The organism is Rhodococcus cercidiphylli, assembly GCF_033042225.1.
Lineage (GTDB): Bacteria > Actinomycetota > Actinomycetes > Mycobacteriales > Mycobacteriaceae > Rhodococcoides.
On sequence record NZ_JAWLKE010000005.1, the window covers coordinates 376,684 to 547,340 of the forward strand.

The following is a 170,657-nucleotide window of genomic DNA, read 5'->3' on the forward strand; positions in this document are numbered from 1 at the left end:
TGACGAGGTCACCAACAGCGACCTTGTACTGCTTTCCGCCGGTCTTGACGATCGCGTACGTTGCCATCGGAGGGCTACCCCTTGCTTCTTCGAACTTGCTCGCGTTGCGCATGGCAACACGACTGGTCTGGTAAAACGTGTTTGCTTGCTCCCTATCGGCCGGCCACGGCGATGTTCACCTAGGCCCGCTCGAGAACCGTTGTTTCCTGCAAGGCCACTACGGCACAGCAGAACGGTGTCACCGGGAGCGACTTATCAAGGTTACGGCAGAGAGACGGCCAGGGTCAAACTGCCCCGCGCTGCTAGGCATCGATGTCCACCGGAGGCCCTGCAGGCCGCGCTGCTGCGCGCCGTCTGCGAGGACGTGCCGCCGGCACCTCCACCGGCTCCACGGACTGCTCGGCCGCCGCCGTGAGCGGAGCCGCCGCCTCGTCGGGTGCCGTCCCCGCCTGGTCGGAGGCCGTGGCGTCCGCGGAGTCGTCCGCGGCAGGAACGACGATCACCATGCCCGCGTCGGGCGCTGTGCCGGTCGGCGCGGCTGCCTTGCGCGCCACCCGCCGTCCGCGTCGAGCCTTCGGTGCCGCCGGCTCGACGGAAGGCTGTTCGGCCTCGGTCTCGGTGGCCGCATCGGCTGCCGTGACGTTCGTCTCCGCGTCGGCGACCGCAGCGGCCGCAACCTCCACATCGTCGGCGGAGACCACGGTCACCTCGGCGTTGCCGCCTGGAGCTTCGGGGGCCGGTGTCTCGACATCGGCGGGGCTGACGTCGGCCACCACGTCGTCGTGGTGCGCCGCCATGGCCAGTGCCACCGGATGCGCCCGCTTGATCGACGGATCGACCACGGGGTGTTCCTGACCGTCTGCCGCACCGGCACGATCGTTCGAGGAGGCCCGCTCGTTGCCGTCGGACCGATCGTTGCCGTCGGCCTTGTTGTCCTTGCCACGACGACGCCTGCTGCTGGTTCCCGAGTTGCCCGATTCCGAACGCGACGAGTTCGACCGACCGCCGTCGTTGTCCGGCTTGGCGTCGATGGGGAACGGGTGCACGACGATGCCACGACCCTGGCAGTGCTCACACGTGGTGGAGAACGCCTCGACGAGCCCCGTGCCGAGCTTCTTGCGGGTCATCTGCACCAGACCGAGCGAGGTCACCTCGGAGACCTGGTGGCGAGTCCGGTCGCGTCCGAGGGACTCGGTGAGTCGTCGGAGTACGAGATCGCGGTTGGACTCGAGCACCATGTCGATGAAGTCGACGACGATCATGCCGCCGATGTCTCGCAGCCGCATCTGGCGCACGACTTCCTCGGCGGCCTCGATGTTGTTGCGAGTGACCGTCTCTTCGAGATTGCCACCCGACCCGGTGAACTTGCCGGTGTTGACGTCGACGACGGTCATCGCCTCGGTGCGATCGATCACCAGGGTGCCGCCGGACGGCAGCCAAACCTTGCGATCGAGGGCCTTGGCCAGCTGCTCGTCGATGCGGTGCGCGGCGAAGACGTCGACGGAACTGCCGTCGGCCTCGTATCGGTGCAACCGCTCCATCATGTCCGGGGCCACGGTCTCGACGTAGTTCGACGTCGTCGTCCACGCCTTGTCGCCCTCGATGACGAGCTTGGAGAAGTCCTCGTTGAACAGGTCACGGATGACCTTGACGAGCATGTCGGGCTCTTCGTACAGCGTCTGTGGTTGCACGCCCTTGCCGGTTTCGGCGTTGGCCGAGCGTTCTTCGATGCTGGCCCACTGCGCCTGCAGGCGAGTCACGTCGCGTGCGAGCTCTTCTTCGCTGACGCCCTCCGCTGCGGTGCGGATGATGACGCCGGCCTCGGGAGGCACGATGTCGCGGAGGATCTCCTTGAGCCGCTTGCGCTCGGTGTCGGGCAGCTTGCGGCTGATGCCGGTGGAACTTCCGCCGGGCACGTAGACGAGGAATCGACCCGCGAGCGACAGCTGCGTGGTCAGGCGAGCACCCTTGTGCCCCACCGGATCCTTGCTGACCTGGACGAGAACCTGATCGCCGGGCTTGAGAGCCTGCTCGATCTTCCGTGAGTTTCCGCCCAACCCCGCAGCGTCCCAGTTGACCTCGCCCGCGTACAGCACGCCGTTGCGGCCACGCCCGATGTCGATGAAGGCTGCTTCCATGCTGGGCAGCACGTTCTGAACGCGGCCCAGGTAGACGTTGCCGACCATCGACGCAGTGGCACTGCTGGTGACGAAGTGCTCGACGAGCACACCGTCTTCGAGCACGGCAACCTGAGTGGTCAGCGGGTGATCCGGAGTCGCTTTCTCACGCACGACCATGACGCGGTCAACGGATTCGCGGCGAGCCAGGAACTCGGACTCGGTGAGGATCGGCGGCCGACGACGACCGGCATCGCGCCCGTCGCGGCGGCGCTGGCGCTTGGCCTCGAGACGCGTCGAGCCCGTGATTCCCTGGACCTCGTCCCGGGGTGCCCGGCTCTTGTTGCGCGGCTCGCGCTCGTGCACGACGGTGTTGGGCGGATCGTCCTCGGACGAGGCACCCTCGGCAGCGGCCTCTGCTCCGGTCTTGCGCCGGCGACGGCGTCGACGACGACGGCTCGAGCCGTCTCCGTCCGAACCGCCGTTGTCGGAGTCGTCGTAATTGTCCTGGGCACCCGAATCGGACTCGTCGTCGCCGTCCTCGGCCGAGGAGTCCGCGGTGCGCGTGTCGTCGGAGGAATCGGTCGAATCGGAGTTCTGCCGGTCCGAGGTACGGCTGCGAGTGCGCGATCGACGCGAGCGTCGTCCCGAGTTCGACTGCTGCTCGTCACTCGACGAGGACTCGTCCGAGTCGGAATCGGTCGATTCTGTGTCGGCCGAATCGGTGGTCTCCGAGTCGCCGTCGGAATCGTCTTCGGAATTGTCGTCGTTCGACTCGTCCGAGGACTGCTCGCCGCGACCGCGGCCGCGACCACGGCGGCCACGGCGGCGGCGTCGAGGCTGCGATTGATCGTCGTCCCCGTCACCGTCGGTCGACCCCTCGGCGGCGGTCGACTCGTCGGCATCGGAAGAGGACCGGTCGGTCGAGACTGCAGAGGTCTCGGGTGCAGAGGTCTCGGGTGCAGCAGTCTCCGGCGTCACCGCGGACTCACTGCCGTCGGTGTCCGCGCCGCTGTCGGTGCTGGCGACCTCGTCCTTGGGCGCTGCCTTGCGGCTGCGGCGACGGCGCGCCGGGGGCTCCGCCGGAGACTCCGCAGATTCCATCGCTGGGGCGTCCACGGCTGCGGGCTGCAGAAACAGCGGGGTGGCGAACGTCGTCGCGGTGGGCTGATCGGTCGCTGCCGCGGACCGATCGGCCTCCGGCTCCGGAGCGGGCGCGCTGGTGAACAGCTGCGGCTCGGACCACGGGGCCTCGACGGCGGGTGCCTCGACAGGTTCCTCCGCAACCGGCTCCGGCTGCGCGGCAGTCGACGACTCGACTGTCTCCCCGGTGGGCGCTGTGGGCGCGTTGACCGAGTCACGAACGGACTCAGCGACGTCACGGCTCAGGCTCGACTGTGCACTGCGCGCTTCGATGCCGAGCTCACCGAGGGTGACGAGCAACTGCTTGCTGGTGACGCCCAGAATCTTTGCAAGAGCGTGCACGCGCAGCCTGGTCGGCAGCTCGATCGTGTCGGGTTGCGCCGACGACACCGCGTCGGTTTCCACAGACGACACCGCGCCGGGAGGCTCCGTACGACCTGCGTTTGCGTTCTGTACATCTTCGGGCGGGCTTTGATCGGCCACGTAGTCTCCTCGGGCCCCCGGGCGCGTCCATCCGACTTCGGGTGTGACGCGGCCACGCGAGGGCAATCCTTGTGTACTCACGTCGGGTTGGACGTCAGCTGTTCGGTCTCGCTCCGCACCCGAGCCGATGACCACTTCGTAGTTCTCGGTGGTCGACGACAGCGTGTGCGGTGCCTGGCTGGATGGTGGTGTACCGGCGATCCGAGCGCCTGATCATCAAGCAAGAACGCGAACGAGCCTGTCTCTCGTTCGAGCATCTGCGATGACGGGCAGCGGATAGACGACAGTCATCCGATCGAATACACCACACCGGTCTAGCGAACTTCGGTGAAGCCTGGGCTTCGGGTGGAGCGTGAAACCTGTACGTACTGGTGCAGTGAAGTCGATCTGTCGTCGAGTATCCCACACGCTGTGATGCGTACTCGCCACGCCGCACCGTTCGGGTTCCGAGCGGATGCGGCGTGGCTGGAAGGAGGCGGTGCTTTTCGTGTCGAAGACGGAACGGTCAGGCGAGGCCGGGGAACCAGAGTGCGATCTCGCGCTCGGCCGATTCCACGGAATCCGATCCGTGCACCAGATTCTGCTGACCGTCGAGGGCGAGGTCACCACGGATGGTGCCGGGAACCGCCTTGGTCACGGGGTCGGTGCCGCCTGCGATCTGGCGGAACGCAGCGATGGCGCGGGGGCCTTCGAGAACTGCGGCCACCACCGGTCCGGACGTGATGAACTCGAGCAGCTCGGGGAAGAACGGCTTGCTCTCGTGCTCCGCATAGTGAGCCGAGGCCAGTTCGCGGGAGACGGTCTTGAGCTCGAGTGCGACGATGCTCAGACCCTTCTTCTCCACGCGGCCGAGGATCTCTCCTACGTAACGCCGGGCAACTCCGTCGGGCTTGATCAGTACAAGGGTGCGGTCGGTCACGTCGAGAACAGTAATGGAACACAGCGATGCGGCGCGCGCCGCATCGCCGAAACCGACAGGTTTCCCCTGTCAGTCGCGCTGCCCCGGCAGCATCCCACGTCGGATTCGCTCGGTGATGTCACGGCGCAGGTACAGCAGATACAGCCACACGGCGATGAAGATCAGGCCGACGATGCCGATGGACAGATGGAACACCGTTCCGAACAGAACGAACACCTGCAGAATCAGATTGAACTTCATCGCCCAGGGCTCACCCTGCTTGCCGGCGCCTGCGATCATCGCGACCGCGAGGAGAACGATGTACGTGGTCGAAAACCACGTTGCACCGCCGCCCACGACGGCCACCACAGGCAGCGAGAGCAGAACGACGATGGCTTCGAGTACCAACGTTCCTGCACAGACACCGCGGAACCCCTTCCACGGATCGTTCGTGGGTGGTCTGAACTCTGTCTCGCTCACGCGGGGTCCTTTCCGAACAGAGTGCGGGCTGCACCGACGGTCACCACGGATCCGGTCACCACGACTCCGGCACCGGACACGGCCTCACCCGGCTCGGCGACTTCCTCGGCCAACCCGATCGCCGTTTCCAGCGCATCGGGCAGGGTCGACGCCACCACGACGCGTTCGTCGCCGAATTTGGCCACCGCGATGTCTGCCAACGCGTCCACGTCCATCGCCCGCGCCGACCCGTTGTGGGTGACGACGATGTCGTCGAACACCGGCTCCAGCGCGTCGAGGATTGCTCCGACATCCTTGTCCGCCATGACGCTGACGACGCCGACGAGTTTGCGGAAATCGAATTCGTCGGTGAGGGCAGCGGCGAGCGCTGCTGCCCCGTGCGGGTTGTGCGCGGCGTCGAGAAACACTGTCGGGGCGTTGCGCACCCGCTCGAGTCGACCCGGATTGACGATCGTTGCGAACGCCCCGCGCACGGTGTCCTGATCGAGTTGACGATCCGGACCCGCACCGAAGAACGCCTCCACCGCCGCGAGTGCGAGTGAGGCATTGTGCGCCTGATGCTCGCCGTGCAGGGGAAGGAAGACGTCGGTGTACACCCCGCCGAGCCCCTGCAGTTCCAGTTGCTGGCCTCCCACGGCGATCTGCCTGCCGAGGACGGTGAATTCCGATCCGGCTCGGGCCACCGCAGCGTCCGCCTGTACCGCCGCCCTCAGCAGGACCTCGGACACCTCGGGCTGCTGCTTCGCCAGAATCGCGACGGTATCGCGCGGCACCAGCGATTCCGGTGCCTTCTTGATGATCCCCGCCTTCTCTCCCGCGATCGTCGCGAGATCGTCGCCGAGGAACTCGACGTGATCGAGGCCGATCGGGGTGATGACGGCAACCTCGCCGTCGACGACGTTGGTGGCGTCCCAACGCCCGCCGAGTCCGACCTCGATGACGGCAACCTCGACCGGGGCCTCGGCGAACGCCGCGAACGCCATGGCCGTGACCACCTCGAACTTGCTCATGCGGGGTCCGCCCGCAGCCTCGGACTGCGCGTCGATCATGTCCACGAACGGAGCGATCTCGTTGTAGGTGTCGACGTAGAGCCGCGGCGAGATGGGCCTGCCGTCGATGCTGATCCGCTCGGTCGCCATCTGCAGGTGCGGACTGGTGGTGCGGCCCGTGCGCCGATGGAACGCGGTGAGGAGCGCATCGATCATGCGGGTCACCGAGGTCTTGCCGTTCGTGCCCGCGACGTGAATCGACGGATACGCCCTCTGCGGCGAGCCGAGCAGGTCCATCAGCGCCGAGATCCGAGCCGTCGACGGCTCGATCTTCGTCTCGGGCCAACGCTTGTCGAGCTCGGCCTCCACGAGTGCGAGCTCGGCCAGATCGACCGGGCTCGGCGGAGGCAGGGGCAGGGCCTCGTCGGATTCGGTCACTTAGGTCCCATCGATTCGAGCCGCGCCGTGATGCGTGCGATCTCTTCGCCGGCGATCGTCTGACGTGTTCTGATCTTGTCCACCACCGCATCCGGTGCCTTCGCGAGAAACGCTTCGTTGCCGAGCTTGCCGGTGGTCTGCGCGAGTTCCTTCTCCGCAGCCGCGAGATCCTTCACCAGTCGGGCCCGCTCGGCGACCAGGTCGACGGTGCCCGAGGTATCGAGTTCGACGACCACGGTGGCCTTGCTGAGACGCACCTCGACCGACGCCGTCGCCGCGAAGTCCTCGGCCGGCTCGGTCAGTCGAGCCAGTGCGGTGACCGCCGAAATCTGCCCGTCCAGATCCGATTCGGAGACTCCCACGATGCGGGCCGCCACCTTCTGGGACGGCTTGAGTCCTTGATCGCTACGGAACCGGCGAATTTCGGTGATGAGTCGTTGCATGTCGTCGATACGCTGTGCCGCAACAGAATCCAGCGAATCGGTGGAGGCAGTGGGCCACGCGGCGACCACCAGCGACTCGCCGCCGGTGAGCACCTTCCACAGCGTTTCGGTGACGAACGGAATCACCGGATGCAGCAGTCGCAGCAAGGCGTCGAGAACGTTGCCGAGAACCCCGCGCGTCGTGACGGCGATGGTCTCGTCGGCGAACTGCACCTTGGCGATCTCGAGGTACCAGTCGCAGACCTCGTCCCAGGCGAAGTGATAGAGCGCCTCGCAGGCCTTGCTGAACTCGTAACGGTCGAACGCCGAATCCACCTCTGCCCGAACCTGTTCGAGTCGGTCGAGGATCCAACGGTCGGCGTCGGTCAGCTCGGACCGCGACGGGAGATCTGCCGGTGCCGCGCCGTTCATCAACGCGAACTTCGTTGCGTTGAACAGCTTGTTGGCGAAATTGCGCGAGGACTGCGCGTGATCCTCGCCGACCGACATGTCGGCACCGGGGTTCGCGCCGCGAGCGAGCGTGAAGCGCAGCGCGTCGGCACCGAACCGATCGACCCAGTCGAGAGGATCGATGCCGTTACCGCGCGACTTCGACATCTTCTTGCCGAACTGGTCCCGAATCAGGCCGTGCAGAAACACATCTCGGAACGGAACCTGCGGCCCCTGCTTGCCTGCGGTGATCGCGTCGTCCGCTCCGACGTAGGTGCCGAACATCATCATGCGGGCGACCCAGAAGAACAGGATGTCGTATCCGGTCACGAGAACACTGGTGGGATAGAACCTCTCGAGATCGGCCGTGGCGTCGGGCCACCCCATCGTCGAGAAGGGCCACAGCCCGGACGAGAACCACGTGTCGAGGACGTCGGGATCCTGCTCCCAGCCCTCGGGCGGGGTCTCCCCCGGTCCGAGGCAGACGGTCTCGCCATCGGGTCCGTACCAGATCGGAATCCGATGACCCCACCACAGCTGACGCGAGATGCACCAGTCGTGCATGTTGTCGACCCAGGCGAACCAGCGCGGTTCCTGGCTCTTGGGATGAATGACGGTGTCGCCGTTACGCACTGCGTCACCGGCCGCCTTCGCCAGGGTGTCGACCTTGACCCACCACTGCAGCGACAGACGTGGCTCGATCGGCTCACCGCTACGCTCGGAGTGGCCCACGCTGTGCAGGTAGGGGCGCTTCTCGGCGACGACGCGGCCCTGCTCAGCGAGTGCTTCACGAACCTTCACTCGCGCCTCGAAGCGATCCATACCGTCGAATTGCGTACCAGTATCGGCGATCCGGCCTGCCTTGTCCATGATCGAGGGCATCGGCAACGAGTGCCGCACGCCCATCTCGAAGTCGTTGGGATCGTGTGCCGGGGTGATCTTCACTGCGCCGGTGCCGAACTCGGGGTCCACGTAGTCGTCGGCGATGATCGGGATCTGCCGTCCGGTGAACGGGTGCTCGAGGGTGGTGCCGACGAGAGCCTTGTACCGTTCGTCGTCGGGGTGGACCGCGACTGCGGTGTCGCCGAGCATCGTTTCGACTCGGGTGGTCGCGACGATGACATGTGGCTCGGAATCGTCGAGCGAGCCGTATCGCAGCGACACCAGTTCGCCGTCGACGTCCTCGAACTTGACCTCGATGTCGGAGATGGCGGTCTGCAGCACCGGCGACCAGTTGACCAGTCGCTCGGCGCGGTAGATCAAACCGTCGTCGAACATCCGCTTGAACATGGTCTGGACGGCCTCGGACAGGCCCTCGTCCATGGTGAAACGCTCTCGACTCCAGTCGACACCGTCGCCGATGCGTCGCATCTGCCCACCAATGGTTCCGCCGGATTCACGCTTCCAGTCCCAGACCTTGTCGATGAACGCCTCGCGTCCGAACTCTTCCTTGGTCTTTCCGTCGGCGGCGAGTTGTTTCTCCACGACGGTCTGCGTGGCGATACCCGCGTGGTCCATGCCCGGCAACCACAGCACCTCGTACCCGAGCATCCGCTTGCGACGACTGAGCGCGTCCATCAGCGTGTGGTCGAGAGCGTGGCCCATGTGCAGGCTGCCGGTGACGTTGGGCGGGGGCAGCACTATGGAATAGGGCGGCTTGCCGCTGGTCGCGTCGGCTTCGAAGTACCCGGCGTCGACCCAGGACCGGTACAGCTCCGCCTCGACCGCACTGGGATCCCAGCTCTTGGGCAGGTCGATCGAATCGGCGGGGTTCTCTGAGTGCTCTGGCGCTGAACTGGTCACCGGTCGATTCTAGTGGCCGAGGATTCGGGGCATCGACACCCTCTCGCCCAGCACGTGCTGGGCCAGGAATGCCAGCACCACCTCGTACCAGACCTTGGCGTGCTGAGGACTCAGAATCCAATGGTTTTCGGCCGGGAAGTAGAGAAAACGATGCTCGGTGTTGCCCTCGTCGTCGGCGGGCAGGCCGGATTCGCTGAGCAGTTCGTACCACAGCCGTAGGCCCTCGCCGATGGGCACGCGATAGTCCTTGTCGCCGTGGATCACCAGCATCGGCGTCGCGATGTCCGCGACGAACAGGTGTGGGGAGTTCTCGACCGCCATCTCCGGAGACATTTCCCGCGCCCAGTACCACGGCGCATCGGTCGTCGGGCCGAATTGATCGAGCGCCCAGAGGCTCGCATGGGTGACGATGGCGTCGAACCGATCGGTGTGTCCGGCGATCCAGTTGGCCATGTAGCCGCCGAAAGATCCGCCCATCGCCGCGGTGCGGGTCTCGTCGATCTCGGGTAGCGCGACCGCGACGTCGGTCAACGCCATCAGATCGGTGAACGGAGCTTTGCCCCACGCTCCCCAGCCGCGCTGTACGAACTCTTGGCCGTACCCGGTGGACAGCGCCGGGTCCGGCAGCAGCACGGCGTACCCGCGCGCGACCATCAGCCACGGATTCCACCGCCACGACCAGGTGTTCCACGAGCCGAGCGGGCCACCGTGCACCCACAGCAGCAGAGGTGCGGGTGCCGCGTCCGAGGCACCCTCGGGCAGTGCAAGCCAGCCGCGCACCCGAGCACCGTCGTCGACGACGGTGTCGATCTCGGTGAGAGTTCCGGGCACCGGACAGCGGTCGACGGAGGTGTCGAGGTCGTCGACGGTGCCGTCGGACAGGTCGATCGAGACCGGATGCGGGGCGGCCAGATACGACGCGGCGAGGGCCAGCACCCTGGTTCCGTCCGAGGACACGTGGACGTGGGTGTACGCGTCGTTCGTGTTCGTCAGCCGACGCGGCTCCGCGCCCTCACGCACGACGAAGATCGGGGACCGGCCGTCGTCGTCCGCGGTGACCAGTACCCCCGACCCGTCCGGCAGCCACACCGGGTCGATCGGCCACCGATCCCAGCCGGGAGCGAGATCGACGACCGAAGCAGACTCGAAATCGTAGCGCTGCAGCGTCATTCGAGGCGCGTCCTCGGGAGTGGAGAGCGATTCACGCACGAACACCACGGACGCTCCGTCCGGCGAGATCGCAGGTGCGCCCAGGTCGGCATCGACGTCGTCGACGATCGTCGTACGCTCCCCCGTCGCGGTGTCGATACGCACCAGCACCGTCCGCACGGTCGCCAGAGCGCCGGGGACGGACCAGGTGGACACGACGAACGAACCGTCGGCACCGACATCGAAGGCCGCTTCGTGCAACGCTCCGGCCGCATCCGACGTCAGATCGCGCAGTCCGGTCGAACCGTCCGACGATCCCGCGAACAGGTGCGGCGTCGCAGGCCCCAGATCGTGATCCCAGAAACGCACCGGAACTCCGGTGTGCAGAATTGCATCCACCTTGTTCGCCTTGCGCTCGGTGCGCAGGGCGTCGTCGTCCTCATCGGTGCTCGACGATCCGAACACCGGCGAGAGCCCGACGAGCCCGAATCCGGAACGGGCGGTCACGACCTCGCTCAGACCGGCGGACCTGGTCTCGAGAACGCGCGCCTCACCGCCCGAGGCAGGCAGAATCCACAGCCGAGCCGGATCGTCCTTGCTCGATGTGCGAGAGAACAACAGATCGCCCGCTGAGGTGAACACCGAAGCACTTTCACCCCACTCGCCGTGGGTGATCCGCCGGGCGGGCGAACCGCCGTCGACATCGATCTCCCACAACGACGTTCGGTACTCGGTCCGCGAATCGTCCAGTGCGGCAACCACGACCACCGCCCGCGAGAAATCGTGCGATGCCGCCAGGCCCGTGACCCTACGGGCTCCGATGTACTCGTCGACGTCGTCGTACACACTCATCCAGCGAGCCTAGCTTTACTGGTCGCCCTCAGTCCTCGCCGAGGTCCTCACGCAGCTGAGCGAGCGTGCGAGCCAGGATTCGCGAGACGTGCATCTGCGAAATCCCCACCTTCTCCGCGATCTGAGTCTGGGTCATCGACCCGAAGAATCGGAGCACGACGATTCGACGCTCACGCTCGGGCAACTTCTCGAGTGCAGGCCGCACCGCGAGGTAGCTCTCCATCTTCTCGAGTTCGGGATCATCGGCACCGAGGGTGTCCATCAGCGGCAACCGATCCTCGCTGACCACCGAGTCGACCGAAACGGTCTGATACGCGCTGCGCGCAAGCAAAGCCTGCGAGGCTTCCTTGACGTCGATCCCCAGCTCGGCCGCGATCTCGCTGGCGGTCGGAGCTCGGCCGAGCTTCTGCGACAGCGATCCCACAGCCTGGGAGATCATCGAGTTCAGTTCCTTCATGCGCCGCGGCACTCGAACCGACCATCCGGCGTCGCGGAAGTAGCGGCGAGCTTCGCCCATGATCGTGGGCACCGCGAACGACACGAAATCCGAACCGCGTTCTATGTCGAATCGGTCGACCGCGTTCACCAGACCGAGACGTGAGACCTGCAGCAGGTCCTCGTGTGCTTCGCCGCGGCCGCCGAAGCGGCGTGCGATGTGTTCTGCGAGAGGCAGGCAGCGGGTGATGATGCGATCGCGCAGCACTCGGCGCTGCGGTGAATTCTCGTCGAGCGCCTGCATCTGCTGGATCAGTGCGACAACGTCGCTGTAATCGTCGGACTCTCGCCGTGTGCTTCGTTCGTGCGGCACAGGCACTAGACCTTGCTCCTCCGCTTGACCACGTCGATCGCGACCGTGTGACCGGCCTCGCCCTCGACGGCGTCGTCGGCGCGCAACTCGATGGCGTCGGTCAGCGTCTGCAACACGTGCCAGCCGAAACTGTCCTTCTTCGGCACGGATGTGGAGGTCAACGTGGAGGTGACGACGATCCGGATTCCGGAGTCGCTCACCGCGAACGTGCACGAGAGCTCTGCATCGGTGACCGAGCCCTTGATCAACTGCGAACACACCTCGTCCACGACCAACTTGACGTCGGCGATGTCGTCGAGCGTGAAGTCGCTGAGCACTGCGAGTGTTTCGGCGACTGCACGGACCACCGGAAGCTGGTCGGCCTCGGCGCGCACCCTCAGCTCGACCGGTGCACCGGAACCTCGCTCCAGTTCTTCGATCTTGCTGACCCCAGCCATCCGCACTTCCTATCGTCGCCGAGCAGTCGTTTTACCGTTCGCCGACCCAGACTACCCAGCGCGGCGTGTTTCAATCCTGGCAGTCGAGCAACCGGACCCGCCCGTCGTTCGGATCGGAGCGGTGGCCGGTGAACGAAGGCCCGGCCGGCATGACGCGGGCGCGGCGAACTGGCACGATCATCGGTGTGGACTACTCGCAGGCACTTCGCTCTCTCGCCCGACGTCTCGGCACATCGACCTCGTACCGAGGCTGGGACGACACCGAACACGAAGTGAGCGACGACACCCTGCGTCAGGTGCTCGCCGCGCGCGGCTACGCGACCGAATCGACCGAGGACGTCGACCGAGCTCTGGCCGACATCGAGAACGCGCCGTGGCGGCGCCTGCTTCCGCCGGTGGTGGTGGCCACACAGGGCACCGACGCCGTGGTGTGGGTCCATGTGCCACACGGCAATCCGGTCGAGGTCTCGATGGTCTCCGAGGACGGCGAGACCATCGAGGTGACCCAGGCCGACATCTGGGTCGATCCCCGTGAGGTCGACGGCCGCCTCATCGGTCGTGCCACGTTCGTCGTTCCGAGCAGTGCACCGCTCGGTTGGCACAGCCTGACCGCGACGACGATCAGCGAGGACAACACGGTCCGGACGTCGGACACGGTCGTGGTCGTCACTCCGAAGTCGTTGTCACCCAACGCAGAACTGGCAGATCGGCAGCGGACGGGCTTGCTCACCCAGCTGTATTCGGTGCGATCGAGACGATCATGGGGAATCGGTGATCTCGGTGATCTCGAGGACATGGCCGACATCGTCGGCCGCGAGCACGGCTTCGACTATCTCCTCGTCAATCCGCTGCACGCCGACCGACCCACCACACCGGTCGAGGCGTCGCCCTATCTGCCGACCACCCGCCGGTTCTTCAACTCGCTCTACATCCGAGTGGAGAACATTCGTGAAACCGCGCTGCTGTCACCGGAACAGTTCGGCAAGGTCCGGAAAGCGGCGAAGCGGTTCGACAAGGCCAACAAGCGAACCGGAAAGCTGAACAGAGACTCGACCTTCACGGCGAAACTGCGTGCCCTGGAACGTGTTCACAAGGTGGAACGGAGCCCGGCGCGCGAATCCGCATTCCGCGCGTTCGTCGAACGCGAGGGTTCCGGACTGCGCGATTTCGCGGTGTGGAGCGCCCTGGCGGAGAAGTTCGGACCCGAGAATTCGGCCTGGACCGACAAGGCAGCACACCCGCGGACCGACTTCGTGCTCGAACAGCGCACCAAGCTCGCCGAGCGCATCGACTTCCACATGTGGCTGCAGTGGATCTGCGACGAGCAGTTGGCCGCCGCGCAACGCTCGGCACTCGATGCTGGGATGGACATCGGGATCATGCACGACCTCGCCGTGGGCGTGGCGCGCGGCGGAGCCGACGCCTGGGCGCTCGGTGACGTATTGGCGTCGGGAGTCACGGTGGGCGCGCCGCCGGACAACTTCAACCAGCAGGGCCAGAACTGGAACCAACCCCCGTGGGATCCGGACCGACTACGCGAACTGGCGTACGTCCCCTACCGCGACATGCTGCGCACGATCCTTCGTCATGCCGGCGGTATCCGCGTCGACCACATCCTGGGTCTGTTCCGCCTGTGGTGGATTCCGCAGGAGGCCGAGAATGCCGGCGGCGGAACGTATGTCGAGTACGACCACGAGGCGCTGATCGGTATCCTGGCCCTCGAGGCCGAGCGGGCAGGCGCGGTGGTGGTCGGCGAGGATCTCGGTGTCTTCGAGCCGATGGTGCAGGAGTACCTCACCGAGCGCGGCATCTTCGGCACCTCGATCCTGTGGTTCGAAGCGGACGAATCCGGGCCCATTGCACCCGAGGACTACCGCACCCTGTGCCTGACGTCGGTGACCACACACGATCTGCCCCCGACGGCCGGATACCTCGAGGGTGAACACATAGACCTGCGGTCCCGTCTCGGCCTGCTCGAACGAGACATCGAGGCCGAGAAGGACATCGACGCAGCCAAGCGCGAGGCAGTTCTCGACCTGGCGCGCGAGCGCGGATTGCTCGGTGCCGACGCCGACAACCACGAGACGGTGGAAGCTCTGCATCGCCTCGTCCAGCGCAGCCCGTCCCTGCTGATCGGTGTCGCTCTCGTCGACGCCGTCGGCGAACACCGAATTCAGAACCAGCCCGGTACCGACGAAACCCAGTACGAGAACTGGAAGATCCCGTTGGCCGACGCGAAAGGCAAGCGTGTGCTCGTCGACGACCTCGTCGATCACCCGCGCCTGGTCTCGTTGGTGAGCGCAATGGCCGACCGAGTCGACGGCCGAACAACACCGGGGTCCACAATCGAAGAATGAGTCACCCACGTCACCGCGAATCCGGCCGATACTGATGGGCCGCATCACCACCCGCAGGCCCGTTGTCCGACTCCGAGGTGAGCACCGCGTCGAACGTCCGGACACTCTCGTGGTGGAGGAGCCGCTCGAGTTGCGGGTGAACGGCGCAGCGCTGGCCGTCACCATGCGCACTCCCGGCCACGACGTCGAGCTCGTTCACGGCTTCCTGCTGACCGAGGGTGTGATCGCCTCGGGAGCCGACATCGCAGCGGCTCGCTACTGCGACGGAGTCGACGACGAGGGCGCGAACACCTACAACGTCCTCGATGTCACCCTGGCCGCGGGAGTCGCTCCGCCCGAGACCGGCGTCGAACGCAACTTCTACACGACGTCCTCGTGTGGGGTGTGCGGCAAGGGATCTTTGGACGCGATTCGCTTGCGCACCAAGCATTCCCCCGTGGCCGATTCCGTCGTCGTGACCTCGGACACTCTCACCGGGTTACCCGACACGTTGCGGGCTGCGCAGAAGGTCTTCGATGCGACCGGCGGCCTGCACGCCGCCGCCCTGTTCACTGCGGACGGCGAGATGCTCGTCCTGCGTGAGGATGTCGGACGCCACAATGCCGTCGACAAGGTCGTCGGCTGGGCGGTGACCAACGATCGAATTCCCCTGCAGGGCACGGTGCTGATGGTCAGCGGCCGCGCCTCGTTCGAGTTGGCCCAGAAGGCGGTGATGTCCGGAATACCGATTCTCGCGGCGGTCTCGGCCCCGTCCTCGCTGGCGGTCGACCTCGCGACCGAATCCGGTCTGACGGTCATCGGCTTCCTCCGCGGCCGGTCGATGAACATCTACTCCCACACCGACCGCGTTCTCGTCTCAGACGGTAGTGCCTGAGTCGTTCCGCAGGCTCCACTCCCGACCGACGTCGACCAGTAGTTCGGCCGCGGTCGCGTTCCTGACCTCGTCCACGGACACACCCGGTGCGGTCTCGACGAGACGGAGACCGTTCTCGGTGACGTCGAGAACTGCCATGTCCGAGATGATCCTGTGTACGCAGCCTTTACCGGTCAGCGGCAGGGTGCACTGCTCCAGAATCTTCGGCTCGCCCTTGCGGGAGACGTGCTCCATCATCACGATGACGCGTCGCGCTCCGTGCACCAGATCCATCGCGCCACCCATGCCCTTGACCATGTGCCCGGGAATCATCCAGTTCGCCAGATCACCGGTGGCGCTGACCTGCATCGCCCCCAGAACGGCGACGTCGACCTGGCCGCCGCGGATCATTCCGAACGACTGCGCGGAATCGAAGTAGGACGCACCGGGAAGGACCGTGATGGTCTCCTTGCCCGCGTTGATGATCTCGGCGTCGAGTTCGTCCTCGGTGGGATACGGTCCGACGCCGAGCACTCCGTTCTCCGAATGCAGGATCACCGAGACGTCGTCGGGGATGTAGTTGGGCACGAGGGTCGGCATACCGATGCCGAGATTGACGTACTGACCGTCGCCGAGTTCCTGTGCCACCCGTGCCGCCATCTGTTCGCGGGTCATCTTCTCGCTCATGCTCGTACCGTCCTCTGCTCGATGCCGACATCGACCGGTCCGACGTGGACCACCCGCTGTACGTGAATACCCGAGGTGTGCACCTCGTCGGGTCCGATCTCACCCGGCTCGACGAGATGCTCGACCTGCGCGATGGTGATGCGCCCCGACTCCGCCGCGGGCGGATTGAAGTTCCGCGCACTGGCGTGGAACACCAGGTTCCCGTGACGGTCCCCCTTCCACGCGTGCACGAGCGCATAATCTGCGACGATCCCGCGTTCCATCACGTAGGTGACGCCGTCGAACTCGCGTGTCTCCTTCGGCGGACTGGCCAGTGCGATTCCGCCGCTACCGTCGTAGCGCAGCGGCAATCCCCCGTCGGCGACCTGGGTGCCGACGCCTGCGGGGGTGAAGAACGCGGGGATCCCGGCGCCGCCTGCGCGCAGCCGCTCGGCGAGCGTGCCCTGCGGAGTGAGCTCGACTTCGAGTTCTCCGGCCAGGTACTGCCGTGCGAATTCCTTGTTCGAGCCCACGTAGGAGCTGATGGTTCTCCGAATGCGGTGCTGCATCAACAGAACGCCGAGACCGAAGCCATCGGTTCCGCAGTTGTTGCTGATGGTCTCCAGATCTGTCGCACCCTGCGCGAGCACAGCGTCGATCAGTATTTCCGGCACTCCGACCAATCCGAATCCCCCGACGGCGATCGAGGACCCATCAGGGATGTCCGCTACGGCTTCGGTGGCGCTGGCCACGACTTTGTCCAACATGAGATGCACGCTACAGCATTCTGTGCGGAATATGAACAGTTTGCCACAATGCGAACACTTCGCTATTCTGGCTGTTGCGTAGATCACCCACGATCGTGAGGAACCGTCGATGCTTCATCTCCCGCCCGAGTACCGGGACCAATCGGGTGTCCATGCCCCACGCGACTTCCCCGAGTACCGGACCACCGCCCTTCGGCATCCGGCACAGCCACTGACCCTGCTCCCCCAGCGACTCACCGAGATCACCGGACCGGTACTGGGCGAGGGACGAGTCACCGCCGCCGACGCAGACCTCACCCTGGCGAACGACGGTGAGGCGCAGGGGCAGCGGATCATCGTGCACGGCCGGGTGCTCGACAGCGACGGCAAGGCGATTCCGAACACCCTCGTCGAGGTGTGGCAGGCCAATGCAGGCGGTCGATACCGACACACCGGTGACCGGTGGCCCGCACCACTGGATCCGCACTTCAACGGCACCGGTCGCGTTCTCACCGATGCCCAGGGCAGGTATCGCTTCACCACGATCAAGCCGGGCGCGTATCCGTGGGGCAATCACCACAACGCATGGCGGCCCGCTCACATTCATTTCTCCCTGTTCGGTCAGGCGTTCACCCAGCGCCTCGTGACACAGATGTACTTCCCGGACGACCCCATGTTCTTCCAGGATCCGATCTTCAACGCCGCCCCCGAGGACTCGCGGGCCCGAATGATCGGCGCGTTCGATTACGAGGCGACACAGGACAACTGGGCCCTCGGATTTCGATTCGACATCGTGCTCCGCGGCCGAAACGCCACCCCCTTCGAGGAAGACGACCACGATGACTGATCCCGAGTTCGCCCCGCGCTACCCCGTGGTCGCCGGAGCCGATTTCACCACCGCCTCCTTCGGGCAGACCCCCTCGCAGACCGTAGGCCCGTACGTGCACATCGGATTGTTGTGGCCCGACGGCGAAAACGTGGTGCCGCCGGGCACCGAAGGCGAGATCACCGTGTCGTTCACACTGATCGACGGAGCCCGAAACCCCATGTCCGACGCCATGATCGAGACCTGGCAGGCCGATGGCGACGGCCGGTTCGATCACCCCGACGATCCGCGTGGCGCGGTGCCGTCTCGCATCGCAGGCTTTCGTGGCTTCGGGCGAGCGTTCGCCGACGAGACCGGAACGATGACGATCACGACGATCAAGCCGGGACCGCTTCCCGCCGAGAACGGTGCCGTGGAGGCACCGCACATCGACGTCGGGATCTTCGCCCGCGGGATGCTCGAGCGGGTCGTGACGCGGGTGTACTTTCCCGACGAGGCCGAGGCCAACGGGCTCGATCCGGTGTTGTCCGCCGTGCCGGAGCACAAGCGTGCCAGACTCGTCGCAGCACCGGTGCACGGTGGGTACCACCTCGACATCGTGCTGCAGAACACCGATCCGGACGGCGACGAGACTCCGTTCTTCGCGCTGTGACACACCGATGGCGAGAGGGGACGATGGAATCCGAGCGAGGGGCACTGTTCGATCCGACGTTCGGTAGCGACGCGCTCGCACCGCTCGTGGGCGACCGGGCTTGGGTGACAGCGATGTTCGCCGTCGAGGCGGCGCTCTCGAGGGCCGCAGCAACGGTCGGTCTCGTGGAGGCCGGTCACGCCGAGATCGTCACCACCACTGCGACCGAACTCGGGGCGAACCTGGACATCGCGCGGCTCGGAGCAGATGCCGCGGCCGGGGGTAATCCGGTGATCCCGCTGGTGAAGATTCTTCGGAACGAGGTGGCCGAGACCGAGGTTCCTGCCACGGCAGTGCATCCCGGGGCCACCAGCCAGGACATCATGGACACCGCGCTGATGCTCCTCTCCCGCGATGCGCTCGGTCTGATCGAGGCCTCGCTCGACGCTGCAAGTGCGGCAGCGAGAAGTCTCGCCCTGACCCATCGCACCACCCCGATGGCGGCCCGCACTCTCGGCCAGCAGGCCTTGCCCACCACCTTCGGCCTGGTGGCTGCGAACTGGTTCTCGGGGCTGCGCCGCGCGCGGACAGGACTCGCAGCCGTTCGAAGCGCATGCACCGTCCAGTACGGCGGCGCTGCAGGCACTCTCGCCGCCGTGCATCCACACGGACCGGCCATCGCCGCCGCGCTCGCCGTCGAACTGGGGTTGGCTCGACAGACCGCGCCCTGGCACACCGACCGCACCGCGATTGCCGATATTGCGTGCTCGTTGGGTGTCGCAGCAGGAACGATCGGCAAGATCGCCGGGGACATCGTGTCGATGTCCGCCACCGAGCTGGGCGAGGTCTCGGAGGACGCGCCGGGCGGATCGTCTGCGATGCCGCACAAGCGCAATCCCGTTGCCGCCGTCACGGCTCGCGCTGCGGCCCGGCGGGTCCCGGGTGCAGTGGCCACCGTGCTCTCCAACATGGACCACGAACACCAGCGCGCCGCTGGAGCGTGGCATGCCGAGTGGGAGACGATCACCGATCTGCTCCGCCTCACCGGTGGTGCCGCCCACCGAATCACGCAGAGCCTGAGCGGGTTGCACGTTCATCCCGAGGAAATGGCCCGCAATCTCGACGCGACGGGCGGAGCGCTGCTCGCCGAACGTGTCACCGCGGCATTGGCAGCGCACACCGAGCAGGCCCGCGAAATCGTCACTGCGCGATGCGCGACGGGAGCGCCGCTGGACAGCGACCCTGCCATCACAGCATTCCTTCCACCGTCGACGGTGCGCGAACTACTCGACCCGGCCGCGTATCTCGGCCACGCACCCGAGCTGGTCGACGCGATCCTCGCCGAGCACGACCTCGACACCGAACACACCACAGATTCGAAGGATTCCCGATGACTGTCGCACTTGCTCACGAACGCATCGAAGGACCGAGCGCCGACGCGGAGACCGTCGTGCTGATCGGTTCGCTCGGCTCCGACCGATCGATGTGGAACCCGCAGATCGGAACTCTGTCCGCCGCCGTTCACATTCTCGCCGTCGACCTTCGCGGGCACGGACGATCACCGGTGCCACCCGGTCCCTATTCGGTGGCCGAACTCGCCGAGGACGTGGTGGCGCTGCTGGATTCACTCGAGGTCAACCGTGTGCACCTCGTCGGTCTGTCCCTCGGCGGTGCGGTCTCGCAGTGGCTCGCCATCCACCGTCCGGAGCGAGTGCGGACTCTGACACTGCTGTGCACCTCGGCGAAGTTCGGTGAGCCGGCGCAATGGCTCGACCGTGCCGCGGCGGTCCGAACTGCGGGTACCGCGTCGCTGGCCGATGCCGTACTCGAGCGTTGGTTCACCCCCGAACTGGCCGCGCGCGACGCCGATCTCGTCGAGCGGCATCGCCGCATGATCGCCGACACGTCCGACGAGGGCTACGCAGCATGCTGTGAGGCGTTGTCCGAGTGGGATTCTCGATCGGATCTGAACCGGATCACCGCTCCGACCCTGGTGATCGCGGGCCGGCAGGATCCCTCGACCACCCCCGAGGACCTGAAGATCATCGCCGACGGCGTCGCCGGATCGACGTTCCGGGTTCTCGACCCGGCCGCTCATCTGGCCAACGTGGAGCAAGCCGGTCCCGTCACCGCGGCGGTTGCCGCACACATCGGGTCGGACGCGTATACCGTCGGACGCGCAGCGGCCCACGATGCCGGTATGACGGTGCGGCGCAGCGTCCTCGGCGATGCGCATGTCGACCGCAGCATCGCCGGCCGCACCGAGTTCACCGCACCGTTCCAGGATTTCATCACCCGCACCGCATGGGGTGACATCTGGAACCGACCGGGTCTCGATCACCACACCCGCAGACTGCTGACCCTGGCGATCCTGACGGCGGTGGGCAACCAGCACGAACTCGACATGCACATCCGCGCAGCGCTGCGCGCCGGACTGGCACCGGACGAACTGGCCGAAGTCTTCTTGCACACCGCGGTGTACGCGGGAGTTCCGAACAGCAACAGCGCATTCGCTCTGGCGAACGCGGCCATCGCCGAGTCCTCCGCCGAGACCGAATCGGGTACCTCGTGAACCCCGCGGAATCACCGCCGCCGTCCTCGGACTACGTCCAGTCGCTCGGCCGGGGCCTCGCGGTGATCCGAGCCTTCGACGCCGAGCATCCGCGTCGGACCCTCTCCGATGTCGCCCGAGCAACCGACCTCACCCGCGCCACTGCCCGACGGTTCCTGCTCACACTCGTCGAACTCGGCTACGTCCGTACCGACGGCTCCATGTTCTGGCTCACCCCGCGGGTGCTCGAACTGGGCTACAGCTACCTGTCGAGCCTGTCCCTCCCGGAAGTGTCGGGGCCGCATCTGGAAGCTCTCGCCGAACGGGTCCGAGAATCGTCCTCGGTCTCGATTCTCGACGGCGACGACGTCGTGTACGTCGCCCGAGTTCCGGTCAGCCGCATCATGACCGTCGGCATCAACATCGGCACCCGATTCCCTGCATTCGCGACATCGATGGGACGAGTGCTGCTCGCCGGTCTACCGGCCGACGAACTCGCCGCCTACCTCGATCGAGTCCGGCTGACCCCGCTCACCGGGAAGACGATCACCACTGCCGACGCACTCGGACGCGAACTCGAACGCGTACGGAGCGACGGCTTCTGTGTGGTGGATCAGGAACTCGAAGAGGGCCTTCGATCGATCGCGGCTCCCATCCACGACAGCAACGGGACGGTCGTCGCTGCGGCGAACGTCTCGACCCAGGCTGCGCGTCACACCGCCGACGCAGTCCGCACCGAACTACTCCCGGCCTTGCTCGACGCCACCCGCGCCATCGAGACCGACCTGTTCCGGGTGAGTACCGGACCCAACGACAGACGAGGAACCACCCATGCCTGACGCCGTCATCTGCGAACCCCTTCGGACCCCGGTCGGCCGCTTCGGCGGTCAGTTCCGCGATATCTCCGCCCAGACCCTGGCCGCCACCGTCATCGCCGAACTCGTTGCCCGAACCGGCATCTCCGGTGCCGACATCGACGACGTCATCCTGGGCCAGGCATCCCCCAACGGCGACGCACCCGCGATCGGACGCATCGCCGCGCTCGATGCAGATCTGGGTATCGACGTCCCCGGAATGCAGGTCGACCGACGCTGCGGCTCCGGTCTGCAGGCAGTACTGCAGGCGTGCATGCAGGTCCAGTCCGGCGGTAACGATCTGGTTCTGGCGGGCGGCGTCGAGAGCATGAGTCAGACCGAGTTCTACGCCACCGGCATGCGCTGGGGCGTCAAGGCCGAGGCCGTGGCCCTGTCCGACCGACTCGCCCGAGCGCGAGTGACCGCGGGCGGCAAGAACTTTCCAGTTCCCGGCGGCATGATCGAAACCGCGGAGAATCTGCGCGCGGAATTCTCGATCGCCCGCGCCGATCAGGACGCACTCGCAGTGCAGTCTCACCAGCGCGCAGTCGCTGCGCAGAACAGCGGCGTGTTCGCCGAGGAGATCGTGGGAGTGTCGGTCCCCCAACGCAAATCGGATCCGATACTCGTCACCACCGACGAGCATCCGCGTGCCGACACCACCGTCGAGTCGTTGGCGAAGTTGAAGGCGATTCGTGCGTCGATCGACCCCGAGTCGACGGTCACGGCCGGAAATGCCAGCGGACAGAACGACGGTGCCGCCATCGCGATCGTCACCACCCCGGAAAAGGCTGCAGCACTGGGTCTTCGGCCGCTGGCCAGACTGGCCGGCTGGGGAGTCGCCGGAGTCGCTCCGCGCACCATGGGTATCGGACCGGTACCGGCCAGCGAGAAGGCGCTCGGACGCCTCGGATTGAGCCTGGACGACATGGGCATCATCGAACTCAACGAAGCGTTCGCCGCTCAGGCTCTCGCCGTCACCCGGTCGTGGGGCATCGAGTCCGACGATCCGCGGTTGAACCCACACGGTTCCGGCATCTCGCTCGGCCATCCCGTCGGTGCCACCGGAGCCCGCATCCTGGCGACGCTGTTGCGCGAGATGGACCGACGGGAAGTCCGCTACGGACTCGAGACCATGTGCATCGGCGGCGGACAGGGACTCGCAGCGGTGTTCGAGCGAATCGGCTGATCACCGATCAGTACTGCAGCTGCGCCGCCAGTCGCACAGCCGAATTGGTCTCCCCGTAGCCCTCGTAGCCACCCACTCGCTGGACCACCTCGAAGAACAGGTCGTCACCCACGGTTTCGGTGAAGAAGTGGAAGAACTCACCGCCGGTCCCGTCCGCGTCGTACAGGATCCCGAGGCGCTGCATCGCGTCCAATGTCTCGGAGCCGAGTGCGAATCGCGCGTCGAGATCGCGATAGTAGTTGGGCGAGATCCGCAGCGGGGTGAGGCCACGTTCGGTCATTGCACTGGCAGCGGCGTAGATGTCCTCGCACCCGAACGCCACATGTCCGACGCCTCCGCGCCGGGCCGCGGGCAGAGGGTCCGAGTCCGACGGGCGGCCGGGAACCATGTTGAGCGAGAGTCGAATCGTGCCGTTGGCCGTGGCGAGGGTGAGTGCTCGGCTACGAACCAGGCCGATCGCGTCGACGACGTCCTGGCCCTCGTGCGGCACCATTCCGAACACCGAGCGCAGCAGCAACATCACGCCGTCCCAGCTCTCGGCAGGCACGGCGAGTGCGATGTGATCCACGTGCGAGACGCACGCCCGGTTCTCCTGCACCACCTTGGGTGCCAGGTCGAATGCCGATTGCCAGGCACCCGCGCTGTGGCGGGTACGGAGGTCCAGCGACGTCGCACCGGTCACGGCCAGACGTACCACTGCGTCGGTGGAGTCGGCCACGCCGGGCATGGAGACGGTGGACGCGGTGACTCCCAGCGCACGAGCTCGGGTCAGCCACAGATCCGGCCGCTCGCTGCGAATCCCGATCTGGGCCAGCGCGGGTAGGTGAGCCGGAACGCCGGGCGCGGTCCACAGCGTGTCCACCGTGGTGTCGACGGCGACCGCCAGCGGCCCCTGGGTGAACAGGCTGAGTCCGTGTTCGCTGTGTGCTGCGGTCAGATCGAAGCCCAGGTGTCGCAGTGTCGTACCCAGTTGCGCTGCCTTCGCAGGCCCTGCCGCGATTCGCAGGGAGACGACGTTCTCGATCGGACCGGGCGGTGGCGGCGCGAAGAGATCGTTACCGGCAGAGGGTGTTTCGACGTCGCGCACCTGCTCCTGGAGGTACAGCAGCGACCGATGCGCGTCGGATGCCGTGCGGCCGGTGTCGGAGTGCCGGAAGACGTCGTTGAAGATTTCGAGCGACCACGGGCCGGAGTACCCGGAGGCAGCGACATCGGCACCGAACCGCGCCAGATCGAAGCTGCCCTGCCCGGGAAAGCACCGGTGGTGCCTGCTCCACTGCAGTACGTCCATCACCAGGTGCGGCGCGTCGGCCAGCTGGAGGAAGAAGATCTTCTCGCCGGGGATCTCTCGAATGCCTGCGGAATCGTCTCCGCGGGACAGGATGTGGAAGCTGTCGAGGCAGGTTCCCAGAGCGGGATGATCGACCTGCCGGACGATGTCCCAGGCATGGCGGTAGGTGCTCACGTGGGCACCCCACGCCAACGCCTCGTACGCCAGTCGCATTCCGCGCCGATGCGCACGCTCGGCGAGGGTTGCCATCTGTTCGACCAGCAAGGCGTCGTCACGGACGGCGCCGGCCAGCGGCGAGGAACAGACCAACAGCAGATCGCACCCCAACTGTTCCATGACGTCGAATTTGTGCTCGGCGCGAACGAGGTTGCGGGCGAACTGTTCCGGATCGGCCGAGTCGGCGTCGCGAAAGGGCTGATACAGATCGAGGGTCAGACCGAGGTCGGCTGCCTTCTTCGCGATGTCCGCGGGAAGATCCGGAGAGCTGATCAAGTCCGGCTCGAACACCTCGAAGCCGTCGAATCCCGCATCGGCGATGGCACGCATCTTCTCGTCCAGCGAACCACTGAGCGATACCGTTGCCACCGATGTGGCGATGTGCGTCATGCGAGAACACCTGCGGCGGCGCGATCCTCCAGCGCGATCAACGCGCTCATGTGCGCGATCATTCGATCGGCGTCGGCGATGCGTCCGGTGAATATCTCGAATGCGTCGGCGGCCTGGAACACTGCCATTCCGGTTCCGCTGAGCGTTCGGCACCCGACTCGGGATGCGGCAGCGAGCAACTCGGTCTCGGCCGGTCGATACACGACCTCGGCCACCCACATCCGCGGATGCAGGAGTGCCTCGGGCACAGCAGATCCGGGGTGTTCGACCATTCCGATCGGGGTGGCGTGCACCAGGCCGGTTGCGGTGTCGAGGACGGCGGCGAGCCGGTCGAGGCCTGCCGAGACAATGTCGACGTCCGGGAACATCACCGACAGGGAATCTCGGAGTCGTTGCGCCCGAAGCGGATCGGCATCGACGAGAGTGAGCCTGCCTGCGCCGCGTCGGGCCATCGCGTAGGCAACGGCCGCCCCTGCTCCCCCGGCACCGAGTTGCACCACCTCACCGATGTCGGCACCGGGTAATCCGCGACCGAAGTTGCGGTCGAATCCGGACCAGTCGGTGTTGTGGCCGACGGCACGGCCGTCGGCGAACAAGACGGTATTGACGGCTCCGAGTCGGGCGGCGTCCTCGGAGAGCCCGTCGAGAGTGGAGATGACGCGCTGCTTGCACGGGTGCGTGATGTTGAGTCCTCGAAATCCGAGGTCCGCGGCGGTCGAGACGAGACGGGGCAGATCTTCGACGGTCAGTCCACGGCTGTCCAGATCGATGATCCGGTACTGGTAGGTCAGCCCGTGCTCGGCACCCTCCCGTTCGTGCATCGCGGGAGTGAGCGACTTGCCGATGCCCGTCCCGATCAGTCCGCAGAGCAGGGATTCCGGCATGTCGATCTCCTCGGGCCTAATGTACGAATTGGTGAATTAGCTCGACGGTACTACGCCTCCGCCTCGCGCCCAACCCTTTTGCCGCAATCGGTGCCGATAGAGTTGATCCATGGCTCCGCGCGCAACCGACACGTCCGACGACAGCAGTGGACCCACCGTCAAGCGTCGACGCAACAGCGACCTGACCCGGCACAACATCCTCGAGGTGGCCACCGAGGAGTTCGCGGACAAGGGCTTCGCCGGGGCGCGCATCGACGAGATCGCCGAGCGCACGCATACGACGAAGCGGATGCTGTACTACTACTTCACCGACAAGGAAGGCCTGTACAAGGCCGTGCTCGAACGGTCGTACCTGCGCATTCGCGAGCGTGAACGAGACGTCGACGTCGAGGGCCTGGGACCGGTCGAAGCCATTCGGGCCATCGCATCTCTGACGTTCGACCATCACGAGGAGAATCCCGACTTCATCCGTCTGGTCTCCACCGAGAACATCCTCCGCGGCGAACACATCTCCAAATCCGAGGCATTGAGCAACCTCGGCAATCCCGCCGCGGAGCTGCTGTCGAGCATCCTCGAGCGTGGACAGGCCGACGGGGTCTTCCGCACGGACGTCGATGCCCTCGACGTGCACATGACGATCAGCAGCTTCTGCGTGTTCCGTCTGTCGAACCGATACACCTTCGAAGCCCTCTTCGGCCGCGACCTCACCGATCCCCAGCATCGAGAGCGCCTGCGCGCAATGCTCGGCGACATGATCATCGCGTTCCTGACCTCGCCTTCTCGCTGATTTTCGCGTTTGCGCGGTAGGGCTCGTCACTTCGGGGGTTGACACGTGGCATGGATCACGTTCAGTATTCAGGGGCACCCGGTGTTAACCATTTAGTACATTAGCGGTCCGATCGCCGAGAAAGCGTCGTCGACCAGCGCCCGAGCTCCCCCGCCTCACGAAGAGAGACACGAGAACGATGGATTCGCACACCCCTGGCTCCCACCCGACGCCGCTTCGCCCCGGGGCGAACCCGCGCAAAGCGGCGACCGCCGCATGGGTCGGTAGCGCCCTCGAGTACTACGACTTCTTCATCTACGGCACCGCAGCCGCACTCGTCTTCGGCCGCGTGTTCTTCCCGGGCTCCAACCCGGCGACAGGAACCCTGCTGGCCCTGGCCACCTTCGGCGTCGGATACCTCGCACGGCCGCTCGGCGCACTGGTCCTCGGCCACATCGGTGATCGCTACGGACGCAAGAAGGTCATGGTCGCCACCGTCCTGCTGATGGGTATCGCCACCCTCGGCGTCGGTGTCCTGCCCTCGTACGAATCCATCGGCATCGCCGCGCCCATCATCCTGGTGCTGCTTCGCCTGTGCCAGGGATTCTCGGCCGGCGGTGAGCAAGCCGGAGCCAACTCGATGACGCTCGAACACGCCCCGGACGACAGGCGCGCATTCTTCACCAGCTTCACCCTCAGCGGCACCCAGGGCGGGCAGATTCTCGCCACCGCAGTGTTCCTGCCCGTCGCCATGCTCCCCGAGGAAGCACTGCTCAGCTGGGGTTGGCGAATCCCGTTCTTCCTCAGCGCTTTCGTCGTCGTCGCCGCCTTCGTCATCCGCCGCTCGCTCGACGAGACCCCGGTCTTCGAGGAAGAAGTGGCGTCCACCGAACCGCAGCGCCTGCCCGTGACCGAACTTCTCAGCGAGCATCGACCGGCCGTGGTTCGCGTCATGCTGGCCGCCATGATCGCCTCGGTCAGCACCATCTTCACCGTCTACGCGCTGTCCTACGCCGTCAACACCGTCGGCCTCGAGCGCACCCCGATGCTGTGGGTGGGTGTTCTCGCCAACGTCGTCGCCCTCTTCGCATTGCCCTTCTTCGGTGCCCTGTCGGATCGCATCGGCCGCAAGCCGGTGTTCTTGTTCGGCTCCATCGGTTGCGCGATCCTGATGTTCGGCTACCTGTGGTCGATCTCGAGCGGCAACTACGTCCTGATCTTCGTCTTCGGCATCGTGATGTTCGGCTTCGTGCACAGCGCCACCGGCGGCGTCTGGCCCTCGTTCTACGGTGAGATGTTCCCGGCCCGGGTTCGCCTGACCGGAACCGCACTGGGAACCCAGATCGGCTTCGCCATCGCAGGATTCGCGCCGACCATCGCAGGAGCGATCGCCGGAGCCGAGGTCGGCGCGTGGCTACCCGTCGCGATCGTCACCGCGGTCTTCTGCACCATCAACGTCATCATCGTCGCCACCTCGAAGGAGACGTTCCGTACCCCCACCGACGAGCTCGGTCTTCGGACTCGCACCACCGACAGCGCACGCGCCGCGTCGGTCTGACCGAGATCGTGATCGACGCACTTCGACCTGCAGCGGCGGGCACCTGGACGGTGCTCGCCCTGCAGTATGCCAGTCGAACGGCATTGCGCAGCAATCTCTTTCACCAACGCGACGAGCGCAGCACCGAAAGCCAGACGGTCGCCTACTACGTGTGGCTCGCTGTCTCGAAGACCCGGACGGTGCTGATCGACGCCGGCATGTCCCGGTCCACAGCCGAATCGATGGACGGGCTCGACTATCACGGGTCACCCATCGACCTGCTCGGCGAACTGGGGCTTACACCGGATCACATCGACACCTGCATCCTGACCCACCTGCACTACGACCACACCGGGGTCGTCGCGGATCTCCCGTCTGCGCGATACGTGGTGCAGCGCCGAGAACTCGAATACTGGACCGGGCCGTGGGCCGCCCGTATCACCCGAGAACAGTGGTTGCACTCGCAGGCCGACACCGAGCACATCCGAACCGCCGATCGCGGCACTCGGCTCGACCTCGTCGACGGCGATCTCGACCTGTTCCCAGGGCTGTCGGTACACGCCGTCGGCGGACACACCGCAGGCATGCAAGTGGTCAGAGTGCACACCGACCGCGGCCCAGTGGTGTTGGCCTCGGACGCCAGTCATTTCTACGAGAACATCGAGGACGACAGCCCCTTCGCGATCCTGCACGCGCTGCCGGACATGTACGGGGCCTTCGATCGCATCCGTGAGCTCGCCGCCGACCCCGGCATTTTCGTACCCGGCCACGACCCGGTGGTATCGAGCCGATTTCCCGCCGTGACCGACGCCCCCGGTGCGCATGCCGTGATCATCGGCTGACTACGACGAGAACGAAAAATCCCCGACCTCGCGGATGAGGTCGGGGATTCGTCGTTGTCCAGCAGGTCGATCGGCCGTATCAGGCGGACTTGTCGCGGCGCTCCGGACGCTCGGGCTTGCGCGGCACGATGGTCGGCAGCACGTTGTCGTTCACCGTCTCGGCAGTCACGACGACCTTCTCGACGTCGTCGCGGCTCGGGATGTCGTACATCACCGGCAGCAGAACTTCCTCCATGATGGCGCGCAGTCCACGGGCACCGGTTCCGCGGAGAATCGCCTGGTCGGCAATTGCTTCGAGGGCCTCGGTGGTGAACTCGAGCTCGACGCCATCCATGTCGAACAGGCGTCGGTACTGCTTGACCAGCGCGTTCTTCGGCTCCGACAGAATCGTCACGAGCGATTCCTTGTCCAGGTTCGTCACCGACGCGATCATCGGCAGTCGACCGATGAACTCGGGAATCAGACCGAACTTGATCAGATCCTCGGGCATGACCTCGGCGAAGTGATCCTGGGTGTCGATCTCGGCCTTGGAGCGAACCTCGGCTCCGAATCCGAGCCCACGCTTGCCGACCCGATCGGACACGATCTTCTCCAGTCCGGCGAACGCACCGGCCACGATGAAGAGCACGTTGGTGGTGTCGATCTGGATGAACTCCTGGTGCGGATGCTTACGACCGCCCTGCGGCGGCACGCTGGCCTGTGTTCCTTCCAGGATCTTGAGCAGCGCCTGCTGCACGCCTTCGCCGGACACGTCGCGCGTGATCGACGGGTTCTCGCTCTTGCGAGCGATCTTGTCGACCTCGTCGATGTAGATGATGCCGGTCTCGGCGCGCTTGACGTCGTAGTCCGCGGCCTGGATCAGTTTGAGCAGGATGTTCTCGACATCCTCGCCCACGTATCCGGCCTCGGTGAGGGCGGTGGCGTCGGCGATGGCGAAGGGCACGTTGAGCATCTTCGCCAGGGTCTGCGCGAGGTACGTCTTTCCGCACCCCGTCGGTCCGAGCATCAGGATGTTCGACTTCGCCAGTTCGACGGATTCGCCGCGCACGTCGCGCGCCTTGTCACCGGCCTGGATGCGCTTGTAGTGGTTGTAGACCGCAACGGCCAACGTGCGCTTGGCAGCGTCCTGACCGATCACGTAGTTCTCGAGAAAATCCTTGATCTCGGAGGGCTTGGGGAGGTCGTCGAGCTTGACTTCGCTCGATTCGGCCAATTCCTCTTCGATGATCTCGTTGCACAGGTCGATGCACTCGTCGCAGATGTACACCCCTGGTCCAGCGATGAGCTTCTTGACCTGCTTCTGGCTCTTACCGCAGAAGGAGCACTTCAGCAGATCGCCACCGTCACCGATGCGTGCCATTCGGAGGTTCCTACTTCCTTGTCCGCGTACGACCCACGCCGACCGGGTGTGGCCGAAACCTTCGTGGGCTACTTCTCGGTCTGTCGTCATGCCGACTTCGGTCGACCGAGTTCTTGGATGCGACGGTACCCGTGTTCGCCGAACATGGGCGGGTTGTTTCCGGTGATTCGCCACCCGATTTCACCGATTGCGCCATTCGGGTCGCCGATCGCGACCGCCGGGTGGAGTTCTGCACTCACACCCGGCGTCGGATTCTTCTGCCGGACCTACACGGTCCGACCGGTGGTGGTCGCTCTGCTACTTCTGGGCAGAGAGCTTGCGGTACTCGAACACGGTGTCGATGATCCCGTAGTCCTTGGCCTGTTCCGCGGTGAGGATCTTGTCGCGATCGGTGTCCTTGCGGATGACGTCGGGATCCTTGCCGGTGTGGCGGCCGAGGGTGGTCTCCATGAGTCGACGCATGCGCTCGATCTCGGCGGCCTGGATCTCCAGGTCGGACACCTGGCCCTGAATTCCACCGCTCGAAGGCTGATGAATCAGCACGCGTGCGTTGGGCAGTGCTGCACGCTTACCGGGAGTGCCGGCGGCGAGCAGGACGGCCGCGGCAGACGCAGCCTGGCCGAGGCAGACGGTCGCGACATCGGCACGGACGTACTGCATCGTGTCGTAGATCGCCATCAACGAGGTGAACGATCCACCGGGCGAGTTGATGTACATCGTGATGTCTCGATCGGGATCGAGGCCCTCGAGCACCAGCAGCTGCGCCATGACGTCGTTGGCGGACGCGTCGTCGACCTGGACGCCGAGGAAGATGATGCGCTCCTCGAACAGCTTGTTGTACGGGTTCGATTCCTTCACGCCGTAGCTGGAGTGCTCGACGAAGGAGGGCAGGATGTATCGGGAGGACGGCAGCTGATTGGGGTCGAACAGGTTTGTCATCGTTTCTCCAAGATGTAAGTGATCGAGGGTCGCCGGGAGCGGCCGAATTACTCGCCGATTCCGCCGGCCTGCCGCGCACGGCTGACGACGTGATCCACGAACCCGTATTCCTTGGCGGCCTGCGCCGTGAACCAGCGGTCACGATCGGAGTCTTCGGTGATCTGCTCGACGGTCTGACCCGTGTGCAGGGCGATCAGCTCTGCCATCTCGCGCTTGGTGTGCGCGAACTGCTCGGCCATGATGGCGATGTCGGAGGCGCTGCCGCCGATACCGGCCGAGGGCTGGTGCATCATGATGCGCGCGTGCGGCAGGGCGTAACGCTTGCCCTTGGCACCGGCCGAGAGCAGGAACTGACCCATCGAGGCCGCCAGACCCATTCCGTAGGTCGCGATGTCGCACTCGGCGAATTCCATCGTGTCGAAAATGGCCATACCCGCGGTGACCGAGCCACCGGGCGAGTTGATGTACAGCGCGATGTCGCGAGTGGGGTCCTCGGCCGAAAGCAGCAGGATCTGAGCGCACAACTTGTTGGCGATGTCGTCGTCGACCTGGGTACCGAGGAAAATGATGCGGTTTTGAAGCAGACGCTCGTACACGGAGTCGCTGAGATTCAGCCCTGCTGCAGCCGAAGTCATGACGGGACTCTGCTGGTGCGAAGCCGCCGGATTCTGAACAGTCACGGTACCTGCCTTTTCCATAACAAATCGTTGGTTCCTGACACAGACACTAACGAAAGACGGCGGCTCCGGAGTCCCGGAACCGCCGTCGTTCGCTGTGAGCGTTACTTCTCTTGTTCGCCCTCGGAAGAATCTGCTGCTTCGACCTCGTCGGGAGCATCGGCGGGGCTGCCGAACAGCTCTGCGGTGTCGACGGTCGCGCCGGTGGTGTCGGTCACGGTGACACGCTCGACGACCGAAGCCAGCGCCTTACCGCGCTTGACATCGGCGAACACGGCACCGAGCTGGTTGGCCTGCTGCACCTGCTGAATGAACTGCTCGGGCGGCATGCCGTAGCGCTGCGCCTGGAAGATGATCCGCTCGGTGAGCTCTTCCTGCCCGACCTGCGTGTTCTCGGCCTCGGCGATCGCATCGAGAAGGAGCTGGGTACGTACCGACTTCTCGGCACCTTCCCTGACGTCCTTGTCGAATTCCTCGCGGCTCGAACCCTGCGACTCGAGCAGCTCGGCCAGTGCTTCCTCGTTGTGGTCGAGACCGTGGATGGCCTCGTGCACCTGGGAATCGACCTCGGCCTTGACGACGGCCTCGGGAGCCGGAATCTCGAGCGTGTCGAGCAGGGTCTCGAGCACCTTGTCGCGGATCTGACCGGCCTGCTCGACCTTCGCGACTCGCTCGACGCGCGTCTTCAGATCGGCGAGCAGTTCGTCGAACGTGTCGAACTCGCTGGCCAGCTGGGCGAACTCGTCGTCGGCCTCGGGCAGCTCGCGCTCCTTGACGGACACGACCTTGACGGTGACGACGGCTTCCTTGCCTGCGTACTCACCGGCGACCAGGGTCGAGGTGAACTCCTTCGACTCGTCCGCGGAGACGCCGATGATCGCGTCGTCGAGTCCGTCGATGAGCTGGCCGGAGCCGACCTCGTGGGACAGTCCGCTCGCGGTTGCCTCTTCGACGTTCTCGCCGTCGACGGTGGCCGAGAGATCGATCGAGACGAAGTCGCCCGACTGGACGGGACGATCGACACCGGTCAGGGTGCCGAAACGCTGGCGCAGCGACTGCAGCTGCTCGTCGACGGCCTCGTCCTTGATCTCGAGCGGATCGACGACGACGCTGATGGTCGAGTAGTCGGGCAGATCGATCTCGGGACGGACGTCGACCTCGGCGGTGAACGTGAGCTCGGTGCCGTCCTCGATCTTGGTGATCTCGATCTCGGGCTGGCCGATGACCTTGACCTTCTCGTTGGTCACGGCCTCGGAGTAGCGGGCGGGAAGAGCGTCGTTGACGACCTGCTCGAGAACTGCCCCGCGGCCGACGCGCGCTTCGAGCAACTTGGCCGGAGCCTTGCCGGGACGGAAGCCGGGGAGGCGGATCTGCTGAGCCAAAGCCTTGTACGCGCGGTCGAAATCAGGCTTGAGCTCCTCGAAGGGCACCTCAACGTTGATACGGACTCGCGTCGGGCTCAGCTGCTCGACGGTGCTCTTCACGGAACATGCTCCTTTTGGTAATTCTTGCTTGCTGGTGGTGCTTACGGTGCTGGCTTGCGGTCTTACCTCGCTCGCCGCGAACACGGCGAACCGTGCCTGCGGCCCTCATTTGTCGGGGTGACAGGAATTGAACCTGCGACCCTCCGCTCCCAAAGCGGATGCGCTACCAAGCTGCGCCACACCCCGTCGTACCCACACCATTGAACAGCAACCGATAGTAGCCCCCCATGGGCGCCCCACCGATGACGTTCGGCGGAACCGGTCGCGGCGGGCCGGTTTGGAATCCTGCGTCGGCGTTGGGTACAGTCTTGAAACGCAGGCGACGGAACTGGCGATCCCACGACTGTTGTTTGCACGCCGATGTAGCTCAATGGTAGAGCCCCTGTCTTCCAAACAGGCTACGCGAGTTCGATTCTCGTCATCGGCTCCATCGAGAAGCCCCGCACTGTCAGTGCGGGGCTTTTTCGTGTCCGCGTACTCTGGACGGTGTCCGAATTGTCCGTAGAACCGGGCATGCACCGTCGGCGGAAGGCCCGCAGTGGAAATAATCCTGATCGTCATCGTCGTCGCCGCAGTGGCCCTGTTGGTCCTGCGCAGCAAGAAGAACTCGGCTGCGGCTGCCGAAACCGCGCTGGCCGACGCCAAGGCCGATGCCCGCCAGTCGATCGAACGCCTCGGCGGTCAGGTCTACAACCTGATCGGTACCGACACACCGTCCAAGCAGGCCCTGGCCGATGCATCCGAACGCAACATCGCTGCCGGTTCACAGATCGACCAGGCCACCACCCCCGAACAAGCCAGACTGGCCAAACAGACCGCGCTCGAGGGCCTCTATTACATCCGCGCCGCACGACTGGCCATGGGCATGGATCCCGGCCCGGAGGTGCAGGGCATCGACGGCCAGCAACAGGCAGGGCGCGTCACCGAGGAACGCAAGGTCGACTTCGAGGGCCGTGAGATCGCGGCATCACCGGATCCGTCCGATCGCACCCCCAACTACTACCCGGGTGGCCGTGTCGCGGGCCGGCCGGTGCCCGCGGGCTGGTACTCCGAGCCGTGGTGGCGTCCCGCCCTCGTCGCCGGTGCATGGGGAATGGGATCGATGTTCCTGTTCTCGGCGATGTTCTCCGGCATGGCCGGCGTTCCGGCCGAGACCGCGGCCGGCGGCGAGACGGGGGCCGACGGTTCGGACGGCGGTAGCGGCGACGATTACAGCGGGGGCGGGGACGACTACAGCGGGGGCGGGGACGACTACAGCGGGGGCGGGGACGACATCGGCGGCGGCTTGGGCGATTTCGGCTTCTGAATCGCTCAGGTCGCCTGACAGACCGGGCACCAGAACAGGTTTCGCGCCTGCATCACCGAGTGCAGGATGTCTGCTCCGCACACCCGGCAAGGATATCCCTGCCTGCGGTAGACGTACGAGCGCGGTCGCCGAGCACCGTAGGTGTCGCCGTGATCGTCCTCGGGCCGGATGGTGATGATGCGACCGCGTCGAACACCGATCTTCATCAGTTCCACGAGGTCGAGCCAGATCGCGTCCCATTCTGCTCGATCGAGGTCCTTGCCCGGTCGCATCGGGTTGATCTCGTGCCGGAACAGAATTTCGGCGCGGTAGACGTTTCCGACGCCGGCGAGCACCTTCTGATCCATCAGCAAGGTTCCGATTGCCGTGCGCGACTTGGAGATTCGTGCCCAAGCCCCGTCCGGGTCCGCGTCCTTGCGCAGGGGGTCCGGTCCCAGGCGCGCCACCAGGGCGTCGACCTGCTCCTCGGTGTAGATCTCGCAGGCGGTGGGTCCGCGCAGGTCGGTTCCGTACTTCTCCCCCACCATGCGCAACCGCACGGCACCCACCGGATCGTTCAGCGGCACCGATTGTTCGGTGAACTTCCCGTACAGGCCGAGGTGGATGTGCACGATCAGATCCGACTCGTATCGGTGCAGCAGATGCTTGCCCCAGGCCTCGGCCTTCTCCAGTACGAGACCGTCGATCAGCGCGGCACCGGAGGTGAAGCGCCCCTGCGGACTGCTCGCCTCGACCGGTGCCCCGCCGAACCGACGTTGATGCAACCGAGCCAGTCGGTGCAGAGTGTGCCCCTCGGGCACCTACTCGGGCTTTCCCGGCACGACGGGTGCCTCGCCGCTGCGTTCGTACTCGGACAGGATGTCGACGCGGCGCTGGTGGCGCTCCTCGCCCGAGAACGGAGTGCCGAGGAAGGCGTCGACGATGGCGAGGGCCTCGGGGAGGGTGTGCATGCGGCCACCGATGCCGATGAGCTGAGCGTCGTTGTGCTCGCGGGCCAGCTTGGCGGTCTCGACGCTCCACGCCAGCGCGCAGCGAGCGCCCGGCACCTTGTTGGCAGCGATCTGCTCGCCGTTGCCGGAACCGCCGAGCACCAGGCCGCGGCTACCCGGGTCGGCGACGACGCGACGTGCTGCGTCGATGCAGAATGCCGGGTAGTCGTCGACGGGGTCGTAGTCGAAGGCACCGCAGTCGACGGGCTCGTGCCCGGTCGCCGTCAGGTGTTCGATGATCTGATTCTTGAACTCGAGGCCGGCGTGGTCGGCACCCAGGTATACGCGCATGCCTAGAGTCTGACAGGTGAACTCCGAAGCCAAGAAATTCGCCGGTGTGGACGGCGCGAAAGGCGCGTGGGTGGTCGCGGTTCTGGCCGAGACGACGTTGACGTGGACCGCGTGCGCGTCGGTGACGGAGGTGCTCGAGGTGACACGGGACTGCGCTCGGGTGGGCGTCGACATGCCGCTGTCGTTGCCCGAGCAGGGCTATCGCGTCAGCGAACTGGAGGCGAAGGCGTTCCTGGGCCCGGCACGCAGCTCGATATTTCACACACCTGTCGTCGACGTACTCGACGCCGCGTCGTACGACCAGGCGTGCTCGATCTCGCGGGCGATCACCGGCAAAGCGATCAGCAAGCAGACGTGGCACATCCTGCCGTCCGTGAAGGCGTGGCGGGATGCGGACTTCGATCGGGACAGGTACGTCGAGGTACATCCCGAATGCTCGTTCCGGGCCATGTCACCGAAAACGGTCTTCTCGTCGAAGAAGAGCGGCCGTGGTGTCGGACAACGGCTGGCCGCCCTGATGCGATGGAGCGAACACGCCGACCTGGCCGATCTACCACCCGGACCCGCCGTCGACGACTTCCTCGATGCGGCCGCAGCGGCGTGGTCGGCGCGACGCTTCCACCTCGGCGAGCATCTGACGTTCGGCACCGCGGACGGCAAGGATCGAATCGTGGCCTAGCGCCCCCGTGCGTGAAATCTATACTCCTACTACGAGTTCCACGCACGAGGGGAAGCGCGATCAGTCGAACTGCGGGTCCTCGTTGCGGCTGCGCTTGAGCTCGAAGAAGTGCGGGTACGACGCGAAGATCACCGATGCGTCCCACAGTTTGCCTGCCTCTTCGCCACGTGGGATTCGGGACAGCACAGGGCCGAAGAAGGCCACGCCGTTGACGTGGATGGTCGGGGTGCCGACATCGGGTCCGACCTTGTCCATGCCTGCGTGATGGCTGGTCCGCAGGTCCTCGTCGTGGTCGGTGCTCTCGGCGGCCTTCGCCAGGTCACCGGGCAGGTCCAGTTCCGCCAACGACTCCGCGATCACGACGTCGAAATCCTTGTTGCCCTCGTTGTGAATTCGCGTTCCCATGGCCGCGTACAACGGGTCGAGGATTTCGTCACCCTTCAGCTTGGCTGCGGCGATCGCAACGCGAACCGGACCCCAGGCCTTCTTCATCATCGCGGCGTACTCCTCGGGCAGATCGCGGCCCTCGTTGAGTACTGCCAGGCTCATGACGTGGAAGTTCACATCGATGTCTCGCACCTGCTGCACTTCGAGAATCCACCGCGAGGTGATCCAACACCACGGGCACAGTGGGTCGAACCAAAAATCCGCAGTGTCTTTCTGTCCTGAACCGGCCACTGTCCTACTCCTTGGAAGTCGAGGTCAACATCTCTTCACTGCGTAACAACCGCCCACCGCGCAGACATTCCACACGGCCCGTCGGCCAGCGCGGGGTACGCGTGACGTGATGGGATGGACGGCACTATCCATAACTACACGAAGAGGTGTCGACTGAAGTGGTTGCTCCCAACCTGACGCGTGACCAAGCCTCCGAACGTTCGGCGATCATCGGGGAAACGAAGTACGCGATCGTTCTCGATCTCACCGACGGCGAGGGCAATCCGGGCGAGAAGACTTTCCGCTCGCTCACCACCATCACGTTCGCGGCCACCGCCGGGGCGTCGACTTTCGTGGACATCATCGCGAGCACGATCCGCTCCGCGACGCTCAACGGCACCGGTCTCGATACCGCGAACTACGACGAGTCGACGGGCCTGGCGCTCGAGAATCTGGCCGAGCACAACGAGCTCGTCATCGACGCCGACTGCGTGTACTCGCACACCGGAGAAGGTCTGCACCGCTTCGTCGACCCGTCCGACGATTCGGTCTACCTGTACTCGCAGTTCGAGACCGCCGATGCCAAGCGCATGTTCGCCTGCTTCGATCAGCCCGATCTCAAGGCCACCTTCGATGTGAAGGTCACCGCGCCGGAGAGCTGGGCCGTCATCTCCAATGCTGCGCACGCCGCCGAGCCTGCAGCGGGCGAGCACGTGTTCGACACGACCCCGTCGATGAGCACCTACCTCGTCGCGCTGATCGCCGGGCCGTACTCGGAGTGGACCGACTCGTACACCGACGACCACGGCACCATTCCCCTCGGAATCTATTGCCGCGCATCGCTTGCCGAGCACATGGACGCGGAGCGCCTGTTCACCGAGACCAAGCAGGGCTTCGGTTTCTACCACGAGAACTTCGGCACTCCCTATGCCTTCGGAAAGTACGACCAGCTGTTCGTGCCCGAGTTCAATGCCGGCGCGATGGAGAATGCCGGTGCCGTCACGTACCTCGAGGACTACGTCTTCCGGTCCAAGGTGACACGCGCCTCGTACGAGCGGCGCGCCGAGACCGTGCTGCACGAGATGGCACACATGTGGTTCGGCGACCTGGTGACCATGACGTGGTGGGACGACCTGTGGCTGAACGAGTCGTTCGCGACGTTCGCTTCGGTGCTGTGCCAATCCGAGGCAACCGAGTACACCAACGCGTGGACCACCTTCGCCAACGTCGAGAAGGCCTGGGCGTACCGCCAGGACCAGCTGCCGTCGACGCATCCCATCGCCGCCGACATTCCCGATCTCGCGGCCGTGGAGGTCAACTTCGACGGCATCACCTACGCCAAGGGCGCCAGTGTGCTCAAGCAACTGGTGGCGTACGTCGGTAAGGAGGACTTCCTCGCCGGCTTGCGGGCGTATTTCGTCGATCACGCCTTCGGCAACGCTACGTTCTCGGATCTCCTTGCTGCACTGGAGAAGTCGTCGGGACGCGATCTGTCCGATTGGGGCACCCAGTGGCTGCGCACCACCGGCCTGAACACCCTGAGCCCGGATTTCGACGTCGACGCCGACGGCAAGTTCACCCGCTTCTCGGTGCTGCAGACCGGTGCGGCCCCGGGTGCGGGCGAGCATCGCGTACACCGCATCGCGGTCGGCATCTACGACGACGTCGACGGCAAGCTGGTGCGCACCGACCGCGTCGAACTCGACCTCGATGCCGCCGAATCGACGACTGTCGACGCGCTGGTGGGTGTCTCGCGCGGCAAGCTCGTTCTGGTCAACGACGACGACCTTACGTACTGCGCGGTGCGTCTCGACCCGGATTCACTCGAGGTCCTGCTTTCCCGAATCGGCGACATCGCCGAACCACTCCCCCGCACCCTTGCGTGGTCGGCGGCCTGGGAAATGACTCGATCCGCCGAGATGAAAGCGCGAGACTTCGTTGCCCTCGTCCAGCGCGGAATCGGCGGTGAGACGGAAGTGGGTGTGGTGCAACGTCTTCTGCTTCAAGCGCAGACCGCCATCACCAGCTACGCCGATCCGGCGTGGGCAGCCGAACACGGTACCCCCGAGTTCGCCGACGCTCTGCTCGAGCTGGCCCGCGGGGCCGAGGCAGGCTCGGATCACCAGTTGGCCTTCGTCAACGCCCTCACCGGCATCGAACTCGGCGATCGCCACATCGACGTGCTCAAGGCTCTGCTCGACGGTGACATCGACGGCCAGGGTCTGTCCGGTCTGGGAGTCGACACCGATCTGCGGTGGCGCATCGTCACTGCCCTGGCCGGTGCCGGGGCGATCGACGCCGACGGCCTGGACTCGCCGGTGATCGACGCCGAGGCGGGCAGGGACAACACTGCCGCCGGAGCCCGGTCGGCTGCGGCGGCACGTGCCGCACGCCCGAGCGCGGAGGTCAAGGAGCAGGCCTGGACGACAGTCGTCGACGACGACGCAGTTCCCAACATCACGGCGCGCTCGATCATCGGCGGCTTCGCCGGCCCAGGTCAGGGCGAGCTGCTCGAACCCTACGTCGCCCGCTACTTCGACGCTGTCGAAGGTGTCTGGGCGCGCCGTTCGAGCGAGGTCGCGCAGACCGTGGTGATCGGGCTGTATCCGTCCTGGTCGATCAGTGAGCAGTCGCTGGCCGCCGCGGACGGGTTCCTGGACGGTGATCTGCCGCCCGCCCTTCGGCGATTGGTGATCGAGGGACGGGCCGGCGTAGTCCGGGCTCTCGCTGCGCGGGAGTTCGACGCGAGCTGATCTGGACGGCACAGACGACGAGGGCCGGTTGCCCACCGCGAGGTGGACAACCGGCCCTCGTCGTGGAAGCGCGGTTTGGAGGTGGAGAGTTACGGGCTGAGGATGGACGCGGTCATCACCCGGACGGCCGTGACCAGACCGTCGATGAGATTGCCGTCGCGGAACGGACCGAGCGCGGCGGTGACACCCAACTGTGCAACCCGGTCGGTCGCACGGTTGGACACTCGCCTGCCGGTGCGGATCTCGAGAGCATGCCGATTGGGGTCGACGGCGATCAGGACCGAACGGATGGCATCGGGTGTACCGGGGAACACCGAATCCGCACCCGCAGCGGGATCGACGCCGAGATCACCGATGTAGACGTTGAACCGGATCTTGGTCTGTCGAATCGCCTGCGTGAGTGCATCGTCGAGTGCAACCAGGTCCTGCGTCGCGAACGGCAGGTGCTCGGGATTGGTCGTCCCGAATTCGTGAGCAGCCGAGATGCGGCCGCTCGCGGTGAGGGCAGCACCCACGGGCAGGTCTTCTTCTCTGACGTCACTGCGGACGAGTTCACCACTTGCCACTTGCGGAACCTCCGATCGAGTCGGCTGTGTCGGCACCGTGCGAACCATGACCTCCGAAAGGAGTCACCTCGTCCGTAGCAGTCCACAGCAATGGCTCGCGCGTCCACTCGTCCGTCAGTCGGTAGGGCGGAACGTCCATACCGGGCTGCTTGTCGGTCAAGTAGGACAACGCGCCGAGGAGTCCGATCACCGCAACCGGAATCACCCCGAATATCAGCGTGGTCTCAAAAATGCTCACAGGGTGTGACGTTAGTCGACAATTGCGCGTCGGACCACGTCGGGGCCGGTGTTGTGACCGAAAAGTGCAGGCGCGCCCGAGTCAGGCAGCGCCCTCACCGAGGTACGCGAGCCAACTGGGATCCAGCTCCTTCGTCGTCGCCAACAGTCGCCAGTGCGGACCCTTCGGCGGCACCAACTGGGCGCGCAACGTCCAGCCGATCTCGCTGAGCAGTTTGTCCGCCTTGCGATGGTTGCACGAGGCGCAGCAGGCGACACAGTTCTCCCACGAGTGGCCACCTCCGCGGCTACGCGGAACCACGTGGTCGACGGTCTCGGCCTTGCTTCCGCAGTATGCGCACCGGAACCGATCGCGGTGCATCAGCGCCTGTCGTGTCATGGGTACCCGGGCTCGATACGGAACACGGACGAACGTCCGCAGTCTGATCACCGACGGCACCTGCACAGAGCGGTCGGCCGACCGGATGAACGGCCCCTCCGGATCGTCGTGCACCACGTCGGCCTTCCCACAAACGAGAAGAACCACCGCCCGGCGCATCGGAAGCGCGGTCAGTGGTTCGAATGTGGCATTGAGGAGCAGCACACGGCGCTTGACCCACGCCGGTACGGCGTCGTCGCCCGTGGCACTGTGGGCCGTCGGCACCACACGCAGCGGAGAAGCCCCCGAGGCCGTCTCACGCTGGTCGTGCGTGGTGCGGCCCTCAGTGGGCGGGAGTTGTCGATGGCGGTGTTGCGAGTTCTTCATGCGTTGCTCCAGAAACAGTCGGCGCCCGCGCATGGCTTGCGTGGAACACGAGTCACAGTGGAACACGAATGCACCCTCCTCGCACAGCCTTTTTCCCGGCATTTTCTGTTGCCGATCGGTGAACATCTCGCATCCTCGCGTTCACGAACGACGAACGACGGCTCCATGCGCTGCGTGACTGGCAAGATTTCTGCGTCTCCGTAGACTTTTCGGGTGTCTGTATCAACCTTCCTGTCCGCATCGTCCCTCTCCGAACCGTCGCTGTTGCGAGATCTCGACACCCGAGCGTTCGAGCTGACGGAGACCGGACGCGACTGGTTGGTCGATCGTCCGCTGCAGATTCTCGGCTATCTGGCCCTCGCCATCGTGTTACGCCTCGTTCTGCACAGAATGATCGCCCGCTTCACCCGCAACGAGGTCGGCAAGTCTCCGATGCTGCTACGACCGCTCCGCGACCGATCGTCGAGCACCGTCCAAGGCGCGATTCTCAACGAACGTCGGAAACAACGGGCCAACACGATCGGCTCGGTGCTCAAGTCGGCAGTGTCGGTCATGATCCTGACCTGGTTCCTGCTCTCGGTTCTCGATGTCATCGGCATCAACGTCGCACCGTTCATCGCGTCCGCGGGGATCGTCGGCGTAGCCCTCGGCTTCGGTGCCCAGAACCTGGTACGAGACTTCCTGTCCGGCATCTTCATGCTGCTGGAGGATCAATACGGAGTGGGCGATGTCGTCGACCTCGGCGAGGCCACCGGAACCGTCGAGAGCGTGGGTCTACGTGTGACGACGATCAGAGATATCAACGGCACGGTCTGGTACTGCCGTAACGGCGAAGTACTGCGTGTGGGGAACATGAGCCAGGGCTTCGCGGTGGCGGTTCTGGATCTGCCCGTCTCGCACACCGCGAACATCGAAGAAGCCTGCGAGGTGGCCGAACGCACCACTCTGGAGTCGGTGAAGTCCGGCGACTTCGAGAACGACATTCTCGAACCACCCGAAATGCTCGGAGTCAACGGTGTCAGCGCCGACACCGTCACCATCCGCATCACGATCAAGACGCGGCCAGGACGCCAATGGGCCGTCCAGCGCCGCATTCACAAGGACATCCTCGAGGCCTTCGTCGACGCCGGCATCAAGGCACCCTATGCACTGGGACGCCCGGGTGGGGTCGCAGCCGAGCCCGGCTCCTGAGGGACAATGGTCGGTAGCGACGCCGACCGGAGCCCGCCGACGACCCCAGAAGAGAGAGTGTGATGACCGAACCGCAGCAGACGTTCTACGACGCGGTAGGCGGTGCCGAGACGTTCCGGTCACTCACGGCGAAGTTCTACGAGGAAGTCGCCAAGGACGAGATAGTGCGGCCGTTGTACCCCGAGGAGGATCTGGCACCGGCCGAACGGCGGATGCGGATGTTTCTCGAGCAGTACTGGGGCGGGCCGCGAACCTACTCCGACGAGCGCGGCCATCCTCGACTTCGCATGCGCCACAACCCGTTTCGGATCGGACCGATGGAGCGAGACGCGTGGCTGCGCTGCATGCACATCGCGATCGCGTCGATCGCCCCCGAGGTCATGGACTCCGCACACCGAGCCCAGTTGATCGACTACATGGAGATGGCCGCCAATTCGATGATGAACTCGGCGATCTGACGGCCCCGACAGCGCAGCGGGCTACAGCGATCCGACGCGCTGCGGGCTCTTGCCGCCGACGGCGACCTTGAGCTTGCCCACCCGCGCGCGAACGGAGCCGGCCACCTTGAGCGCGAAGCTCATGGGAGCGGGTAGGTGCTGGCGCAGGATGGCGTGCTTGCGTACGTAGCTCTCCACGTGCCACTCCGACCAGGTGCCCGCACGGAACAGTGCGGCATCGCCGGGAAGCAGGGTGCGCGGTGCGTGATCCTCACTCGAGACGGTCACCGAACCGTCCATGATGTGCACGATCTCGTCGACGGCGAAGTACCACCGGAAGCGTCCTGCCGTGCAGTCCCACACGTTGGTGGTGGTGGTGCCGTCGATGCTCTTCGACCACTCGGCGAGGCGAGCCTGCGGGCTTCCTTCGAGAATCCAGGTCGGCTCGATGGGGCTGTCATCGAGCGCGATATCGCCGAGTCGTACGGCTTCGATGGTCGAAGTGATCATGGTTTCCGTCGCGTCCTCACCGTCGGGCGCGGCTTCCGCCGCTACTGGTTCCAGGAGCAGAACATACAACACTTTCCCAACGAACCGGCACGAGTCGGTCATGTGAATGAGCACAAAGCTTTACTGTTCGTTGACGTACGAGGTTGCCTCCTGTCATGCCCCAACGCCCCTGAATCGTTCCGTGGCCGATCGTTTGGCACTATTGCCCCTTGTGACCGATCCGATCGAAAGCTCCGAGCTGTTGTGGTGGCAGGACGCCGTCTTCTACCAGATCTATCCCCGCTCGTTCGCGGACTCCAACGGTGACGGCATCGGTGACCTCGACGGAATTCGCGACAAGCTCGGCTACCTGGAGCTGCTGGGAATCGACGCAGTCTGGATCGGACCCATCACCCGGTCGCCCATGGCCGATCACGGGTACGACGTGTCGGATCCCCGTGACATCGACCCCCTGTTCGGCAACCTGGAGATCTTCGACGCATTGGTCGACGAAGCTCATGCGCGCGACATAAAGGTCACGATGGACCTGGTGCCCAATCACACCAGCAGCGAGCACCCGTGGTTCCGATCTGCCCTGACCGCGGCCCGCGGTAGTGCCGAGCGTGCCCGCTACATCTTTCGAGACGGACGTGGTGACGACGGTGCGCAGCCGCCGAACAACTGGCCGAGCATCTTCGGTGGCCCGGCCTGGACCCGGATCACCGAGCCCGACGGATCCCCCGGCCAGTGGTACCTGCACATCTTCGCGCCCGAGCAGCCGGATCTGAACTGGAACAACCCGGAGGTGTTCGACGACTTCGCGCGCACCCTGAGATTCTGGCTTTCCCGCGGCGTCGACGGCTTCCGGCTCGATGTGGCACACGGTATGGCCAAACCCGTCGACCTGGCCGACATGAGTCTCGAACTCAACGCGTTGATGAAGAACGACGACGACGATCCCCGGTTCAACAATCCTCGGGTCCACGACCTGCATCGACGCATCAGAGCCGTCATGGACGAATTCCCCGAAGCGGTGACCGTGGGCGAGATCTGGGTGCAGGACAACGTGCGCTTCTCCGAGTACATCAGGCCCGACGAGTTGCACCTGGGTTTCAACTTCCGGCTGGCCAGTGTCGATTTCGACGCCGCAACCATCCGCGATGCCATCTCCAATTCCGTTGCCGCAGTAGAACTGGTCGACGGAACTCCGACGTGGACGCTGTCGAATCACGACGTCGAGCGTGAGGTCACCCGGTACGGCGGTGGGGACCTCGGTCGGGCGCGTTCGCGCGCCATGATCCTCGTCGAATTAGCCCTTCCCGGAACGATTTTCGTGTACAACGGTGCCGAACTGGGGCTGCCGAACGTACAACTGCCCGACAGTGCGTTGCAGGACCCGGTGTGGGAGCGATCCGGGCACGCCGAGCGTGGCCGCGACGGCTGCCGAGTGCCGATGCCGTGGGAGGGGCACACACCACCGTTCGGGTTCTCCTCCACCGATCGAACCTGGTTGCCGATGCCGCCCGAATGGGACGGGTACACCGCCGAGGCGCAACTCGAAGACGTCGATTCGATGCTGAGCCTCTATCGGACGGCGTTCGAGCTGCGGGCTCTACGTCCGGAATTCACCGGTAGCGGAGTCGACTGGTACGGATCTCCTCCCGGCTGCCTGGCATTTCGTCGACGCGGTGGCCTGATCTGCGCCTTGAACGCGTCGGACGAGTCGATCCCGCTGCCTCCCGGCGAGTTACTGCTGGCCAGTGCGCCGTTGGTGGACGGCAGGCTTCCGGCGAACGCCGCTGCGTGGCTCGTCTAACGCTCGACGGTGAGCGACAACTGTTGTCCCGCGCGACGAGCGAAGACGGAGCCGTAGCGGGCATCGAGACGTAGCCAGACCTTCGACACCCGCACACGAACCACCTCGTCGGGCGCGATCCGATCCGGGTCGACGTCGACGGTCAACGGGTCGCTGCCACTGTGCGGCACGAAACCCATTGCGGTCAAAGCGAATACCGTCCGCATCGAGATCGAGACGTCGTCGTTCTCGCCCGCGACGTGCAGAACCTCCTGTTCGAGCAACGAACTCGGCGGGCCGTGACTGCTGCCGTGCTCCTTGGCCAGTGCCACGCCGCGTTGCGCGAGCCCCACGAGCACCCGGGCCGGCACATCGTCGAGATGGCCGAAGCCGCCGTCCGGTGGCAGGGCTCCGCGCCAGGCGGAATCCATCGAAAATCCCGGGTCGATCACGCCGTCGGTCGCCTGCTGCACAGCCGCGACCAACACGTCGGCACCGGCACTGGTGTCGTCGGGCACCACGGTGCCGGTGATGACCCGAGCCGCGAGAGCATCGAAACCCGTTGCAGCCCAGCAGGACACACCTCCGCCCGCTCGGGTCCGCATACGGATCACCGCAGCTTCGTCCAAACGCAGCGCCCTGGTGCAGAACGTCGCCAGGTTCTCCCGCTCGACCGCATCGGGAACGGTCAGTACGCGCTCATACACGCTGCCAGCTCACGAGAAACTCACGCTCTTCGGGAGTGAGCCGGCGCAGCCGCTGCGCATCGATGTCGAACGCCGCAATCTGCGTCGAGGCCACCACGGCCGCGGGAGTGTCCAACGACGCTCCCCGGGCTCGTACCTCGTATCCGACGACGAAGTCCACCGCCCGCACCGCGTCGATCCACATGAACACATCGAGGGGCCCGTCCTCGTGCCGGAGCTGGCCTCGATACTTCACGTGCAGATCCGCGATCACCGCGCCGTGGCGCAGGTTCGCCGTCGGCCTCCCGTCCACCAACAGCCAGGGAATGCGTGCCTCTTCGAGCAGAGTGACCATCCGGGCATGGTTGATGTGTTGATACACATCCATATCCGACCACCGCACGTCCACGGTGGCATGAAAGCCCACTCGCTCGGTTTCAGGTCGCTTGTCGGACAGATGGGCGTCGGGCACACTCACGTGGTCGTTTCCTCTTCTCGGTCGAGTATCGGCGGTATCGCCCGTGGCGATGTGGTGCTGAAGGTCAGGGCACCATGTTGCGGACCTGTCGGGCAGCGACCGACAGGGTGGCCAGGTCGAGGGTTCCCGACTCGGCGATTTCGGTCAACGCCGCACGAGACCTCGCCAGACGAGACGAGTTGGTCGACTCCCATTCGGCGATCTTCTCCGCAACCGACTCGTCCGGCTCGCCGCCCGCAAGCACGGCCTGCGTGATTCCCCGCAACGAGGAATACAGATCGTCGCGAAGAGCCAAGCGCGCCAACGAATGCCAGCGGTCTCCGCGGGCCAGCTTGGACACCGCGGTGAGCAACCAGTCGATACCGATGTGCGCATCGAGCGCGAAGTAGAGCTCGGCGACCTCGGCTCCGTCCCGGTCGACGATGTCGGCGATATCGATGATGTCGAGTAGGCAGTACACATCGAGCAAGCCGTAGATCCGGCGCGCCAGCTCGGCCGGCGCGCCGCGTTCGATCGCCGCAGCCGAGCGGGAGTCCAGGTCGCTGGCTTGATGCCCGGAGATCCACCTGGACACCGACGGTTGCAGTGCCCGCACCTGACCGGCGTACCGACTGATCTCGGCACCGACGGCCAGCGGCTGCGGACGGTTGGCCAGCAGCCAGCGCGAGACACGGTCGAGCATGCGACGCGACTCGAGCAACAGTTCGGCCGAGACCGCAGTCGGCACGTCCGCGGCCCTGATCGAGTTCCACACCTCGTCGAGTCCGAATATCTCGGTGGCGGCGGCGAAGGCACGGATGGCGTCGGTGCCTGCCGCACCCGAATCCTCGGTCAGTCGGTAGGGGAACGTGATGCCACCGCAGTCGATGGCCTCGTTGGCCAGCGTCGTGGCCACCAGCTGCCGCCGGAGAGGATGCGTGGTGATAGCGGCGGCATACGGCTCTCGCAGCGGCTCGGGGAAATACTTGGGCAGCCGCGGAGCGAAGACGTCACTGTCGGGCAGTTCACTGTCGAGCAGTTCCGCCTCCAACGCCAGCTTCACGTGAGCCATCAACGTCGCGAGTTCCGGCGAGGTCAGCCCGCGGCCGTCCTGCTTGCGACGCCGTAGATCCGCCTCGGTCGGTAGCGCCTCCAGCTCGCGGTCGAGACCTCGGCGCACTTCCAGATCCTCGATCACCCGACTGTGCACGGTGACCAGGCTCGGTGCGTCGAACCTGGAGGTGCCGAGCAGTTCGTTCTGCATGATGTTGTCCCACAACACCAGCCGGCCCACCTCGTCGGTCATGGACGCGAGCAGCTCGTCCCGATCCTCGCGCGCGAGGTTGCCGTTGGTGATGGCCGTCTCCAACAGGATCTTGATGTTGACCTCGTGATCGGAGCAGTCGACACCCGCGGAGTTGTCGACGGCATCGGTGTTGATCTTGCCTCCGGCAGCGGCGTATTCGATGCGGCCCAGTGCGGTGGCTCCGAGGTTGCCGCCCTCCCCCACCACGGCGGCGCGCACGTCGATTCCGTCGACCCTCACCGTGTCGTTGGCCTTGTCACCGACCTCGGCATTGGTTTCGGTGGACGCCTTGATGTACGTACCGATTCCGCCGTTCCACAGTAGATCGGCCGGGGCCCGAAGGATCGCGTTCACCAGCTCCGGCGGTGACAGCGCGACCACGGAATCCCCCAGCCCGAGGGCGGCGCGCGCCGCCGCACTGATCGGGACCGACTTGCGCGTCCGCTCCCACACGCCGCCGCCCGCACTGATGAGCGAGGTGTCGTAGTCCGCCCACGACGACCGCGGCAGTGCGAACAACCGCTCCCGTTCGGCGAACGAGGACTCACGCTCGGGGTCGGGGTCGAGAAAGATGTGCCGGTGATCGAACGCGGCGAGCAGGCGAATGTGCCGGCTGAGCAACATGCCGTTGCCGAACACGTCCCCGCTCATGTCGCCGACGCCGACGACTGTGAAATCCTGGCTCTGCGTGTCGATTCCGAGCTCACGGAAGTGGCGTTTGACGCTCTCCCACGCACCCTTGGCGGTGATGCCCATGGCTTTGTGGTCGTAGCCGGCCGAACCACCGGACGCGAAGGCGTCGCCGAGCCAGAAACCGTATTTCGCGGCAACGTCGTTGGCCATGTCCGAGAAGGTCGCGGTGCCCTTGTCGGCGGCAACGACGAGATAGGTGTCGTCTCCGTCGCGGCGCACGACTCCGGTGGGAACCGTCACCGTTCCGGTAGCGCGGTCGAGATTGTCGGTGATGTCGAGCAGCCCGGCGATGAACAGGCGGTAGCAGGCCTTGCCTTCCTCGGCGTGGGCCTGGCGATCTCGATCGGCGTCACCGGTCACGGCAGGGGGCCGCTTGACGACGAATCCGCCCTTGGCTCCGACCGGCACGATGACGGCGTTCTTGACCATCTGGGCTTTGGCGAGTCCGAGGATTTCGGTCCGGAAGTCCTCACGTCGATCCGACCAGCGCAGTCCGCCGCGGGCAACGGCTCCGAATCGCAGGTGCACACCTTCGACGCGGGGCGAGTACACGAATATCTCGAACTTCGGCTTCGGCTTGGGCAATTCGGCGATCGATTGCGGATCGAACTTGAGCGAGAGGTACTCCGGATGCTCGCCGTCGACCCCCACCACGAAGTAGTTGGTGCGCAAGGTCGCGCGGATCAGCTCGAACATGCTGCGGAGAATTCGGTCGGCGTCGAGACTGACGACCTCGTCGATCAGTTCACCCAGCTGGGTACCGATCGACTGCGCGTTCTCCTCCGAACTCGCCTCGGGATCGAACTGCGCCTCGAACAACCCGACGAGCAGCCGCGCAGTGCGCGGGTGTGTCAGCAGCACACCCTCGATGTTGAACTGACTGTAGGGAAAACCGGCCTGGCGCAAGTACTTCGCGTACGCGCGTAACACCACTGCCTGCCGCCAGTGCAGGCCGGCGCGCATGACCAGCTCGTTGAACCGGTCGGCCTCCGCCTCGCCGCTCCACACTGCCGCGAACGCATCGGTGAATCGGTGCTGCACTCGACTCTCGCGATCGGCGGTGCCCGCCTCGGACAACTCCGCGTCGATGTCACCGTCGATTGCCGAACGCAGCATCTCGCGTGAGGCCGAGAGCCCGAAATCGTAGATCCAGCACGACATTCCGTCCGGCCGCACCACAGGGTACGGCCGTTCGTCGTCGACCTCGACGCCGAGACTCTGCAGGATGGGCAACACCTGCGACAGCGAGACACCCGCGCCGCCGATGTACAACGAGAACCGCCAGCTACCCACGGCCGACTGCTCGTTGCGGTAGAGCTGCATGTCGATCGACTCGTCGCCGAGCCCTTCGAGGCGAGCGATGTCGGTCACGGCCCGAGCCGGACTGAAGTCCTGCTTGTAGGCCTCGGGGAACGCCTCTGTGTAGCGCTGAATCCGCAGCGGGTCCACGGTGCGGTCCAGCGAGACCGCGTCGCCGAGGGAGTCCTCCCAGGTTCTGGTGGTCTCGGTGAGAGCCGCCTCGATCCGGGTGATGTCCTCGGCGGCCAGCTCCGTCGATGCCGTTCCCGGCGTCCGGCGGACGGTCACGTGCAGCAGCGCCAGGTCCGATTCCGTCACGCGCGCCGTGTAGTCGAGAGAAGTGCCGCCGAGCTCCCGGAGCAGCCGATCCTGAATGGCCAGCCGAACACGGGTGGTGTAGCGATCTCGCGGCAGATACACCAGGGCGGAGACGAAGGACCCGCCGGCATCGGGCCGCACGAACAGCTTGACCTTGCGCCGACGGCCCAGTGCCAGAACAGCACTCGCGGTCTCGAAAAGCCAGGCCGCCGAGGTGGCGAACAGTTCCGAGCGCGGCATCGACTGCAGCACTTCGAGCATCGCCTGACCCGAGAACGACCCGAGATCATGACCGGCCCGGGCGATCACCGAGCGCACCCGACGCTCGATCACCGGAATGTCGAGCACGTTCTCGTGCAGCGCGGTCACGGTGAAGACGCCGACGAAACGGTGTTCGGCGGAGTTCTCGGCGTCCAGAACACTGACGAAGTAGGGGTAGACGGCGCGGTGCACCGTCGCCGGACTCGCTCCCTGCGTCAGGGCGACCAGGTCGCGCTGACCGAGCGGCTCCGAACCGTGCACGTCGTGGGCCGCGTCGCGCAACACACCGAGGCTGCTCGACTCGTCCCCGGTGGCCGTCCGTGCACCGTCGACGCCGCCGAGCCGGTACCGGCGGTAGCCGAGGAGCGTGTAGTGACCGTCGCCGAGCCAGCGCAGCAACGCGGCTGCGTCGCGATGTTCGACGGCAGTGTCGGACTCCGCATCACCGGCCCGCTCGGCCGCACCGTCGAGCAGATCGGCGACCTCGGCCTGTACCCGACGCATGCGCTCGGTGTCGCCGACGACCTGACGCACGTCGGCCAACACCCGGCTCGCCTCCGGCTCCACGCGGGCGAGGGCCTCCGCGGACGTGGACGGATGCAGTTGGACGTGAATCCAGGATTCGCGTCGACCGTCGGCGCTCAGACCCGTCAGCTCGCCGTCCGCGTCGCGGGCGACCGACAGAATGGGATGGACCACGTCGGTGTACTCGATGCCGAGTCGGGACAGCAGCGAGATGACCGACTCGACGAGGAGCGGCATGTCGTCGGTGACGATCTGCAGATAGCTGCCCGCGGCCTGATGGGCGGCCGAACTCGACTCGCTGGGGCGGTGCACCGCTACGTTCGCGGTCTCGGGCAGCCGCTGAGCGGCCAACCGGACGTGCCGGTGAAAGGACGTGGTGTCGGGAGTGTGCGCGGACGCTCCGACGGCCGTCGTGTCCACGTGCTCGAAGTATTCGGTACGCAGTGTCGCCAGCTCGGCCAGGAGTCGGTCGTCGAGGCCGTCGGCCCAGTCGTTGTCGGGCAGGTCCAGCGAGCGTGGCATGGTGTTCGAGTACTCCCTCGTGAGGATTTTCCCGACGCCCGCCGATCGCCGGTCGTCGATGACTCCTCGACCTTAGTGTCGAACACCCTTTTACCGCAGTGACCTCGCTGAGCCGGCGCGTGGCGAACTACTTCGCGACGAGATACTCCACCAGAAGGTTCCTCTCGTCCTCCGACAAAGGACGAGAGGAAGACGTCGCGAGATCGAAGGCAACCATCAGTGCTTCGGCATCCGCGCAGACTTTTCCGTCCCGGTCGGTCACCACGTGCCGGACGCCGTACGAGGTGGTCCCGATGCGGGTGATCCACAGCTCGATCGTCAGCGGACCCGAGTCGTCGAGAATCGGATGCAGAAAATCGGTGGTGAGTTTCCGCACCACCGCTGCGCCGCGCACACCCGGCCCTCCGAAGACCGCGTTCAGGAACTGAACGCGGCCCTCCTGGAGGTATTCGACGAACCGGGTGTTGTTGACGTGGCCGAGACGGTCGGAATCACCCCACCGCACCTGAAGTGTGCAGGTGAAGGTGTTCGCCGGCATGTCAGTCTCTGGTCAGCTTTCGGTGCGTGACGCGATGCGGGCGAGCCGCGTCGGGTCCGAGGCGTTCGACCTTGTTGGCCTCGTAGCCCTCGAAGTTGCCCTCGTACCAGTACCAGGCGGCTTCGTTGTCGCCGAAGCCACCTTCCCACGCCAGGATGTGCGTGCAGGTGCGGTCCAGGAACCACCGGTCGTGGGAGATGACCACGGCGCAGCCCGGGAATTCCTCGAGAGCGTTCTCGAGAGATCCGAGCGTTTCGACGTCGAGGTCGTTGGTCGGTTCGTCGAGCAGGATCAGGTTGCCGCCCTGCTTGAGCGTCATCGCCAGGTTCAGACGGTTCCGCTCACCACCGGAGAGCACTCCGGCAGGCTTCTGCTGATCGTGGCCCTTGAACCCGAACGAGCTGATGTACGCACGCGACGGGAACTCCGAGCTGCCGACGGTGATGAAGTCCAGACCGTCGGAGACCGTCTCCCACACCGTCTTCTTCGAGTCGATGCCCGAGCGGTTCTGGTCGACGTAGCTCAGCTTGACGGTCTGACCGATCTTGACCTCGCCGCCGTCCGGCTCCTCGAGCCCGACGATGGTCTTGAACAGCGTCGTCTTACCGACGCCGTTGGGGCCGATGACGCCGACGATGCCGTTGCGGGGCAACGTGAACGAGAGATCCTTGATCAGCACGCGGCCGTCGAAGCCCTTGTCCAGGCTCTTGACCTCGACCACGACGTCGCCGAGGCGCGGCGGGTTGGGGATCTGGATCTCGTCGAAGTCGAGCTTCCTGGTCTTCTCGGCCTCGGCCACCATCTCGTCGTAGCGAGCCAGACGAGACTTGCTCTTGGCCTGACGTGCCTTGGCACCGGAACGAACCCAGGCGAGCTCGTCCTTGAGGCGCTTCTGCAGCTTCTGGTCCTTCTTGCCCGAGACCTCGAGACGTTCGGCCTTCTTCTCCAGGTACGTGGAGTAGTTGCCCTCGTACGGGTACAGGTGTCCGCGGTCGACCTCGGCGATCCACTGCGCGACGTGGTCGAGGAAGTACCGGTCGTGAGTGACGGCGAGAATAGCGCCTGCGTATGCGGCCAGGTGCTGCTCGAGCCATAGCACACTCTCGGCGTCGAGGTGGTTGGTGGGCTCGTCGAGCAGCAGCAGGTCGGGCTTGCTCAGCAGCAGCTTGCACAGCGCCACGCGGCGCTTCTCACCACCGGAGAGGTTGGTGACCGGCGACTCGGGCGGCGGGCAGCGCAGCGCGTCCATGGCCTGTTCGAGCTGGGAGTCGATCTCCCAGGCATCGGCGTGGTCGAGCTTTTCCTGCAGCTCGCCCATCTCTTCCATCAGCTCGTCGGAGTAGTCGGTTGCCATCAACTCGGCGATCTCGTTGTACCGCTTGAGCTGGACCATCGTCTCGCCGAGACCGTCCTCGACGTTCTCGCGAACGGTCTTGGTGTCGTCGAGGACCGGTTCCTGCATGAGGATGCCGACCGAGGCACCGGGAGCGAGGAACGCCTCACCGTTTCCGGGCTGATCGATTCCCGCCATGATCTTGAGGATGCTGGACTTACCGGCGCCGTTGGGGCCGACGACGCCGATCTTCGCTCCTGGATAGAAGCTCATCGTCACGTCGTCGAGGATGACTTTGTCGCCGTGCGCCTTGCGCACCTTCTTCATGGTGTAAATGAATTCAGCCATGACGCCCAGCTTATCGGTGCGAGTGGGTCTCCGGCACCACCGCCCGAGCGCGCAGCCGCCGCCCGCGCTCGATCGAGGTTCCGATGCAGCGCGGACGGCGGATGCCGGGAGACCGTCAAGCCGGAACGGACTCGCGCACGTCGTCCTCGATGCGATCGTGGTCCCGATCCTCGTCCACAGGTTCGGTAGCTCCAGGATCGCCGTCCGTCGCAGCCTCGGGTGCCACCGCTTTCGTCCGATGGATCGAAACGTTGCAGCGCGCGAGATCCGGTCCGACGGCGCTGGCCCGCATCTCCAGATCGGCGCGTTCGACCCCGTCGCGGTTGGTGTACTCGTTGGTCCGCAGCTGCCCGTAGGCAATGATCGGGTCGCCTTTCATCAGCGATGCTCCGACGCCGCGCACGAGGCGACGCCAGCACGTGACCGTCAGGTAGAGGGTTCCGCCGTCGGTCCACTCGCCGGTGTTGCGATCCTGACGTCGGGCGTTGCTGGCCATCCGGAAGCTGAGGACCTCGTCGCCGGTGGGTGTGGAGCGCTTGACGGGATTGGTGATGACCGTTCCGACAACTGCGCACTGTGCTTCGTACATGGTGTGTTCCCCCTCGATCGATGTCGCGTGGTTGCGATCGAGATCGACACTGCTACGCGGAAGACGTCCGTGGTGAACGAGTCGGCGAAATGTGGACAACCGGCCGGCCTGTGGATGAAGCACCCGAATCGGGGCCCGTGCGACCCGAGAATGTCGGGACCGTGTGCTAGTCGGGAATCTCGGCGTACATGTGACCGTCGAGCTCGGGGATCACTCGCCCCGCAGTGAGCGAAGCAACCAGGGCCGCAGTCGAATCGGCGTCCGGAACCGCGACGGTCAGTACCGCGGACGCGCCGTAGGAGGTGCCGACGACGACAACCCCGTGCCCGCGTAATTCCGATTCCACGCGACCGACCTCGGCGTGGTCGAGTTCGAGAGTCATGATCTCGCGTCGCTCCCGGGTCAGGAACATCGCACCGGCCAACGCCTCGGCCACCGCTCCGCCGTAGGCACGGGCCAGTCCTCCGGTGCCCAGCTTTGTTCCACCGAAATATCTGCTGACGACCGCGACGACGTTGGTCAGGTGATGCCCGCGCAGCACGTCGAGCATCGGTGTACCTGCCGTCCCGCTCGGTTCACCGTCGTCGTTGGACCGCTCGATGCGCGGATCCGGCGGCGACAAATCGACGATGAACGCCGAACAGTGATGTCCGGCAGCAGGATCGGCCTTGCGGGCCGCCTCGATCACAGCTCGCGCCTCTGCTTCCGTGGCCGCGCGATCGACGACCGCGAGAAACCTCGACTTCTTGACCTCGGTCTCGCACTCGACACGACCGGCGATGGTACGCAGTGGGATCACCCGGTCTCACTCATGCGGCAACACTGTCCACCACATCGTCTGCGGCTCGGACCAATTGGGCGTACATGCCGTCGTTCTCCAACAGGGATTCGTGGCTTCCGACCTCGCGAACGACGCCGTGATCGAGTACTGCGATGCTGTCCGCGGAGCGCACCGTGGACAGTCGATGCGCGATGAGGATGGTCGTTCGCCCGTTCATCAGGCCGTCGAGCGCGGTTTGCACTGCGCGTTCGGTGCGGTTGTCGAGGGCGCTGGTCGCTTCGTCGAGCACCAGGATCGGTGGATTGCGCAACACCGTTCGGGCAATGGCGATGCGTTGCTTCTCACCGCCCGAGAAGCGGTATCCGCGTTCGCCGACCATGGTGTCGTACCCGTCGTCGAGGCCGTCGATGAAGTCGTGGATCTGTGCCGTTCGGGCCGCCGCGAACATCTCCTCGTCGGTGGCGTCGGGTTTGGCGAATCGCAAGTTCTCTCGAATGGTGGCGTGGAACAGGTACGTCTCCTGAGAGACGACGCCGACCAGGTCGGCGATGGTCTCCGACGCCATCTCCCGCAGATCGATGCCGTCGATCGTCACCGATCCGGCCGTCGGATCATGCAGCCGCGCAACGAGATAGCCCAGAGTCGTCTTGCCGGACCCGGTTGCGCCGACGAGAGCGAGCGTGCTGCCTGCCGGGACCTCGAGGTCGATGCCGCTCAATGTCGGAACCGTTGCCGAGGTGTAGGTGAAGTCCACCGCGCGGAAGGCGACGTCTCCGCGGACGGACTCGCGCGGCAGCGCCACCGGATGGGCGGGCTCGGCCACGTCGATCGGCAGATCGAGGTACTCGAACACTCGCCCGAACAGGGCGAGCGAGGCCTGCACCTCGACGCCGGTGTTGAGCAATTGCATGGTGGGCCGGAACAATTGGGTCTGCAGAGCGGTGAACGCGACGAGAGTTCCGATCGTCAGTGCGCTCCCCTGCCCGATGGTGATGCCGGCGAACCAGTACACCAGGGCAGGCATGACGGCGAAGCTGATCTGGATCGTGGCCATGCGCCACTTCCCTGCCATCATCGCCGCGAGTTCGACGCCGGCGACCTCGTGGGATCGGTCGGCGAACTTCTCGGTCAACACCTGTGCGGAACCGGTGGTCTTGCCCAGCAGAATGCCGCTGACCGAGAGTGATTCCTCGATCTGCACCGACAGGTCGCTGAGCAGCTTCTGCCGTTTGGTGGAGATCTTGCGCCGCTCGTCGCCGATGCGGCGGGCGACACGGACGAAGACCGGCAGGATGATCAACGAGAACGTGGCGAGCTTCCAGTCGAGCAGGAAGAGTGCGACCACCGTCGCGGCAACGGTCGTCGCGTTCTGCGCGATGGACGTTGCGGTATTGGTGACCACCGATTGCATGCCGCCGATGTCGTTGGCGATGCGTGATTGCACCTCGCCGGTACGAGTGCGTGCGAAGAATCCGAGGGATTGGCGTTGCAGGTGTGAGTAGACCTGGACGCGTAGATCGTGCATGAGTCGCTGACCGACGCCGTTGGACATCCAGGTCTGCACGACGCCGAGAGTGTTGGTGGCGACTGCAACTGCGATCATGCCGAGTGCGATCAGGCTGACGAGCGTGACGTCGCGGTCGGGTATCGCATGATCGAGGAGTTCGCGGAGAAGCAAGGGGGACGCGAGCGCGATGATCGCGCTGACGACGATGATCGCGCTGACGACGGCGATCTTGCGGCGGTAGGGCGTGAACAGAGCCAGGACTCGGCGCACGGGTGCTGGATCGGACGCGAGGAGAGAACGTTCGGGTCGGCTTTCCAAGTAGACCTCCGTGGTAGCTGAAGTAATATGCAGAGGCTACCTCACTATGAGGTAGTGAGCAACCGTCGCTATGATCCCGTACATGGAAACCGGACACTCGCCCAACCTGAGCGAGCAGTTCATGGCCGTCGCGCGGCAGATCCGGCGCAGCCACATGACTGCGTTGGAACCGTTCGGCCTCAATCCCTCACAGAGTCGGGCTCTGCACGTGTTGGCGCGCGAGCCCGAGTCCATGCGACTACGCGATCTCGCCGAGCACCTGCGCATCGTCGCGCGATCGGCCACCGACATCGTCGACTCCCTCGAGGCGGCACACCTGGTGATCCGGCAACAGGATCCGAGCGATCGGCGAGCCGTCCTGGTCGAGCTGACCGACACCGGCCGCGCGCTGTTGGACAGAATCGACGACGCGCGCCGTCAGGTGTCGTCGGAAATGTTCGACGGCCTCGAGCCCGCGGAACGCGACGAACTGAACCGACTGTTGAGCAAGATCGCCGAGACCGGCTGAACCGGCCGAGTACTACTGCTCACCGGTCCGTTCGCGTCGTGCGAGCTCGGCGAACATCGCGTTGTGCGCGGCCAGGTCGGCATCGTGATCGCGCTCGGCGGCGCGGTCACTGCGCCTGGCATCTCGATCGTCGCTGCGGGTCCATTGGATCAGCAACGCCAGCATGACGAGCACCAGTGGAACCTCGCCCGTCGCCCAGGCGATTCCGCCGCCGAGCTTCTGATCTCCGAGCAGGTCGGAGTTCCAATCCAGCCCGAGCGTCCGGTAGAACCAGCCACCCATCACGGTGTTCATGCTCATCAGAGCCACTCCGAAGAAGGCATGGAACGGCAGCGATCCGAACACGACGGCGAGTTTGGTGACCGGAGCGATCTTGCGCGGAGACGGATCGACTCCGATGACGGTCCAGTAGAACAGGTAACCGCTGAGCACGAAGTGCAGGTTCATCAGCAGGTGCGCGCCGTGACTGTCCAGAACCGCCCCGAAGATTCCGCCGAGGTAGAGCACGTAGAAGCCGCCCACGAAGATCAGCGCCGCGACGAGCGGGTGGGTGACGAACTGCGAAAGTCGACTGTGCAGGCCCATCAGCAACCACTCGCGCATCCCGGGGACGCCGTCCTTGCCTGCCGCAGGCAGTACCCGCAATGCCAGCGTCAGCGCACCACCGAGCGCGAGCAGAACCGGCGCGAGCATCGAAAGCATCATGTGCCCGGTCATGTGCACGCTGAACACGGCCGTGGAGTAGCGACCGATTCCCGAGGACGTGCTGATCAGCAGTGTGAGGCAGCCCAGCACCCACGCGACGGTACGGCCGACGGGCCACGCGTCTCCGCGCAGCCGCAGACGCCGGACGCCGATCAGGTACACCACGGCCATGACGATTGCCGCGGTGCCGAAGATCAGATCGAAGCGCCAGTCCAGAGCCATGCGCGCGAACGTCGGCGGGCCACTGAGGTTGTACCCGAGTGCCGCTTCCGTGGTCGTGAGATTGGGGTCGATCTCGGCCGGCGGAGGTGTGCGGCCGAGCCCGACGGCCAGCCCGATGGTCGCAGCGAGGACCAGCACCTCGGCACCGGCGAATCGGAGCAGCGGCCCGCGGGCCGTGGGATCGGCGATCAGGGCCGGTAGGGCGCGGCGGCGCTGCATCCAGCCGAAGCCACCCAGCACGATCAGGGCGACGATCTTGCCCACGATCAGCAGGCCGTAGGTGGTGGTGAACAGGTCGGCGAGCGAAACCCGGACCAGGGCGTTGATGACGCCGCTGATGCCCATGACCACGAAACAGACTCCGGCGATCGTGGAGAATCGGCGAGCCGCGACATCGGCGTGTGCACCACGCCTGCGAACGTGCGCCAGCAGCGCGAACAGTCCGCCCGCCCAGAGCGACGCGGCCCCGAGGTGCAGGATCAAACTGTTGGTGGCGATGTCGTGCGAGCCGCCTGCCGAGGAGTGCCCGCTCAGCGCGATCGGCAGCAGCGTCGCGAGGGAGAACCCGAGCAGTGCGGGTGTCCAGGCCCACCGCAACACCGTGCGCGACGCAATGGCGAGCACAACGGCCATGATGGCGGTCCAGCGCCAGGCACTGGCGATCTCCACCTGGTCGAGCGCAATCCACAGGTTCGCCGGTTTGATGGCCTCGGCGAACGGCTGCCCCGAGGTGTCGGACAACGTCAAGGGCACCAGAAGCAGGGCGCAGACGGCCCAGATGATCGACGCCACCGAACCGGTCCGGACCGCGCGGTACCCGTCGACGTCGAGAATCCCGTTCTTCTGCGGCGGTACGAGGAACGCGGCCAGCAGAAAGGATCCGATGGCGATGACGGCGGCGATCTCGCCGATGGCCCTCAGCGCAGGCAGACCGTACGTGGTGGCCGGGCCCGGATCCGGGATTCCGAGCAATACCAGCGCATCGGAGGCGGAGAGCATCACGATGAGTGCGGCGACCACACCGGCGATGACGCCTGCGGTGGCGAACACCGTCGTCGTGGTCGACCGTGGATCGTCGTTCGTCGAACCGTCGTTCGCCCGGACATCGTCCGCCGGGAGTTCAGCGGTCGAGGGTTCGGGCTTCTCGAGATCCGGTGTTGCCATACCACCAGAGTAAGAGGTGATCGGGAGTACTCGAAACGCGAGTCCTACACAGCGTCGTACTTGTCCGTACTCACGGCCTCGCTCGCGTCGTGATGGATGCGGCCGTGTCGGGCGCGCAGCGGTTCACCGGTACCGCCCCAGCGGTGGGCGATGATCTCCGCTGCGATCGACACGGCCGTCTCCTGCGGGGTGCGCGCGCCGAGATCGAGACCGATCGGGCTGGCCAGACGAGTGAGTTCTGTCTCCGTCAGACCGCAAGCCCGCAACCGAGCCATGCGGTCGTCATGGGTTCGGCGCGATCCCATCGCGCCGACGAACGCCAGCGATGGAATGCGTAACGCCACCTCGAGCAGTGGCACGTCGAATTTGGGGTCGTGAGTCAACACACACACGACCGTCCGCTCGTCCACCTCCCCCGCCGCGAACTGTGCGGACAGATAGTCGTGCGGCCACGCGACCACGACCTGCTCGGCTGCGGGAAACCGCTGTGGAGTCGCGAAGACGGCCCGTGCGTCGCAGACCGTGACTCGGTACCCGAGGAATGCGCCCTGCTGCGCCACCGCGGCAGCGAAATCGATGGCTCCGAACACCAGCATCCGCGGCGGCGGAGCGTGGCTCGAGACGAACACATCCATCCCCTCGCCCCGTCGCTGGCCGTCGGGCCCGTAGGTCAGGACAGCCGAACGGCCCGCGGCGAGAAGCCCTTTCGCATCGTCGGCCACGGCAGCGTCGGCACGCTCACTGCCGAGCGAGCCTCGGGTACCCGATTCTCCGACGACGATCCTGCGGCCGAGCCGATCCGGATCGCCGTGCGCGACGACTGTCGCCATCGCCACGGGCACATTGGCGCGAACGTCCGCGACGAGGGCCTCGAATTCGGGAAACGTCTGTCGGGTGAGCACTTCGACGAACACGTCGAGTGTTCCGCCGCAGGTGAGCCCGACGGCGAACGCATCGTCGTCCGATACCCCGTATCGGGTGAGCACCGGAGCACCGGTACGCATGACGTCCTGCGCGAGTTCGTAGACCGCGCCTTCGACGCAGCCGCCCGAGACCGAACCGGCCACCGCACCGTCGGAACCGACGACCATGGACGCTCCGACCGGACGCGGCGCGGAATCGAAGGTGCGGACCACGGTCGCGACCGCTGCCACGTCGCCGGACTGCCAGGTGCGCAGCGCGTCGTCGAGGATGTCGTGCACAGCACCTCCTTCGACCTGGGGTCGGAACGATTCCGAAACCACCGCTTTCCCGCTGCGACCATCGCCCAACCCATGCCGGCGCGATCGGCGTATACGGAAAGGTACACTCGTCAACCGTGCTCGAGCGGGTCCGCCCGCACGTGCCAGCCTCCGTAGCTCAGGGGATAGAGCAAGGGCCTTCTAATCCCTTGGTCGCAGGTTCGAATCCTGCCGGGGGCACCCTCTGACCAGCAGAAACGTAAGTCCGTTCGGCTCACTGTGGTTGACTTCGCATAACGAAGGGTCACACGTGCATCAGCTCACTCTCGGAGTCCTCTCACGTTCGCGCAAGCCCGATGAGCGGCGACTACCGATTCACCCACTGCATTTCGATCGAATAGATGCCGATATCCGCGCCCGAATGTTCCTCGAATCCGGCTACGGCGAGCCGTTCGGAATTTCGGACGAGCACCTGGCCACCCAGGTGGCGGGCATTCGCACGCGCGACCAACTCATCGCCGAGTGCGATGTGATCCTGTTGCCCAAGCCCCAGGCCGAGGATCTCGCATCCTTGCGCCCAGGGCAGACACTGTGGGGCTGGCCGCACTGCGTACAGGACGAAGAACTCACCCAGATCGCCGTCGACCGCAAGCTGACGCTGATCGCCTTCGAGGCGATGAATCACTGGACCCACGAGGGCTCGTTCAATCTGCATGTGTTCCACAAGAACAACGAGTTGGCCGGCTACTGCTCGGTGCTGCACGCACTGCAGTTGATCGGGTCCACCGGTGATTACGGTCGCCGGTTGCGGGCTGCGGTCATCGGTTTCGGTGCCACCGCTCGCGGTGCGGTCACTGCACTCAATGCCCATGGCATTCACGATGTGGACGTTCTCACCCAGCGCGGCGTCACTGCGGTGAGTTCGCCGATCCACTCGGCCAACATCGTCAACTTCGATCTCGACGACGCCGATCCACGCCAGAGTCGGGCCCTCACCCCCGACGGCCGCGTACCACTGTCGAGCTTCCTCGCCGACCACGACGTCATCGTCAATTGCGTTCTGCAGGATACCAATTCACCACTGACATTCTTGACGAACCAGGACCTGCCGACTCTCGCGCCTGGCACCCTCGTGGTGGACGTCTCGTGCGACGAGGGCATGGGGTTCGAGTGGGCCAAGCCCACGTCGTTCGCCGATCCCATGTTCACCGTGGGCGACAACGTGCGCTACTACGCCGTCGACCACAGCCCCTCGTACCTGTGGAACTCTGCTACCTGGGAAATCAGCGAATCTCTGCTGCCGTACCTTCGGATCGTGCTCGACGGCCCCTCGGCGTGGAGTACCGATTCCACCATCGAGCGTTCGATCGAGATCAGGGGCGGCATCATCGTGAACCCGAATATCCTTGCCTTCCAACATCGCAGTGCGGAGTACCCGCACACCGCAGCGTGAACGAACCGCACGGCATGAGCATCACGTGGATCGAGGACGGTAGCGAGCGGACGTGTCGCTGGCAGTCGGAGAACGGCGCTCCCGCACCCCGCACGGTACGCATCGTCGACGATTCGACGACGGCAGACGTGGCATACAAGCTGGCCACGATCGGCGAGGCTCTGTTGTGGCGCGGCGATTACAACAATGCTCGGCAGCTGCTGTCGGCGATGACCCGGCGGGTACCAGCGGCCAAACAGACTTCCGACGCGTCACCTGCGGAGCAGTTTCATCTGCATCGTCAACATCAAGCCAGACGTGCCCGCGTGCTGGGAATGCTTCTGGTGGAACTCGATTCGAGCTTTGGACTCGACCTGGGCCGAGCTCCGGACGTCCGTGCAGCCGTAACAGAGGCGCTCGGCCCCGACGCCGCGCCGTGTGTGCTGTCGTTGCGCGAGCTACTCGGCATGGTCGGCGCACACGAATGGCGTCGCAAGGGTGTCTTCGTGCCGGCGCTGGATGCCTCGATCCACCCGCACTACGGCGTCTTCTCCCCCGTCCGCGGCGAGTACATCCAACTCGTCGCCGACGCACCGCTGCCGGACACGGACCGAGCGTTCGACATCGGCACCGGCTCGGGCGTTCTGGCGGCAGTGCTCGCCCGCCGCGGCGTGACCGCGGTGGTCGCGACCGACAAGGATCCGCGGTCGATCGCGTGCGCACGAGCCAACGTCGATGCTCTCGGATTCGCCGATCGGGTCGAGGTGGTGCAGGCCGACATCTTCCCGTCCGGGCGTGCGGGACTGATCGTGTGCAATCCGCCGTGGATTCCCACGAAACCCACGTCGGGCATCGAACATGCGGTGTACGACCCCGGGTCGCGAATGCTCAAGTCTTTCCTCAGTCGACTCCGCGGGCACCTGACGCCGAACGGTGAGGCGTGGCTGATCGTGTCCGACCTCGCCGAGCTGCTCGGATTGGTCACGCGCGCAGAATTTCTCGCCGCCATCGACGCGGCAGGCCTGGCCATCGTCGGCCGAACCGACACCACCCCGACGCACTCGCGCGTCACCGACAGCTCCGACGTGCTGCACGCGGCACGCTCACGCGAAACCACGTCACTGTGGCGGCTCCGCGCACGCTGACAGTGGGCACACGACAGCGCCGCCCGAGCAGTGCTCGGGCGGCGCTGATGGATCCGGTACTTCTTACCGTTCGCGGGTCTCGAACTCGCCGTTGATCACGGTGCCCAGCGGCGCGTCACGCTCCGCCTTCTTCGCCGCCTCACGCATTTCGATTCCGTCGGTGATCAGATCACCGATTTCACGAGTGACGTCGCGGACGGCTCCGGCGATGATCACCACGATCCGGCCGACGTGAGTCGCGGCCGATTCGGTGAACTCCTGCACGGTGTCCTTGTTGCGCTCGAACTTTCCTACCAACAGGACCGCCCCCTTCGAAGTCGTCACGCTGCGCTGGTCTTCTTACGCTCGACGATAACACCGGCCGGAGCCGCCGATCCCGTGAGCGAGTTGGGCAGGGCGAGCTTGAAGATCTTGCCCCACACGGTGCCGATCTGGTGGAAGAAGCCGCCGGTGTTGTACGGCAGGTCGTACTTCTCGCACAGAGCCTTGACCTCCGGCGCGATCTGCGGGTAGCGGTGCGCGGGCAGATCGGGGAACAGGTGGTGCTCGATCTGGTGCGAGAGGTTGCCCGACATGATGTGGAACAGCGGAGTTCCTTCGATGTTGGCCGATCCCAGCATCTGCCGCACGTACCATTCGCCGCGGCTCTCCTCGGCGGTCTCTTCCTTGCTGAAGGTCTGGACTCCGGTCGGAAAGTGGCCGCAGAAAATAATCGAGTAGGTCCACACGTTGCGGATGAGGTTGGCTGCGACGTTGCCGACCACGGTGGACGCGAAGAACGGGCCGGTCAGTGCGGGGAAGATCACGTAATCCTTGAGCGCCTGCTTGCCCGCCTTGCGCCACATGCCCTGCAGCAGCGGCTTGACGTCGTGCCACTTGCGCTTGCCCGCGACGATGTTCTCCGTCTCGAGGTCGTGCAGCATGACGCCCCACTCGAAGAACGTCATCAGCAGGAACGCGTACACCGGGTTGCCGAGGTAGTACGGATTCCACTTCTGGTCCTGATCCATCCGCAGGATGCCGTAACCGATGTCGCGGTCCATGCCGACGATGTTGGTGAACGTGTGGTGCATGTAGTTGTGCGAGTGCTTCCACTGGTCTGCCGGGCAGACGGTGTCCCACTCGAACACCTCGGAGTTGAGGCCGGGCTCACGCATCCAGTCGTACTGGCCGTGCATGACGTTGTGGCCGATCTCCATGTTGTCGAGAATCTTCGCCACTCCGAGGGCACCGACGCCTGCGAGCCATGCAGGCGGAAGGAAGGGCAGGTACATCAACGCGCGTCCGGCGACCTCGAGGCCGCGCTGCGCCTTGATGATCTTGTAGATGTATTCGCGGTCCTCGTCACCGAGCTTGGCGACGGTGCGGGCGCGCAGATCGTCGAGTTCGCGGCCGAGTTCCTCGACCTGTTCGTAGGTCAGCACGGTCGGCTGGTCCGGCAGGGTCTCGTCACGGCGGAAGGGCAGGACGGTGGTGGGCAGGATCGAGAGAATCGTTCCGAGCATCTGATGATCTCCAATTCGATCGGGTCGAGATGGGTCTTGGGGTTGTCGCTGTTCGAGGTGGATCTAGATGTCGATGTCGACGTCGCCCACGGCAACGGACACGCACAGCTGGATCTTCTTGTCCGATTCGGTGTCGGTCTCACCGGTCTTGATGTTCTTGGTGCAGCCGGACTTCTTCACCGAGGTGCAGGTGAAGCAGATACCCATCCGGCAGCCGTTGGCCGGTGAGAGTCCCGCTGCTTCGGCCTGTTCGAGCAGCGTCTCGCCGTCGTTCTCCGAGGACACGTCGCTGCCGGAGAACGTGGTGGTGCCGGTGACGTCGTCGCTGACGGTAGCGAACGAGGGTGTGAACTCCTCGAGGTGCAGCCGCTCGCCGAGACCTGCGTCATCGAAGTACGACGTCACGCTCTTCATCAGTCCGGGAGGTCCACACAGGAAGGTGTCGGCCTCGGCGAACCACGGGGCCACCGCATCGAGATGTTCCTGGCCGAAGAACCCGTGCAGGTCGCCGCCCGTCTTCTGCTCGGTGTACGCGAAGACGATGTTCACGTTCTCGTGCTCGGCGGCGATCTTCTCGAGGTCCTTCTTGTACGCGACGTCGTTCTCGGTGAACGCGTAGTGCAGGAAGGTCAGGTCGCTGCTGTACCCCTCGTCCAGCAGCGACCTGAGCATGGACAGCACCGGCGTGATACCGCTGCCACCGCTGATCAGCAACGTCTTTGCCGGGCGTGGTTGGGGAAGCTCGAACGTGCCGTCCGCCTGCGACAGGCTGACCACCAGGCCGACGTACGCGTTCTTGTGCAGGTACTGCGACACCAGACCCTCGGGATGCGCCTTGATCGTCAGTTCGATCCGGCCGTCCTTGCGGTACTGCGAGCACGCGGGCGAGTAGCAGCGGGTGTGGCGTACTCCGTCGATGACGACTCCGACCTGAACGAACTGGCCGGCCTTGAAACCCTTCCACTGACGCGTGGGACGGATGGTGAGCGTCAACGAGTCTTCGGTGGACCGGTGTATCTCGGTCACTTCGCCGCGAAGGTCACGAACGGTCGTCATCGGGTCGACGAGTTCGAGGTAACGATCGAGCGCGTGGGGTGTGGCCATGGCCTCGAACAGGGAAAGAAGCGAGAACTTGCGCGAACCCGAGGCCCGCGACGGACGTTCTTGAAGCGTCATTCCATCCTCCCTTACCGGATCGAAACCTACGACCCATTCAGTGAACGATTGTGCACTAACATGAGTGTGGCAGAGCGACACCGGTACCTGTCAACGTTTATGTGACCGCCGTTACAGAGCGAATCGACAGTTCTGCGGGTACCGGGGAGGAACCGGAAGGGAGATCACAGAGTGCGCGCCCATAAACTGGACGTTGTGACAGAACCGGGGACCCGCGCCGAGCGCAAGGAGCGCACGCGGCAAGCACTGATCGAGGGCACCCTGGACCTGCTCCGCGAGCGTTCCTTCGCCAGCGTCAGCCTCCGTGAGGTCGCTCGATCCGCCGGCATCGTCCCCACCGCGTTCTATCGACACTTCGCCTCGATGGAGGACCTCGGCGTCGCTCTCGTCGAGGACAGCATGCGGATGCTGCGACAGATGCTGCGCGACGCCCGACGCAACCCCAGCACCAAGACGGCGACCGAGTCCTTCGGCATCCTGGTTCGCCAGGTTCGCTCCCACGAGGATCAATTCCGCTTTCTCAGTCGCGAACGGTACGGCGGCGTGACCGGAGTGCGCCGCGCCTTCGCCACCGAACTACGACTGTTCGTCAGCGAGCTGACCATCGACCTGTCCCGCATGCCCGGTCTGGAGCGGTGGGACGTCGCCGATCTGGAGATGACCGCAGACCTGCTCGTCTCGACGATGCTCACTGCGGTGGTCGGCCTGTTGGAAATCGACAGACCGGGTAGTCAGAACGAGAAGGATCTGATCGAGCGGACCGAGAAGCAGATCCGCATGATCATGCTCGGGATGAGCCGATGGGAACCACGACGGGCTTGACCGTTCGAGAACGAGACGGCCGCGAAGGGATGTTCATGACCGAGGTAAGTGTCGGCGAGTACGTGTTCGAGGTCGAGATGTCGGGACCACCGGACGGTGTTCCGGTGGTTGCGCTGCACGGCTTTCCGCAGACCAACGCGTCGTGGACCGCGGTGACGCCCGGCCTGGTCGGCGCAGGTTGTCGCGTGATCGCCCCGAACCAGCGGGGCTACTCCCCCGGTGCCCGTCCGGTCGGCGTCGAGCACTACCGCATCGAACATCTCACCGGCGACATCCTCGGATTGCTCGACACGCTCGAGCTGCCGTCGGCACATCTGGTCGGACACGACTGGGGTGCGGTGGTCGCCTGGCATCTCGCAGCCGAACATCCTGATCGCGTCCGCACTCTCACGGCGGCGTCGGTCCCGCATTCGGCCGCGTTCAACTGGGCCATCCGCGAGGATCCGGATCAGCAGGAACGGTCGACGTACTTCGGTCTGCTCCGAGAACCGGAGAAGGCCGAGCGAGTTCTGGTCGAGAACGACGCACAGCGGCTGCGCGCGATGTTCGGTGCGGACAGCCTCGACGACGAATACGTTCGGCATCTCACCGTCCCCGGGGCGCTGACGGCCGCATCGAGCTGGTACGCCGCGATGACCAGGGAGTTCGCAAACCTTCCTCCGGTGACCGTGCCCACCACCTACGTCTGGAGCAACGGCGACACCGCCATCGGCCGAGCGGGAGCGGAGCGCTGCGGCGAATTCGTCGATGCGACGTACCGATTCGTCGAATTGGACGGCATCTCGCACTGGATCCCGGAAGAAGCGCCCGAGGAACTGACGGCCGAGGTCCTGGCCCGTATCGACTCCGCCTAGACCCGTTCGGGAGCCCGCACCTTCAGCAGCGCCAGCAGGCCGGCAGCGAGGACGATGATCAGCCCGGCGATACCCGCGCGGTCGGCGTCGAACATCCACACGAACAGACCGAACAGGGACGGTGCGAGGAACGAGGCGGCGCGTCCCGTCGTAGCGAACAGTCCGAAGAACTGACCTTCGCGTCCCGGTGGAGCCAGCCGGGCCAGGAAGGTGCGGGCAGACGACTGCGCCGGCCCGACGAACAGGCACAGGATGAGCCCGAAGATCCAGAACATCGTCGGTCCCGAGACGAACAGCAGAATCGTCCCGGCGGCGATCATGCAGGTGAGCGAGAAGACGATCACCTTCTTCGGGCCGATTCTGTCGTCGAAACGCCCGGCCACGATCGCTCCGAGTCCGGCGATGACGTTGGCGGCGACACCGAACAGCAGGACGTCACCGGCACCGATGCCGTAGACGCTGACGGCCAGTACGGCTCCGAAGGTGAAAACCCCCGCCAATCCGTCCCGGAACAGTGCACTGGCTATCAGGTAGTAGACCGCGCGACGGTCTGCACTCCACAGCTCCCGGACATCGCGAACCAGCACACGGTACGAGGCCGCGAACCCGGCTTCAGCGGCCTTGGGATCGGCGACGGCGCGGGGTACCTCGGGAACGGCGAACATCACCGGGATGGCCGAGACGGCGAACCACACGGCAGCGAGCAGAGCGACGAGTCGGATGTTCAGTCCGCCGTCGGTGCTCAGCCCCAGAACTCCGCGGGTGTCGCCGTCGCCGGCGATGAAGCCGACGTAGCACAGGAGCAGCAGTACGATTCCGCCGAAATAGCCCATCGACCAACCGAACCCGGAGACTCGGCCGATGTTCGCCGGAGTGGAGACCTGCCGCAGCATCGAGTTGTACGGGATGCTGGCCAGCTCGAACATGATGGATCCGAGACCGAGCAGCAACAGGCCGAGCCACAGATAGTGGTAGTCGTCTCGGACGAAGAACAGGCCCGCCATGGCGACGACCGTCAGCGCGGTCAACACTCCCAGCAGCCACTTACGTTTGCCGCGCGCGTCGAAGTACTGCCCGCAGACCGGCGCGAGGAGTGCGATGACAACGCTGGACACGGCAATCGACCAGCTGAACCAGGTGGTGGCAGAGATGGAACCGGGCAGATCGTCGCCGACGGCGTCGGTGAGATACACCGAGAACACGAACGTGAGAATGACGGCGTTGAACGCGGCCGAGCCCCAGTCCCAGAGCCCCCAGGCGGTGACCTGCTTACGCGTTGTGGCGACTCCGACGACAGCGGCCTCCGGCTGGGTTCCCATGGTTGCCAACACTAGACCGCGGCATCCGAATTCATCGGTGCACCTAGTTGCATAGTCACCGTGTTGCATACATACTCTCGGGTGTGGCTTTGGAACACGCGATTCTGGTTTCCCTCACCGAGCTCAGCGGCTCGGGGTACGAGCTCGCCCGCCGCTTCGACAAGTCGATCGGATTCTTCTGGAGCGCAACGCATCAGCAGATCTACCGGACACTGACGCGGATGGACGGGGCTGGGTGGATCACCGGAGAGGCAGTCGCGCAGGACGGCCGGCCGGACAAGAAGGTCTACTCCGTCAGCGCTGCGGGTCGCGCGGAGCTCGATCGCTGGATCGCCGCTCCGACCGATCCTTCGCAGCTACGCGAGGAGCTCGCGGTCAAAATCCGCGGGGCCGCCAACGGTGACATCGATGCTCTCAAGATCGAAGTCGCCCGCCATCGCGATGTTCATGCCACCCGCCTCGACGTCTATCGACTGATCGAGAAGCAGGACTTTCCGGCCCCCGCTGCCCTCACCGGCACCGCGTTGCATCAATACCTGGTGCTGCGCGGCGGAATTCGCGTCGAAGAAGGATTCACCGAGTGGTGCACCGAGGTATTGGAGAAGCTGTGAAGACCGAGCAGACCGCTGGCCCGTATCCGATTCTGTTGTCTCCGTTGGATGTCGGCGCAACCACGCTGAAGAACCGCGTGATCATGGGATCGATTCACACCGGCCTCGAAGATCGCGCCCGCGACACCGGCCGCCTGGCGGCCTATTTCGCCGAGCGTGCCCGCGGCGGAGTTGCGCTGATCATCACCGGGGGCTATGCCCCCAATCGCACCGGTTGGCTGTTGCCGTTCGGAGCCAAGCTGACCAACCGCATCGAAGCCCGTCGGCATCGCCGGATCACTGCTGCCGTCCATGACGAAGGCGGCAAGATCGCACTGCAGATCCTGCATGCCGGGCGCTACTCCTACCAGCCGCTGAGCGTGTCGGCGTCGTCGATCAAGGCTCCCATCAATCCTTTTCGGCCGCGGCGACTGACATCGAGGGGCGTCCGCTGGCAGATCCGCAACTACGTACGGTGCGCCCGGCTCGCGCAGAGCGCCGGCTACGACGGCGTCGAGATCATGGGCGGAGAGGGTTACTTCATCAACCAGTTCCTCTCCGAGCGCACCAACAAGCGACGCGACGAGTGGGGCGGTTCGGCGAAGAACCGTCGGCGGATGGCCGTGGAGATCGTGCGGCAGACGAGGGCAGCCGTGGGCCCCGACTTCATCGTCGTGTTTCGGCTGTCGATGGCCGATCTGGTCGAGCAAGGCCAGAGCTGGAACGACATCGTCGCGCTGGCCGAGGACGTCGAAGCTGCGGGTGCGAACATCATCAACACCGATATCGGCTGGCACGAGTCGCGGGTGCCGACCATTGTCACCTCGGTTCCCCGCGCCGCATTCGCGGACATCACCGGCAAGCTCGAGAAGCACGTGTCCATCCCGGTCGCCGCGTCCAATCGCATCAACATGCCCGAGATCGCCGAGAATATTCTGGCTCGCGGCGACGCGCAGTTGATCGCGATGGCCAGGCCGATGCTGGCCGATCCGTTCTGGGTCGAGAAGGCCGCCACCGACTCCGCCGACCGGATCAACACGTGCATCGCCTGCAATCAGGCCTGCCTGGACCACGCCTTCGTGCACAAGAAGGTCTCGTGCCTGGTCAACCCGCGTGCCGGACGCGAGATCGACCTGCAACTGCTGCCGACGAAGATGACCAAGAAGGTGGCGGTCGTCGGAGCCGGACCCGCAGGCCTGGCCGCCGCGCTCAATCTCGCGCAACGCGGACACACCGTCAGCCTCTTCGAGGCCAGGGAAGAGATCGGCGGACAGTTCGGAATCGCGCGACTCATACCCGGCAAGGAGGAGTTCGCCGAAACGATCCGGTACTTCTCCAGTGCACTTCGCAGCGCAGACGTCGCCGTTCACCTCGACACCCGAGTCACCGCCGCCGAACTCGTCGCAGGCGAGTTCGACGAGGTGGTGCTGGCCACCGGCGTCACTCCCCGAATGCCGAGTATCCCCGGCATCGAGCACCCCTCGGTCCTGTCGTACGCAGAACTGGTGCGCGACGGCAGGCCCGTCGGCGATCGGGTCGCGGTCATCGGTGCAGGCGGTATCGGTATCGACATCTCCGAGTTCCTCACCACCGACGCCTCCCCCACCTTGGATCTGAAGGAATGGAAGCAGGAGTGGGGCGTCACCGAGCCCGAGGCCGCGCCGGGGGCGTTGACGACTCCGGTACCCGCACCCTCTCCGCGTGAGGTGTATCTGCTGCAACGCAAGCCGGGACGCATCGGCGCAGGACTGGCGAAGACGACCGGCTGGGTTCATCGAGCTGCACTGAAAGCCAAAGGTGTGCATCAGCTTTCGGGTGTCAACTACGAGAAGATCGACGATGCGGGCCTGCACATCTCCTTCGGTGACAAGCACGAGCGTCCCCGCGTTCTCGAGGTGGACACCATCGTGATCTGCGCCGGCCAGGAATCGGTACGCGACTTGGTCGACGACCTGAAGGCCGCGGGCACCACCACGCACATCATCGGCGGTGCGGACGTCGCTGCGGAGCTCGACGCCAAGCGGGCCATCGAGCAAGGCACCCGGCTCGCGGCCACGATCTGATCTGTCCGCTAGCCTGTCTCACCGTGAGCCTGCCCAAGCCCAGCCCAGATACCCGCGCCGTCGTCACCGGAGCCTCTTCCGGAATCGGTGAAGCCCTGGCCACCGAACTCGCCGCCCGAGGTCATTCACTGATCGTGGTGGCTCGACGCGGCGAGTTGCTCGAGGCGTTGGCCACAAAGCTCACGGCCGAGTACGGCGTCACCGTCGAGGTGCGTCAGTCGGATCTGTCGAACCGTGAGCAGCGACAGGAACTGGTGACCGAGCTGTCCGAGCGCGAGATCTCGATCCTGTGCAACAACGCAGGGATAGCAACGTTCGGGCCGTTGTCCGGTCTCGATCCCGCGTACGAGCGCGACCAGGTCGAGCTCAATGCCGTTGCGGTGCACGACCTCACACTGGCGGTCATGCCCGGCATGATCGGTCGCGGAGCGGGCGGCATCCTGATCACCGGCTCGGCGGCGGGCAACATGGCCATCCCCAACAACGCGACCTATGCAGCGACCAAGGCCTTCGTGAACACGTTCTCGGAGTCACTGCGCGGTGAGCTCGCCGGCACCGGAGTGAACGTCACCCTCCTCGCTCCCGGCCCGGTCCGCACCGAGACACCGGACCCGGCCGAGGCCTCGATCGTCGACAAGATGGTTCCCGATTTCCTGTGGATCGACAGCGCCTACACCGCGAAGGTGTCTCTCGAGGGCCTCGAGAAAAACAAGATGCGCGTCGTACCGGGTCTGCTGAGCAAGGGCATGTCGGCGGCCGGCCAGTACAGCCCGCGCAGCATCTCCGCACCGATCATCGGCAGCTTCTACAAGAAGCTCGGCAACTGATACCCGAATTTTGGTCGTTCCGCGGGCTCCACTCCCGACTGAGCAAGCTCAGCGTCGGCGGCGACGTCCGGTTCCGAAGATGCTGCGCGAAATTTCCCGCCCGGCGGCCGAGGCGGCCGATCGAAGGAAGCTCTTGACGGCAGGGTTGCCCATGATGCGCTCGGCGGCCGACGGCCCATCCGGCTCGCTCGGCGGTAGATCCGGCAGATCCGCAGGCAGGGTCGGGATGTCGAACTTCTCGGCCGGGGCCGGTACGTTCGCCACCCGCGCGTTCATCCGCTCGTAGGCGGACTCGCGGTCGATCGTTTCTCGGTACTTCGAGGACAGAGTGCTCGACGACGCGGCCGCCGCGATGGCGTCGTTGCCGATGGTGTCCATCAGAGAGCGGGGCGGCCGAATCTTGGTCCACGCCACAGGAGTCGGTGCACCCATCTCCGAGAGCACCGTCACGATCGCTTCGCCGGTACCCAACGAGGTCAGCGCCTTCTCCAGGTCGTAGGCGTCGGTCTTGGGGTACGTGCGGACCGTCTTGTTCAAGGCCTTCTGATCGTCGGGTGTGAAGGCGCGCAGGGCGTGCTGAATCCGCGCCCCCAGTTGCGAGAGAACATCGTTGGGGACATCGGTGGGCAGCTGCGTGCAGAAGAAGACACCGACACCCTTGGAGCGGATGAGCTTGACGGTCTGCTCCACCTGCTGCAGAAACGCCTTCGAGGCGTCGGCGAACAGCAGGTGTGCCTCGTCGAAGATGAAGACCAGCTTGGGCTTGTCCACGTCACCCACCTCGGGCAGCGTCTGGAACAGGTCGGCCAGCACCCACATCAGGAACGTGGAGAACATCACCGGCCGCGAAGCCTGCGCCCCGAGCTCGAACAAGGTGACGACGCCTCTGCCGTCCGGCCCGACGCGTAGCAGGTCCTCGGTCTCGAGCTCGGGTTCACCGAAGAAGGTGTCGCCGCCGTCCGCTTCGAGGTTGACCAGCGCGCGCAGAATCACTCCTGCGGTGGCCGAGGAGACGCCGCCGATGCCCTTCAGATCGGCTTTGCCCTCGTCGCTGGTCAGGTGCATGATCACCGACCGCAGGTCCTTCAGATCGAGCAGGGCGAGCCCCTGCGAATCGGCCCAGTGGAAGATCAAGCCGAGAGTGGATTCCTGAGTGTTGTTCAGCCCCAACACCTTACTGAGCAGAATCGGCCCGAAGGCGGTGATGGTGGCGCGCACCGGGACGCCGATTCCGTCGGTGCCCAGGGAGAGAAACTCGACCGGATGGCCGGTGGGAGCCCAGTCCGGAATTCCGGTGTCCGCCGCTCGGCTGCGGATCTTCTCGTTGTCCGCTCCCGGCTGCGACAGGCCGGACAAGTCACCTTTGACGTCGGCCATGACCACGGGAACGCCTGCGGCGCAGAGCTGTTCGGCAATGCCCTGCAGCGTCTTCGTCTTTCCGGTTCCGGTGGCCCCGGCCACCAGACCGTGCCTGTTCAACGTGGCCAACGGAATTCGGATACGAGCGGACGGATCGGTGACGCCGTCGAGCACCACGGTTCCCAATTCCAACGCGGCACCCTCCGACGCGTATCCGGCGGCGATCTCGGCGGCCTTGCCCGTCGATGCCTGCGGCTGCACCTGTTCCGCGGCCAACGCCTCGGCTTCGGCGGCGTCCGCTGCAGCCAGAGCTTCGGCGGCAACCCGTGCCGCTTCGACGGCGGCGGCCTTGGCAGCCTTCGCCTTCTCTGCCGGGCTGAGCGTGGGTGCCGGCTGCGTCGGGTCGACTGTCATGTCCGCGTCCTCCATGAACGTGTGCTGATGCTGAACTGGCTCGATCGCCACCGCAAACCCTAGTGGCACAGCAGCTCGCACTAGTGTGGTGCGAGTGCAGGACAAACTTGTGTGGATCGATTGTGAAATGACCGGCTTGGACCTGAGCAAGGACAAGCTGATCGAAATTGCGGCGCTGGTGACCGACAGCGAGCTCAACATCCTCGGGGAGGGTGTCGACATCGTCATCCATGCCGACGACGACGCGTTGGCGAACATGCCTGCCGTCGTCACCGACATGCATGCCAAATCGGGCTTGACCGACGAGGTGCGCGCGTCGACGGTGACGCTGGAGGAAGCCGAGCAGCGCGTCCTGGCGTACATCAAGGAGCATGTCCCGGTGGCCGGGACCGTTCCCCTCGCGGGAAACTCCATCGGCACCGATCGCGGCTTCATCTCTCGCGACATGACCGCGCTCGACACCTACCTCCACTACCGCATGATCGACGTCAGCTCGATCAAGGAACTCGCCCGCCGGTGGTACCCGCGGATCTACTACGGACAGCCACCCAAGGGCCTTGCGCACCGCGCCCTGGCGGACATCAAGGAGTCGATCAAGGAGCTGCAGTACTACCGCCGGACTGCCTTCGTAGCGCAGCCGGGGCCCTCCACCAGCGATATTGCAGCTGTCGTTCAAGATCTAGACACGCAGTCAGGGGCGGATTAGCAACCCGGGATTCAACCCGCTAGTATTGTCGACGCTGCTGATGGAGAGCCCGAAAAGGTTCTGCGGATGCGTGCAATGGTGGGCGTAGTTCAGCTGGTAGAGCACCAGGTTGTGATCCTGGATGTCGCGGGTTCGAGTCCCGTCGCTCACCCCACACGAAGAGAAGCCCTGACCTGCAATGACGCGGGTCAGGGCTTCTGTCGTTTCTGCTCCATGCAACAGACGGTGCAATAGCGTCAGCTCAAAAGGGCGGCGAACCTCTCGGCTGCGCTCTTCTGTTGGCCGGGGATCACATGGCTGTAGATGTCCATCGTGACTGAGATGGACGCGTGACCGAGCCGCTCCTGAACCACCTTGATCGACTCCCCCGCTGCGATCAAGAGGGTGGCGTGGGTGTGCCGCAGGCCGTGCAGCCGGAGGGTAGGCAGCACGTCCTCCCCGAGGTGCGCCCGTGCCCGTCGTACCCGCATGGTCCACCCGGTGGATGCCCCGCGTACGTTCCGTGGCTCCCCTGCGTCGTTACCGAAGACAAGCGAGTCACCCCGCGCTAATGCCAGTGCCATGCCGCCCCGTGCCGCCCTGTGTGCTTTCAGGCTGTCGATGGTGGCTGTGTCGATGTCGATGCGCCGGGTGCGGCCGGTCTTGGTGCCCTTCACGGTCCCCTTGCCGGTGATCGACGAGTCGAGGGCGCGCCGTACGGTGATGGCCCCATCGGTGAGATTGACGTCGGTCCATCGGAGGGCGAGAGCTTCAGAGCGCCGGATGCCGGTCGAGGCCATGGTGTGCCAGAGGGCGTGGAGTTCGTCGTTGTAGACGTCCCTGTCCCATGCGAGGAACGCGGAGAGTTGCGCTGCGGTCCATGCCTCGTATTCCTCGGCGGCTTCTTTCGCCTGCTTCATGGTGGGTGGCTTGGCGGCTTTGGTGCGCGCTCGGTTTACGAGTACGTGTCGGTCGGCGACGGCAGCGTCGAGTATCTGGGTGAGGGTGACGTGGATCTTTCGGATGGTGTTGGTGCCAAGTCCTTTGTCTTCGAGGTCTCGGTAGAGCTTGGCGATGCGGGTGGCGGTGATCGCTCTGATTGCAACGTCGCCGAGGGTTGGGGCGATGTGGAGGGTGATGTGGCGCTGGTACTGCTCCCGGGTGGTGTTGGCGACCCTGTGGCTGTCGAGCCATTGCTGCGCGTAGGGGCCGAGGGTGATCTTGGTGTTGTCGACGCGTAGGCCCGCGGCTGCTTCGTTCTTCGCTGTGGTGAGTGCGTCGTCCGCTTCGGCTGCTGTCTTGTAGCCGGCTTTTCCGGTTTGGCGGTCGCCTTCGTCGGGGTTTTCGGGGTCGAGTGGTACCCAGAGTTGGTAGCGCCAGCGTGTTCCGGCTTTGGTGGTGTAGCTGGTGATGGAGCCTTTGCCGGCCCGCCGACTGCGCCTAGCCATTGCGGGACTGCCTGCTCTTCATCTCAGCTTCGAGAACGTCGCGCTGGTGCCGGATCTGCTGGGCTGACTCCTTGACCTGCGTGGCGCTTCGCTCTTGCCCGATGAGTGCCTCTTGTAGCGCGGTGATGGCGTTGTTCAGATCGCGAATCATCCAATTCATGGACTCGACATCCAGAGGATCTGAATGTTGTTCGCGCACAATGCCATCGAGCAATCCCGCTGGGCTGATGCCGAGCACTTCTGACAGCAGTATCAGTTCGCGAACCTTCAACGACCGCTGACCGGACTCGAGCCGGAGGACGGTTTGCTGCAACCAGTTCGTTTCGCTCGCCTCCGCGAGCCTCTCCGCTAGTGCGGTCTGAGACCAGCCTCGCGCGATCCGCGCCCTCTGAACAGCTTGCCCGATTGCCTTATCCGTGTCCTCCAGTGCGCCCATGCACGCAATGTATCAGAAAATGTATAGGCATCTCGAAGGTATTTATTGCATCCTTGGCGTGTTTCGTGTAACTATTAATGCGTTCCAACCGACGCATTTTATGACACCTGGAGGACAGATGAGCACGACAGAGGCTCATAGCAGGACCACCCTGGACGATCTCCGCCGATCGAACGAAGTGGTAATCACCAAGAAGCTGGCAGCGGAGGTCTTGGGTATCGACGTTCGGACCCTGACCGGTGGTATTCAGCGGGGCCAGATCCCTTCCGTCAACGTGGGCCGGCGCGTGCTCATCCCACGTCTGCCGTTCCTGACCCTTTTCGGCGCGGACCAACCCGTCAGCGCCGCGTCTTGATGTCGGCGTCCCTTCTCAATGAAAAAACCTCGACAGGTGTCCTACCACCTGCCGAGGCACTGAACCCATCCCGTTTCCCAAGGAGTGACTTCGCTATGAGCACTGTACCAACCGAAAGCAACGTTCACACGTCCACGCCTGCCTTCGAGCCCCGCCCGGTCCCGTTGCCGGTACCCGACTTCATGGATTCGTTGAAGTTGGGTTCGTTGACGACCACGGAACCTGATGTCGCCGTTTCCGTGGGGGTGAATCGGTATGTCGATGAAGAAGGCTCGATTCATTCGGTGCAGGTCTACGACCAGTCCGACGTGGGTTGGTCGTTTCCGCTGGATGATGCCTTGAAGCTGATTGTGCTTCTGGCGCAGGCGTATACGGCGGCGCAACTCGATCGTTCCGAGGATGGTGACGCGCATACGGAGGCGTACGGGTCTGCGGGGTCGGTCTGGGATCTGTCCGGGTTCGAGTCGGTGGTGGGTTCGCAGCGGTTCCCGTTCGAGGGTGAGCCGACGGAACACAACGTCGTTCTCCGTGGGTATGACGCGACGTTCTCGACCGATTCCATCCCGGAGTTGGTGCGGCTGTTGCTCGTTGCGACTGCTGATGCGTGCACCGGTTCGACCGAGGAGCGTGCAGCGTGAGGGGCACGAAGATGCTGCCTGGCAACGTTACTGCGGCGTTCGAGGGTGTCATCACTCTCGACGGCCTCGACGGCCTCGATGGGCGTGATGTCCTGCGGGTCGGTCTGGTGAACTTCGATCGGATCGAGCTGGCGTTCCTGACCGATGAGGGCCGCTCGATGTACCCGATCGCGTGGGACGACGCCGAGCACCTGGCCGCGTTGCTGCTGGACTTCGCCCAGATAGCCAGGGCGAAGCACGGTCTCATCGGAATCGAGGCCGCGTGATGGCAACGACCAGCACACTCGTGATCTCCGACGAGACGGTCCGTGTCAGGTTGGACGGCCTACAGAAACACGTTCATCTGTCCTGGGGTGATACCTCGATCAAGCTCTCGCTCGAAGAGGCTGTCGACGTTATCGACGGGATTACCTCGGCGTTCGAGCGGATCGAGGAACTTCGGCAGAAGAACGCCGATTACCTCTCGCGGCGTTGCTCTGCCACGGACCTCATCGACGATCCTGACTGCCCTGCGCATTCCGCGGCTGATCATCGCGTGGCACGCGCGCAGTACCTCTGTGCCCTGACCAAGGGGAGTGATGGCTTGTGACGGTTGCGGATCTGGCCTTACACGCGGATACACGCACCGGGATCGATGCGTCGGTCTCACCGCTCCGCATCGTGGTCACGGCTGAGTCCTGCTTTGTCGGTGCGCTGCTCTGGCAGCGCGCCGGTACGGCGCTGGTCTGGCTCGACTTCGTCGTCAGTCGGGATTTCGCGGACCCGAAGGCGTCGGCGGTGGTCCAGTGTGTGCGGGAGTTGGCGGGCGATGGTGTCGACCCGGACCCCGGCGCGGTTGTGGCGCTGATCCGTTCGGGTGGATCGGTCGGGACTGGTGACCGACTCGCGGCGCTGAGCAAGTTCGTCATGGATTGCTACACCGGTGTTCCGCTTCCCAGCAACGGCCGCGTCTACCTGTACGCGGTTCTCGAAGAGTCGTTGCGCCGCACGACGTCCCGAGTCGGTGACTGCCTCAAGCAGGCCGCTGACGAACTCGACCGGGCCGAGCTGATGCCCGTCGTCACAGATCAATTCCGAGCTATCGCAGCGGTCCGAGATCGGTTGGACGCTGCGTCCGAGAAAGTGAGCCACGTATGAGTAGTCAGAACGATTTGATGCCGGAGGTGAGGGCGCTGTTCAAGCTGATCGAGGCCGGTGACCGTCACCTGGCGGCGCAGCTGCTGGACAGCCTCGACGCCGACGATATGCACGCGCTCGTGTTCAAACTCGTTGGTGCTGTGAATGGTTCGATCGAGGGTTGCTTCAAGTTGTTCGGGGCGGTCGGCCCCTTGTTGGCTCAGGCGGGCTTTCCCGGTGCCCTGGACGGCTATGCCGACGCGGTGAAGCGGCAGTTCGATGAGGCGTTGGGGACCACGTTCAGCACCAAGTTGGGGGAACATCATGGCTCTTGATCTCGGTGAACTGTCTGTCCGGTTGTCAGCTGAGGACCAGCTGACCAGCGCTTTGAATGGTGCGCAGCAGTCGGCGCGCCGCACGGAGCAGGTCACGTCACAGGCCGCCACGGGTATCACCGCCTCCACGCAGCGGATGGCTCAGGGGTACCAGCAGTTGCAGCGTGAAGCGACGACGTATGCGACGGCATCGGAGCGCGCGAACTCGCGTGCCGAGACCGCCACCGAGGCAGTGCGGGTGGCTCAGGGGCGTCTCGATGCTGCGCAGCGGGATTCGACGACGTCCGCGGATCAGCTCGAAGCGGCACAGCGTGGTGTGGCGACTGCGACCGGAAACGCTGAGCGGGCGATACGGCAGGCCGAGCAGGCGAACGACCGTATGGAGGCGTCCCATCGTCGTGCGGCTCGCGCTGCCGAGCAGGGTGGCCGCGATGCGGTGACCGCGATGGAGCGGGCTCAGCGTGCGATGCGCGAGACAGCGCAGGAGGCGGAACGTTCAGGTGAGGCAGCCGGTTCGGGCTTCGCGGATCGCTTCTCAGGCGGGTTGGAGGGTCTGTCGGGTACCGCAGGTAGCGCAGGGTCATCGACGGGTGGTTCGTTCATTGCCGGATTCGCGCCCCGTGTCGCAGGACTCGGATCGAAGGGCGGGCCGATCGGGGTCGCTCTCGCCGGTGTCGCCGTCCTCGGTATCGGCGTCGGTGTCGCGCTGGCCGATGCGATCGCAGATGGGATGCAGCAAGAGGCGACGCAGGATCTGATCCAAGCCAAGTTGGGTATCAACGAGGAGACTGCCCGTCGTATCGGTGAGGCGGCGGGGGCTGCGTACTCGAACGGTTGGGGTGAGTCGGCGGCATCGAACATGGATGGTGTCCGCGCCGCGATCCAGTCCGGGTTGCTCACTGGTGAGGAAGACACTGGGACGTTCAAGTCGACGATCGAGCAGCTCAACATTGTCTCCGAGATCATGGGCGAAGAGATACCTGCGGTTGCCCGTGCCGCGGGGCAGTCGGTGAAGAACGGCATAGCGAAGGATGCCACCGGCGCGTTCGATCTGTTGGTGCAGTCGCAGAAGAACAGTCTGAACGTCTCCGAGGATCTTCTCGACTCCCAGATCGAGTACTCCACCCAGTTGCGTGCACTCGGGCTGGAAGGTGCAGAGGGTTGGGCGTTGGTGGCGCAGGGCGTCAAGGGTGGTGCCCGCGACACCGACGTCGTCATCGACGCACTGAAAGAGATGAAGCTGCGTGCAACCGACGGGACTGCCGCTGCGGCTGATGGTTTCGAGAAGCTGAGCCTCAACTCGGAGCTGTGGACGACGGCCATGAACGAGGGTGGTGAGGCGTCGCGGAACGCGATGGCCGATGCCCTCCGTGGGCTCAATGCGATCACCGATCCGACGGAGAAGAACGCGGCCGCCCTGGCCTTGTTCGGTACCAAGTTCGAGGACATCCAAGGCGCGGCGTTCAAGCTGAACCTGGACACAGCGGTCACCGAGTTCGGAGACGTCGCCGGCGCTGCCGCGTTGGCCGGTGACACCATGTCCTCCAACACCGAAGCTGCGTTCACGGCGGCGAAGAATTCGATCGAGATGTCCTCGGCGGACATCAAACTCGCACTCGCCCAAGCGTTCGGTCCCGCTTTGACCGACCTTGCCGTCTGGGTGAAGGACAACAAGCCGGAGATCATCGGGTTCTTCACCGGGCTTGCGGATGCTGGGTTCACGACGTTGGATGCGATCCTCGCGTTCACGTCCGGGAGCCTGAGGTTCCTCGCTGATTGGGGTGAGGTTGTCGGCGCAACAATGGGCAACGCCCTCCAAGCGATGGGTTCCTACGCCGAGTTCATGGGCGGCATCGTCAAACACATTCCAGGGATGCAGGACGTCGGTGAGGCGATCGAAGGTGCGGGCGAGAAAACGAAGTGGTACGCCGACCAAGTCCAGTCCTCCTCGGACAAGATGAACGGTCTCGCGGACATGATCGACAATGCCCGCCCCGGCATCCGCGAGATGGGTGACGATGTCCGCGCAGCCGGCGAACGCGCAGAGGCATCGGCACGGCTCATGGATGCCTTGTCCGGCGCGGTCTACAAAGTCCCAGACGACAAGTCCATCGTCATCACGTCGAACACACCCCAGCACATCGAAGACCTCGAAGCTCTGGGCATGAAGGTGGAGCGGCTGCCGGATGGCACGTTCAAGGTCACCTCGAATACCGATGAGGGTCAGGCTGCGATCGATGCGTTCATCGGGAACAACACTGGCAAGAACATCGACATGTTCGTCGACTTGCGGCAGCGTCAGATCGGGTATTGGCGGTCGCAGGGTGTGTCGGAGGCGGATGCGCCGTCGATGCAGGGTCCGACGCCGTATCTGAATGCGGGTGGTGGCGCTCCTGCGGCACCGGGCACGCTTGGTGGCGGTGGCGGCAACTTCGCTGACGGGAAGCTCCCCCAGGAAGCACTCATCAAGTCCGCCGGCGGCAAGGGTCTGGTGCAGTGGGCGGAGGAAGGCGCAGGCCCGTGGGAAGCGTTCATTCCTGGGGCTGAGTCGAAGCGTCCCCGCGCCGTCGGCATCCTCAAGGATGTCGCTGACCGCTTCGGGTACGGGCTCGTACAGATGGCCGACGGCGGCATCGTATCCGGTCTCAGCAACCTCGCATCCGAGAACTTCCCCGCCCTGACGATGACATCCGGCTACCGCGCAGGCGACCCAGGACACCACGGTTCAGGGCAGGCCGCCGACTTCTCCAACGGCTCCGACAACACTCCCGAGCAGTTGGCATTCGCCAACTTCATGGTCGACAACTACAAGCCGAAGCTCCTCGAACTGATCTACTCGGCCCCAGGTTTCGACAAGAATGTGAAGAACGGGTCGATAGTCGACGGCAGCTTTTACGGTGCATCGACGATGGCGGGTCACCGTAACCATGTGCATGTGGCGATGTCGCAGCCACCTGGTGAGCCGTCGTCTGATCCGGGTAGCTATGACGTCGGGGCGCAGGCTTTGACGGTCACTGATTACGGGCAGCCGGATAGCAGTTCGGCGGGCATGTCGTCAGGCAGTCGGACCAAAACCCTGCCGACGTCGTCGGGTCCGGTAGATGTGCGGGTCATCAACTTCTCCGACATCGGTGGCGCAGCCCCAGACGGTCGCACCCCGAAAGCGGTCGGGAGCTTGAAGGTGTTCGCGAATGGAGGCATCGAATCCCAGAACCCCGAGATCGCAACCACAGGCGGCAACGTGCGCGTATGGGCGGAACCCCAAGCAGGACCGTGGGAAGCATACATACCCGGCGACCCGGCGAAACGTGCACGCGCAGTGGACATCTGGCGGGAGACCGGGAAGCGGCTGAACATCACCGAGTTCGCGGACGGTGGGTTCGGTGGCTACAACGAACCGAAGGCCCGCGACTACATGCGCCCCACCAACCTGATGGAAGCTGCCTCACTCGCGGCGGGTCTCGGGTTCACCGCGGCATCGGGTGTCGGCGGGTTCCTGTCGATGGCCCAATCCGGGCAAGTCGACCTGTCGCAGTTGATGCCGCAGTTCGACACCGGCAGCAACGACATCCCCGGCCTGTCCGAAGCCGTCATTGGCCGACTCGATCAACTGGTCGAGATCCTTTCCAAGGGCGGGCTCGTCACCTTGGACGCAAACTTCGACACCAGCAACGGCAGTGTCGCCCTCGACCTGCTGTCCACAGGCATCGCGTAAACCCAAGCATCACAACACATTAGGAGCATCACATGAATCCACCGAACGTCCGCCGAATCTTCGGCAGCCACAACCCCGACGATCGCAGCTACACCGGCCTCGGCTACGTCGACAAGGACGGCGTCTACCACTTCCCGAACGGCAGTTTCCTGCCAGCCAGCGGAGGAATCACGTCACCGGACGGAACCCACCAGCTCGGAGGCACGACACTGGTCGTCCGCGAAGACGGGTCGCCATCGACGATCCCAACACCCGACGCGGCCAATCCCATCGACTCGGCGCTGCAACGGCTGCATTGCGTCGACACCAAGCGTCAGGACGCCTACGACCTCGCAACCTTCGGGAAGGTCGGTGGCCCCCCGATCGTCGAACCAGTCGACTTCGATCCCATCCTCCCGATGAGCGGTGGTCCCGGTGCTGATCCCCACGGACCGGAGGTGCGGGCCTACGAGGTCGACTCTCCCGCGCGGGCCGCGGCAGTCGCAGAGAGTCGCCGCACCCACCCCGAACGACACCAGGGCACATCGCCGTACACCGACCCCGGTTCCCCGTACAACCCCCTCACCCCCATCGAATACCGGTAGGAGATCGCATGACGAACCTCCGCAATGCCATCGACGAGCACTACAAGAAGCAACAGGCCGACGCCGAAAAGATCCGTGAGGCAACAAAAGACACCACCGAACGAACCCAGCAGGAGGGGTTCCTCGGACTGAGCGAAGGCGTCCAACGAGCGATGGAACAGAACCGCCGAGAAGCCGACTACAAAAGGAGCAACCGCAATGCCTGAACTGACCATCGACGACGTCGACCGCGAGATCCGCGAAGCAGAAGCCGGAGTGACCGATCTGGAGCAGGCCGTCATCGACGGCGACACCGACGTCACTCCCGAAGCGATCGAGAAGGCCAAGGACCACGTCGGCTTCCTACGACTGCGGCGTAAGGGCGCTGAGAAGCGCGAGGCCGACCGCGTGCAGCAGGAACGGCAGTCGGCCTACGACGAAGCCATTGCACAGCGTGAAGCGTTCTACAGCACCGGTGTGGTCCCAGCACAGCGCGCGTACGCCGGACTCGTCGACGCCATCCGCACGTTCCAGAACGAGGTCGCTGCAATGGACGCGGCCTACTCGACGATCGGTGCCCGCGCGGGAGAGTTGGGCGTCGAACTGCCGCAGGACGTCCGGTGGCTGTTCGACTTCAGCCACTACCGAGACAGCGACGGTAGCGCCTACCTGAAGCTGGCGACCCAGGAAGCCTCCGGCCAGGTCGTCACCAAAGTGCACGGCCTTCACAGCGACGCCACACGCGAGGAACACGCAGCGCGTGAGGCCGAAGCCAACCGTGCTGAGGAAGAGCGGCAGGCGCGATACATGGCGCAGTTCACCACCCACACCGACGCACCTTTGCGCATGGAGGCGTAAGAGATGCCCGACGCTCCCCGACAGGGGGAATCCGCCGAGATCATCCACCTGCCGGGGAGCAAAGGCCCCGCCCGCGGCTACACGTGGGAACCGTTCAAGGCCGGCCACTTCAAGTCGAAGAAGCACGGCGCGTACTCCGATCGCATCATCGTCCCGCTGGCCGCCGACATCGCGAACGACCTCATGGCTGAACTGCCCTACCTCCAAGACACGACGTATCGGGAAGCTCTCCTCGACTATGCGCGCACCGCCGCACGTGTCGAGGTGCTGGAGAAGTGGCTCGACGAGCACGGTGAGATCCGCGAGGACGGCACGGTTGCCCCGGCCGCGATCTACCTGGTGCGGGTCCGGGGGCACCTCGCGAGCATGGCTTCCCGGCTGGGCCTCGATCCCCTCTCCCGCGCGAAGCTCGGAAAAGACACCACCGCAACCAAAGTCGACCTCGCGCAGCTCATGTCCGCGCTCAACAAGCAGAACGGCGGGACCGCATGAGCGTCACCGACACCGTCCTCACAGAACTGAACGCCAGCCCGAGCCGATTCGCCGAAGCCCTCGTCGGCGCACCGCTATGGGACTACCAACAGGAGCTGGCCGACTGCCCCGCCCGCTACCGCGTGGTGTGTGCCGGACGCCAGGTCGGTAAGTCCCGCAGCCTCGCGATCATCGCCCTGCACTGGGCGTTCAGCAGGGAAAACAATCTGGTCCTGCTCATCTCTGCCGGCGAGACTGCATCGCTGCGGTTGCTCGATGACATCTCCTTCCTCGCCCGCAATTCGGACCTCCTCGCCGGATCGGTGCTCGACGACTCGAAGACGCAGCTGGTCCTCAGCAACGGCTCGAAGATCATCTCGGTACCGGCGTCCGAGAAGCAGATCCGAGGATGGCCCGTTGATCTCCTCATCGTCGACGAAGCGGGGTTCGTACCGGGGTCCATCTGGTCCGCTGCCGAGCCCGCGATCATCGCCCGCCCCGGTAGCCGCGTCATCCTCACATCGTCTCCGTGGGGCAACTACGAGCACTTCTTCCGACGCAACTGGAAACAGGGCATGGACGCCCCCACCGCCCGCGTCGCCTCGTTCCACTGGCCGTCCTCTCATTCGCCGCTCATCAGCCAAGACGACCTCGACGACCTCGAACGCCGCACCCCCTCGCACGAGTTCCGGCGCGAATACCTCGCCGAGTGGACCGACGACAGTGGCGCATACTTCACCACCACCGAACTCGACAACGCAGTCGCCCCATACCAACTCATGGCACCCGAGGACGCGCAACGCCAGCTCGTCGCCGGCGGCATCGACTGGGGATTCAGCAACGATGCCAACGCCGTCGTCCTCCTCGCCGCCCTCTCCGACGTCGACCTGAACGCCAACAAGGTCGGCCGCGACACTCCCGTGTTCTACATCCCCTGGCTCGAAGCGCACTCCCGAATGCAGTACTCGGACTTCATCGACCGACTCGCCTTCATCCAAAGCAAGTACTCGGTACGCAGGTACGTCTCCGAAACCAACGGCGTCGGTGCAATGCCCACGCAGGTGCTCCAAGAGCGCGCCTACCGCGCATCGCAGAAAAGCCGCACAGGGTTCCAGACTCTCGTCAAGGGAGTCACCACCGACTCACGCCGCAAGGCAGGCGGATTCGGCCGCATCAAAGTCCTACTCCAACAAGGACGCCTCGTCCTCCCGAACCACCCCGATCTCCTGCGACAACTTCACGCCCTCGAATACGAACAGACCGTCCAAGGGCTACTGCGGATCTCGGTACCCGAAGCAGCAGGACACGACGACCTCGCAATGGCACTGATGCAAGCGGTGTCGAACATCGCCACCTTCACCGGAACGTACGACCGAGGACTCTTCGGACGCGGCGACGTCCTCACCACCCCAGCCGGCACCCGCATCCACACCATCCCGCGACCCCACGACGACGAGATGTTGCTCATGGGCAACGTCGACAAGATCTAGGAGCCTCGAATGCCGAACGCAAACAAACTCAAAGGCGACCGCGCCGAGCGAGCAGTTCGAGACTTCCTACGCGCCAACGGATTTCCCGGAACCGAACGCACACGCGCCGGATACTTCCGAGACGCCGGCGACCTCCACGCCTGCCCCGGCGTCACCATCCAGGTCAAGGACCGAGCCGCTTACGCCTGGCCCGAATGGCTCACCCAACTAGCCGAGCAGAAAACCGAAGCGAAAGCCGACCACGCTGTCCTGGTCTGCAAACGCCGCGGGCTCGGTGACCCCTCCCAATGGCTGGCAGTGATGCCACTCGACGCGATGACTCAACTACTCCGCGAAGCCGGATACGGCACCGCACCCGATCGAGAGGACCACATCGCGTGAACATTCCCACCGGGAACGATGAAAGGCCCCCCGCCATCCACGGAGAGCCCTTCCATCAGGAGACCAGCGACCTCGACGCCACACGATCCGAGGATGATTCTACCGCCTCGGACGTCGATTACGCCGCAGGAGACCCATACGCAGACCTGCCACACCCAGCCGACGAACACAAGGCCGAAGCCGCACACGACGAGCTACCGAAGCTGTGGCGGGCAACGGACCTCAAGCGCGCCGAACAGCCGCAGTGGCTCGCGCGTAGCCGTATCCCGCGCGCGGCCATCAGCCTCCTCGTTGGTGACGAAGGCATCGGCAAGTCTCTGTTCTGGACCTGGCTCGCCGGCCACGTCACTAACGGCACAGCATCCGACGACTTCGGCATCCCGGCCCGCGCACCACAAGACGTGCTCGTCATAGTCACCGAAGACGACTGGTCCACCACCGTCCGCCCACGCCTCGAAATCGTCGGTGCAGACCTCAACCGCATCACTGTCGTGTGCGCCGACGAAGACGGCTCCGGGGCACCAGTGTTCCCCCGAGACATGCACGTCCTCACAGCAAGCACCATCCGCCCCGCACTGATCGTTGTCGATGCCTGGCTCGACACCGTCACAGGAACCCTTTCCGTGAAAGACCCCCAGCAGGCACGCCGCGCACTACACCCGTGGAAAGAACTCGCACAGACGAAAAACTCAGCCGTGCTGCTCCTCAGCCACACCAACCGCACCACCAGCGGCAACCCCCGAGACAAGTACGGCGCAACAGGTGAACTCCGCAAGAAAGCCCGCATGACCCTGTTCGCTCAGGCCGACCCCGACAACGAAGGCCACCTCCTCATCGGCCCCGAGAAAGCCAACAGCGCAGGCAAAGTCGACGCCACCAGATTCCAGATCACAGCCTCCAACTACTTCGCACCCACATCCGACGACGACGGCTGCATCCCCCAACTGACCCCACTCGGTGACAGCGGCCAGACGATGCGCAAGCACCTCGCAGACGCACATGCCGAAGCCACCGGCGAAGACGGTGAAGACGAGAAGGGCTACGCCGTGAAGTGGCTCCGCGAGTACCTCGAGCTCGAAGGACCGGAGGTTCGGTCGGCCGATGTGAAGCGTGAAGCACGCAACGCAGGTATCCCCGAGCGCACCCTCGCACGTGCCAGGAAAGAGCTGAACGTGAATGTCGGGTACTACGGAGCTCCACCCATCACGAAGTGGTCACTGCCTGTGACGCCGCTGCGAAAGTCTGCGTGAGACATGCCAATTCAACCTCAGCAGGCACGTAACGAACCCGCCAATCAGCTCGTTGCCGAGTACGAACGCCTTGAACTGATCCTCCTTGAACTCATCTCGACCAGGCTCGCGCGCGGCATGAACGCACCCGACTGGGCACAACGCCAACTCACCGAGATCACCACGTTCCGCACCGCGGCCCGCACGCTCGTCGGGAAGACAGCCGGCACCTCCGCGAAACTCCTCGACGCCGCCATGCGGCAATCCATCAAAGACGGGAAAGCCGCGGCCACCGCCGACGTCGCCAAAGCCGAGAAGGGCACTACCGGAAATATCCTCCGCAACGACGGGACACGACCCGCCACCGACTCCCGCGCAATCGCCCTCATCGTCGACCAAGCCGCTGCCGCAACCACCGCACTCCACACCGGCATCCTGCGAGGCTCAGAGGACATCTACCGCCGCGTCGTCGCCCGCGGTGCCGTCGCCACCGTCTCCGGCGTACAAACCCGCGTACAGGCCACACAGCGGGCACTTGACGAGTTCGCAGCCCACGGCATCACCGGCTTCCGGGACTCCACCGGCAAAACGTGGTCCATGACCGCCTACGCCGAAATGGCCGTCCGAACCGCAAGCACCCGCGCTCTCATCACCTCGCACAACGAGACACTGACCGAACGCGGCTACGACCTCGTTGTCGTGTCCAGCCACCCCCGACCCGCCCCTGTCTGCCAACCGTACGAGCGACAGATCCTGTCCCTGTCCGGGCGGAATGTCGGGGCCGTCGAACTACCCTCACGACGCACCGGAGAGCCGACCACTGTTCGAGTGAAAGCCTCACTGGCAGAAGCTATGTCGCGTGGTTTCCAGCATCCATCATGCCGACACAGAACTCAGCTTTTCGTTCCTGGCGTCACCGACACCACACCCACCGAACCCGACGACGACGGCTACGAGAACACCCAAGAACTCCGACGCCTAGAACGCGGTGTTCGCGACTGGAAACGCAAAGCCGCCGCCGCCATCGACCCCGACGCCAAGAAAGCCGCCAACGCCAAAGCCCGCGAATGGCAAGCCCGCATCAAGGCCCACACCGAGCAGACCGGAGTAGGCCGCCGCCGCGACCGCGAACAAATCACCGGCGTCTACGGCCCCGGCAACCCCGCACGCGCCGCACTCAAACCCACCCCGAAAGCCACGCCGGTCAAGCCGAAGCCGAAACCCAAATCAACGCTACTCACTGCATCGACACGGGAACTCGTCGAACAGGCACGAACAACACTGCCATCCGATAAGGCCGGGTGGCTCGACACCACCCTCAAGTACCCGAAGGACAAGAACGGCGCGAAGCTCGTTCCCGAAGAACTTCAACGCCACCTCGACACAACTCTCACAGTCGGCAAAGCAATCCGCGCCGACGCAGTCAAGAGATTCGACACCGACGCCGCACTGAAGAAACTGCGGAAAGAGGACAAGGATCTGCTGGCCAGCGGCGGTGCATTCTCACCCCGACGAGACACGATCTTCCGCGACATCGCGCGACGTGAACAGGCGATTCTCCTCGAAACCCTTGCCGAGGTACGCCCCATCGGCGGTGTGCAGCAGGCCGTCAAGCTGTCGACCACAGGATTCAGCAGTGCCACGGCGGGCACGGCAGAAGGCATCGCCGCAGTGCGTAGAGCCGAGGCAATCTACCCGGCCGACTGGCTCCGAGCGGGAACAGCACGCGGCGAACTGGACATCGGCAAAGCCGACCGGGCCTTCTTCAACGAGACCTGGGACTTCATCGCAGCACCCGAAAAGGACCACAAACCGAACTACCGCGGTGCGTTCGACTCCTACCCCGACGAAGTGATGGCCCACGAACTAGGCCACCGAATGGAAACCCTCATCCCCGGCCTGACCCAGCTAGAGTTCGCCCTCATCCGGTCCCGCTCAACCAAGAACGGCGTACTGGAACCACAAACGAAGGTGTACCCGAATCGACCAGAGCTGGCCGACGAGGTCGGATACGAGGACGATTGGCACAACAGGTACGCCGGCAAGACGTACGCAAACGACCAAATGGCCGATCCAGCTCGACGAGCCGCCGAAGCATTCCAGGTAGGTATCCAAGACACGTTCGGCCGCAGCAACCCCACAGGCGAGTTCGACAAGACCAGCCAGCTACAAGAGTTCGTGATCGGAGTGATGGCACTGCTATGACCTGGAAAATTACAGACCCCGACGACAACAGCCGCTGGCTCGAATACACAGGCGACAACGACACCGCCACACCCGACATGTGGGACGCCGACCCCGAAACACGATGGCGACTCACCCAGGACGGCTACACCTTCCCCCTCACCCCAACCGGCCCCGGCGCAACCATCATCGACGCATCCACACTGATGGCCGCAGCAATGAACCTGCTCCCCGGCGCAGACCTCACCGGAGACCTACCCCCGTACCCACTATTCCCCAGCGAACCCGGCCGCATCTACTGACGACGGCCCCGCGCCCGCTCCGCGGCCCAAGGGGAGGATCTTGACCTCCGACCACGTCCCCTTCTCGAACGTGCCGTAGACCTGGCTCCCGTCCATCACGGTCAGCACGCCCGTATCTGCATCCGGATTAGCCAACGGCTCGTCGCACTCGTACTCACGTCGACCACCATCAGCCAGCATCACAACGATTCGTTTTCCCATGCCGTGAGCCTAGGACGCTCGACGCCACGAATGCCGTGGCGACACACTCACTCAACGGCCCACTCATCTGCCGTGACCCACTTATCACCCTCCCGCACACGGACAACCGTCGAAACGACGTTGATGTGGTCCCCAGTCAAACCCGCTGAGTGCACTCTGTCCCGCCAGAGTGTCACTGACACACGCTTAAGCGCACGCAGAAGAACCCCGAAGCTCGTGGGATTCTTGTTGTCATACTCCAGCTCTGCGGTGTGAAACTGATATTCAGTGACGTCCACGGGACGATTTGGCTCTAGCTTGAGACTGTCAACCACCCAGGCCGTCAAATACGTGTACGAGGAGTTGGCAGCACCTCCGTCCGTCAACATCGGATGAGTACCACTCACCCGGAACCCCAGAACTGACGCACTCTCATCGAATCCCAAGATCTTCTCGATGGACTCGAAATCGGCATCATCTGCCGCCACCGAGCCCGTGAACACGTCGTACTGCTCATGCGCGATGAAGTCCACCATCAGCCATTCACCCCACGGTTCCGGCGCACTGCGAGTATCGCTGTCAGAGGCCCGACAACGAGGTTGCCCGCACCCGCAGCCGGGAAGGGGTCCTCGAACTGGAAACCTGTATGCGGCACACCCGGCACCGCTCCACCGCCAACCTCGGTGTGAAAGCCGCCCTTGTCGTCCACCTCCGACACGAACTCGTAGCTGTCGGTGTAGAACGACCCCGGCTTCACCTCATGCCACCCATCCACCAACAACACGTGCGTAATCGTGTCCACATCAATGAACAAACTCATCTGCCCTCCACCTTTCGAACCGAGGAAACCAACCACACGCCACGCTACCCAAACAGTCCGACAACCCATCAGTTGGCACAACTGGCACAACTGGCATAACTACAGGTCACACAGTTATGCCAATGGCACAACTAGAACAGAAATGGCACAACCAGCTGTGCCAAACACCCACACATGGCACAACCCCACGACCAGCAAATATGCCAGCTGTGCCAGATATGCCAACACACAGACACAGACGGCACAACAGACCAACATTCCTAGCGAAACCTCGGCGTCGGTTCGGGTTGCGAACGATGCTGAAATGATGCGCACGATGCAACGACTCATGCAATACCGTTGTTGCATTCTTGTGTACATAGATGTTGGTTCGCGGACTACCTTCGCGACAGAAGCGCTGCTCAACGCGAGGATCTGATCCGGCATGTATCGCGACGTTTCTGCTGGAACGGGAGTTCGAGTCCCGTCGCTCACCCCATACGAACAAGGCCGGTCTCCTCGTGAGGCCGGCCTTTTTCGTGTCTCCATTCCCCGAGCGACGAGCCCTCCGGTGCAGCCGCGACCACGCTGACCTCGAATTACGTTGTTGTAATTCAACTTTCAGGTTTCTTGTGGGGTTAATGTGACGTACGGTTACCAATGGCACTTTTGGGGAAGAAAAGTACCAATGTGATTCATGTGTTTTTTGCTACGTGAGTTCAGCGTGCCCCGAAGCGTCACCGAACATGTTCTTACGTCCTCCGCGCACCCATCCGAGGTGCGCGGAGGACGCAGACGAGGAGGCTTTTCGTGGGTCGCAGAATGCACAGAGTCATAGCGGGTTCGATCTTGTCGGCAGCACTGTGCATCGGCACAACCGGCTTGCTCAGCCCAGCGGTGGCCACCGCTCAACCCACCATCGAACTCCCCCAGATCCCGATACCGCAGCCCGACGCGCAGCAACGGGCCGCGATTCTCGCGGCCGTTCTGGACGCCACCGGCGTCCTCATCAACCAGGTAGCAGCGATCGTTCTCGACAGCGACGTGCTCTCCGCACCGGACTCACCGGACGCTCCGAGCGCCGCGGAAGTACCCGAGATCGAACTCCCGACCGCTCCGCCGACCGTCGGGCTCGGTGGAGCAGTGCTGCCCATCGATGCAGGCGACTACCGCATCACCTCCGGCTACGGCGGGCGCAACAACCCGACCGGCAACGGCGCGCAGTTCCACCAGGGTGTCGATTTCGCTGCGGACAGCGGAACTCCGATCCAAGCGGTCACCGGCGGAACCGTCGTTCAGGCCGGAGACGCAGGCGACGGCTACGGCAAGCTCGTGCGGGTCAAGAGTGGCAACACCGAGACCTACTACGGCCACCAGTCCAGCATTGCGGTCTCGGTCGGCGACGAAGTGGCACCGGGCGATGTACTCGGCGCAGTCGGCAGCACCGGAAACTCGACCGGACCGCATCTGCACTTCGAGGTGCGCAACAACGGTTCGAGCGTCGAACCGGTGGCCTACCTGAAGACGCTGGGTATCGATCCCTCGCTGTACCAGACCCGCGACCGAAGCTGATCGGCCGAACCACGGTCCGATCAGACCGTGGTGGCGTTCCCGGCCTTCCACTCATCCCACGGGACGTTCCAGTCACCGAGGCCGTCGGTACCCGACAGCGTTCCACCGACGGTGTTCTTCACGACGACGATATCGCCGCGCTTGGTGTTGTCGTAGACCCACTTCGCATTGGTGGGGCTCAGGTTCAGGCACCCGTGCGAGGCATTGGAATAACCCTGCTGTCCCACCGACCACGGTGCGGAGTGGAAGAAGATGCCGCTGTAGGACATCCGCGTCGCCCAGTCGACCGGGGTGCGGTATCCGCTGGACGAATTCACCGGCACACCGTAGGTCGAGGAATCCATCACGAGATGTTCGAAGCGGTCGCCGATGATGTAGACGCCGTTGTCGGTGGGCGTGCTGTCCTTGCCCATCGATGTCGGCATGGTGATGACGTCCTGGCCGTTGACGTTGAACGTCACCTGCTTGGTGTTGTCGTCGGCGGTGGCGATGACCGCATCACCGATCGTGAACGAGGTCGTGGCGTTCTCCTGACCGAAGATGTCGTCACCGAGATCGCGTCCGTACACGTTCACCGCCACGTCGACCTTGGTGCCCGGTGCCCAGTAGTTCTGCGGACGCCAGCGAACTTCTTTGTTGTTGACCCAGTAGAACGCGCCCTCGACGGCTGGCGTCGTGGTGACGGTGATGGCGTTCTGTGCGGCCACTTTGTCGGTGATCGGTTCGTCGAACTGAACCGCGACCGGCTGACCGATTCCGACGATGTCGCCGGGGTTCGGGAGAACGTAGGGCTTGGTGAAGTTGCCGGGTTGGCTGGTGGTGAAGCTCGATACCGTGCTCGACGCTCCCCCGAGTCCGTACGCGTCGGCTTGGACGCGGTATTCGCGGTCGTAGCCGAGCGGTTCGGTGTTGGTCCACGACAGTCCGTCGGGCGAGATCGCGCCCGAGACCGGCACGCCTTCCGGGTTGAGCATCGTCACCGAGGACAACTTGCCGTCGGCGACCGAGACGGTCACCGGGTCCGCCGGCGAGAATCCGACGGCTCCGTCGAGGACGCTCGAGGTCAGCTTCGGCTTCATCAGCTCGGTCATCGGGTTGGAGTCGATCGGCACCGACGGTTCGGAGACGTCCGATGCAGAACTACATCCCGACAGGACTGCCACCGAAGCAACCACTCCCACCGCGGCGAGTACGAATCCGCGATACACCCTCATGAATCACACCACTTCCCACTTCGAGCCCGACCCGGACGATTGTGCCAGCGGAAAATCGGACACTCCACTCGACAGCCCGTTCGATGAGTAACGTTCGAGTACCAATCGCAGACCAGGAAGTTCGTGTTACCTCCCATCCGCCTCTCACCAGCTCCCGGGCGGACATCACCGCTCCTGGCGGGGCACGGTGAGGACAACGTCATATCCGGCTAACTGACGTGTAATGGCGGCGCACCCTGGGCCGGGCACTGTGGAATCCATGGTCACCACGGTGAAGACACTCTGCGCGTACTGCGGCGTGGGATGCGGCATGGTGCTCGAGATCGGCGGCCCGACCACATCGTCCGATGCCACCCCGACCAGGCCTGTCGTGACCAAATCCGTCGGCGACAAGTCCCACCCGGCCAACTTCGGCCGACTGTGCACCAAGGGGACCACCACCGCGGACATGCTCGCGGCACCCGGGCGGCTCGAGAAGGCCCAGATCCGGCATCGCCGCGGCGAGCAACCGGAGAGCACGGACACCGCGGTGGCGATCAACGACACCGCTCGGCGACTGCGCACCATCATCGACGAACACGGGCCCGATGCGCTCGCGTTGTACGTGTCGGGGCAGATGTCGATCGAGGCCCAATACCTGTCCAACAAACTGGCCAAGGGGTTCATCGGCACCAACCAAATCGAATCCAATTCCCGACTCTGCATGGCGAGCGCAGGAACCGGATACAAGCAATCACTGGGAGCCGACGGCCCGCCCGGGTCGTACCAGGACTTCGACCATGCCGACGTGTTCTTCGTCATCGGCTCCAATATGGCCGACTGTCACCCCATCCTGTTCCTGCGGATGATGGACCGCGTCAAGGCAGGGGCGAAGCTGATCGTCGTCGATCCCCGTCGCACCGCCACAGCGGACAAGGCCCACCTGCATCTGCAACTCGAGTCGGGGTCGGACCTGGCGCTGCTCAACGGTCTGCTGGCGCTCATTGCTGAGAACGGCGACCTCGACACCGAGTTCATCGCGGAGTTCACCGACGGCTGGGACGCGATGCCGGAGTTCCTCGGCGACTACACCCCGGAGAAGGTCTGCGCCGCAACCGGACTCGACGAGAAGGACCTGCGAGCCGCGGCCGCGATGATCGGCGGTGCAGAGAACTGGATGAGCTGCTGGACGATGGGTCTGAACCAGTCGACGCACGGAACCTGGAACACCAATGCGCTGTGCAACCTCCATCTGGCGACCGGTGCCATCTGCAAGACCGGCAGCGGCCCGTTCTCCCTGACCGGGCAACCGAACGCCATGGGCGGTCGGGAAATGGGATACATGGGCCCCGGGCTGCCGGGCCAACGAGCGGTGGTCAACGACGCCGACCGCGCATTCGTCGAGGATCGATGGGGCGTTCCGCGCGGAACGCTGCGCACCGACGTCGGCGGCGGAACCATCGAGATGTTCTCCAAGCTCGCTGCCGGGGAGATCAAGGCCTGCTGGATCATCTGCACCAATCCGGTTGCCTCGGTGGCCAACAGAACGACGGTAATCGACGGTCTCGAGCGCGCCGAGTTGGTCATCACTCAGGATGCGTTCGCCGATACCGAAACCAACGACTACGCCGATGTGATGCTGCCCGCCGCGTTGTGGACGGAAGCGCACGGAGTGATGGTCAATTCCGAACGCAATCTCACGCTGTTCCAACCGGCGCTCGAGGCACCGGGCGGTGCGCTGCCGGACTGGAAGATCATCGCCGACATGGCGTGCGCGCTCGGATATGCAGATGCCTTCACCTATGCGAGCGCCGAGGAGGTGTTCGAGGAGATCAAGCAGTTCTGGAATCCGAACACCGGCTACGACATTCGCGGAGTCACCTACGAACGGTTGCGCAAGAGCCCCATCCAATGGCCGTGCCCGCCCGACGCGACAACCACCCGGCACCCGATCCGCTACCTCAACGACGGAGTCAGCCAACGGCAACGAGTGTCCGACGACGGTTCGATCCCCGCACTGTCCTTCCCCACCCCGAGCGGTCGGGCCCAGTTCTTCGCCAGGCCTGCGATGGCACCCGCGGAGATGCCCGACGACGACTACCCGTTCGTGCTCAACACCGGACGCCTGCCACACCAGTGGCACACCATGACCAAGACCGGCAAGGTCGCCAAGCTGAACAAACTCGATTCCGGCCCGTTCGTCGAGCTGCACCCTCTCGACGCCGACCGGCTCGGCGTGATCGACGGCGACAGTGTCGAGGTCGTTTCCCGCCGAGGCCGAGCCGTCCTTCCTGCCGTCGTCACCGATCGAGTGCTCCCGGGCAACTGCTTCGCGCCCTTCCACTGGAACGAAAAATTCGGTGAGTACCTCGCCATCAATGCCGTCACCAACGACGCCATCGATCCGTATTCTCAGCAACCCGAGTTCAAGGCGTGCGCGGTCACTCTCACCAGAGTTGCTGCAGCTCAATCACCCTCACCCGTGGGCGACGAACGTTCCCACGATCCCGTCGAGGCGCTCGCCACGATCGTCGGTCTCCCTGCGCGTCCTTCTCAGCCGCTGACGACCGTCGAACAGCGTTACGTCGCAGGACTTCTCGAAGGCCTGGGCAGTGAGGCCGGCCGCAGCGCCGCCGGCACGCCCACTCTGCCGTCGCGCACTCCCCTGTCCCCCGAGAACCACGCATGGCTCGACGGCGTTCTCGCGGGACTGTTCTCGCGTGGACCCGCCACCGGCGGTGCTGGTGCCGATGCATCGGCCGAGACAGCCGATCCGGGGCGACGGCCGGTGCTGTTGCTCTGGGCTTCGCAAACCGGCACCGCCGAGGAGTACGCCCAGGCCTGCCTGTCCCACCTGCGGGGAGCCGGCCTGTCGATCGCCGAGCACTCGATGGATACGTTCACCGTCGATTCCCTGCCCGCCGAGGCCGATGTGCTGATCGTCAGCAGTACCACCGGTGACGGCGAAGCGCCGGACAACGGAACGACGTTCTGGGACAGTCTCGTCGCCGAGACCACGGCGAAGCTCCCGGAAATCCGTTATGCCGTGCTCGCTTTCGGTGACTCCAGCTATGCAGACTTCTGTGGCCACGGACGCAGGATCGACGAGCGCCTCACCGAGCTGGGTGCCCGGCGACTTCTCGAGCGGGTCGACTGCGAGCCCGACTACGAAAACGAAGCGGCAGCGTGGCTCGATGCGGTGATCGAGCGGCTTCGACGCGATGACGACACCACCACCGAAGCAGCGGTGGAGTCCACCGCTCGCACCGTTCCGCAAACCCGAGCGGAGCCGGAACAGTACAGCAAGAAGTCACCGCTGGTGACGACTCTCGTACGCAATCGGGTACTGACCGCACGCGGATCCGTCAAGGACGTCCGCCAATTCGGATTCCATGTACCCGACGGGACTCTCGAGTACGAGGTCGGTGACGCACTCGGAGTGTGGCCGCGCAACAGCGATGCCTACGTCGACGAGTGGCTCGAGGCCACCGGACTGGACCGTGACACCGCTGTCGATCTCGCTGGCCACGGTTCGATGTCGCTGCGCACGGCGCTGAGCCGCCACCTCGAAATCGCCCGTGCAACAACGGATTTACTCAAGTTCGTCCACCGACGGACTGCGGACGACGATCTCGAGGCGATGCTGCACCCCGACAACAAGCATGCGCTGTCCGACTGGATGTGGGGTCGTCAGTCGATCGACGTGCTTGCTGCTCATCCGGTTCGAGCTTCGGTGGACGACTGGTTGGCAGTTCTCAAACCGTTGCAGCCACGCCTGTACTCGATTTCGTCGAGTCCGAAGGAGAACCCCAACGAAGTACAGGTGACCGTCTCGGCGGTGCGGTACAACGTGCACGGCGTTCCCCGGCGCGGCGTGTGCTCGACCTACCTGGCCGACCATGCGTCGAACCACGACGTGGGAATCTTCGTGCAGAAGTCCTCGCATTTCAAGCCGCCTGAGGACCCGACAACCCCGATGATCATGGTCGGCCCGGGTACCGGTGTCGCCCCCTTCCGCGCATTCCTGCACGAGCGTCGCGCGCTCGGGCACTCCGGCCACAACTGGCTGTTCTTCGGTGAACAGCACGCCGACACGGACTTCTACTATCGCGACGAACTGACGGCGATGCTCGGCGACGGTTCGCTGAACCGCCTGGACGTCGCATTCTCACGCGATCAGAAGGACAAGGTCTACGTCCAGGATCGGATGCGTGAACACGGGGCCGAGCTGTGGAACTGGATTCACCGCGGAGCCCACTTCTACGTGTGCGGCGATGCGTCCCGAATGGCCAAGGACGTCGACGCTGCACTGAAGGGCGTGGTGGCGCAGCACGGCAAACTCGCGCCGAGCAGTGCCGAGGCCTACGTCAAAGCTCTTGCCGCAGAGAAGCGATACGTCCGCGACGTCTACTGAGTCGGTGGAACCGTGCGGGTGAGGAACTCGATCTGGTCTGCCACCACCCGCTCGAACGCCCCGCCCAGGTAGATCTCGAAATGGCCGACGTCGTAGGTCTTGATCTCGCCTTGTGGTGCCGTCCGTGCGTAGCGCAGAGTGGCCTTCGCCGGCGCGACCGAATCCGTCTCGCAGACTACGAACAGGATGGGACAGCGCACGTCCTTTGCCCTTCGCCCGGGCCGGTGCCGCACGATCTGCAGCGCGACTCTGGCTGCGACTCGGTTGTGGAACGTTTCGTCGGCGTCCGGCGCAAGTGCCAGGTAACCGTCGTAGCTGTCGGGCGACGTCATCAATGCGGTCGTCCCCGGCCGTCCGGCTGTGTTCACCATCAGCGGCGCTCGTCCGATCACCGATCCCGCCAGATCAAAGAGAGCCCGGCCGGACAGCTTCATCGATGTCCAGCTGTTCGACGCGAGTCCCGAGGCAATCCCGTCGGTGAACGGGCACTGCGAGATCACCGCCGCGACCTCCTGGTCTCGGGCGGCTGCGACGATGACGTGACCGCCGCCGAAAGACGAGCCCCACAACATGATTCGGGAGTTGTCCACGTCCGCGCGCGAGCGGGCATGGGCAATGGCCGAAGCCCAGTCCCGCAGCTGCGATTCGATGTCGAGCAGCTGCCGGGGCTCGCCGCCGCTGGCCCCGAAACAGCGATAGTCGAACACCAGGCAGGCATACCCCGCAGCGCGGAAGCGCTCCGCGTAGGCGTCGAGCCGCATTTCCCTGGTTCCGCCGAGTCCATGCGCCATGACGATCACCGGAGCGGGGCCGGATTCGGTCGGAAGATAGAGCCAGGCCGCGCAGGCCACGCCGTCAGAATCGAACGTCACATCGATGCGATCTGGGATCGAGCCCCCCGGCTGCGAATTCATGCGCAGACAGTAGCCCATTCCGGTCGACGGTGAAACAGGTCGATCAACGGCCGGAATGCTCCGCGGCGTAGGCGTCGACGCGTCCGTAGGCGATCTTGGGTGTCCAGTCTCTGTGCACCAGTCCGAAGTTCTGTTCGGTGTCGGCTGTGTCGGAGCCGGCGTCACGGAGGCTGTAGACATAGGCCGGCCCCAGCCAGTCGTTACCGAGAACCGCGTCGAGGACGATCCCGATGCTGTCCGATTGCACCTGCTCGCTGACACTGTTGGGGTTCGTACCCGTGGGCGCTCCGAACTCGGTGATCCAGATCTGTTTGCCGCTGTCACCGCCGGCGACCATGGTGTCTCGCATGGACCACATCTTCATGGCGGTGTTCCACGACGCCGTGCTCGGATCGTTGGGTAGGTACGGCCACGTGTAGGGATGCACGTTGAAGGCGTCGAAGTACTTGTTCGATCCCTGCGCGTACATCTTGGACAGGAACGTCGTACCCGCGATGTTGCCGTTCGTGTCCTCGGCGGGTGCCATCCCGCCCGCGAGCACGGTGGAATCGGCTTGCACCTGCTTGATCGCCGTGTAAGTCGCTTTGATCAGCGCCGAGTACGCCGTCACGTCGGGGGCAGGCTTGAAGAACGTCACGATGTTCGGCTCGTTCCACACTTCCCAGATCTTGATCCGGCTCTGGTAGCGCTGAACCACAGTCTTGGCGAACGCTGCGAAGGTGGCGGGGTTCGCCGGACGGGAGTGCGAATCGTTGACGGCGGCGGCTACTCGCGCCCACCTCGGGGTGTACGCGATGATGCCGTGCACGCACATCCCGTGGGCCACAACAGCATCGATCACCCGGTCTGTTCGGCTCCAATCGAATCTGCCCCGGGTCGACTCGATGGCAGACCAATCGATGTCGAGACGAACCGAGAAAGCTCCGGCGTCACGGGCGAGCGTGAGTTCCCGATCGAGATCCGCAGGAGACAGCCCACCTATGGTCGCTCCGGGTGATACTCCGATCCGGACCGCATCCGATTGCCGCGCACATCCTGGATCTCCTGCGGGTGCTTGCTGCGTTCGCAGAGCAGATGCAGCTGCGGGTACCGCCCCGGCCGCGAACGACAACAGCACGACCAACAGTGCTGCACTCGCTCGTCGCGTCGAATTCCTTCTCATCGGCAGATGCTAGCAATGACCGGGAACGCGATATCGCGTTATCGGCGTTGCCCCGTTGTTTCCTGCTTTGTCTCACCGAACCCGAATAACTCACGCCGGGCGCGAGAATAAGGAATGCACCTCCCGAGCGTCGGTGCAAGAACTCGGCCTGTACTACCATCTGGACAATGACGACAGGATTTTCCGGTTTCGACGACCGTCTGAACGAGCTGCTCGCCCGGCAGGCGGAGAAGTCCGGTCTTTCCACCGATGAATTCATTCGCGGTGCGGTGGTAGACCGGCTCGTGCGGGAACTGTCGGAAGATCAGGACTCCGATGTCGGCGCTTTGCTTCGTGCGCTGCAGGAGGGCTCGGAGAAGGGCGTCGGCCCAGCCGAGGTCACGCGAGTGTTCGGCACCCCGATCGACGATCCCGACAGACTGGCCGCTGTAGCTCGGACTGGGCTGATGGACACCGGATCCGACGCGGGATACGACAGGATCGTCAGAATGGTCGCAGACGCCCTGAGCGCCCCTTCTGCTGCATTCTCCCTTCTCGACGACAAGCGTCAGTACTTCAAGAGTGCACTCGGACTCCCTGCGGAACTCGGTGGCGCGCAGGAGGTCCCCATGGACGGGTCCATCTGCCGCTATGCGATCGATCTCGGGCAACCACTGGTTGTCGAGGACGCGCGACTCAACGACATCCTCAAGGATCACCCCTCCGTGCAAGGCAACCTTCTCGTGTCCTACCTCGGAATTCCGCTCACCGACGACGCAGGCCACTCCGTGGGCACCCTCTGCGTATGGGATCAGCGACCGCGTCAGTGGACGACCGGTCACGTCCAGATACTCCAGGATCTGGCGTGGATAATTCGCGAGCGAGTTTTCGAATAAAGGGGCTGTTCCCCGACAAATATAAGCATTTTCGACTTACAACCGACTTCAGGTTTTTTTCGATAAGTCGACCGGGTGGCCGCTTTCGCGCCGGTATACATTTATGGGATATATGGGACCGACCGATCCGAACTAGCCACCGGAAGTAGCTGTGCCGAAAACACTGGAATCACCGCGCACTCGCCCGCGGGCCGCCGAGGCCGACACCGTTGCAACCGGTCGCCCCCTTGTGGATCGGCTTCGAGTCGATCCCCTCAACACCGCGATCAGCGTCGCGGTGGATGTGCTCGCTGCAGCCGTCGCTCTGATCGGAGCCTTGCTCTGGCACTCGGGCAGTCTCACCGACACCGGTTGGCTCCCATGGCTGTTCCTGCCACTGCTGATCGGAATCCTCGCCGGAAAGTCGATGTACCGACGCAGTCTCCGGCGCAACTTCCTCGACGAGATCGGTCCTGCCGAAACCGCTGTCGCCTTCGCGTCGCTCGCTCTGCTGGTCGTGATGTTCCTGGCAGACACCGACTACCGTCCCAGTGAGGTCGTGCTGCGACTGTGGTTGCTGAGCGCCTTGACGATCGCGATCGCTCGATTGACACGAGTCGTTCTCCAGCGCACGCTGCGCACCAGGTTCGGATCCGCAGCGCCGACCATCGTGCTGGGAAACGACCCGATCGCGCACCAACTCGTCTCGCGCACAAAGCAGTTCCCGGAGTACGGTCTCGAACCCATCGGTTATGTGGGCGAGGCTCCGGTTGCCGACGTCTCCTCGAACGGCGAGGTGCCCCACCTGCCGCACCTCGGACTCCCCAGCAATTTCGAAACGGTTGCCCGCAAGACCGGTGCCGAGGAGTTGATCGTCACGTTCGCACCGACCGAGGATCGGGAGTTGATCGCCGCCATCAGGATTGCGCATCGGCTCGGTATGCGGGTGTGGGTGGTACCCAGGTTGTACGACGCAGTCGGGGTCAACACGCGCGTCGAGCACATCGGCGGCCTGCCGTTGATGGTGCTCCCGCATGTGAACCCCAAGGGATGGCAGTTCGCTCTCAAAGGACTTCTCGATCGGGTTCTCACCGCGTTCGGGCTTCTGTTGCTCTCCCCCGTCTTTCTGACGCTGATGCTGCTCGTGCGCCTGAGCTCACCTGGCCCGATCTTCTTCAAGCAGGAGAGAATCGGCCGCGACGGATTGCCGTTCGATTGTCTGAAGTTTCGCTCCATGCGGCCTCCACGTGCGTCCGACGCCGAGTTCGAGCGAAAGGCCGGGGACGCACCCGGCGGTGTCGAAGGTGTCGACCGACGAACGCGCATCGGAAAGATCATGCGGCAGACCTCGATGGACGAACTTCCGCAGCTACTCAACGTACTTCGCGGCGATATGAGTCTGGTCGGTCCGCGCCCGGAACGACCCGAATACGTCGACCTGTTCGAGATGCAGATCCGTAGGTACGGGGAGCGGCACCGCGTCAAGGCAGGCGTGACGGGATGGGCTCAGGTGCACGGCCTCCGCGGCCAGACGTCCATCGCGGACCGCGCCGAGTGGGACAACTACTACATCGAGAACTGGTCGGTGTGGCTCGATGTCAAGATCCTGTTCCTCACCGTCCTGGCCGTGCTGAAGCGCGCCGAGGACTGATCGTGGTCTCCGCCGAACACGGCCACGTTCTGGTCACCCCGTGATCACGTACGTTGCGCTCGCTTTCGGCGCAGCGGTCGTCCTCGCGCTCGGCTGCGCGGTGGCATCGGCGATCTACCGCCGCCCGCAGCGCGGCGTGCTGTTGCTCGCAGCATTCGTTCCGCTGCACGGCCTTCTGGTTCTGGTGCCCCTGCCAGGGGTGGTGTCGGGCTGGAAGGAAGGCCTGGTCGTCTTCACGGTTCTGTGCGCATGGTTACGCCGACCGCGACACGTCCGTGGCTCGATGCCTCGGGTCTTCATGCCGTGGTGGCCCGCCGCTGCTGTCTTCGTCGTGTTCGGCAGCGTGTCTGCGTTCGCCACCTTCGGAATTGTCGGCGTGTTCGGCATCAAGGTGACCTTCTTCTACATTCTGCTGGTGGTCGTCATGTGGCTCGCGCCGTTCGACGCCACGGACCGAGACCACCTCGTCTCCGTTCTCATGGGCATGGGCGTGTTCACGTCGTCGGTCGGCATCGCGCAACTTCTGGCCGGGCCAGCCGCACTGGTGTCGCTGGGTTACGAATACGGCACTCAGGTCCGCACATCGGGCGGGCTACTGCGCACGTTCAGTACGTTCAACCTGCCGTTCCCGTTCGGGTTGTACGTGATGTTGGCGTTGCTGCTCGGCGGTGCGGTGGCGCTGGCCGATCCGCGTCGACGGCGAAACATGTTGTTTCTGTGGGCGACTCCGATGATGGTGGTCGCCATGTCGAGTTCGATCGTGCGCGGAGCCATTCTGGGACTCGGAGTGGGGGCGATATACCTGATCGCGGTCCGCTTCCGCTATCTCGCCGCCCCCCTGGCGGTGGCCGCGGTCGCGGTGGCCGCGGCTGTTCCGTTCGTCCCCAACATCACATCGGTGTTCTTCTCGTCGAGCAGCCTCGGTCAGCGCGGTGACGGATGGGCCAACATCATCGCCAGCATCCTGATTCACCCGTTCGGGACGGGGCTGGGATCGAGTGGGTCTGCGGCAGACCGCATTTCCACCGCCGAGGGTGTCGCGTTCACGCAATCGGGGCTCTCGACCAACTACCAGCCCGACAACTACTACGTGAAGGCACTGCTCGAACTCGGACCGATCGGCCTGTGGGCAGTGGTCGCCTTGCTCGTGACGTCGCTGCTGTGGTGCACCCGCCTGTCCCGGGCGCTACCGGGCAACGACGGTGCGCTCGCCCTGGGCGTCGGCGCTTCCATCGTCGCAGCGATGTTCGCCAGCCTCGTCTCGACGTATTTCGAGATCTTTCCGATCGATGTCTATTTCTGGCTCTTGTTAGGAGTGGTGGGATGCGCAGCAGCGCAACACGAATCGTCTTCGGGGCGCTCGCCCTCAGGCCGGGAGGAAGCGGAGTACAGACCTACATTCGCGAGCTCCTGAACGAGCTCCCCCAGTGCCTACCCGATGCCGATCTCGCCGCGTCCGTGCAGCGCGACGCCGTGGGTGAGCTCCCGCCTTCGGTCACGGCGTTGGAACGGCCTGTCACCAGCGGTGCGGCTCGTGCAGTGCTCGGTGCCCTCCCCGTCGGTCGTTGCGATGTGGTGCACGGCCTGGACGTCGACCTACCGTTTCTGACCAAGGCCTTCACGGTTGCCACGGTGCACGACCTGTCGGTCATCGACATGCCGTCGGCCTCCAGCCGGTTCCGCGCGTTGGGCGAACAGAGACTGGTACGGCGCGCACTGCGCCGCGCAGATCTGCTCATTGCGGTCTCACAGTTCACCGCCGATCGAATCAAGGCGGTCAGCGGCCGCGACGCCACGGTGGTCGGTCTGGCACCCGCAGCGTGGGCCGCTGTCCCCACCGACAGCCGGATAGATCTGGTTCGGCGCAAGTACGACTTGCCGGACCGTTTCGTGATGCAGGTCGGAACGGTGGAGCCCCGCAAGAACGTTCAGCTCGTGGCCGACGCAGCGGAGAGTCTCGGAATACCGTGTCTGCTGGCCGGGGCCGGCTCCACCGGTCCCCACGCACCTCGCAATTCCCGGGGGCTCGGGTACGTCGATGTCGAGGATCTGCCCGGCCTCTACGCTGCCGCGACAGTCACTGCGTACGCCTCTCGGTACGAGGGCTACGGGCTTCCGCCGGTGGAGGCGATGGCGTCGGGCGGCGCGGTCGTCGCCAGTGCCGTCGGTGCCCTCCCAGACGTCGTCGGCGACGGCGCCGTTCTCGTCGAGTCCGAGAACGTGGACGACTGGGTACAGGCGATGAAACCACTCGCTTTCGACGGGGACGCGCGCGCAGCTCTTCTCGACGCGGCAGCCGTAGCCACCCGCGAGATCAGCTGGCGTAGAACGGCGGAGCTCACCGCCGACGCGTATCGAGCCGCGGGCATCGTCTGATGGCCGAGGAGCTCGAGCTCGACGGCACCGAGCAGCCACCGGACTACCGCGCGATCGCAGCGGATCCGAAAGCCGCGGCCAGAGCGACGATTGCCGTTCTGATCAGCAGAGTGATCATCGCGACGCTGGGGTGGGTGGGCAGCGTCGTCGTCGCGAGGTCCCTCGGACCGGACGAGTGGGGCCAGTTCAGCTTCGTCTTCGCGCTGCTGGGCTTGATGTCCGTCGTGACCGATCTGGGGGTCGGACGCGTCGTGCTGGCGAAATTGATGGACGACGATTCCGAGGAAATCGGTCGAACGGCGTCGGCGTTCCTGGCGCTCCGAACCGTGCTCGGTTTGGTGGGGTACGTACTGGCCGTCGCATACGTTCTGCTGCTGCAGTATCCGAGCGAGGTGGTCCTCGCGACGGTGGTCGGCGGACTGGTGGTCGTGTTCGCAACCCCGGGTCACGCCCTGAGCGTGCTCTTTCAGAGCCGTCACCGCCTGGTACTCGTGGCCGTTGCCGAAAGCGCCGGGCAAGCAATCCAATTGGCGTTGACCGTGCTGGCCGCCGTGCTGGCCCCCACCCTGCTGATCTTCGTTCTCCCGGCCGTGGCCAACGAAGTGTTCAAGTTGGTGACCAAGGGTTTCGGCATCGGCAACCGTTCGATGGGCCTGCGACCGTCGCGGCACATCGACATTCGTCGCTGGGGGCCCTACCTGAAAGAGGCCGTGCCACTCGCGATCGGCTTCGCCCTCACCATCGCCATGCTCAAGATCGACATGCTGATGCTCAGCCTGCTCGACACGTTCGAAGCCGTGGGACTGTATTCCATCGGCTACAAATTCTCGGACATGATCGACACCTTCGTGTTGGCGGCAGTCGCACCGATCAGCACCTTGCTCGTCGCGTCGTGGCCCCACGACACCACCGCATTTCGCGCACGCTCGCGTTCGGCCGCACTGCTGTTCGCACTCTTCGGCGCAATGGCTGTCGCGGCGTTCGTACCGTCGGCCGAGCCGTTGATCGGGCTGCTGTACGGCGAACGGTTCGTCGACGGAGCTCACGCAGCCCGATTACTCGTCATAGGCGCGGCGCTGATGTCGTTGGTGATGCTGGGAATCTTCCTGCTCGCGTCGGCCGGAATGCAGCGACACTACCCCGTGGTGGCACTGGTCGGTCTGGCCCTGAACGTCGGGTTGAATCTGTTCCTGATCCCGCGGATGTCGTACGACGGAGCCGCTGTTTCCACCGTCGTGACGATCGGCACCACTCTCGTTCTGCTGTGGATCGTGATCGCGCGAAGCATGCCCATATCCGGACTGCTTCCCGTGCAATCCATTTCGGTGATATTGGTGGTCACCGCAGCCACTACGGTCGGCGGCTGGTTCCTGGTGCAGCACTATCCGGGCCTGTGGCTGCTCGTCTCGGTTGCGGCAGCCTTGCTGGTCGCACTCTTGCTGTACGTGTTCGTCACCATCGGACTCGTCGAGTCACCACTTCCGGGACCGGCCGAGAAAGGACGTCACCGTGCGCGTTCCGAATGACCATCGACCCAACGGACACATCGCCCGATTCGGACCCCGCCCCGCGGAGTCGAAGTCGGGTTTCACGAAGGTAGAAGACCGTTGTGCCCGTTCTTCGAATGTTGTTGATGTGCAGTTTCATTCACGAGCGGCACGGCTACGCGAACGGCATACGAGCCCGGCTATCATCGAGCCTGTCGGCTCCACGAATCTCCGAAGCGGTACGTCCGCTCGCATCGACGACGGAAGGGTACACGGTTGATGTCCGTCCACGATGCCGTACACCGGGGCGACGTGCCCCCACCTATCGACCTCGCGGGACACATGCGAGAACTCGGCCGGGCACTGCTGCCCGCCGTGATCGTTGCTGTGCTGGTGGGTGCGGGCGTGTTCTACCTCAGGAGCGAACTCACCGAAAAGCAGTACGCCGCGTCGGTCGTGGCCGAGATCGAACCGGCCCAAAGCCTCGTTCCCGGTGACGCGTTCATCGAGCAGATGCGCGCACCGTTCGTGGAATTGGCGACCGATCGCAGCGTGCTCGATCAGGTCCTCACACAGGTCGACTCCGGACTGAACGCTGCCGAGCTGGCGTCGAGCGTAGAACTTTCCCCCGGTACTTCACCTGCACTGCTGACCGTCACGGTGACGACCCGTTCTCCTGAGCTCGCCGCAGATCTGGCTCGCGCGATGGTGTCGACGATGGCAAGTACCAGCACTGCCAACGCGATTCGTGACTCGCGAGAGCGAACCGACGAAGCCCAGTCCGCGATCGACGCGCAACAGGCCCGAGTGGACGCTCTGCCCGCCGACGACCCGAGCCGGCCCGCATCCGTGTCGGAACTGGCCGAACTGCGCACCCGCCTGAGCGAGTTGCAGGCCACTGCGGGCGGAGACCGACTGGTCGTGCTGTCGAACCCCGACCAGAGCACCACACCGGTGTCACCCAAACCGGTCTCGGAGGCACTCGTCGCCGGGCTCGCCGCACTGATCGTTGCAGCCGAACTGATCGTGTTGCTGCGAGGACGTCTCGGACGCAAGCCCTCTCGGTCCTGGGCTCGTCGGGTGTCTCGCAAATACGGAGCGAAATTCGACCCGACGGCGAGCGACACCATGCCGCCCGCCGTGGCCGCGCGAATCGCAGCGCTCGAACGCGGCGATCGCCCCGCTTCCAGGGGTGCTCGACACGCTGCACCCAAGGGCGACAACGTGATCGTCCTGTTGGTCGGCGAGGGCGCTGTGACGGCCTCGACTCACGATCCGGATCGGACAGGCGAACGTCCTCGGGTCACCGAAGAATTCGGGTTGTCGGAGCAGTGGTGGCAGCACACCGACGTGGGCGACGTCGAGACCGTCGTGGTGTTGGTGTCGACACGTGGACGCGACAAGAAGGCGGCAACCGCCGCGCTGCGGCAGCTCGACGAGTTCGACATTCCCGTGCATCTGGTCCTGCAGAGCAAGAACTCGACCCGACGGGTGGAACAGACCGCGCAGACGATCGCACCGGAAGGCCAACGCCATGCCAGCTGACAGAATTGCCGTCGTACACGAAAGATTCACCGAGATCGCCGGATCCGAGCACGTCATCGAACAGCTCGCGCTGCACTGGCCTGCGGCCGAAGTGTTCGCGCCCATCTCTCGGCCCGCCGGGGTTCCGTCGGGAATCGGCCGGGAGCCGCACACGACCGCCCTCAATCGCGTGTACAACGCGTTGGGCCAACGGTCGTACGCACCCGTTCTGCCGATGATGCCGCTCGCCTTTCGGCGCATGCCGCTCAGCGGTTTCGATGCAGTCGTGGTGAGTCACCACGCATTCGCCACTCAAGCCGTGTTCGCCACCGACTCCCCGGTGATCGCCTACGTACACAGCCCGGCACGATGGGCCTGGGACCCCGAACTACGCGCAGGCGAAGGTGGCGGACGAGCAGGAGCAGCGATACTGACGGCACTGTCGGCCGTTGCCCGTCGATGCGAGATCGCTGCCGCCCCGAAACTGAACACCGTGGTGGCCAATTCGACTGCAGTCGCACGTCGCATCGAGGATTGGTGGGGCCGTGACGACGCAGTGGTGGTCCACCCGCCCGTCGACACCGAGGGCTTCGTTCCCGATCCGTCCGTCGAGCGAGAGAACTTCTTCCTCCTCGCCGGACGCCTCGTTCCCTACAAGCGGCCCGATATCGCAGTCCGGGCCGCTGCCGAGGCCGACGTTCCGCTCGTGGTGGCCGGAGACGGACGAGCAATGGACGCCTGCCGTGCACTCGCCGGTCCGAAAACGACCTTCCTGGGCCGAGTTTCACACGAGAAACTCCTCGAACTGCACCGAACGACGCGGGCCCTGTTGATGCCGGGAGTGGAGGACTTCGGCATCGTCCCCGTCGAGTCCATGGCCTGCGGGACTCCCGTGATTGCGCTGGGCGACGGCGGTGCCATGGACTCGGTCGTACCGGGAAAGACCGGAGTGCATGTGCCACCGGGGTCGGACGAGGAAGTCGTCGCCGGATTCGCCGACGCCATGCGCTCGTTCGCTCCCGGAGACTTCGACCGCAGAGAGATTCGCACGTGGGCAGAGGGTTTCTCGAGGGCTCAGTTCCGCAGTCGTATGCAGGAGGTAGTCGATGCGGTCCGCTGAACGCCGATATCGTTCGACCGCACTGGACCGAGTCTTCGCCGACACCCGGATAGTGACTGCCGTCGGCCCCGTTCGTGGCCTGGACATCGAGCGCACACGCGCAACGCTGCGCGCCGCCGAACGTGTCGCCCGGACACCCCACGTTGCGCTCGAACCGCGGTCGGATACACGACAATGGCGCTACCGCAGCGACATCGCCGGAGACAACGTCACGGCCGGCACCGGAGCCACCGAGGATCTGGGCCGCATGCTCACCGACATTCGACGGCGCGACGGTGCGAGAGGACCGCTCGAGGTGATCGTGTTCGAGGACCATCTCGCTGTCGACTACTCGCACGGAATCGGCGACGGCCAGATCGGCGTCATGATGCTGGCGGCTTTCTCCGACGACGCCGATGGGACCCTGGTTCCCGCGCTCGCGACAGGATTACCGGCCAGCGCAACGTGGAAAGCGCTGTGGCGTCACTATTCTCGACATCCGAAGACATTGGCGGACTTCTGGAAGTTGCGCGGTCGCCACCGAGCCGAGGCCGACGGCGATTCTGCTCCACGTCGCAGAATCGAGAACTGGGAGTCCGCGAAGGTCAGCCGCGCCGGGTACATGAACCGAACCCGAGTGGACGAACTCAAGCACTGGACGGCCGAGTACATGCCGGGAGCGACCGCCGCGTCGATCTCGACAGCGCTGTGGAGCGCAGCGCTGCGGGCCGAGGGCGTCGACGTCGACGATCACATCATGGTGTTGTTCAACAGCAGGCGTTATCTCGATCCGGCGCAGCAGAGTTCGCACGGGAACTTTGCCGTCGGCATTCCGCTTCACCTCCCTTCGGGCACGACACCCGTCGGTATCACTGCGGCAATGCGCGAGGTGATCGAATCGGGATGGCCGATAGCGGTGTTGGGAATGTCGCTACTGCGCGATGCTGCGACGCGATTTCGGTCTTCCGCTCGCGCGCAGACCGATTCGGTCGTCGAGGTTCCCGAGACCTTGAGGTTGGCCGTCAGCGACCTCGGGCGACTGCGCGTCTTCGACCACCTCGATTGGGCCGACGACGGCAGGCCGCCGCAGATGGCGGCATCACTCGAGCCCGACGGCCCGGATGGCTGCACCATGCTCATTGCCGAGATTGCGGGTGGGCGGACCTACACGGCATCGTTCTGCAGCAAGATGATCGACGTCGGTGTGGTGGACGCAGCACTGCGGCGCATGTGCGATGACCCCGTCTTGTTACTCCGAGATGCTTTCTGACACAGGAACGGGGCTCGATCATGACCGCTGGATCGACGGTGTTGTTCCTGGCCCACACCGGGCAGGTCTCCGGTGCCGAAAAGGTGCTTCTGGATCTGATCGACGAGGCCGAGCGCCGCGGCTACGACACTGTGATCGCCTGTCCCTCCGGCCCCCTGACCGACCGAGTGCCCACGGCGACGCGACACATCCCCATCGGCGAGCTGGGGCTCGGTGGTGAACGAGGAGCCGCCCGAGGCGTCGCAGCGGCACGCATGTCGGCGCGGTGGGTCACCGCAGCCCGCGCGGTGCGTACGGTTGCCCGGGCGCCGGGCACCGTTACCGTCGTGAACTCACTCTTCGCGCTCCCGGTCGCACGGTTGGCCCGTCCTCCTCGCGGTGCGTCGTGGCTCGTCCACGACACCATGACCTCTGCCAAACAGCGCGTGGTGGTGCGGTTCGCACGGTCGGCCGTTCGCGTCGCAGTCTCGGTATCGGAAGCCACCGCTGTACCCCTGCGCGCGGCCGGACTCCCGGTCGTGGTGTCACACAACGGAGTTCCATGGCCGGTTCCGCGTTTCGGCGGTGAGCTGCACGCCCCGCCGGTCGTCGGCATACTTGCCCTCCTCACGCCGTGGAAGGGCCATCGAGTTCTGCTCGACGCCGTGGCCACACTCCCCGAGATCCGTGTCGAACTCGCCGGCGGCAGCTTCCCCGGTGATCGTGACTACGTCGCAGAACTTCACGAGCGAGCGTCTCGATCGGACCTCGCGGGTCGTGTCGAGTTCCTCGGGCACACGGACGCGAAATCGGCGCTACAGAGATGGGACGTGGTCGTTTCCTCGAGCACGTCGCCGGAGGCGGGTCCGTTGTCGGTGCTCGAAGCGATGTCACACGGGCTGCCGGTGATCGGAACCGACCACGGCGGCACCCACGAGTTCCTCGCCGACGGTGCAGGAATTCTCGTCGAACCCGGCAACGTAGCAGCCCTTGCCGCAGCCATTTCCACGGTCATCGGCGATTCGAACCGACGACGCGCACTCGGGGACACTGCGAGACACCGTGTTGCCAGCCGCCACGACATCGGCCGGACACTGCCCGAACTTCTGGACCGTCTCACCGACTGACAGACCGCCCGACCGCGCGTATTCGGTTAGGAAATCGAACGAAGCCGACCCCCGGCCCCGACGGCTGTGTTTGAATCGGGGCCCGATGGGAACGATGGGGGCTGATATGACTCGCGCCGTGACGAGATCCAACGAGCATTATCAATGGTGTATCGGCGTGATGACCAGCCTCGCGTTGACCACCGCCGTCAAACGCATCGTCTCCGCGGCAGCCCTGGCCATGGCTGTGGTCGTGACCCTCGAGCTCGCATTCGGCTACGGAGCCACGACGGCGACCCCGTCGATCGTGCAGTGGACGTGCATGATCGCCGCGTACATCATGGGCGCGTTCTGGTGGTTCGGTCCATGGCCGACGCTCGGGCAGGCGTTCGCCTTCGTCGTCATCGCCAACTTCGCAATTTTCGGTGCCACCATCACGGCAGATTTCGCACCCGAGGTCACGCTCGGCAAATGCGCGTTCCTCATCCCGATCGGCATGCTGGTCGGCTTCTTCTTCGACAAGTGGCGGCTGGCCACCCACATTGCTCTCTGCCTGCTCGGCACCACCGTCGTCGCGGTCTATATCGTCGTCGAACGCGGTGTGGATACGTTCGTGGCGGTGGTTCTGTGGGCTCCGATCGTCGTCTCCTTCACCGGCTTCGCCCTGCTGCTGCAGGCAACCACCCAATCCATGCGTCTGGAGTTCGAGTAACCGACATGCGAACCTTCTCCCTCCCCCACACCGGGACCGAAGTCTCGAGCATCGTGCTGGGGTTCATGCGAATCACCGATCTGGACGACGACCGGATCAGGAGATTGGTGGCCACCGCGCTCGACGTGGGCGTGACGGTGTTCGACCACGCCGACATCTACGGCGGGTCACCGCACACGTGCGAGAAACGATTCGGCGATGCGGTGACGTTGACCCCGTCGCAGCGCGAGCGCATCAGCATCCAGAGCAAGGTGGGCATTCGCGAGGGCTGGTTCGACTTCTCCAAGGACCACATCGTCACCACGGTCGAGGCGTCACTCGGAGCCCTCGGCGTCGATCACCTGGACACCCTTCTGTTGCATCGGCCGGACACCCTCGTCGAGCCGGAGGAGGTCGCAGCAGCGTTCGACGACCTGCACGCGTCGGGCAAGGTCTTGGGCTTCGGCGTCTCCAATCACACACCCGGACAGATCGAGTTGCTGAAAACGGCTGTCGATCAACCCATTCTGTTCGATCAAGTTCAGTTGAGCATCGTGCACTCGCCGTTGATCGCGGCGGGCCTGACCGCCAACATGGGCACCGAGGACCAGTCGATCGACCGCGACAACGGTCTACTGGACTACGCACGAACGCGCGGCATCACCTTGCAGGCGTGGTCACCGTTCCAGAGCGGGACGCCGTCCGGCGTGTTCGTGGGCGACCGCGAGAACTACCCGGATCTGAACGTGGCACTGGACGAGATCGCTGACGTCTACGGGTCGACGCCGTCGGCGGTGGCAACGGCCTGGATCACCAGGCACCCGGCCGATATCCAGGTCGTGCTCGGTACCACCAGTCCTGATCGAGTCGTCGAAGCCGCCGGGGGTTCGGACCTACGGCTGACCAGGCAGGAGTGGTACCGCCTGTTCCGGACGGCGGGCCACACACTGCCCTGAACGACGCTCAGCTGCGTCACATCCGCCGTTACCTCATCGTTACCGACTAGCTATCGGTCCGTGATGATCAGGCCTCGATTCGGTGACGTTGCGCTGTCAGGATTGCCGCACGGCATGCACTGGAACCTGTAGCCCTCGGGTTCCACCCCGTGCACGTCGGTCGTTAGGCCATCCGAACTGAGAGGTTCGCACCGTGACTGTCACCGACCGCTTCGATTCTCGCCTCGCACATGTCGGGCGCGGCAACGCTCATTACTTCATCGGCACCGAGCTTTACTCCCCTCGTCTGACTGTCGTCCGCGCGACGGGCGATCTCGACCATGGGTCTCGTGCCGATCTGGCGCAGGCGATCGATGAGGCCCTGCGCGGCGAATCGGTTGTGCTGCTCGACTTGTCGGCAGTGACGTTCATGTACACGGGGTCTGCGTCCGTGGTCCTCGACGCTGTAGCCCGCAGCGCTGGCCGCCTCGAGGTCTTCGCTCCGACGCGGCCCGCGCGCATCGTTCTCGACGCACTGGGCGCGGCGACAATCGGGGCGGATCCGCGCGCTGCCTGACCGGTGGAGGTTTGCGGTCCGGCCGATTCGGCAAACCCGAGGAGGACAGCGACTCCGGACGGCACATGTGCCGCGAGTCGTCTCCACGGAATCGAAGCGGCTCGTTCGACTTGCCGCGTGGAGCATTTCACGCACACCGAGGCAAGGATCGACAATGTCCGACCAGTTCAGCAAATCCGACCCCACCAGCGCGTTTCCGATGCCCGATCGGGCCGAACAGGGTCGTCTCGAGCACCCCGGACTGACCCGCGACATGGTCACCGCTCCCGATCACGGCGAGGATTCCTACCGTGGATCGGATCGCCTGCACGGCCGTAAAGCATTGATCACCGGCGGTGACTCGGGTATCGGCCGTGCCGTTGCGCTGGCATTCGCGCGCGAGGGTGCCGATGTCGTCATCGCACACCTCGAATCCGAAGGTCCGGACGCGCAGACCACTGTCGACCTCATCGAGGGATCAGGCCGCGCAGGTAGAGCCATCGCCTGTGATCTCACCGACGAGTCGCAGTGCGTGCAATTGGTCGACACCGCGTCCGAGGTTCTCGGCGGGCTCGACATCGTCGTCAACAACGCCGCGTTTCAGATGGCGCAGATGGGCGGCATCGCAAACATCACCACCGAGCAGTTCGATCGCGTACTCAAGACCAACTTGTACGCCCTGTTCTGGATCTCGAAACGCGCTGCCGAAATCATGGACGCGGGTTCCACCATCATCAACACCACCTCGATCCAGGCATCGAATCCCTCTCCCGAGTTGATGGACTACGCCACCACCAAGGCCGGAATCGTGGCGTTCACCAAGGGTCTCGCCGGCGATCTCGCCGAACGCGGAATTCGCGTCAATGCCGTTGCACCCGGGCCTATTTGGACGCCGCTGATCCCGGCCACGATGCCGGCGGAGAAGTACGAGAAGTTCGGCGAGACCGTCCCGCTGGGACGACCGGGTCAACCCGCCGAGCTGGCACCGGCTTATGTCTTCCTGGCATCGAACGAATCGAGCTACATCACCGGCGAGACCATCGCGGTCACCGGCGGCACGCCGTTCAACTGATCTTGTCGCCCTCTGCGGTGTCGCGCCACGCAAGTAGCACACCGTTTCCCTCGGGTCGTCGCCACGGTAGGAACAATGCGACGGCAAGCGCACATGCCACAGCGGCACCGACGGTCACGAACGACGCGAGCTGAAAGCCCTCCAGCGAGGCCGCTTTCATCGCGTGGATCAGGTCAGCCTTCTGCGTCGCGAAGATCGGGTCGGTGGGCGCTTTCACGATTTCGATGACGCTGACGACCGTTTCGCGAGCGAACGCCTTTTGGTAAGGCTCCATTATCGCGTCGGGTATCGCGTCGATCTTCGGACTCACCTGTGAGGTGTAGATCGACGCGACGATCGATCCCAGCACGGCGACTCCGAGCGTTCCGCCGACCTCTCGGGTGGTGTCGTTCACCGCGGAGCCCGCACCTGCTTCGTCGAGCGTCACCGAGGACATGATCGACTCGGTGGCCGGGCCCTGCACGATCGCCAAGCCGAGGCCCATCAGCACCATCGAGACGAGAACCAGTCCCAGATAGGGCGTTTCGACCTCCACCTGACCTGCGATGAACATCCCGATGCTCATCACCATCAGCCCGAAAACGATCACCGCCGTGGTTCCGATGCGTTGCGCAATGATCGTCGCCAGCGGCGCTCCGATGGCGATGGATACTGCGAAGGGCAGTGAGTGAACGCCGAACTGCAGTGGGGTCAACTCCATCACACCCTGGAAGTACTGGGTGATCATGAACAGGAAGCCGAACATACCGAAGTACGCCACGGCAATGGCCAAGGCGGGCAGTGAGAATCGTCGGTTCCGAAACAGGTTCAAGTCCAGTACCGGAGCCGGTGTCCGCAGCTCCCACCAGACGAACGCGACGATGGCTGCCGATCCTGCCAGATATGCTCCGATGCTCGTTGCAGACAGCCAACCATTGTGTGGCGCTTCGATGATTGCCCAGACCAGCACGGTGATGCCGGCCAACGACAGCGCGATACCCAGGGGGTCGTACTTCCCGACGTGCTCTGCTCTGGACTCCGGTACGCACGCCAGCGCGGCCACCAGAACGAGCAGTGCCACAGGAACATTGATCCAGAACACCGAGTGCCACGAGAAGTGCTCGAGCAGAAACCCACCGGCAGTCGGGCCGATTGCGATGGCAAAGCCCGCCATGGCAGTCCAGGCCGCAATGGCCAGCGCTCGCTCCCTGGCATCGGTGAAGATGTTGATGATCAGAGCAAGGGTCGCCGGAAACACCGCGGCCGCACACACTCCCATGGCCGCCCTCGCGGCGACCACCTGCCCCAGATCGGCGGCGACAGCGCCGCCGATCGACATCACAGCGATGCCCGCCAGTCCGAAAATCATGACCTTCTTGCGGCCGTAGCGATCGCCGAGGTGACCGAACGCCAACAGCAGTCCGGCGAACGTCAGTGTGTATGCGTCGACGACCCACTGCAGGCCGCTCATATCGGCACGTAGCTGCAGTCCCATCGAGGGCAGCGCGACGTTGACGACGGTGTTGTCCAAGACGACGAGCAGCTCGGCTGCGCAGATCACGATCAGCGCGAGGTATCGCCGACGGAACTGCGGCAACTTCACTGGCTGACTGGAGGTGGTGGGTGACGACATCGGAATCCCTTCGACTATGACGGTCGGCATAGTTCCTGAAGGGAAGTTAGCTGTAACTAGTAGTTATAGCAACATCGCCCGGCTCTTCCCGGTCGACGTCAGCGGCCCGCCGAGGCCTCCAGAACCGCCTCTAGCAGCGCCGACAACTCCCCCTCGGTCCGATCCAGAGCCGTGGTCGAGCGCTGCGCCTTGGCCATGATCAGCGCACCTTCGATGGCCGCGATCGCAAAGGTCGCCAACGCGTACGACCGCTCGCGAGTCAATCCGCGCTGCCACAGGGACGCCGCGATCACGTCCTCCCAGGACGAGAAGGACTCACCCGCCGCGGCAACCGCCTGCGGCGCATGCAGCCCCTCGAGCGCGGCCGGCGCGACGGGACACCCCGCCACGAAATCCGTGGCCAGCAGTTCGCTGCGGAATCCCTCGAGAATGGCCCGTACGGTCGCCGACGGACCGGCCGACGCCAGGCCGGCCGAGATCATCGCGCTCATCTCGGCTCCCGCAGTACGCGTGGCCTCTTCCACCAACTGAGGCTTGCCGCGGGGAAAGTGGTGATAGATCGAGCCGCGGGGAGCGCCCGCGTGATCGATGACGTCGGCCAGCGAGGTGGCGTCGACGCCGCGTCGACGAAACAGCTGGGCAGCGCTGCGCAGCATGTCGTCCCGAGCACTGCTTCGATTCGTCATCCGAACCCCTCCCACGGACGCCACAATGATTGACGTGACGTCTCGTTACACCTACAGTCGTTCTGTAGCTATGTTGTCCATCATAGCTGGAGCCGCAGTCCCGGAACCGGAGCAACGCATGTCCCCTGACACCGACGTGATCGACCTGAGCAGCCCGCTCACCCTCGCCTGCGGGCAGATCCTGCCGAATCGTGTGATGAAGGCAGCGCTCAGCGAAGGACTGTCCACCGCCGAGCACGGCCCGGACTCCCGCCTCGAAACGCTGTACCGCCAGTGGGGCGCCGGCGGCTACGGCCTGGTGGTGACCGGCAACGTGATGGTCGATCGGTCCCATCTCGGCGAACCGGGCAATGTCGTCATCGAGGACGACCGAGACCGTGATGCGCTGGCCCGTTGGGCGAAAGCGACGTCCGACGGCGGTGCCCCCATCTGGATGCAGCTCAATCACCCCGGCCGGCAGGCCAATCCGATCGTCACTCGCACCAAGCCCGTTGCACCGTCCGCCATCGCCCCCAACATTCCGGGCATCCCGGCACCTCGCGCGTTGAGCGAGAACGAGATTCACGACATCATCGGCCGATTCGCCACTGCGGCGGCCGTGGCCGAGACGGCCGGTTTCGACGGCGTCCAGATCCACGGCGCGCACGGCTACCTGGTTTCGCAGTTCCTCTCCCCTCTGTCGAACAGGCGCGACGACTCCTGGGGCGGCGACCTCGACGGACGCATGCGGTTCGTGATCGAAGTCGTCCGCGCAATCAGAGCGGCGGTGTCGCCGAGTTTCGCGGTGGGAATCAAGCTGAACTCGGCGGACTTCCAACGCGGCGGGTTCAGCGAGGAAGAATCACGCATCACCGTCGAGCATCTCGTTCGGGAATCGATAGATCTGATCGAAATCAGCGGCGGCAGTTACGAATCACCCGCGATGATGGGCACCGCGAGCACCCGCGATCGTGAGGCGTACTTCCTGGAGTACGCGCGGACCGTGCGCGACGCGGCCGGAACAGTGCCATTGGCGGTCACCGGCGGCTTCCGTACCCGCTCGGTCATGAGCGCGGCAGTGCAATCGGGTGAGTGCGACATGGTCGGTCTCGGCCGTCCGACCGCCCTCGCCCCGGCCGTCGCGACATCGCTGGTCGACGGCACAGTCGATCGAGTCGAATCGCCGCGCGTGGCTCTGCGCGTCCTGTCGAAGTCCAGCGCGTTCAAGCAGATCAACGGCGCTCTCGATCTGCAGTGGCACACCGACCAGTTGCAGCTCATCGGCGCTGGGCAGCAGCCGAATTCGAGCCGCCCGGCATGGAAGACTGCGGCCACGATGCTGCAGCGCAACGGCTGGGACGCGTTCCGTAATCGTCGAGGCTCCGCTCGGGTGGACACCTCTGCTGCCGTGACGAAGTTTCGCCGCGAGCGCTTGATCGGAAAGTATGTCGCCAATCCCATCGTGAACGGATTGACGTCGCTGGGAGTGACGACCTCCCTGGTGACCGACCTCGAGACCATAGGACGCAAGACCGGGCTCGCCCGTCGCGTGCCGGTGTCGGCGGCATTCGACGATTCCGGTGCGTGGCTGGTGTCGCAGCACGGCACCAGGTCCGGTTGGGGCGCAAACATCACAGACGAGCCCAGAATCCGAATTCGCGTGGGCAACCGATGGCGCACTGGCACAGCCACATTCGTTCCCGATGACGATGTCGTCGTCAGAGCGCGGTCGTTCTCCGGCAATCCCGTCCTCGGACGCATCATCGGAGCCGGCTTCCGAGCGCTCCAGACCGATCCGATCTCGGTCCGCATCGAGTTCGACGACTGACCGGTTCTTCACTTCCGACTTAGGTTTGCTTTACTTAACTAGTGAAGACTCTCCCCCTCGCGCCCGTAACCGTTGCCGCATTTGTTGCCGTATCGCTGATCACGTCGTGCAGTTCCGCTGCCGAACCGGCGGACGACGCGGCAGGCCGACCGGTCGCCACACAGTTCGGGACGATCGTGGTGCCGGAACGGATCGACTCGGTGGTTGTGATCGACGGCCGACGCGATCTCGACATCGCGCTGGCCTTCGACCTACCCATAGTCGGGATGCCGGTGGAAACCGAGGCTCCGCCGGAGATGGCCGGGCCGCTGACCGAACCGACTCGGATGTTGCTCGCCGACGGCGTGCCGGAGCTGTATCCCCGCAACACGGTCGACCTCGAGGCGGTCGCGCGAGTCGCGCCGGATCTGATCATCGGGCGCGACGAAGTGGTCGAGGAGATATACGGCCAGCTCAGCGACATCGCACCGGTGCTGCCGGTGGGGTCCACCGGCAGCGGTGTCAGCTGGCAACAGGACGTGACCACGGTAGGTGATGCACTGAACCTGCAGGACCGAGCGGCAACGATCGTGGCCGAGTACGACTCTCGCGTCGACGAGCTCATCGTGCGGCATGCCGACGCGATCGCGAACACCGCGGTCCTGCCGATCAGTACGTCCGAGGAAGGTGGAATTTCGGTGGGCAGGCAACGAGTGCCGTCCATCGTGCTCGGAGACGTGGGAGCCCGGTTCGCCTCCGCTTGGAACGACGCCGATCCCGAAATCGAGTACGGCCCCGAGAATGTCACTGCCGCATCCGACGCGGTGGCCATGATTGCCGCCATCACGTCCGAGCAGGATCTGCAGGCGATGAACGCCAACCCGCTCTGGACCGGATTGCCGGCGGTGCGCACCGACCGCATCGTCCGGACCGACAAGTTCACCAACGACGGCGGCCCGCTGACCGCGCTGTGGACCCTCGGCCTGGTGGAGAAGCTCTACGCCCCGAGCTGACCGAGATGCATAATCGGTCGATGGCACCTACCCCCACAGGAACGTTGCGCAGCACCGACACCGGCGTCGCTCTCGAGCTGACCAGAACCATCTCGGCTCCGCGTGAGGACGTGTGGGCACGCCTCACCGAATCGTCCCGGACGGCACAGTGGTTCGGTCCGTGGGAGCGGATCTCGCACAACACCATTCGCGTCACGATGGCATTCGAGCAGGGTGCGCCCGCGTCGGACATGATCATCGACGCGTGTGAGCCGCCGGGCCTCCTGGCAGTGCGGATGACCGGCGAAGTCGAATGGCCACTGGAGGTCCGTCTGACCGAGACAGGCCCTGCGACCGTTCTCGTGCTTGTGCACAGCTGCACGAGCACGGACGGTCTGGGCGACATCGGACCGGGGTGGGAGTACTACCTCGACATGTTCGTCGCCGCCGGAAACGGCGACCCGCACCCGAGTTTCGACGATTACTACCCATCACAGCAGGAGTACTACTCGTCTGTTCGCCCGCGGTGAATCAGTGCTTGCGTAGCGCGTCGATCAGCTCTTCCTTGTTCAGCTTGGAATAGCCCTCGAGACCCAATTCCTTGGCTCGCTCGGTCAATTCGTCGACCGTCCAGTCCTCGTAGGATCCGGATTCTCCACCCTTCCTACCGATCTGATCTCGCCCTTTCTTCGCGGCGGCGTTCGAGATGCGGGCGGCCTTCTCCTTCGAGTTGCCTTCCTCGCGGAGCCTGTCGTACAGGCCCTGGTCCTTCAGCTGTGGCTGGTCTTCGGTTTCGCTCTTCTTCGCCGGCATCGGAACTTCCTTTCATTGGTTAGTGTCGAAGCGCTACCCGGTCTGCACGGCGACAAACCTCGCTCGACGTCGCGGATCGGGTGTGTGTTTCGAGTTCCATCGGGTAAGCGATCGGGATGCATTCGGATCGACCGCAATCGGTAAGCCGAGACACAACCGGCAACGACGACACCACCGACGCAGACGACGCGCCGCTCTCGGTGGGGGTGGTCAGTGACGACGGCTTCGCGGCGACGGTGGCGTCTGCCATTGTCGCCAAGTTGCCCGATCACGCGAAAATCGACGGGCAGCGGCGAGAGATCCGCGTGTCCCGAGCATCGGTGCCACTCCCGCCCACCGCAACCGGTGCGGCCCCGCTGGGACAGTGGCTCGCGTCGGTGAAGGCCGACGCCGACTACGACATCGTGTTGTGTGTGTCGGAGGTTCCTCGCCGTCTCGGGTCGCGTCCGGTGATCGCCGAGACCCGTGACGGTACGACCGGCGCGCTGTACGTGCCCTCCTTCGGAACGCTGGCAGTTCGACGACGTGCCGTCTCGGCTGCACTGGCCGTGTTGCACGAGTTGATCGAAGCCGACGATTCGTCGCGACCACCGCGGAGGTACTTCGAGTCTCGCTGGGCTTCCAGTGATTCCGAGGAGGGCGACGAGGTGCTGCTGACGTCGAGCATCTTCGGTCGAATCAGGTTGGTGTCGGGGATGATTCGATGCAATCGTCCGTGGCGATTGGTTCCGACGTTGTCGGGCGCACTCGCTGCCGCGAGCGCGGCGTCCGCCTTCGGCGTGTTCTATGCCAGCATCTGGCAGATGGCAGCGTCGATGAGCCTCGGCCGACTGGCCATGATCGGGCTCACCGCAGTGATCGCCATGACCGTCTGGATCATCTTTCCCAACGGCCTGTGGGAGAGGCGATCGTTCCGAAGTTCCACGATCGACCGCTGGATGTACAACGCAGCCACCGTGGGAACCGTTCTGACCGGCGCTCTCTGTATGTACGCGCTGTTGTTCGCCGTGGTGCTGGGCTCGGCGGCGGTCGTTATCTCACCGGAATTCCTGGCAATGCAGATCGGTCGTACCGCGACTCTGGGCGACTATTTTTCCCTCGCGTGGCTCGCTGCGTCGCTGGGCACGGTGGCCGGTGCAGTCGGGTCGTCGGTGGCAGATCGCGAGGACATTCTCGGTGCCACCTACGGTCATCGCGAGTTGATTCGTCGTCGGTCGGCCACCTCCTCGTCCTGAAAATCGCCACGTGGTTCGCGTTGTGAGCTAGAACAAGAAAAACTGGGTACGTTCGGGATATGCCATACCTTGATCGCGTTGCGGACGTGTTCGTGCTGAACCTCGGAACTCGGGGCGTCGAAGACAGCGAAAATCGCATGAGCCCCGACTGGGTTGCCGAGATCAATGCACTGCTCGACGAGGTGGAGTCCTCCTCCGGCCCGGCTGCCCTGGTCACGACGGCAACCGGCAAGTTCTTCTCCACCGGCGTTGATCTGTCGTGGGGTGCCGACAACCTCGATCAGATCAATCGGTTCATCGGCACCGTGCAGGAGATGCTGGTGCGCTTCCTGACGTTCCCGATGCAGACCGTCGCCGCCATGCAGGGTCACACCTACGGCGGTGCCGCGTTCTTCGTGATGGCACACGACCACCGCATCATGCGTTCCGATCGCGGCTTCCTGTGCTTCCCCGGCGTCAACATCGGGGCGACCTACAGCCCCGGAACCGTCGACATGGTGCGAGCGAGGTTGGCCCCGCACGCCTTTCACGAGGCGCTCACCACCGGACGTCGCTACGGCGGTGGCGACGCCATGGCGCTCGGTCTGGTCGACGCCGTCTCGACGCAGGAGCGTGTGCGCGACGACGCCATCGCCCGCGCAGCCGCGTTGGCCGGCACCCGCGGTGAGGTACTGGGCGAGATCAAACGCACCATGTACGCCGGTGAGGTCCGTTCCCTGCTGACCCCTGTCGCAGGCGTCGACGAAATGGAATGGGTCTCGAACTAGGCGGAGTTGTCAGTGCACCACCAGAACCGGGCATTCGGAGTGATGCACCAAGTTCTGGCTCACTGATCCCAATATCGCTGCTGTGAAACGATTTCGGCCGCGGCTTCCCACTACCAACACCTGGGACGTAGCGGAGATCGACCGAAGTTCGTGTGCCGCCGAGGCACCGACGGACACGGCCCGAACCGGCACCGTCGGATACTTGTCCCGGTAGGTGTCGACGTTGGCCTGCAACCACTTTCGTTCTGCCTCACGAAGGTGCTGCCAGTCGACCGAGGGGCCGTAGTCGAGTTGATCGGTTTCGTGCACGGCACCCACGTGGACGGCGAGCAGTTCCGCACCCAGGATGCTCGCCATCTCGAACGCTGCCGACAGTGCGCGCTTCGATGGCTCCGATCCATCGACCCCCACCGCGACAGGGGCCGGCTCGGCCCCGGAGTCGTCGCGACGCTCGTGCCATACCAGCACCGGGCAGGTCGCGGCGTTGACGATTGCCGTCGTCGAGTACCCGAAGACGATGTCGCGCAACGGCCCCGACTCGCACGCGCCCACGACGAGCATCGCCGCGTCCGCGGAGAGTGCCTTCGCCATACGTGCGGCCGGCAGCTCGGACACCTCCGATTCGACCGTCACATGGGGATCGACTCCGTGCACGACGTCGACGGCGCGGGCGAGTACGCCTTCACCCTCCTGCCGCAGCCGGGTGGGGAAGTCGGTGGTGTTCAGCTCGGCGGCGACGGCCGCACTCCACTCGTCCTTCGGTGCACCGTGGACGAGGTGCACCGATGTCGATGCCGCCCGGGCGAAATGCGCCGCCCATTCGGCCACCCCCTTGTCCGTGGGCGAGCCGTCGACCACGACCGCGAGCGGTCCGTCGAATGTGGTTGCCGCGATCGTGTGGTCCATCGTTCCTCCGTTGGCCGAAGACGGTTTCTACGTCGTCTCCCACGATCGCTGCCCTGGCGACGCGCCACTAGGGTATTTGGCCACCGGTGTGACGGGTATTTCGGGTCGAGGCCGCTACGCCCCGGCAACCAGGGGCGCCACTTCGGTGCCGAGTAGCTCGATGCCGCGCAGCAGGTCGCTGTGTGCCAGCCGCGGATTGGTCATCTGCAACGACAGTCGATCCACTCCGCCCAGTTGTTCGCTCACTCGCTGAATCTTGTCGGCCACCGTCTTCGGATCTCCCATGAAGAACGCACCGTTGGGACCGGCGGTGGCGTCGAACTGCTGCCGACTGGGCCGCGCGAATCCGCGCTCCCGAGAGATCTTGGTGAACATCTCGTTCCAGCCGGGGTAGATGGTGTCTGCTGCGGCCGTCGTGGTCTCGGCAACGAAGCCGAACACGTGCAGGCCCACCTTCAGCTGCTCCGGCGGATGGCCCGCCTGCGCTCCGGCGCGACGGTAGAGGTCGACGAGCGGGGCGAACTGTCGTGGTTCTCCGCCGATGATGGCGATCATCAGTGGGAGCCCCAGAAGCCCTGCGCGAGCGAAGGACTCGGGCGTCCCACCGACCCCAACCCAGATCGGCAGCGGATCCTGCAGCGGACGTGGGTAGATGCCCTGACGGTTCAGCGCCGGGCGGTGCCGACCGGACCAGGTCACCTCGACGTTGTCACGGATCTGCAGCAGGAGGTCGAGCTTCTCGGCGAACAGCGAGTCGTAATCGGCCAGGTCGAGACCGAACAGCGGGAACGACTCGGTGAAGGATCCGCGTCCCACGACGAGATCGATCCGGCCCTTGGAGATCAGATCGAGGGTGGCGAACTCCTGGAAGACCCGGACCGGATCGTCGGCGCTGAGCACTTTGACTGCGCTGCCGAGCCGAATGTTCTCGGTCCGCGCGGCTGCTGCAGCGAGAATGATCGACGGAGCCGAGTCGTAGTACTCGCTGCGGTGGTGCTCGCCGATACCGAACGAGTAGAGCCCGACCTGATCTGCGAGGGCGATCTCTTCCAGTAGGTGACCCATTCGCTCCTCGGGAGCGATCACCCGACCGTCGGTCGGGTCGGTCACGGAAGAGACGAAACTGTCTACGCCCAGATGCATGGTGGGACCTTTCGATTCGGGATGGTCGACTCCAACAGCATCGGTGAAGATTCAATTATTCCGATGGGTGTCGAGTTGGCAGCTACTCGCCCCATCGTTTCAGCTCGTCCGCCGCGTAGTACATCTGCTGTGATGCGCCGAAACGAACGAGCAACTGCTGCTTGTCCTCGTAGAACCAGACCACGGTTCCGTACATACCTGCCATGGGCCCACTCAGCGGTGTGACTCCGTCGCCCACCTCGAATCCATACATACGTGCACCGTACCGATCGAGGGTGCCGAAATCGGACACCCAGCGTTCGGCTTATCGGCGTCCGCGTTTGCGTGCGCGACGCTCGTCGAGCTTCCGCTTGCCGTAGCCCCACGTGACGCGGCCCAGACCCTCGAAGAGTCGGCTGGAGAGACTTCTGCGGCCACTCATACGGCGGCCCCGTTTCCGATGACGGTCATTCTCGGTCCCTTTCTCTGAGGCAGTAGAACCTTGCGACTGGCCGGTGAAGTGATCCGGCACGATCGATAAGTCGAATCGGAACGGAGCAACCACACATCGGACCCGCGTGATCTACATCACGTACGACGTCTCGATCGTCGAGCTACGCCCGTGTGACAAGTCGATCCATCCACCCGATCAGCTCGGGGTAGGCAGCGACGTTCGCGGCCGTGTGGTCGACTGCGGACACCCAACCGGTTCCGAAGTCGAACTCCCGGACGGTGATGTCGGTGGCGCCTGCGGCGCGCCAACGCTGCACCAGGATTCGGCTCTGCTCGATCTCGACGGAGGTGTCGTGGACGCCGTGCACGATCATCACGGGTGCGACGGGCGCAGTGAACCCGATGGTGTTCTCCTGCGTCATCGGACCCAGCACGGGCCCGGTCATGAGCGTTCCCAGGGAAGAGCCGTCAGCAGTGAGGTCCTCGGATCGCAACGGTCCGTAGGTGAGAGCGTCGACCGTGCAGAAATCCTGTGCCGCATCGAGCGCTGCCCGTCCTCGATCGTTGAACAGAGCCCGAATCTGTTCGGCCCGGTCGGGGTGAGCGCCGATCAGACCGCCGATCGTGTACAGCATCGTCGCGGCGGACTCGGAGCCGTCCTGGCCCACGACGCGCAGCACAGGATCGGTAGGTGCGGCACCGACGAATGCACCGACCACGGACACATCGGGCGCGTAGGTGGACGCGAGTTCCGCAGCAGCGGCCGACGCGACGCCGCCCGCCGAGTATCCGTAGAGCACGACAGGCGCGTCGGTCTCCCCTGCCGCAGCCCGTGCCGAGTCCAGCACGGCGCGGGCACTGGCGACCCGACCCAGAAACTCGTATTCGCCGGGGGTTCCCAGCCCTTGATAGTCCGTCGTGACCACCTGGTACCCCTGCGCCAGTAGTGGCAGCAGTGCCGGCATCGTGGTTGTCAGTCCCAGCTCCGACGAGCCCGAGCAACGATCGGCAACCCCGTAACTGCCTGGCGCATAAGCGATCACGGGCCGGGGCCCGGGACCGGACCACGCACGCGTCGGCGTGACCAGCAGCCCCGACACAGCCACCGCACGATCGCGGGGATCGGCCGACCGGTACAGAATGCGCTCGGTGTGCGATCCCAGAACGTCCAGCTGTGGCACGGATTCTCGGCGCAGGATGAACCCGGGTGCGTATGCCTCCAGGCCTACGACGGGCTCACTGTAGAAATCGGCACCGCCGGGAGCCGCCGAGGCGGGTGCGGTCGAGAGAGCGAGGCACCCGACAAGAACGGACAGGGCGAGGGTGACGAAAGGCAGTCTCATGTCGCGAGCCAGTATGCGGTCCGAAGTGCGGGTCCGCATTCTGTATTCGCGGATTTGCGGCACCCACGTCTTGGTCGGTGATACACCACAAAAAATGCCCCTGCCAGCGTTTCCACTGGCAAGGGCATTCGTTGTGCGCCATCAGGGATTCGAACCCCGGACCCGCTGATTAAGAGTCAGCTGCTCTAACCAACTGAGCTAATGGCGCCGATCCGCACCGCGTGTTCTCTGCGGTGCGGGAGAAACATTAACAGCAGATGCCGCCAGATGTGAAATCGGCTGGTCGGAGCACCTGTCGCGTCAGTTGAAGATCCTGCGAACCACGAGAACTGCCACCACTGCGCCCACTCCGAGGAGGGTGAACTTCACTGCCGGCTCGTTGAGCTTGGCCACCACGGACTGCTTGGTGTTGGCGACGATGTTCTTGGGGCTGGCACGGACGCTCAGCTCGTCCAGGGTGCTGGCGAGCTGATTGCGAGCGGCCTCGATCTCGCGCTCGATTCGGTCGGTGTCCTTGGCCACGTGTCCTCCAACTTGTTGCAAATAGTCTCGGTCGCAGTCGAGCCTAGAGCACGGCGATATTTCGATACTCTCGTGCAGTGACCGAATACAGCAAGCTCGAGCCGGGCGACCCCGCTCCGGCGTTCACCCTGCCCGATGCCGACGGCAACGACGTCTCCCTCGCCGACTACGCAGGCAAGAAGGTGATCGTGTACTTCTACCCCGCCGCGAGCACCCCGGGCTGCACCAAGCAGGCCTGCGACTTCCGCGACAGTCTCGCCGAGCTCAACGGTGAAGGCCTCGAAGTCATCGGCATCTCCCCCGACAAGCCGGCCAAGCTCGCCAAGTTCCGCGACAAGGAAGAGCTGACGTTCCCGCTGCTCTCCGACGAGGAGAAGACGACCCTGCAGGCGTGGGGCGCATTCGGGGAGAAGAAGAACTACGGCAAGGTCTACGAGGGCGTCATTCGCTCCACGTTCCTCGTCGACGAGGAAGGCAAGATCGAGGTGGCGCAGTACAACGTCCGCGCCACCGGCCACGTCGCCAAGCTCCGCCGCGATCTAGCTGTCTGACCCTGCGAGCCGCTGCAGGAACAACGCCTCGGCGACGGCCATCTTCTCGATTTCCGTCGGGTCCACGCTCTCGTTGGGAGCGTGGATCCGGCACCGAGGCTCCTCGACGCCCATCAGCACGATCTCGGCGTCCGGCAGCACCTGAGCCAATGCGTTGCACAGCGGAATCGACCCGCCCTGGCCTGCCGTCCCCATGGGATGCCCGAAGGCCTCCTCCAACGCTTCGGACAGCGCCGCGTAACCCGGCCCATCGGTTCCGGCCCGAAACGGCGACCCGATGGCCTCACGCTCGACGGTGACCCGCGCATTCCAGGGCGTACGCGCCTCCAGATGAGCCACCAACGCATCCTGAGCCCGCTGCGGATCCATCCCGGGCGGCACCCGCAAATTGAGCCGTGCCGACGCACGAGGCGAGATCGCCGCAGCCGACCCCACGACCGGCGGGCAGTCGATCCCCAGGATCGTCAGAGCGGGCCGCGCCCACACCGCCTCGGCCACCGAACCCGAACCCGCCAGCCCGACGCCATCGAGCACGCCGGCATCGGCACGGAACTGCTCGGCGTCGTACTCGACCCCGTCCCAGGTCTGCGTTCCGTCGAGTCCGTCGACCACGGTGTCGCCGTGCTCGTTGCGCAACGTCGAGAGCACCTGCACCAGTGCGGCGAGCGCATCGGGTGCTGGCCCGCCGTACATGCCCGAGTGCACCTCTCCGGCAAGGGTTTCCACATGCACCACCACGTTGGCGATACCGCGGAGCGTGGTGGTGACCGTCGGCAAGCCCACCTGTGCGTTGCCGGTATCGGCGATGACCACCATGTCTGCCGAGAACAGTTCGGGGCGCTGTTCCACGAGCGCTTCCAACCCGCCGGTGCCCATCTCTTCCGAACCCTCGCAGACGATCCGCACGCCGACCTCGAGCGACTCCCCCAGCGCCCGTAGCGCCAGCAGATGCATGATCACGTTGCCCTTGCAGTCGGCCGAACCCCGTCCGTACCAACGACCGTCCCGCTCGGTCAGCTCGAAAGGCTTACTGTCCCAGAGTTTTCCGTCACCCGGAGGTTGAACGTCGTAGTGCGAGTACAGCAGAACGGTCGGTGCTCCTGCCCGAGCCGGCCGTGAACCGACGACGGCCAGTGAGCCGTCGATCGTCTCGATCAGCTGCACGTCCGGAATGCCAGCGTCGACGAAGGCCCGTTGCACCCACTGCGCCGCACCGGTGCATTCCTCGACCGGAAACTGCCGTGGATCGTGCACCGAGGTGAAGCGGACCAACTCTGCCAACTCGGATTTCGCTCGGGGCATCTGCGATGCGATCGCAGATCGAACGTCGACGGGACGCGCATCGGCGGGCATGAATCCTCCAAACGAGAAAATGACAGACGGGCCGTAGCCAGTCTGTCATCTCTCGCCACAGGAACGATTCAGCGTCAGCGGCCGGAGAACTCCTGATGAATCCACTCACCGGTCTGCTGCCAGTGCCGATCCCACGCTTCCTGCTCGAGCTGTTCGGGCGACTTGCCCGGCTCCGGAACGGGAACAGGAACGGTGAACTGCGGAGGGGCCACCTCGGTCGGCGACGGCAGAGGTCCCGGCTGCGGGGCCGCCACAGCCTGACGTGGCGGATCCTGCGTCGCCCACGTCTGAGATGTCGGTGCAGGCTCGACAATTGTCGATGGGTCCGCCGCCGGGGGAATCGTCTCGGGCGGCGGCGCAATCGCCGGCACCGGCGCAACCACGACCGCACCCGGATCGGACGTCATCGGATCCACCTGCCTGGCTGCCCCCGCCAGATCCGCACCGGCATCGCGTCGATCGGCTACCTGCTCGGCGGTCGTCTCGGATTCACCCGGCAACGTCGCAGCGACCGCGACACCAGCGGAGAGCACACCGGCCAGCAGCACTGCGGCGAGCACGAGTTTGCGCCCTGAGCCTCCCGACCGGGCCGGATTCGCGTCGACAACCGACAGCACTGCGGGTGCAGGCAGCGGCGCTGCCGCCCTGTCGTTCACCACCGCGGGGGTCGCCTCGGGCCCGGAGTCGGCAATCTCGGCGTCGGCCTGGTCGGACTCATCGGCTGCTACGACCTCGGCGGCCGCGACCGGCTCCGAGTTCTCGGTCGCCTCCTGCGCAGCGGCAACCACAGCCGGCTCGTCCTGATATGCCAGCAGCGCAGCTCCTCGGGCTGCGACCTGATCCACGTCACCGACGCGCACCACGGGGACACCGAGTCCGAGCGACAGGATGTCGACCAGGTCTCGATTACTCGAAGAATCACCGAAGAGGGCCACGAACTCGGGCTTCTTGCCGGACTGATCCACCACTTCCCACGCCAGTGGGATGGTGCTGCCGATGCGCTCGGGCGACATCGAGTCCAGCGTCGCAGTCTTCACCGGGGTGATCGAGGCATCTGCGGCATCGGCGAGCGAGATGGAAACGCCCGCGTCGCCCATGTAGTACAGCAGGACGGTCTTCGCGTCGGCGAAGTCCTTCGACGTGGCGAGCCAGCCGAGGAACGATTCGGATGCGGACGACAGGACTGCGGGATCGTCGCCGAGAGCGGCTGCGAACTCGGCGCGCTCGTCCTCGGTTCGGTACACCACGCCCACTGCGTCCACGCTTGCATGAAGCTCTGCCGCCTCGGCGAGCATCGTCTCGATCGCTGTCGTAAGAACCGAGGCCGCATCGGGATCGAGCGGGGTAGTCCGATCGGCGAGTATCTCGCCGGACGTCGGCTCGACAAGAATTGTCTGCATCGAGCCAGATTCGATCGCTATACCAATAGTTGCCATGGCAGTCTCCCTGTGCTCAGGGTGGAGGCGCCCGACCATGAACGTCATCCAGCGGATCCGAACGACGATCACCCTGCACGGAATTTGATTCTGTTACCTGAACCATACCTGTCGACGGTTAAATTGGTCCGAATCGGCCTTGGAGTTTGTCACAGTATGAGGAACCAGCAGTTGTCGTCGACCCCAGGTTTCTTCGATACCTCCAGCTGAAACACGCGTGTCCGACCCAGAACCGAAACCGGTGGGAGTGACCTACCGGACCGTTGTGGATAACGAGCACCCGCGCCGGATAGCCTGACCGGGTGGAATCCTCTGCTCGTGCCCAGTCCTCGCGCCGTCTCGACGCCGCGCTCGAGTCGACGGCACAGACACAGGAACTGATGCCACGACGACGACCCACCCAGGAACGCAGCCAACGGAAGTTCGACGCACTGCTGCAGGCCTCACGCGAGTTGCTCAGCGATGTGGGATTCGAGTCGTTCACCTGCGAGGAAGTCGCGTCGCGCGCCGAACTCCCGATCGGCACGCTGTACCAGTTCTTCGCCAACAAGTACGTCATCGTCTGCGAGCTCAACCGCCAGGACCTCGTGGGGGTCCAACAGGAACTCGCCGAGTTCGACGGCGAAGTCCCGTCCCTGGACTGGGTGCGGTTCCTGAACAACTTCGTCGACCACATGGCCGGAATGTGGATGACCGATCCGTCGCGACGCGAAGTGTGGCTCGCCATGCAATCGACACCGTCGACGCGCGCAACCGGGGTGATTCACGAGCGGGAGTTCGCCGAGCAGGTCTCGCGCATGCTCGGACCGCTCACTCCGCGCACGCCTCGGCATCGCCGCAACCTCATGGCTCAGGTGTTGGTGCACATCGTCTACTCGATGCTCAACTTCTCCGTCCAGGACGGCCAGAGCCACGAGGACGCCGTCGCCGAGCTCAAACGCATCATGATGGCGTATCTGCTCGTCGCCGAGAAGGAGAGCAGGCGTTCCGGCGGCTCGACGAACGAGAGCGAACCAGCCTGAGCAAACCGAGCCCGCGCAGACGAAAGGCCCGCCCGATCACGTGGATCGGACGGGCCTGACTCGTTCTCGGAGCGAATTCACTCCTCCAGAATCGCCACCGCAGCGGCGATGTCGCCGTCATGTGTCAGCGACAGATGAATCTTCACCGTCGGCAGGAACTCCTGTGCCATCCCGTGCAACTTGATGGACGGCCGACCCCACGCATCATTGACGACCTCGATCAACGGATACGGGTTGTCACCGATCTGCGGCGGGCGCGCGAATCGCGATGTCGCCCAGGCCTTCAGCACCGCTTCCTTGGCGGCCCACCGAGCCGCGTAGTGGCGGGTCGGGTCGGAACTCTTCGTTGCGGCATGACGCCGCTCGCCCGCGGTGAAGCTGTCGCGGATCATCGTCGTGCCGACCTTCTCCATCTGCTCGGCGAAGTCGGACACCGTCACCAGGTCGAAACCCACTCCCAGGATCGCCATCAGATGGCACCCGGCAGACCGGAGGAGTAGACATCGTCCGCGCCGAGGCGAGCGGACTCGTTGAGCAACACGTTTGCCTCCAGTTCGCGTGACGCCTTGGCCGGCGTCCCGTCATGTCCGAGCCGTCGATCGTCCGGCCGCTCGTAGAGGGAGTCTCCTCCCACCATCGCGGAGATCAGCCTGCGCTGACCGGCGATGCGGCGCTCGTTCGCCTTCGCGATGTACTGCGCACGTCGGTCCGCCGGAACGGCCTCGAGGAACGCCTGCGGGTGCACCAGAGCGATGAGTCCGGACACGTGGCCGAATCCGAGCGAGGTGAGCAGACCTGCCTTGAGCGGCACCGAGTCGCCGAAGCGCAGCGGCTCCCGTGCCCACACCAGATGCTCGAAGCCGGTCATCTTGTCGTCGACGCAGTCGAGGCTACGGTTCGGCGGAATGACGCCGTTGGCGAGCACCTGGCACAGGCCGATCAGCTGCCAGGCAGCCGCTCCACCCTTCGAGTGTCCGGTGAGGCTCTTCTGCGAGACGACGAACAGCGGAGCGCCGTCCGAACGTCCGATGGCCTTGGCGAGGCGAGTGTGCAGTTCCGCCTCGTTCGGGTCGTTGGCTGCGGTGGAGGTGTCGTGCTTGGAGATCACGGCCACGTCGTCTGCACTGACGCCCAGTGCGTTCAGCGAGAGCGCGAGCGCCGAATCCTTGCCTCCGCGACCGGCACTGAGCGCGCCGAGTCCCGGAGCCGGGATGGACGTGTGCACTCCGTCGCCGTACGACTGTGCGTAGGCCACCACTCCGAGGACCGGCAGTCCCATCTCGAGTGCCAGGTCTCCGCGAGCGAGCAGAATCGTTCCGCCGCCGTGGGATTCGACGAATCCACCGCGCCTGCGGTCGTTGGCCCGCGAGAACCGTCGATCGCTGATGCCCTTGGCGGTCATCGCTGCCGAGTCCGCGGTGGCCGACATGTCACCGAAGCCGATGATGCCCTCGGTGCTCAGGTCGTCGAAGCCGCCGGCGACCACGAGTTGCGCCTTGCCCAGCTTGATCTTGTCGACGCCTTCTTCGACCGAGACCGCCGCGGTGGCACAGGCGGCGACGGGGTGAACCATCGCGCCGTAGCTACCGATGTACGACTGAACCACGTGCGCAGCAACGACGTTCGGCAGAGCTTCCTGCAGGATGTCGTTCGCACGAGCGTCGCCGAGCAAGGTGTCGATGTACAGCGAGCGCATCGATTCCATGCCGCCCATGCCGGTGCCCTGCGTGTTGGCGACCAGCGTGGGGTGCACCCAGCGCATCAGTTCCGACGGGTTGAAGCCCGAGGAGATGAACGCGTCGACCGTGGTGACGATGTTCCACAGTGCGACTCGGTCGACCGAGCTGGCCATATCGGGCGAGATGCCCCACTTGGTGGGATCGAATCCGGTGGGAATCTGTCCACCCACGGTGCGGGTGAGCTTCATCTTGCGCGGAACGCGAATCTCGGTGCCCGCCTTGCGGGTGACCTGCCAGTCGCTCGAATCCGGAACCGGTGTGATGAGCGTGTGCTCGGGGTCCGCTGCTGCGAACGACCGGGCGTCGATCTCGGTTCCGACCACGAACGTGAGGTCGTTGTCGAGGAAGATCGAGGTCATCAGCGGGGCGGTGTTGCCGACCATCGCGCCGTCGTCGCCGTAGGTACGGATACCGCACTTCTCGACCACGATGTCGTGGTACTTGTCGGCGATGTCCTCCTCCGGCACCAGGTCACCGGACTCGATGTCGTACCAACCCGGCTTGGGGTCGTTCTCCCAGGCGATGAGGCCGGTGTTCCATGCGAGTTCGAGAACGCCTGCGGCAGAGAGCTGCTCGTCGACCTCCATCTCGAAGCGGGTACGTGCCGAACCGTACGGTCCGAGCTCGCCTGCACCGACGATGACGACCAGATCCTTCGGGTCGACGTCCAGTGTCGGCCAGGCCAGAGCCGTGGTCGACGTCGACAGCCGTGGCGGTGCGGGCAGCGCCGCGATGACCGAGTTGTCCTCTGCCTCTTCGGTCTTCTCGGCAGCGGCCGCAGCTGCATCCCGAGCGAGCTCGACGAGGTTGAGCTTGGTGTTGGCCAAGCCGCCCGTGAGATCGACGACGATCGGCTCCTGCGCAGCCTGACGGCGAGCGGTAGGTGTGCACAGTTCGAGCAGTTCGGTCGCCATCTCGTCGGTGGACCAGGTGCGAACGCCTTCGGCCTCGACGGCCTCGACGATGGGATCGTTGCCACCCATCAGGCCGGTGCCGCGCACCCACCCGATGTGAGCGTGGGCGATGGACACCCGCTCGGCCCAGTTCTTCTCCGAGCCCCACTTGGCGACGACTGCGTCGAGTGCGGCCTTCGATTCGCCGTAGGCACCGTCGCCACCGAACATTCCGCGGTTCGGCGATCCCGGCAGCACCACGTGTAGGTGAGTGTCGATGTCGGTGTCGTAACCGACCTTCGACAGTCCGGTGATCAGACGCTCGACCGACCAGAGCAGCACGCGCATTTCCATCTCGGCGCGAGCTCCGGCGTCGGACATCTCGCCCATGACCCGAGGCGCCGCGAACGGGAACAGCATCGTCGGAGTCGTTGCGGCCTTGACGAGAGTCTTTGCGCCACCGGCAGTATCGATGTAGTCGCTGCCGATCCACTCGATGAGTGCATCGACGTCGGTGTACGACGCGATGTTGGCCGGAACCACCCAGAGCGACGCTCCGCTCCGTGCGCTGTCGCGGTAGAGGCTGCGGTAGAAGCCGAGTCGCTCGTCGTCGAGCCTGGAGGTGGTGACGAAGACCGTCGCTCCCCCGGCCAGCAGCTTGGCCGTCACCGCAGCTGCGATGGAGCCCTTGCTGCCGCCGGTGACCACTGCGACCTCGTCGGCCCATGGGCCCTTGTCCTCGGATGCGACCGCGATGTCCGCGATGCGTCCGAAGGTTTCGGCCAGCACTGCCTTGTTCTCGTAGTCGGCCTTGGCCTTCCACCACTGTGCCTGAGCTGCAACGGCATTGCCGGCACCGGCGAAGGACTCGACGGCGACGTCGCCTGCGGTACCGAGCCACAACCGGGCCAGGTCCTCACGGGCGGTGGCCCAGCGGTCGTCGATCAGGACGGCGCGCTTGGCGTCGAACGCCGGCGCGACGAGGCGAGGCCAGTCGGATCCCAACTCGGCCGAGACCAGCTCGACCAGAGCGGCGTCGGGATCCTCGGCCAGCAGTGCGTTGGGCGCATCGGCCAGTCCGAGCTGTTCGAGCACCAACCGGGCTGCGGAGGCGAGGACGCCGTCGCGGCCGGTGATGTGCTCGGTGAACTCACCGAGAGCAGCAGCGTCGACGGTTCCGCCGGCTCCGCCCCCTGCCTGCGGCATCGAGACTGCGACGCCGCGGCGTGCGGCCACCGCGGCCACGGCCGCGTCGATGACGTTGTCGACTGCGTTGCCGTCGGTGAGAGCGCCGTCGGCCAGGCCACCGAGTGCGCCACCACGAACCGAGGCACCGTCACGGGTACCGAGGGCGACCTCGGCGGTGACGTGGTGCGCCCAGCCGTCGCCCAGTTCCCAGGTCTTCTTGACGCGATCGGCGATCGAGGCCGGGCGTCGACCCGAGGGGCCGAAGACCTTGCGGAGATGGTCGTTGATGGAGTCGCTGAGCACCGGACCGAACGGCTTGTACGTACGAGCCAGCTTGTTCACCGTGCCCGAGAGCGCACCCATGTCGGCATCGGCTGCACCGTCGATGGCACCGAGCGAGAGCTCGGAACCGAGGTCGACGAGCAGCTGATTACGACGCGAGGACACACCGTCGCACAGAGCCTCGATGGTGTCGGCAGGCCCGATCTGATCGAGCTGCAGCTTGGTCCACAGACCGATGAGGATCTTGGTCGCATCGGCGGCGACGAACGCGATGTCGTCCGGACGAGGTCCGCCGGACGGTGCTGATGCCGGAGCGGGTGCTGCGGCCGGAGCTGCAGCTGCCGCCGGAGCAGCGGTTTCCACGGGTGTCGACTCTTCCTCGTCGGCCGGAGCCGGGTCGGTGTCGGTGCCGTAGATGATCGCAGCCTCGCGCTCGAGGTTGAGTACCTCGACCGGGTGGCCGAAGCGGCCCGGCAGCTTGAGGGTCTGCGACGCGAGGTTGGCCACGGTCGGGGTTGCCCCCAGGCCGATCTCGACGAAGCGCTCGACGCCCATGCCGCCGTCGGACTCGTCTGCGAACAGCAGGTCCTGGGTTTCGATCCAGCGCACCGGGCTGGCGAACTGCCATGCCAGCAGCTCGGTCAGGATCACCCGGCACAGAGCGCTCGGCCGTGCTGCCCACGAATCGAACTCTGCGAGAACGGTGTTCAGCGGCTCGGACGGAACCAGATCGGCGATCTCCTGAACGAACTCGCGCTCGAGCGAGAACGGCTTGGGCACCAGGTTGGGGATGTAGCGCCCCACCAGGATCGCCGGATCGATCTGCTCGGGGAGCAGCGTCTCGAGGCGGTTGCGGAAGTCGTCGACTCCGCCGCGCAGCACCGTGGAGTGGAACGGCACGTCGATGCCGGGAACCATGATGTAGGCGGCCTTGCCACCGAACTCGGCTCGGCGGATCGCGATCTTCTTCTCCAGCTCGCCGAGGCCGGCAACCGTGCCTGCGATGGCGTACTGCGAACCGCGCAGGTTGAGGTTGACGATCTCGAGGAACTCACCGGATTCTTCTGCGACACCGGCGACGAAGCCCTGCACGTCCTGATCGGCCAGACCGATCTGCGACGGGCGGATCGCTGCCATGCGGTAGTCGCTGCGGCCGCTGGCATCACGCGGAACCAGCGCGTGCATGGCCGAACCACGCTGGAAGACGACCTCGAGGACGGCTTCGAGCGGGAGCACACCGGCAACGGCTGCGAGAGCGTTGTACTCACCGACGGAGTGGCCCGCGAGAATCGAGTTCTCCACGAACGCACCGGATTCACGCAGTTCGGCAACCTGTGCGACGCCGAGAACGGCCATCGCAACCTGGGTGAACTGCGTCAGGTGCAGCACACCGTCGGGGTGCTTGTGGGTGACGCCGCGCGCCTTGAGCGACGTCGGGTTGTCACGCACGACAGCGAGAATGGAGAAGCCCAGCGCGCTGCGGGTGTGCTTGTCGGCACGCTCCCACACCTCACGTGCGGCCTTCGAGCGAGACCGAGCGTCCAGGCCCATGCCCGCGCGCTGGATGCCCTGGCCGGGGAACGCGTAGACGGTCTTCGGCGGTGCGGTGCGAGCGGTGGCGACCATGACCAGTTCGCCTGCGACACGGCAGGAGACCTCGATCAGTTCGGCACCCTGGTCGAATCCGGTGCGGTCGACGCGAACATCGATCTCCGCTCCGGGTCGAACCATGCCGAGGAAGCGCGCGGTCCATGCGGTGAGGCGACGCGGCGGAGTCTTGGTGTCCGAGTGGTCGACTGCGGTCACCGTCTGCTGTGCAGCGGCCGAGAGCCACATGCCGTGCACGATCGGGCTGCCGAGACCGGCGAGCAGCGCCGCGGCGTCCGAGGTGTGGATGGGGTTGTGATCGCCCGAGACCTGAGCGAACGCGGCCATGTTGCGCGGGGCCACGATGGTTGCCTGACGGCGGCGACGACGCGGGGTGTCCTTGGCGTCGGCGCTCACCGAGCCGCCGGCGCGGGCCGGATCGGTCAGCTCACCCTTGCCGGTGCGTCCGCGAATGGCGAAGCGCTCCACGAGAGTTGCGACGGCGGGAGCGTCGAGCCCCTCGCCGAGCATGGCACCGATCTCGACGGTGACCTCGACGACGCGGCCGAGGTCGGTGTCGAGCACCTCTCCGGCCGCAGCCTTGACCACGAGAATCGAGGTGTCGGTGGGCAATTCGCCGACCAGGTTGACGCTGTGGTCGAGGTGCACCAGGTCGAGCATGCCTTCGATGACGTCGATGCCCTCGGCGTTGCGGGTGGCACCCAGGACGGCGAAGACGGCGGGCCAGCAGGCACCGACCAGAACGTCGGGAACGGCCTTGCCGCTGACGGTCAGCGAGTCCGGCAGGCCGGAGCCGGTGACGCCTGCGTGATCGGCGATCAGATCGGGGATCCATGCGATGTTCAGCCGGGCGACGCCGCCCTTGACGGCCGGAAGGTCCTGGCCTGCAGCAACTCCGAGCAGAGCCGACATGGCCTGCTGTGCGTCCTGCGCGGTGACGACGGGAGCGCCGCCGTCGATCGTGGAGGCCGGAACCGTCAGGCGGATACGTACTTCCTTGCCCGGGGCGAGCGGAACCAGCAGCTCCACGTGCTCGGAATCGAGCACGGTCAGCGTCGAGCCGGTCTGCGGGTGCGCCGCGACCGTCTCGGACTCCACGGTCCAGTCGGCCGGATCACCCAGGCGTGCAACGGGGTTCTGCGTCATCCGCGACGCCCAGGTGACGTCGGGAGCAGCCAGCACGATGCCGAGCAGTCCGGGTGCGATCTCGGCGTGGCGACGGCTCGCGATGGCCGTGGGCTCGACGCCCTCGGCGAGAAGCTGATCCGCGGTGGCCTTCTCGAAGCGATCGAGCAGCTCGCCCACGGGCTCGTCGACGCGAGTGATGCCCGCGACGGCGACGGTACCGGGGATGATGCAGACCTGATCGGCCGAGTAGCGAGCGTCGTGTGCCTGCCACAGCGAGTCACTGCGCCACCAGCGGCGCACGTCGCCGTCGACGACGGGGACGAAGTTGACCGGCTTGCCGGGCATGCGGCACAGCGAGGTGAAGAAGGTGATGTCGGCCGGGTGCAGAACCACGTCGGCGGCGTCCGGGAACTGTGCGAGCAGCGACTTCAGAGCTGCACGCGGGCGTTCGAGAACCTCGGCATCGGCGAACAAGGTGGGGATGGGTCCGCGATCGACGGGGTGCAGCCGAGCCTCGGCGCGCTGCAGCATCTCCAGGAAGCGGGTACGCCAGGTGACATCGAGCCACACCGACTCGCGTGCCTCGGACACGGCATCGGTGAACTCGCCGCCGCAATCGAAGTCGCTGCGCGAGTCGGTTCCGATGGCCAGATCGAGGTAGCGAACGAGCCACTGCTGGTACGTCATCTCGGCGACGTCACCGAAGAAGGGCTTGGCGGTGCCGTCTAGTGCGGCGATGATCTCGTCGCGACGCTCGGCCACGGCGTCGGCGTTGCCTGCGACCTCGTCGAGCAGTCGGCCGCACCGCGATGCCGCATTGTCGATCTCGTGGATGTCGGCACCGAGCTGGCTACGGCCCGAGGCCATTCCGCCGTTCGCGGTACCGGCACCGACCCAGTCGGGGGTTCCGGGTGTGTCGACCAGAAGCTGCTTGACCTCGGGAGCCGTCGTGGCCTCCAGGGTTGCCATCGCTGCAGTGCCGACGAGGATGCCGTCGAGCGGCATCTTCGGGTAGCCGTGCACAGCCGACCAGGTTCCGGTGAGGTACTCCGCTGCCCGCTCGGGTGTGCCGATGCCGCCGCCGACACAGACGACGAGGTTGGGCCGTGACCGCAGCTCCGCGTAGGTGGTCAGCAGCAGGTCGTCGAGGTCCTCCCACGAGTGGTGTCCGCCTGCGCGGCCACCCTCGATGTGGACGTTGACCTGGTACGAGGGAACCTCGTTGGCGATACGGATGACGGCGCGAATCTGCGCGACGGTGCCGGGCTTGAACGAGACGTAGCTGATGCCGGCCTCGGACAACTCTTCGATGAGGGCCACTGCCTCTTCGAGTTCCGGGATGCCTGCGGTGACGACGACGCCGTCGATGGCCGCACCCGCTGCGCGAGCGCGCTGCACGATGCGGCGTCCGCCGAGCTGCAGCTTCCACAGGTACGGATCGAGGAAGAGCGAGTTGAACTGGATCGCGCGGCCGGGCTCGAGAAGTGTGGAGAGCTCGGCGACACGATCGGTGAAGATGTCCTCGGTGACCTGGCCGCCACCGGCGAGCTCGGCCCAGTGGCCTGCATTGGCAGCTGCGGCAACGATTTTGGCGTCGACCGTCGTAGGCGTCATGCCGGCGAGCAGGATCGGCGAACGTCCGGTCATCTTGGTGAACGAGGTCTCGACGACGACGCGGCCGTCGGGCAACGTGACCGGAGTGGGAGCGTAGGCGGACCATGCGGGCTGGACCTCGGGAGCAGCTCCCGGAGTGAGCAGGTTGCGGTGGCCACCGCGCGAGGACGCGGCGATGATGCCAACGCCCTGTCCACGCAACGCCGGAGTGGTCATGCGGGTGAGCAGGTCGCCCGGACCGAGATCGAGAATCCAGTCGGCACCGGCGTCGACGACACCGTCGATGGCGTCGACCCAATCCACGGAGTCGACGAGGATCTTCTGTGCGAGCTCACGTGCGAGGTCGACGTCGAGCCCACAACGCTGCGCCCAGGCGCTGACGAGTTCGACGGCATCTGCCAGGGCGGGGTGATGGAAGCCGATCTCGACGGGAAGCTGCTCGAAGACCGGGGCGAACACGGCACCGCCACGCTTCTTGGCGTCGCGGTCACGCTCTTCCTCGGCAGCGATCTGCTCGCACTTCTCCTGCACGCGAGCCAGCTGGGCCGGCGGTCCCGAGAGTACGACGCGACGACGGCCGTTGCGGATGGCCAGAGCTGCGGATCGCTCCGGCGCTCCGTCGATCGCAAGTTCGGCGATGATCGCCTGCAGTCGTGCGGGTTCGACGTTGGCAACCGAGACCATCGGCGCGCGGTCTCCGGCACCGATGATGCCGCGGCGGCGCCCGACGAGACCTGCGGCTGCACCCACGAGCTGGGCGATAGCCAGGAAGTTCGCATCCTGTGCGCCATCGGCTGCGACGGACTCGGCGGCGATGAGACCCTGCGAGTGTCCGACGACCTTGACGGGCGGGGTCTGGGCCGGATCGAGCCCCTGCAACTTCAACGCACGCAGTGCTGCGACCTGGGTGAGAAACACTCCGGGAAGCGAGACGGCAGCGGAGGTCAGTGCCGCCTCGGACGGTCCGTACGAGCCGACGGTGTCGTCGTCGGCGAGGTCCTGTTCGAGCATCCAGCCGATCGGGTCGAAGCCGACCGAGCGCACGACCAGCAGCTCGTCTGCCACGGGCGCGAGAGTGACTGCTGCCTCGTTGACGAGATCGGTCAGTTCGGGTTCGAGCGCGGAGTCGCGAGCCAATTCCTCGAGGGAGCTGAGCCACGGTGCGCCCTGGCCGCCGAAGGCCAACGCGTACGGCTCGCCCGCGGCGAAACGATCTGCCAGAGTCCGAGAGCCGCCATTGCTTCTAGGGGATTTGTCTGCGTTGCCGGTGCTTCGCGAGCCTCGTCCGTGTGATGGTGTGCTCTCGTTGATCGTCAAGGCTGAAGATTCCTCTCGTGGACGCCTCGGGTGGTCGGGGCGTTCGCTGTGATGACTGCCCCATGGCGTCGTGGGCTACAGGGTCGAAGCGGTGAGCCGGTCTTCGTCGACAGGTCTCCTCCGCGCTGCTCAAGGTTGACACAAAATCATGAGGAAATCCTCAGGTTTGCTCGGACGTCCGAGTGCTACCAGCGAGTACGTCACTCGAAGCGGCTTTACCTTTTGTTTACCCGACTCGTCGGTAACCCGTATCCACGCTGGCGAGAGCGTCGAGCGGGACGCCAGAACATGAGGAAAGCCTCGCATTTTTCGTTATCTTTTCGTGATGTGATCTCGAGCACAGATGAGCAGCTCCCAACCTTGTCGGTGCGGTCCTCTACCTTGTGCGAACGAGCCGCTCGCCGGGAGAGCGGTCGACGAAATCCGGGGGGAATTCATGTATTCATCGGTAACGGATATCTGCACCGAGGACGAGCTCGAAGCGATGCTTCTGCACATCGAATCGCATGCGCCGCAATCCCGTTCGCCACACTGGACACCGGGGTGGCGGGGCGAGAGCGAGGTGGCGTTGCTGGATGCGATCTTCTCGGCGCGCGCTCCCTACGGCGGCCCTTCGAGCGGGGTCCGTGCGGTGGTCCAGCGATGGCGATCGCATCGCGGCGATAACCGACTCGACGACTTGACAACCCTCGCCGAACTGACCAACAGTCTGGATCTACTCGTGGAGATTCTCTCCAACCGTCAACTGGTTCCGGGAAACAGTCGAACCAAGGGTGCTGCCGCTGCCGTGGCTGCTCGGACGTTGATCTCGGTGGGCCTGAGTCGTTCGAGCGACTTCGTGCAGCACACCGAGCACCAATTCGAGGCGTTCTGCGCGATTCCCGGGCTCGGCGAGACCACCTGGGAGTGCATGCTCATGCATCTGGGAGTGCGCACCGACAAGGCGACCGAACATCTGAACTCGTTCGTCACCGACGCGCTCGAACCGCTCCACCAGAACCTGTCCGTCGGCATTGCCGAGGATCGCGCGTCCGTGATCCTTGCAACGACCGCGGACGCACTGAGCACCGAACTCGCCTCACTCGAGCACGCAATCTGGCGATATCAACACAAGTTACGTAGGCCGAAGAAGCGTCACTCCGAGGCGGCACTTCGACCGACGGGCTGACTTCGCGAGATCATCGCCTCCACACCGTCGAGAATGCACTCCAACCCGAACCGGTAGGCGTGCACGGGGTCGCTGGCGGCGTCGTACGACGTCGCCGCGGCCGTCCCGACCCGAGACGACACCGGAAAGCGCTCGCGGTCCATCACCCGTTCGAGGATCGGCGCGGTAGCCGCCCACCACTGGGCGTCGGACATGCCCGACTGCTCCTTGACACGGGCCACGCCGGCAAGGGCTCGCGCGGTACCGGAGACGTGAGTGAGAACCAGAGTGAGAACGGAGTCGATCTCGACGTCGCCCAGGCCGATGCCTTCGAGAGGGCGCAACTCGGCCTCGTACTTGTCGTTGATGTGCGGACCGAGCACGGGCCGTGCCCCCTCCGCCTCGAGAAGCCACGAATGTTGTTGATACAGAGACCAATTGCGCTCGGCAACGAAGCGCATCGCGGGACGCCATCCGCCGGCGACGGAGGCCGGCTCGTCGACGTGCGAGTAGAGACCTGCAAGCGCTCGATCGATCATCAGATCGGCCAGCTCCTCCCGGCCCGGCACATGTGTGTACAGCGACATCGCGCCGACACCGAGATGCTGTGCCACGTTCCGCATCGACACCGACTCCAGACCGGTCGCATCGGCCAGTTCGATGGCGGCATCGACGATCGCATCTACGCTCAGTCCGGTCCGACTCGGCTTGGCACCGACTCGCCACAGAAGCCCGAGTGTCCGGGCCGGGTCGAAGGGGATGTCCTTTTTCGATGCCACTCGGCGAGTGTAGCGACACCGTACGGTGTACACCGCATGACGTGTGCCCACCGATTGTCCAGATGCCTACCTGTACAGGTGAGCATCCGAACAATTCGTGGGCACACAGTCGAGCAGACCGCGCCACTGACAACAACCATCCAGGTTGTAGACTTCACCGGCACGCGCGAGTGGCGGAATTGGCAGACGCGCTGGATTTAGGTTCCAGTGTCTCAGGACGTGGGGGTTCAAGTCCCCCCTCGCGCACCACGGTCGTTCGGCCCGGCTTTTCTCGAGACTTCTGCAAGTTCCGACGTGTGAAGGCGGTTCGAATGCCCGAGGAATCGAACGACACGATCTTCGCCGAGATCGCAGACGAGAGACGTTCTCTCGCAAGAACTCTCGAGACTCTCACCCCCGAACAATGGGACGCCCAATCGCTGTGCGAGGTCTGGACCGTCCGAGACGTCGCCGCCCATCTGGTGGTGCCACTGATCGTCCCGCTCTGGCAGTTCGGACTCGTCATGGTGCGCACCCGAGGCAACTTCGACCGAGCCAATCAACTGATGACCACGCGCGTTCGTCGCGAGCACGAAGACGAATTGCCCGCCTTGCTCACCGCCCACGCCGACAAGAAATTCACCCCGCCGGGCCACGGTCCGCTGGCCCCCTTGTCCGACGTCATCGTGCACGGATTGGACCTGTGCACGCCGCTGGGAATCGAACACCACGTCCCCGACCACCGCATGATCACGATGCTCGACTTCCTGGTGCCCGCGAGCGGTGCCGCACCGTTCAAAGGCCCCGAGCTTCGACTGCAGTGGCGCGCGACCGATCTCGACTGGAGCCGCGGCGAGGGCCCGGTCATCGAAGGATCGGCCGGCACCCTGGCACTGGTTCTGACCGGACGCAGCAGCGCCCTGGCGGACGTGACCGGGCCCGGTGCCGAGCAACTCGCCCAGGCACGGGCCAACCGTCGTCGGGCGTGAGCCGAACTCGAACCGTCCATGGTGAGAATCACCACCGGGCCGCAGCACGCGACTACCTGCAGTAGTAGTACCTCCGGTACCGTCGAGGGGTGACTTCACCCCGCCCGAACCGTCGGCCAGCACTGATCGCGCTGGTCATCGTGTCTGCGGCGGTATGCCTGGGCCTCGGCTGGTGGCAGTGGGAGCGCTTCGAGGCAGTGGGCGGTAACGGCCAGAACCTCGGATATGCCTTTCAATGGCCTCTGTTCGCAGTGTTCGTGGTCTATGCCTACCGCAAGTTCGTCCGCCTCGAAGACGAGGACCCGGACGAGGCGGCAGCAGCGCGACCCGACGGACCCACAGAGGTGCCCCTCGACCTGCTCCCCCAGCGCAGCGCGCCTGCGGCAGACGCCCGCGACCTCGACGATCCCGAGGCGCGGCAACTACTCGAATACAACAGCTACCTCGCGGAGCTGAACGAATCCCGCGGGACCGACAGGAGCACCACGTGAGTTCGGCACCGGAGAAGACGCAGGCGTCTGCGAACAAGACTCAGAAGATCGCGTCCGCGCTGCTGCGCTACCGCGTTCTTGCGTACGCCACGGGAATCTGGCTGCTCGTTCTCGTGACCGAGATGGTCGCCAAGTACATTTTCAAGGTCGAGAACGTGCCCAATTGGATTGCCGTCGTACACGGTTGGGTCTATCTCGTGTATCTCGTGCTCACCGTCGATCTGGCGATCAAGGTTCGGTGGCCTGCCGCCCGCACCATCGGCACACTGTTGGCCGGGACTATCCCGTTCCTGTCGTTCTACGTCGAGCACAAGCGCACCAAGCAGGTCAAAGCCGACTTCGGCGTCTGACATCAGCAGTTGATCGGCTCTGCGTTCTCCGGATCCAATGCGTTCTGCACCATCCGCTGAGCAAGCGGATCGTACGAGATTCCGGTGTGCTCGACGGTGTTGGCCGGGCACACGTCCTGCAACACCACATTCGTGTTTCCTGCGCCGCTGAGCAGCGAGGCAGTGTACGGAACGACGATCTGGTCGTAACGGGTGACGATCGTCGTGTATTCGATGCCCGAGACGGTGTCGCTGCCCTCGTTCAGTCGCTCGAGCACGTCGTCCTGCACCGGCGGTCCCGCCGTCGGGTAGTTCGGCGGAGACAACGCCACGATGCGTGCCACCGTTCGGTCTCCACCGAGGAAGCGGGCGTAGTACCGCGGCACCGTGCCACCCTTCGAGTGGCCGACGATCGACACCTTCTGCGCACCTGTTGCCTCGAGTACGGAATCGACGAACGTCGACAGTTCCGCGGCACTCTCCGGGATGGGCTCGAGCGCACCGAACGCCCGAACCGGCCCGGTGTTGCCGTAGTCGATCGCGAACACGCAGTATCCGGCCTCGGCCAGCTTCGGCGACAGCGATGCCCAGTTGTCGTACGAGTTCTCCAGGAAGCCGTGCACCAGCACCACCGGCTCCGGGTGTTGCGCGCTCGGAACACACGAGAAGTCGTTCGAGCCCGAAGGAGTCACGCCCGGGTGCGCGATCGAGTACGCGAACGCCTCGGCGAAGGAGCCCGCGGCCGGTGCCGCGGAGGCCGGGGCACCTGCCAGGCACAGCGCAGCGGCGGCGAACACAACCGACGTCCGCGTCAGAACGGTTCGCATCGCCACGAGCTACCGCCCCGTCAGTTCTTCGAGCGCCGGAACGAGCTTGCGCAGTGCATGACCGCGATGTGAGGCGGCGTCCTTCTCGTCCGGGCTCAGTTGCGCGGCACTGCGGCCGTCGCCCTCGGGCACGAAAATGGGGTCGTAGCCGAAGCCGTTCTCCCCCAACGGCTCTCGGCCCACTACTCCGCGCCATTCACCGCGGACCACCGTCTCGGTGCCGCCGGGAATCACCAGCGCACACGCCGAGACGAATGCGGCTCCGCGACGCTCGTCGGGGGTGTCCGTCAACTGCGCCAGCACCAGTGCGGTGTTGGCCTCGTCCTGCCCGTGCGCACCGGACCAGCGAGCCGAGAGCACCCCTGGCATGGCGTTCAGGGCATCGATTTCGATTCCGGAATCGTCTGCCACACATGGCAATCCGGTGGCCGCCGCTCCGTCACGCGCCTTGGCGAGTGCATTCTCCTCGAAGGTCGCTCCGGTCTCGGGGGCCTCCGGGAACGGCGGGACCTCGTCGAGGCCGACCAGTTCGATTCCGGCCACTCCGGCGGCGTCGAGCACCCGCCGGAGTTCGCGCAACTTCTTCGCGTTTCGGCTCGCTACCAGCAGCTTGGTGTCAGCCACCGAACTTCTTCTTCGATTCCGCGGCCGCAGGCTCGGGCAGATCGCCCGGGTACGGCAACGCCAATGCTTCCTTCTGCACCTCGAACAACTTCTCGATGCCGACGAATGCGGAGTCGAGCAGCTTGTCGAGTGTGGTTCGGGGGAAGGTCGCGCCCTCTCCGGTTCCCTGGATCTCCACCAGCGTGCCGGTGTCGGTGGCGACGACGTTCATGTCGACCTCGGCGCGCGAATCTTCCTCGTAGGGCAGATCGAGGCGCACTCGGCCGTCGACGACGCCGACACTGACTGCGGCGATCATGCACGAGATGGGCTGCGGATCGGCGAGGCGTCCCGCTGCTCGCAGGTAGGTGACGGCGTCGTTGAGAGCCACGAACGCTCCGGTGACAGCTGCAGTTCTGGTGCCGCCGTCGGCCTGCAGTACGTCGCAGTCGAGGGCGATGGTGTTCTCGCCGATGGCGGCCAAATCGATGCAGGCACGCAGTGAACGCCCGACCAAGCGGGAAATTTCTTGGGTACGCCCGCCGACCTTGCCCTTGACGGACTCACGGCCGTTGCGAGTGTGCGTCGCGGCCGGGAGCATCGCGTACTCGGCGGTGAGCCAACCGAGGCCGGATCCCTTCCGCCAGCGCGGCACGCCCTCCTCGACGCTGGCCGTGCACATCACCCTGGTGTTGCCGAACTCGACCAGCACCGACCCTGCCGGGTGGCTGGTGAAGCCGCGGGTGATCTTGATGTTGCGGAGCTCGTCGTCCGCCCTGCCGTCTTCTCGTCTGGACACGACTCGAAGCCTAGCGCGTCCTCAGACGGTGAAGACGTCCCCTGGGAGAACGGCGTGCACCGGTCCACTGAACTCCGCTTTGGCCTCGGCGATGACGTCCTCACGGGACGTCCACGGCGGAATATGGGTGAGCAGCAGCTCCCCCACCCCGGCCTCACGAGCGATGCGGCCGGCCTCGGTTCCGGACAGGTGCACTCCCTCGGGCCGCTCCGGACTGTCGGTCCACGACGCCTCGCACAGGAACATGTCGGCCCCGTGCGCCAGGTCCCGGACGGCCTGACACATTCCGGTGTCTCCGCTGTAGGCGAAGGTGCGGCCTTGCGCCGTGGTGACGCGCATGCCGTACGACTCGGGGGGATGGAACACCTGCCGAGCGAGAATCGACAACTTGCCGAACTCCACGGTGCGTCCGTCCACCCAGCGACGCAGGTCGATGGTGTCGGACATGTCGTCGATCTGCCCGCCGCACTCGGCCGAGGCGACTCCGAGCCGGAACGCCGTGTCCTTGGGTCCGTAGACGATCGCTCGTCCCTCCGGCGGGCTGGGATGGTAGCGACGCCACACCAGCAGTCCGGGAACGTCGAGGCAGTGATCGGCGTGCAGATGCGAGAGCAGAACGCTCACATCTCCGGGATCGGCGTAGCGCTGCAACGCCCCGAGGATGCCGGGACCGAAGTCGAGGACGACCGGCGCGGTCTCCTCTTCTTCCAACAAGTAGCCCGACGCGGGTGAATCGGGTCCGGACACACTGCCCGAACATCCCAGGACGGTAATTCGCATGAAAGCCATGCTGCCACGCCGAGCGCATCACTCGAAACGTTCGGGCAGTATTCACAGCGCGAGTCGGCGAAATTCACCACCGACCACGGGTGTGTCTGCAGTTACCTCGAACCTACGAAGTGGGCCGATCGAGCGATTTCGCGCGTGCCCTCTCGGCTCGCGCGTCGGCGGACAGCAGTCGAGCGGCAACCACTCCGCCGACCGCGCCGAACAGATGCCCCTGCCAGGAGACGTTGGGCTCGCTCGGCAGCACGCCCCACAGTGCGCTGCCGTACAGCACGAACACCACGACTCCGATCGCGAGTTGACCGAGATTGCGGGTGAAGAAGCCACGCACCAACAGATATGCGATGAAACCGAAGATCAGGATCGACGCGCCGATCGTGTTCGTGTAGGAACCGGCAGTCAGCCAGGTACCGAACCCGCCGACCACCCAGATGATCCCGGTGGCAGCCAGACCACGCGTCAAACCGGAGAGCAACACCAGAAATCCGAGTACGACTATCGGCACGGTGTTCGCGATCAGATGCTGCCAGTCGTCGTGCAGCACGGGCGCGAACAGAATGCCCCACAAACCCTCGACCGAGCGGGCCTGTATCCCGTTGCGTTCGAGCCTCGACCCGCTGGCCACATCGATGAACTCGATGACCCACAGCAACACGGTGAATGCTCCCACCAGAATGGCGGCCTGCATCCAGACCGGCCGCGCACGCTCGGCGGGACGGTTACTGATATCGCTCATGATCGCCTCCGGAACAGTTCCCTCCACGGTACCGGGCAGAGGTATCGCGCGAGCTGAGCTCAGGCTCCCGATCCACCGAACGCGGACGTGAAGATCTGGCGATATGTGGGGATGCCGGCCACCGAGGTGGCGTCGAGCAGGGCCGCGACGATGGCTCGCTCGACGACGATCGCCGCGGCCTCGGTGACCGCGGCCAGTACCGGGAGTTCCGCGGAGAACGCGGCGGGCACCGAGGACTCCGCGGTGACGGGTCTGGTGCCGGTCGACACGGCGAAGATCGTGTCGCCGTCGAGCGGCGAGTGTGCCGGTCGCACGGCCCGCGCCAACCCGTCGTGACCGGCGACGGCAATCCGCTTGCACGACGCGGACGACAACGCAGCATCGGTGGCGACGACACCGATCGTGGTGTTGAGCGCAGTGCCCTTCGGTTCGAGGGCGAGCGCGGACCACAGCTGGTTCACGTCGGGCTTGCGCATCCCGAACGCCGCGGGCCCGAGCGTGCCGACGCCCCACAGCAGGCCGGTACGCGGGTCGAACACCGCGCCCACCGGATTGGCGACCATCAGCGCCGCGACGGTGACCCCGTCCGCCGGACCGCCCGCGATCACCGTGCTCGCGGTACCGACACCGCCCTTGAGAACTCCGGCGCGGGCACCGACACCGGCCCCGACCGATCCCGTCGCGAAATCGGTTGCCGCTGCGGCCGCGGCGAGATAGCCGAATTCCGCCGTCGGCCGTGAAGCCCAGTCGCCGACCGGAAGATCGAAGATGACCGCGGCGGGGACGATCGGTACGACGTGATCGGGACTGCCCATCGGGATGCCCTGACCGTGCTCTTCGAGCCACCGCATGACACCCTCGGCCGCGGCGAGCCCGTAGGCACTGCCCGCGGTCAACAGGATCGCGTTGACGTGCTGCACGGAGTGGCTCGGATCGAGCAGATCGGTCTCGCGAGTCCCCGGCCCGCCGCCGCGAACATCGACGGCCGCCGTCGCACCACCCAGCGCACGCACCACGGTGCAGCCGGTGGCCGAACCGGAGCCCATCGCGGCGTCGTCGTCGAGTTCTTGATGATGACCGACCAGCAGACCGGCCACGTCGGTCAGGGAGTCCCGCGGTCCGGGAGTCTGGAATGCAGCGGTCACGCGTGCGTCCTAGGGGATGAGGACCTGTACGAGTGAATCCTGCATCCAGGTCAGCCAGTGGTAGACGTCGAGATGTGGAGCGCGAGGATCACCCTCGTCGAGAACGTCGGGTGTGTCCGCGCTGATCCCCAGCGTCGTGCCGAGCGCCAGCCTCACGTCGTTGAGGCCGGTCAGCCATGCATCCGCTTGCTCCTGGGTCAGCACGATCTTGCCACCGGACTCGGGAAGCGTGGCCAGGATCATCGATCCGGCAGCCAACTTCTCGTCGATGATCTCGGGCTCGTGCAGTCCTCGCAGGGCACCGTTGAGGTCGGTCGGGTCCTCCTCGTCGCGGCCGGGGTCGGCGCGGTGGAAGTCCGGCAACAGCCGCGCCAGTGCGGCGTCCTCGGGCGGGCTGTTGTGGCCGGTGCGCAGACCGGTCAGCGCTGCGAGTTCGTCGGTGGGGGCAGCGGCGGAACGGTCGCGCAGCAATCCGAGAACCGAGCCGACCAGCGATCGGAGTACGGCGGCCTCACGAGCATCGATCTCGGACTTGATCTTGACCCCGGACAGCGAATTCCGTCTCGTCCACGTGCGCACTGTTGCTGATGTCCTTCTCTGATGAAGAGGTGATGAGCGGTTGACTACTTGTCCTGCTGCATGGTGGCCCACAGACCCGCCCCGTGCAGCCGTCGAACATCGTTCTCCATCGCGTCGCGCTCGCCGCTCGACACCACGGCCTTGCCTTCGGAGTGCACCTGCATCATCAGCTCGGTCGCCTTGGCCTTGCTGTACCCGAACAGCTTCTGGAACACGTAGGTGACGTAGTGCATCAGGTTGACCGGGTCGTCCCACACGATGGTGACCCAGGGGGTGTCGTGAGATTCGTCGGCCGCAACGGCCTCGGTCTGGGCCGGGACCGCTTGCGGTGACGCAGCGACGACCTCACGTGCCGACAAGCCGTCCACGGGCAGAAGCGAGCCGTCCACCGTCAACCAAGGCATGCCCAACAGGGTACGGCGTGTCGGGCCAGCGTCCCACGCTCGCCCCTTCGCTCGTAGTGTGGGCGAGGTGAGCAACGACGCGACCACAGATCACGCGAATCACAGCGACGGTGCCAGCACCGCGCTGCTGACCGATCAGTACGAATACACGATGCTCTCGGCCGCCCTGGCCAGCGGCTACGCCGATCGCATCTGCAGCTTCGAGGTCTTCGCGCGCAGGTTGCCCGGTGGCCGTCGATACGGAGTTCTCGCCGGCACCGGACGCATTCTCGACGCGATCGCGCGCTTCCGATTCGGGCCGGACGAGTTGCGGATCGTCGCCGAATTCCTCGACGCCGACACCGTCGAGTGGTTACGCAACTACCGGTTCACCGGCGACATCGACGGCTATCGCGAGGGAGAGCTGTACTTCCCCGGCTCACCTGTTCTGACCGTCCGCGGCACCTTCGCCGAGTGCGTGGTCCTCGAGACCGTTGTGCTCTCGATCCTCAATCACGACAGCGCCATCGCGTCCGCTGCAGCGCGGATGGTGGCGGCCGCGAAGTCCCGTCCGATCATCGAGATGGGGTCGCGTCGAACCCACGAGGAAGCCGCTGTCGCCGCATCACGGGCGGCATATCTCGCCGGGTTCACCGCGACGTCCAATCTCGAAGCCGTCCGACGCCACGGCGTCCCCGGTGCGGGCACATCGGCGCACGCGTTCACTCTGCTGCACACCACTGCCGACGGCCCGGACGAACGGTCCGCATTCGCAGCGCAGGTGCGTGCGCTCGGAGTGGGCACCACCCTGCTCGTCGACACCTACGACATCACCCAGGGCGTTGCCAACGCCATCGAGGTGGCCGGGCCCGAACTCGGCGGTGTGCGCATCGACTCCGGCGACCTCGGTGTGCTCGCGCGGCAGGTGCGCGACCAACTCGACGCCCTGGGTGCGCCGAAGACCAAGATCGTCGTCTCGGGTGACCTCGACGAATACGCCATCGCGGCATTGCGAGCCGAGCCGGTCGACTCCTACGGCGTCGGCACGTCGCTGGTCACCGGCTCCGGCGCCCCGACGGCCGGCATGGTCTACAAACTCGTCACCGTCGACGGCATTCCCGTCGCCAAGCGCAGCAGTCACAAGGAGTCGCGCGGTGGCACCAAGGCGGCGCTGCGTACCGCGCGCCGGACCGGCACCGCAGTCGAGGAGATCGTCTACCTGTTCGACGCTCCCCCGACCGTCGACGACGATCTGACGGCGGAGACGTTGACCACGCCGTTGGTTCGCGGCGGAGAACGAGTCGCCGACCTACCGACGCTCGCCGACGGCCGCGACCTGCTGGCCAGGCGCCTCGTCAGCCTCCCGTGGGAGGGCCTGAAACTGTCTCAGGGCGAGCCGGCGATACCCACCCGCTTCGTGGAGGGGTGACAGCGGTGTCGGTACCGAACCGGGTGGGCGATCGGCAGTAGTCTGCTTCGGTGCCGTCGAAGACCGAGTTGCCAACCGTTCCCGCTCTCCTGCAGGTCGCGGTGCACTCGCTCGGCGGCAAGGAACGCAGCAACCAGCTGACGATGGCCTCGGCGGTGGCGCACTCCATCGACACCGGCGAACATCTCGCGGTGCAGGCGGGCACCGGAACCGGTAAGTCCCTCGCCTACCTCGTCCCCAGCATCAGGCACGCGGTGGAATCGGGCAAGACCGTCGTCGTCTCCACGGCCACCATCGCGCTGCAGCGGCAGCTGGTCGACCGCGATCTCCCTCGCCTGTCCGACGCCCTGACCGAGGCCGTCGGCCGTCGCCCCAAGTTCGCAATCCTGAAGGGCCGCAACAACTACCTGTGCATGAACAAGATCCACACCGGTGCCGCGCAAGAGGCACCGGATGCGGAACTGTTCGACCCGTTCGCGGTCTCACGCATGGGCCGCGAGGTGGTACGGCTGACCAAGTGGTCGTCCGAGACCGAAACCGGCGACCGCGACGACGTGGTGCCCGGGGTCAGCGATCAGGCCTGGCGTCAGGTCAGCGTCACCGCGCGTGAATGCCTGGGCAAGTCCCGCTGCCCCGTCGGCGAGGACTGCTTCGCCGAGCGCGCCCGTACCGAGGCCGCCCAGGTCGACGTAGTGGTGACCAACCACGCCCTGCTCGCGATCGACGCGATCACCGGAATTCAGATCCTGCCCGAGCACGACGTCGTGGTCGTCGACGAGGCCCACGAACTGGTCGACCGAGTGACCGGCGTGGCCACCGAGGAACTGTCGGCCGCCACCGTCACCGCCGCGGCGCGTCGTAGCGCCAAGCTCATCGAGGAGGAGACGGTCGACCAGCTCGAGGGAGCTGCCGAGAACTGGGCCGCGATTCTGGACGAGCTGCCCCCGAGCCGGTGGCAGTCCCTACCCGACGGCGTCGGCCCCGCGCTCGTGTCCATTCGCGACGCGGCCTGGGCGGTCCGCACCGCGATCGGCCCCAACAAGCAGGGCATGGCCACCAGTGACCCCGAGGCCGCCGCGGCTCGCAGCGCCGCACTCGTCGCGGTCGACGAGGTCCACGACAGCGCGGTCCGTGTTCTCACGGCATTCGACGAACCCGATCCGGCCAAACGCAAGGACGTCGTCTGGCATGCCGTCGACGATTTCCGCGGCAACGTCAAACGCACCGTCCGCATCGCCCCGCTGTCGGTGGGCGGGCTGCTGCGAGCGCGCCTGTTCGCCGAGTCCACCGTGGTCCTCACCTCCGCGACCTTGACCGTGGGCGGATCGTTCGACGGGTTGGCTGTCAACTGGGGCCTACCTGCGGAGAAGCCGTCGCGCAGTGACACCGCGATGGCGTCGGGTGTGGAACCGCCGTCCGATACCGGGTCGATCAGGTGGAATTCGCTCGACGTCGGGTCGCCGTTCGACCACGCTCGGGCCGGGATCATGTACATCGCCAAGCATCTGTCGCCGCCCGGACGCGACGGTCTCTCCAAGTCCTACCTCGACGAGATCGAGTCGCTGGTCAGCGCCGCCGGTGGCCGCACACTCGGACTCTTCTCGTCCATGCGCGCCGCCAAGGCCGCCGCCGAGGAGATGCGGGAGCGCCTCGACACGCCGATCCTGTGCCAGGGCGACGACTCCACCGGTGCCCTGGTGCAGAAGTTCGCCGACGACGAGGCCACCTCCCTGTTCGGGACACTGTCACTGTGGCAGGGCGTCGACGTCCCGGGCCCGTCGCTGAGCCTGGTGATCCTGGACCGCATTCCGTTCCCGCGGCCCGACGATCCGCTGCTGGTGGCCAGGCAGCAGGCCGTCGAATCACGTGGCGGCAACGGCTTTCTCGCGGTCGCCGCCAACCATGCAGCCCTGCTGCTGGCGCAGGGCGTCGGTCGACTGCTCCGTAGCGTCGACGACAAAGGTGTTGTCGCCGTTCTCGATTCGCGCCTCGCGACCGCCCGCTACGGCGGCTACCTACGTGCCTCGCTGCCGCCGTTCTGGGAGACCTCGGACCCGGAGGTGGTCCGCAAGGCCCTCACCCGCCTGGCCGGAAAGTAGCTGCCCCTCAGGCAGTCGCCACCAAACCGAGCTCGGCATCGGAGGCCAGACCGCGGTGATGAGGAAGCACCCGCACTGTGTATCCCACCGTGCCGCTGTGCGGTAGCCGCGTCTCGCCCGCGTACACGTGCTCGCCGCCGTCGGTTCCCACGTGCGTCATGGCCGTCGTGCGAATGTCGGTGAGGTTCTCGTCCTCGTCGACGCGTCCCACGACCGCCTGCACCACGACGTCCGACGCGTCCAGTCCACCGAGATCGACGTTCGCGCGCAGTGAGAGCTCCGCACCGATCACCGGCGTGTCCGGCAGACCTTCACTGTCGACGCGGGTGACTTTCACTGCGCCCCATGCCTGTTCGACGCGGCGGCGGTACGACGCGACGTCCGTGGCACCGCGGTGGTTCTCCGCCGAGGCCGCGCGGGCGGATTCGGCTGCGGGCGCGTAGTAGCCGAGTGTGTAGTCCTGAACCATTCTCGACGCCAGCACTTTCGGCCCCAGCTGCTCGAGGGTGTGCCGCACCATTTCGATCCAGCGGCTCGGCACGCCGTCGTCCCCGCGGTCGTAGAACTTCGGCAGTACTGCCTGTTCGAGCAGTTCGTAGAGCGCGGCGGCCTCCAGATCGTCACGGCGATTGTCGTCGGTGACGCCGTCGGCCGTCGGGATGGCCCAGCCGTTCTCCCCGTCGTACATCTCGTCCCACCACCCGTCGCGAATCGACAGGTTCAAGCCGCCGTTGAGCGCGGACTTCATGCCCGAGGTACCGCACGCTTCGAGCGGGCGCAGCGGATTGTTCAGCCACACATCGCATCCCCAGTACAGGAATCGAGCCATGGACATGTCGTAGTCGGGCAGGAACACGATGCGGTGCCGTACGTCGGCCTGATCGGCGAACCTGACGATCTGCTGGATGAGCGCCTTTCCGCCGTCGTCGGCGGGGTGCGATTTGCCCGCGACCACCAGCTGGACCGGACGAACCGGGTCCAGCAACATGGCGCGCAGTCGCTCGGGTTCGCGCAGCATGAGCGTCAGCCGCTTGTACGTCGGTACCCGTCGAGCAAACCCGACGGTGAGTACGTTGGGATCGAAAACGTTTGCTGTCCAACTGATCTCGGCCTCGGTGGAGCCGCGTTCGAGCGCCGAGCGCCGCACCCGACGCCGCACCTCGTCCACCAGTTGCGCGCGAAGGGTGTTGCGCGTGGACCACACGCGGTCCGAGGACAGCTCCCCCTCCAGCGCCCATTCCCGGGCAGACCACGTCGGAGCGTGCACGCCGTTGGTGACCGACCCGATCGGCACCTCGGAGGCGTCGAATCCTCGCCACAGGTCGTTGAACATCTCGCGGCTGACGATTCCGTGCAGCTTCGACACCCCGTTGGCGCGTTGTCCCAGACGCAGCCCCATGTGCGCCATGTTGAACACCGAGGCGTCGCTCTCGCCGCCGAGGGCGAGGATTCGGTCCATCGGCAGACCCGGCAGCAGCGCCGACTCCGCGCCCCCGTCCGCACTTCCGAAGTAGTGCCGCACCAGATCGGCCGGAAACCGGTCGATTCCGGCGGGGACAGGAGTGTGAGTGGTGAAGACGGTGCCGGCTCGCACCGCAGCCAGAGCCGCGTCGAAGTCCAGGGTTCCCGAGGTGACGAGTTCGCGGATGCGTTCGACGCCGAGGAAGCCGGCGTGGCCCTCGTTCATGTGGAACACCTCGGGATCGGGCAGTCCGTGTGCACGGGTGTAGGCCCGGATCGCTCGAACTCCGCCGATACCGGCGAGTATCTCCTGCTTGATGCGGTGGTCCTGGTCGCCGCCGTACAACCGGTCGGTGACTCCTCTGAGCTCGGGGTCGTTGTCGGCGATGTCGGAATCGAGCAGCAGCAGCGGGACACGTCCCACCTGGGCAATCCACACCCGTGCCCGCAGAACCCGAGATCCGGGCATGGACACGTGGATCAGCACCGGAGAGTCGCCGTCGTCGGTGAGCAACCGCAGCGGCAGACCGTGCGGGTCGAGGGACGGATAGCGTTCGGCCTGCCAACCGTCGGCCGTCAGCGACTGGCGAAAGTACCCCGAGCGGTAAAGCAACCCGACACCGATCAACGGCAACCCCAGGTCGGAGGCCGCCTTGAGGTGGTCGCCGGCCAGGATTCCGAGCCCACCGGAGTAATTCGGCAACACTTCGGTGACGCCGAACTCCATCGAGAAATACCCGATGCCCGACGGCAGAGCACGTCCCTCGGCCAGTTCGTTCTGGTACCAGAGCGGACGGGCGAGGTAGTCGTGCAGATCCGCTTCGGCGGCGTCCAGCTCGGTCAGAAAGCGCTCGTCGGCCGCGAGTTCCTCGAGACGCGCCGGTGCGACGGCTCCCAGTACGGCGACGGGATCGCGCTTGAGTTCAGTCCACAACAGTGGATCGATGTGCTCGAACAGATCCTGCGTCGACGAGTGCCACGACCACCTGAGGTTTGTCGAGAGCTCGGCGAGGGCATTCAAGCGGGCGGGAAGATGGGCTCGGACGGTGAATCGGCGCAAAGCTTTCACAGGATCGAACCCTACCCACGGACACCTGTGTCGATGGGCGGCTTGCACGAAATCTGCTCCACGGTGTCCGTCGCGGGCAGTATGCGTCGGCGCACGCGCCATCTGCATTGCTGCACTACGGTTGACGAGTAGAAGCACACCGAGATCGGTTCGATCAGAGGTTGCGCCCGCGCAGCCATACCTCTAGCGAAGAATGGAGTGTGAAGTGACAGGTCGACTTGGTATCGACAATGTCCTTCCAGATACGACGACCGGGAAGTACCCCGCGAAAGCGGTGGTGGGCGAGACGTTTCCAGTCTCCGCCGACGTCTGGCGCGAGGGTCACGACGCGGTGGCCGCGACACTGTCGGTGCGCGGACCGGGAGGCAAACTCGAACGCATCCCGATGACACCGGGCCGCGAACCCGACACGTTCGACGCGGTGTTCGTCCCCTCTCGGCCGGGTTACTGGATCTGCCGCATCGAAGCGTGGAGCGATCCGATCAGCACCTGGCGCCATGCCGTCGAAGCCAAGCTCGGAGTGGGCCAGAGTGCCCACGAACTCGCGAACGATCTCGAGATCGGCGCACGGCTGTTCCTGCGGGCTGCCACCGGTGTTCCTGCCGAGAGCAGGCAGATGCTGGCCGATGTCGCCGCCGCGCTGCGCGACACCGACCGCCCGCTGCCTGCCCGGGTCTCCTCCGCGTTCGCATCGTCGGTCGCCGAGTTGTTGTTCGTACACCCGCTGCGCGAACTGGTGACTCGATCGCGCGCGGTCAACGTGTGGGTCGATCGCAATCTCGCACTCAACGGTGCCTGGTACGAGTTCTTCCCGCGGTCGACCGGCGGATGGAACGAGGACGGCACTCCGCGGCACGGCACGTTCGCGACGTCGATCGAGCAGTTGCCCCGCATCGAGCGGATGGGATTCGACATCGTCTACCTGCCGCCGATCCACCCCATCGGCACCATCAACCGCAAGGGCCCGAACAACACGTTGACCCCGGGACCGGAGGACGTCGGGTCGCCGTGGGCCATCGGCTCCAAGGACGGCGGACACGACGCGATCCACCCCGAACTGGGCACCGAGGACGACTTCCGCGCGTTCGTCGCCGCTGCACACGAACACAACCTCGAAGTGGCACTCGATCTCGCCCTTCAGGCCGCTCCCGACCATCCCTGGGCTGCAACACATTCCGAGTGGTTCACCGTGCTGCCGGACGGCACGATCGCCTACGCCGAGAACCCTCCGAAGAAGTACCAGGACATCTACCCGGTCAACTTCGACAACGACCGACGCGGCATCTACGAAGAGGTGCTGCGCGTGGTCCGATACTGGATCTCGCTGGGAGTCAAGGTCTTCCGAGTCGACAACCCACACACCAAGCCGCCGGACTTCTGGGAATGGCTCATCGCCGAGGTCAAGAAGACCGACCCGGACGTGCTGTTCCTCGCCGAGGCGTTCACCCGCCCGGTGCGCATGTACGGACTGGCGCAGCGCGGCTTCACGCAGTCGTACACGTACTTCACCTGGCGTACCGCGAAGTGGGAGCTGACCGAGTTCGCCGAGGAACATGCCCGACGCGCCGACGACGCGCGTCCGAACCTGTTCGTCAACACTCCGGACATCCTGCACGAGAGTCTGCAGCACGGCGGGCCCGGAATGTTCGCTCTCCGAGCAGCTCTCGCGGCGACGATGGCCCCCACCTGGGGCGTCTACTCCGGCTACGAGCTGTTCGAGCACCAGGCCGTGCGAGAAGGCAGCGAGGAGTACCTGGACTCGGAGAAGTACCAGTTGCGTCCACGCGACTTCGAGGGTGCGCTGGCCCGCGGCGAGTCGCTCGAGCCCTGGATCACCACGCTGAACGCAATCCGGCGGGCGCATCCGGCGCTGCAGCAGCTCCGCAACATCCACTTCCACACCATCGACAACGAGGCGCTGATCGGGTACTCCAAGTTCGACCCGCAGACCGGTGATTCGATCCTGGTGGTGATCAACCTCAATCCCTTCGGAGCCGAAGAAGGCACGATCCACCTGGACATGCCTGCCCTCGGCCACGACTGGCAGGACACCCTCACGATCAAGGACGAAGTGAGCGGAGTCCATTACGACTGGGGCCACACCAATTTCGTCCGGCTCGAGCCCTGGACGTCGGTGGCGCACATCTTCACGCTCCCCCACATCCCGTACCCGGCTCGTATCGAACTGGCCTACCGCGGCAACCGAAAGTGAGTGGATTCAACGTGACCGAGAATCCGACGACGCCCGAAGACACCGTCGCAGCCCCGTCCGACAACGATCTCGAACTCATCGCTGCAGGGCGGCACTACAACCCGCATTCCGTTCTCGGAGCCCATCCGGTGGCCGGTGGAACCGCGATCCGCGCCCTCAAGCCCGATGCCGAGAAGGTCGTCGCCCGCGTCGGTGGCGTCGACCACGAACTGACCCACGTCGCCCACGGACTCTTCTCGGCTCTGATTCCGTTCGAGGACCTGATCGACTACCGCCTCGTGGTGACCTGGCCCGGTGGACACGTCTCCGAATCCGCCGACGGATACCGGTTCCTGCCCACTCTCGGCGAGCTCGATCTGCACCTGTTCGGCGAGGGCAGGCACGAGCGGCTGTGGGACATTCTGGGCGCGCACCAACAGTCGTACGCGACACCCGACGGCCCCGTCACCGGTACCTCGTTCGCGGTCTGGGCTCCCGCAGCCCAGGGCGTCACTCTGGTCGGCGATTTCGACGGCTGGACCGGTCGAAGCTGGCCGATGCGCGTACTCGGCTCGACCGGCGTGTGGGAGCTCTTCGCTCCCGACATCGCACCGGGCGCGCTGTACAAGTTCCGCGTCCACGGTGCCGACGGTTCGATCAAGGACAAGGCCGACCCGATGGCCTTCGCCACCGAGATCCCACCGTCGACGGCCTCGGTCGTCACCGAGTCCTCGTACACCTGGAACGACGAGTCCTGGCTCGACACCAGGGCCGGCATCGAGCCGACGCAGGCACCGATGAGCGTCTACGAGATCCACCTGGCGTCCTGGCGACCGGGTCTGGGGTACCGCGAGCTGGCCGAGCAGTTGGCCGAGTACATCACCGAAACCGGCTTCACCCACGTGGAGCTGCTCCCGGTCGCCGAGCATCCGTTCGGTGGGTCCTGGGGCTACCAGGTGACCTCGTACTACGCACCGACTTCGCGCTTCGGCAGTCCCGACGATTTCCGCTACTTCGTCGACCACCTCCACAGCGCCGGAATCGGCGTGATTGTCGACTGGGTTCCCGCCCACTTCCCCAAGGACGAATGGGCCCTGGCTCGGTTCGACGGCGGCCCGCTCTACGAGCACGGCGACCCGCAGCGCGGCGAGCAACTCGACTGGGGCACTTTGGTGTTCGACTTCGGTCGACGCGAGGTACGCAACTTCCTGGTCGCGAACGCTCTGTACTGGATCGACGAATTCCACATCGACGGACTGCGCGTCGACGCCGTGGCGTCGATGCTGTACCTGGACTACTCCCGCCCCGAGGGCGGCTGGTCGCCGAACATCTACGGTGGCCGCGAGAACCTCGAGGCCGTGACCTTCCTGCAGGAGATGAACGCGACGGTGCACAAGAAGCACCGCGGTGTCGTCACCGTGGCCGAGGAATCGACGGCGTGGCCCGGCGTCACCCGGCCGACGAACGTCGGCGGACTCGGGTTCAACATGAAGTGGAACATGGGCTGGATGCACGACACCCTGGGCTTCCTCGGGCGTGATCCCATCCATCGCAGCTACCACCACCACGAGATCACCTTCTCTCTGGTCTATGCGTGGAGCGAGAACTACCTGCTCCCCATCAGCCACGACGAGGTGGTGCACGGCAAGGGCACGCTGTGGACTCGGATGCCCGGCGACGATTACGCCAAGGCAGCCGGCCTGCGCGGCATGCTCGCCTACATGTGGGCGCACCCCGGCAAGCAACTGCTGTTCATGGGACAGGAGTTCGGGCAGACCCGTGAGTGGTCCGAGGAACGCGGACTCGACTGGTATCAGATCGACGAAGAACCTCTGCACAACGGCGTCAAAGCCCTTGTGTCCGATCTGAACTCGACGTACAAGTCCCACCCCGCACTGTGGACGCTCGACACCTCGCCGAGTGGATACTCGTGGATCGACGCCAACGACACCGAGAACAACGTGCTGAGCTTTCTGCGGTACGGATCCGACGGTTCGGTCATCGCGTGTATTTTCAACTTCTCCGGTACCGAGCACGGCAGCTATCGTGTGGGACTACCGGAACCCGGCCGTTGGACAGAGATCCTCAACACCGACGCAACGGAGTACGGCGGCTCCGGTGTGGGCAACCTGGGTGAAGTGACGGCAACATCGCACTCGTGGCACGGTCGACCGGCATCAGGCCAGGTCGCCCTACCCGCCAACGGGGCGATCTGGATAAAACTGGAGCGATAGATGAGTGGCGGCCGCACACCCCGACTACTGGCCGCGGCCGCCACTGCAGGGCTGATTCTGTTGACCTCGTGCGCGCAGACCGTCAGCGGAAACGCCGTATCGATCTACGAGAACCCGTTCACCGTTGCCGGACTCCCGGTGACGAGCGGGCCCAGCGGGCCCCGGCCCGATGCCCCCGATTCGACCATCACCGTGGAGAACGCCGAGGGCACCGACTCGGACATCCTCGCCACGAACGCGATCGACGACATCCAGCAGTTCTGGGCCGAGCAGTACTCCAGCTTGTTCAAGGGTACGTTCACCCCGGTCTCGAAGGTCGTCTCGTGGGACGCGTCCGAGGACGAGGGATCGGGCATCAGATTCTGCGGAGACCGAACCGGCGGTATTCCCAACGCTGCGTACTGCACCCGTGACGACTCGATCGGCTGGGACAGGACCATCCTGCTCCCGGCTCTGGTCGACGCGTTCGGACCGATGTCGGTGGTGATGGTCATCGCCCACGAATACGGCCATGCCATTCAGCACCAGTCGGGGCTCGTCGGCGACGACACCCCGACCATCGTTGCCGAACAACAGGCCGACTGTTTCGCAGGTGCCTTCATCCGCCACGTCGCCGAGGGCGATGCGCCGCACTTCACCATCAACACCTCGGACGGACTGAACGGCGTCCTCGCCGCAACCGTCGCCGTGCGCGACGTCGATCCCAACGATCCGGAATCGGTGCACGGCTCTGCCTTCGAGCGCGTCACCGCAGTGCAGATCGGCTTCACCGACGGTGCCGGGGCATGCACGAGCATCGACGAGGCCGAGATCGACTCGCGTCGAGCATCGTTGCCGCAGAAATTCGACGATCCCGACGACTCGGGTGAACTACCGGTCACCGAGGACTCCCTCGACGCCTTCACTCGATCCTTCGAGCAGGTGCTGCCCGTCGCAGATCCCCCGGCCGTCGACTACACCGGATCGGACGTCGGATGCGCCGACGCCGAAGCCACAGCGCCGGTGTCGTACTGCCCCTCGACCAACACCATCGGCGTCGACGTCGACGCCCTGGCCGAAGTCGGCCAGCCCGAGACCCCGCAGCGCGGAGACATATTGCCGCTCAACGTCTCCGGTGACTACAGCGCCTACGTGCTGTTCGCCTCGCGCTACACCCTCGCGGTGCAGAAGGAAGCCGGCCAGACCCTCGACGACCCGCAGACCGCTCTGCGTTCGGCATGCCTGTCCGGGGTCATCACCTCGGCGATGAGCGCCGAGAACGGTGACACCGGCCTCGAAGTCTTTCTTTCCCCAGGCGATCTCGACGAAGCCGTGTCCGGACTGCTCAGCGACGGCCTCGCAGCCAGCGACGTCAACGGTACGACGCTGCCGTCGGGGTTCTCCCGAGTCGACGCGTTCCGTTCGGGAGTTCTCGGCGGAAGGGAACTGTGCGACGCGCGTTACAGCTGAGTCCTGCTGTCAGTACAGAGCGGACGCGAGCTTGCGCCGCGCGGAGACCACCAGCGGATCGGCCGAGTCGAACAGCTCGAACAGCTCGAGCAGTCGAGTGCGCAGTGCAGTGCGGTCGTCGCCTGCACTGATCTTGATTCCGTCGATCAGACGAGCGAAGGCCTGCTCCGGTTGCTGACCGGCCATTTCGGCGTCCGCTGCATCGATCCGAGCCTGTACGTTTCCGGCGTCGGCGTCGGCGAGTGCAATCGCGTCCGGTGCCAGGTTCTGCACCCGCGCGAGGAACTTGACCTGACGCAGTGCAGCAACCGCCTCGGTGTTCTTCGGTTCGGCGTCGATGATCGCCTGGTAGGCGGCTTCCGCCTTGTCGAAATCGCCCTCGTCGATGGCCTCTTCGGCTGCAACGATCCGCGGATCCTCGATCTCGGGTTCCGGTTCGGCAGCAGCCGCCCCGGGAGGCCCGGTGAGCTTTCCTGCAGTCGCCTGCTCGACGGCTTGTAGCCACTGACGCAACTGCTCGTCCGACTGGGTGCCCTGGAAATCAGCGAGGGGCTGGCCCGCTGCGACGGCAACCACCGTCGGAATGGCCTGTACGCCGAAGGCCTGGGCGATCTGCGGATTGGAGTCCACGTCGACCCGCGCGAGCACCCACGTACCCGCGGCTTCCACGGCCAGCTGCCCGAGCTGACGCGTCAACGCCTGGGACTGCGGCGAACGCGCCGAACCCAGGTCGACGATCACCGGTACCTGCGTGGACCGCTGCAGAACCTCGGCCTCGAACGTCGCCGCGGTCACGTCCACGATCGGTGCCAGTCCTCCCGCGTCGCCTGCGGGCTCGGCTGCAGGTGCAGGTGCCGGACGGTCCTTGAGAACGGACAGGTCGACGGCACCGGCAATGGATGCGGGAACGACGGATGACGGGCGGACGGGAGGACGGGAACCGGGTCGAGTCACGCCCTACAGTTTGTCACTAACGCGATGCGTCATCCACTGGTGGGCGGTGCCGGTCGGTCAGGACAGAACCTTGGTGTCGGCGGCGGGCCGGCCGGTGCTCAACTCGGCGAGACGGCCGGTGCGCGCGGCCCAGATCTCGAAGATCACGGTGCCGAACGGGGGGAATGCCGCGACGAGAGCGAGCAAGGTCGCCTTGACGTCCCACTTGAGCTTGATCGCCGTCAACACGGCAACGGCCAGGTACACGACGAACACGCCGCCGTGGATCGGTCCGAAGATCTTCACGCCGATTTCGTTGCCGTCGGCGGGGATGTACTTGAACGCCATTCCGATCAGCAGTCCGAGCCAGGTAAACGCTTCGAGCACGGCGATGAAACGAAAACGTTTGGCCGTGCTGCTCAGGTCGAAGAAGTTGGTCATGCCAGCTATTGTGCCCGGTCTGCTACGACGGAGCGTAGTGGCTCTGGTCTCAGTTCTTCTCCAGAGCCACTACGAGTCCTACTGCTTCGGCACTCGAACGATGAGGGCGTCGCCCTGTCCACCGCCGCCGCACAGTGCGGCAGCGCCCACTCCGCCGCCGCGACGCTGCAGCTCGAGAGCCAGATGCAAGGCGATGCGAGCTCCCGACATGCCCAGGGGATGCCCGATCGAGATCGCTCCCCCGTTGACGTTGACGATCTCGGGATCGATGCCGAGTTCGCGCGTCGACGCGATTCCGACCGCTGCGAACGCCTCGTTGATCTCCACGACGTCGAGGTCCTTCGGGTCGATGCCGTCCTTTTCGCACGCCTTGGCGATAGCGCGCGCGGGCTGCGACTGCAAGGTGGAGTCGGGACCGGCCACCACTCCGTGTGCACCGATCTCGGCGAGCCAGGTCAGACCGAGCGACTCGGCCTTCTCCTTGCTCATCACCACGACGGCGGCGGCACCGTCGGAAATCTGCGACGCGGATCCCGCAGTGACGGTGCCGGCCTTGTCGAAGGCAGGGCGAAGCTTGCCGAGGGAATCGACTGTGGTGTCGGCGCGAATGCCTTCGTCTGCGGTGAACTGAATCGGCTCACCCTTGCGCTGCGGGATCGAGACCGGGACGACCTCGTTGTCGAATACCCCGTTCTTCCAGGCCGTGGCGGCCTTCTGGTGCGACGCGGCAGCGAAGGTGTCCTGCTCCTCGCGGCTGATGGCCTCGGAGCTCTGGTTCCGCTGCTCGGTCAACGCGCCCATGGCCTGATCGGTGAAGATGTCGTACAGACCGTCGTAGGCGAGGTGATCACGCATGGTGACATCGCCGTACTTGAATCCGGCCCGCGACTTCTCGAGCATGTGCGGCGCCTGGGTCATCGACTCCTGACCGCCTGCGACGACGATCTCGAATTCACCGGCGCGGATCAGCTGGTCGGCCAGTGCGATGGCGTCGACTCCGGACAGGCAGACCTTGTTGATCGTCAGCGCAGGCACGGTCATCGGAATACCAGCGGCAACCGCAGCCTGCCGCGCAGGGATCTGACCGGCACCAGCGGTGAGAACCTGGCCCATGATGACGTAGTCGACCTGATCCGGCGCAACACCGGCCTTGTCGAGTGCACCCTTGATGGCGATTCCGCCGAGATCCGATCCCGAGAAGTCCTTGAGGGCACCCGAAAAACGTCCCACGGGTGTGCGAGCGCCGGCGACGATGACTGTTGTGGTCACGATTTCCTCCGAAAGTATGAAGACGGCCTTGTCGAGATCAACGCTCCGACGCCCCCTACCGATACCGGCCGGGCGGAGCACCGAAACGCAGCTGGCGCTAACGTCATGGCCATGACCTCCAGCACGCAGTCTTACACGGGAGCCCCGCTGCGCTCCGATCTGGTGACGGCTATCGATCATGTGGGTGTCGCGGTGCCCGATCTCGACGCTGCCATCACCTGGTACACCGACCACCTCGGCATGGTTGCAGTGCACGAGGAGATCAACGAGGAGCAGGGCGTTCGCGAGGCGATGCTCTCCTTCCCCGGAGCCACCGAGAAGTCCGCTGCACTGCAGTTGCTCGCGCCGATCGACGAATCGTCCACCATCGCCAAGTTCATCGGCCGCAACGGCCCGGGACTGCAGCAGTTGGCCTACCGCGTCACCGACATCGAAGAGATCTCGACCGAGCTGCGCGCTCGCGGCGTTCGGTTGCTGTACGACGCCCCGCGCCGCGGCACCGCCGATTCTCGGATCAACTTCGTCCACCCCAAGGACGCCGGTGGCGTACTGATCGAACTGGTCGAACCGAACCCCGCCGCGCACTGATCGAACTCTGTGAACGAGCCGTATGGCTCTCTACTTGACTCACCGGTAAATTGACGGCCATGGCCATCGATCATGAGCGCACTTCCACGGTGCAACTTCCATTTTCCATCGTTCGGAAGGGGTTCGATCGCGACGAAGTCACCAACTACTTCGAGCGCTTCGACGCCGAACTACGTTTGACGACCGCAGATCGTGATGCGGCCGCCGCGCAGGCTCGTGATCTGGCCAAGCAACTCGACGACGCTCGCGACGAGATCGACGAACTCCGCAAGGACATCGATCGCCTGTCGGTTCCGCCCACCACGGCGGAGGGGATGAGCGATCGCATCTCACGCATGCTGCGACTGGCCTCGGACGAGGCATCCGAGGTCCGCGCGAAGGCGCACTCGGAGTCCGAGGAGATGATTTCCGTTGCGCAGCAAGAGAGTGCCCGACTCCGCGGACGGCACGAGTCACTGGTGGCCGAGCTCGAAGAGCGCCGAACGGCACTCGAAGCCGAACACCAGCAGACCATGGCTCAGGCGCGCACCGAGGCAGCTCGAGTAGTCGAGGCCGCGCAGGCCGAGCGCGACAAGTTGGCTGCCGAATCCGAGGCAAAGCGCGCCAAGGTTCAGGAAGACTTCGAGATCACGATGGCCGAGCGCCGCACCAAGGTTCTCACCGCTCTCGAGGAACTCGAAGCGTCGAGCAAGGCCGACGCTGCCCGCCGCATCGAGGAGGCGACCACCGAGGCTGCCCGACGGCTTCAGTCCGCGAGTGAGCAGGCCGAGCGTCGGATCGCGCACTCGAAAGAACTGGCCGAGGAGCTGCGTGTGCTCCGCAGTCGGGTGCTGGCACAGCTGCTCGGAATTCGCGGCCAGCTCGATTCGGTTCCGGCGATGCTCGCCTCGGTCAATCGTGAGAGCGAACTGCTCGACAATCCCGACCCGACGGCCATCCTGAAGAAAGAAGAAGAGAAGGCTGCCGCGAAGGCCGAGGACGAGAAGGAATCGGCCGACTCGGAGTCCTGATTCAGCCGGTCCTGCGCCTGGCCTCCCCCGCTACGACCACCTGCGGGTGAGGCCTCGCGTGTTTCTGCCGGACCAACACCCGGTGTGCCAGTGTCTGCGATTGTCGGCACCGCCGAAATCGTCCGACGGCCACGCAACGATATGTGCGACGCCCGGCCGCACCTCGTGATCGCAGCCGGGGCATCGATAGGTCTTCACGGCCTTCGCACCCGGGACCATTCGTGTCGTGTACGTGTCACCGTCCGGACCGACCTCGATCCGGTTGCCGCCCAGCACGGAATCGGTAGCCGGAGCGAGATCACTCGGGCCGCTCCGATTCGGTCGGCGGGGTTGGTTACGACGAGGCACCCGTCCAGTGTAGAGAACGGGCCGATTCGCGCCGACCGCCGTCAGAAAAGACGGAACTCGGTGCTGTCGGTTCCCCGTAGGACGTCGTAGTCGAGTGTGAGACAACGAATGCCGCGGTCGGTGGCCAGTGTCTTCGCCTGCGGCTTGATGACCTGTGCAGCAAAGACTCCGCTCACCGGGGCCAGCAGCGGGTCACGGTTGAGCAGCTCCAGATACCGAGTCAGCTGTTCGACGCCGTCGATCTCACCACGTCGCTTGATCTCCACTGCCACTGTTCCGCCATCGGCGTTGCGGCACAGGAGATCCACCGGTCCGATGGCCGTCATGTATTCGCGTCGCACCAACGTGTAACCGTCACCCAAGGTGCTGACGTGCTCGGCCAACAACTCCTGAAGGTGAGCCTCCACACCGTCTTTCACCAAACCGGGATCGATACCCAACTCGTGACTCGAGTCGAGTTCGACGTCGTCGATGGTGATGCGAAGTTCCTCACCGGCCTTGTTGGTGACGATCCACTTGATCGTCTCGTCCTCGGTGGTCTCGACCATCCAGCAGGGCGGAGACATCCAGTTGAGGGGCTTGTAGGCCCGGTCGTCAGCGTGCACGCTGACCGATCCGTCGGACTTGACGAGGAGCAGGCGGCGAGCGGACGGGAGGTGTGCGGTGAGGCGGCCGACGTAGTCGACTTGGCAACGAGCAATAACTAGACGCACTCGACCACCTTAAAGCAGGAGCCCCGATAGTCTGTGACGACCATGCCGCAACTGAGACGATCTGCCGCTCCGCTGGGCTCCCGACTGCTCGGCGACACCTCCGAATCACCTCGCCGACGGCGGGTCCGAATCCAGCTGCTGCTGACTGTCTTCTTGATTCTGTCGAATTTGATCGGTGCCGTCATCGTGGGCGTTCTGATCAGCGTCGTCGTTCCGGGCCCTGACGTCCTGAAAATGGATCGCTACTGGTGGGTCAACTTCATCGTCGTCCCGGTGTACGTCTTTCTCGCATTCCTGGTCGGCGTCGTCTGGGGCACCACAAGCGCTCTGAGCAGCCTGCGGTGGGGTATCGAGGATCGGAAACCCACACGATCCGAGCAGGTCGCCACTCTCGCCATGCCGTGGCGCCTGACGCGCATACAGATAGCACTATGGATAGGCGCGCTGGTCCTGTTGACCACGATCGACGGCATCATCGATCCTCAGGCGATACCCAAGGTTGCGTTCACGATCGCCGCGGGCGGCACCGTCGTCTGCGCGTTCAGCTACCTGCTCAGTGAGTTCGCGCTTCGCCCCATTGCGGCTCGGGCGCTCGAAGCCGGCGATCCTCGACGGATTCGTATTGCCGGAGTCATGGGCCGCTCGATTCTCTCGTGGCTGCTGGGCACCGGTGTGCCGGTCAGCGGTTTGATGGTCATCGCGATCTTCCGCTTCATCAATCCCGAAACGACAGCGACTCAGCTCGCGGTCTCCATCCTCTCCCTCGGTGGGATCACGATCGTGTTCGGCCTTGCGCTGACCGTCCTCGGAGGTTTCGCGACGACATCACCCATCAACAATGTGCGCGCGGGGATGGCCGAGGTGGAGAAGGGCAACATGGATGTCCGTCTCGCGGTGTACGACGGCACCGAGCTCGGTGAACTACAGAGCGGGTTCAACAGGATGGCCGACGGAGTGCGTGATCGGGAAAAGATCCGCGACCTGTTCGGCAGGCACGTGGGTCACGAGGTCGCCGAGAAAGCACTGCAATCCGACAGCGAACTCGGGGGCCAGGAACGCGACATCGCAGTGTTCTTCATCGACCTCGTGGGATCGACGGAGCTCGCGGCGTCTCGACCACCCACCGAAGTCGTCGATCTGCTCAATCGATTCTTCGCCGTGGTCGTCGACGAGGTCGACGAGCATGGCGGTTTCATCAACAAGTTCGAGGGCGACGCCGCGCTCGCCATCTTCGGAGCTCCCAACGAAATTGCCGACCACTGCGGCTCGGCGTTGGCAGCAGCACGAGCAATTGCCCGACGGCTGCTGGTCGAAGTGCCCGAATGCAGTGCCGCTGTGGGTGTCGCAGCGGGACGCGCAGTCGCCGGCAATGTCGGTGCGAAGTCCCGATTCGAATACACCGTGATCGGAGACCCGGTGAACGAGGCTGCTCGCCTCTCCGAGCTGGCGAAGAACGCTCCAGGGGCAATCCTGGCCTCCAAAACGGCGGTCGACGGTGCCGCAGACGAGGAATCCGGTCGCTGGGAATTCGGTGACTCGGTGACTCTTCGTGGACGCTCCGTCGAAACAGTCCTCGCGAATCCGAAAGATGTGAAAGTCACCGCCGACGAGCCTGTTCCCGTGCACGCCTGACCTGTATTGCAGGTCATGGCAGTTGCTGCCGCCTGAGCATCGTCCGCAAGTGCGCGCGCGTTCGTCGGGTGCGCGGGAATTGGTGACCGGTCGGGGCGCGATTGTGCGCGCGGATGGCGAATGCGCGCGCGTCTGACCTCCTATGAGCGTCCGCGGTCGCGTCGTCTGCCGGAACGCCAGTTCAGACACAGACGGGACTGCCCCGCCCCCGTTCGCCGCGAATGCGCGCGCGTTCGTCGGGTGCGCGGGGAATGGTGAGTGGTGGGGGTGCGATTCCGCGCGCGGATAGCGAACGCGCGCGCGTGTGTGTGTCGGGGCCAACGCTCCGGGGCAGTTCGGGGCGGCGGTGTGCGGGTCGACGCGTCTGGGTTGCCTGCGACA

At 65.1% G+C, this 170,657-nt stretch carries 149 protein-coding genes, 6 tRNA genes and 1 pseudogene (1 of these 156 running past the window's edge); 80 read left to right on the top strand and 76 right to left on the bottom strand.

Annotated features, from left to right (window positions below; translation table 11 throughout):
• The 9 genes from rplU to R3P95_RS15025 form a co-directional block, all read right to left on the bottom strand.
• Positions 1-67: the start of a 50S ribosomal protein L21 gene (rplU, locus tag R3P95_RS14985; protein ID WP_032394581.1), read on the bottom strand. Its footprint begins 245 nt before the window's first position; only the first 67 of its 312 coding nucleotides appear in the window; it begins with the start codon at positions 65-67; its stop codon lies beyond the left edge, outside the window.
• A gap of 235 nt (positions 68-302) precedes the next feature.
• Positions 303-3,674: a translation initiation factor IF-2 N-terminal domain-containing protein gene (locus tag R3P95_RS14990; protein WP_317548671.1), complete on the bottom strand. Its 3,372-nt coding sequence runs from the start codon at positions 3,672-3,674 to the stop codon at positions 303-305.
• A 574-nt stretch (positions 3,675-4,248) separates the two neighbouring features.
• On the bottom strand, positions 4,249-4,662 hold the full coding sequence (ndk, locus tag R3P95_RS14995; RefSeq protein ID WP_317548672.1) for a nucleoside-diphosphate kinase: 414 nt from the start codon (positions 4,660-4,662) through the stop codon (positions 4,249-4,251).
• A 69-nt stretch (positions 4,663-4,731) separates the two neighbouring features.
• Complete coding sequence (locus R3P95_RS15000; RefSeq protein WP_094670662.1) at positions 4,732-5,121, bottom strand: DUF4233 domain-containing protein; 390 nt, start codon at positions 5,119-5,121, stop codon at positions 4,732-4,734.
• Positions 5,118-6,548 carry a bifunctional tetrahydrofolate synthase/dihydrofolate synthase gene (folC, locus tag R3P95_RS15005; RefSeq protein ID WP_317548673.1) on the bottom strand — a complete coding sequence of 477 codons (1,431 nt, stop codon included), beginning with the start codon at positions 6,546-6,548 and terminating at the stop codon, positions 5,118-5,120. The genes R3P95_RS15000 and folC overlap by 4 nt, the downstream gene beginning before the upstream one ends.
• A complete protein-coding gene (locus tag R3P95_RS15010; protein WP_317548675.1) occupies positions 6,545-9,223 on the bottom strand; it encodes a valine--tRNA ligase in 2,679 nt (892 codons plus the stop codon). The genes folC and R3P95_RS15010 overlap by 4 nt, the downstream gene beginning before the upstream one ends.
• A 9-nt stretch (positions 9,224-9,232) precedes the next feature.
• Positions 9,233-11,224: a prolyl oligopeptidase family serine peptidase gene (locus tag R3P95_RS15015; RefSeq protein ID WP_317548677.1), complete on the bottom strand. Its 1,992-nt coding sequence runs from the start codon at positions 11,222-11,224 to the stop codon at positions 9,233-9,235.
• A gap of 28 nt (positions 11,225-11,252) precedes the next feature.
• Complete coding sequence (locus R3P95_RS15020) at positions 11,253-12,038, bottom strand: SigB/SigF/SigG family RNA polymerase sigma factor (RefSeq protein WP_037193137.1); 786 nt, start codon at positions 12,036-12,038, stop codon at positions 11,253-11,255.
• Positions 12,038-12,469 carry an ATP-binding protein gene (locus R3P95_RS15025; protein ID WP_149406237.1) on the bottom strand — a complete coding sequence of 144 codons (432 nt, stop codon included), beginning with the start codon at positions 12,467-12,469 and terminating at the stop codon, positions 12,038-12,040. Before R3P95_RS15025 ends, R3P95_RS15020 begins: the two co-directional genes overlap by 1 nt.
• 149 nt (positions 12,470-12,618) lie before the next feature.
• On the opposite strand from R3P95_RS15025, the gene malQ reads away from it, so the two are divergent.
• Positions 12,619-14,826 (top strand): 4-alpha-glucanotransferase, encoded by a 2,208-nt coding sequence (malQ, locus tag R3P95_RS15030; protein WP_188078680.1) that lies wholly within the window; start codon positions 12,619-12,621, stop codon positions 14,824-14,826.
• A gap of 34 nt (positions 14,827-14,860) precedes the next feature.
• Positions 14,861-15,700 (top strand): formate dehydrogenase accessory sulfurtransferase FdhD, encoded by an 840-nt coding sequence (fdhD, locus tag R3P95_RS15035; RefSeq protein ID WP_317548678.1) that lies wholly within the window; start codon positions 14,861-14,863, stop codon positions 15,698-15,700.
• Here fdhD and R3P95_RS15040 read toward each other — a convergent pair.
• Both R3P95_RS15040 and R3P95_RS15045 read right to left on the bottom strand, forming a co-directional pair.
• Complete coding sequence (locus R3P95_RS15040) at positions 15,683-16,366, bottom strand: CoA transferase subunit B (protein ID WP_317548679.1); 684 nt, start codon at positions 16,364-16,366, stop codon at positions 15,683-15,685. The two genes, fdhD and R3P95_RS15040, sit on opposite strands and share 18 nt — an antisense overlap.
• Positions 16,363-17,112 (bottom strand): CoA transferase subunit A, encoded by a 750-nt coding sequence (locus R3P95_RS15045; RefSeq protein WP_317548680.1) that lies wholly within the window; start codon positions 17,110-17,112, stop codon positions 16,363-16,365. Before R3P95_RS15045 ends, R3P95_RS15040 begins: the two co-directional genes overlap by 4 nt.
• Positions 17,113-17,221: 109 nt before the next feature.
• Between R3P95_RS15045 and pcaH the strand changes: the two genes are divergently transcribed.
• From pcaH to R3P95_RS15075, 6 genes are read left to right on the top strand one after another with little or no spacing between them, the layout of a single operon-like run.
• Positions 17,222-17,938, top strand: a complete 717-nt coding sequence (pcaH, locus tag R3P95_RS15050) for a protocatechuate 3,4-dioxygenase subunit beta (protein ID WP_068052499.1) — start codon at positions 17,222-17,224, stop codon at positions 17,936-17,938.
• Positions 17,931-18,569: a protocatechuate 3,4-dioxygenase subunit alpha gene (gene pcaG, locus R3P95_RS15055; RefSeq protein WP_317548682.1), complete on the top strand. Its 639-nt coding sequence runs from the start codon at positions 17,931-17,933 to the stop codon at positions 18,567-18,569. The genes pcaH and pcaG overlap by 8 nt, the downstream gene beginning before the upstream one ends.
• Before the next feature lie 23 nt (positions 18,570-18,592).
• Positions 18,593-19,942: a 3-carboxy-cis,cis-muconate cycloisomerase gene (pcaB, locus tag R3P95_RS15060; protein WP_317548684.1), complete on the top strand. Its 1,350-nt coding sequence runs from the start codon at positions 18,593-18,595 to the stop codon at positions 19,940-19,942.
• On the top strand, positions 19,939-21,120 hold the full coding sequence (gene pcaDC, locus R3P95_RS15065) for a bifunctional 3-oxoadipate enol-lactonase/4-carboxymuconolactone decarboxylase PcaDC (RefSeq protein WP_317548685.1): 1,182 nt from the start codon (positions 19,939-19,941) through the stop codon (positions 21,118-21,120). Before pcaB ends, pcaDC begins: the two co-directional genes overlap by 4 nt.
• Positions 21,117-21,938 carry an IclR family transcriptional regulator gene (locus tag R3P95_RS15070; RefSeq protein ID WP_317548686.1) on the top strand — a complete coding sequence of 274 codons (822 nt, stop codon included), beginning with the start codon at positions 21,117-21,119 and terminating at the stop codon, positions 21,936-21,938. Before pcaDC ends, R3P95_RS15070 begins: the two co-directional genes overlap by 4 nt.
• Positions 21,931-23,142 (top strand): acetyl-CoA C-acetyltransferase, encoded by a 1,212-nt coding sequence (locus R3P95_RS15075; protein ID WP_317548687.1) that lies wholly within the window; start codon positions 21,931-21,933, stop codon positions 23,140-23,142. The genes R3P95_RS15070 and R3P95_RS15075 overlap by 8 nt, the downstream gene beginning before the upstream one ends.
• A 7-nt stretch (positions 23,143-23,149) precedes the next feature.
• Here R3P95_RS15075 and R3P95_RS15080 read toward each other — a convergent pair whose 3' ends face one another.
• Together R3P95_RS15080 and R3P95_RS15085 are read right to left on the bottom strand one after the other, a co-directional pair.
• Positions 23,150-25,039, bottom strand: coding sequence for a sugar phosphate isomerase/epimerase and 4-hydroxyphenylpyruvate domain-containing protein (locus R3P95_RS15080; protein ID WP_317548688.1), 1,890 nt, complete (start codon positions 25,037-25,039; stop codon positions 23,150-23,152).
• Complete coding sequence (locus R3P95_RS15085) at positions 25,036-25,923, bottom strand: shikimate dehydrogenase (protein WP_149406246.1); 888 nt, start codon at positions 25,921-25,923, stop codon at positions 25,036-25,038. Before R3P95_RS15085 ends, R3P95_RS15080 begins: the two co-directional genes overlap by 4 nt.
• A 109-nt stretch (positions 25,924-26,032) precedes the next feature.
• Here R3P95_RS15085 and R3P95_RS15090 point away from each other — a divergent pair, with 109 nt between their 5' ends.
• The 3 genes from R3P95_RS15090 to R3P95_RS15100 all read left to right on the top strand — a co-directional run bounded on the left by R3P95_RS15090 (position 26,033) and on the right by R3P95_RS15100 (position 29,068).
• Complete coding sequence (locus R3P95_RS15090; RefSeq protein ID WP_317548689.1) at positions 26,033-26,710, top strand: TetR/AcrR family transcriptional regulator; 678 nt, start codon at positions 26,033-26,035, stop codon at positions 26,708-26,710.
• A 178-nt stretch (positions 26,711-26,888) separates the two neighbouring features.
• Positions 26,889-28,247, top strand: coding sequence for an MFS transporter (locus tag R3P95_RS15095; protein ID WP_317548690.1), 1,359 nt, complete (start codon positions 26,889-26,891; stop codon positions 28,245-28,247).
• A gap of 8 nt (positions 28,248-28,255) precedes the next feature.
• Positions 28,256-29,068: an N-acyl homoserine lactonase family protein gene (locus tag R3P95_RS15100; protein ID WP_317548691.1), complete on the top strand. Its 813-nt coding sequence runs from the start codon at positions 28,256-28,258 to the stop codon at positions 29,066-29,068.
• A 79-nt stretch (positions 29,069-29,147) separates the two neighbouring features.
• Here R3P95_RS15100 and clpX read toward each other — a convergent pair whose 3' ends face one another.
• The 5 genes from clpX to R3P95_RS15125 all read right to left on the bottom strand — a co-directional run bounded on the left by clpX (position 29,148) and on the right by R3P95_RS15125 (position 33,714).
• Positions 29,148-30,428, bottom strand: a complete 1,281-nt coding sequence (clpX, locus tag R3P95_RS15105) for an ATP-dependent Clp protease ATP-binding subunit ClpX (RefSeq protein WP_032394600.1) — start codon at positions 30,426-30,428, stop codon at positions 29,148-29,150.
• A gap of 297 nt (positions 30,429-30,725) precedes the next feature.
• On the bottom strand, positions 30,726-31,367 hold the full coding sequence (locus tag R3P95_RS15110) for an ATP-dependent Clp protease proteolytic subunit (RefSeq protein WP_008715342.1): 642 nt from the start codon (positions 31,365-31,367) through the stop codon (positions 30,726-30,728).
• A 47-nt stretch (positions 31,368-31,414) separates the two neighbouring features.
• Entirely contained in the window at positions 31,415-32,065 is a 651-nt protein-coding gene (locus R3P95_RS15115; protein ID WP_082898933.1) for an ATP-dependent Clp protease proteolytic subunit, read from the bottom strand.
• Positions 32,066-32,148: 83 nt separating this feature from the next.
• The gene (gene tig / locus R3P95_RS15120) at positions 32,149-33,528 is read right to left on the bottom strand and encodes a trigger factor (protein WP_317548692.1); all 1,380 of its coding nucleotides are present in this window, start codon (positions 33,526-33,528) and stop codon (positions 32,149-32,151) included.
• 112 nt (positions 33,529-33,640) lie between these two features.
• Positions 33,641-33,714, bottom strand: a tRNA-Pro gene (locus R3P95_RS15125).
• A gap of 170 nt (positions 33,715-33,884) precedes the next feature.
• Here R3P95_RS15125 and R3P95_RS15130 point away from each other — a divergent pair.
• Both R3P95_RS15130 and R3P95_RS15135 read left to right on the top strand, forming a co-directional pair.
• Positions 33,885-33,958 (top strand) — tRNA-Gly (locus R3P95_RS15130).
• A 108-nt stretch (positions 33,959-34,066) separates the two neighbouring features.
• The gene (locus tag R3P95_RS15135) at positions 34,067-34,834 is read left to right on the top strand and encodes a DUF1542 domain-containing protein (protein WP_317548693.1); all 768 of its coding nucleotides are present in this window, start codon (positions 34,067-34,069) and stop codon (positions 34,832-34,834) included.
• A 5-nt stretch (positions 34,835-34,839) separates the two neighbouring features.
• On the opposite strand, the gene R3P95_RS15140 is transcribed toward R3P95_RS15135, so the two are convergent.
• Positions 34,840-35,634 (bottom strand): Fpg/Nei family DNA glycosylase, encoded by a 795-nt coding sequence (locus tag R3P95_RS15140; protein WP_094640231.1) that lies wholly within the window; start codon positions 35,632-35,634, stop codon positions 34,840-34,842.
• Positions 35,635-36,114: a ribose-5-phosphate isomerase gene (locus tag R3P95_RS15145; protein WP_068052539.1), complete on the bottom strand. Its 480-nt coding sequence runs from the start codon at positions 36,112-36,114 to the stop codon at positions 35,635-35,637.
• 16 nt (positions 36,115-36,130) lie between these two features.
• On the opposite strand from R3P95_RS15145, the gene R3P95_RS15150 reads away from it, so the two are divergent.
• Complete coding sequence (locus R3P95_RS15150; protein ID WP_317548695.1) at positions 36,131-36,793, top strand: DUF429 domain-containing protein; 663 nt, start codon at positions 36,131-36,133, stop codon at positions 36,791-36,793.
• Between the two features lie 60 nt (positions 36,794-36,853).
• On the opposite strand, the gene R3P95_RS15155 is transcribed toward R3P95_RS15150, so the two are convergent.
• Positions 36,854-37,471: a mycothiol-dependent nitroreductase Rv2466c family protein gene (locus R3P95_RS15155; RefSeq protein WP_068052542.1), complete on the bottom strand. Its 618-nt coding sequence runs from the start codon at positions 37,469-37,471 to the stop codon at positions 36,854-36,856.
• Positions 37,472-37,629: 158 nt separating this feature from the next.
• On the opposite strand from R3P95_RS15155, the gene pepN reads away from it, so the two are divergent.
• A complete protein-coding gene (pepN, locus tag R3P95_RS15160) occupies positions 37,630-40,203 on the top strand; it encodes an aminopeptidase N (protein ID WP_317548696.1) in 2,574 nt (857 codons plus the stop codon).
• An 89-nt stretch (positions 40,204-40,292) separates the two neighbouring features.
• On the opposite strand, the gene R3P95_RS15165 is transcribed toward pepN, so the two are convergent.
• From R3P95_RS15165 to R3P95_RS15175, 3 genes are all read right to left on the bottom strand, one after another.
• A complete protein-coding gene (locus R3P95_RS15165; RefSeq protein ID WP_149406254.1) occupies positions 40,293-40,769 on the bottom strand; it encodes a DUF5130 family protein in 477 nt (158 codons plus the stop codon).
• Complete coding sequence (gene ctaJ / locus R3P95_RS15170; RefSeq protein ID WP_068052560.1) at positions 40,756-41,007, bottom strand: aa3-type cytochrome oxidase subunit CtaJ; 252 nt, start codon at positions 41,005-41,007, stop codon at positions 40,756-40,758. Before ctaJ ends, R3P95_RS15165 begins: the two co-directional genes overlap by 14 nt.
• Positions 41,008-41,088: 81 nt before the next feature.
• Complete coding sequence (locus R3P95_RS15175) at positions 41,089-41,751, bottom strand: HNH endonuclease (protein WP_176460278.1); 663 nt, start codon at positions 41,749-41,751, stop codon at positions 41,089-41,091.
• Between the two features lie 231 nt (positions 41,752-41,982).
• On the opposite strand from R3P95_RS15175, the gene R3P95_RS15180 reads away from it, so the two are divergent.
• Together R3P95_RS15180 and R3P95_RS15185 are read left to right on the top strand one after the other, a co-directional pair.
• Positions 41,983-42,942, top strand: coding sequence for a mechanosensitive ion channel family protein (locus R3P95_RS15180; RefSeq protein WP_317548780.1), 960 nt, complete (start codon positions 41,983-41,985; stop codon positions 42,940-42,942).
• 62 nt (positions 42,943-43,004) lie between these two features.
• Entirely contained in the window at positions 43,005-43,400 is a 396-nt protein-coding gene (locus R3P95_RS15185) for a globin (RefSeq protein WP_094640235.1), read from the top strand.
• Positions 43,401-43,421: 21 nt separating this feature from the next.
• Here the strand turns inward: R3P95_RS15185 and R3P95_RS15190 are convergent, their stop codons facing one another.
• On the bottom strand, positions 43,422-43,889 hold the full coding sequence (locus R3P95_RS15190; RefSeq protein ID WP_283347840.1) for a cupin domain-containing protein: 468 nt from the start codon (positions 43,887-43,889) through the stop codon (positions 43,422-43,424).
• 211 nt (positions 43,890-44,100) lie between these two features.
• Between R3P95_RS15190 and R3P95_RS15195 the strand changes: the two genes are divergently transcribed.
• On the top strand, positions 44,101-45,684 hold the full coding sequence (locus tag R3P95_RS15195; RefSeq protein WP_317548697.1) for a glycoside hydrolase family 13 protein: 1,584 nt from the start codon (positions 44,101-44,103) through the stop codon (positions 45,682-45,684).
• Here the strand turns inward: R3P95_RS15195 and R3P95_RS15200 are convergent.
• The 9 genes and pseudogenes from R3P95_RS15200 to R3P95_RS15235 all read right to left on the bottom strand — a co-directional run bounded on the left by R3P95_RS15200 (position 45,681) and on the right by R3P95_RS15235 (position 57,096).
• Positions 45,681-46,370: a hypothetical protein gene (locus R3P95_RS15200; protein ID WP_068052569.1), complete on the bottom strand. Its 690-nt coding sequence runs from the start codon at positions 46,368-46,370 to the stop codon at positions 45,681-45,683. The two genes, R3P95_RS15195 and R3P95_RS15200, sit on opposite strands and share 4 nt — an antisense overlap.
• On the bottom strand, positions 46,363-46,827 hold the full coding sequence (locus R3P95_RS15205) for an acyl-CoA thioesterase (protein WP_068052572.1): 465 nt from the start codon (positions 46,825-46,827) through the stop codon (positions 46,363-46,365). Before R3P95_RS15205 ends, R3P95_RS15200 begins: the two co-directional genes overlap by 8 nt.
• Before the next feature lie 64 nt (positions 46,828-46,891).
• The gene (locus R3P95_RS15210; protein WP_394855429.1) at positions 46,892-51,187 is read right to left on the bottom strand and encodes an NAD-glutamate dehydrogenase; all 4,296 of its coding nucleotides are present in this window, start codon (positions 51,185-51,187) and stop codon (positions 46,892-46,894) included.
• Between the two features lie 33 nt (positions 51,188-51,220).
• Positions 51,221-51,730: pseudogene (locus R3P95_RS26170) on the bottom strand (NAD-glutamate dehydrogenase); the annotation flags it as partial.
• 127 nt (positions 51,731-51,857) lie between these two features.
• Positions 51,858-52,268 carry an acyl-CoA thioesterase gene (locus tag R3P95_RS15215; RefSeq protein ID WP_317548701.1) on the bottom strand — a complete coding sequence of 137 codons (411 nt, stop codon included), beginning with the start codon at positions 52,266-52,268 and terminating at the stop codon, positions 51,858-51,860.
• A gap of 1 nt (position 52,269) precedes the next feature.
• Positions 52,270-53,949: an energy-dependent translational throttle protein EttA gene (gene ettA / locus R3P95_RS15220; RefSeq protein WP_032402531.1), complete on the bottom strand. Its 1,680-nt coding sequence runs from the start codon at positions 53,947-53,949 to the stop codon at positions 52,270-52,272.
• 115 nt (positions 53,950-54,064) lie between these two features.
• Positions 54,065-54,538 (bottom strand): single-stranded DNA-binding protein, encoded by a 474-nt coding sequence (locus R3P95_RS15225; protein WP_269593755.1) that lies wholly within the window; start codon positions 54,536-54,538, stop codon positions 54,065-54,067.
• Between the two features lie 166 nt (positions 54,539-54,704).
• Positions 54,705-55,337, bottom strand: a complete 633-nt coding sequence (locus R3P95_RS15230) for an IMPACT family protein (protein ID WP_317548702.1) — start codon at positions 55,335-55,337, stop codon at positions 54,705-54,707.
• Between the two features lie 10 nt (positions 55,338-55,347).
• Positions 55,348-57,096, bottom strand: coding sequence for an ABC transporter ATP-binding protein (locus tag R3P95_RS15235; RefSeq protein WP_317548703.1), 1,749 nt, complete (start codon positions 57,094-57,096; stop codon positions 55,348-55,350).
• Between the two features lie 130 nt (positions 57,097-57,226).
• Between R3P95_RS15235 and R3P95_RS15240 the strand changes: the two genes are divergently transcribed.
• Positions 57,227-57,652 (top strand): MarR family winged helix-turn-helix transcriptional regulator, encoded by a 426-nt coding sequence (locus tag R3P95_RS15240; RefSeq protein ID WP_317548704.1) that lies wholly within the window; start codon positions 57,227-57,229, stop codon positions 57,650-57,652.
• Between the two features lie 12 nt (positions 57,653-57,664).
• Here R3P95_RS15240 and R3P95_RS15245 read toward each other — a convergent pair whose 3' ends face one another.
• Both R3P95_RS15245 and R3P95_RS15250 read right to left on the bottom strand, forming a co-directional pair.
• A complete protein-coding gene (locus R3P95_RS15245; RefSeq protein ID WP_255183252.1) occupies positions 57,665-59,578 on the bottom strand; it encodes a cytochrome c oxidase assembly protein in 1,914 nt (637 codons plus the stop codon).
• Between the two features lie 209 nt (positions 59,579-59,787).
• A complete protein-coding gene (locus R3P95_RS15250; protein ID WP_317548706.1) occupies positions 59,788-60,945 on the bottom strand; it encodes an XdhC family protein in 1,158 nt (385 codons plus the stop codon).
• A gap of 146 nt (positions 60,946-61,091) precedes the next feature.
• Here R3P95_RS15250 and R3P95_RS15255 point away from each other — a divergent pair.
• From R3P95_RS15255 to R3P95_RS15265, 3 genes are all read left to right on the top strand, one after another.
• Positions 61,092-61,164 (top strand) — tRNA-Arg (locus R3P95_RS15255).
• Positions 61,165-61,234: 70 nt separating this feature from the next.
• Positions 61,235-62,377, top strand: a complete 1,143-nt coding sequence (locus R3P95_RS15260; protein ID WP_149406282.1) for a N(5)-(carboxyethyl)ornithine synthase — start codon at positions 61,235-61,237, stop codon at positions 62,375-62,377.
• Between the two features lie 14 nt (positions 62,378-62,391).
• The gene (locus R3P95_RS15265; protein WP_317548707.1) at positions 62,392-63,501 is read left to right on the top strand and encodes a class I SAM-dependent methyltransferase; all 1,110 of its coding nucleotides are present in this window, start codon (positions 62,392-62,394) and stop codon (positions 63,499-63,501) included.
• A gap of 63 nt (positions 63,502-63,564) precedes the next feature.
• Here the strand turns inward: R3P95_RS15265 and R3P95_RS15270 are convergent, their stop codons facing one another.
• The 3 genes from R3P95_RS15270 to R3P95_RS15280 form a co-directional block, all read right to left on the bottom strand.
• Positions 63,565-63,798 carry a hypothetical protein gene (locus R3P95_RS15270; RefSeq protein WP_032394788.1) on the bottom strand — a complete coding sequence of 78 codons (234 nt, stop codon included), beginning with the start codon at positions 63,796-63,798 and terminating at the stop codon, positions 63,565-63,567.
• 23 nt (positions 63,799-63,821) lie between these two features.
• Positions 63,822-65,006: a fatty acid desaturase family protein gene (locus R3P95_RS15275; RefSeq protein WP_068050025.1), complete on the bottom strand. Its 1,185-nt coding sequence runs from the start codon at positions 65,004-65,006 to the stop codon at positions 63,822-63,824.
• Positions 65,007-65,069: 63 nt separating this feature from the next.
• Positions 65,070-66,182, bottom strand: a complete 1,113-nt coding sequence (locus R3P95_RS15280) for a ferredoxin reductase (protein ID WP_317548708.1) — start codon at positions 66,180-66,182, stop codon at positions 65,070-65,072.
• A gap of 195 nt (positions 66,183-66,377) precedes the next feature.
• On the opposite strand from R3P95_RS15280, the gene R3P95_RS15285 reads away from it, so the two are divergent.
• Together R3P95_RS15285 and R3P95_RS15290 are read left to right on the top strand one after the other, a co-directional pair.
• Entirely contained in the window at positions 66,378-67,004 is a 627-nt protein-coding gene (locus R3P95_RS15285; protein WP_068050021.1) for a TetR family transcriptional regulator, read from the top strand.
• A gap of 29 nt (positions 67,005-67,033) precedes the next feature.
• Positions 67,034-67,858 (top strand): alpha/beta fold hydrolase, encoded by an 825-nt coding sequence (locus tag R3P95_RS15290; RefSeq protein WP_317548782.1) that lies wholly within the window; start codon positions 67,034-67,036, stop codon positions 67,856-67,858.
• Here R3P95_RS15290 and R3P95_RS15295 read toward each other — a convergent pair.
• Positions 67,855-69,177, bottom strand: coding sequence for an MFS transporter (locus R3P95_RS15295; protein ID WP_317548709.1), 1,323 nt, complete (start codon positions 69,175-69,177; stop codon positions 67,855-67,857). The two genes, R3P95_RS15290 and R3P95_RS15295, sit on opposite strands and share 4 nt — an antisense overlap.
• A gap of 83 nt (positions 69,178-69,260) precedes the next feature.
• Here R3P95_RS15295 and R3P95_RS15300 point away from each other — a divergent pair, with 83 nt between their 5' ends.
• The 3 genes from R3P95_RS15300 to cmrA are packed head-to-tail and all read left to right on the top strand — an operon-like array spanning position 69,261 to position 72,657.
• A complete protein-coding gene (locus R3P95_RS15300) occupies positions 69,261-69,788 on the top strand; it encodes a PadR family transcriptional regulator (RefSeq protein WP_149406287.1) in 528 nt (175 codons plus the stop codon).
• Positions 69,785-71,830 carry an NADPH-dependent 2,4-dienoyl-CoA reductase gene (locus R3P95_RS15305; protein ID WP_317548710.1) on the top strand — a complete coding sequence of 682 codons (2,046 nt, stop codon included), beginning with the start codon at positions 69,785-69,787 and terminating at the stop codon, positions 71,828-71,830. Before R3P95_RS15300 ends, R3P95_RS15305 begins: the two co-directional genes overlap by 4 nt.
• A gap of 23 nt (positions 71,831-71,853) precedes the next feature.
• Positions 71,854-72,657, top strand: coding sequence for a mycolate reductase (gene cmrA / locus R3P95_RS15310; RefSeq protein ID WP_317548711.1), 804 nt, complete (start codon positions 71,854-71,856; stop codon positions 72,655-72,657).
• 48 nt (positions 72,658-72,705) lie between these two features.
• Here cmrA and R3P95_RS15315 read toward each other — a convergent pair whose 3' ends face one another.
• Entirely contained in the window at positions 72,706-74,430 is a 1,725-nt protein-coding gene (locus R3P95_RS15315; RefSeq protein WP_317548712.1) for a helicase HerA-like domain-containing protein, read from the bottom strand.
• 94 nt (positions 74,431-74,524) lie between these two features.
• On the opposite strand from R3P95_RS15315, the gene orn reads away from it, so the two are divergent.
• Positions 74,525-75,136: an oligoribonuclease gene (orn, locus tag R3P95_RS15320; protein WP_283347845.1), complete on the top strand. Its 612-nt coding sequence runs from the start codon at positions 74,525-74,527 to the stop codon at positions 75,134-75,136.
• Positions 75,137-75,214: 78 nt separating this feature from the next.
• Positions 75,215-75,290, top strand: a tRNA-His gene (locus R3P95_RS15325).
• Between the two features lie 82 nt (positions 75,291-75,372).
• On the opposite strand, the gene R3P95_RS15330 is transcribed toward R3P95_RS15325, so the two are convergent.
• Both R3P95_RS15330 and R3P95_RS15335 read right to left on the bottom strand, forming a co-directional pair.
• Positions 75,373-76,563 carry a tyrosine-type recombinase/integrase gene (locus tag R3P95_RS15330; protein WP_317548713.1) on the bottom strand — a complete coding sequence of 397 codons (1,191 nt, stop codon included), beginning with the start codon at positions 76,561-76,563 and terminating at the stop codon, positions 75,373-75,375.
• Positions 76,556-76,999 carry a helix-turn-helix domain-containing protein gene (locus tag R3P95_RS15335; RefSeq protein ID WP_128646688.1) on the bottom strand — a complete coding sequence of 148 codons (444 nt, stop codon included), beginning with the start codon at positions 76,997-76,999 and terminating at the stop codon, positions 76,556-76,558. Before R3P95_RS15335 ends, R3P95_RS15330 begins: the two co-directional genes overlap by 8 nt.
• A 118-nt stretch (positions 77,000-77,117) precedes the next feature.
• Here R3P95_RS15335 and R3P95_RS15340 point away from each other — a divergent pair, with 118 nt between their 5' ends.
• The 16 genes from R3P95_RS15340 (at position 77,118) to R3P95_RS15415 (ending at position 90,636) form a co-directional block, all read left to right on the top strand.
• Positions 77,118-77,354, top strand: a complete 237-nt coding sequence (locus tag R3P95_RS15340) for a helix-turn-helix domain-containing protein (protein WP_128646686.1) — start codon at positions 77,118-77,120, stop codon at positions 77,352-77,354.
• A gap of 95 nt (positions 77,355-77,449) precedes the next feature.
• Positions 77,450-77,992 (top strand): hypothetical protein, encoded by a 543-nt coding sequence (locus R3P95_RS15345; RefSeq protein WP_317548714.1) that lies wholly within the window; start codon positions 77,450-77,452, stop codon positions 77,990-77,992.
• Positions 77,989-78,258, top strand: coding sequence for a hypothetical protein (locus R3P95_RS15350; protein WP_317548715.1), 270 nt, complete (start codon positions 77,989-77,991; stop codon positions 78,256-78,258). Before R3P95_RS15345 ends, R3P95_RS15350 begins: the two co-directional genes overlap by 4 nt.
• Before the next feature lie 20 nt (positions 78,259-78,278).
• The gene (locus R3P95_RS15355) at positions 78,279-78,581 is read left to right on the top strand and encodes a hypothetical protein (RefSeq protein ID WP_317548717.1); all 303 of its coding nucleotides are present in this window, start codon (positions 78,279-78,281) and stop codon (positions 78,579-78,581) included.
• Entirely contained in the window at positions 78,578-79,129 is a 552-nt protein-coding gene (locus R3P95_RS15360; RefSeq protein WP_317548718.1) for a hypothetical protein, read from the top strand. Before R3P95_RS15355 ends, R3P95_RS15360 begins: the two co-directional genes overlap by 4 nt.
• Positions 79,126-79,443, top strand: a complete 318-nt coding sequence (locus R3P95_RS15365; RefSeq protein ID WP_317548719.1) for a hypothetical protein — start codon at positions 79,126-79,128, stop codon at positions 79,441-79,443. The genes R3P95_RS15360 and R3P95_RS15365 overlap by 4 nt, the downstream gene beginning before the upstream one ends.
• Entirely contained in the window at positions 79,433-83,158 is a 3,726-nt protein-coding gene (locus R3P95_RS15370) for a hypothetical protein (RefSeq protein ID WP_317548721.1), read from the top strand. The genes R3P95_RS15365 and R3P95_RS15370 overlap by 11 nt, the downstream gene beginning before the upstream one ends.
• Before the next feature lie 32 nt (positions 83,159-83,190).
• On the top strand, positions 83,191-83,742 hold the full coding sequence (locus tag R3P95_RS15375) for a hypothetical protein (RefSeq protein WP_317548722.1): 552 nt from the start codon (positions 83,191-83,193) through the stop codon (positions 83,740-83,742).
• A gap of 8 nt (positions 83,743-83,750) precedes the next feature.
• Entirely contained in the window at positions 83,751-83,948 is a 198-nt protein-coding gene (locus R3P95_RS15380) for a hypothetical protein (RefSeq protein ID WP_317548724.1), read from the top strand.
• The gene (locus tag R3P95_RS15385; RefSeq protein WP_317548726.1) at positions 83,941-84,579 is read left to right on the top strand and encodes a hypothetical protein; all 639 of its coding nucleotides are present in this window, start codon (positions 83,941-83,943) and stop codon (positions 84,577-84,579) included. Before R3P95_RS15380 ends, R3P95_RS15385 begins: the two co-directional genes overlap by 8 nt.
• A 3-nt stretch (positions 84,580-84,582) precedes the next feature.
• Positions 84,583-85,071 carry a hypothetical protein gene (locus R3P95_RS15390; protein ID WP_317548727.1) on the top strand — a complete coding sequence of 163 codons (489 nt, stop codon included), beginning with the start codon at positions 84,583-84,585 and terminating at the stop codon, positions 85,069-85,071.
• A complete protein-coding gene (locus R3P95_RS15395; RefSeq protein ID WP_317548728.1) occupies positions 85,068-86,540 on the top strand; it encodes a terminase large subunit domain-containing protein in 1,473 nt (490 codons plus the stop codon). Before R3P95_RS15390 ends, R3P95_RS15395 begins: the two co-directional genes overlap by 4 nt.
• Before the next feature lie 9 nt (positions 86,541-86,549).
• Complete coding sequence (locus R3P95_RS15400; protein ID WP_317548729.1) at positions 86,550-86,921, top strand: hypothetical protein; 372 nt, start codon at positions 86,550-86,552, stop codon at positions 86,919-86,921.
• Complete coding sequence (locus R3P95_RS15405) at positions 86,918-88,171, top strand: AAA family ATPase (protein ID WP_317548730.1); 1,254 nt, start codon at positions 86,918-86,920, stop codon at positions 88,169-88,171. The genes R3P95_RS15400 and R3P95_RS15405 overlap by 4 nt, the downstream gene beginning before the upstream one ends.
• A 3-nt stretch (positions 88,172-88,174) precedes the next feature.
• Positions 88,175-90,355: a phage minor capsid protein gene (locus R3P95_RS15410; RefSeq protein WP_317548731.1), complete on the top strand. Its 2,181-nt coding sequence runs from the start codon at positions 88,175-88,177 to the stop codon at positions 90,353-90,355.
• Positions 90,352-90,636, top strand: coding sequence for a hypothetical protein (locus R3P95_RS15415; RefSeq protein ID WP_128645047.1), 285 nt, complete (start codon positions 90,352-90,354; stop codon positions 90,634-90,636). Before R3P95_RS15410 ends, R3P95_RS15415 begins: the two co-directional genes overlap by 4 nt.
• Positions 90,637-90,884: 248 nt before the next feature.
• Here the strand turns inward: R3P95_RS15415 and R3P95_RS15420 are convergent, their stop codons facing one another.
• Together R3P95_RS15420 and R3P95_RS15425 are read right to left on the bottom strand one after the other, a co-directional pair.
• On the bottom strand, positions 90,885-91,352 hold the full coding sequence (locus tag R3P95_RS15420) for a hypothetical protein (protein ID WP_317548732.1): 468 nt from the start codon (positions 91,350-91,352) through the stop codon (positions 90,885-90,887).
• The gene (locus R3P95_RS15425; RefSeq protein ID WP_317548733.1) at positions 91,352-91,636 is read right to left on the bottom strand and encodes a hypothetical protein; all 285 of its coding nucleotides are present in this window, start codon (positions 91,634-91,636) and stop codon (positions 91,352-91,354) included. Before R3P95_RS15425 ends, R3P95_RS15420 begins: the two co-directional genes overlap by 1 nt.
• A gap of 801 nt (positions 91,637-92,437) precedes the next feature.
• Here R3P95_RS15425 and R3P95_RS15430 point away from each other — a divergent pair.
• Entirely contained in the window at positions 92,438-93,187 is a 750-nt protein-coding gene (locus R3P95_RS15430; protein ID WP_317548735.1) for a M23 family metallopeptidase, read from the top strand.
• A gap of 20 nt (positions 93,188-93,207) precedes the next feature.
• Here R3P95_RS15430 and R3P95_RS15435 read toward each other — a convergent pair whose 3' ends face one another.
• A complete protein-coding gene (locus tag R3P95_RS15435; RefSeq protein ID WP_283347846.1) occupies positions 93,208-94,401 on the bottom strand; it encodes a L,D-transpeptidase in 1,194 nt (397 codons plus the stop codon).
• A 259-nt stretch (positions 94,402-94,660) separates the two neighbouring features.
• Here R3P95_RS15435 and R3P95_RS15440 point away from each other — a divergent pair, with 259 nt between their 5' ends.
• Positions 94,661-98,794 (top strand): bifunctional nitrate reductase/sulfite reductase flavoprotein subunit alpha, encoded by a 4,134-nt coding sequence (locus R3P95_RS15440; protein WP_317548736.1) that lies wholly within the window; start codon positions 94,661-94,663, stop codon positions 98,792-98,794.
• On the opposite strand, the gene R3P95_RS15445 is transcribed toward R3P95_RS15440, so the two are convergent.
• Together R3P95_RS15445 and R3P95_RS15450 are read right to left on the bottom strand one after the other, a co-directional pair.
• A complete protein-coding gene (locus tag R3P95_RS15445) occupies positions 98,788-99,708 on the bottom strand; it encodes an alpha/beta hydrolase (RefSeq protein ID WP_149406294.1) in 921 nt (306 codons plus the stop codon). The two genes, R3P95_RS15440 and R3P95_RS15445, sit on opposite strands and share 7 nt — an antisense overlap.
• A 43-nt stretch (positions 99,709-99,751) precedes the next feature.
• Entirely contained in the window at positions 99,752-100,870 is a 1,119-nt protein-coding gene (locus R3P95_RS15450) for an endo-1,4-beta-xylanase (protein ID WP_317532825.1), read from the bottom strand.
• A gap of 167 nt (positions 100,871-101,037) precedes the next feature.
• Between R3P95_RS15450 and R3P95_RS15455 the strand changes: the two genes are divergently transcribed.
• The 13 genes from R3P95_RS15455 (at position 101,038) to R3P95_RS15515 (ending at position 115,470) form a co-directional block, all read left to right on the top strand.
• The gene (locus R3P95_RS15455; RefSeq protein ID WP_317548737.1) at positions 101,038-101,745 is read left to right on the top strand and encodes a GAF domain-containing protein; all 708 of its coding nucleotides are present in this window, start codon (positions 101,038-101,040) and stop codon (positions 101,743-101,745) included.
• A 151-nt stretch (positions 101,746-101,896) separates the two neighbouring features.
• A complete protein-coding gene (locus tag R3P95_RS15460) occupies positions 101,897-103,375 on the top strand; it encodes a sugar transferase (RefSeq protein ID WP_283347849.1) in 1,479 nt (492 codons plus the stop codon).
• A 40-nt stretch (positions 103,376-103,415) separates the two neighbouring features.
• A complete protein-coding gene (locus tag R3P95_RS15465; protein ID WP_317548738.1) occupies positions 103,416-104,789 on the top strand; it encodes an O-antigen ligase family protein in 1,374 nt (457 codons plus the stop codon).
• A complete protein-coding gene (locus tag R3P95_RS15470; protein ID WP_269595838.1) occupies positions 104,699-105,751 on the top strand; it encodes a glycosyltransferase family 4 protein in 1,053 nt (350 codons plus the stop codon). Before R3P95_RS15465 ends, R3P95_RS15470 begins: the two co-directional genes overlap by 91 nt.
• Positions 105,751-107,277: a flippase gene (locus tag R3P95_RS15475; RefSeq protein WP_317548740.1), complete on the top strand. Its 1,527-nt coding sequence runs from the start codon at positions 105,751-105,753 to the stop codon at positions 107,275-107,277. The genes R3P95_RS15470 and R3P95_RS15475 overlap by 1 nt, the downstream gene beginning before the upstream one ends.
• Positions 107,278-107,550: 273 nt before the next feature.
• Complete coding sequence (locus R3P95_RS15480; protein ID WP_317548741.1) at positions 107,551-108,783, top strand: YveK family protein; 1,233 nt, start codon at positions 107,551-107,553, stop codon at positions 108,781-108,783.
• A complete protein-coding gene (locus R3P95_RS15485) occupies positions 108,773-109,882 on the top strand; it encodes a glycosyltransferase (protein WP_149406301.1) in 1,110 nt (369 codons plus the stop codon). Before R3P95_RS15480 ends, R3P95_RS15485 begins: the two co-directional genes overlap by 11 nt.
• Entirely contained in the window at positions 109,869-111,131 is a 1,263-nt protein-coding gene (locus tag R3P95_RS15490) for a hypothetical protein (protein ID WP_317548742.1), read from the top strand. The genes R3P95_RS15485 and R3P95_RS15490 overlap by 14 nt, the downstream gene beginning before the upstream one ends.
• Positions 111,132-111,151: 20 nt before the next feature.
• On the top strand, positions 111,152-112,237 hold the full coding sequence (locus R3P95_RS15495) for a glycosyltransferase family 4 protein (protein WP_317548743.1): 1,086 nt from the start codon (positions 111,152-111,154) through the stop codon (positions 112,235-112,237).
• 160 nt (positions 112,238-112,397) lie between these two features.
• A complete protein-coding gene (locus R3P95_RS15500; protein WP_317548784.1) occupies positions 112,398-112,928 on the top strand; it encodes a giguanylate cyclase in 531 nt (176 codons plus the stop codon).
• A gap of 5 nt (positions 112,929-112,933) precedes the next feature.
• Complete coding sequence (locus R3P95_RS15505) at positions 112,934-113,863, top strand: aldo/keto reductase (protein ID WP_317532833.1); 930 nt, start codon at positions 112,934-112,936, stop codon at positions 113,861-113,863.
• A gap of 193 nt (positions 113,864-114,056) precedes the next feature.
• A complete protein-coding gene (locus R3P95_RS15510; RefSeq protein ID WP_317532834.1) occupies positions 114,057-114,419 on the top strand; it encodes an STAS domain-containing protein in 363 nt (120 codons plus the stop codon).
• 154 nt (positions 114,420-114,573) lie between these two features.
• Positions 114,574-115,470 (top strand): SDR family oxidoreductase, encoded by an 897-nt coding sequence (locus tag R3P95_RS15515; protein WP_317548744.1) that lies wholly within the window; start codon positions 114,574-114,576, stop codon positions 115,468-115,470.
• On the opposite strand, the gene R3P95_RS15520 is transcribed toward R3P95_RS15515, so the two are convergent.
• Entirely contained in the window at positions 115,463-117,082 is a 1,620-nt protein-coding gene (locus R3P95_RS15520) for an MFS transporter (RefSeq protein WP_317548745.1), read from the bottom strand. The genes R3P95_RS15515 and R3P95_RS15520 overlap by 8 nt on opposite strands.
• A 98-nt stretch (positions 117,083-117,180) precedes the next feature.
• Positions 117,181-117,768 carry a TetR/AcrR family transcriptional regulator gene (locus tag R3P95_RS15525; RefSeq protein WP_262498397.1) on the bottom strand — a complete coding sequence of 196 codons (588 nt, stop codon included), beginning with the start codon at positions 117,766-117,768 and terminating at the stop codon, positions 117,181-117,183.
• Positions 117,769-117,886: 118 nt separating this feature from the next.
• Here R3P95_RS15525 and R3P95_RS15530 point away from each other — a divergent pair, with 118 nt between their 5' ends.
• The 3 genes from R3P95_RS15530 to R3P95_RS15540 are packed head-to-tail and all read left to right on the top strand — an operon-like array spanning position 117,887 to position 121,076.
• Positions 117,887-119,575 carry a nitroreductase family deazaflavin-dependent oxidoreductase gene (locus tag R3P95_RS15530; RefSeq protein WP_149406308.1) on the top strand — a complete coding sequence of 563 codons (1,689 nt, stop codon included), beginning with the start codon at positions 117,887-117,889 and terminating at the stop codon, positions 119,573-119,575.
• Positions 119,576-119,616: 41 nt separating this feature from the next.
• Complete coding sequence (locus R3P95_RS15535) at positions 119,617-120,567, top strand: ABC transporter substrate-binding protein (protein WP_262498398.1); 951 nt, start codon at positions 119,617-119,619, stop codon at positions 120,565-120,567.
• Positions 120,568-120,587: 20 nt separating this feature from the next.
• The gene (locus R3P95_RS15540) at positions 120,588-121,076 is read left to right on the top strand and encodes an SRPBCC family protein (protein WP_317548748.1); all 489 of its coding nucleotides are present in this window, start codon (positions 120,588-120,590) and stop codon (positions 121,074-121,076) included.
• A gap of 1 nt (position 121,077) precedes the next feature.
• Here the strand turns inward: R3P95_RS15540 and R3P95_RS15545 are convergent, their stop codons facing one another.
• A complete protein-coding gene (locus tag R3P95_RS15545; protein WP_149406310.1) occupies positions 121,078-121,359 on the bottom strand; it encodes a Rho termination factor N-terminal domain-containing protein in 282 nt (93 codons plus the stop codon).
• Positions 121,360-121,475: 116 nt separating this feature from the next.
• On the opposite strand from R3P95_RS15545, the gene R3P95_RS15550 reads away from it, so the two are divergent.
• The gene (locus R3P95_RS15550; RefSeq protein ID WP_317548749.1) at positions 121,476-122,594 is read left to right on the top strand and encodes a hypothetical protein; all 1,119 of its coding nucleotides are present in this window, start codon (positions 121,476-121,478) and stop codon (positions 122,592-122,594) included.
• Positions 122,595-122,653: 59 nt separating this feature from the next.
• On the top strand, positions 122,654-123,361 hold the full coding sequence (locus R3P95_RS15555) for an enoyl-CoA hydratase/isomerase family protein (RefSeq protein ID WP_283347868.1): 708 nt from the start codon (positions 122,654-122,656) through the stop codon (positions 123,359-123,361).
• Between the two features lie 9 nt (positions 123,362-123,370).
• Here R3P95_RS15555 and R3P95_RS15560 read toward each other — a convergent pair whose 3' ends face one another.
• From R3P95_RS15560 to R3P95_RS15585, 6 genes are all read right to left on the bottom strand, one after another.
• Entirely contained in the window at positions 123,371-124,267 is an 897-nt protein-coding gene (locus R3P95_RS15560; protein WP_317548750.1) for a universal stress protein, read from the bottom strand.
• A 114-nt stretch (positions 124,268-124,381) separates the two neighbouring features.
• Positions 124,382-125,410: an LLM class flavin-dependent oxidoreductase gene (locus tag R3P95_RS15565; RefSeq protein ID WP_149406313.1), complete on the bottom strand. Its 1,029-nt coding sequence runs from the start codon at positions 125,408-125,410 to the stop codon at positions 124,382-124,384.
• Positions 125,411-125,492: 82 nt separating this feature from the next.
• Positions 125,493-125,663, bottom strand: coding sequence for a KOW domain-containing RNA-binding protein (locus tag R3P95_RS15570; RefSeq protein WP_156516187.1), 171 nt, complete (start codon positions 125,661-125,663; stop codon positions 125,493-125,495).
• 340 nt (positions 125,664-126,003) lie between these two features.
• Entirely contained in the window at positions 126,004-127,185 is a 1,182-nt protein-coding gene (locus R3P95_RS15575) for a lipase family protein (RefSeq protein WP_188078669.1), read from the bottom strand.
• Between the two features lie 134 nt (positions 127,186-127,319).
• Positions 127,320-127,393 (bottom strand) — tRNA-Lys (locus tag R3P95_RS15580).
• A gap of 92 nt (positions 127,394-127,485) precedes the next feature.
• Positions 127,486-127,707: a DUF3618 domain-containing protein gene (locus R3P95_RS15585; protein WP_032375974.1), complete on the bottom strand. Its 222-nt coding sequence runs from the start codon at positions 127,705-127,707 to the stop codon at positions 127,486-127,488.
• Between the two features lie 77 nt (positions 127,708-127,784).
• Here R3P95_RS15585 and bcp point away from each other — a divergent pair, with 77 nt between their 5' ends.
• On the top strand, positions 127,785-128,258 hold the full coding sequence (bcp, locus tag R3P95_RS15590) for a thioredoxin-dependent thiol peroxidase (protein ID WP_317532845.1): 474 nt from the start codon (positions 127,785-127,787) through the stop codon (positions 128,256-128,258).
• On the opposite strand, the gene R3P95_RS15595 is transcribed toward bcp, so the two are convergent.
• The gene (locus R3P95_RS15595; RefSeq protein ID WP_317548751.1) at positions 128,247-129,611 is read right to left on the bottom strand and encodes a dipeptidase; all 1,365 of its coding nucleotides are present in this window, start codon (positions 129,609-129,611) and stop codon (positions 128,247-128,249) included. The genes bcp and R3P95_RS15595 overlap by 12 nt on opposite strands.
• A 74-nt stretch (positions 129,612-129,685) precedes the next feature.
• Positions 129,686-131,011 carry a hypothetical protein gene (locus tag R3P95_RS15600; RefSeq protein ID WP_317548752.1) on the bottom strand — a complete coding sequence of 442 codons (1,326 nt, stop codon included), beginning with the start codon at positions 131,009-131,011 and terminating at the stop codon, positions 129,686-129,688.
• A 416-nt stretch (positions 131,012-131,427) separates the two neighbouring features.
• Between R3P95_RS15600 and R3P95_RS15605 the strand changes: the two genes are divergently transcribed.
• Positions 131,428-132,069 (top strand): TetR/AcrR family transcriptional regulator, encoded by a 642-nt coding sequence (locus R3P95_RS15605; RefSeq protein WP_149406378.1) that lies wholly within the window; start codon positions 131,428-131,430, stop codon positions 132,067-132,069.
• Positions 132,070-132,146: 77 nt separating this feature from the next.
• Here the strand turns inward: R3P95_RS15605 and acpS are convergent, their stop codons facing one another.
• Positions 132,147-132,539, bottom strand: a complete 393-nt coding sequence (acpS, locus tag R3P95_RS15610; RefSeq protein ID WP_008715184.1) for a holo-ACP synthase AcpS — start codon at positions 132,537-132,539, stop codon at positions 132,147-132,149.
• Positions 132,539-141,838: a polyketide synthase gene (locus tag R3P95_RS15615; RefSeq protein ID WP_317548753.1), complete on the bottom strand. Its 9,300-nt coding sequence runs from the start codon at positions 141,836-141,838 to the stop codon at positions 132,539-132,541. The genes acpS and R3P95_RS15615 overlap by 1 nt, the downstream gene beginning before the upstream one ends.
• 436 nt (positions 141,839-142,274) lie before the next feature.
• On the opposite strand from R3P95_RS15615, the gene R3P95_RS15620 reads away from it, so the two are divergent.
• A complete protein-coding gene (locus R3P95_RS15620; RefSeq protein WP_317548754.1) occupies positions 142,275-143,006 on the top strand; it encodes a hypothetical protein in 732 nt (243 codons plus the stop codon).
• Here R3P95_RS15620 and R3P95_RS15625 read toward each other — a convergent pair.
• Complete coding sequence (locus R3P95_RS15625; RefSeq protein ID WP_317548755.1) at positions 142,973-143,764, bottom strand: TetR/AcrR family transcriptional regulator; 792 nt, start codon at positions 143,762-143,764, stop codon at positions 142,973-142,975. The two genes, R3P95_RS15620 and R3P95_RS15625, sit on opposite strands and share 34 nt — an antisense overlap.
• A 164-nt stretch (positions 143,765-143,928) precedes the next feature.
• Between R3P95_RS15625 and R3P95_RS15630 the strand changes: the two genes are divergently transcribed.
• The 4 genes from R3P95_RS15630 to R3P95_RS15645 all read left to right on the top strand — a co-directional run bounded on the left by R3P95_RS15630 (position 143,929) and on the right by R3P95_RS15645 (position 145,573).
• A tRNA-Leu gene (locus R3P95_RS15630) sits at positions 143,929-144,013 on the top strand.
• A gap of 62 nt (positions 144,014-144,075) precedes the next feature.
• Positions 144,076-144,732: a maleylpyruvate isomerase family mycothiol-dependent enzyme gene (locus R3P95_RS15635; protein ID WP_317532851.1), complete on the top strand. Its 657-nt coding sequence runs from the start codon at positions 144,076-144,078 to the stop codon at positions 144,730-144,732.
• A gap of 89 nt (positions 144,733-144,821) precedes the next feature.
• Positions 144,822-145,223, top strand: a complete 402-nt coding sequence (locus R3P95_RS15640; protein WP_317532852.1) for a transcriptional regulator — start codon at positions 144,822-144,824, stop codon at positions 145,221-145,223.
• Positions 145,220-145,573 (top strand): DUF3817 domain-containing protein, encoded by a 354-nt coding sequence (locus R3P95_RS15645; RefSeq protein WP_068050412.1) that lies wholly within the window; start codon positions 145,220-145,222, stop codon positions 145,571-145,573. The genes R3P95_RS15640 and R3P95_RS15645 overlap by 4 nt, the downstream gene beginning before the upstream one ends.
• A 2-nt stretch (positions 145,574-145,575) precedes the next feature.
• Here R3P95_RS15645 and R3P95_RS15650 read toward each other — a convergent pair whose 3' ends face one another.
• From R3P95_RS15650 to clpS, 8 genes are all read right to left on the bottom strand, one after another.
• Complete coding sequence (locus R3P95_RS15650; RefSeq protein WP_317532853.1) at positions 145,576-146,379, bottom strand: esterase/lipase family protein; 804 nt, start codon at positions 146,377-146,379, stop codon at positions 145,576-145,578.
• A 9-nt stretch (positions 146,380-146,388) separates the two neighbouring features.
• Entirely contained in the window at positions 146,389-147,003 is a 615-nt protein-coding gene (rdgB, locus tag R3P95_RS15655; RefSeq protein ID WP_317532854.1) for an RdgB/HAM1 family non-canonical purine NTP pyrophosphatase, read from the bottom strand.
• Positions 146,996-147,781, bottom strand: a complete 786-nt coding sequence (rph, locus tag R3P95_RS15660) for a ribonuclease PH (protein WP_068050410.1) — start codon at positions 147,779-147,781, stop codon at positions 146,996-146,998. Before rph ends, rdgB begins: the two co-directional genes overlap by 8 nt.
• A gap of 21 nt (positions 147,782-147,802) precedes the next feature.
• Complete coding sequence (locus R3P95_RS15665; protein WP_188078671.1) at positions 147,803-148,561, bottom strand: cyclic nucleotide-degrading phosphodiesterase; 759 nt, start codon at positions 148,559-148,561, stop codon at positions 147,803-147,805.
• 112 nt (positions 148,562-148,673) lie between these two features.
• The gene (locus R3P95_RS15670; RefSeq protein WP_317532855.1) at positions 148,674-149,303 is read right to left on the bottom strand and encodes a rhomboid family intramembrane serine protease; all 630 of its coding nucleotides are present in this window, start codon (positions 149,301-149,303) and stop codon (positions 148,674-148,676) included.
• A gap of 59 nt (positions 149,304-149,362) precedes the next feature.
• Positions 149,363-150,448, bottom strand: coding sequence for a P1 family peptidase (locus R3P95_RS15675; RefSeq protein ID WP_317548757.1), 1,086 nt, complete (start codon positions 150,446-150,448; stop codon positions 149,363-149,365).
• Positions 150,449-150,457: 9 nt separating this feature from the next.
• Positions 150,458-151,027, bottom strand: coding sequence for an oxidative stress transcriptional regulator AosR (gene aosR / locus R3P95_RS15680; RefSeq protein WP_068050408.1), 570 nt, complete (start codon positions 151,025-151,027; stop codon positions 150,458-150,460).
• A gap of 44 nt (positions 151,028-151,071) precedes the next feature.
• Positions 151,072-151,431, bottom strand: a complete 360-nt coding sequence (clpS, locus tag R3P95_RS15685; protein ID WP_317548758.1) for an ATP-dependent Clp protease adapter ClpS — start codon at positions 151,429-151,431, stop codon at positions 151,072-151,074.
• Between the two features lie 58 nt (positions 151,432-151,489).
• Between clpS and R3P95_RS15690 the strand changes: the two genes are divergently transcribed.
• Entirely contained in the window at positions 151,490-152,839 is a 1,350-nt protein-coding gene (locus tag R3P95_RS15690; RefSeq protein WP_317548760.1) for a nicotinate phosphoribosyltransferase, read from the top strand.
• Between the two features lie 50 nt (positions 152,840-152,889).
• Positions 152,890-154,938, top strand: coding sequence for an ATP-dependent DNA helicase (locus tag R3P95_RS15695; RefSeq protein WP_317548761.1), 2,049 nt, complete (start codon positions 152,890-152,892; stop codon positions 154,936-154,938).
• A gap of 7 nt (positions 154,939-154,945) precedes the next feature.
• On the opposite strand, the gene glgP is transcribed toward R3P95_RS15695, so the two are convergent.
• Positions 154,946-157,468, bottom strand: coding sequence for an alpha-glucan family phosphorylase (glgP, locus tag R3P95_RS15700; protein WP_317548762.1), 2,523 nt, complete (start codon positions 157,466-157,468; stop codon positions 154,946-154,948).
• Between the two features lie 205 nt (positions 157,469-157,673).
• Here glgP and R3P95_RS15705 point away from each other — a divergent pair, with 205 nt between their 5' ends.
• From R3P95_RS15705 to R3P95_RS15715, 3 genes are read left to right on the top strand one after another with little or no spacing between them, the layout of a single operon-like run.
• The gene (locus R3P95_RS15705; protein ID WP_149406329.1) at positions 157,674-159,680 is read left to right on the top strand and encodes an alpha-1,4-glucan--maltose-1-phosphate maltosyltransferase; all 2,007 of its coding nucleotides are present in this window, start codon (positions 157,674-157,676) and stop codon (positions 159,678-159,680) included.
• A gap of 11 nt (positions 159,681-159,691) precedes the next feature.
• Complete coding sequence (glgB, locus tag R3P95_RS15710; RefSeq protein ID WP_317548763.1) at positions 159,692-161,893, top strand: 1,4-alpha-glucan branching protein GlgB; 2,202 nt, start codon at positions 159,692-159,694, stop codon at positions 161,891-161,893.
• Positions 161,894-163,342 (top strand): neutral zinc metallopeptidase, encoded by a 1,449-nt coding sequence (locus R3P95_RS15715; RefSeq protein WP_317548764.1) that lies wholly within the window; start codon positions 161,894-161,896, stop codon positions 163,340-163,342.
• 9 nt (positions 163,343-163,351) lie between these two features.
• Here the strand turns inward: R3P95_RS15715 and R3P95_RS15720 are convergent, their stop codons facing one another.
• The 3 genes from R3P95_RS15720 to R3P95_RS15730 form a co-directional block, all read right to left on the bottom strand.
• Positions 163,352-164,239, bottom strand: a complete 888-nt coding sequence (locus R3P95_RS15720) for a tetratricopeptide repeat protein (RefSeq protein ID WP_068050416.1) — start codon at positions 164,237-164,239, stop codon at positions 163,352-163,354.
• A 114-nt stretch (positions 164,240-164,353) separates the two neighbouring features.
• Positions 164,354-164,725, bottom strand: a complete 372-nt coding sequence (locus R3P95_RS15725; RefSeq protein WP_188078681.1) for a DUF3817 domain-containing protein — start codon at positions 164,723-164,725, stop codon at positions 164,354-164,356.
• A 69-nt stretch (positions 164,726-164,794) separates the two neighbouring features.
• On the bottom strand, positions 164,795-165,985 hold the full coding sequence (locus R3P95_RS15730) for an acetyl-CoA C-acetyltransferase (RefSeq protein ID WP_317548765.1): 1,191 nt from the start codon (positions 165,983-165,985) through the stop codon (positions 164,795-164,797).
• Between the two features lie 105 nt (positions 165,986-166,090).
• On the opposite strand from R3P95_RS15730, the gene mce reads away from it, so the two are divergent.
• Positions 166,091-166,573: a methylmalonyl-CoA epimerase gene (gene mce, locus R3P95_RS15735; RefSeq protein WP_394855427.1), complete on the top strand. Its 483-nt coding sequence runs from the start codon at positions 166,091-166,093 to the stop codon at positions 166,571-166,573.
• Positions 166,574-166,632: 59 nt separating this feature from the next.
• A complete protein-coding gene (locus tag R3P95_RS15740) occupies positions 166,633-167,583 on the top strand; it encodes a coiled-coil domain-containing protein (RefSeq protein WP_269595880.1) in 951 nt (316 codons plus the stop codon).
• A 30-nt stretch (positions 167,584-167,613) separates the two neighbouring features.
• On the opposite strand, the gene R3P95_RS15745 is transcribed toward R3P95_RS15740, so the two are convergent.
• Positions 167,614-167,931 (bottom strand): ATP/GTP-binding protein, encoded by a 318-nt coding sequence (locus tag R3P95_RS15745; RefSeq protein WP_149406336.1) that lies wholly within the window; start codon positions 167,929-167,931, stop codon positions 167,614-167,616.
• A gap of 41 nt (positions 167,932-167,972) precedes the next feature.
• The gene (nucS, locus tag R3P95_RS15750) at positions 167,973-168,644 is read right to left on the bottom strand and encodes an endonuclease NucS (RefSeq protein WP_269595881.1); all 672 of its coding nucleotides are present in this window, start codon (positions 168,642-168,644) and stop codon (positions 167,973-167,975) included.
• Between the two features lie 42 nt (positions 168,645-168,686).
• Between nucS and R3P95_RS15755 the strand changes: the two genes are divergently transcribed.
• Positions 168,687-170,276: an adenylate/guanylate cyclase domain-containing protein gene (locus R3P95_RS15755; RefSeq protein WP_317548768.1), complete on the top strand. Its 1,590-nt coding sequence runs from the start codon at positions 168,687-168,689 to the stop codon at positions 170,274-170,276.
• Positions 170,277-170,657: the final 381 nt, after the last annotated feature.

Bases quoted from the DNA above. Each gene is read 5' to 3' on its own strand.
- R3P95_RS15015 (WP_317548677.1), bottom strand. From the start codon at position 11,224: ATGAGTGTGTACGACGACGTCGACGAGTACATCGGAGCCCGTAGGGTC.
- R3P95_RS15025 (WP_149406237.1), bottom strand. From the start codon at position 12,469: ATGGCTGGGGTCAGCAAGATCGAAGAACTGGAGCGAGGTTCCGGTGCA.
- malQ (WP_188078680.1), top strand. From the start codon at position 12,619: ATGACGCGGGCGCGGCGAACTGGCACGATCATCGGTGTGGACTACTCG.
- fdhD (WP_317548678.1), top strand. From the start codon at position 14,861: ATGGGCCGCATCACCACCCGCAGGCCCGTTGTCCGACTCCGAGGTGAG.
- R3P95_RS15040 (WP_317548679.1), bottom strand. From the start codon at position 16,366: ATGAGCGAGAAGATGACCCGCGAACAGATGGCGGCACGGGTGGCACAG.
- R3P95_RS15045 (WP_317548680.1), bottom strand. From the start codon at position 17,112: ATGTTGGACAAAGTCGTGGCCAGCGCCACCGAAGCCGTAGCGGACATC.
- pcaH (WP_068052499.1), top strand. From the start codon at position 17,222: ATGCTTCATCTCCCGCCCGAGTACCGGGACCAATCGGGTGTCCATGCC.
- pcaG (WP_317548682.1), top strand. From the start codon at position 17,931: ATGACTGATCCCGAGTTCGCCCCGCGCTACCCCGTGGTCGCCGGAGCC.
- pcaB (WP_317548684.1), top strand. From the start codon at position 18,593: ATGGAATCCGAGCGAGGGGCACTGTTCGATCCGACGTTCGGTAGCGAC.
- pcaDC (WP_317548685.1), top strand. From the start codon at position 19,939: ATGACTGTCGCACTTGCTCACGAACGCATCGAAGGACCGAGCGCCGAC.
- R3P95_RS15075 (WP_317548687.1), top strand. From the start codon at position 21,931: ATGCCTGACGCCGTCATCTGCGAACCCCTTCGGACCCCGGTCGGCCGC.
- R3P95_RS15080 (WP_317548688.1), bottom strand. From the start codon at position 25,039: ATGACGCACATCGCCACATCGGTGGCAACGGTATCGCTCAGTGGTTCG.
- R3P95_RS15085 (WP_149406246.1), bottom strand. From the start codon at position 25,923: ATGCCGGAATCCCTGCTCTGCGGACTGATCGGGACGGGCATCGGCAAG.
- R3P95_RS15090 (WP_317548689.1), top strand. From the start codon at position 26,033: ATGGCTCCGCGCGCAACCGACACGTCCGACGACAGCAGTGGACCCACC.
- R3P95_RS15095 (WP_317548690.1), top strand. From the start codon at position 26,889: ATGGATTCGCACACCCCTGGCTCCCACCCGACGCCGCTTCGCCCCGGG.
- clpX (WP_032394600.1), bottom strand. From the start codon at position 30,428: ATGGCACGCATCGGTGACGGTGGCGATCTGCTGAAGTGCTCCTTCTGC.
- R3P95_RS15110 (WP_008715342.1), bottom strand. From the start codon at position 31,367: ATGACAAACCTGTTCGACCCCAATCAGCTGCCGTCCTCCCGATACATC.
- R3P95_RS15115 (WP_082898933.1), bottom strand. From the start codon at position 32,065: ATGGAAAAGGCAGGTACCGTGACTGTTCAGAATCCGGCGGCTTCGCAC.
- R3P95_RS15145 (WP_068052539.1), bottom strand. From the start codon at position 36,114: ATGCGCGTATACCTGGGTGCCGACCACGCCGGCCTCGAGTTCAAGAAT.
- R3P95_RS15175 (WP_176460278.1), bottom strand. From the start codon at position 41,751: ATGAAGAACTCGCAACACCGCCATCGACAACTCCCGCCCACTGAGGGC.
- R3P95_RS15185 (WP_094640235.1), top strand. From the start codon at position 43,005: ATGACCGAACCGCAGCAGACGTTCTACGACGCGGTAGGCGGTGCCGAG.
- R3P95_RS15190 (WP_283347840.1), bottom strand. From the start codon at position 43,889: ATGATCACTTCGACCATCGAAGCCGTACGACTCGGCGATATCGCGCTC.
- R3P95_RS15210 (WP_394855429.1), bottom strand. From the start codon at position 51,187: ATGCGTCGGGTACAGGCCGAGGTCGCCGATCTGCTCGACGGTGCGGCC.
- R3P95_RS15215 (WP_317548701.1), bottom strand. From the start codon at position 52,268: ATGCCGGCGAACACCTTCACCTGCACACTTCAGGTGCGGTGGGGTGAT.
- ettA (WP_032402531.1), bottom strand. From the start codon at position 53,949: ATGGCTGAATTCATTTACACCATGAAGAAGGTGCGCAAGGCGCACGGC.
- R3P95_RS15225 (WP_269593755.1), bottom strand. From the start codon at position 54,538: ATGTACGAAGCACAGTGCGCAGTTGTCGGAACGGTCATCACCAATCCC.
- R3P95_RS15240 (WP_317548704.1), top strand. From the start codon at position 57,227: ATGGAAACCGGACACTCGCCCAACCTGAGCGAGCAGTTCATGGCCGTC.
- R3P95_RS15245 (WP_255183252.1), bottom strand. From the start codon at position 59,578: ATGCTCTCCGCCTCCGATGCGCTGGTATTGCTCGGAATCCCGGATCCG.
- R3P95_RS15265 (WP_317548707.1), top strand. From the start codon at position 62,392: ATGAGCATCACGTGGATCGAGGACGGTAGCGAGCGGACGTGTCGCTGG.
- R3P95_RS15275 (WP_068050025.1), bottom strand. From the start codon at position 65,006: ATGCTCGGAACGATTCTCTCGATCCTGCCCACCACCGTCCTGCCCTTC.
- R3P95_RS15280 (WP_317548708.1), bottom strand. From the start codon at position 66,182: ATGACGCTTCAAGAACGTCCGTCGCGGGCCTCGGGTTCGCGCAAGTTC.
- R3P95_RS15290 (WP_317548782.1), top strand. From the start codon at position 67,034: ATGTTCATGACCGAGGTAAGTGTCGGCGAGTACGTGTTCGAGGTCGAG.
- R3P95_RS15295 (WP_317548709.1), bottom strand. From the start codon at position 69,177: ATGGGAACCCAGCCGGAGGCCGCTGTCGTCGGAGTCGCCACAACGCGT.
- R3P95_RS15315 (WP_317548712.1), bottom strand. From the start codon at position 74,430: ATGACAGTCGACCCGACGCAGCCGGCACCCACGCTCAGCCCGGCAGAG.
- R3P95_RS15330 (WP_317548713.1), bottom strand. From the start codon at position 76,563: ATGGCTAGGCGCAGTCGGCGGGCCGGCAAAGGCTCCATCACCAGCTAC.
- R3P95_RS15335 (WP_128646688.1), bottom strand. From the start codon at position 76,999: ATGGGCGCACTGGAGGACACGGATAAGGCAATCGGGCAAGCTGTTCAG.
- R3P95_RS15340 (WP_128646686.1), top strand. From the start codon at position 77,118: ATGAGCACGACAGAGGCTCATAGCAGGACCACCCTGGACGATCTCCGC.
- R3P95_RS15345 (WP_317548714.1), top strand. From the start codon at position 77,450: ATGAGCACTGTACCAACCGAAAGCAACGTTCACACGTCCACGCCTGCC.
- R3P95_RS15365 (WP_317548719.1), top strand. From the start codon at position 79,126: ATGAGTAGTCAGAACGATTTGATGCCGGAGGTGAGGGCGCTGTTCAAG.
- R3P95_RS15370 (WP_317548721.1), top strand. From the start codon at position 79,433: ATGGCTCTTGATCTCGGTGAACTGTCTGTCCGGTTGTCAGCTGAGGAC.
- R3P95_RS15375 (WP_317548722.1), top strand. From the start codon at position 83,191: ATGAATCCACCGAACGTCCGCCGAATCTTCGGCAGCCACAACCCCGAC.
- R3P95_RS15380 (WP_317548724.1), top strand. From the start codon at position 83,751: ATGACGAACCTCCGCAATGCCATCGACGAGCACTACAAGAAGCAACAG.
- R3P95_RS15385 (WP_317548726.1), top strand. From the start codon at position 83,941: ATGCCTGAACTGACCATCGACGACGTCGACCGCGAGATCCGCGAAGCA.
- R3P95_RS15390 (WP_317548727.1), top strand. From the start codon at position 84,583: ATGCCCGACGCTCCCCGACAGGGGGAATCCGCCGAGATCATCCACCTG.
- R3P95_RS15395 (WP_317548728.1), top strand. From the start codon at position 85,068: ATGAGCGTCACCGACACCGTCCTCACAGAACTGAACGCCAGCCCGAGC.
- R3P95_RS15400 (WP_317548729.1), top strand. From the start codon at position 86,550: ATGCCGAACGCAAACAAACTCAAAGGCGACCGCGCCGAGCGAGCAGTT.
- R3P95_RS15410 (WP_317548731.1), top strand. From the start codon at position 88,175: ATGCCAATTCAACCTCAGCAGGCACGTAACGAACCCGCCAATCAGCTC.
- R3P95_RS15415 (WP_128645047.1), top strand. From the start codon at position 90,352: ATGACCTGGAAAATTACAGACCCCGACGACAACAGCCGCTGGCTCGAA.
- R3P95_RS15420 (WP_317548732.1), bottom strand. From the start codon at position 91,352: ATGGTGGACTTCATCGCGCATGAGCAGTACGACGTGTTCACGGGCTCG.
- R3P95_RS15425 (WP_317548733.1), bottom strand. From the start codon at position 91,636: ATGAGTTTGTTCATTGATGTGGACACGATTACGCACGTGTTGTTGGTG.
- R3P95_RS15430 (WP_317548735.1), top strand. From the start codon at position 92,438: ATGCACAGAGTCATAGCGGGTTCGATCTTGTCGGCAGCACTGTGCATC.
- R3P95_RS15435 (WP_283347846.1), bottom strand. From the start codon at position 94,401: ATGAGGGTGTATCGCGGATTCGTACTCGCCGCGGTGGGAGTGGTTGCT.
- R3P95_RS15440 (WP_317548736.1), top strand. From the start codon at position 94,661: ATGGTCACCACGGTGAAGACACTCTGCGCGTACTGCGGCGTGGGATGC.
- R3P95_RS15445 (WP_149406294.1), bottom strand. From the start codon at position 99,708: ATGAATTCGCAGCCGGGGGGCTCGATCCCAGATCGCATCGATGTGACG.
- R3P95_RS15450 (WP_317532825.1), bottom strand. From the start codon at position 100,870: ATGAGAAGGAATTCGACGCGACGAGCGAGTGCAGCACTGTTGGTCGTG.
- R3P95_RS15455 (WP_317548737.1), top strand. From the start codon at position 101,038: ATGACGACAGGATTTTCCGGTTTCGACGACCGTCTGAACGAGCTGCTC.
- R3P95_RS15470 (WP_269595838.1), top strand. From the start codon at position 104,699: ATGCGCAGCAGCGCAACACGAATCGTCTTCGGGGCGCTCGCCCTCAGG.
- R3P95_RS15475 (WP_317548740.1), top strand. From the start codon at position 105,751: ATGGCCGAGGAGCTCGAGCTCGACGGCACCGAGCAGCCACCGGACTAC.
- R3P95_RS15485 (WP_149406301.1), top strand. From the start codon at position 108,773: ATGCCAGCTGACAGAATTGCCGTCGTACACGAAAGATTCACCGAGATC.
- R3P95_RS15490 (WP_317548742.1), top strand. From the start codon at position 109,869: ATGCGGTCCGCTGAACGCCGATATCGTTCGACCGCACTGGACCGAGTC.
- R3P95_RS15495 (WP_317548743.1), top strand. From the start codon at position 111,152: ATGACCGCTGGATCGACGGTGTTGTTCCTGGCCCACACCGGGCAGGTC.
- R3P95_RS15500 (WP_317548784.1), top strand. From the start codon at position 112,398: ATGACCAGCCTCGCGTTGACCACCGCCGTCAAACGCATCGTCTCCGCG.
- R3P95_RS15505 (WP_317532833.1), top strand. From the start codon at position 112,934: ATGCGAACCTTCTCCCTCCCCCACACCGGGACCGAAGTCTCGAGCATC.
- R3P95_RS15515 (WP_317548744.1), top strand. From the start codon at position 114,574: ATGTCCGACCAGTTCAGCAAATCCGACCCCACCAGCGCGTTTCCGATG.
- R3P95_RS15520 (WP_317548745.1), bottom strand. From the start codon at position 117,082: ATGTCGTCACCCACCACCTCCAGTCAGCCAGTGAAGTTGCCGCAGTTC.
- R3P95_RS15525 (WP_262498397.1), bottom strand. From the start codon at position 117,768: ATGACGAATCGAAGCAGTGCTCGGGACGACATGCTGCGCAGCGCTGCC.
- R3P95_RS15530 (WP_149406308.1), top strand. From the start codon at position 117,887: ATGTCCCCTGACACCGACGTGATCGACCTGAGCAGCCCGCTCACCCTC.
- R3P95_RS15540 (WP_317548748.1), top strand. From the start codon at position 120,588: ATGGCACCTACCCCCACAGGAACGTTGCGCAGCACCGACACCGGCGTC.
- R3P95_RS15545 (WP_149406310.1), bottom strand. From the start codon at position 121,359: ATGCCGGCGAAGAAGAGCGAAACCGAAGACCAGCCACAGCTGAAGGAC.
- R3P95_RS15550 (WP_317548749.1), top strand. From the start codon at position 121,476: ATGCATTCGGATCGACCGCAATCGGTAAGCCGAGACACAACCGGCAAC.
- R3P95_RS15555 (WP_283347868.1), top strand. From the start codon at position 122,654: ATGCCATACCTTGATCGCGTTGCGGACGTGTTCGTGCTGAACCTCGGA.
- R3P95_RS15560 (WP_317548750.1), bottom strand. From the start codon at position 124,267: ATGGACCACACGATCGCGGCAACCACATTCGACGGACCGCTCGCGGTC.
- R3P95_RS15565 (WP_149406313.1), bottom strand. From the start codon at position 125,410: ATGCATCTGGGCGTAGACAGTTTCGTCTCTTCCGTGACCGACCCGACC.
- R3P95_RS15570 (WP_156516187.1), bottom strand. From the start codon at position 125,663: ATGTATGGATTCGAGGTGGGCGACGGAGTCACACCGCTGAGTGGGCCC.
- R3P95_RS15575 (WP_188078669.1), bottom strand. From the start codon at position 127,185: ATGAGACTGCCTTTCGTCACCCTCGCCCTGTCCGTTCTTGTCGGGTGC.
- R3P95_RS15595 (WP_317548751.1), bottom strand. From the start codon at position 129,611: ATGCCCGCCGATGCGCGTCCCGTCGACGTTCGATCTGCGATCGCATCG.
- R3P95_RS15600 (WP_317548752.1), bottom strand. From the start codon at position 131,011: ATGCAGACAATTCTTGTCGAGCCGACGTCCGGCGAGATACTCGCCGAT.
- R3P95_RS15605 (WP_149406378.1), top strand. From the start codon at position 131,428: ATGCCACGACGACGACCCACCCAGGAACGCAGCCAACGGAAGTTCGAC.
- acpS (WP_008715184.1), bottom strand. From the start codon at position 132,539: ATGGCGATCCTGGGAGTGGGTTTCGACCTGGTGACGGTGTCCGACTTC.
- R3P95_RS15620 (WP_317548754.1), top strand. From the start codon at position 142,275: ATGTATTCATCGGTAACGGATATCTGCACCGAGGACGAGCTCGAAGCG.
- R3P95_RS15635 (WP_317532851.1), top strand. From the start codon at position 144,076: ATGCCCGAGGAATCGAACGACACGATCTTCGCCGAGATCGCAGACGAG.
- R3P95_RS15650 (WP_317532853.1), bottom strand. From the start codon at position 146,379: ATGCGAACCGTTCTGACGCGGACGTCGGTTGTGTTCGCCGCCGCTGCG.
- R3P95_RS15665 (WP_188078671.1), bottom strand. From the start codon at position 148,561: ATGCGAATTACCGTCCTGGGATGTTCGGGCAGTGTGTCCGGACCCGAT.
- R3P95_RS15670 (WP_317532855.1), bottom strand. From the start codon at position 149,303: ATGAGCGATATCAGTAACCGTCCCGCCGAGCGTGCGCGGCCGGTCTGG.
- clpS (WP_317548758.1), bottom strand. From the start codon at position 151,431: ATGCCTTGGTTGACGGTGGACGGCTCGCTTCTGCCCGTGGACGGCTTG.
- R3P95_RS15715 (WP_317548764.1), top strand. From the start codon at position 161,894: ATGAGTGGCGGCCGCACACCCCGACTACTGGCCGCGGCCGCCACTGCA.
- mce (WP_394855427.1), top strand. From the start codon at position 166,091: ATGGCCATGACCTCCAGCACGCAGTCTTACACGGGAGCCCCGCTGCGC.
- R3P95_RS15740 (WP_269595880.1), top strand. From the start codon at position 166,633: ATGGCCATCGATCATGAGCGCACTTCCACGGTGCAACTTCCATTTTCC.
- R3P95_RS15755 (WP_317548768.1), top strand. From the start codon at position 168,687: ATGCCGCAACTGAGACGATCTGCCGCTCCGCTGGGCTCCCGACTGCTC.